The following is a 230686-nucleotide window of genomic DNA, read 5'->3' as shown; positions in this document are numbered from 1 at the left end:
GGGCGAAGGCCGTCCATCTGTTGTTATTGCTCATGATTCCCGCCGGTTCTCCCCTGAGTTTGCGCTGGAAACGGCACTTGTTCTGGCCGGCAACGGAATTGAAGCTTATTTATATCCTTCCCTTCGCTCTACGCCGCAGCTGTCCTTCAGCGTGCGCCATTTGGGAGCAACAGGCGGTGTCGTCATTACGGCGAGTCATAATCCTCCGGAATATAACGGGTACAAAGTATACAATGCTCAAGGCGGTCAGCTTGTGCCGGATGAAGCCGAGAAGGTGATCTCCTACATATTCAAAGTGGATTCCTTTAGCGCCTTCAAGCGCGCCGTTAAAGAAGAAGCGGAAGCTGCCGGGCTCCTTCATTGGCTTGGCGAGAAAGAAGACGAGGCCTACACCGATACGGTAGCGGCAGTCAGTGTCGGCCGGTCGGAAATCGCCGGGGGCCTTGGAAGCAAATTTAAAATTGTTTATACGCCGCTGCATGGAACAGGCAATCTGCCGGTGCGCAGCGTATTGAAAAAGATTGGTTTCACCGATGTGCTTGTCGTGCCGGAACAGGAACAGCCGGATTCCGAATTCTCCACGGTGAAATCGCCGAATCCGGAAGAGCGGGACGCCTTTACGCTGGCGATCAAGCTTGGCGAGGAATTGGGTGCCGATCTGCTTATCGGTACAGATCCGGACGCGGACCGGATGGGCGCCGTCGTACGTGACCATGAGGGCAAATTCGTCGTGCTATCGGGGAATCAGTCTGGCGCATTGATGATTCACTACTATCTGAGCCGGTTGCAGGAACTGGGCAAGCTGCCAAGCAATGGCGCGGTAGTCAAGACGATCGTGACCAGTGAGATGGGCGCTGCAGTTGCCAGCCATTACGGAGCGACCGTGTTTAACACGCTGACGGGCTTCAAATATATCGGTGAAAAAATGACCCAGTTCGAAGCTTCAGGGGATTACACATATCTGTTTGGATACGAGGAAAGCTATGGATATCTTGCCGGCAACTATGCACGAGACAAGGATGCGGTTCTTGCTTCCATGCTGATAGCCGAAGCAGGGGCCTATTACAAAGCTCAAGGAAAAACGCTCTACCAGGTGCTTCAGGAGCTTTATACGCAGTTCGGCTATTTCCTCGAAAGCCTGGAATCCCGTACACTCAAAGGCAAGGACGGGGTTGCCCAAATTCAGGGCATCATGAGCGATTGGCGGCAAAATCCGCCGCAAGAAATCGCAAGCATTACCGTAAGCGAGGTGCTGGATTACTCTCTTGGTTTGGATGGGCTTCCGAAGGAGAATGTGCTGAAATATCTGCTCGCCGACGGTTCCTGGTTCTGCCTGCGTCCTTCAGGCACTGAGCCCAAGATCAAGGTGTACTTTGCCGTACGCGGCGAGTCGCTTGAGGATGCCAAGTCCAAGATTGCCGCACTTACCAGAGAAGTTATGGGCAAAGTCGACGGCGGAAGCAATTAAGAGGATGATTTGAATCTCTTTTACGGGAAACGGGTGCCGCCCTTCCATATGGAGGGTGAAGCCGTTTCTTTTTTCGGGGACCCCGCAAAGTACTTGAGCAGGCTTCGAAGCCAAGTCCTCACTTTGCGGGGTTGTCTTTTGTAATGGAGATTCGTTATTGAAAGAGGAGGAGCTTTTGGTGCAGCACAAATGGCAGCATTGGAACATAAATTCCCGGAAGTGGCTATGGATCATCGTGGTGATTGGCCTGATTGCGGCATTTCCGGTCGTCTACGACCGTCTGCAGACAGAGAAATCATCCAAGACGGTGGAGATCGTGTTCGACTACCGGGATCTCGTGGACGCCGCGAGCTACCGGTCCAACCCGCAGAACTACTTATCCGAGCAATTGGATCGGCTTAAAGAAGCTGGCGTACAGAGCATGGCTGTATATGAGAGTACGCTCGGGGATTACCGTAAAGCCCGGCGCGTTATGTTCTGGGGCGCGCAGGATATCGCCAACTTAACGGACAGCATCATACCGGAGAACGAAAATTATACGTATGTGCTTTTTACCAGCAAAGCTAACAGCGATGAGCTCAAGCCCACAATCCAGAATACGTTTGGAAGTCTTGGAATTGCGACGGAAGACTGGAGCTTTCGCGGACAGCAGGGTTTGATCATAAAGACTCCGCTGGAGGATGCGCTGCTGAAGCCAATGGCCCCGGACGAGGCTGCGCTTGCCAATTTGCATAACAAGGGATTTCAAATCGTCCCCCGTCTTGTGGATACACTTCCTTATAATGAAGAAGCGATGAAGCAGTTGATCGAACGGTTTGAAAGTCTTAATGTTAAGCGCATCCTGTTTGAGGGCGATTCGGTTAAAGGATTCAACGATAACGAGGATAAAAATAGTCTCAATTCCTTCGCCGAGCTGCTGAAACAGCATGGTATCGGCATAGCGACCATTGAGAATCTCAAACAGGAGCAAAAAGGGTTCAACAAGCTCGCCTATATGCTTGATTACAATGTGGTCCGGCTGTATTCGCTGAGCGAGAACGACTCAACGCTGAAGCCCGATGTTATTGCCGACCGCTTCGCACTTGCCACCAAGGACCGCAATATACGCATGCTCTATCTGAATACCGCACCGACGAGAAATACGGACAAGGCGCAGATCGACGATTCTTTGGAGAATTTGATTACCAGCTTAAGCCAGCCGGGCGGAGCAGTGGAGAAGATCGAGAACAATGGCTTTACGTTAGGTCAGGCTACCGCTTTTGATGTAGTTGATTCGCCATTCCAACGTTATTTCAAGCTGGTCGCTGTTATTGGAGCCGTGGCAATGGTTGCGCTGATGATTTCCTACTTCATTCCATGGCTGACGCTGCTCGTCTGGGCGCTTGGTCTGGTTGGAAGCGCGGGAATGCTGCTGGTGAAGCCCACGCTATTTGAGCAGGCGCTCGCGTTAGCGGTAGCCATCAGCGCACCTACAGTTGCGACGGTTCTCGCTGTCCGTAAAATCAATAAGTGGGGTCCGCCGCTGACAAATGCCGGTAAAGGCAAAGCTGCCGCTCGGGGAAGCCTTTCAGGGTCCGCTTTCGCACCTATGAACCCGCAGCGCCGCCTGCTCCAAAGTCTTGTTCTGTACGTAAGGACGGCTGTTATCTCGCTCTGCGCGGTGCCATTCGTTATCGCGCTGCTGAATAATATTACTTACAGTCTGGTACTGAACCAGTTCCGGGGCGTCAGTCTGCTACATATTGCGCCGATCGGGTTGGTGGCCATTTATGTGCTTCTATACCGTGGTGATTTTGCTCTAAATAAAACGGGTAAACTTCTAAGAACACCGGTCACGCTGGCGATGGTTATTGCGGCTGCGGTGCTTGGCGTGGTCGGGCTGTACTATCTAAGCCGCACCGGCAACAGCGGCACCGCAAGCTCTTATGAACTGGCATTCCGTAACTTCATGGAAAGTGCCTTCGGCGTTCGTCCGCGCAGCAAGGAATTTATGCTCGCTCATCCATTGTTTATTCTTGGTGCCTTCCTGGCTCTTAAGTACCGGAATGCTGCCTATCTCATGATTGTCGCCGTTATCGGCCAATTATCAATGGTGGATACGTTCGCCCATATTCACTCGCCTGTTCTAATTTCGCTTGTTCGTGGTCTACTGGGACTTGGGCTTGGGCTCATCCTGGGTGTCATTGCGGTAATTGTGTGGCAAATTGCGGAAGGATGTTGGAAACGATGGTCGCCCCTGCTCAAAAAATAGTGTTGTCCGGTTACTACGGCTTCCGCAACAGCGGTGATGAAGCGGTGCTTCAATCCATTCTTAATGCTCTAAAGCGCCAGTCCGAGCTTTTGGGCATTTCCATTGAACCGGTAGTGTTGTCTATCGATCCGGAATGGACCACCGCCACCTACGGCGTCGAATCCGTGCACCGTATGAAGCTGGCCGATGTCCGACGTGCCATAGGAGAGAGCGCAGGGCTAATCAGCGGCGGAGGGAGCCTGCTGCAGGATGTAACCAGCGGCAAATCCATTCCCTATTATCTCGGCATTATCAAGCTTGCCCAATGGATGGGTAAGCCGACATTCGTATATGCGCAAGGAATCGGACCAGTGCAGCGGAAATGGTTCCATCCTATGATCAAATCGGTATTCCGCAAATGCGCCTACGTATCCGTGCGTGACGAACAATCCAGGCAGTTGCTTATGACTATGGGGCTTCGTCAATCTGAAGTACATGTCGTTCCCGACCCTGTGATGGGCCTGACCTTGCCTGAGGAAAGTGATGCCGGCAGCAATTTAGTGGGACAACCTGCTGAGACGCACGGAGCTGAACCCGTATCTGTCACTAATTCAAGCTCTGTAAGCCCGGATCTTCCGGTCGTCGGAATTTCCGTTCGCTATTGGGAGAAGGACCGCCGAGAGCTGGATGCCATCGTGGAAGGTTTGCGGCAGGTCTGTCGTACCCTTCCGGTCCATCTAAGGTTTCTGCCGTTCCATCTTCCCTCCGACACGGAAGCGTCGCAGTATTGTATGGACAAGCTTGGGGGGGACATCGCTGCTACCGGGAGTGTTGTTAGCTTTTGCGAAGACGCCGACCATCCGCAGAAGATGCTGAGGGAAGTTGGAGCATGCGACGTACTGCTCGGAATGCGGCTGCATAGTCTTATTTACGCTGCAGGACGCCGCGTACCGCTGATCGGGATATCGTATGATCCTAAGATTGACCACTTTTTAGGCCGTATCAACTGCCTTCCCGTCGGCACAACGGCTTCCTTGGACAGTACAGCACTTGGAAAGGAAATAATCCGGCTCTTAAAGGGTAGGGAGGTTTGGCGGCGGGAAAAGGAAAGGCTGATTGACTCATTAATCTTCGAAGCGGAAGCTCCCGCTCGGCAAATTGTTGAATATTTACGGCATAAAGGGTGATCTATAGTGAAAGACGCAGGCGCTTTGCCTACGGTGACCATTTTCGGTATACCGGTGTCCAAAATGGATATGAAGGAAACCGTCTCCTATTTAATTGAAGCCATTCGTTCCAGGACGCCGCATCAGGTGATAACAGCGAATCCGATTATGGTTATGACCGCTTTGGAAAATCCGGCCTATTTGGATATTATGACCTCCGCAGAGCTTGTTGTTCCTGACGGGACAGGAGTGGTGTGGGCGGCCAAGCGCGGCGGAAATCCCGTCAAGGAGCGGGTAGCCGGGTTCGATTTGTTACATGAATTGATGAGAGTTGGAGAAAGCTATCACTGGAGAGTGTATCTGCTTGGCTCAACCCCTGAAGTGATTCAGGAAACGGCCAGCCGGCTGCAAGGGCAATATCCGGGAATTATTATCGCCGGAATTCGTGACGGATTTTTCGGTCCGGCGGAGGATGAAGAGGTCATTACCGGGATTTTGGAAACGGAGCCAGACCTTTTATTTGTTGCTCGAGGCGCGGATACCCAGGAGCCTTGGATTGCGAAGCATAAATCACGTTTGGCAATTCCGGTCATGATGGGGGTTGGCGGAAGCTTTGACGTCATTTCCGGCAAAACGAAGCGCGCGCCACTAGCATTCCAAAAACTCCGTTTGGAGTGGTTTTACCGTCTTCTCAAAGAACCGACGAGGTACAAAAGAATGCTTGCGCTCCCGAAATTCGCAGTAAAAGTAATGCGGGAAAGAGATAGAGTAACAAACAACGGATAAAACGCGGTTTTTCCCCGAATTTATATCAAAAATCGCCTGAAAACGGAATTGGAATTTGTTTTTGGAACAGAGTATAATTCAATGCGGTAGAGAAATGGGGGTTGACTGAACCAATGTTAATTATATACATCGCCGGATTTATCGTTTGCATGGGACTTGCACTATGCTTGACGCCTCTTGTCAAGAAGTTCGCTGTTGCCATAGGAGCGACGGATGTGCCGAATGCCCGCAAAGTGCACACGAGAATTATGCCGCGCCTTGGAGGTCTGGGCATCTTTCTGGCGTTTGTGTTAGGACTGCTTGCCATATCGCCGTTTGTTCCTTACGATTTTTCCGCAAGGGATGTTAATTTCATTAAGGCGCTGCTTAGCGGAGGCGGACTTATTGTGCTTCTCGGCAGCCTTGACGACAAATTTGAGCTATCGGCAAAAATAAAGCTGCTTGGTCAAATTGCCGCCGCCTGTATCGTAGTATTTGGCTTTAATATTACCGTGGACTTTGTGAATATTCCTTTTAACAATACTTATTCTTCGCTGGAGAGCTGGATCGCCGTTCCGCTTACGATTTTCTGGATTGTCGGCGTAACGAATGCTGTTAATTTGATCGATGGATTGGACGGGCTGGCCGCCGGCGTCTCGGGTATTGCTATAGCTACGATTGCAACGATGGCCTTTTTGATGGGGAATGTAATGGTTGCCATGCTCTGCTTGCTGCTTCTCGGCAGCATTGTGGGATTCCTCTTTTTCAACTTTCATCCGGCTAAAATCTTTATGGGTGATGCGGGCTCGCTGTTCCTTGGATTCTGTCTGGCGCTGCTGGCGCTGCTCGGGTTTAAGCAGATTGCGGTCGTTTCCTTTATTACTCCGCTGCTTATTATCGGTGTGCCGCTTTCGGACACATTCTTCGCAATCGTGCGCCGCAAGCTGCAGAAGAAACCGATCTTTGCTCCGGACAAGGGACATCTCCATCATTGTCTCCGCGAGCTTGGATTCAGCCATCGGCAGACGGTGCTTATCATTTACGGAATTGCCGCCTTTTTCGGTATTTTGGCCGTCATTCAATCTTCATCCGCTCTATATGAAGCGAACTGGGTTACTTTCGTAGTCATTTGTGTCATGCTCTTCGTTCTGCAGATCGGCGCCGAGGTTATCGGCTTGGTTGGACAAACCAAAAAGCCGCTGCTGAGCTTCCTTTCCAGAGTGTTCATGAAAGTGAGCACGGAAAAGGGGTCGAAATCCTGATTTTTGGAGTGCAGCATGGTTTTTGATCTTAATATAATGATAAACCTCATTCATTGGAATGAGGTTTTTTTGTTTTTACTAAATATTTGCTAATTATTAGATTGAGAATCGCCGATAAAAAGGAAGAGGGTGGACTAGGCCGGAAGTTTCACTTCCTGGATCAAAAATCAAAATAGTAGTGGGAGGTTTCTTACGTGAAGAACAGAATCAGGTCGATGGGCAATTTCATTTTAGCGGTTGTAATCTTGCTGTCGACTCTTTCGGCAGCAGGAGCGGCGTATGCCGCGACAGGGCAATATTTTACCTTTACCAAATTCAGTACAAGCAAAGACTTTCCAACCAATGTGAACACAAGTACGGTTGATGTCGAGGGTACATTTAATGGTGTATCGCCGGACAGTATCTATTATAAGGTGGACAGTATTGTAAATGGGACGGAAGTTCCCGGCGCGAGCGGCGCAGACGTGAAGCCGAATATCACAAATGAAAAATTCTTCACATTTCCGAACGTCAAGCTGAGCCAAGGACTTAACCGCATTACGGTTTACGGTGTAACTTCGGACGGCAGTCTTGCCAGCGGCGAGGCCTATGTCAATTTCTCCAACGTACCCGCGATTTATAATATTGCACTGCCGGACGGCAAGCAGCTTGGCGAGGGCACTCCAACGTTGGTCAACACTCCAGGATTGACACTTACACTTGAAGCGCCGAACGCTTCCGAGGTGATGATTAACTCCTCCAAAATGTACAACGGCGGCAGCACTACTTTTGTTATTGCCGATTATCCGCTCTCGGTGGGATATAACAAGCTGACCTTTGTGGCTACGACAGATGGCGGCACACGCACCTATTCCGTTTCACGCGAAGTTATCTACGCTCCGGTAGGATCGGGTACGCCGCATAATACGAAAATTGGTACTACGGCGGTGGATACCGGCAATGTTGTTACGGAAGCCAGCGGAAATCTTAGCGGTTCCATCACATTTAAAGTGCCTGACACCTCTGGTGTTCCGAATCTTTCGGCACTGACTTTTACCGTTCGTAATACAACCAACAGCAGCGATGTGTTCTCGGGAACCGCGACTGTATCATCGACTCCATCGTCATCAGGAAGTTTTATTACCTTTAATTATACCTCTGATGCGGCTGTCCCGACTCTTTCAGCCAATGGCGCATACACCATTGTTTTTAACGGCAGCTATGACGGCAAAAGCATTACACCGGTCAAGTTTGATTTCCGAAACTCCGCAACAGCGTATATTACGGATGTACAGCAGATTTACAGTCCTAGTGTAACGGGAACTGCACCTGACACCATTGTGTCTTATATGTCTTCCGGAGCGTTTAGCGATAATTCCAGTTTGTTTCAGCTACCGCTGTGGCTGCTTGTTAAGACCAGCAAGGCCGACTCGGATACAAGAAATAAGCTTTCAATTACGACTTATCAGAATGGAAGCCCGGTTACCAGCTCTGCGTTTAGCCCGATTTCCCATAGAACCACTGACGAATACAGAGTATATCAAATCAACAGTCTGCCTACCGGAGAACAGACGCTTCATATTGATTTAAAGGACGGCAGCGGCAATATCGTCGATTCTAAAATTTTTACGGTTAATTATATATCCGCTCCGTACATCGAGTTAACGAATCTTTATAATAATCAGGTGTTTAAGAACGCTGAAGACTTCACAGCCGTAACAGGGAAACTGGTTAATTTTCCAACAGATGATTTGGATTCAGCTAAGATTACGATTAACGGGTCGACCAGCGCACTGCCCATGAACGTTTCTGATAACCAATTTAGCTTCAGTACATCCGGCAACCAACTCGTTTCCGGGCCTAACAAAATCACTATCACCGGTATGGCTAATGGGGTGCCGGTATCCACAAGCGTAACCGTGTATCTGTTCCCGGATAATTTGCCGTCTCTGGCGGGACTTATTCCGCTTCCACTTAACCAGACGACCGATCCGGATCAGTTGTTTATAAAGACTGCTAATCTGCAATATACGACCAATCAGACGAGCGCTGATATTCAGTTTGTGGCCAGCAATGCTGAGCAGATCGTCATCATGGTAGACGGTACGCAGAAAGTTGTAGCGAGTAGGAGCGGTTCAACATGGACTTATGCTCCTTCAACTGTAAACTTGTCAGTACCTGCAGGCGAGAACGGAACATTTACACTGCGGGGGCAGAGTCTTCCGACAACCGGTCTGCGAACCATTACAGTAACCGCGCGTCTGCAGACTTCGACGGTATCTCAGACGCTGCAAATTACGCGTGAAGTACCGCCATACACCATTTTGTCGCCCAAGCTCCCGAATGAAAGTGTGATTAAGCAGAATTTCCTTGATGTCAGCATTCAAGCCGAAGGTGCAGACAGTATTGTTATTGGCAAGACGGCGTTGGTCAAAGGCGAGCATGATATTTTCCGTACAGAATTAAGGGGCTTGAAGAAGGGTTTAAATACTATTAAGTTTACAGTTACTACAGGCAATCAAAAAACGAACGGCTCGATTAGTGTTACTTATTCGGATGAAGTTCTTCAAGGAGCGCAGCTCAAAACAACTCTGAATACATCGGGCAAACTGAGCGCATTCCAGAATGCTGTAACGCTCAACTTCCCGAAAGGTACGCTGCTGCGGGATGCGACACCGGCGCCGGGGACAACCAATACCCGTCAAATCAATCTCTTTAATCAACAATATATTTTGTTGGGTATTGCTGATAAGCAGGATGGACGAACCGTCAAGCAGTATAACCCTGTTGGAGAAACCGATAGCAGCGGGAATGTTCTGGATGGCAAGCTGAAAGAAGTCAGCGCCAACTCGTTGGCGACCACTTATTTGACTCCCAAGCTGCATTACGGTTTTGCGTCCAATCTATACTGGATCGATCCGGGTTATTTTGTGAACAACACTTCTATTAATGATTATGATACCGTGGTTTCCTCGCATCCGTACAAGACCGGGAATGAATTTTATCTCGGTCACATGGGGAAATGGCTTGAGCCGACTCAACAGGGAACCATTACATTGAAATACGATTCAAATTTGGCCAACGCTGCTACGTCTAATATTTCCGTCTGGAAAAACGTTGACGGCACCTGGTATAACATGGGCGGCAAGATTAATACCAGCAGCAAGACAATTACTGCGCCATTTGATGGTTTCGGCTACTATGCAGTCTTGAGTCTCCGCTACAGCTACGATGATATTGTCTCGCATCCGTACGCGCGTACTGAACTTGAGACTATGATGGCTAAAGGGATCATGAATGCAAAGGATTCCAGTGAGTTCGGTGTTTATGAAAATATCACCCGTGGAGAATTTGCGACAATGCTGGTCAAAATAATGGGTATTCAGTTGGATTACGAGCCCGATAAATTAACTTTCTCTGATGTAATCAAATACAGCGACTATCATTGGGATTACCGCTATATTGAAACAGCTGTCCGCAAAGGAATTATCAAGGGCACGGCACCGAGACTCTTCTCGCCTAATGCTACGCTATCCCGAGAGGATGCGGCAGTAATGATCGCAAGAGTCATGAATCTCAAGCTGGGTACCATAGATAAGGATCGCGCGGCCTTGCAGAAACTATTCACGGACACGGGTTCTATTGAATCTTCTTATTCCATTCCGTCCATTCTGGCGGTGAATAAGGCGGGTGTTATTTCTGGCATTTCCAATAAACTGGTAACCGGTCAGAAGAAGGTGACTTACCGCTTTGACCCGCAGGCGTATTTCACACGCGCAGACGCGGCGGTAATGGCACAGCGCATGATGGTTAAAATGAAAAAATTATAAGCTGCGACTATCCGGCTGTATTCAGAGTGAAAGAAGAAGCCCCCGTTCCCCGATTTGGGAAGGGGGCTTCTGTTATTTAATTTCCAATTACAATTCTTTGAAATATGGCGTACTTTACGATACAATGACGTAAGAAGATGCAAGAACACACTCAAGCAAGAAGGAGAACGCTAGATGAAACCGATTTTATCAAAAGCTCAGCTCGATTACATGAAAGCTAAGAACAAGTTTGAGAATACAGCAAAAGTAATGGAAAAGGAAATCGCGGCGAAACGCGCCTTGCAGGAAATCACTCAAGAGGTCATGGAAGAGCTCGTTCAGGCAACCGGATTTCATGATGCATACAATGACCTGGTTATTGCGGAAAACGCGCTGATCGATTGGTCCCACTCTACAATTAAGCACGAAAAAACTTATCGGGAGAATCGCGAAGCGATTGACGCCCTGTATAATAACGTGAATTCCAGCCCGGAGAAACGGCAGGAGATTATCCAGCTTTCCATGAAGATCAGATAACTTTGGTGAAGACTAGGGTGCCGGCTTCGGCGCTCTTTTTATTATTATAAGCACTTAGAAGCTGAATCGGACTGAGCTTACTTAGCGTTTGATATATAAAAAAAGATTGCTTCATGACCGCGAAACAGAGCTCGTGATATATTGATTTCCGTATCCATCCAGTTTAACGAACGATTCAAATACATACAGACAATTCATCTATTGGCATGAGACGGAAATAAACTTTCTAAATTATTTTTAGGGGAACCGCAACTTTTACGCAACTCGCGCGTTAAAGATGTAGAGCCATTGAACAGTGGTTATTTGATTGGCTGCAAAGCAAGCTAGACCAATTGGAAAAATTAGCTTTACGTGACTTTAGGCACATTGTATAATACTAAGGTAGAATTAGGAATCTAGTGTTATTACACGCCTAGAATTTATTTACCAGTTTCTGTGATACCCGTCACAGACATCATTTATACTTAACTTGCTCAACTCGGGAAAGGGGGTGCATCGGCTAATGAGTGACATGAGCTACCCAACTAAACAAGATTCTCAGTTCATGAATGTTCAAGGAGGAGAAAAAAAGGTTATGAAGAAAATTTTGTCCGTAGCACTATCTACAGCAATGGCATTCTCGATGTTTGCCTCTGTAGCATTTGGTGAAACAGCAACAACCCCGCAACAAAAATTCGACGCTCTGGCAGCTAAAGGCATCCTGAACGGATACCCGGACGGCCAAGCTCATCTGGAAAGAGATCTGACTCGCGCTGAGTTCGCGAAGATCGTAACTAAACTGTTCAACCTGACTGAAGTAACTAACAAACTGTCTTACAAAGACAAAGGTTACAACGCGAAGAACTGGGCAGTTCCTTACATCGAAGCTGTTACTGCAGCTAACCTGATGCAAGGTAAAGATACTGTAAAAGGTATCTTCGACTACAAAGGTAAAGTAACAGTTGAAGAAGTGGCAACAGTACTGTTCCGCGCTCTGAAACTGGAAGCTCCTACTACTACCGACAACAACGCATCCGCATGGGCTAAAGGTTACGCACAAGCCTTAATCAACAAGGGCTTGATCACTGCAAGCACCAACTTCAAAGGAACCGCAACTCGTTCTCTGGTAGTTGAAACAGCTTATGCAGTAAGCACTCTGTCCACTGTGCCTGTAGTAGCTTCTGCAGAAGCTCTGAGCCCAACCAGCGTTCTGGTAACTTTCTCTGACAAAGCTACAACTACAGTTACTTTGACAACACCTCTGGTTGCAGGCGTTGAAACAACAATCAGCTTCAAATACAACGACCATGACTACACAGCTAAAGTAACGCTGGCTGCTCCGCAAGTAGTTTCCGTAACTGCTCCGAACAGCAAGCAAGTCGTTGTGAAGTTCAACCGCGCAGTTGATTCCAACACTGTTTCTGAAACAGTATACGGCAATACAACTCTGGTTGACGGCGTAATTAGCCTGACTAAACTGGGTGACGCACCTGCCGTTACTCCGAACATCGCTAATGTAGTTATTGGAGCTGATGGTACGGATGCTACTATTACTCTTGCTGGAACTGAATATCTTAAAGGTCAATACGCATTTACTTTGACTGATGCTATTAAGACTACTGCTGGTGAGAAAATCCCGGCCTATACAAAACTGCTGGATGTTAACGATACAGTGGCTCCAACTATTGTTTCGGTAACTGCAACAGCTAAAGCAACAACTAATAAAGTTTACGTTAAACTGAGCGAGCCTGTTAAAGCAACTGGCGTAATCGCCTATGTTAACGGTTCTGCCGTAACTGTAGCGGCCGGCGATTCACTGGATGAGTTGGTACTGACTACTGGTACACTGGAATCCGGTAAAACTTATGATGTATCCCTGCTGAACATTGCTGATTTTGCAGGCAACTACATCTCGCCTAACCCAACTAAAACAACTGTAACAGTAGTATCTGACACAGTTGCTCCTTCGGTATCGAGCATCACAGTTACCGGCGAGAACAAAGTTAAAGTTGTATTCAGCAAAAACATGGATCAACTTTCCCTGAATGGCAGCATTCGTCTGCTGGACGCTAACGGCGAAAGCAAAGGTGCATTCGTAGTTTCCAAAACTGATGCTAAAACTTACACACTGACCGCTCCTGCGTTCACGTTCTCCAGCAATGGTACTTTCAACGGTACTATCGTATTTGGAACGAGTGTTCGCGACTACCTGGGCAATACGCTTGCAAGTGCTTATTCCCAAGCGATTAGCTTCAGTAAAGATTCGGCTGCTCCTACAGTAGTAAGTGCTACTTACGGAAGCACAGGTTTGGTAGTTAAGTTCTCCGAAGACGTAACGGTTACAGGAACTGGAATTACCCTGATTAATGATGCTAACGGCTATCCTAATCCGTTCACTGTCTCCGCTAGCACTTACTCTGTTGATGGCGCTACGGTTACATTTAAGAATGTAACAGGTCTGGCTAACGGATCTTATACGCTTCGTCTGCCAGCTGGTCTGGTTAAAGATACAGCAGCGGCTAAGAATGCAAACGCAGCAGTTGTCCTTCCTGTAACAATTTCGACAACGACTTCTGCCGATACTGAGAAACCTAGCGTTAACAACATTAGCAACGCCGTAACAGTTGGTGCTGACCAACGCGTAACGTTCGATGTTTACGATGCAACGGGTCTTAACCTTGTAACGGTTCGTGATGTTAACAACTATACTCTTGCTGGCAAAGCACTGCCTGCTGGTTCTTACATCACAACTAGCTACAATGGATCAAGCAATCCGACAAGTGTAACAGCTTCGTTGTTCATTCCTTCTGCCGCTGTGACCTCTTCCGATGCTCAGGAATTGGTAATCAACGGAATTAAAGATGCTGCTGGCAACACCATTGTTCCGGTAGTGAAATCCGTTACTGGATTCGTAGATAAAGTGGCTCCTACGCTGTCCTCTGCCGCTGTATCTTCCGACATCTCTTCCAGATTGATCCTGACCTTCTCCGAGGCAGTTCAAGGAGTAGACGCTGGCGATCTGAAGGTTGTTGTTAACGGAGTAACTGTACCGGTATCTGGTGTACAACCGCTCACTGGTACTGCTCCAGCTACTAAGTGGGTACTGAATGTACCGGTTCAAGCTGGAACTTACAGCAACAATTCCGTCCTCTTTGTTGAGAATGGTAAAGAAGCAGGCATTCAAGCTGACGAAATCATCGCTTACACTGGCGATGCTGCCGGCAACCTGAACCTGGCTGCAAGCTACGTTTACACAATCACAGTAACTGTTAATGATGATGCTGTAATTACAGATGCTGCTGGTAACGTAATTACTACTGGAACTTCCGTTTCCGGTAAATAATTAGCTTCCTCACCGAAGCAAGAATAGCCTCTTCGGAGGCTATTCTTTTTTTATACCTGCATTGGAAGGAGGAACTCCATGAAGCCGCTATGGAAAATCTCATTTGCCGCTATACTGTTGGCAGGCGGTGTGTGGGCGGGCTCGATTGTGCGCAATACGGCACAGGGTGCTGATGTCGGGAATCAACCTGGAACCGCTGATGATCCTGTGGTAACCAAGAGTTATGTCGATCAGCAGATTCAAAAAGCGCTGCAAGGCGGTGCGATAGCGTCTTCGGTTGCTACCAAACTGCCAACTGCCACACCCTCGCCAGCTACCGCTAAGCCCACTGCGACAGCCACAGCTTCTCCGGCGACAGGGACAGGAGGCGGCAGCAATGAGAGTGTCATAGTCGATGTCAAACCGGGTCAGATGTTAATCGCAGCAGCCGGAGCTGAGTTTATTGTCAGAGCAGGCAAAGCAGTTATCTATTCTCTCGATTCGAACGGTGTAGCCGATCTGACAGACGGCCAAGATCTCGCGAACGGCCAACCGGCGCCAACGAATCACCTCTTGTCCTTTCCTAGAGAGGGACGGGGAATAACGGTGCAATCCGGACAGACCCTCGGTCTTGTTGTAATGGTTCGAGGAGGCTATACCTTGCAGTAATCCCTTGGCTGCCTTGGCTGATCCATTCAAACTTAGAATTGGCTTTTTTATTATCTTTTATACACGGTTATCTGCCCTTAATAGACTGCAGCAGAATATCTGCTTTAGGGATACACTTGAAAGAAAGGTCTCCTTTGCCAGAACCAACAAACATTACTGCGGCTGCAAGTAAGACGGACTGTGCACAATACTTCTGTAATCTTATACAAATATACAGGAGGTGCAGTTCATGGCTCGCAGCAATCGCACAGTTGTTCCGGAAAGCCGGGAAATGCTGAAGCAGATGAAGTTTGAAATTGCAGCCGAATTTGGTCTATACGGTCCAATGTACAGAGAAGGGGCGGATACGGAATTCGCTTCCGAGTTGGGGGTTCTGGGAGGAGCTCCTGCGGCATCCCGGACTCCATATCTCGGGCATCTTACTTCTCGGGATAATGGCTCTGTTGGCGGTGAAATTACGAAGCGGCTTGTTAAGCAGGCCGAGCAAGCCCTTTTCTCATAATATAGATCAGGCGCCGAAGATCGGGCATTGATTGACACTCACATGTAAATAAGTTAATATGACATTTGAGGAAAACCGACCTTTTCCATGTGGAAAAGGTTGATTTTTTTGCAGGGTTAAACCTTGAACTTATATGAATTTTTACTCAAGAAGAATAAAAATAAGGAATAACCAAGCAGTTTCTACCTATTAAATAGGAGGTTGAGTTCATGCCTGTTAAAGGACGTCATTTGTTTACATCAGAATCTGTAACGGAGGGACATCCGGACAAGATTTGCGATCAGATCTCGGATGCGGTTCTGGATGCGTTCCTCGCCAACGATCCCTATGCGCGCGTAGCTTGTGAGGTATCGGTAGCTACCGGCCTTGTCCTCGTAATTGGAGAAATTAGCACAAAGTCCGAGTATGTGGATATTCCTTCCATTGTCCGCAGTACGGTTAAAGACATCGGATATGTACGAGCCAAATACGGCTTCGATTTCAATACTTGTGCTGTACTAACCTCGTTAAACGAACAATCCGCGGATATTGCTCAAGGTGTTAACGCAGCTCTTGAAGATCGCGATCCTGCTCAGGTTGCTGAAGAAACCGCAAATATTGGCGCGGGAGATCAAGGGTTAATGTTTGGCTTTGCAACCAATGAGACGCCTGAACTGATGCCGCTGCCCATTGCTTTGTCCCACCGCATTGCCCGCCGTTTGGCTGAAGTGCGCAAAAACGGTACCTTGGATTATTTGAGACCGGATGGTAAAACCCAGGTTACGATCGAATACCAGGATGACAAGCCTGTACGGGTGGATACGATCGTTGTATCCACGCAGCATGCGGAGGAAATTACGCTGGAACAAATCCAGGCGGATATTAAGAAGCATGTGATTTTGCCGGTAGTGCCTGAAGGGCTGCTGGATAGTGAGACCAAGTATTTTATCAATCCTACCGGACGGTTTGTCATCGGCGGCCCGCAAGGGGATGCTGGGTTGACCGGACGGAAAATTATTGTGGATACGTATGGCGGATATGCCCGTCACGGCGGCGGCGCTTTTTCCGGTAAAGATCCGACGAAAGTTGACCGCTCAGCTGCCTATGCCGCGCGTTATGTGGCCAAAAATCTTGTAGCTGCCGGTCTGGCTGACAAATGTGAAATTCAACTGGCTTATGCGATTGGCGTAGCTAATCCGGTTTCCATTAATGTCGATACATACGGCACAGGCAAAATCGGTGAAGATCAGCTCGTGGAATTGGTGCGCGGTAATTTTGACCTGCGTCCTGCCGGAATTATTTCCATGCTGGACTTGCGCAGACCGATTTACAAGCAGACGGCTGCATACGGACACTTCGGACGTACGGATTTGGATTTGCCTTGGGAACGCGTCGACAAAGCACCTTTGCTTAGGGAGCAGGCTGGTTTGTAACTCAATAATCAGGCGATCAGCGCCTACGTATAGGAACAAAAAGGCCTTTTGTACAGACAAGTCTTATTGAACTGTCTCTGCAGAAGGCTCTTTTTACTTGCCGAAAACAACGAAGTTCAGAGATTTTCTATCAATTTCGTAACTTTTTCAGCAGAATCTAGTCTATTAAGAGTGTAGACTAAAAATGGGGTGCCTCCCCTAAGTAGACATCGCAGCCGTTTCCTCTCAGGCCAGGTTATGTAATGGGAATACAAGAGATGGGAGAGTTACTTGGAATGAATGGCAGTTGCTCATCGGATCAGGCAAGTATGGACAAGGAAAGAAATAATAAGGGACACGCAGCCCCCAAATGGATAGCGGCTTCACTTGCGGGTGTACTGTGGATTATGCCGGTGATCGGCGGCGAGCTCCCGCTGTTTGAACAGGGGCATGCTTCGATTGCGGTGGCCGCTTCTTCTTTTACGGCTACTAAAGTGAGTGAAGAAATTATTACCTCGGGTGCCACAAAGCTGAAATATAAATACACCGTGACGCGCTCCGGCAGCAAGGCAGTTGGTCTGGCAGATGTCATTCGCGTGGATCTGAACAATCCATATGTCTCCATTGATGTAATGACAGGTAAGAACGGAAAGCTGACCACGCGCCAGAGTACAGGTGGAATGGCCAGAGAGACAGGCGCAGTGGCGGCAGTAAATGGAGATTATTTCAATACCGGCGGCGAAGGAGCTCCGATTGGAGGTGAAGTGTCCGGAGGAACGCTGGTATCAACACCATCGCAGCTGAACGGCCTTTATGCCTTTGCCCTAACGACAGAGAATAAGCCGGTAATCGATGATTTTGCGTTCACGGGAACGATAACAGCAGCAGATGGGACACAGTTCGCCTTATCCGGGATTAACAAGGGAGCTTATAGCCCAGAGGGCGGAACATCCACTTACAGCCATGCCAACGCAGCATACATTTATACGGATGCCTGGACGGCGCAGGATCGCCCGAAGAACAGCTCGACTACACCAACGGAGGTGCTTGTTGAGAACGGAATCATCACGCAGATCTCCATGAATTCCGCTTTGAAGGTGGCTGTGCCGGCGGGGGCATATATTTTGCGGACACACGGGACAGCGGCAAAGTTCGTGGCCGATCATTTGGCAATTGGCCAGCCGTTGACGGCGGCGTATTCGCTGCAATCAAAAGTGACAGGAGAGACCATTGACCCGGCCAGCCTCAAAATGATGATCGGGGGGCATACGATACTGGTCGATAAAGGCAAAGCGACGGCATTTTCCCGTTCAGTCAGCAGTATCGGCGGATATCGCGCACGAACAGCGCTGGGATACTCCGAGGATGGACGTTACGTGTACATCATCGCGGCAGAGAAGAATGATGACAGCTCAGGCATGTCCCTGTCAGAGCTGCAATCGTTTATGACAAGCATCGGTGTATATAAAGGGCTGAACCTTGACGGCGGCGGCTCGACGACGATGGTTGACCGTCCGCTGGCTGAGACGCAGACTACACTTACATTCGATACCGAATACGGCACGGAGCAGCGCAGCATTGTGAACGGTCTAGGCGTCTATACGAACGCGCCGCAGGGCGAATTAAAGGGGATCAAAATCAGCGGCAGCAGCGTCCTGCTGATCGGGCAGACAGCGGCCTATACGTTGAAAGGCTACGACACGTATTATAACCCGGTCGACGTTGCTTCAGGCAATCCTTCTTGGAAGTCAAGCAGCGGCAGCGTGAGCGTTAACGGTGGCGAAGCGACGGCGGTGAAGCCGGGAACAGCGACTCTGACAGCGGGAAGCGGGTCGGTTAACGCCTCTACGACGGTTACTGTGCTGGGAAGTGGCGACCTGTCCAGTCTGAAGCCGGGAACAGCAAGCGCTCCGCTCAAGGAGGGAACCGTAATATCGGTGCCAGTAACCGCAGTCACGAACAGCGGCGCTTCGATCAGTGTGCCGAGCTCCGCGTTGAAATGGGAGTTTGTCGGCTTCCAGGGCAGCGTGCAAGATGGAAAGCTAACGGTGAATACGGTCAACCCGGGAGTTACGACCGGTTATGCTATCGCGCGCTACGACGGATTCAGCACGGTCATTGTGTTGACGGAGGCAGCGGCTGTCCCATGGGAGAATTTTGAAAATGTTACCTATCCAATTGCCTTTACGACAAATGCTTCGGGGGTTCAAGGATCGGCAACCATTACGGACGGCAGCGATAATCACGCGGGCTCGAAAGTGCTGTCGCTTGGTTATGACATGACAGCGGGTACAGGCAAGATGTATGCCTACGCCCAGCTTAACGGCACAACGGGCAAACAGGTTCCGGCAGCGGCAACCTCAATGACGCTCGATGTGATGGGGGATAAAAGCCTAAACTGGCTCCGGGCCGAATTTACGGACAATAGCGGAGCGACGGTTTATGTGGATCTGGCTAAAACCATCGACTGGACCGGATGGAAGACATTGAACATTGATCTTTCGGGCTCAAATATGAAATTCCCGGCAACACTAAAACGGCTGTATGTCGTTAATGTCGAGGAAGGGCAGGATGAGCGGGCCAAAACCGGAACCGTGGCATTCGACAACATGTCCTTCACGATGCCTTCGCTATCCAGTGAGGCGGGATTGCCGCCCCGAACGGCGGTCATGGTGATCGGACAAAAGACATTAACGGTAAACGGAACGATGAAGGCCATTGACTCGGCGCCGCTGGTTAAGGATGGGACGACTTATGTGCCGATCCGTTATGTGCTGGATGCTTTTGGCGGCAGCGCGTCCTGGGATCCGTCAACCCGTAAGATCATGGTGCTTCGAGGCTCCAAAGCGCTTGACCTTACAGTCAATAAAAAGGAGTTTATCCTAAACGGAAAACGGCAAAGCGCCGAAGTAGCGCCTATACTCCTACAAGGAAGGACTTTAGTCCCTCTTCGTTTAGTTTCAGAGCAGCTTGGATTAACCGTAAAATGGGAACAGAAAACGAAGACCGTTATAATCGAATCATGATATGTTAATATAAAGGCTCGGCCTTTATATGATTCGACAGAAATGGGGCAATTGTCCGTGGAATTCCAAACCGACGCCATTGACCGAGTGATCAAGAATACGATCAATGTAATGGAAGACAGCAAGTACCAGATTTTTGAGATTTTGCAAACTGCCCGTGAAGAACTGGCAAATCTCAACAGTGAACTGCAGAGGGTTAGGGAGGAGACGGATGAAACCTTACAGAAGGTAGACAAACTGGAGGTGGATTACCGTCGGTCCCGTATCCGTTTGACGGAAGTCAGCCGCGATTTTGTTCGTTATACAGAACGGGATATCCGAATCGCATACGAAAAGGCGACTGAGCTGCAGCTCGAGCTTATGATGGCAAGGGAAAGAGAAGCCTATTTACGGAACAGACGCGACGAGCTGCAGAAGCGGGCCCGGAGCGTTGAGAACTCGGTGGAACGGGCGGAATCAATTGGCTCGCAAATGAGTGTGGTCCTAAAGTATTTGTCAGGCGAACTGGGACATGTAACGCGGATTGTTGAATCGGCAAAAAACCGTCAAATCATCGGGCTGAAAATTATTTTGGCTCAAGAAGAGGAACGCAAGCGGATTGCCCGTGAAATTCATGATGGACCCGCTCAAATGTTGGCAAATTTGGTACTCAGAACAGAAATTGTAGAAAGAATGCTCGTAAAGCAGGAATTTGGACTGGTGCAGGACGAAATAGTAGATTTAAAAGGGCAAGTACGTTCAAGCCTGGAAGAAATGCGTAAAGTCATTTTTAATTTACGTCCGATGGCGCTGGATGATTTAGGACTAATCCCCACGCTGCGCAAGTATGTTCATGATTATGAGGAGAAGAACAAGATCCGAACCTCTTTTGAAACGAGAGGCAAGGAGCATCGTCTTTCGTCAGCGATGGAAGCAGCCGTGTACCGGCTAATTCAAGAGGCGCTGTCCAATGTCGCGAAGCATGCTTGTGCCAGTTACGTATTGGTGGAAATTACATATCAGGCACAGTTGATTAAAATTGTTGTCAAGGACAACGGAATAGGCTTTAACGTGCAAGCAATGAAAGCAGAGCAGATCAACAGAGAGAGCTTCGGACTGGTTGGAATGCGCGAACGCGTGGAACTGCTGGAAGGAAGAATGGAAATTCAATCTGCCGAGAATGAAGGCACAACCATCATTATCCATATTCCAACGAATGTGGAGAAGGGAAAGGAGTAAAGTAATGGAAAACCAGAATCCCGGCAAGACACCCATTAAAGTACTTTTGGCGGACGATCATCAGTTGTTTAGAGAAGGACTCAAGCGCATTTTAAACATGGAGGAAGACATTGAGGTCATTGGCGAGTGCGGCGACGGCATTCAGGTGCTGGAGTTCTGCAACCATACCAAACCGGATATCGTGCTGATGGATATTAACATGCCGGTCGAGAATGGTGTGGAAGCAACGGAAAAGCTGAGGGAAATGTTCCCCGAGGTCAAAGTGATTATTTTGTCCATCCATGATGATGAAAGTTACGTATTCGAGACGCTGCGCAAAGGCGCCAACGGTTATCTACTCAAGGATATGGAAGCCGAGTCGCTGATCAATGCCATCCGTTCGGTCTGCGAAGGGCATGCGTTTATCCATCCCAAAGTGACAGGTAAACTGATTAATCAGCTGCGGCGCATGACCTATTTGAATGAAGCGGGCGCGATGGCGGAGACTTCGGTGAAGGAAGCTGGCGTCAAGTTTGTGGCGGGGGACAACAATCCGCTGACGCGCCGCGAAGCCGAAGTGCTGCGGTTGATGGCCGAAGGCAAGAGCAATAAGATGATTGGCGAATATTTATTTATCAGCGAAAAGACGGTTAAGAACCATGTCAGCAGCATTCTGCAAAAAATGGAAGTTGACGACCGTACACAAGCTGTTATCAATTCGATCAAATATGGCTGGGTAACGCTGTAAAATAGCACCGGATACAGCGGAGTATTCGAAAATCGGCGCCAGTCACCTCTTCTTTTTTGCCGGCATATAGTGTTGGTATAAGAGGAGGTGCATCCCCATGATAGCCCAGTTGATTTGGATCGGAGCTGTATATGCATCTGCGGTAGTGTGTGTGCATGCGCTTAAGTCCCGAGGAAAGAGAGAAACCGCCTCTGAGACGGGAAAATGGCTCCACTATATACTGATTGCCCGCAATCATGAATCTGTGGTGGAGGGGGTAATCCGCGCGATGGTGCTCCAATCCTTCCTAACGGGAAAACGGCTGCGGGTAACCTTTATGGACGATGGCTCGAGTGACGGGACGAATTGGATCGTTTCCGGGCTGCGGGATGGCGGTAGTTCACTGGATTTGCGGGTGACGGAGTACAAGGACAGTTATTCACAAGAAGATAGGAAAGCGCAGTCAGCGGAGCAGGATACAGAAACTGTGATTGACTTGCGGTTCCCGGAGCAGCCAATTCCCCTGCCGTTCATGCGGGCTGTAGGAAGCAGGGGATGTCAATCAAGAGGTGGCGGTTTGTAGTAATATATCCGGTTTTGGATACAATTCAATATCAGGGTTATAGGTGAAGCACACTTTCCGAAAGAGGGAGAGTGTGCTTTTTTGGTGCGTGCTGAGGGGGGAAGGAACAAGGAATATAGGTTTGGGGAGAATGAAAGATGGGCCGGATGTAACGGTATAAGTTCAAGAACGTTTTGGAGTGAAGTGAGAGCGATAGAACGATTTATTTAAAAAAAGAGGTGTGGTCATGAGGGCAGCAGTATACGCGGTAAAACAAAGAGGAGGCTGGAGCCTGCGCATATCCATCGATCCAAGGGTTGATGCTTTGTGGTGGGAGGGACATTTATACGGCGGAGGAAACCGGGAAGCAAGTGAGGCAGATAAACGGATTCTCCTTGGGGCTTCCCTGCCTCTGGGCCTTGCGGTAAAGCTGCGGACAAGCTTCTTTTACGGAAAAGAGATGGAGCAGTGGAATGATGGGGATTGGAGAAAATATGCGCGGACTGTTCTGGAAACAGAACTGGATAATGAGAAGGGCATTTTGCAGGCTGGCGCTGGAAGTGTGAGTGCCATGGAAAAAGAGTCCAAGCTGTTCGGTGCGGACCTTCAGGCACTTCCTTCCCCACAGAAACTGCTGGAGGATGCAGATTGGATTGCCAAGACGCTGCCGGGCCGCTCCCTGCTCGAATCCGAGATGGAGTCGCTGCTAACCGAGCGCTATCCCGGGCTATTAGGCCACTGGAGAAGCGCGGCCCAGCTGGCGCATTTGCAGGGGCGGCTTCACCTGGAAGCGGCTGTCGGGCCAATTCCGCTTAGAAAAGCAAGGAGCGAGATACACGGTGCAGATTGGCGGCAGATTGTGAGAGGGAATGGAGATGGCGGTGAGGTGTACGGAGTGAGTATGCGGCAAGTGGTGAGAGCGAAGGGAGTGGGCCGTGAGGTGCACGGAGTGAGTATGCGGCAAATGGTGAGAGCGAAGGGAGCAGGTGGCGTGCTTGCCCGGGCCGCAGGCTGCGCGGCCCGGCTCGCCCGCTCCGCGCGGCGCGCCGAAGCCGCCGCGCCCCCGCGCTGCCTGCGCTGCGGCAGCGCCGCCACGGGCCGCACGGCCTGCGCCGCGTGCGGCCTTGCCGGCTGCGCCTACTGCGAGGCCTGCCTCGCGCTCGGGCGCAGCCGGGCTTGCGCGCTGCTGCTGCGCGGCGCAGCGCTTCCGGCCGTGCAGGGCACGGCCGCCATGGACCCCGCCGGGCTTATGCGCCGGTGGGGGCTAAGCGCGGCGCAGGCAGAGGCTGCCGGCGCTGCGCTGGGGTTCCTGGCGGAGCCGCGCGCGGGCTCCGCCGTCCGCCGCCCCGAGCGGTTCCTGCTCTGGGCGGTGACAGGAGCGGGGAAGACGGAGATGATCTTCCCGCTCCTTGAGGCAGTGCTCGCCGCAGGCGGGCGGGCGCTTGTGGCGACGCCGCGGCGCGACGTCGTGCTGGAGCTTGCGCCCCGGCTCGCCAAGGCATTCCCGGCGGAGAGCATCGCCGTGCTCTACGGCGGCAGCCAAGACCGCTGGGCGGAGGGCCGGCTGGCTCTCGCGACCACGCATCAGCTGCTGCGGTTTCATCAGGCCTTCGATCTTGTCATTATCGACGAACTGGATGCTTTTCCTTACCATAACGATCCCATGCTCGCGTTTGCCGCCGAGGGGGCCTGCAAGCCCGGAGGAAGCTTCATCTACTTATCAGCTACGCCGCCTACGCAAATGCAGCGCGAAGTCCGCCGGGGAAGGCTGGCGCATGCGAGAGTTCCCGTCCGGTTCCACGGCTTTCCCCTTCCGGTGCCGACTCATTTGAAGATGCCCTCAGTTGCCGACTGCCTGAAGCGCGGACGATTGCCGCTAAAGCTATTAAGAACACTGAGACAGTCACTCGAACGGAAGGCGCAGATTTTTCTGTTTGCAGCCCGCATCGCGCAGATTGACCCGCTACTGCAGCTCCTGCGGCGCGCTATGCCCGGCGTCGTTATCGAAGGAACCTCATCACAGGACCCTGAAAGGGCCGGGAAGGTGACCGCCTTCCGCCGCCGGGAAATTTCCCTGCTCGTCACAACGACCATTCTAGAGCGGGGAGTCACCGTGCCGCGAAGTGATGTCTTCATACTGGATGCGGACAACCGGCTCTTTGACGAGGCTTCACTGGTCCAGATGGCAGGCCGGGCAGGCCGCTCCAAGGACGACCCCAAGGGCCGGGTTGTGTTCGCTTCCGCGCAGTGGAACCGGTCGCAGCGGAGCGCATGCGCGCAGATTCGGACAATGAACCGGATTTCCCGAAGTAAAGGCTATCTTCAGAAGGAGGATTTTTGAATGGCGGGATTTCCAGTAAATATTAGCCGTTGGCTGCGCGCCGTCCATTCCCTGCTGGCCCCTAGACAAGAACAATGTTTATCATGTGGACGTTTAGGACACCTTTCAACCATGCTTCCTGGAATCTGCGAAGCGTGCGCGCGAACCGTTCCCTGGATACGCAAGCTCCGCTGCCGGAAGTGCGGCCGCCATGTGGGCTGTCCGGACTGCGCCCGCAGAGCGGACGCTTCTTCCCTTATCCGCAACCGAAGCGCGGTTGCCTACAGCAACGCGATGCGTCAATGGCTGAGCCAGTATAAATATCGTGGTAATGAAAAGTATGCCGAGCCGCTTTCGCGGATGCTGGACAGCGCCTATAGTATGCTTAAGGCGGAAATCGAGGCGGAAGCGAAGCTTGAGTGGAATGCGGATCTGCTTGTACCCGTTCCTGTCAGCGGTCTCCGGCTCGCCGAACGCGGCTTCAATCAGGCGGAAAGACTGGCCCAGTACATATCGGCTCGCCGCAAAATCCCTGTTATGGAGCTGCTTGTCCGCGCGCACCATACCGACAAGCAGAGTTTTAAGGGGAGAGCGGAACGGCTGATTTCCATGAAAGAAGCCTTTGGGGTCAACCCTGACGTGAGGAGGGCTCTCAAGCATCTGCTGCAGCCGCCGGAACGGCTAGAGAAGGGAGTTTCCACCCTCCTATTTTCTCCCTCCCGTCTTATTTTTGGCAGCAACCGAAGAACCTCCGCTTTCCGTCCGTTTCGTATCATCATTGTGGATGATATTTATACGACAGGCAGCACAATACGCGCATGTGCCGAAGTTATACGTCAAGTGACGGAGGAGAGCGGGCACCCCGTTGAAATATACAGCTTGACCTGGGCGCGCTCTTAACGGAAATTCAAGCGATTCGCGCAATCTCAGACAGCTCGCGGATCGAGATCAGTACCATTTCAACTTCATTTTATGGCATAATATTGGCCAAACGCTGCAGTACAACGTGAAGTCATACATGAAGATGATGGACTAATTTCACCAAATCATGTAATCTAAGGTGTATAGGAATTATTTTACGGTGCATAATGTAGGAAAGGGGCGGCACCTATTATGAATCTCGACAATTGTCCTCGGTGCGGCCGGCTGTATGTCAAGAATGTCATGGAGCTGTGTCAGCCTTGTATTAAAGAACTGGAGCATCAGTATGAGGCTTGTGCGAAGTATCTTCGGGAAAATAAAGAAGCCGACATTCAGGAACTGTCTGATGCTACAGAGGTATCTATTAAGGAAATCACCCGTTTCATTAAGGAAGGGCGAATCTCTATCGCCAATGCACCGAATATGATGTATCCATGCGAAGTATGCGGTACGTTGATCCGCGAGGGTCATATGTGCGATAGCTGCCGGAGCCGGCTAACGAAGGATTTAATGAATTCTTCCCAGAAGAGCAAAGCAGATGACCCTTCCGCTAAGAAACCGAGGGGTGCATATCAGGCTGTAGAAAAGCACCGGAATATATAAGCTTTCAAAATATAATTTTACAGCTATAAAGAATGTTTCAACCCTGCCCGATAAACTTATTAAAGGTTATCGGTTTTTTTATTTTATGCAAGGAAGGTGGAACTGATATTTATGAAAATCAACGATACCGGCAGAATTAACGGGATAAATTCTTATCAGAAAGCTGTAGAGTCGGGCACGATTGATAACGTAAGGAAAGCACGGAAGAAAGATGAAGTCTCCATATCCACAGAAGCTCTTGAGATGCTGCGCGCTCAGCAGACGAGCAATGCGGAACGGGCGCAGAAGATTGAGGACCTGAAGAACCGCGTATCTTCCGGCACTTATCATGTAGAGGCCCGGGATCTTGCCGAGAAATTGCTTCCATATTTCAAGAAGTCTTCACAAGACTAGAGGATAGTGACAATGGCCCTACAGAACTTGATTGACTCTTTGGAATCATTAAATGAGCTCGGTGAGAAGCTTCTTCAGCTTTCCGAGCATAAAAAGCAGGCGATTCTAAGCAACGACTTCGATGAACTGACGCGTACGACTATGGGAGAATCCGTACTTCTTAAAGCGATTAATAAGCAGGAAGCGGTTCGGCAGGAAATGGCACATGCGTTTATGCGGGAGAAAGGGATCAAATCTCACTTAGACCTTACCATATCGGAAATTTCACGGCTTGTATTCGAACCCGAAGAGAAGGCTCGTCTTCTGAACGCGCAGAAGATGCTGGTTAGCACCTTGAGGGAGCTTAAGCGCGCAAATGATTTGAATCAGAATCTGGTTTCCCAGTCCCTATCTTTTATTGACTTCTCCCTCAATCTTCTAATCGGGGAGGAAGAATCAACCTATACCCGGCCGGATCAGTCCCAAACCGTTCGGACTCCTAAACGCAACGGTATCTTTGATGCCAGAGCTTAATGATATAGATAGAGCTAGACCCATAAAGGAGTTGTTTATCTCATGACATCTACATTCCATGGTCTGGAGACCAGTAAAAGAGCACTGCTAGTTAACACAGCAAGCATGCAGACGATGGGTCATAATATCTCAAATGCCAATACGGAAGGGTACACCCGCCAAAGAGTTAATATCTCGGCTTCGAGACCCATTTGGCAGATGGGTATGACGAAGAGCCAGGCCCCTGGACAATTGGGGACGGGCGTCCAGTATGACAGCATCACAAGGGTAAGAGACAGCTATCTGGATCTTCAATATCGAAGGGAGAATCAGACACTCGGTTCTTACGACGTAATGAATACGGCCATGACCGCTATCCAGAATATCGTTAATGAGCCCTCGGACACCGGCCTTAGCAGTGTCATGGACGACTTCTGGAACTCTTGGGAAACACTCAACCGTGACCCTTCTCTCCTGAGCGCCCGCGTTGCAGTAGTCGGAACGGCGCAGAATTTCACCGACACCCTTAAGCATATCAGCGAATCCCTTACAAACGTGACTACAGATACGGACGCCAATATTGATAAGAAGATCATAGAGGCGAACGATTTGATCAACAATATTGCCCAGCTGAACACGATTATACGGGACAACGAAAGCTTTGGCGACCATGCTAACGATTACCGTGACCAGCGGGATTTGTTAATCGACAAATTGTCAAGTATTGTTGATGTTCAAGTAGTGGAGGATACCGAAGGGATGGTTAGTATTACGTCTGCCGGCGTTAATGTCGTGAACGGCGCCGATACAACCGCTCTGACTGCCGCCAATGCCCAGACCGCTACGGCAGGGCAACTGAATGGATATGTCAGATCGCTTCAGGAAGCAGATACAATCCGCAACCAATTAAACGGAATGATTCAGACGCTCGTTACCGGACAGGTCCAAGTCACACTTGACAACGGGTATGTCACGCCGGCTGATATGACTGCGCTTAATGACGTAACCCTGGAAGGTGGAGCGACAATTCTTGCAGGAACTACAATTCCGGCAGGCTCCAGGATCACTTCGCCGATGACCGTTGAGGTAGACGGGTTTAACGGATTGCATGAACTGGGTTATACTCTGTCCGATCCAGCTACAGCCGGAATCCCCTTCTTCGTATCCCCAGGCGGCGGACCTTTCACGATCGACAACATTGCGGTGAATCCTGAGATTGCCAATAATACGGACAAAATCGCAGCGTCCTCCAAGTATGAAACGGTTGGCGGCGTCAACAAGACGATCCGGGGAAACAGTGATGTCGCAATCGCACTTGTCGGTCTTCGGGATGCTGTCTTCCAATTCCCGGCCAACCTCACTTCATTGTCTCAGGGGACGACGGATGATTTCTTTCGGGCCCTCACAGCGGATCTCGGACTTCGCGCACAGAACATTGAACGGAATTTCGAGAATGAAACGAGTTTGACAACCGCCCTGCAGATGCAGCGCCAGTCTGTAAGCGGCGTATCAATGGATGAAGAATTATCGGATATGATTCGGTTTCAGCAAGCTTACAACGCCTCCGCGCGTGTTATGACGTCGGTGGACGAAATGCTCGACAAGGTCATTAATAGTATGGGGATCGTAGGACGCTAGGATTAGGAGGATACAGATATGCGCGTAACAGGGTCCATGCAAAATATGCAGCTTTTGCGTAATTTGCGGAACATTAACGAGAGTATGACTCAGGGCCAGAACCAATTGGCAACGGGACAGAGGATCACGAGGCCCAGCGACGATCCGATTGGAGTCGGTTACCAAATGCGGTACGACACCGACCTTGACCGGAGTGACGAGTTTTTGAACAACGCCCAGACCGGAACGGAAATCCTGAAAACAATGGACTCTCTTCTGCAGCAGGCTTCCGACGTTATGAAGCGCGCCCGTACGCTTACGCTTCAGGCAGCGAACGGAACTTATGATACTGAGCAGCGAAAGGTCATATCTTTGGAGATTAAGCAGCTTAAAGAACAGCTTGTGACTATCGGGAACAGCACGTACAATGGACGATTTCTGTTTAACGGCCAGAAAACGGATCAGGCTCCTTATACGATAGCTAATGCAGCAGCAGAACCAACCGACTCCGGCTTGTTCTATCTGTATGTCAGCCCCTCGGTCAAAGTACCGGTAAGCATTACGGGAGAAGAAATATTTGGTCAAGCGGGGACGGATAACGCGTTTAAAGTACTGGATGATTTGTCTGCGGCGCTGGACGCTAACAATTCAGCCGGTATTAGCGCCAGTTTGGATAAGATCGACGATAGCGCCGACCGCTTCTCACTTGGTTGGGCGGAAATCGGGGCGCGCATGAACCGCTTCGAATTGATGGAGAATCGGATTACGAGTGAGCAGGCGAATTTGAAAGAAATGCGGGCGAATGTGGCTGATGTCGATGTGCCGACGGCTATTACCGACTTGAAGATGAAAGAAGTCGTTCTCCAGTCGGCGCTATCAACCGGTGCGAGAATTATGCAGACGTCTTTGCTTGATTTTTTAAGATAACGTCCTGATTCGTGCCGAATCAAAATGGAGGTGAGAGGCATGAGGCCAACCGGAATCGATTCAAGTACTTGGGGGAAATACATTCCGGCCAAGCTCACCGTCCGTCTTCGTCCGGCCGAGCTCTTTACCGATTGGACCAGCGTATTCAACGATCTTGAGCTTAAACGCCCCCAGTCGCTGATGAGAGATCTGGAGCAGGAAGCCCGAAGTCAAGGCTTGGAGAACATAGCCATTAAAGCTCAGGAAGGAGACCGTATGGCGAACTTGGCTGCCGGCGAGAAGAATGTGTTCGGCGCTATTGCTCACACTCGGTATATGCGGAACGGACAGAAAGAGATTACGGTTGAAGCCTTGCCGCATCAAGGCGTATATATCGACTTCCGCATCTATCCGCCGGAAATTCACGTTGATCCGAGAGGAGCCCTTCCCCGATGAGGCAGATTCAGAGTAAGGCTTATGGCGTTCTGAACTTGAATGAGAATCAAATTTATGAATTCGAAGCGGGCATCTTGGGAGTTTCTGATATCTTTCATTATGCGCTATTTCCGATGGAAGGAACCCCTTTCTTCATACTGCATGCCCTCGAAGAGGAAGTTAGCTTTGTATTGCTACCCGCCCATGAGGCGGTCCTGGATTACAGCTTTCAAATTTCTGATGAGATAACAGAAATATTGGCCTTGAATTCTCCTGAAGATGTCGGAGTCATGGTTGTGGTCAATATTCAACAAGAAGAGCTGTTCGTTAACTTGATGGCTCCCGTGCTGTTGTCTCCGTATTCTCTTAAAGGATGCCAGTACATTATCAAAGATCAGGAACTTCCGATCCGTTACCCTTTAAAGACGGAAGGAGGACGACTTAATGTTGGTGCTGAGACGTAAAATCGGTGAATCCGTGATGATTGGCAGCAATATTCAGGTTCAAATTCTGGGAATTGAAGGGGACCAGATCAAGCTGGGTTTTCTGGCACCGAAAGAAGTCCAAGTCTTACGGCAGGAATTGTATCAGGAAATTGTTGCCGAGAATATGGCGGCTAAGGAACAGACGGCACATTTACAGCAAGAGCAAATCCTTAACCTTCTGAGAAATTATAAAGGCTAATTATTCTGAAGCAGGTGGGGATGAATATGAATATTAATCGGGTGGATTCGACTCAGCCAAGTAAAGTCAATGGAATTGGAACTGTGCATCGTGTGCAGCCTATTCCTTCGGTGACCGACTACCAATCGGAAGAGATTCAAAAGAGATCTGATTTTTATAATGAGCAGACCAAAGAGGAACAAGCAAAGTTTGAGGAGCAGATCAAGAAATTAAATGAATCTATTGCCAGCTCTGGCAAAGAGCTTCATTTCAAATATAATGATGAAGCCAGGCAGCTCTACGTAGAGGTTCTTGATTCACAAACGAAAGAAGTCTTAACCAGTCTCCCTCCGGAATTTCTGATTGACTTGTCGATGAAAATGAAAGAACTCGTGGGCGTGTTTTTTGATAAGAAAATTTAAGAATAGAAAGGATGTGTCCATATGGGAGTTAGCATTTCAGGATTAGCTTCGGGCTTTGATTCTGCCGCTTATATTAAGGCCGTCATGAATCAGGAGAAAGTACCAATTACTAAACTGGAAACGAAAAAAGAAAATGTAACAGCGTATCAAGGGTTGTTTAATACACTCAAAACGAAGGTGAGCGCCTTAAAAGATGCGGCATTTTCTTTGTCTGACATCAGCGCTTTTACTGTTAATAATGCCACTAGCTCCGATACGACCAAGTTAACCGTAACTGCAGGGGATTCTGCTTTGGCAGGCGATTACTCGCTAAATGTTACAAGTCTGGCAAAAGCCAGCGTTTATCAAAGTAAGGCTTCAACGGCTATGAGCGGTTTGGCCGGAGAGAAGATTCAACTTAAAATTTCAAGCACTGAAGTTAAAGAGATTACATTGACCGGAGCCACTGTCGATGAAATTCTGACCAACCTTGCCAAAGACATCAATCGGGAGTCTGGAGCAGGTTTGTCGGCCTCCATCGTTCAGTCCGGTCCTGATGAGAAGAGATTGGTTCTTACTTCCAAAGAGACGGGAACCGAGAATGCAATCTCCTTTATGGATCCATTAGCGACCGAAGCAGACGGCTCTCTCACAGCAGCGAGTGTTACAGCTTTAGAAAGCACAGATTCTCATCCGGTTATCGCTATGAGTTCTGCACTAAAGGCTGCTCTAGGCTACGACCAACCAGATGCAGAAGCACAGACAGCCGTCGATGCTGCAATGACCATTAATGGAGTCGATGTTACAAGCTCTTCGAATAAAGTCGAAAATGCGATTCCCGGTGTTACATTGCAGCTCACCGCCACGGGCTCTTCTGCCGTAAAAGTCAGTCAGGATGCCGATAAAATCACCGATAAGGTAGATGCATTCGTCAAGGGATACAATGAGATTGTAACTATAATTCGCAATAATACCAAGAAATCCGAACAAAATAGTGACGGTTCCTTGTCTCTTACTTTAATGGGCGACCCAATGCTCCGTGACTTGCAATCCCAATTGAATGATTGGATGAATACTCTTGTTGGCAGCAGCGATGGATTCAAGCTGCTGTCTGACGCGGGGTTGGAAGTGGATAAAGGCGTAACAAGCGCAGCTCTGATGACGGGTACCATCACATTTGATAAGGATCAGTTCAAGGAAAAACTGACGGCAAACTCGGACAAGCTAAGCAAAATGTTTACGGGAAGCATAGCTAAAGGCGACGCCAATGACGGATTAGGGACTTTATTTGCGAACAACCTGAAGGTATGGACGGACAGCGTAAATGGACTTATAACATCCAAAATCAAAGGCTATGATTCCGAAATATCCTTTCTCAGCGATCAAATTACTAGCATGAATGACCGTTTGGCGATGAAAGAGCAACAGCTTCAGCGGCAGTATGCTAACCTTGAGGTCGTGATGTCTCAATTGAACAGCCAGAAGACCTGGATGACCAGTCAATTCCAGGCTTTGACCAAGTCTTCTTCATAAATTAACTAACTAACGGGAGATGAGACTAGTGGCGTCACCCAATCTTGCAGGTTACCAGGCCTATCAACAAAATAAATATCAGACGGCATCCCCTCACCGATTAACTCTTATGCTATATAACGGAGCCATACAGTTTGCTGGGAAAGCCAAACAAGCTATTACTGAAGGAGATATATCCCAGACGAATAAATACATTCAGAAAACGCAGGATATTGTGTACGAGCTCATGTCTGCACTGAATCAAAAAGAGGGAGGGGAAATTGCCCGCAATCTGAAGAATTTGTATTTTTATATGATAGAGCGTCTGATTGAGGCCAATATTAAGAAGAACACGGCATCTATTGATGAAGTCGTGGCTATGCTGCAGGAATTAAAGTCCGCATGGGAAGAGATCGGAAAGGGTGGTACCCTTGGATCATAAAGACATACTTTTCCTGGCGCATCAACGACACGAACTTTATATGAAGCTGCTGGATTGCTCGACCAGACAGTTGTCGCTCATGGCAGACAGGGAGGGGAATGATTTCCCCTCCCTGTTTGAGCGTGAGGCGAAAGAGTGGAATCAGATCACCAAGGAAATTGAATATATTCAGGAACAGATGAACTTGATCGATCCGGAGCAGTCGTCTGCCTCTGATTCTCTACTAGATCTTATGCAGGCGATTGAACGACAGGTTGAAGCTATTTATCATTCTCTTTCTGAATCTGCAGCGGATACCGGAGCGGATCTGCGATCAGTCAAGAACCAGCGGAAGGTGATGAATGCATACTACCGTCTGGACCAAAATGACCAAGTCCCGCTATACTTTGATCACAAAAAATAGTTCGATTTCCTCTCGAAAAATTATGCTGCGAAAGCTAAACAAATTCAGAGATTCGTCGATATATATAGTAGGCCACAAGGAAGTGGCAAATCCAAACAAAATCATGGAGGATGATTACGATGGGAATGTTTATTAACACTAACGTTGGCGCAATCAACGCTAACCGCAACCTGAGCTTCAACAATACACAAATGGGTAAAACGATGGAAAAGCTGTCTTCCGGCTACCGCATCAACCGCGCTGCTGACGACGCTGCTGGCTTGGCTATCTCCGAAAAAATGATTTATCAAATCAACGGCTTGAACCAAGCTCAACGTAATGCTCAAGACGGAATCTCGCTCCTGCAAACGGCTGAAGGTGACTTGACTGAAGTTCACTCCATGCTGCAACGTATGAACACCCTGGCTAACCAAGCAGCGAACGGTACGTACCAAGATGAAGACCGTGCCAACCTGCAAAAAGAGGTAAGTCAGCTGGTTCAGGAAATTGATAGAATTACCGGCAACTCCAACTTTAACGGTGTATCTCTCTTGAAGTCTGCTTCAACCGTAAACTTCCAAATCGGCGTAACTTCCGGAGAATCGTTGACAGTTTCGCTTTCCAGCAATAAAGCATCGGCTCTTGGTATCAGCGGTCTTTCCATTAGTACTGCTAGTAAGGCAGGATCTGCTCTGGCAGTAATCAAATCTGCAATTTCCACTGTATCCACTAACCGTGCTAATTTGGGTGCTTACCAGAACCGTCTGGAACACACGATTAACAGCTTGGGCGTTACATCGGAGAACCTGTCCGCTTCCAACTCCCGTATCAAAGATGCTGACATGGCAACTGAAATGACCGCTTTCACTAAGAACCAAATTCTCGTACAAGCGGGTACTGCTATGCTGGCACAAGCCAACTCTGCACCACAAGCTGTATTGAAATTGCTCGGATAATAAGCTGTACTAAAGTCAAAGAGCCTCCATTCGGAGGCTTTTTTATTTTCTCTACATTAACACGCAGATCATTCCGATAATTATATTAACGGCTTGAGCGAGGAGTGAATCTAGTGAAGGTAACCATTGATAATCAGAATGAATTGGTATTGGAAGCTGATTTAAAACCAATTAACGAATGGTGGATATCATCAACAGCAAAAATATATAAGGAAGATCGGCTAATATACAGTGTGGAGATTGATAACAATCCGATCTTTACCGGGTACGAACAGATCATTATTAACGATTATAGAGAAATCAATCAAATCAACATTATTACAAAAACTAAGAAAGAAAGTATAATTGAAACTGAACTGGCCCTGGATGAATATCTGGATAAATTTATTCCGGCCTCACGTAAAGTTGCCGATTATTTTTATGGGGATATTAATGAAGAGCATTGGGCAGAATTCTCTCAGCTTGTTGAAGGTCTGAATTGGATAGTTAATTCTTTGGATTTTCTTCAGATCTTATATGGGGATCAAGATTCACTGATATCAATAATATCGCAGTTGAAATCTGCAATTGGAGAACTTAGCGGAAGCTTGAATCAAGCTGAATATGTGCTTACTGCAGATTTGCTTAACTATGAAATAATCCCGTTATTGGAGAAGATGAAGACCAAGACTATTAATTAAGGGGTTAACATAAATGGATCTTTATCAGTCCAATGTGAAGTTTTTAACTAAAAATTATCCAGCCTTACTTCAGATTCTAGAGAATACTGAAGAAGAGACGCGAGATGAAGTTGTTCTCACGCGTAACAATGAACCCAATCTTGTAGTAACATCGGATGGGAATTCATACTTCCTGCATAGCAGGTACAGCGCAAAGGAAGAATCCAAGAAATGGATTCATACATTAAAAGAGAAAATTGAAAGCAGCAAGCATATACTAATTTTCGGAATCGGACTTGGTTTTTTTCTCGAGGAATTGCTGGCAACAACTAAGGCAAAGTATATATTCATTTATGAACCAAGCTCTAAAATTTTCAAAACTTGGTTAAAGGTTAAAGATATTCGGCCTGCGTTGTCAAATCCAAGAATTAAATTATTTGCCGTCGGTGATGATGAATACCTTCCTCTACAGATTGCCAATGAAATAGCAGGATTTGTATCGGGATCCTTTTGCAAAGTTACACCGCCCATTTATGAAAAATTATATCCGAAAATCATAACACAGCTAGACTTGGAGTTAAAGGATATGATTATTCAACAAATCTCAAACATGCAGACCAGAAAAGAATATCAGGAGACTTGGTTAAATAATATTCTGGGAAATATCTCGCATATGTCTATATCCCCATCCATTGTCGAGTTGAAAGATCTTTGGAAGGATGATAAGGTCAAGGCTATAGTGGTAGGTTCTGGTCCCTCGTTGAAAAAAGATATTCATTATTTATCGCAATTGAAGGACAAATGTTTAATTATTGCGGCGGGGTCCAGTATCCAAGCTATGGAGCATTTTGGAGTGTATCCTCATTTTATAGTTTCGATGGATGGAAGTCTTTCCAACTACGAAGTGTTCAAAAATATTGATACATCGAAAGTGCCATTGATATTGCTTCCGCCTGTTCATTATAAGATAACAGATCATTTCAAGGGCCCAATGTTTTGTGCCAAATTCGATAATGATTTAATTACAAATCATATTTTTGATCAGGATAATAGAATCCCCGGTTTTATATCAACATCAACTGTAACGGGAACAGCAATACAATTGGCAGCATATATGGGGATAACGCAAATTTTGCTTATGGGACAGGATTTATCTTACACTGATGATGAATTTTATGCCCCAGGTGTTAATCATATGTCGGATAATTCCAAAGAAGCGCATATTTCCAGTGCTAATGAATGGGTTGACAATGTTGAAGGCGGCAAAAATCGTACCAAGGGAAGTATGCAGGTTTTATTAAAAGATATTCAAGTATTAGTGAAAATAATGACACTCAAAGGTGTGGAAATCATAAACACTTCGAAAAAGGGCGCCGTGATTGAAGGAACGGATTGGGTCTCCATGGATGAGCTGGTTCCTGAATTATTGCAGCAGCCCTCCAGATCATTAGAGATTTCCTCTAGAATTTCTGCGCTATCTTTAGAAGCTCAGCTTGAAAATTTAGGCCGTTCCACAATGAGCCTTTCTAAAGTGTTACAGCAAATTTCCAAAGTAGATATAAAAATAAAGAAATTGCTAAAGCTCATGACTAAACTGGAAAATGCAATATCTGCTCGTAATCTTAAACAGGTTGATCATGTTTTAAATGAGATTAATTCACTGTGGCAATGGACGACAAATCAAGATATATTTAAAGTCTTTTATAATTATTCTTTAGGACACTATATTAATATATATATGAGATACGTACCTGAAATTGCTGAAACGCAGGATTCATATAAAAAGGGACGACTGATTATAACGCATCTAGGCAAATTAATTGAACAGATTCATAGCTTTAATCCAGAAATGACTACTTTAATACAAGCTGCAATAGAGAAAAATGAAAAAGTAACCCATCAAATAGCACTCAAATAATCTTTAACAGAGATATACAGATTCGACAGCTGATTAGTCAATCACGGCAAATAACATTTATAAAAACCATCATTTTGTAAATGGTGGTTTTTTGTTCACTTCATTCGACATTTTTCCGATATAATACTTATTAAAATTAAGAATAGGTGGATTTTCCCTTACTTTATCTCAAGCAAATAACTAGCTTGTGATTGAGATATTTTCTCATGTTTCTGAAAATGGATATTTTTTCTAGGAATCTTATACCTGATTGCCAAAGCGGATTTGATTTACGATCAACTGGGACGCGTATTCAAAGATATTAAGTTCATTTCGGGAAAAGAGGTAGACATGTATACTGACAAGGTTGTTCTTGTTACAGGCGGGACCGGATCTATAGGAAGCGAAATTGTCCGCAAAATTTTGGGCTCCAACCCGAAGGCGCTCCGGATTTACAGCAGGGATGAAAGCAAACAGTTTGAAATGCAGCAGGAGCTGAAAGAGTACTCCAACGTCCGTTATCTCATAGGCGATATCCGTGACCAAAAGCGGCTGAATTATGCAATGGAAGGCGTAGACTATATTTTTCATGCGGCTGCGCTTAAGCACGTGCCTTCCTGTGAATATAACCCGATGGAGGCTGTCAAGACCAACGTCGTCGGTGTCCAGAATGTAATCGAGGCGGCTATTGAGCATAATGTTAAAAAAATGGTTGCCATCAGTACGGACAAGGTGGTTAACCCGACCAATACGATGGGAGCAACCAAGCTGCTGTCGGAACGTCTAATATCGGCAGCCAACTATTATAAAGGCAGCAGAGGGACGATTTTTTCCTGTGTACGGTTTGGGAATGTTATGGGTTCCAGAGGTTCTGTTATTCCTTTGTTCCGTGATCAGATTGCCAAGGGAGTGCCCGTTACCATAACGCATGCAAAAATGACCCGGTTCATGATGTCTATCCCGCAGGCTGCCCAACTGGTGCTGGATGCTGCGGAACATTCACAGGGCGGAGAAGTGTTTGTGCTTAAAATGCCAATCCTGAAGATAACCGATCTGGCCCAGTCTCTTATTGAATCTTACAATGAGGCGACGGGAACCAGCACAAGCAGTGAAATTATAGAAACGGGCATACGGCCGGGAGAGAAGCTGTATGAGGAACTGATGACGCTGGAAGAGTCGGAAAGAGCGTTTGAAAATGACAAAATGTATATCATTCCGTCTTTTTTTAATCCGAAAGAACAATATTATCCTGGATTTTCACCTGCTAAGCATCAGGAATATTCCTCCTTCACGGCACCTCGGTTGAATCTGTCGGAGATCGCTTCATTAATTAATGATTACAGCCTTGGGTTTAAGAGGAGAGGCATATGAATATATGCGCTGATTGTCTGGCAGTCATCCCAGCCCGGAAGGGCTCAAAGGGGATTCGCAATAAAAATATGCGTTTGTTGGCGGGTAAACCCTTGATTGAGTACAGCATTAACGCCGCTTTGCAAAGCCCTTATGTGTCGGAGGTAACGGTCAGCACGGACAGCTTGGAAATAGCCGAGTTCTCCCGGGGAGCAGGGGCATCGGCGCCTTTTATCCGTCCGGCAGAGCTGGCTACGGATAAAGCCAGAAGCATTGATGTCCTTCGTCACGCGATAACCTTCTACGAACAGGAACTTGGGCGGCATTTCAAGTATATTCTTCTTCTTCAACCAACTTCGCCGCTTCGGAGTGCGAGTGATATTAATACTGCGTTTGAGATTTTTTTGAACCAGAAGGCGGATTCCTTGCAGAGTGTTTCGGAGGCTCCTGCCCATCCTTATTTGCTGCGAAAGATGCGGGAGGGAAGGCTGGTATCTTTTCAAGAGGGACAGGAGGCTCACCTCAGAAGGCAGGAAATGGAGCAATTATACGCACTTAACGGGGCTATCTATATTTTAACCAGAGACTTGCTTATTAACGGGAATAAAATGGTGGGTGACTGCAATGCCGGTTACATCATGCCAAGGGACCGTTCCGTTGATATCGACGAAGAATTTGATTTGAAGCTTGCGGAGTTCATATTAGGCCAAAATGGGTAGTGTAAGGACGGAGCGTATGCTTAAGGAGAGTGGTGTTTTTGTCGGTTAGGGATATTTTTACAGATGGACAGGCCCCTATCTATATTATTGCGGAAATCGGAGTTAACCATAACGGGGATATGGACTTGGCCTTAAAGTCAGTTGACGAGGCAGCTCGCAGCGGAGCATGCGCGGTGAAATTCCAGACCTTTCGCAGTGAAAAACTCGTGTCCAAACATGCCCCAAAGGCGCAGTATCAAATACAAAATACAATGTCTTCGAACAGCCAATTGGAGATGCTCAAACAGCTGGAACTTAGCTTTGAAAATTTTATAAACTTGCAGAAATATTGCGCGGGAAAAGGCATTGATTTTCTTTCTACTCCTTTTGATGAAGAAAGTGCCGATTTTTTGCATTCCATCTCTATCGATGCATTCAAGATCGGATCGGGGGACATGAACAATATTCCCTTTCTGAAACAGATCAATCGTTATGGTCTGCCGGTTATGCTGTCAACAGGTATGGCGGATCTCGATGAAATCCGCGCTCCTCTGGCTGCATTAGAGAACTGCGAAGTGGCTCTGCTTCATTGTACTTCCGACTATCCGGCACCGCTTCAGGATGTGAATTTAGCGGCAATGGAAACGTTGAAGCGGACGTATGACCGGATAACCGGATATTCCGACCATACCGACGGTATTGAAATTGCGATTGCAGCCGCTGCACTCGGGGCCAAAATTATCGAGAAACATTTTACGTTGGACCGTTCTCTGCAGGGGCCTGATCATGCGGCATCACTGGAGCCGGATCAGTTCTCGGCGATGGTAAAGGCAATCCGTAATGTGGAGATGGCGAAGGGTGACGGAATCAAGAGATGTATGCCTTCAGAGGAGGCTACACGGGCCGTAGCCAGAAAGAGTCTGATTATTGCCGGAAATCTGCCGGCAGGGCATGTACTAACTGGGGCGGATTTAGCCGTTAAACGGCCCGGAACCGGAATTGAGCCTGGATTCTACGAGAAGTTAATTGGCAGACAACTGATGCGGGATATGGAAAGGGACGAATTGATACGATGGGAAGATCTGATGTGAAAAAAGTGCTCGTTGTCACAGGGACACGGGCCGATTACGGAATTTATTACCCAATCCTGCAATCTATAGAAGAGGATGCGGATCTGGATCTCCATCTGCTGGTGACGGGAATGCATCTGTCGCCTCAATTCGGCTATACCATACAGCACATCCGTCAGGATGGCTTTAGAATCTCCGCTCAAGTGGACTGCCTTATTCAAGGTTCGACGCATGGCAATATGGCCAAGTCCATAGGCCTTGCGATTCTCGGCATGACCCAGGCTCTAGAAATGATCGAGCCGGATTGTATGCTGATTCTCGGAGACCGTGGCGAAATGCTGGCCGCCGCCATCGCTGCTTCGCATATGAATATTTTGCTGTTTCATCTTCATGGGGGAGAGGTGTCGGGCACGATTGACGAGTCTGTGCGCCATGCCATCAGTAAATTATCCCATGTTCATTTGACCGCTACGGAGGCAAGCCGGGAACGTTTGATCAAAATGGGCGAGGATCCTTGGAGGGTCCATGTGGTCGGTGCGCCGAGAATCGAAACGATGATGAACACCCGCTTGCCCGAGCTTACGCAGGTCAAACAAAAATACGATCTACATATGTCCAATGATTATATCCTGTTCATCTATCATCCAGTAACTACGGAGGCGGCAAATCTGGCAATCTTGAAGGAGATGGTGCAGATTCTCCTCGATAGCGGAAAAGATCTGCTGTGCGTAATGCCGAACGCGGATGCGGGCGCCGATGCGATCAAAGAAGTCTATAATCATTTTGCACGGCACCCTCATTTGTTCCGGGTAACGAACCTGCAGCATCTTGATTATCTGACGATGCTTCGGAATGCAGCTGTTCTGGCCGGGAATTCCTCTTCCGGCATCATAGAAGCAGCCTCGTTTCATGTGCCGGTTATCAATATTGGGAACCGCCAGGGCAGAAGAGAGCGCTCCGGGAACGTGATTGATATTTCCGAAGATGCCGCCGAGCTTGCTCCCGCGCTTCACAATGCGCTATCGGAAAGCTTCCGGAAATCGGTGGCGGAGATGGATAATGTATACGGGAAGGCCAATACGAGCAGCAGTATTGTGAGCAGATTAAAAGAGATTTCCAAGACGGACGAATGGATTCAGAAAACAATTTCCTACTAAAGTCGGTGCTAATATAATTGAGCAAAAGAATGAAGGAGGAAGGTTCATGATAGAGAGACCTAGAATTTTCCTGTCTTCACCGCATATGAGCGGCTTGGAGCAGCAGTATATTGCCGAAGCGTTTGAGACCAATTGGGTGGCTCCTCTTGGGAAAAATGTCGACAGCTTTGAGACGGAATTGGCGGAATATGTAGGAAGCGCGGGGGCGGTAGCCCTTAGCTCCGGCACAGCCGCTATTCATCTTGCGTTGGTGCTGCTTGGCGTGGGAAGCGGGGATATCGTATTCTGTTCCTCTCTTACGTTTGTAGCCAGCGCTAATCCGATATTATATCAAGGTGCCCTCCCGGTATTGATTGATTCGGAGCCGGAGAGCTGGAATATGTCACCTGAAGCGCTAGAACGCGCTTTGCGGGAATACTCATCCAAAGGCAACAAGCCCAAAGCCATCATTGTTGTCAATTTATATGGTCAAAGCGCCGACTATGCCCGTCTCAATCAAATTTGCGACGAATACGAAGTTCCGATTATTGAAGATGCGGCAGAGTCGCTTGGGGCCGTATGCAATGGTAAAATGAGCGGAAGGTTCGGCAAATTGGGCGTATTTTCGTTTAACGGCAACAAGATTATTACGACCTCCGGCGGGGGCATGCTTGTTTCAGACAACCTGGCTTTGTTGGAAAAGGCCCGGTTTTATGCCACACAAGCCCGGGATCATGCAAGGCATTACCAACATAGCGAGATGGGCTATAACTATCGACTAAGCAATATTTTGGCGGGCATCGGGCGGGGCCAGCTTCAGGTATTAGAGGAGCGTATTTCCCGGAAAAGAGAGATTTTTGAGAATTACCGCAAAGCGCTCTTCCCAATAAGCGGCGTTCGGATTATGCCTGAGGCTGCTTATGGCCGTTCCACGCGCTGGTTGACGGCGATGACTTTGGAGCCGGGCTCGGTCGCCGCCTCCGTTACTGATATTATCGTGCATCTGGAGGGTTTCAATGTCGAATCACGCCCAGTATGGAAGCCGCTGCATTTGCAGCCGTTATTTAAAGATGTTAAGTATTATAGCCATCAGCAGGATCTGGATGTGAGCCGCCATCTATTTGAAAATGGCATTTGTCTTCCTTCGGATACAAATATGAAGGAGAAAGACCAAAAGTTTATCATTGACCAATTAGCCCAATTGCTGCAGGGGATTTAATTTAGCATTAGTAAACCCCAATAACTATGTAAAACAATTATAAATCGATTTGATGTTTCAAAACCGATCTGCGCGGTTATGTTAAAGTATGTTCATAATTTTGAGTTTGCTAAAGCTTGTTTCCCGGGACAAAATAATTGGGAATTTCAAGAGGGTAAACACTTTCTATTCCAATTGACAATGGAGAAGCAGCGGTGGTATAGTCAGAATTGTGAGCAACACTCACGCTCATTTGATGATGAAGGGAATGTTCAAGCAATGGAAGGTAAAGTAAAATGGTTTAACGCAGAAAAAGGTTACGGTTTCATCGAGACTGCAGAAGGTGGCGACGTATTCGTTCACTTCTCCGCGATCCAAACTGAAGGTTTCAAAACGCTGGAAGAAGGACAATCCGTTGAGTTTGACATCGTGGAAGGCGCACGCGGACCACAAGCAGCTAACGTAATCAAATTATAATCATCCGGCACAGCCGACCTACATATACGGTAGATGGTTAGCAAATTGAGACGACGCTAGCGTAAGACCCTGGAAACTCCGGGGTCTTTTTTTGATGCTTTTTTAAGAAAAATACATCATTTGTAAAAATCAAGCAGGAATTTGTTAAGTCATCCTAGAATCTGGGTGATGGGTAATTTGTTGAGCTTCTTTCTGTCTTGCTTATGACTATTCCCACCACAAAGATAGGAGAGTGAACGACAGAATGAAAAAGTTTTGGCGCGGTCTTCTGACCGGTATGCTTGGAATCGGGATGGTGTTCGGCTCGCTTAGCGCTGCATCCGCCGCTCCCACGCCTAAGGACATTCAAGGTCACTGGGCGCAAAGCAAAGTGCAGGACTGGTTGGACAAAGGATATTTGACGGGCTACCCGGACGGCACCTTTAAACCGAACAAAGCGATTACACGAGCGGAATATGTGGCTCTGATCAATCGTCTGTTCAGCTTTAAAGATACGGCAACGGTTACTTTTACCGATGTCAAGGCCTCGAACTGGGCTTACAGCGAGGTGGCGAAGGCGGTTAAGGCCGGCTATATCCGTGGCTACGAGAATAACACCTTCCGTCCGGGCAATCCGATTACACGCCAGGAGGCTGCGGTTATTGCCGCAAATGTGCTGCGTCTGAGCAACGATACGACGTCGACGACGTTCAAGGATGCGGCCCAAATCTCGGTTTGGGCCCGTGGAGCGGTCGCAGCAATAGCCAATCTGAAGATTATTAACGGCTATCCGAATGGTACGTTCGCTCCGAAGAAATCGCTTACTCGCGCGGAGGCGGTAAACATCGTGGGGAATTCGGCCGCCCACTATTCCGGTGAGCCGAGCGCGACACCAACGCCTACACCGACTCCGTCGGCAACGCCTGCTCCAACACCTTCTGCCGGTACTGGCGGCGGTGGCGGTGGCGGAGGCACAGTCGTGTATCCGACGGTTAGCGGAGCAACCTACAGCCATGTAGGTGCGGTAACAGCTGATGTCTACTTGACATCCAACGTCACCGGTTCGGTATACTATGTGGTCGCACCCGGTGCGGCGGCACTGCCAACCGTTAATGACGTGTACCTCGGTTCGGCGGGAAGCGGCGTTACAGTCGCCAACAGTGGTTTCAAAGCCGCGACCGCCGGCAGTACGGTATCCTTCTCCGTCTATGGACTGACTGCCGATACGAATTATTCCGCATTTATCATTCTTGTTGATCAATACGGCAATAAGTCATTGAGCGCGGCAAGAGTGGACTTCAAAACGGCGGCCAGCACCACCGTAACGGGAGTCACCTACGCCGCCCCGGGAGCGTCGACTACCGTTACATCGGTGGTATACGTGACCTATGGAGCGGCTGGTGACCCCGCAGGCCAAATCCGTTATGTGGTGGTTCCGTCCGACCCGTCGATTGCCACAGGAGCCGCAGCTCCTAGCGCCGTACAGGTATGGAACGGGCAAAACGCCGCGGGTGCGGCAGTGGGCAGCGACTGGAGCGGAACGCTTTCATCTGTTACTGCCGGAACCCAAACTCCAATTACAATTTCCGGCCTTGCCAGCGGTAAGGAATACAAGGTTTATCTTGTAGCGGGCAACAGCAGCGGAAGTTATTCGCCGGTGGAAGTCGTCACCGTGCAGACCAAGTAAAAAACAGCGGAATAGAAAGCTCAACAGCCGATATCAGAGGATTTACCCACAGACCTGAAAGCCTTGTCGCTTCAGGTCTTTTTTTGCACTTGAAAGCGTATTAGAGCAATTTTAAACTTTTTACATGGAGCTTACGTTTTGGTATAATAGAGGTGCAAAGGAGGAGTGCCCATGCAATTCAGTATTCGAGGTCAACAAATTGAAGTGACCGGCGCTTTGAGAGAGTATGTTGATAAGAAGCTCAGCAGACTTGAGAAGTATTTCGATGCGCCCCCTACCCAGGAAGGATACGTGACGCTCAGCGTGTTACGGGGTCTTCATACGGTGGAAGTGACAATCCCGCTGGCCGGTGTCACGCTTCGGGCGGAAGTCCGCAGCGAAGATATGTATGCTTCTATCGACGGTGTAGTGGACAAGCTGGAGCGCCAAATCCGCAAGCATAAGACCAAGCTCAATCGGAAGTTCCGCCAGGAAGGAAGCCTGAAGACGCTTTTTGTGGAAAATGGATCGGCGGGTTCCGTCGCCTTGGAGGAACAGGATGAAGAATTGGAGGTCGTGCGCAACAAACGCTTCACATTGAAGCCGATGGACGTGGAGGAAGCGATCCTGCAAATGAATATGGTGGGACATAATTTCTTTGTATTTTCCAACATTGATACTTCCGAGGTTAGCGTCGTGTACAAACGCAATGACGGCAAGTACGGATTAATTGAACAAGGTTAATCTGTAAATTAGGTTACCGCGATTGCTCAAGAACATTCTTGGATAGCCGAAACTGACTTATAAATGAAAAAAGTTTACCCGAGCCCCTATTCGCGTGAAGCGGATGGGGCTCTTATGCGTATATATGTATGTCTGCGTAACAGGTAACTTCTGCTTGTATTGCGGCAACTCTTACAAACTGTTACAATTTATGAAGCAGCGGAATCGGATACGGTAAAGCGGCCCTTTCAATATTATTGAGGATGGGCTGAGGTTCCACCATCTGTGTTGCATGAAAGGGGTTAACCATGCTAGGACTTGTTAAAAAGATATTCGGCGACACGAATGAACGCGATGTCAAACGTCTGATGAAGACGGTCGAACTTATTAATGGACTGGAGCCGGAATTCCAGGCGCTATCCGATGAAGCCTTAAGAGCCAAGACCGAGGAGTTCCGCGCCCGGATTGAACAAGGGGGAACTCTGGAGGAAATCCTGCCGGAGGCATTCGCAACCGTACGCGAAGCTTCGAGACGCGCGCTGGGTATGCGGCATTTTGACGTCCAACTCGTTGGAGGAATGGCGCTGCATGAAGGCAAGATCGCCGAGATGAAGACCGGCGAGGGCAAGACGCTGGTAGGCACGCTGCCCGTTTACTTGAACGCCCTGCTTGGACAAGGTGTGCATGTCGTTACGGTCAATGATTATCTGGCCCAGCGCGACAGCGCCCAAATGGCACAAATCTACAATTTCTTGGGCATGACGGTCGGGGTTAACCTGAACGGCATGGACCATGCCGATAAACAGAATGCTTACGCCTGCGATATTACGTACGGCACGAATAACGAATTCGGCTTTGACTATTTGCGCGATAACATGGTGCTCTATAAAGAGCAAATGGTACAGCGTCCGCTCTACTTCTGCATCATTGACGAAGTGGACTCCATTCTGATCGACGAAGCGCGGACGCCGCTCATCATTTCCGGACAAGCCGAGAAGTCGACGGAGCTGTACTATGCCGCAGACCGCTTTGTAAAGAGACTGCAGGCTGAAGAGCATTACACCGTGGATATCAAAGTAAAGTCCGTCGCGCTGACTGAGAAAGGCGTGGCGCTTGCCGAGAAGGCTTTTGGCATCGAGAATCTGTATGACCACAGCCATGTTACGCTTAACCATCATATTGTTCAAGCCCTTAAGGCTAACGTCATTATGCGCCGCGACGTCGATTATGTGGTGACGGATGATGAGGTCGTTATCGTCGATGAATTTACCGGAAGGCTGATGGCGGGACGCCGCTATAGCGACGGGCTGCATCAGGCGATTGAAGCGAAGGAAGAAATTCAGGTACAGAACGAGAGCATGACGCTCGCCACCATTACATTCCAGAACTACTTCCGCATGTACCGCAAGCTGGCCGGCATGACCGGTACGGCGAAGACGGAAGAAGAGGAATTCAAGAAAATTTACGGTCTGGAAGTTCTCCAGGTGCCGACGAATAAGCCGAATCAGCGGGCAGATATGCCTGATGTGGTCTACAAGAGCGAGAACGGCAAGTTTAACGCTGTCGTCGAGGAAATTGTGGAACGCCATAAGAAGAACCAGCCGGTGCTGGTTGGTACAGTATCGATCGAGAATTCCGAGCGCGTCTCGGAAATGCTGAAGCGCAAGGGCGTCAAGCATCAGGTGCTGAACGCCAAGCATCATGCAGCGGAAGCGGAAATCATCACGCATGCGGGACAACCCGGCACCGTGACGATTGCGACCAATATGGCGGGCCGCGGCACCGACATTATCTTGGGTGAAGGTGTAGCGGAACTCGGCGGCCTGCATATTATTGGTACCGAGCGCCATGAATCCCGGCGGATCGACAACCAGCTTCGCGGACGGGCGGGCCGTCAGGGCGATCCGGGTTCGACGCAGTTCTATCTGTCGCTGGGCGATGAGCTGATGAAGCGTTTTGGCGCGGACAACGTGCTGAATATGATGGAGCGTCTGGGTTTCGAAGAAGACCAGCCGATTGAGAGCCGGATGATTACACGTGCGGTAGAGTCAGCACAGAAGCGGGTCGAAGGCAACAACTTCGATATCCGCAAGGTCGTTCTTCAGTATGACGATGTCATGAACCAGCAGCGCGAAATCATCTACAAGCAGCGCCGCGAAATTTTAGAATCGGAAAATATCAAGGATGTTGTGGTCGAAATGATCCAGCCGGTCATCGACCGGGTCGTACAGGCGCATTGCAGCGATGATATTCCTGAGAACTGGGAACTTCAGGAAGTGGCGGACTATGTGAACAGCAAGCTGCTGGATGAAGGTTCCCTTACCCGTGACGATTTGTGGGGTAAGGAAGCGGAAGAGATCGTCGAGTTTATCTTCGAGAAGGTGCTGGAGAAATATTCGGCCCGCGAAGAACGTCTCGGCTCCGAACTGGTGCGTGAATTCGAGAAGGTTATCGTGATGCGGGCCGTCGACAGTAAATGGATGGACCACATTGATGCAATGGACCAGCTTCGCCAAGGGATTCATCTGCGCGCTTACGGCGGCACCGATCCGCTGCGCGAATATCAGTTTGAAGGCTTTGAGATGTTCAATGCGATGACGGCGACCATCCAGGAAGAAGTAGCGACCTACATCATGAAGGCCCATATCGAGACGAATCAGGAGCGTCAATCGGTCGTGGAGGAGAATAAGATTTCCACAAACGGTGAGCCTGCTGAGAAACGTCCGGTAGCGGTCGGCCAAACGGTAGGACGCAATGATCCTTGTCCTTGCGGCAGTGGCAAGAAATTCAAGAACTGTCACGGACAAAATGCCTAAGAGTTATTCCGCCGGTAAAGGCGTAGCATGAAAACGTAGAACGGCTGGGCCGGGGAGATTCCCGTAAGCGGCTCAGCCGTTTCTTCCTGAATACATCTATATCACGTATATATTTCACGGAAAGGTGCAGTGAGCCCATGATTGATCCTAGTGTAAAGCAAGACTTGCGCGAAATTGGCAAGAAATTAACTAACCTTAGGGGGTCTCTTTGACTTAGACCTCAAGCAGGAGATGATCGCCAACTTCGAGGAGAAGATGGCCGCTCCGGATTTCTGGGATGATAATGAGAAGGCGCAGGGCGTTATTGCCGAAATGAACGCTGTTAAATCCGGCGTGGACCAGTATCAGAAGCTGCAGCAGGATTATGACGACGCGCTGCTTATGGCTGAACTCGCCGAGGAAGAAGGCGACGAGGAACTGGCTGCCGAAATCGGAACGAATGTATCGGCGCTGACGGGCAAGCTTGAGGAATTTGAGCTTCAGCTCCTGCTCAATCAACCTTACGATAAGCTGAATGCCATCCTGGAGCTTCATCCGGGCGCAGGCGGAACGGAATCCCAGGACTGGGGCCAGATGCTGCTCAGAATGTATACCCGGTGGGCGGAGAAGCGTGGCTTCAAGGTGGAGGTTCTGGACTATCTGCCAGGTGATGAGGCCGGAATCAAAAGCGTAACGTTGCTGATCAAAGGCTACAACGCATACGGCTATCTGAAAGCGGAAAAAGGCGTTCATCGTCTGGTTCGCATTTCCCCATTCGACGCTTCCGGCCGCCGGCATACATCCTTTGTATCCTGCGACGTGGTGCCGGAAATCAATGAAGACATCGACATTGAGATCCGCACCGAGGATCTGAAGATCGATACGTACCGGGCTACCGGCGCGGGCGGACAGCATATCAATACGACCGATTCAGCGGTCCGGATTACCCACCAGCCGACCGGGATAGTCGTTACCTGCCAGAATGAACGTTCCCAGATTAAGAACCGGGAGCGCGCGATGACGATGCTTCGTTCCAAGCTGTATGAGCGCAAGCTGGAAGAACAGCAGCGTGAGCTGGATGAGATCCGGGGCGAGCAGTCGGATATTGCCTGGGGCAGCCAAATCCGCTCTTATGTCTTCCACCCGTACAGCATGGTTAAAGACCACCGGACCTCAGTGGAGACAGGCAATGTCGGTGCCGTGATGGACGGAGACCTGGACGCTTTTATCGATGGATATTTACGCAGCCAGATCAAGACCGAGGCAGAATAGCAATGTCCAAACTTAATACAAGGGGCAGGCCGCCGCTTGTTCCGCTGAACGGACCGCTCCGTCATCTTGCGGATACGACGATGATCACCGTCGGCTCGCTCATTACAGCTCTCGCTTTCAACTTGTTCTTGCTGCCGAACCAGATCGCTTCCGGCGGCGTATCGGGCTTGTCCGTCTTGGCGGAGTCGTGGTTTGTAGCGGAGCCGGCTTTTACCCAGTGGGCGCTTAACATCCCGCTCTTTATTCTTGGCGTATTCATCCTGGGCCGGAACTATGGGCTTCGGTCGCTGCTGGGCAGCATTGTGCTGCCGCTATTCATTTACTTGACCAAAGACGGTCCGGTGCCGACCGCTAATCCTCTGCTGGCCTCTATCTACGGCGGAATTGGCGTCGGTCTCGGTCTGGGCCTCGTGTTTCGAGGACGCGGCTCGACAGGGGGCCTTACGATTCTGGCGCAAGTTATCCAGAAGGTGACGGGTTTCAGCTTCTCCTTGTCCGTCGTCCTGCTGGATGGTACGGTGATTACGCTAGCCGCGTTCGTGCTTGGGATGGAGCAGGCGATGTACGCGCTGATCGGCCTGTTCGTAACGGGAAGAGTGATCGACGCGCTGGAAGTAGGCTTCAGCTATACGAAGGTAGCCTATATCATTTCGGATCATACGGAGGCGATCTCCGAAGCGATTTTGAATGATTTGGACCGTGGTTTAACGAAGCTGGAGGCTCAAGGCGGATATACCGGTGACAACCGCACGGTACTGATGGTGGCTGTCGGGCAGAATGAGACAACCCGTCTGAAGGCGATCGTCCGCTCGGTGGACCCTGACGCGTTCGTCATTATTAGCGACGCCCATGAGGTTCTTGGCAAAGGATTCAAGAGAGAAGCGTAATTTTTCCTATGTTTAATAGGAGAAGTGGCGCTTCTTTTTTTCGAAATAGGAAAGTGGAAGTTGTACATGATAAGGGGAGGAAATTCACTATTCTTGCAGGATATAAATGTTACATAATCTGTTGTATTTATATTAATCCGGTTGTATAATAATACATATTTCTTAGGACGGCGGATAGTGGATATATCCGGTATAATAGAGAGAAAAGGCAGGAGGAACCGGGAATGACGTTGGAAGGTAAGTTAAGGGCGGCAATCGTAGGATCGACTGGGTATGGAGGCGTGGAGCTGATCAGGCTGCTGCAGGGTCATCCGAAGGTTGAAATCACATCAGTGATCTCCTCTTCTAGTTCGGGGGTGCCGATCGAAGAAGGATTTCCGCATTTGACCGGCGTACTGAGCAGGAATCTGGACGGCGTGGATGCGGCGGAGATAAAGGAGAGGGCGGATGTTGTGTTCACGGCAACGCCTGCCGGCGTCAGTGCTAAGCTTGTTCCGCAGCTGCTCGAGGCGGGGCTAAAGGTCGTTGATCTGTCCGGTGATTTCCGGCTGAAAGACGGCGGCGAATACGAGCGTTGGTATAAACATCCGGCTCCACAGGAGAGCTATTTAAAGCAGGCGGTCTACGGGCTGTGCGAGGTATTCGGGGAACGCGTGGCAGGTACGGAGTTCATCTCTAATCCGGGCTGCTATCCGACAGCAACGCTGCTTGGTCTGATTCCGGCGGTCAAGGCGGGATGGATCAGACCGGAGAGCATCATCGTCGACGCGAAATCGGGCGTATCCGGAGCTGGACGCGGAGTGAACGTGGGCGTACATTATGCGGAAGTAAATGAGAATTTCAAAGCCTATAAAATCAACAAGCATCAGCATATTCCCGAGATCGAGCAGGCTCTCACTGAGATTGCCGGGGAAAAGGTAACGGTAACGTTCACCACCCATCTCGTTCCGATGACGCGGGGGATTATGACCACGATCTATGCGGGTATGACCGGGGATTACAGCGAGCAGGACTTTATCGAATTGTACCGCAGCTATTATGAGGGCAGATCTTTTGTCCGCGTGCGTAATGCCGGAATCTGGCCGGCGACCAAGGAAGTCAGCGGATCGAATTACTGCGACATCGGATTTGCGGCGGATGCCCGTACAGGACGGATCACCATTATTTCGGTTATCGACAATCTTGTGAAAGGCGCCGCAGGGCAGGCTATTCAGAATCTCAATTTAATGATGGGATGGGAGGAAACGCTTGGGCTCGGTTACACGCCTGTGTATCCGTAAAGCTAAGCGGGAAATAAGAACATGAGCGAGAAGCTGTACACCGTCGTGGAAGGCGGAAGCATTACGACACCAAGAGGATTTGTATCCGGAGGCCTGCACTGCGGCTTGAAAAAAACAAACCGCAACGATCTCGCCGCCATACTGTGCGAGGTTCCGGCAACGGCAGCGGCGGTATATACGACGAACCTGTTCCAGGCAGCTCCGCTTAAGGTAACAAGGGAGAGCCTCGGAAGCGGAGTTCTTCGGGCTGTAGTTGTCAACAGCGGCAATGCCAATGCCTGCACCGGAGAACAGGGCGAGGCCGATGCCTATGAGATGCGGGCGGTTGCCGCTCAGCATTTGGGCGTAAGCGAGGACGATGTGGCGGTTGCATCGACGGGCGTTATTGGCGAGCTGCTGAAGATGGACCGCGTTCGCAGCGGTCTGGCCGCTCTGCCGGAGAAGCTCTCGGGTGATGCGGATGGAGCGGAGGAGTTCTGCCAGGCGATTTTGACCACTGATTTAGTGAAAAAAGAATGCTGCGTGAAAGTATGGATTGGGGATACGGAAGTCTTGATCGCTGGCGCAGCGAAGGGCTCTGGTATGATTCATCCGAATATGGCCACCATGCTCGGCTTTATGACGACGGATGCCGCCATTGGACAGGAGGAGCTTCAGACGCTGCTTCGCAAGGCAACGAATACGACCTTCAATATGATTACGGTGGATGGAGATACAAGCACGAACGATATGCTGGTTGCAATGGCCAGCGGTCTGGCCGGAAATGGAGAGCTGAATAAGCTGCATCCAGACTGGGAAGCTTTTGAAGCGGCGTTTACGTATGTGTGCCGTCATCTTGCTATGGCGATTGCCAGAGACGGAGAAGGCGCAACCCATTTGGTTGAGGTACAGGTAAGCGGCGCGGGCGACGAAGCAGCAGCACGCGCGATTGCGAAGACTGTGGTGGGCTCCAGCCTCGTAAAATCCGCCATATTCGGCGCGGATGCGAACTGGGGGCGAATTATTGCCGCAGTCGGCAGAGCGGGCGTTCCGGTATCGGTCGACAAGGTGGATATAACGCTTGGCACGATCGAGGTGCTGCGCCAGTCTAAGCCGGTGGTTTTTGACGAAGCGGAAGCTTTGGCCTACTTGCAGGGGGATACTACACTTATTACTGTAAATTTGGCTGACGGCGAGGGCAGCGCCACCGCATGGGGCTGCGATCTGACGTATGATTATGTGCGGATTAATGCTGCATACCGGACTTAAGAGACCAAGCTTAAGCTATTGCTCCAGAGTATATACAAATGGCGGCATAATACAGCCTTTTATAAGGAAGGATAACGAAACTCATGACGCAAAGCGATGCATATGAAACGAATAGCGCGGGCAATGAGAGAATGTTCGTGATGAAGTGCGGCGGCAGCACGCTGACCGCGCTTCCGGATTCTTTTTTTGACGAACTAAGGCATCTGCAGGAGGATGGCGTACAGCCGATAATCGTTCACGGCGGAGGACCGGCGATATCGGGTAATCTGGCTCGTCTCGGCATTGAGAGCAGCTTTGTGAACGGCCTGCGGGTGACGACCGAGGAAGTGCTCGACGTTGTGGAGATGACGCTGTCCGGCAGCATCAACAAGGCGATTGTAAGGCGAATTCAGGGGAGCGGCGGCAGGGCGATCGGCTTGTCCGGCGTGGATGGCAATCTCATTACCGCTGCTCCCGTGGCGAACAGTGACGAGGTAGGGCTTGTAGGCCATGTGACCGGGGTGAAAGCTGAAATTATAGCGGGTATTCTGGCGCTCGGATATATGCCTATTATCGCGCCGCTTGGCGTGGACAATAACGGTCAGCGGTACAATATCAACGCTGATACGGCTGCAGGAGCGGTCGCTTCCTACATGAAGTCGCCGCAAATGATTGTGGTGACCGATGTTCCGGGGATTTTGACGACGGCGGAAGATGGAAGCAAGAAGGTTCTGCCGATGGTGACGGTTGCCGAGATTGACAACATGATCGACAGCGGCGAGATCTACGGGGGGATGATCCCCAAGGTTCGAGCGGCGGTGGACTGTATTCAGGGCAGCGTATCCGAGGTCATCATCGTCGACGGCAAGGAGCCGGGAGTGCTGAGCCGGGTGCTGTCCGGTGAAACCATAGGTACGCGGATTGTGCGGGAGTAAATGGAATAACGGAGAAGCAGGTAATCGGCATAGCACGGGGTATGTACGGAACGCCGCCGGGGGCCTGCCTGGATTTAGGAACAAATCAAATAATGCCGGAAGCCGCATCAGGCGGCGTGGGCGGGGGAGAGTGAATGGAAATGAGCAAGCTTACGCAGGCGGAAAATCATTCTTTGAAGGAACTACAGGTCGCGGACACGGGAGCGGGAATCAGCACGGCAGGTCAGCCGGCGGCTTCCGGCAAGCTGGAACATGTTTTTCCTTCCTATGCGAGATACGACATCAGTCTCGTAAAGGGTAAAGGAAGCTGGGTATGGGACGACAAAGGCAATAAATATCTCGATTTCACCAGCGGTCTGGCGGTGACCAGCCTTGGACACGCTCCGGAGAAGGTTGGCGAGAAATTGAAAGCCCAGATCGATACGCTGTGGCATGTATCCAACCTGTTCCACATCCCTGGACAGGACAAGGTTGCTGAGCTGCTGACCGCCAATAGCTGTGCGGATCAGGTGTTCTTCTGCAACAGCGGAGCGGAATCGAATGAAGCTGCGATCAAGCTGGCGCGCCGCTATCACCAGAAGGTGAAAGGCACGGGCCGCTACGAGGTCATTACGTTCCAGCAGTCTTTCCACGGACGCACGATAGCGACGCTGACGGCAACGGGACAGCAGAAGGTAAAAGACGGCTTCCTGCCGCTGCCGGAAGGCTTCGTCACGGTACCGCTGCATGATCTTCCGGCGCTCGAAGCAGCCATCGGGGAAAATACGGCAGCTATCATGCTGGAGATGGTACTGGCGGAAGGCGGCGTGCTTGAGGTGCAGCCGGAGTTCTTGAACAGCGTCGTGGCGCTGTGCAAGCAGCACGGCCTGCTGCTGATCGTGGACGAAGTGCAGACCGGAATGGGCCGCACGGGCAAGCTGTTCGCGCATCAGCATTACGGCATTGAGCCGGACATTTTCACGGTGGCCAAGGGCATAGCGAGCGGCTTCCCAGCGGGAGTGATGCTGGCGAAGGGCTATCTGCGCGAGGCGTTCACTCCGGGCAGCCATGCCTCGACGTTCGGCGGCACGCCGCTGGCGACTGCGGCTATAGCGGCTACCATCGAGACGATGCTGGAGGACAATCTTCCAGAGCGCGCGGCGGAGTCCGGGGAATATTTGACCGGGCTGCTGAAAGAAAAGCTGGCTGATTGTCCATTCGTAGTGGACATCCGCGGCAAAGGTCTGCTGATTGGCATCGAGTGCCAATCTCCAGTCGGTGAGATCGTGCTGGCCGGCCAATCGAAGGGTCTGCTGTTCGTTACGGCCGGAACCCATGTCATCCGTCTGCTGCCGAACCTGTACGTGAGCAAGGAGGAAATTCGCCAGGCGGTGGACATCCTTTCGGATCTCATTCATACTTATGCTAACGAGCACCAGGCTAAGTGATAGCCCAAAGCGGACGATTCAGCAATAAATTAGCGGGCGCAAATCCCGCAGCATGGATAGGCTTTGAAGCCCTCATTTTTTACAGGGTTATTCCCGCAGAGCCATATTGGACTAACAAGGAGGAACGGATTCATGAGTCAGAGTATCACGGACAATACACAGGGCACCGCGCTCAAAGGCCGGGATTTTCTGGAACTAGACAACTACAGCACGGATGAAATCCAGTATCTGATCGATCTGGCGATCGAACTGAAGCGCAAGCAGAAGAACGGTGAAGTATATCAGCCGCTGCTGGGCAAGACGATCGGTCTTATTTTTGAAAAATCATCCACACGCACACGCGTGTCCTTCGAGGTGGGTATGTACCAGCTTGGCGGACATGCTCTGTTCCTGAGCAAGAACGACATCCAGCTCGGACGCGGCGAGACGGTGGGCGACACGGCGCAGGTCATGTCGCGTTATCTGGACGGCATCATGATCCGCACATTCGGGCATGACAAGGTCGAGGAACTGGCCCGCTACGCTTCGGTGCCCGTCATTAACGGCCTGAGCGATCTGGCGCATCCGTGCCAGGTACTGGCCGATTATCAAACGGTTTATGAGCACAAAGGCCGGCTGAAGGGCCTGAAGCTTGCCTTTATCGGCGACGGCAACAATATGGCGCATTCCCTGCTGCTGGGCGGGGCCAAGCTTGGCGTGCATGTGTCGGTTGCGGGACCGGAAGGCTACGAGCCGGATGCCGCCGTTGTGGCCAAGGCGCGGGAAATCGCCAAAGAGACCGGCTCCGAGATCGTTATCACGCGCAGTCCTGAAGAAGCGGTTAAAGATGCCGATGTCATCTATACGGACGTATGGGCGAGCATGGGCTTTGAGGAAGAGCAGCTCAAGCGGGAAGCCGCGTTCAAGGATTATCAGGTGAACGAGGAGCTCGTCAAAGGCGCGAAGAGCGACTATATGTTCCTGCACTGCCTGCCTGCCCACCGGGGCGAGGAAGTGACCGCTGGAATTATCGACGGACCGAACTCCTTCATTTTCGATGAGGCGGAGAACCGGCTGCATGCGCAAAAGGCGCTGATGGCTGCCCTGATGGGCTGATCTGTCCTTAACTGGAGATAAGCGCAGCGAGAAATCCCTTAAGCAGAAAGGAAGAATTTTTTAATGGCAAAAGAAAAAATCGTGCTCGCCTATTCCGGCGGCCTGGATACCTCGGTCATTCTGAAATGGCTGAAAGAAACATATGACGCGGAAATTATCGCTTTTACGGCCGATATCGGCCAGAAGGAAGAACTGGACGGTCTGGAGGAAAAAGCGCTCGCAACAGGCGCGTCGAAAGTCTACATCGACGACCTGCGCGAGGAATTCGCCAAGGATTTCATCTACCCGATGTTCCAGGCCGGGGCGCTGTATGAAGGGCAGTATCTGCTCGGCACCAGTATCGCCCGCCCGCTGATCGCCAAGCGCATGGTCGATATCGCTATTGCAGAAGGCGCTACGGCAATTGCTCACGGCGCGACCGGTAAAGGCAACGACCAGGTGCGCTTTGAGCTTGGCGCGGCTGGCCTTGCTCCGAATATCAAGGTTATCGCGCCTTGGCGGCTGGAAGAGTTCCGCAATCAGTTCCCTGGACGCGCGGAGATGATCGCCTACGCGGAAGCGAACGGCATCCCGGTTCAGGCATCGGCGGCGAAGCCGTACTCGATGGACCGCAATCTGCTGCATATCAGCTATGAGAGCGGCGTCCTGGAAGATCCGTGGTTTGATGCCAGTGCTCCTGAGAACAAAGAGATGTTCCTGCTGACGAATGCGCCTGAGGACGCTCCGGACGCTCCGGAATACATCGAGCTGGAATTCCTGAAAGGCGACTGCGTTGCCCTTAACGGCGAGCCGCTAGCGCCTCTGCAGGTGATGGAGAAGCTGAACGAGCTGGGCGGCAAGCACGGCATCGGACGCGTGGACATGGTGGAGAACCGCTTCGTCGGCATGAAGAGCCGGGGCGTATACGAGACTCCTGGCGGCACCATCCTGTTCACTGCCCACCGCAAAATGGAATCCATCACAATGGACCGTGAAGTGATGAATGTCCGCGACAGCCTGATTACCCGTTACAGTACGCTTGTGTACAACGGTTTCTGGTTCGCACCGGAACGTAAAGCGATCCAGGCGCTTGTGACCGAGAGCCAGCAGAACGTAACCGGCACGGTACGTCTCAAGCTGTATAAAGGCAACATTATCGCCGCCGGCGTTAAGAGTCCGGTCAGCCTGTACAATCCGAATATCGCGACGATGGAGGCCGATCCGACGCAGGCCTACGATCAAGGCGACGCCACCGGCTTCATCCGCCTGAACGCGCTGCGCCTGAAGGTTTCCACAGGAGTGGCCGAATCGGCGAAATAAGGCAACCTAAGCAATAAAGTATACCCGGGACTGGGGAGCGGTAATATATTTCCCACACGCCCGGGTTTTTCCATGAAGGCATACGGAAGAGGCATATTCTGAAAAGGGGGAATACAGCGGTGAGCAAACTGTGGGGTGGACGTTTCACCAAAGGAACGAACAAGCTCGTGGAGGAATACACGGCCTCTATCGGCTTCGATAAAGCGCTGGCGGAAGAAGATGTGCAGGGCAGCCTGGCGCATGTGACGATGCTTGGCAAATGCGGGATTCTACCGCAGGAGGATGTAGAGACGATTAAGGAAGGGCTTCAAAAGGTGCTGGAGAAGGTTCGCGCTGGTGAAGTCGAGTTTTCTGTCTCGGACGAAGACATTCATATGAACATTGAGAAACAGCTGATCGGGGAGATCGGACCGGTCGGCGGTAAGCTGCATACGGGACGAAGCCGCAATGACCAGGTGGCGACGGATATGCACCTGTACTTACGGAATCGGGTGGTCGAGCTGACTGACCTGCTGCATGGGCTTCAGGAAGCGCTGATTGAGCAGGCCAAGGACAATGTAGAGACGATTGTGCCCGGATACACGCATTTGCAGCGGGCGCAGCCGATTCTGTTCGCGCATCATCTGCTTGCCTATGTCTCGATGTTCCGCCGGGACGCGGAGAGGCTGACGGACAGCTACAAGCGCATCAATGTGCTGCCACTGGGAGCCGGAGCGCTGGCGGGAACGACATTTCCGATTGACCGGCATTTTGTAGCGGAACAGCTCGGCTTTGACGGCGTCTACGAGAACAGCCTGGATGCGGTCAGCGACCGCGATTTTATCGTCGAGTTCCTGGCGAACGCCTCGCTGATCATGACGCATCTGTCGCGTCTGAGTGAAGAACTGGTGCTGTGGAGCAGCACGGAGTTCAGCTTCGTGGAGCTGGATGACGCCTTCTGTACAGGCAGCAGCATTATGCCGCAGAAGAAGAATCCGGACGTGCCGGAGCTTGTGCGCGGCAAGACGGGCCGTGTTTACGGCAATCTGATCGGCCTGCTGACGGTGCTGAAATCACTGCCTCTGGCGTACAACAAGGACATGCAGGAAGACAAGGAAGGCATGTTCGACACGGTTGCGACGCTGACTGGCGCTCTTCAATTGTTCGCGCCGATGATTGCGACGATGAAGGTCAACAAGGGACGAATGCGGGAAGCGGTGAACACCGATTTCTCCAACGCGACGGATATTGCGGATTTCCTGGTTGGCAAAGGGCTGCCGTTCCGCCAGGCGCATGAGGTGATCGGGAAGACAGTGCTGTACTGCATCAATGAAGGCAAATTCCTGCTCGATCTGACGCTGGACGAGTTCAAGCAGTTCTCGCCGCTGTTCGACGAGAATATTTACGCCGTGCTTCAGCCGGAAGCGGTTGTCAATGCGCGTAATGTATACGGCGGCACGGCAACAGTGCAGGTGCAGGCGGCGATCGGACGGGCGGAAGGGAATCTGCTCGAAGCGAAAAAATGGGTTGCGGAGCATGCAGCGAAACTTTAAGCGTGTCGTCTGGCAAGAAACAGAGTCAAGGGGCCATTTGAGTAGACATAACGGGTTCTTGTTTGAGGTACAAACAAAGTAATTAACTAAAAATGACATTCAAACTGATAATAGTTGGGATGTCATTTTTTCTATATATACAAGGGAATAAAGTTCGGCATGCGATCGATGCGATCAATAAAGTTTTTGACTTCGAAAAATGATCAGAAAATCTGTGCGAATATTAGGTTGTTAAAAACCTGCGACCATACATCCTTTTTCCACAAATGTTAATTCAAGAGGGACCATTCCTGCGCAGATACATGTTTTCCCGACTTGGCTTCATGTTATTGCAGAAATAGCTTGAAACTCCTGCACGATCGCAGCTCTTTTTCAATCGATCAAAGGATCAGCGAAAGAAAATGTATTTACGCAGTTTTGCCCGCACCCGAAAAGGAGACACGTTAGGGGTAGAAGAACTGGTCTCTTTTTTAATGAGCATATCCTACACTCTCAGCGGCAGCCAGGCCAGCACATCCTGAATTTTGGTATCCCAGTATCCCCATTCATGAGTTCCCGGGCTCTCCTCATAAGTTAAAGACAGGGAGGTAGCTCGGGCGGCATCGCGAAAACGCAGATTGTCCTCATACAAAAAATCCTCCGTACCACAGCATTGGTACAGCATCGACTTCGGTCCGCTCGAGGCGTCTATCTTGCGGATCAAGGCTAGAAGGTCCTCATCCGTTCCAGAGATATCCTCAGTGCCAAAAATCATTTCAAATTCTTGTTTGGACATAGCGTTACCATGGTTGATATGAAGATGCGCCACATCCAGTGCTCCGGATAGACTGGCAGCAGCGGCAAAAGCCTCCGGCTTGCGAAGCCCCAGCTTGATTGCCCCATAGCCTCCCATCGACAAGCCTGCCACGAAGTTATCCTCACGCTCTGCCGACAGCGGAAAGAACGAGCGCGCCAGTGCCGGCAGTTCCTCGCTGATAAAGGTCCAGTATCGGCCTCCGTAAGCCATGTCCGTATAAAATCTGCGATGCACCTGCGGCATAACGACCGCAATCCCCAGGTTCGCGACATAGCGCTCAATCGAAGTGCGGCGAAGCCAAGTGGAGTGATCATCCGACAATCCATGCAGCAGGTACAAGGTAGGATGCAGGCCGCTGCGAGCAGTGCTTCTCATTCCGATTTGTGTCTTTGTCTTCTGCGGTAGAATCACCGTCATCGACGTGCTTAGTCCCAGTGTTTCCGAATAATGACGACATTCGATTAAAGCCATATTATCGACTCCTCCCCTTTGGCAAATCATACCATAGTTATCAGCGACCAATATTATAAAAATGAATAAAGTTCTTCTGCAAGAGTGTGGGCGCGATACGGTCGGCAGTACATGGTCAAGGAGAACAAGCCACGCTTAAGCTATGTACGAATGTGTAATTAGGCTGGAATCGACATGTCTTTGGGACAACTTGTTCGAATTGCAGAGGGGAAGGAAGAGGGGATGAATAAAAGCGTAAGGTACGGGGAAAAGAGAGGCGTGTCCAACTATCACTGCAGGGCTAGCAAATCGGCGACATAAACGGCTCCGGCCAGCTTGCCGCCGTCAGTGACGATAATGCAGTCGTTCTGCTGCATTGGATGGCGGTCCATCGCCATTGCCAGAACCGTATGCGGCGCAGTGGTGATGTCGACAGTCAGCGGGGCTTTGTGAGCCAGCTTCATTGCAGGTTCTTTGTAGAATGTGTCCATACCGAAACGGCCGGATACTTTCAAAAAGAACATCTCGCTCATGAGCAGCCCCACCGGCTCGTCTACCGGATTGCAGAGGACAAGACATTTGGACTCCGGGTGCTCGAACATCAGACGAAGCGCCTGCCGGCAGGTGTGGTGGTCATAAACGATCGGCGCAGGTCTCATAAGATCGGCCAGCTTAAGATCGGTCGATATTGCCGTTGTTGTCACGATAAGTCATCCTTTCTAAATATAGTGATTATTGAGTATATCATCAGTATATCAGCAGATTGTAAAGAGGAAGGCTTGCTTAGGTAAAGCAAGAATTAAATATGCTGGAGGACAAAAAGGAAATCCGAAAACGGACGATCCCGAAAAACCGGAACCGCACTTTGGCGGCCCGGTTTTCGGATTGCCCCCTCAATTATTCTTCCTTATTCCATCCTCTACCAGCGGACGCTCGGAGGGCTCCGGCGCGGCTGATCTTGTTCCGCCAGGGCCGACGGCGACAAGGGTTTGCTGCGGCCGGTAGGTGTCGCGCGACAGTTTTTTTCTGTCTACGGCCTTGCCGTCTACCTTGCGGGTGAGGTAGGTCTCAACGACATATCCGGCTTTGCCGTTCTGGAGCGTGCGCGAAGCGCCGGCCGGCAGGGATGCATCGGAAACCGTCCGCCTGCCGGGCGACAGGATTTCCACGGTCCGCGACTCAACCTCGTATGATACGTTTTGCGGGAAGGTGCCAAAGAGCTTGACGGTCAGCGCGCGGCCCTGCACGGCGGATCGGATTAATAAATAACGGCCGGTATTGTTGCGGAAGCGGAAATTGATCGACCCCTGGGAGAATGTCGCATCCTGGCCTTTGGGCAGGTAGCTTACCGGCAGGGAGTGGTTACGCCGCTCCACGATTTCAAGTCCCGTACGCAGCGCCGCGTTATACAGCGTGCTGGATACCTGGCAGATTCCGCCGCCGACGCCCGGCTGAAGCCTGCCGCTCACGATGACCGGGGCTTCGCGGAAGCCGGTGGTCTTCTCCGCTTTTTCGATTGCTTTGCCGTAGTCGAATATTCCCCCCGGGGGAAGGAGCGTATCATTCACCGCTTTTGCCGCCGATTCCACGTTGTAGCTTCTCCCCGGACCGCTTGAGCCCAGCGAGGTGCTGAATTCGGCAATCTTGCGGGCCACTCCCTGTTCCCGCAGCGACTCTACCGTGACATCCGGCTGCACGATTTTAAGCGGAAGCTTAGCGGTGATGCCCGTGCTCGGCACAGCCTCCAGCCGGTCGAAGCTTCTCGGAAGCGCGGCCCGAAGCGAGGCTTCCATGCTGTTCCAGTCAACCCGGAGGGAGGTTTCACCCGGTGTATAGACGATTTGGTCGCTCTCCGTAATTCTCCGGGTGGCATTCACAGGCTCGCCGAAAGCGGTCCGCTCCCACTGAGGACTCAAGTTTCGTTTCAGCACAGCGCTGTCCCAGCCGGCCTCAAGGCTCCATGTCTTCGCGAAGCCGCGGCGGGCCTTGACCCGCTCCAGCAGGCTCCCGTCCGTCAGTTGGTCCAAGTTCTTCAGAAACCGGTCCGCATTATATGAAATGCCCGCTTCCTTAAGCGTAATCCGGATCTCTGTTTCCCCGTCTCCCGTCAGTGTGATCGGGATTACATGCAGCACTTCCATCTTCCGGTCCAGTTCCGTACGCGCCTCCGCGATATCCATTCCGCCGACACTCCAGCCCGCAAGCATCGTCCCCTTCGGCACGCTGCGCTGTCCCGCATATAAGTACAGCCCCCCGTATACTAGCGAAGCCACTAATATTAGTCCGATTAGCGCAATCAGGGCGCCATGTGTTTTTCTCATCGCAATGTCGTCTCCTCTGATACCGAAATTTGCGCCAAGAGGCGCCGGTTCTGCCGCGAAGGCCTTTAGAAATGCGGTCCGCCATGCCGATATAGTTATAGGGAAGCGGGCCCAGCTTGATCATTCAAAATATATGCCGGGTCTCAGCAAAACTTTCGGGTACTCAAGCAGTTACGGATTTGTTACAATAGATACGTCTGTGGTCATATCGCAGTTTATGGAAGCTTGCACAGTCAATGCCGAAGAGCGTGGAACGGATAAGTCAGAATCGGGAAGTGATGAAGATGATCGAAATGCAGGATATCTGGAAGACATATCCTAATGGCACCCATGCACTTCAAGGAGTGTCGGTCAAGATCGACCGCAACGAATTCGTATATATCGTCGGCCCGTCGGGCGCGGGCAAATCGACGTTCATGAAATTGATTTATAGAGAAGAATCGCCGACCAAGGGCCAGATTTCCGTGGGAGGTTTCAATATCGGCAAGCTGAAGCCGCGCAAAATCCCTTACGTGCGCCGCAATATCGGTGTAGTATTCCAGGATTTCAGGCTGCTTCCGAAGCTGACGGCTTTTGAAAATGTCGCGTTTGCGATGGAGGTTATTGAAGCGCCGAGAAAGCAGATCAAGAAGCGGGTGAACGAGGTGCTCGACCTGGTGGGCCTGCGTTCCAAAGCGAATCGCGAGCCTTCCCAGCTCTCCGGCGGGGAACAGCAGCGGATCGCCATCGCCCGGGCTATCGTCAACAATCCTTCCGTCATTGTGGCGGACGAGCCTACGGGCAATCTGGACCCGGAGACATCATGGGGTATTATGCAGCTGCTGGATGAAATTAATTTTCGCGGCACAACCATAGTTATGGCCACCCATAACCGGGATATCGTGAACAAAATGCGCAAACGTGTTCTGGCCATCGAGCATGGACAGATCGTCAGAGACCAGCTGAGAGGAGAATACGGATATGAGTTTTAAAACCTTCTTGCGGCATGTGCGGGAAGGCTTCAAGAACGTATTCCGCAACGGCTGGATGTCGGTGGCCTCCATCACATCCATTGTCGTCTCCTTGCTCGTGCTGGGCGTCTTTATTTTATTGGTATTAAATGTAAACTCACTGGCGGACAAAGCGGACAGTCAAGTGCAGATCACCGTTCATTTGACCCTGGAGACGAATCAAGCGCTGCGTGAGACGCTTCAGAATGAGATCGGCAGCATGCCCGAGGTCAGCAAAATCCAGTTCGTCCCTAAAGATCAGGGGCTGGAGGAGCTGCGTAAGGATTTGGGGCCGGATGCCGACAATATACTGGAAGGATTTGACAAAGATAATAACCCGCTCAATGACGCATTTCGGGTGGAAGTAGTGAAGGCGACGACCGTGCCGTTTGTGGCGGATAAGATCAAAGCGCTTAACGATACTCATCCCGAGAAACCGATTTACAAGGTGAAATATGGGGAGGGCGCCGTGGAGACTCTGTTCAAAATCACGCGCACGATCCGCAATGTCGGTTTTGTTTTTGTCGCAGGGCTCGGTGTCATGTCGATGTTCCTGATTTCAAATACGATCCGGGTGACCATACTGGCCCGCCGCAAGGAGATCGGAATTATGAAGCTGGTGGGGGCGACGAATGCCTTCATCCGCTGGCCGTTCTTTATCGAGGGCGCGCTGATCGGGCTGTTAGGCTCACTTATTACCGTCGGGGTATTGTATGCCGGTTATACCGGTCTGAATACGTCCATAAAGGGTGATCCGCTGATGGGGTGGAGACTATTGCCCTTTACCGATATCTGGATGCAGCTGAGCGGTCTGCTGGTCGGACTTGGGGTGCTGATTGGCATTTGGGGAAGCACCGTGTCCATCCGCAAGTTTTTGAAGATCTGAACAATTAAGAACAAAGGACGGGGAACGTGAGTTGAGAAAAATAGCCGCCGGTTTAGCCGTATTGCTGCTGTCTGCCGTAATGTTCCAGCCCTCTGAAGGATATGCCAAAAAACCAAGCGTTGCCGAAATCGACAAGCAGCTTAAGCAGCTGCAGCAGGATGTGAAGAACGCGAAATCGCAGCAGGAAAAAGCGGCTGCCCAAGGCCAGCAGGCCCAGCACTACAAGATTAAAACGAACCAGAATCTGCAGGTTGTGCTTGGCCAGATTGAAGTGGTCAAGGGCGAAATGAAGCAGATATCTGCCAAAATCGATAACACCGAGGAATCTCTCAAGACGACGGCTTCCGAACTGGATGCAGCGCAGGAGCGGGTGGATTCGCGGCAGAAGCTGATCGAATCCCGCGTGCGTCTCATGTATACGGATGGAGCGGTATCTTACCTTGACGTGCTGCTCTCTTCCAAGAGCTTCTCGGATTTCCTTGACCGCGCGGATTCGCTTAAGCTAATCGTGGATCAGGACCAGGATTTGCTGGATCAGCATAAGCGGGACGAGGCGACCGTTACCCAAAAGAAGAAAGAGCTTGAAGGGCAGTACGCTCAGGCCAAGCAGTTGTATACCGATCTGGAATCGCAGCGGAGCGTCTTGAAGGATAAGGAAGCCGAGAAGCAGGAGCTGATCGCTTATTACGACAAGGCTATCGAAGATGCGGAGGATATCAGCCAGGAGCAGAACGCCAAGCTGGTCCAGCTCGCAAGCCAGCGGGCGGCGCTCGAAGACCAGAAGGACAGGCTGAAAGCTGAAGAAGCGGCCAGAAGAGCAGCGGCGGCCAAGGCGGCAGCAGCGAAAAGAGCGGCCGAGGAGGCGGCAAGAAGAGCAGCAGCGTCGGCCAGCAGCTCCGGCGATTCCGGCGCGGAGCATGGCGGGGACGATTCGAGCAGCACCTACGCCAGTGGCAGCGGTCCGCTGCTGCTGCCCGTGGGCAACGCGCGGGTGTCCTCGCCGTACGGCTACCGGATTCATCCGGTGACGGGAGAGCGCAAGCTGCATACCGGCGTTGACTTCGCCGTTCCGCAAGGCACGGACATTCATGCTGCCGAAGCGGGCACCGTCATTGTCGCGGAATGGTGGAGCGGATACGGCTACTGCGTGGTGATCGACCACGGCGGCGGCATGTGGACGCTGTATGGCCACATCCGCGAGGGCGGAATCAAGGTTAGCGTAGGTGACAAGGTGGAGCGCGGACAGACCATTGCGGAATCGGGCGCCACCGGCCGGGTAACCGGACCGCATCTTCACTTCGAGGTGCGGATTGACGGAAAGCCGGTCGAACCGATGGATTACTTATAGTTTAATGGTATCATAAATAATATTTAGCATTACGGCATATACTGGAAGTCAGACCGATCTTACGGGACGGACCTCAGGCTGACGGCATGGTGGACAAGAAGGGACGGTGGAGGCTTCATGTTAAAAAAGAGCACAGCGGCTTTTATGGTTATCGCAGCTCTGCTGTGCGGCAGTCTGCTGACGCTGGCTGTGACGGGCTCGCTCTTTTCCGGACAAGCTGCCGGAGAAAGCGCGGCATCCATTTTGGCAAACGGCGGGCTTGCGCAGAACGAAGCGAAGAAGCTTGGGACGACGCTTGGCCTGATCGAGGGCAATTACTACCAGAGCGTGGATCGAAGCAAGCTGATCGACGGCGCGGTTAACGGGATGATGGAAGCGCTCGGCGATCCTTATTCAAACTATATGGCCAAGGAAACGGCGGAGAAATTCGAAGAGAGCATTGAGGGCTCGTTCACCGGCATTGGAGCCGAGGTCGCCTCGGATAACGGTAAAGTCGTCGTTGTGTCGCCGATTAAAGGCTCGCCGGCGGAGAAGGCCGGAATTCAGGCGAAGGATATTATTGCCTCCGTGAACGGAACAACGCTTACAGGAATGGATTTGAACGACGCGGTCGCCAAAATCCGTGGCCCCAAAGGCAGCACAGCGGTCCTCGTCATCCAGCGCAGCGGTTCCGCGCAGCCCCTGACGTTCAATATCAAACGGGATAATGTGACATTGGAGACGGTCTACTCCACTATGGAGCAGAACGGCATTGGCGTTATTGAAATTACGCAGTTCTCGCTGAACACCGCCGACCGCTTCAAGGAAGAGCTGGCCAAGCTGGAGAAGAAGGGATTCAAAGGTCTTGTCATTGACGTCCGCAACGATCCCGGCGGCGTGCTGCCGGTTGTCATCGATATTGCCGAGCAGTTTGTGCCAAGAGACAAGACGATCGTTCAAGTCGAGAACAAGAACAAGGAACGTGAACTGACGACCTCCAAGGGCCGCGGCAAGGATTATCCGGTTGCCGTCTTGATGAACAAAGGCAGCGCGAGCGCTTCGGAAATATTGGCGGGAGCGCTGCAACAGTCCGCCGGAGCCAAGCTAATCGGCGAGAATTCCTTCGGCAAGGGAACGGTGCAGACCAGCTTCGATAAGCAGCTCGGCGACGGCAGCCTGCTAAAAATTACGATTGCCAAATGGCTGACGCCGAACGGGACATGGATTCACGGCAAGGGAATCAAGCCGGATATCGCGGTGGCGCAGCCGGATTATTTTTCGGTGACGCCAATCGATAAGAGTAAGCTGCTCCAGTACAACTCAAACAGCCCGAATGTGAAGAGCGCACAGACGATGCTTGACGGTTTGGGCTATAAGCCGGGGCGTAAAGACGGATACTTTGACACCGGTACGAAGGACGCGGTGAAGAAATTCCAGAGCGCGGCCAAGCTGAAAGTTACCGGTATTATTGACGCCAAGACGGCGGAGGCGCTGGAAGCCGCCTTGATCAAGGCGATTCGAAACCCGGAGAATGACAATCAGCGCAACCGGGGAATTGAAGAGATACGGAAGGAAATCGGGGCGAAGGCGTCGAATTCATGAAGAAGGCTATTACAGCCTTCTTTTTTCATGCTGCTAAAGAAAGGGAGCCAATATTTTCCGTTTAAAAAGCCTGTCTTTGATAATCCCAATCCATTAGAATAGAGGATGAAGCCGCGGCTTAAGAGAGCGCAGCCAAAGGAGCGTGACGATCAGTTTGAATGACATGCTGGAACTGCTGGCAAGCTTGGGGAATGCAGCGCTGCATATGCTGGCAAGCTTGGGGAATGCAGCGCTGCATATGCTGGCGCAGCCCTTTTATTATATCGCTTTGCTGTTCATTGGCCTTTATTTCCGCAGGCAGACGCTGCTGGAGCGGAGGCTCATTCATGTAAAGCTGCACAGCTGGGGCAGGGAAATATGGCGCGCCATATGGACCGGTCTGGCCGCAGGTATTCTCGTCTCGCTGGCAGCCGTCCTGCTCGGCGTTTCGGTAACGGGTCCGGCAGTTGTCTGCATCTGGGTGGTGAGCCTAGTTCTGCTGCTGTTCCGGGTGCGGTACTTCTGCTTCGCGTATTCCATCGGCCTGCTTGGTGTTATTCAGTTTGTTCTGTCCTTCTTCCCCGGCTTCCTTCCTGGGGGCCTTGGCGGAGAGGCCGTGACAGCGGTTAGAGGAATGGATATTCCCGCGCTGCTTGCTTTGGCTGCCATCCTGCATGTGGTCGAGGCGCTGCTCGCCCGCTGGCAGGGGCCGGCGCTTGCGACGCCGTTGTTTCTGGAAGGCAAGCGCGGCCGGGTGGTGGGCGGATACCGGATGGAGGCATTCTGGCCGCTGCCGCTCTTTCTGCTCGTTCCCGCAGGCGCGGGAGTCGGCGTGCTGCCGTGGCCGACGCTGCTCGGCGGAGGCCTCGGCCTTGTCTCGCTGCCTGTCGTCATCGGCTTCAGCCAACTGACGACGGGCATGCTGCCGCAGAGCAAAGCCGCCCGCGCCTCACGACGGCTGCTGCTCTGCGGCGCCGTCCTGCTGGGCCTCGCGCTGCTCGCGGCCCGGTACAGCCCGCTGACGCTGCTCGCGGCGCTCGCGGCTCTGCTGCTGCACGAAGGGCTGGTGTGGTACGGCGCTCTGGAGGAGCGCCGCAGCAGCCCCTTCTTCGTGCATCCGCCGCACGGCCTGAAGGTGCTGGCCGTGCTGCCCGGCAGCCCCGCGCAGGAGCTGGGCATCCTGCCGGGCGAGATCTTGCTGAAGGTCAACGGCGAAGCGTTGACCGGGAAGGCGCAGCAGCTGCATGAGGCGCTGCGCAAGAGCCCGGCGTTCTGCAAGCTGGAGGTGCAGAACGCCGCCGGCGAGAGCAAGTACCTGCAGCGCGCCATTTACGACGGCGACCATCATCTGCTGGGCGTTATTCTAGCGCCCCAGCCGGACGAATATACGACGGCGCCGGAGAAGCCGGCCGGCATTGTTGGCATTGCCCTCATGAAGACGGGCGCCCGTCGCAGGCCGGCCGGCGCCTCGGCACTGCCGTCCCAGATGGAGACGACAGCGGCGCAAGAGATAGCGGCTGCGCAAGAGGTGGCCGCTGCGCAAGAGACGGCCACAGCGCGCGAGGCGGCCGCTACGCTGCCCGGACCTGGAACGCCGGGACCGCTTTCAGGCTCCGGCAGAGCGAAATCGGCGAAACGATAGCCCGCAACGAACGAATAGTGGCGACAAGTCGCATTGCACCAAGAACGGGACAAGCCCGGATTTCCGAGAAAATCGGAATCCGGGCTTTGTTGCCTCGTTCTTCTGCTGCAATCTTAAATCGGTCGTCGCAGCGGGGCCTCGATTCCAGATGCAGACGCTCGCGATACACATATGCTGCTGCACAACTCGAACGTTCGCGATACACATATACTGCTGCACAACTCGAACGCTCGCAATGTGCATGTGCTGCTGACAACATGCCCCTGTCTGCATGCGTGCTACATAACGCAGACGTTCGCGATACACATGTGCTGCTGCACAACTCGAATGTTCCCGATATGCGTGTGCCGCTGCACAACTCGAACGCTCGCGATACACATGTGCTGCTGCACAACTCGAACGTTCGCGATACACATATACTGCTGCACAACTCGAACGCTCGCGATATACATGTGCTGCTGCACAACTCGAACGTTCCCGATACACATATACTGCTGCACAACTCGAACGCTCGCGATATACATGTGCTGCTGCACAACTCGAACGCTCGCGATATGCGTGTGCGCTATATAACGCAGACGCTCGCGATGTGCATGTGCTGCTGACAACATGCCCCTGTCTGCATGCGTGCTACATAACGCAGCCCCTCCTGATATGCGTTTGCTGCTGCCCAACGTACTCCTATCTACATGCGTGCTTGCCCCTCCCCGGCATTCGTGCTGCATAACACACGCCGTGAGGGGTTATCTTGCCGTCCATCGCTGCGTAGAGGCGAATGAAGGTTCAATAGGCCGTTTGGTCAGCCTGAATAGGCGAGGTTTTCCTGCAAACCTGCAGGATTTTCCAGGTTGATTTCCCCCGGAAGAAGGAATTGCTGCGGTGGTGCAGTTATTTTGATGCTTACACGCCGAAACGGGGAGAAGGGAGTGAAATGCCTGCACTTTTGCAGGAACGGGTCCGGGGAGAGATTTTTTACGAGGAATAGATGTGCAAATGCAGGAAATCTTCGCAACCTTCTGCAGCAGCCGTCTACCTTGCCTTTCTTTAGGGGAACGCTTCGCAGATTGCCCACTGTAAGGGGGCGGCCCCCTAATTGGTGTCCACTCTGAGGGGCAGCCCCGCTTGTTTCCACTAAGGCAAACACAGCTCACTCTAAGGCAAGCCTCATAATTCCACTCAAGTCGTCCTCTCATGCTGAATCACATGGCAGGCACTGATCTTCTCTTTTGCTGAATCATACATACAGGCGCTGATTTTGAAGGTGAAGCCATCCTTTTGACATCTCTACAATTACCGCTCTTGATTCACCGCCCATTTTTCAAATAAAAAATAGCGATCTGCGTCCGGTCCCGCAGTCTAAGCTTGCTCAAAATTTCGGTTATGTAGTTTTTGACCGTTCCTTCGCTTAAGAATAGTTCGGCGGCAATTTCCTTGTTCGAATGCCCCTCGGCGATTGCCTTGACAACCGACTGCTCCGTCTTGGTCAGCCCGTAAGATTCCAGAGGACAGGGGGACGTGTTCCCGGCGGCGGGTTGGAGAAAGTTCGCGAGCTTGCGGGCAATGTCGGGATGAATGAGCATATTGCCTTCATGGACCGTCTTGATGCCCTGGATAATGCGGTCCGGGGGGATGTTTTTGAGCAGATAGCCGCTGGCTCCGCCTTTGAGCGCCTCGATAATATATTCATCATCGTCGAAGGTGGTCAGCATCAGCACGGCAGCCTGCGGATAACGCTGTTTGATCAGCCGCGTGCCCTCTACGCCGTTAATGCCGGGCATGCGGATATCCATCAGCACGATATCGGCTTCCGCCCCGCTTTCCAGCAGCTTCAGCGCCTCGCCGCCATCTCCTGCGGCCCCCGTTACCTGAATATCCGGGTCCATGCCAACGAGCACCTTCAGACTTTCCCGTATAAAAGAATCGTCGTCCACGATTACGACTTTAATCATGCTTGGAAGTTCCCCTTTCTGTAAGAAATCTGCTCTGCCGCTCTACATAATCTCACTTTGCTTATAAACCGGCAGCTTTGTTATGACAGTGAAGGGATAAGCAGCCCGGACCTCAAACGTTCCGCCAACCAGCCGGGTACGCTCCTCCATCCCTGTTAACCCCATGCCGCCGGCCCCACCGGTAAGGTGCAATCCTCGGTTCACGCCGGACAACCGTTCCGGGCGGGGGCCTTTGACCCGGTTGTTGCCGTTACGTTCCTGCAATCCCTGGTTCACGCCGGACAACCGTTCCGGGCGGGGGCCTTTGACCCGGTTGTTGCCGTTACGTTCCTGCAATCCCTGGTTCACGCCGGACAACCGTTCCGGGCGGGGGCCTTTGACCCGGTTGTTGCCGTTACGTTCCTGCAATCCCTGGTTCACGCCGGACAACCGTTCCGGGCGGGGGCCTTTGTCCCGGTTGTTGCCGTTACGTTCCTGCAATCCTCGGTTCACGCCGGGCAACCGTTCCGGGCGGGGGCCTTTGACCCGGTTGTTGCCGTTACGTTCCTGCAATCCCTGGTTCACGCCGGACAACCGTTCCGGGCGGGGGCCTTTGTCCCGGTTGTTGCCGTTACGTTCCTGCAATCCCTGGTTCACGCCGGACAACCGTTCCGGGCGGGGGCCTTTGACCCGGTTGTTGCCGTTACGTTCCTGCAATCCCTGGTTCACGCCGGACAACCGTTCCGAATCAACTCCATCGTCCCGGTATTCACCGCTGCTCTCCGCCGCCTGGCTGCTACACTCTTCCGTCCCCGCCGTCTTTCCGTTATTGCTGACCTCCATCGTGACTTCGGACGGGCTGTAGCAGAGCTTGATGCCGACCGATGTCGCGTGACCGTGCCGGAGTCCATTGGTGATGGCCTCGCGGGCATTTTTGTACAGGACGACCTGAAGGCTCGGATAGAGCGGATAAGGTACGCCCTCCACCTTATATGAGGTCTCGATGCCAGTGTCCCGGCCGATCTCCTCCAGCAGTCGGTCCAGGGCATAGGCGCCATCAAGCCGCAGGCCCCGGCCGATGCGCCTTACGGCGGCGCGCAGGTCATCCATGCTCTCGGCAAGCTGATCGCGCACCTGCCGCATCATGGACATGCCCGCTTCCGGCGTAGAGGGAAGCGTGTGCAGCGCGGCCTCCATCATCATTTTGACGCGGATGAGCCGGTGGCCGATATCGTCATGCAGCTGGCGGGAAATCCGCACCCGTTCCTCGGCTTGGGCGGCATTCTCTACTTGGGACGCAAACTGGAGCAGCCGATTTCGGGCTTCGTCCAGTTCGAAGTGCTTTTTGCGCAGCTCGTCATAAAGAAGAAGCGTCTCCTCCCGGCCGCGTCCCGCCGAATGAAGCTGGGCGCACAACACGGCAGCCAGCAGAAACACCAGATTCACCCAGGCGCGAATCACCGGAGCTTCTTCCATAACGGCGGTGTTCAGCACGGCCAGATGAATCCCCGCAAGCAGCAGAGGCAGCGAGCGGGGACGGAGGCGGAAATAGACGAGCAGCACAGACAGGGAAGGAAACAGCATCAGGCTACCGTACCTGGAGCAAAGCCAGGAAGAGTACAGCAATTCCAGCGCGGCCATCCCTGCGGTGAACCGTGCCGGTAAGCGTGCTCCCAGCGTCGTCAGCAGCAGAAGAATCAGCAAATGCAGGGTGAACCGATCATAATTGGCATATTCCTGGACATACATCGAGAGAAAAGCGGGTATGACAATCAGCCCGTACCGCAGCAGCTTTAGCTCCTTGTTCACACGCCGTCATCCTTTTCGTAAGAGAGATAGAGGTTAAGTGTCTTTCCTTCGCAAACGTCCTTTTTTCAGTGAATGGCTGATCCTGGCGAGGGAAGGCGTATTATCGCATTTCCATCTTAGCACATCCTATGTGCTGCGGGACGCGGGTTTGGCTGCTGGATTACAAGAGATGACTTAAGTCACCTTCACGTCATGACCTTCCGTACCTTCGGCGGCTTCGGGGCTGCGCTACAATGAAACCATGAAGAATAAGGGACAGGAGAGATGAACAATGGCGCTTGCGCAGCTAACTGATGTGGTAAAAAGATATGACAGCAAATTGACGGTAGATCATGTGAATTTGAGCATACGGGAGGGTGAGATTTTCGGTCTGCTTGGTCCAAACGGTGCGGGCAAAAGTACGACGATCAGCATGCTCTGCGGCCTGCTGAAGATGGACGGGGGAAGCATAGTCATTGATGGCATTTCCGTAGCGAAGCAGCCGCTTGAGGCCAAAAAAAGAATCGGGCTCGTCCCCCAGGACCTGGCGCTGTACGAAGATCTGACTGCCTGGGAAAACGCATCCTTTTTTGGAAAACTGTATGGCCTGCGCGGCGAACTGTTGAAGGAGCGGGTACAGGAGGCGCTGGAGTTTACCGGACTCGCCGACCGTGCGAAGGAGAAGCCGTCCACTTTTTCAGGAGGGATGAAACGGCGGCTGAACATTGCCTGCGCCATTATGCACCGGCCCAAGCTCATTATTATGGATGAACCTACGGTGGGAATCGACCCGCAATCCCGTAACCATATCCTTGAATCGGTCAAAGCGCTCAATAAGCTGGGTTCCGCCGTCATCTATACGAGCCACTACATGGAAGAGGTTGAAGCCCTTTGCGACAGGGTGGCGATTATGGATAAGGGGCATATCATTGCTTGCGGGACGGAAAAAGAACTGCGGGAACGGGTCGCCCACGAAGAGAAGATCGTCATCAAAGCCGGCAGTATCACATCTGAACTGATTCTGGAACTTAAGCAGCATCCCCGGGTAACCCGGGTGGAAGCGGAAGGCGAGACGGTGGAACTGTATCTGCCGTCGTCCCAAAGCGAGCTGCAGGACATTCTGTTTATTTTCGCCAAGCATGGGGGCGTCATTCAGGCGCTGCAAATCGAAGAACCGGATCTGGAGACATTATTCTTAAGCCTGACCGGACGGACTTTACGGGATTAGGAGGAGAGGGCTATGGCAAATATTTGGACCATTGCGGCTTATGAGTTGCGGCGCCTGCTTCGTTCCCGCTCGATGCTGATCAACCTGTTTCTGCTGCCGATTTTGCTGATTTTCTTGCTTGGCTCGGCGCTTTCCGGCGTTATGGATGGAGGTAAGGACCAGACGATCGATTCTTTCCGGGTGGGCATTGTCGATGCGGCAGCGAACCCCTCCGAACGCTCGCAGCTGATCGGGAACTTCCTGAAAGCGCCAGAGGTCGCGGAGATTATTACACCGGAAACCGCAGACAGCCGGGAAGCGGCGGTAAGCGGCGTGCGTTCAGGAGAATACGGCTATGCCGTCATTGTTCCAGCGGGATTCGACAAGGATATCATGAGCGGGAAGGAAGCGCGGCTTGAATATATTCTCGGCAAAAACCGGACGGACAATATGGTCGCAGCGACTGTGTTCGACAATTTCCTGAGCGGCATCAATTACAGGCAGGCTGCCGCCATGATGCTTGGACCGCAGGCGATTCCCGCGATGACGGAGCCCGGGGAAGGCGGTCCGGCCGTGGTGCTCGGCAAGCTGAATGAAGGAGCCCCGGCGTACACCGCTTCCCAGTATTACGCGGCTGCGATGCTTCTGATGTTCCTGCTTCTGTGCGGACAAATGGTAATCACCAGCCTATACAGCGAAAAGGATAACCATACGTTGTTCCGGATCGGCTCCATGCCGGTGAAGGGCGGGGAACTCTTTATGGGAAAAATGCTTGGCATCGGAATCGTATCCGTCCTGCAGTGCGCCTCTATTATTGTGGCCACGCACTTTCTGTTCGGTGTGTACTGGGGCAACCGCCCGGGGCTGCTGGCGCTGGTGTGTCTGCTGATGATTTTCGCTTCGCTTACCTTGTCGGTCGTCATATGCATGTTCGTCCGTACTGCGGCGCTGGCACGCTCCGTTTCAACAGGGCTTACAGTAGTGATGACGTTTATTAGCGGAGGGATGGCCCCGCTGCCCGATTCCTGGTTGAACACGGGCGGCGCGTTTTCCATCAATCATTGGGGGCTGCGGAGTATTCTGCGGATGATGCTGGAGTCGCCGCTTTCGCAGATTTCGGGCAGTATCGTGATGCTCTCGCTGATCGGTTTTGTGCTGACGGGCCTCGCATTTTTCTCATACCGAAAGGTGGGTTATCATGCATAACATTATTACCATTGCCTGGAATCTGATCAAACGGATGATTGGCAGACGCCGGGGCGTGATCGCCTATATTCTCATGCCTGGCGTCATTGTTTCCGTCATCATATGGATGACCGGCGGCACCGTGGATCATAAGACGAACGTGCTGTACACGAATCTGGACGGCGGCCCCGCCGGAGCGCATATCATTGCCGAACTGGAGAAGACAGGCGATTATACCTTGATTGAAAAAAAAGACGCGGGCGGGCTGCGCACCGGAGTTCTTAACGAAGAAGGCGGTGCGGGACTGGAAATTCCGGCAGGCTATTCAGCCTCGCTGCTCACCGGTCAGTTGCCGCAAATCCATATCTATGAGTTAAAGACGTCCGCAGCGTCAATCGCGCTCAAAATGAAGGCCGAGGAAATCGGGGGAAGGCTGCGCGAAGTGGCGTCGGCGGTGGGAGCGGCGGGTAACGGAGCATCCGCCGGAACGGCTGACGCGCGTGAAGCTCAGTTGTCCACTGTCCTGCAGCAGGCGGAGCAGCATCTTGTGGGCAGCCAGAAGACCGACTATAATCTATATCCCCGCGAAAGTCTGAGTGTCGTTACCGGATTTATGCTCATGTTCCTTATGGCTATGGTTACAAGCTCCGTCTCGTTCATTATGGATGACCGCAAGCAGAGGACAATGATGCGGATGTTCAGCGCGCCGGTTCGTTCTTATGAAATTGCCCTTGGCAATTTTCTGGGCAGCTTTACGGTGGGCGTGCTACAGGTCGCCGCCGTGCTTCTGGTAGGCCGCTATGTGCTGAACTACAACTATGAGCTTCCGATGTATCTATATTTTCTCATCCTGGTGGCGTTCATGTTGGTGTGCATGGGTCTGGCCAGTACGGTGGCCGGATTCATCCGCAATCCGAACAATGCGGGCATGCTGAACGCGCTCATTCTGACCCCGACCTGCATGCTGGGAGGATGTTTCTGGCCCATCTCGATCATGCCGGAATATATGCAGAAGGCTGCGAACTTCGTCCCGCAAAAATGGGCGATTCAGGCCGCAGACCTCGCTGCCACCGGCAGCGGCTGGAGCGAGCTATGGCTGCCCTTTGCGGTGCTGGGCCTGATGGCGGCCATTCTGCTGGCCATCGGTTCCGCCATTCTGCGGCCGAGTGAGTCGGCTGTATAGAACGGCCTGCTTACACCTGTAATGGCGAAATGATCCACTTTAAGTTAATCTGCATGGTAGGAGACGAAGAACGTCCCGATCCATTCCACCGAATGGGCCGGGGCGTTCTTTGTCATTCGCCTGGCCTGCATGCTCGCCCGCCCCCTTCGCCCCATCGATGTGGAGACCCATTTGAGCATCAACCATCGCACAGCCGTTCGAATGCTGCAGGCACTCGCGGGAAGGGTTGGTTTGCCGCCGTAACCGGAGCGACGGGCAAACATATGGTGCGGTACGAACTGCAGCGGGGCGCGATGAACCAGATGATGCAGAAAACCTGAAATTGTACATCTTTTGTCTGCCTTAGAACTTCACTGAATAGCATGCCTGCCAAAATACAGTTTCTTGCCCGTTTAACCTCAAATGCAGTCGGCACAGCCTTAAATTCCTGCACAATCAGAGGCTTTTCCTGCTGACAAACCCTTCTGATCGAAAAAACCTGCACTCAAGCAGGCTTGCAAGACGCTGAACTAAAAATCATAACCAACTTAGATCCCCTCTATGGTGGAGCTTTTCGATTCTGAACAGCTTGCTTCTAAATGACTGGCCGTAGGTGATTATCCTAGCTGGTTTGACTTCTACTCTTTACAATGATTCTAAACAAGGGTATATTTATAGGGATCATTCAAAAAAATGAATAAATCATCGTTTTATGGAGGAGCCTGTCACCAAGGGCTCCTTTTTGCTATTTTCAGGACTTTTTAGTGAATTTTAAAGAAGACAAGGAGCGGGTAATCCATGGAATTTATTCTGACCTTATTGCTGATTCTGCTGTTCACTAAGCTCGGCGGGCATTTGTCGGCGGCTCTCGGCCAGCCGTCGGTTCTCGGCAAACTGATTGTGGGCATCGTGCTTGGTCCGGCGGTGCTGGGCTGGATTCAGGATGGAGAATTTATTCACTATATGTCTGAAATCGGCGTGCTGCTGCATCACGGGGCTTGAGACGGACCTGGATCAGCTTCGGCGGAACTGGAAGTCGTCTTTTGCCGTGGCGGTAGGGGGAATTATTCTTCCGCTGTTTGGCGGAATGGGGATTGCGGAGATGTTCGGTTTTTCTTATTCGCATGCCCTGTTTATAGGGGCGATTCTTAGTGCAACCTCCGTCAGCATTTCGGCCCAGGTGCTTAAAGATATGAACAAGCTGAATTCCCGGGAGGGCTCAACCATTCTGGGAGCGGCCGTCGTCGACGACGTTCTGGTCGTTATTCTGCTAGCGGTGCTGATGAGCTTCTTCGGGGAGGGAGAGTCGGTGTCGCTGGGCCTCTTAATCGGTAAAAAGCTGCTCTTCTTCGCTGGAGTCATCCTCGCCGGCTGGCTGATTGTCCCCCGAATGCTCAAATGGCTGTCTCCCCTTAAAGTGACGGAAGCGACCATCACCACAGCGTTAGTCATCTGTTTGGCGTTCTCCTGGTTCGCCGAATGGACCGGAATAGCCGGTATTATCGGCGCGTTCGCCGCCGGGCTGGCCGTCTCGCAGACGGCTTTCAGGCAAACGGTAGAACATAAGGTAGAGCCGGTCGCTTACGCTGTGTTTGTTCCTGTCTTTTTTGTGAGCATCGGACTGAATGTTTCCTTTGAGGGGGTAGGCAGTCAGATCGGCTTTGTGATCATCTTGTCGCTCGCGGCGGTGCTGACCAAGCTGATCGGCGGCGGACTCGGCGCGCGTCTGACGGGCTTTGATACCCGTTCCTCGGTGGCGATCGGTTCAGGCATGATATCCCGGGGCGAGGTCGCACTGATCATTGCGGCCACGGGACTTCAAAGCGGACTGCTGCTGCCGGAGTATTTTACTTCCGTTATTATTGTTGTAATCGCGACAACGCTGCTCACCCCGCCGATGCTGAAATACGTCTTTCGCGAGCCGGTGAAACTGGACGAAGGGGAATAAAATATCCTGTATAGCGTTTCCCCGTCCTTTGGTTGGGGGCGGTATCGGTCCCAAGGCTGAGTTTCGGACCCGCCGCCCGACTGTTTTAAGTCTTTGTGAAAATATCTAAACTTGATAAAGAGAGAAGTAAGCACAAATAAATCTGGAACATCTAAGCTTCAACAATACTGGGGAGTGGAAGGAGAAATGATCAATGACATGGTTGACAAAATGGTCGTTTGGCAACAAGGCGGCCACAGGGCTGCTGATTGTGATGGCGCTCATAGTGGGAGTGATGAGCTATACCTCACTGCCGATGGAGTTCTTGCCGGAGGCGGATAGTCCGCAGGTGACAGTAACGGCACTTGGTCCTGGCCAGGATACGCATGCGATGGAGGAGCAGGTGACCAAACCTATCGAGAATGCTCTGGCAATGGTCAAAGGCAAGACGGAGATGACGTCCACCTCGGGAAACGGCTACACCAAAGTGGACATTAATTTTGACTCCAAGACGAATATGAAGGATGCCGCGCAGGAGGTGCAGAAGGCGGTCGATGCGCTGCAGTTTCCTCAGGGAGTAATGCGGCCGTTCGTTCTTCAGTTAAATACCTCCATGATTCCGGTAGCCTCGACTACTCTTTCATTCGATGAAGGAATAACTGAACAGAACTTGAAGATGGCGGAGACGGAGATTATTCCCAAGCTGCAAAAGATCGAGGGGGTTGCGAACGTCGCGTTCTACGGCAAAACTGCGCCGCAGGTAACGGTCAAACTTGACCCGCGGCTTATGGCGGAAAAGAAAGTATCCGTCCCGCAAATTACCGGTCTGCTTCAAGGCCGGAACGTATCGGCTTCCGTCGGGGAGCAGACGATCGGCGGCCAGACGGGCAGCGTTAATGTCGTTTCTTCCATTGACAGTGTCGATACCTTGAAACGCCTGCCTGTTTCGCCCGGAGTGACTCTTCAGGATATCGCATCGGTTCAGGTGAAAAGTGATCAGGAAAGCGTCAGCCGCTCGAACGGTAAGGATGTGCTGTTCATGGTGGTGACGAAGGAAGCCAATGCCAACGCGGTCGATGTCGGGAATAAAGTCAAGGATGCAATAGCGAACATTAATTCGACCGTAAAAGGCGCGGAAGCCGAGATAGTATTCAGCACCTCGGATATGGTCGTTGATTCCGTAAACAGCATGATGCGTGAAGTGCTGCTCGGCGCTCTGTTTGCGACCATTGTCATTTTGATATTCCTGCGCAATGTGCGGGCAACGCTCGTGACAGCCGTTTCCATTCCACTGTCGCTGGCCGTTACCTTATATCTGCTCGATATTTCAGGAATCACGCTGAACGTTATCACACTCGGCGGGGTAGCCGTTGCGGTCGGCCGTCTGGTTGACGACAGTATCGTGGTTATCGAGAACATTTACCGCAGACTGCAAAAGGAGCCCTTCTCCATTGACATGATGATCAGCGCGACGAAGGAGGTTGCCCGGGCGATAACGTCCTCGACGATTGTCACTGTCGCCGTCTTCCTGCCGATAGGTCTGCTGCGCGGCAGTATGCAGGCGTTCCTGCTGCCTTTTGCGTTGACCGTTACTTACTCGCTGTTGACGTCGCTGGTGGTCGCGTTGACTGTCGTTCCGCTGCTGAGCTCTGTGCTGCTGCGGAACACATCCATGAAAGAGCATGAGCCGTCCAAGCGGTTCCAGCGGTTTCTTAAGTGGAACCTGAACCATAAATGGGTGCCACTGTTGCTGGGACTGATCATTCTGGTAGCTTCAATCACCGCGTATATGAGCATGCCCAAAGGGGCGCTGGATGCTTCGGATGCGAGCAGTGTCGCGATAGAGCTGAAATACCCGAATGATACGCCGGTCGCGGAGGTTCTTGAGCAGGGGAAACGGCTGGAACAGGAAATTATGAAACAGCCTCAAGCGAAGACGGTAATCATGCAGTCCGGGAACAGTACCGATGCCGCTAAATGGGGCAATCTATCCTCGCCTACCGTGGTCAACTACACAGTAGTAATGAAGGAAAATGCCGACGCCCAAGCATTTATCGATAAAATCCGGGGTCTGCAAAGCAGCTATGCCGGAGCAAGCCTGGCGGCCAACGAAGGCGCCATGATGGGTCCGAGTTCGACCAATGAGTACATTGATATTACCGGAGATGACCTGTCCAAGATTACCGCTGCGGCGGATCAGGTTATGGACAAGGTGAAGACGATTGACGGCATCCAGAAAATATCCAGCAACATGGAGGATACGAAGCCGGTCTTTGCCTTCAAAGTGAACCCGGCGCAGGCCAATGCGCAGGAAATATCGATGCAGTTGGCCGGTATGCTGAATCCGATGCCGCTGGGTCAGATGGAGCTGAACGGTTCTTCGGCTGCGGTCGTATTATCTCCACTCGCTGAGCCTAAATCGCAAGCGGACCTGCAGGGCATCACGCTGATGACTTCCACGGGGCCTAAGCAGCTGTCGCAGCTGGCGAAGCTGGAGGTTCATAACGAACCGGCCATGCTGTACCGCAAGGATGGCAAACCTTATGCGCGTATTACTGCCGAAGTCGATCCGAAGAAAGTTTCCGAAATCGGGGCCTCGATCAAAAAAAAAACCGGCAGCATCAAGCTGCCTGAAGGTGTAACCCTCGTATCAGGCGGCGCATCCGCCGACCAGGCAGGTGATTTCAAGGATCTCGGAATGACGGCGCTCATTTCCATCGGTCTTATCTATCTGATCATGGTGATCACGTTCAAGACGCTTCGCGCACCGCTGGCGATTATTTTCTCGCTGCCGCTGGCAGCCATTGGAGCCGTTATCGGTCTGCTGGTATCAGGTGTGACCCCCGACTTCACCGCTATATTTGGAGCGCTGATGCTGATCGGAATTGTAGTTACGAACGCCATTGTGCTGATTGACCGCGTCAAGCATAACGAGGAGCATATGAGCATTCGCGAAGCGCTGCTCGAAGCGGCGGGAACGCGGATGCGGCCAATACTGATGACCGCCATTGCGACCATCTGTGCAATGCTGCCGCTGCTGTTCGGTCATCCCGAGCAGGGCAGTATCGTCTCGCAAAGCCTGGCGATTGTCGTTGTCGGCGGCTTGACCGCCGCCACGGTGCTGACGCTGGTTATAGTGCCGGCCATTTACGAGCTGTTCTACTTCCGCAAGTCGGCGAAGCAGCGCAAAAAAGCATTGAAACAAGCGGCGTAATTCGCTGCTAAGCATAATTAGCATGGGTATGGGCAGGCGGCTGCCGTGCTGAATGAAGAAAGAATTACTTGTGGAGCGATGGTTTCCCGGTACTTTACCCGGAGAACCATCGCTTTATTTTTGCGAGAAAATATCCTTACTGCATGAGGGTGTGAGCACGGGGAACAGTTTTCCAAAACGGACAGCGCGCCGGAACTCGGACTTTGTTCATTAATATTACGAGGAGGGACTTTCGGGATGCGGCTTTACTGGCGTTAAGGCTCAATGCAGGCGGCAGCTACTCCGGAAGTTTCCCAGCCGGCCAACAACTGTTCCATGTCCTTTGCGGCGAGCGGCTTGCTGTACAGATAACCCTGGATTTTGTCGCAGCCCTGCTCCTGCAAATAGGTCAACTGGTCCGATCTCTCTACTCCCTCCGCAATTACACACATCTTCATCCGTTTGCCGATCATCAACATTTGTTCGAGCAGTATCGCATGATTCGTGTCCGCTGGAATGGAGTCAATAAAGGACTTGTCAATTTTTAAAGTGGAGATCGGCAGATGGGTCAGATAGCTTAAAGAAGAATAACCTGTCCCGAAATCGTCAAGCGCAATGTTCTTGTCTCTCAGTTCGTTCAATTTGGCGCTGACATGCTCGTAGGATTCGATCAATATGGACTCGGTAATTTCCAGTTCCAGGCAGCCTGGCTTAAGACCGGAAGATTGCAGCGTACCCAGCACCAGCTCATTAAAATCGGTTTGCAGCAGCTGCAGCATCGAAATATTGACGGACATTGTCAAATGTCCGAAGCCCTGCTCGTGAAGCTTCTTCAGGAACGCACAGGCTCTGCGTAAAACCCAGCTTCCGAGCGGAATAATCAAATGCGAATCTTCGGCCACTTTGATAAATTTGAATGGAGAGACATTTCCCAATTCAGGGCTGTTCCAGCGCAGAAGGGCTTCCAGACCGGTCACTTTATTCAGTGCCAGATCCACTTGAGGCTGATAGAAGAGTTCAAACTCATTTTGTTCCATTGCGGTATATAACAACTTCTCAATGTTCATTCTTTCGGTAAATGTGTCATTCAGGGGATTATCGAATACGACAAAATTGCCTTTGCCCGCCTCTTTCGCCTTATACATGGCAATGTCCGCCCGTTTGACTAGCTCCATAATATCGCTTCCATGATCAGGATAGAGACTGATTCCAATACTGCTGCTGATGTGCAAGAGACTGTTGTCGATGACGACCGCCTCTTTAAGTCCGGCAAGAATGCGGGCCGCCATCATGTCTGCATCTGCCTTGTCCTTAAGGGAATGCAGCAAAATAATGAATTCATCGCCTCCGAACCGGTAAATAACCCCTTGATTTCCCACGATGGAAAGCAGTCTTTCACTTGCATTAACAATGAGACGGTCTCCGAAACCATGACCCATCGTATCGTTAATATATTTAAAGTTATCGATATCCACAAACATTAAGGCGGCAGTTCCGTTTGAGTCTGCAAGAATATTTGCCGCGTTCTCGTACAAGTCCAGTTTGTTAGGGAGATCCGTCAGTACATCGTGGTAGGCTAGATGCTGCATTTTTTCCTCGCTCTCGCTGAGCTTGCGCTGATTCTCGATTAACTGGTCGTACTGCTGCCTCAGCTCCTCTTCTGTAGCTGTGATTTCCTCGTATGCGGATTCGAGGTTTTCATGGGTGTTCATCAGATTTTTATACGATACCTCTAAATCTTCCTCCACCTTCCTGATTCGCTTAAGTGTTCCTAGAATAAGGATAAAGATCAGAAGTGCCGTCACCAAAACAAAGAACCATCCTTTGATCATATTTATCATGGAGATCAATTCGGCACTATTTGTGAGAGCTGAAACCGCTCTATCGGTTAGGAGAATCCATAAACATCCGACGATAAAGTAAATACCGGCAATTCTGGAGGCCCCGAGCAGAGGACTGAAGGTATAGGTATTCATAGGCTCCGGCTTGATTTCTTCCTGCGAACTTCTTCTGAATGTAGTGGAGCTAGGGGTACTTTTACTGTTGTTTTTTCGCAGCATATTGCCCTCCATAATTAAAAAAACGATATCAACGCATTTGCTGCTAAAAATTCGCCATTTTCATTCGGAATCCTCTATTTTCCATTCTTTTTTTCATAAATTCGACGGTATATCCTGAGCGCAAAAAAGAGACAGGCAAAAGACGGATGTGCGCAAATATGCGCGTCATCGTCCTTTGCTCTGTCCCCTGTACCTGAAAAATTACCTCGTCCCGGGCTGTGAAACGTCCGGTATTTCATCATAGGCCCCAAAGTCCGCATTCTGGCAGCTATTGTTCGGTTCTTATCGACTTCATAAAAGACTGAATCACTTCAAGAAATTGGTCTGGCGCTTCAAAATGGATGGAGTGGCCGGCTTCCAAATGAACAAGCTTCGTGTTCGGTCTTCGGGCGGCCATCTCCTCCGCCTGCTCATATGACAGGCATGTGCTCCGCATACCGTGCAGAAGCAGAGCGGGACAATCAGTCGCGAGCCAATCGTCCCAATGTTCGCCGTTCAGATGGCTCTGGGAGACCGCCATATCTTCAGGGATAAAGGGCAGTCCCCAACCGTTCTCATACTCCCGCATTGAGTAAGCGAAGACCGGGCCGAGCCGCCCCAGAGCAGCAATCAGCGCTGCCTTCGTCGGCGCTCGCCGCGGCCACTGGCCCGCAAAGCTCAGGTCGTCGTTCACGACCGCACCGATATCCTCGATAATCAGCGCACGCACCCGCTCCGGACGGCGGGCCGCCAGCCGGTAAGCGACGACTCCTCCGAGAGAGTGGCCAAGCAGTACGGTCTCATCAATGCCAAGATGATCGAGCACGGCCAGCGCATCGTCGACGTAGCGTTCGTTATCGTAGCTTACAGGGCGCTCCGATTCTCCGTGCCCCCGCTGGTCCAGCGCGATAACGCGGTATTCACCGGCCAGCGCCCCGGCCAGCTCCTGCGCGAACAAGCCTTCGTTCATATGGCCGTGCAGGGCAAGCAACGGAAATCCGCCGCCCCCAAAGTCGATATACGACAGGGCTGTATCAGGACCTTCAAAGAATTTCCGGGTATAGCCCGCTGCAACAGAGTTCCTTTTGTGATCGGCCATCATATTATTCCTCCTTGTATCCGTATCCGGTTCAGTAAAGGTCGAACATGCTCACGTCATAGCCCAGTTCCTTCATATAATTGAAGAGCTGCGCCCGGTGATGCTGGGCATGGGTGACGATTTCGATCAGCCATTTGGCCTGCACGGAACCATGCTCCAGATAGAACGGCTTGGTGGATTTGTGCAGGAAGTCTTCTTCGCTCAGTCCCTCCATGTACGCTTTCAGATCCTGAAAGCCTTTGTCCATCCATGCCGACAATTTTTCCGAAGCGCTGTCCTGATTAATCTCTTCTTCCATCCGCCGGATTTCCGGCTGCCCGTGTTCCTGTAGAATCAGCAGATCAACTGAAGGAACGGATACAAGATGCTGGGCCAGTTCCAGCAGGGAACGCATATTTTCCAGGGGACGGTAATCCCGGTGCTCCGGGGAGATTTTAGCAATCAGCTTGGACGAGGTCCGGACGATATGCTCCAGTTCTGCAAACAGCAGACCTTTCAATTCACTTACGGCTTGCATAAGCTCACACCTTTCGGATTTATGGATTTGGCCGACGGCGCATCGCAACCGGATCGTTCATTGAGAAAGCGAGGGTTGCGGCATTCGGCGCTTCTATGCTTCATTTTTCATTGTAGATTATAATAGTGACAAGTATTGTCATAAAATAATAGAAAGATTCCAGCTCAAATGCGAAAAAGGAGGCCACCGCCCATGTCCAAATACGAACACCGGGACACCATGTCCAAATCGAAACGGCTGCTCGAGCTGATGCTGACCGTCAACCGGAAGAGGAAGTTTACCGTCAAGGAGCTTGCGCAGGAGTTCGGCGTGTCGGCGAGGACGATATTAAGGGATTTGCAGGAGCTGGGCGAACTGGGCGTTCCTTTGTACTCTGAAGTGGGGCCGCACGGGGGCTATCAGGTGCTGAACGAACGGATTCTGCCGCCCATCGCTTTTACCGAGGAGGAGGCGGTTGCTCTTTTTTTCGCGTGCCACGCCCTGCGCCATTACTCTTTTATTCCCTTTGAGACGGAGGCATCGTCGGCGCTGAGCAAATTCTATCATTATATGTCCGGAGACGTGCGGGACCGGATTGACCAGATGAAGAACCGGGTGGATTTCGTCATTCCGGCCAGGCAGGCGGAGTCTCCCTTTCTGTCTTCTTTGCTTGATGCGTCTGTAATGCAAAAGGTCTTGCGAATCGGATACAAATCGCAGGAGAACGTTTCGGTCCGGGACATTCAGCCAATCGGTATTTATGCCAGCAGCGGCCTGTGGTACTGTCCGGCGTACTGCTTTCTGCGCGGCGGCGTGCGGCTGTTCCGGTGCGACCGGATGATGAGCGTGGAGGAGGGGGACCCCGAAATAAAGCCGCTTGACCTGCGCAGCATTCATCTAGACAACTGGGAAGACTCTTTTTCGGAAAAAAGCGAGTATACCCGCTGCCGCGTTCAACTAAGCGAGGAGGGGGTACGGGTGTGCGAAGCGGAGCTGGGACGGCGGGGGCTGCTGCGGGTTCGGGAAGACGGAACCGGCTGGATTGACGGCGATATTCCGAATAGTGAAATACCTTACTTCGCCAGATTGTTCATCGGCCTTGGGAGCGACGCCGAGGTCCAGGAACCGCCGGAGCTGATCGACTGCATGAGGGCGAAGCTGAAGGAACTGCTGGCTAAGTATGACGCGTAAAGTTAATAGGCAGGGAGCATAACCCTCTCTACCCTATAAAAAATCCCCCTTGATACACCCGGTGAAAAAGAGCGACCGAATGTTCAAGAGGGACTAAGATTGTGTTAATGCCGCACTGCCGCCCGCTTATCCGCAGGAACAGTTTAGTACGGGCTTCCGCGCAGCCTGCGTCTCGTCAAGACGGCTGATTTCGGTAGTATGCGGCGCGTTCAGAACGATTTCCGGCGTCTCCTTAGCTTCCTGTACGATTCGGATCATCGTCTCGATGAAGCCGTCGAGCGTTTCCTTGCTTTCCGTCTCGGTCGGCTCGATCATGATGCACTCCTCGACATTGAGCGGGAAGTAGACGGTCGGCGGATGGTAGCCGAAGTCGAGCAGGCGTTTGGCGACATCGAGCGTGCGGACGCCGTAGGGTTTCAGATTTTTGCCGGACAGGACGAATTCATGCTTGCAGATGCCGGGGTAAGGCACCTCAAAATGCGGCGCGAGGCGGCTCAGCATATAGTTGGCGTTCAGCACGGCGTTCTCCGACACCTCGCGCAGTCCGTCCGGACCGTAGGTGCGGATGTAGGTGTAGGCGCGAACGAGAATGCCGAAGTTGCCGTAGTATGCCTTCACCCGGCCGATCGACTGCGGGCCGCCTTCTTGAAGCGAGTAGCTGCCGTCTTCCGCTTTAGCCACGGTGGGACCGGGCAGGAACGGAGTCAGCTTCGCCTTGACGCCGACCGGACCAGCGCCCGGGCCGCCCCCGCCGTGCGGTGTGCTCATCGTCTTGTGCAGATTAAGATGCACAACGTCGAAGCCCATGTCGCCCGGGCGGGTGATGCCCATGATCGCGTTCGAATTCGCGCCGTCATAGTAGAGCAGGCCGCCCGCTTCATGCACGATCTTGGCGATTTCGACAATCTGCGTCTCGAACAGGCCGAGCGTGCTTGGGTTGGTCAGCATGAGTGCCGCAGTGTCGCTGCCGACCGCATGCTTCAGCGCCTCCAGATCGACCATTCCCTGTTCATTAGAAGGAATGGTCACTGTCGTAAGACCGGCCGCCGAAGCGCTGGCCGGGTTGGTGCCGTGCGAGGAGTCCGGGACGATGACCTTGGTCCGGACCTCTCCGCGGGCTTCATGATACGCGCGGATCATCATCAGTCCGGTCCATTCGCCATGCGCGCCGGCGGCGGGCTGGAGCGATACGGCGTCCATGCCGGTCAGCGCAGCCAGGTCGCTTTGCAGCGTGTGCATCAGCTCCAGTGCGCCCTGGATGCTCTCTTCCGGCTGGTACGGATGGATCTTCGCGAATCCCGGGAAGCGGGCAACATCTTCGTTGATCTTCGGATTATATTTCATCGTGCAGGAGCCAAGCGGATAGAAGCCGTTGTCGACGCCGAAGTTGCGGCGGGACAGAGCGGTGTAGTGGCGGATGACATCCACCTCGGACACTTCCGGAAGCGCAGCCGGCTGCTTACGCAGCAGCTCGGCTGGAATCAGCGCATCCAGACCTTCCTCCGCCGGCACATCGCATTCCGGCAGAGAGTAGGCGGCACGTCCGGGACGGCTTAGTTCAAAGATAAGGCTTTGTTCCGGTTTCATAAACAGCCCTCCAGTACGCTTGCAAATTCGTCGATTTCACTCTTGCTCCGTTTCTCTGTGACGGCAATCAGCATATGGCCGGAAAGCTCCGGGTAATCCTTGCCGAGATCATAGCCGCCGAGGAAGCCTTTCCCGAGCAGCTTGGCGTTTACCGCGCCAGGATCGCTGCCCTCCGGCAGCTTCAGCACGAATTCATTGAAGAACGGGGAGGAGAAGGCGACCTTAGCACCTGGAATAGCCCCGAGCCGGGATGCGGCGTAATGGCTCTTGCGGATGTTCAGTCCGCCGACCTCGCGCATGCCTTCCTTGCCCATGACGGACAGGTAAACCGAAGCGCAGAGCGCGAGCAGCGCCTGGTTGGAGCAGATATTCGACGTCGCCTTCTCGCGGCGGATATGCTGCTCCCGGGCTTGAAGCGTCAGCACGAAGCCCCGCTTGCCGCTGCGGTCGACCGTCTGGCCGACGATGCGGCCGGGAATGCGGCGCATGAGATGCTCCGCGACCGCGAAGTAGCCGCAGGTCGGACCGCCGAGCGAGGCATTGATGCCGAGCGGCTGAGCGTCGCCGACGACAATGTCGGCGCCCAGCTTGCCCGGCGTCTCGAGCACGCCGAGGGCGAGGGGGTTCGCGCTGACGACGAGCAGCGCCTTGGCGTCATGCGTTAGTTTCTCGATGGCGGCCAGGTTCTCGATGCACCCGAAGAAGTTCGGGTACTGCACCAGCACCGCCGCCGTGTCGCCGTCAATCGCCTGCGCCAGCAGCGCAAGATCGGTGACACCGTCCGTGCTGCCGACCTCGGCGATTTCAAGGCCGAGTCCGGCTGCGGACGTCTTCAGCACCTGCCGCGCTTCGGGATGGACCGCGCTGCTGACGACGATCTTCTTGCGCTTCGCGGCGCCCGAGGCCAGCACCGCCGCCTCGGCCAAAGCCGTTGCGCCGTCATACATGCTGGCGTTGGCGACCTTCATGCCGGTCAGCTCGCAGATGTACGACTGGAATTCGAAGATCGCCTGCAGCTCGCCCTGGCTGATCTCCGGCTGGTAAGGCGTGTAAGCCGTATAAAATTCCGAACGGGAAATGACATGGTTGATGACGACGGGGACATGGTGATCGTAGAGACCCGCGCCCAGAAAGCTGATGTGGCTGTCGAAGTCGGCGTTTTTGTCCGCCAGACGCTTCATATGCCGCAGCAGGGCGTATTCGTCCAGAGCTTCGGACATGGGCAGCCGGCCCTTGTAGCGCACGGCTTCGGGAATATCGGCGAACAGTTCCTCCACGGACTGAATCCCGATTTCCGCCAGCATTTCGCTGCGGTCCTGCTCGGTCATCGGCAGATAACGATGCTTCATTTACGGATTCACTCCTTGGCTCATTAATTATGAAGCTGATTAATTATAAAGCTGATTAATTATAAAGCTGATTAAATAAATAGGTTATGTCCTGCACATGCAGGTTCTTAACGGCTTTTTTTGTAGAAAGGAGCTTTCACGACGGCGGCTTTAAGCCGCTTGCCGCGAATTTCAACTTCCAGTTCTGTTCCGATCTCGCCGTACCGGGCATCCACCAGGGCAAGCCCGAGGTTCCGCTTCAGCGTCGGCGACTGCGTGCCGGTCGTAATCTCACCGATCCGCTGTCCTCCTGCATAGACGGGATAATGCGAACGCGGAATGCCCCGGTCGATCATTTCGATTCCGACCAATCGGCGGGGAATACCCTGCTCCTTCTGAGCCTTGAGCGCATCGCGGCCGATAAAATCTCCCTTATCCAGCTTCACGAAGAAGCCGATTCCGGCTTCCAGCGGCGAGATATCCTTCGACAGCTCCTGGCCGTACAGCGGCAGCTTCGCTTCGAAGCGAAGCGTGTCCCGCGCGCCGAGACCCGCTGGCGTCAGCCCGTGGGCGCTGCCCGATTCGAGCAGCCCGTTCCACAGCTTCGCCGCAGCTTCTACAGGAGCATACAGCTCGAAGCCGTCTTCGCCGGTATAGCCTGTGCGGGACAACAGCACTTCCACGCCGCATACTACCGCCTGTTCCACGAAATGGAACGGCTTCAGACCGGCCAGCGGCACATCGGTGACTTCGCTCACGATTGCTTCCGCATGCGGCCCCTGAACCGCCAGCAGCAGCGTTTCTTCCGACTGGTCCGTAAGCTTTACGCCGCTCTCCGGCAGATGGTCCTGAAGCCACTGGAAATCCTTGCCGATGTTGGAGGCATTGACGACCAGCATGTAGCGCCCTTCGCCCAGACGGTATACGAGCAGGTCGTCAACCGTACCGCCGTCCGGATAGCAGAGCAGCGAATACTGCGCCTGGCCGTCCGCGAGCTTGCTGACATCATTAGTCGTCATATGCTGCAGATACGCCTCGGCGGCGCTGCCCGTCACCATAAATTCGCCCATATGCGAGACATCGAATAGTCCAGCCCGGCTGCGCACCGCTTCATGCTCCTTCTGGATGCCGGTGAACTGGACTGGCAGCTCCCAACCGCCGAAATCAATGCTTCTGGACTCCGGATATGCGGAGTAGAAAGCGAAAAAAGGCGTTCTTTTCAAAGCATCCATATTGTCACTCCCCGTGTTTTTAATATCTAAGACTTTTTATGCTGCGCGCGTATCGTTTGGTCTTAGATTTCTACGAGAAACGGACTTTGTCCTTAAAGGACGGCGTGAGCCGTTTCTTCTTGTCCTACAAAGTGAAGCTTGCCCCTATAGACATCTTCCGAAACCTTACAGGGGGACGTCGGCCTCTCTATTTTTGCAAGCGCAAAAAGGGACAGGCGAAAGACGCATTTGCGCAACCTATGCGCGTCATCGTCCTTCGCTCTGTCCCTTGTACCTGAAAGTTACCCTGCCCCGGGCTGTGAAGTCCGGTATGTCAGCATGAGCCGCTGCTTGCCGTATGGCTTGGCGTCCTATGCCGAATGCAGGTTTCCCCGTTGGTGACCGTATGCTTATGAAGCTCCGGTGCTCTCCAGAGATGCGTCCGGCAGAGGTCCTTTTGCCTGAGAGATTCACCTTGGGTTAAGGCTTACTCCTTCGGCGCCGTCCTTGCAGGACAGTCTCTCCCTGTGCCATCATTCGCAGTTGTATGTGATTATTCTCACTCCATTAATACTGGAATCCCACCCCGATGTCAACACAATTTGATTAAAACCGGACGAAATTTATTTTCTTGTCACATATATTGACACCCGATAAGGGCATAACTTAGTCTATAACTAATTTATGACTCCCAATGACGAAAAGAGGCGGCTAACGAAAATGAGTGAAGTGCTAGACAATCTCCGGTACAGCGAAGAGCATGAATGGGCGCAGCAAGGAGAAGGAAAAATCGTGCGTGTCGGCATTACCGACCATGCTCAGCATCTGCTTGGCGACATCGTATTCGTGGAGTTTCCTGAAATCGGAACGAATATCACCGCCGGGGACAGCGTCGGCAGCATTGAATCGGTCAAGACCGTATCCGAATTATATTCTCCGGTATCGGGAACGGTGACGCGGGTCAACGAAGCGCTGGAAGACAGCCCCGAGCTGTTGAACTCTCAGCCGTACGGCGGTGGCTGGATTTACGAGGTGGAAGTCGAGGGGGACTACGCTTCGGCTACTTCCGGACTGCTGGACTCGGCGGCTTATCGTGAGTTGGTCGGCGAGTAATCACAAGCCGTAACATCGGATTGTTGGGCATGGGTATCCTGCCTAAAGCGCTCTTTTATTCGGCATTCTTGGCGGTTGCTTGGAGATCTCATACGCGCAGATAGCAGCGAACCGGGATTGGCAGGCCCCAGACGGCGGATTTATCCTCCGGCTGGGACCTGCTTTTTTGCGGTTATTCGGGTCGGCATGAAATGCAAAATTCAATGCAAGCCGCTATGCGATTTTTTGCAAAATGCTTGAGTTTTTAAAAGGGCTACGGAACCTTTCCAAATCCCCGCAGGCCTCTAGAGCTGGAAGTCATGCTTCAAGCCTTGCAGGAAATTCCTGAGGGCGGGGTGCTAGCGTGTGGGGAATCCGGCGATTCCCTTGTAGATTGAAGGTGCGATATGCCAGAAGACGGATAACAGATACAAGCTGACACCTGCAAAAATAATCCCCAGTCCTAGAAGCCTTCCTATTTTCCAGCCCGTTCGAGCGGGAGGGGAGAGAACGAACAGGTAGACCGCTGCGGAGTAAAAAGGGAACAGCGCTGCGGCCGTCATGGCAGTGCTCATCTCAAAAGTGATCTGGGCGGCGGAGATTGGAATCATGGCGTCCGGATAGCTGACCGGATCGGCGAAGTACAGCACACCGAGAAGCGGCAGCCAGGCAGCCAGCACATGAACCGGGAAAGCCGGGATTTTATTCGAACTGTTCAGCGCGCGCAGCATCCACCAATAGCCACACCAGACAAGGGCGTACAAGGCGCCAAAGGCTAGAAAATAGCTCCTTATCATCGTCAGTCTCCAGCCTGCGGGTGTGCCGGAAGGGATATCCCAGAACAGGTGGGGAGAGAACAATAACGTAAAGCCTCCGAAAATCGTGAGAAACATTAAGAAAAAGACTTGAAAAACCAGGCTAATGAGCGGCATCCCAATCCCATTCCACACCGTCAGCCATTTTTTTGGATCACGTAAAGCGCGGACAAGAGAAGCCATGCTGCAATCATCTCCTTTGCTTACTCTTTTCCACGTTATGATATATTTCCCTTCTGCTGTATCCCGATAATATGATGAAATTTGATGATGAAATTTGGCTTCGCTTTAAAATCAGTGCTTTGCGATGTGACTCAGCAGCAGATGACGGTATATAAGAATGCCTTTCGGCCAGCTGAGGATGCCTTTTCAGTAGCTCAACAAGCGGGACAGCTGTTTACTCCCGAGGCATTATCCCATCAGCAGCGGCAGGCAGCGGCAGGCAGCGGAGAAGCGGAGAAGCGGAGAATACCTGCATTGGTACATCTTTTTTCCGCACAACTCCCCTCCTAACTCATTTCCTACGAATCTGCAGGTATTTCTCAACCCTTCTTCTTATTCCGGCGTTCAAGACTCAAATAGATGCACATTTGCAACCTTTTCGTCTTCCCGGGCGAAATTCATCAAGAAAACCTGCAGATTTTCAGGAAAACCTCCTGTTCCGCCTGAACAATGACACGTTGTCCCATCTTCTTCTTTCCGGACGAGACTCACCAATAGAACCTGCAGATTTACAGGAAAAAACCTCCTGTTCCGCCTGAATAATCGGACTCGGTGTCCCATCCTATGCGCAGCAATGAACGCATGAGCGAACAGCCGCGCCCGCATGGAATCTGACCCCTACCCGCTACGCATCTCGGAAGGGCCAGTGTTTTGAAACCCCAGCTGTCCTGCTGCTGCGACCGATATCCTTTTTCACGCCCGGAAGAATTTCGACAAGCTCCGATTTGGTGCCGAGCCCAAAATTTCGATCGGTTTACACCTGAATTCCCGGTCGTGAACTTCTAGTTTATTTCATTAATGCATGGGCCAGCCATGTTCTCCCATACGGAGATCGCCATTAAGCAGTTCGTGATGGGATGATAGTCGGTTTTCGGCGGCGGGCTCTTGATATTGCTGTATTTCCGGTTGTACACATCCAGAAGCTGGTACCATCCCCCGTAGTGATGATCTACAAAATAAGTCCAGCAGTAAGCGAACATATCCATGTAAAATTTCCGGTATTCCGTCCGGCCCGTACAGGCGGCCAGCAAGGCGGAAGCGCCGAGCGACTCTGCCATCACCCAGTATGATTTATCCCCGTCGATAATTCGTCCGTCCACAGGAGACATTGCGAAGAAAATACCCCCATGCCGCCGGTCCAGTCCTGTGTGCAGCGCCTCCCGAAACAAGCGCTCCGCCAGCTGTAGAAGACATTCCTGGGGAAAGTGCCGGTTCAGCAGCAGGAGCAGCTTGGACCACTCGATAGAGTGACCGAAAATATACCCGTAAGGCCGGTATTCACTCTTGGTGTAGTCCTTATTGTAATTCCAATCGATCATCCAATCGGAATTGTAGTGCTCCCAGATCAGTCCGTCCGATTGCGGAAGCATTTTGAACATAACGGAGTGAGCCAGAGTGTTCGCACGGTCAAGATAGCGTCTGTCGCCGGTAGCCTCGTAAGCCGACATCATCGCTTCGCATAAATGCATATTGGCGTTCTGTCCGCGATAGGGAGACAATTCCATCCGGTCGGCGGCGAGTTCATCGGCGTACAGGCTGTCTTTTTCACTCCAAAAATGTTTCTCCAGCACCTCGCACACTTCGCCGATCATCGGCCCGGCAGAGGAGATTCCCGCTTTGAATGCGGTGGAGACCGCCAGCAAGACAAAAGCGTGCCCGTAGGCGAACTTTCTTTTATCGGTTGGAGTCCGCCCTTTTAGCGTCCAATGATAGCCCCCATGTTCATGATCCCAATGATATTCCCGCAGAAAACGCAGCCCGTGCTCCACAGCTTCGCGGTACACCTCGGGTCCGCCAACCTGTAAAGCCGCGCTGAAAATATATATGAACCGCGTCATTCCAACCAATTGTTTCGTCTCGTAATCGCACACGGTTCCATCGTCCAGGAAGGAGTTGATATAACCGCCGTTCTGAAGGTCGATACACCGGGGGGCACAGAAACGCACCGTGTCCAGAATATGCTGCCTCAAAAAGGAAGGATCTGCAAAATCCGGATAGACGGATCGGGTATCGTTCATGGATATATCCCTCTTTCTTTTATTCAGTCGATAATGATCATCTATGCGGTTGAGCTTGGTCTTTATGTTATCTGGGGTATTACATTCCGGTCATCAAGCCCGGGAGGCGACTGAGGCTCTGTACGTCAATGTGAAAAAGCGGATTTTCGGAAGACAAGGCCGTGCTGTCCGAAAATCCGCCGTATGCGGCGCATGATTGCGTATATGAATTTCGAGAGGCCGCTCTCACTCCTCCTGCAGCTGCCGCAGCACGATAATCTCGACCCGGCGGTTCTTCTGCCGTCCGCTCTCTGTGGCATTGTCCGAGGCGGGGCGGGTATCGGCGTAACCGGCATATTGAAACTGGCTAGGTTTTAACCCCTCTTTTTCCAGGAAAAAACGCAGGACGGATAACGCTCGGGCTCCCGAAAGCTCCCAGTTGTCGGCATACCGGGACGAGGAGAGCACCGGCTGGTTGTCCGTATGGCCCTCGATGCTAACCATCGCCCCGATGCCGCGGAACAGGCCGGACAGCTGGTGCAGCGCGGGAGACGCTGCGGGCTTGAGATCCGCCTTGCCGACATCGAACAGGAAGCGGTCGCTGAGGGTGATGGCGATACCCTGAGGCTTGTCCGCGACAAAAATCTGGCCGCCGAGATCATTGGCCTGCACGTACTCCGTTATTACGTTCATCAGCTCTGCCAGCTTCGCTTCCTGCTGGCGAAAGGCAAGCTCCCGGGGTGAGGGAGAGGCGGCAGTCTGTCCGCCATCCGGCGTGGCTGACGGTATAACGGCAGAATGGCCGTCTGCATCGCTCAGGCCGTCTCCGTTCCCTGTACTGCCTGCATTGTTCGAGCCATTACTGCCGTCCAGTATCCCGTTCCCGCCAATAAGCACGCCGTTTCCGGTCTGGAGCGAGCGCTGCAGCGAAGAGATTACGCCGCTATACTTCTCCTGATCAAGACTGCTCATGGCATACAGAATGACAAAAAAGATAAGCAGCAGCGTAATCAGATCGGCATAGGTAATCATCCAGCGGTTGCTGCTGTCGCGTCCGTCAGGGCGGCGAACCCGGCGTCCCCGCTGCCTCATGTCCGGACCCCGGCTGAGGCGATCCCTTCCGCTTCGCTTTGAAGGAATGAGGACAGCTTCTTGCGCACCATTTGGGGATGATCGCCATTCTGTACAGCCAGTATGCCTACAAGCAGCATTTCCATGCCGTGCAGCCGGAGCTGGCTGCGTGACTTGATCTTGGAGGCAATGGGCAAGAAGAGCAGATTGGCGCTGGCGACCCCGTACAGCGTCGCTGTGAAAGCGACGGCGATTGAAGGCCCGAGATGGGAAGGATCGGTTAGGTGGCCGAGCACGCGGATGAGACCGAGGACGGTTCCGATAATTCCCATGGTGGGCGCGTAGCCGCCGGCGGCCTCGAACACTTTGGCATAGCCTTCAGCTTTTAGCTCCGCCGCGTCCATCTCCAGCTCCAGAATTTGACGCACCTGCTCAGGGTCCGTGCCGTCGACAATAAGCTGCAGGCCCTCGCGGGTAAAGGGATCGGGATGCGTCTCCACCCGGGGTTCCAAGGCCAGAACGCCGTTTCGGCGGGAGAAGGCCGCCATCTCCACGAATTCTTCCACCTGATCTTCCAAGTGAGCGTGGCTCCTTTCAAAGGCTATCCTAAGCCCTTTCCCGGCGGACCGCAGCGTGCGGGCCGGAAAGCTTATCAGAATAGCGGCAGCCGTGCCTCCGAATACAATGAGAGCGGCATTCCACTGCAGAAGACCGGATACGCCGCCGCCTTCCCAGAAGAATCCGCCGATCAAGGCGGCTGCTCCGGCAAGGATGCCGATTATTGAGGTGATGTCCATTGGTTGTACTCCTTAATTTATATATATTAGGTTTGCATGAACGGCGCGGGCCATGTATAATGGATGGGAACAAGTATTCCTATATTCCATTTTTTCACTCTAGTATGAAGATCGGCATTTAAGCCAACAATTTTGATAATATATTAATATATTTTAGATGATTAAGGGGGAGGCGGGCAAATGAATGATATTATCGTCAGTACGAAGACCTTCGAGCTGGAGTCCGAGTACTCACCCCAGGGCGATCAGCCCCGCGCCATCGGAGAATTGGTAGAAGGTTTGCGGCAGAGCAAGAAGCATCAGACGCTGCTGGGAGCGACGGGCACGGGCAAGACGTTTACCATAGCGCAGATGATCGCCAAGGTGAACCGGCCGACGCTGGTGATCGCGCACAATAAGACGCTGGCTGCTCAACTGGCGAGCGAATTTAAGGATTTTTTTCCGCATAACTCGGTCGATTATTTCGTGAGTTATTACGACTATTACCAGCCGGAGGCTTACATCCCTTCTTCGGATACTTATATTGAGAAGGATTCCAGCATCAACGAGGAAATTGATAAGCTCCGCCACTCGGCGACGAGCTCGCTGTTCGAACGCAGGGATGTCATTATCGTTGCGAGCGTATCCTGCATTTATGGTCTCGGTTCGCCGCAGGAATACGGCAGCCTCCTGCTATCGCTGCGAGTAGGAATGGAGAAGCCCCGGAACCAAATTTTAAGCCGGCTGGTAGATATCCAGTATCAGCGCAACGACATCAATTTCGTGCGGGGAACGTTCCGCGTGCGCGGCGATGTGATCGAGATCTTCCCCGCTTCGCAAGCCGAGCATGCCATTCGCGTCGAACTGTTCGGCGACGAAATCGAGCGGATTACCGAGATCGATGTGCTGACCGGGGAACTGATCGGGGAGCGGGAGCATGTCGCCATCTTTCCGGCTTCCCACTTTGTTACGCAGGAAGAGACGATGCGCGTTGCTCTGGTCAACATCGAGCGGGAACTGGAAGAACGTCTGGCCGTCCTGCGTGACGCCGGCAAGCTGCTGGAAGCCCAGCGGCTGGAGCAGCGGACGCGGTACGACATTGAGATGATGAAGGAGGTTGGCTTCTGCTCCGGCATCGAGAACTACTCCGGTCCTCTTACCTTCCGCGAGCGCGGTGCCACTCCCTACACGCTGCTGGATTATTTTCCGGACGACATGCTGATTGTTATTGATGAGTCTCATGTGACACTTCCCCAAATCCGGGCGATGTACAACGGCGACCAGGCGCGTAAGACCGTGCTTGTAGAGCACGGATTCCGTCTTCCTTCTGCTCTAGACAACCGGCCGCTAAGGTTCGAGGAGTTCGAGGATAAGGTGAAGCAGATCGTTTATGTCTCCGCAACACCCGGTCCCTATGAGCTGGAGCACTGCGATGAGATGGTGGAACAGATTATCCGGCCGACCGGCCTGCTGGACCCCATCATCGAGGTGCGTCCGACAGAAGGGCAGATCGACGATTTGATCGGCGAAATCCGCGAGCGGATCGAACGCGACGAGCGTGTGTTGGTTACGACGCTGACGAAGAAGATGGCGGAGGATCTTACCGATTATCTCAAGGAAATCGGCATTAAGGTTCGTTACCTGCATTCGGACATCAAGACGCTGGAACGGATAGCGATCCTGCGCGATCTGCGGCTCGGTACGTTTCACGTACTCGTGGGTATTAACTTGTTAAGAGAAGGGCTTGATCTGCCGGAAGTATCGCTTGTCTCAATACTCGATGCCGATAAGGAAGGCTTCCTCCGTTCCGAGCGTTCGCTGATCCAGACGATCGGCCGCGCCGCGCGCAACTCGGAGGGCAAGGTAATTATGTACGGAGACAACATTACCGATTCCATGGACAAGGCGATTACCGAGACCCAGCGGCGCCGGTCCATCCAGATCGCCTACAACGAGCAGCACGGCATTACACCGCAGACGATCCGCAAGAAAGTCCGAGACGTCATAGAGGCGACGAAGGTAGCCGAATCGAAAGCCGATTACTTAACCGGTGCTGCCGGCAAGATGAGCAAGAAAGAACGTCAGAGCCTGATGCAGCGGCTTGAGGCCGAAATGAAGGAAGCCGCGAAGAATCTCCAGTTCGAACGCGCCGCCGAGCTGCGCGACGCCTTGCTGGAGCTGCGGGCAGAGTAACCGAGCCTTACGCGAAAGCATCACGATAGAAATGAACGAGTGTGAACGGCGCTGTCCTTAGGCCGTTCTTCGTGCTTTTTGCCGCAGCCTTGAAGCGAATCCCGTCAGGGAGAGCGCTCCAAGCAGGCAGTCGCAGTGAGTGCACCGCGCAACCGTAAAGCGAATCCCGTAAGGGAGAGCGCTCCTAGTAGGCAGTTGCAGTGAGAGCACCGCGCTAACGTAAAGCGAATCCCGTCAGGGAGAGCGCTCCAAGCAGGTAGTCGCAGTGAGCGCTCCCGCGCAAACATAAAGCGAATCCCGCAAGGGAGAGCGCTCCTAGCAGGCAGTCGCAGTGAATGCACCGCGCTAACATAAAGCGAATCCCGTCAGGGAGAGCGCTCCAAGCAGGTAGTCGCAGTGAGCGCTCCCGCGCAAACGTAAAGCGAATCCCGTCAGGGAGAGCGCTCCAAGCAGGCAGCCGCAGTGAATGCACCACGCTAACATAAAGCGAATCCCGCAAGGGAGAGCGCTCCTAGCAGGCAGTCGCACTCAAGCGCCCACCCTCGCGAGCGCCAAACGTTCGAGCGGTCCCGCAGGGATAAGCGGCTCACCGCACGCAGGCACTAAACACGGCCCCCCGCCCTCCCTCCGCCAAAAATTTGCGGGTGTCCAGAGGGCGCAGCCCTTGGGGCCCTCCCACTGGGAGGGTTTGGGAGGGTGAACCGATAAACTTTGGAGGAGATGTACCGTTGGCGAACGAAAACATAGTAATCAAAGGCGCAAGGGCGCATAATCTCAAAAATATCGACGTGACGATACCGCGCGACCGGTTCGTTGTCCTGACGGGGCTGAGCGGCTCCGGCAAGTCGTCGCTGGCTTTCGATACCATTTATGCCGAAGGACAGCGGCGCTATGTGGAGTCGCTGTCAGCTTATGCGCGGCAGTTCCTCGGCCAAATGGAGAAGCCGGATGTCGATTCCATCGACGGTTTGTCCCCGGCCATTTCCATCGACCAGAAGACGACAAGCCGCAACCCGCGTTCCACCGTAGGAACGGTGACGGAGATTTACGACTATCTGCGCCTGCTGTTCGCGCGGGTCGGACATCCCCACTGCCCGGACCACGGCATTGAGATTACCTCGCAGACAGTCGAGCAGATGGTCGACCGGATTATGCAGTACCCGGAGAAGACGAGACTACAGATTCTCGCACCGGTCATAACAGGCCGCAAAGGCGAGCATAAGAGCCTGTTTGCGGAAATTTCGAAGCAGGGCTTCGTCCGTGTTCGAGTCGACGGTGAGCTGCGCGATTTATCCGAGGACATTGAGCTCGAGAAGAACAAGAAGCACACGATTGAAGTCGTGGTCGACCGGATCGTCATCAAGGAAGATGTGGAGTCCCGTCTGACGGATTCCATCGAGACGGCTTTAAAGCTGTCAGGCGGCAAAATTCTCGTCGACATCATCGGCCAGGAGGAACTGCTGTTCAGCTCCAGCTTCGCCTGTCCCGTATGCGGCTTCAGCATGGAAGAGCTGGCGCCGCGCATGTTCTCCTTTAACAGCCCGTTCGGGGCTTGCCCGGAATGCGACGGTCTTGGGGCTCAGATGGTGGTCGATCCCGATCTGCTCATCCCGGATGCCGGGAAGTCCATCGAAGACGGAGCTTTTTTAGCGTGGACGGGCAGCACATCCAACTATTACCCGCAGTTTCTGAAGTCGGTATGCCAGCACTTTCATATTCCCGAGAATGTGCCGGTAAGCGAACTGACGCCGGAGCATATGAACAAGCTGCTCCACGGTACGGGAAGCGAGAAAATCCATTTCCGCTATGAGAATGATTTTGGGCAGCGGAAGGAAGCGATGGTCCCTTTCGAAGGCATTATTCCGAACCTTGAGCGCCGTTACCGTGAGACGGCGTCTGATGGCATACGCGAATTCATCGAAGGCTTCATGAGCGCCAAGCCATGCCCCGTATGCAAAGGCAAACGGCTGAAGCGTGAAATCCTCGCTGTGACGGTAGGCGAAAAGAACATAGCCGAAGTAACCGATCTGTCGATCGGGGACAGCCAACGTTTTTTCAGCGACCTTACCTTAAGCGAGAAAGAAACGGCTATTGCCAAACTGATTCTAAAGGAGATTAGCAGTCGTCTCGGTTTTCTCGTCAATGTCGGTCTCGATTATTTGACGCTCAGCCGTTCGGCAGGCACGCTGTCCGGCGGGGAGGCCCAGCGCATCCGGCTGGCGACACAGATCGGTTCCAGCTTAATGGGCGTGCTGTACATTCTGGACGAGCCCAGCATCGGCCTGCACCAGCGGGACAATGACCGGCTTATTTCGACGCTTGCGCATATGCGCGATCTCGGCAACACCCTGATCGTTGTCGAGCATGACGAAGATACGATGCTGGCGTCGGACTATATTATCGACATCGGTCCCGGAGCGGGTATTCATGGCGGGAAAGTGATGGCCCAGGGAACGCCGCAGGAAATCATGAACGATCCCAACTCTCTGACCGGCGAATACCTCAGCGGACGCAAATTCATCCCGGTCACCTCCGACCGGCGCGAGAGCGACGGTCGCTGGCTGGAAATCCGGGGGGCCAAGGAAAATAACCTCAAGAACGTGAACGTCAAAATTCCGCTCGGCGTCTTTACGGCGGTAACCGGCGTATCGGGGTCAGGCAAGTCATCGCTTGTCAACGAAATTCTCTACAAGAGTCTGGCCAAAGAACTGAACAAAGCGGTTAAGGTTCGCCCGGGCCAACATAAAGAAATACGCGGCCTTGCGCATTTGGACAAAGTTATTGATATCGACCAGTCGCCGATCGGGCGTACGCCGCGGTCCAATCCGGCAACCTATACGGGAGTGTTCGACGACATCCGCGACCTGTTCTCCAAGACGAATGAAGCGAAGGTAAGAGGCTATCAAAAAGGGCGTTTCAGCTTCAACGTCAAGGGTGGACGCTGCGAAGCGTGCCGGGGCGACGGCATTATCAAGATTGAAATGCACTTTCTGCCGGATGTCTACGTTCCCTGCGAGGTCTGCAAGGGCAAACGTTACAACCGCGAGACGCTCGAAGTGAAGTACAAAGGGAAGAACATCGCCGATGTGCTGGAGATGACGGTAGAGGATGGAACGGAATTCTTCCAGAACATACCGAAAATTCATCGCAAGCTGCAGACTCTGCTCGATGTCGGTCTTGGCTATATCAAGCTGGGTCAGCCGGGCACGACCCTTTCCGGCGGGGAAGCGCAGCGTGTGAAGCTGGCGTCGGAGCTGTACCGCCGGAGTACGGGCAAGACGCTGTATATACTGGACGAGCCGACTACAGGACTGCATGTGGACGATATCGGCCGCCTGCTGGAAGTGCTGCACCGCTTGGTTGAATCCGGCGAATCCGTACTCGTTATCGAGCATAACCTGGACGTAATCAAGACGGCTGATTATATCGTCGATATGGGACCGGAAGGCGGCAGCGGCGGCGGAACGGTGATCGCATTCGGCACCCCGGAACAAATCATCCAGGTGCCTGAATCGTACACGGGCAAATACCTGAAGCCGATTCTGCTTCGGGATACGGCGCGGACGGAGGCGCTGATGCTCCAAGCCTCGAAGGCACAATAAGGTGAGCGTCAGATTTTTATAATAAAGATATGCAAAAGGGCCGCGGCTTCTGCCGCGGCCTTTAAACGTGCGCAATTCCGTTATTTCAACACGCAATTCCGTTGTTTCAGCAATCAATCACGAGGCGACCGTAGATAGAATGGAGTTCAGCTTATCCTGAATGGCAGGCACGCCGACGCGTTCGGTAAAGGCATGGAAGCTCTCGCCTGCGGCGCGTTCGCTCTTATAGAACAGCAGAAGCTGTTCAAGCACGCCTGCGACTTCGTCCGCTTTGACGCGTCCCTTGAGCGGCTGCGCGAACTTCGCGGCCGGACCCTGTGCTCCGCCGCCCAGCGTGCCGCCGACAGCAATGTCGTAAGCTTCGGCCATGCCTTCGGGGGTCTTTACCAGTGCCCCCTGCAGTCCGATGTCCCCAATCTGTTTCTGTCCGCAGGCATTCGGGCAGCCGATGAGATGGAGGCGAATTTTCTCCCCAAGGTCCAGGCGTTCGTCCAGGTACTCGGCAATAGCGACAGCACGCTTTTTCGTCTCTACAAGAGCCAGGCTGCAGAACTCGTTGCCGGTACAGGCGACGGTGCGGCTGATGAAAGGCTTCGGCGCAGCCGACAGGCGCTGAAGCACGGATGCTGCCAGGAGCTCTTCGACTTTATCATTCGGCACGCCGCTAAGAATGGCGTTCTGCGACATCGTCGTGCGGATGGTGCCGTCGCCGTAAGTGTCAGCGAGATCAGCCAGCTGTGCCAGCTCGTCAGCGTTAAGCCGTCCGACAGGCACGTTAAGGCCGACGTAGTTCAGCCCCTGCTGCGGCTGCGGATGCACACCGTCGAAATAAGCGGCCTGCCAGCCGGCCGTTTTGTCCTCGCCGCGCGCAGGCAGCTCCCCAATCAGCTCGAACAGCTTGTCCTTGAATTTCTCCGCGCCCCAATCGGCCACCAGGAATTTCAGCCGGGCATGATGTCTTTTCTCGCGGTATCCATTGTCGCGGAAGATTGTCGCCACGCCTATGGCAACCTTCAGCACCTCATCCGGACGGACGAAGATATCCAGCTTCTGTGCCAGATGCGGCTTGGCGGACAATCCGCCGCCGACCATGACATGGAAGCCGATCGTCTCCTTACCGTCAATCTCCTTGACCGCAGGTGTGAATGCCAAATCGTTGATCTCGGCATGAGCGTTATTGTAAGGATTCGCGGAGATCGACATTTTCAGCTTGCGCGGAAGATTGGAGAAATCGCGGTTCAGCACAAAGAAATTGTTCACTTCGTCCACAAGGGCCTTGGTGTCCATCAGCTCGTCCTTGTCGATTCCGGCAAGCGGATTGCCGACAATCGTGCGCGGGCAGTCGCCGCAGGCTTCGAAGGAGTATAAGCCGACCTCCTCCAGACGCTTGAAAATATCCGGGAAATTCTCAACAGTCAGCCAGTGGAACTGAATCGCCTGACGAGTGGTAATATCGACAAGATTTCTGCCGTAAAGACGGGAAATATCGGCCAGAGTCCGCGCCTGGGCGGAAGTCATAACCCCGGTATTAATGCGGACGCGCATCATGAAATGACCGTTCTTCGGTTTCTGCTGGTACACGCCCGCCCATTTGAAGAGGTCCAGGTCGTCGGCCGGAATGGAATCGTAGCCCTCCAGCGCGTATTTTTCGATAATGTTACGGATGATGTCCAGTCCGTCTTTTTCCAGTTTGACGAATTCGAATTTGGACAGCTTGTCCGGTTCTTTGGTCCAAATGGGTTCATATGCCATTGATGAAGCCTCCTTAAATTATGTCACTGTCGTTCTGAGCTGCGTTCTCGCTTGATTTCATTTAAATCCGACGAGGTCGCTGAGAGATTGGTTTGATGGTAACAGATTTCCTGCTCCCCGTATGTGAAGTAAGGTATAACCTGTATAACAATTGTTTATGGAACCTCCAGATTCCATTGATAAATCGCAAGGCGGATGTCCGGCAGAGAGGATGAAAGATTCAAACAAGTACAATCCCGTTAATAGTATAATAAGAGCGGCAAAGAAAGGATTTTTCGAAAAAAATTACTAGTTGGCTGCTTTAAATATGCTGGTATTTTACGAGATACTCATGCCATATATTTGTACAAGAAGTGGATGTCCTTTATTTAATCATCGCAGCCGCAGCCGGTTCATCTTATCTCCAGGCACTTTGATAACTGAATAATAAACACGGGTGTCAATGAACGCTGTCACAATTACATAAGATTTTGGAAAAATTCTATTGCGTGTCGTCTTTGGTAACGGTAACATAGAAGTGAAAAGGCATGAGGAAAAGAGCGGGCTGTGCGGCTTAAAGGCAAGTCTGCTCGACAACCATGATGAGGAGGTAGGGCTATGCTGCTTGCGGAAGCCGCCACGGCAACTGCGTCCAGATTTCATACCTTTGATGTGTTTATGATCTTGTTTACGGTTCTGATTACGATTGGGGTTGTCCGATTGCTCAGAGCCCCTCAGAAGAACAAGTTCGCGATTGCCTTCGGAGTCGTCAGCCTGCTGGTCTTTCTCGTGTCCGATTATGCCATGGTCAAATATTGGCTGGGCTAGAAAGCCGGCGTTCCCCAGCTTGAACAATATTAAGCACCGATTTTTTTGTCAGCGAAGACACCTTTGCCGCCGTTCGCGGGAGTAGAGGCGTCTTTTTTCTTTTTCAAGGCGAAGGCAGCGGAACGATATTATTGGGGTAAAAGAGGAGATAAACGTATGGGAAGAAGTATGATGCGTATGCGTGACAAAATTCTGCGCTTTTTGCTGTGCAGTTTCGTTCTGGGACTAGCCTTGGGCTGGAGCGTACCCGTATCCGAAGCGGCCCGGAAAGGTGAAGCGGCTGCCGCGAGTCCAACATCCACAGGAGCGGGGGTATCCGCTTCGGACCGGGTTCCGCAAATCTATAAACGTCTGTCTCCGTCGGTAGTCGGCATTATCGGCAAGGCCCAGGGCGAGAAAAATACGGGCCTCGATAACCGCTACAATCTGATGCATGGGTCGGGCGTCATCATCACAAGCGGAGGGTGGATCGTTACGAATGCGCATGTCATTGGCGGCATGCGAAATGCTACGGTAGTGACAGCGGATGGCAAATCGTACAGCGTCAAGGATGTGTATGCGGATGAAGTCAGCGATGTGGCGCTGCTTAAGATCAACGCGGCTTCCCTCAAGCCTGCTTCCTTCGCTGAAGTCTCGAATGTAAGAGTCGGTGAAAAGGTCGTCGCCATCGGCGCGCCCTTATCCTTCGCGCTGCGCAATTCCGCCACCGTCGGCGTTGTCAGCGGATCGGGACGGGTGGTCGATGCGTCGTACCGTCTTTTGCAGAGCGATGCGGCTATTAATCCGGGCAACAGCGGCGGCCCCCTTGTTAACATGAATGGAAAAGTTATCGGCATCGTCAGTATGAAATATTCGGCGGTCGGTGTGGAAAATACGGGATTTGCCATTCCTGCGGAAACGGTCCGCTATATCATCAAGCAGTTGTTCGCTTACGGTGAAGTAAGGCGCCCAAGCCTGGGACTAGAGCTTCAGGAGAGCTGGTCCGCCATTATCGGTCTGCCGGCGGAAGACCCGCTTACCGTAACGAAGGTATCCACCGAGGAAGCGCGCAAAGCCGGTATTTCCGAAGGGGATGAATTGTACAGCATCGACGGTCATAGGGTGACCTCGGCGGTCGATATCAATGAACTGTTCAAGCACTATCGTCCGGGGCAGACCGTTCAGCTGCTCATGCAGAGCGGCGGAGATATCGTCCAGCGCAAGCTGGTACTGGGGCAAGGAGATCCAGTGGTCAATACGGAGGAGGCAGTCGGCGGCGAAGACAGCGGACCGGCAGAGTAACAGGAAGCGAAAGCGGGGGAGAACCGAAAATGAAAAAGATATGCTTAAAAGTCCTGCATGCTATGCTGGCTGCGCTGATCGTACTGGCGGGCATGCTGCCGGAAGGCGCTGCAAGGGCCGCGTCAAGCAGTACTCTTATGCTGACCCTGAAGGTGGGAAGCAAGGAAGCGAAAGCGAATGGACAGGCCCTTGCCATCGCCGCGCCATTTTTGGAGAATGGCAGTGTCATGGTTCCGCTCGGAGTGTTCAAAAAAGCGTTCAACAGCGGGGTCATGCTGGGAAGCAGCGACGTTGTCAAAGTGACCTACGGCCCTCATACAGGCGCAATGACCATTGGCAGCACATCCGCCTGGAAGGACGGTCAGAAAGTGAAGCTGGCTGCTCCCCCGCGAATGGTGAACGGGGTGCTTATGGCGCCGCTGCGCTTTGTAGCCGGGGTCATCGGGGCGAAGGTTTCAGCCGGCAGCGGCGGAAGCGTCGTGGTAACGGTGCCTGCTGCGGAACCGGGGGATGGAAGCCTGCCTGAGAGCGGGATCGACAGCGAGGCGGGCAAGACTAAGGTCGGCAACAGCTATTATAAGTGGAGCATGAATTATCCGGCCGGTCTCATTATCGGCAACAGCGGCGGAGAAGAGAGCGTGGCCACCTTCGAGAGTGCGGACAACGCGTACTACCTGGAGGTGCATGTGTCGCCGCAGGAAGCTGCCGCAGACGCGGACGAACTGCTGGAACAACTGGTACGCGGCGCTGAAGAGAGCGGCGAAATCGTACTGGACCGGGAAGCTGTTCCGCAGGCGTCCACCCCTTATGCCCGCATAGTCAGCAAAGATTCTTCCGGGGCGATGTGGGAGGGCCGGCAGTATTATGCGAATGGGCGATTATATGAGCTGTATTTAACGGCTGACCATGCGGTGAACTATAAAGATTTTGCCAAGTACGCTGGGCTGCTGGGATCGTTTCGTCCTTCCTTTGACAACAAGGATGGATCCATTCGGGATCTGTCGGCCGTTCGGGACGGTCTGCGGACCGCAGGAAGCGACGATTACGGCATTTCTCTGCAGATTCCCGCCGGATGGAGCGCAGACAATCAGCATCTCGCCTATGAGAGCAAAAAAGGCAGCTATTTGAAGCTGAACATTACCTCGGCACAGGCGGCTTCATCCCTAGACAGTTGGGAAGAGGAGCTGAGATTGAAAGATGCGGATTTGTTTGTGCCAGGGGCTTACAGTGAGCAGGGGATTACGGCAGTGGAGGTTTCCGGCATTCCGGCGCGGGTCCGGGAAGTCCGGTACAATTATGGCAGCGGTTGGATCACGGAGTATCAGGTACTGCTGCTGAGGAGCGGTTACCGCTACTACGCGGAGTATGCCGTTCCTGATGGGCAGGACGAGGATAAGGCGAAATTTAGGGATGTGCTGGCTTCGCTGAAGATTGATTTTGACACGATAAAAGAGAACTTCGGCCGAATGGAGCAGAATGACTATCCCGCGCTGAAAAATAAAACCGCCGTCAAAATATCCAAAACCTACGGCTACACCATCCACATGCCGCGGCTGTGGACGCCTTCCGAAGGGGCATTCGAGCTGCAGAACGTCGAGTACCGATTCACCGGCGGCCGGTTCCAGATCGCTTTGCTTCCGGGAGGGTCCTTTGACTATACGGTAAACCAGCTTAAAGAGTACTACCGGAACACGAGCGACGATCCAAAAGGCCCGGTCGTCGAAAGCGTACGGGATACGATATTCGCCGGAGTACCGGCTGTGGAAATGACCGTGCGGCAAAATAAAAGCAGCATCCCCTCCCACATTCGGGCCATCGTCTTCAGCCACGCTGATGTTGTCTTTACCCTTACGGCCACGCTGGGCGATGCGAACGCAACAGAAGCGCAGCAGGAGGTGCTGGAACGGACGCTCCAGTCGTTCCGGTTTACGGATGAGGGTGAGTAGGAACAGGGGGCGGATTGATCCATGGCCTAGACAGCAAGAACCTCCAAACCGCGATCGAGGCGGAATGGAGGTTCTTTTTTCACTGATCTGCACTCATGCGTTGTATACGAAATTGAGATTCGCGTCTTTTAACAGCGGCGCTTTCTCGTCCTTGGCTGACAGCACGGGCACAACATCAATAGGCCACTCAATGCCGATGTCCGGGTCATTCCACAGGATGCCTCCGTCACATTCGGGTGCATATAATTCGTCGCATTTATACTGGACCTCTACGTCCTCGGTCAGCGTCATGAAGCCGTGGGCGAAACCTTTAGGGATAAGCAGCTGCTTCTTGTTGTCCGCGCTCAGCTCGATACCGAACCATTTGCCGTAGCTGGGGCTCCCCTTCCGGATGTCTACGGCCACATCAAAGATACTGCCGCGTGTACAGCGGACGAGCTTCGTCTGCGCTTTGGGGTTCAACTGGTAGTGGAGCCCGCGCAGCGTCCCTTTAACCGCCGAGTAGGACTGATTATCCTGTACAAAGTTCAGGTCGATCCCCTGTTCCAGAAATTTGGCCTGACTGTAGGTTTCCATGAACCAGCCGCGATGGTCGCCGAATACCGTGGGTTCTACGATTAGAACGCCTTCCAGATTCGTTTGTGTAAATTTCATCGATTCCACTCTTTCCGCATTAATATTTGATTCTACCGTTAGCCACTTTGATCAAATACTGTCCGTAGCCGGTTTTGCTAAGCTTCTCGCCGCAGGCCAGCAGTTGTTCCTCAGTAATCCATCCGTTAATATATGCGATTTCCTCCGGTGCGGCGATTTTGATGCCTTGATGGTCCTCGATCGTTCTGACAAAATTGGTTGCGTCTACCAGACTCTGGTGAGTGCCGGTATCCAGCCACGTAAAGCCGCGTCCCAGCAGCTCCACATCCAGCTCGCCAAGTCTCAGATATTCCTCGTTAACCGAAGTGATTTCCAGTTCGCCCCGGGGCGAAGGCTTTACGTTCTTCGCGATATCCACGACCCGATTGTCGTAAAAATACAGCCCCGTAACCGCATAGTTCGACTTGGGCTGTGCAGGTTTTTCTTCGATGGAGAGGACTTTGCCGTCCCCATTAAACTCCACAACGCCAAAACGTTCCGGATCGGGAACGTGATAACCGAATACCGTAGCGCCCTGCGGTTTGTCCGAAGCGCGTTTAAGCATTTGACGCATGCCGGCCCCATAGTAAATATTGTCTCCGAGAACCATAGCAACCGAATCGCTGCCGATAAAATCTTCGCCCAGGATAAAGGCTTGAGCCAGTCCATCGGGACTCGGCTGAACTTTGTATTGCAGCGAAATGCCGAACTGGGAACCGTCTCCCAGCAGACTCTCAAATCTCGGGGTGTCCTCGGGAGTGGAAATAATCAAAATGTCCTTGATTCCCGCCAGCATTAAAGTAGATAAAGGATAATAAATCATCGGTTTGTCGTAGACCGGCAGCAGCTGCTTGCTTGTAACCATAGTCAAAGGATATAAGCGCGTGCCGCTGCCGCCTGCTAGGATAATGCCTTTCATTTTCTGAGTCAGCTCTCCCTGCTATATGTAATTAAATCATTTTTGGCTATGTATATTTTACGCTTAACGTTTGATTGATGTCTATTTCTCTTTAACATTTTCGCAAGAAATCGATTCCAATTCTATCTAATTCGTTTCAAGTTTTATGGAAATGTAGAGATTACTAGAGAGAGTCTTGTAGCGGGAGAGTGTGATATTTGATACAATAGATAAGTTAACCGGGCATCAATCTATTTCAATTTCTTTGGAGGCCGGAGCATAGAGGTATAACACTTTAATAGACCCGTCCCTGGCGGACGGTTTGGGAGGATATAGATGAAAGAGCGTGATATACGCAGGGAAGACGTGGAGCTGCTCGCACCGGCGGGCGACTGGGACTGCATGCGCGCGGCGGTGGCGAATGGGGCGGACGCTGTCTATTTCGGCGTGGAGAAATTTAATGCCCGGGCAAGAGCGAATAACTTTCAGATGGACGAACTGCCGGAAATTATGGCCTTTTTGCACAGCTATGGGGTAAAAGGGTTTCTGACGTTCAATATTCTGGTGTTCGAGAACGAACTGCCGGATGCAAAAGAATTGATCGACGCTTGCATAGATGCCGGTGTGGATGCGGTCATTGTGCAGGATCTCGGGCTGGTGAAGCTGATCCGCGAAATTTCGCCGGATTTTCCGATTCACGGCTCGACGCAGATGACGATTACTTCGCCGGAGGCGGTGGAGTTCACTAAGCCGTTCGAACTGGAGCGCGTAGTGCTTGGACGGGAAAATAATCTGAAGCAGATCCGTACGATTGGCGATCAAGCGCGTCTGCCGATGGAGGTGTTCGTGCATGGCGCGCTGTGCGTCTCCTATTCAGGGCAATGCCTGACCTCGGAGATGTGGGGCGGGCGCTCCGCCAACCGGGGCGAATGCGCGCAGGCCTGCCGTTTGCCGTACGACCTCGTCGTGGATGGTGAGGTGAAGCCGATGGGGGACGTTTCCTATCTGCTGTCGCCAAAGGATTTGGCGGCTATCGACCTTGTGCCGGAGCTCATCCAGGCGGGCGTAACGTCCTTCAAAATTGAAGGGCGCATGAAAAGCCCCGAATACGTGGCGAATGTCGTGGGCAAATACAGCAAGGCGATCGACCGCTATTTTAGCGGAAGATGGGCTGCTCCATCCAAGGAGGAAATGCGGGAGCTGCAGCAGAGCTTCTCACGCGGGTTCACGCACGGCTTCCTGGAAGGGACGAATAACAAAAAGCTGGTGGACGGCACTTTCCCCAAAAGCCGGGGCGTGTATGTTGGGACCGTGGAGCAAATTTTGCGTGACGGCGTTGTTTGCCGGATTGAAGCGCCGATTAAACGCGGCGACGGGATTGTGTTCGATGCGGGCGATCCGACGAAAAAAGAAGAAGGTGGGCGCATCTACGATCTGCGCCGCAAAGGCGTAAAGCTGGAAGGCGAAGCGCAGGAAGGCTGGATTGTCGACATTATCCCCGGACGCAGCGATATTAATCTGGGGCGTCTGCATGTCGGCGACCGCATCTGGAAGACGAATGATCCGGCGCTGGATAAAACGCTGCGCCAGACGTTTGAGACGGAGAAGCCGTACCGGGTGTTCCCGGTGCATGTAAAGGCCGCAGGCCGTGCTGGCGAGCCGCTCGCCACGTGGTGGACCGACGTGCAAAAGGGCGTCACCGTCCGCGTCGACTCCGAGCTTGTGCTGGAGACGGCGAACAAGCGCCCGATGGACGCGGCGCTGCTGGAAGAGCAGTTCGGACGCCTCGGCGGGACCGTCTTCCAGCTTGAGCGTCTGGACGCCGAACTGGAAGGCGGCGTCATCGTGCCGATGCGCGAGCTGAACAGCATCCGCCGCCGTGCGGTGGAGCTGCTCGCTGGCGAGCGCCCGAAGCCGCCCGTATACGTGAAACGGGCGGTAGAGGTGTACGGCGACGCCGCTGCGCGCGGCGCCGGAAGCGCCGTCCCGGCACGGCTGGACGGCGCGGGACCGGTCGCCCCGCTCGGAGCGGGCGACCCCTTCACAGGCGGCGGTGCTGCGCAGCTCACCGCGCTGTGCCGCAGCCTGCCGCAGGTGCAGGCTGCATTAAAGGCCGGCGTAAGGTTCATCTACGCCGACTTCGAATTCATCAAGCAGTTCCCGGCAGCGGTGGAAGCCGTTCGGGCGGCCGGCGCGAGAATCGCGCTGGCGACGCCGCGCATCCATATGCCGGGCGAGAACGGCTACCATGCGAACATCCTGCGCCTCCAGCCGGATGCGGTGCTGGTGCGCAATACCGGCGCGCTGTATTATTATCTGCGCCGCCGCCGGGAAGAGCCGGATGCCGCGCATCCGCTGCTCATCGGCGACTTCTCGCTGAATCTCGCCAATCACAAAGCGGTCGATCTGTTCCTTGAAGCGGGCTGCGACCTGGTCACGCCGTCGTATGACCTGAATATCCAGCAGATGGTCGATCTGCTGCGGCGCAGCCGTACCTCGCAGATGGAAGTGGTCATTCACCAGCATCTGCCGATGTATCATACGGAGCACTGCGTATACTGTACGTTCCTAAGCGAAGGAACCGACTTTACGAACTGCGGCCGTCCTTGCGAGAGTCAGCGGGCTTCCCTGCAGGACCGGATCGGCATGATCCATCCCGTCCGGGTGGATGAAGGCTGCCGCAATACCGTCTACAACGCGATTGAGCAGTCCGGCGCGGAATATCTGAACAACTTCCGCGAGCTCGGCGTATCGTCTTTCCGCGTGGAGTTTCTGGAGGAGACCCCCGAACAGGTAGCCGAGGTCATTGATTTGTACAGCAAGGCGTTGCGCGGCGAAATCTCCGGAACCCAGGTCTGGAAGACGCTCAAAGCGACCAACCAGCTCGGCGTTACCCGGGGTCAGCTGGTTAAATAATCATTACTCGCGAGTAGAGAGACAAACATTCGAAATTTGATGTGGTTGCATTCTTCGGGAATCCCGGATTTTCTTCTTTAAGCAAGCAGCTTCCGCCGTTCGGCGGAAGCTTTTTTGATTGGATTGCTGGGTAAATATAGATTTTTCTACCGCTTGCAGTTCCATTACGGGAAGGCAAGCTCCATCGTAATAAAGAGATAGCTGCGTATTGTGAATTTTCCAAAAGTGAACGTACATTGACGAAAGTGCGGAGATCATATAGTTTTCTATTCATTTTACATAAATCCCCATGAAAAATATGCCTGTTTAACCCTATTTTTTACTTATATGGTATACTATTTTCATAGGGGAAGGGATGATAATGTGTTTAGGAAAATTCTGATGACATTACTCGTACTTACAGGTTGTCTTAACACTAACGTAAAGGCAGAGGTTGTAATAGTCCCTATGAAGGTGATGTACAGCGCATGGCAGGGTGTAGCTTCAAACGGAAAATATATATATATTACTTCGGATAGAGACAAGAATTTCAGATTATCAAACACTATTTCTATTTATACGAATCATGGAGAGTTTATTAAGTCGATACCCAATGCATACACCAAAACAGATTCTAGTGGAAAATTCATGTCATTTGGTGATTGTACCTTTATAAATGGCTTTTTATATGTTACCGCGTACAATTTTAATAGCGGGGCAAAGAGGACAATAAGCAAAATAGTAAAATATAAACTTCCCGACATAAAAATGGTAAAGGAATATAAGATAGGAGAGGGAACTGCTGAGTCGGTCGTACAAAACGGCGGGTTTTATTGGGTTGTTTACCATGATAGAAACTATATAGCGGAGTTTGACTCTAAGTTTAATTTAATTCATAGATTTCCACTCTCACAACATTTTGGAAAAGAGGGAGGATATCAAGGTATAATTTTTATTGGAAATGATCTCCTTGTGAATTTGCATGGCTCTAATAAATACAATGAAGAATATGCCCAAGGTCTAGATCACTATAGATTTAATGGATATAAATTTGATTTTATTGAACGAATAAAACCACCCGCCTATGGAACAGGACAAGGTATTGAATTCTTTGGTGGAAAATATTATTGGACTGACCGGCCCGGAAACAGCATCGTCATCACGGATAAATTGAAATAGACGCAACTTATAAAGTGTTATAACGACTTTAAATTTCAACTGCTCTACGTTATTTTAACAGTAAATTATTTATTCTTCGTTCACTGTCCCATTCCCGAAGTTATCTGACAATACCCGTTTGAAACTGATATAATAAGATAAGAGCTGCATTTATTATCCAGGGCGAATATGTGACTATATATCATACTTTTAACAAAGGAGCCGTGTCATGACGAAAATCCGCAAAGCTATTATTCCCGCTGCCGGCCTCGGAACCCGCTTTCTGCCCGCTACCAAGGCGATGCCGAAGGAAATGCTGCCGATTGTGGACAAGCCGACCATCCAATACATCGTGGAAGAGGCGGTTGCCTCAGGCATTGAAGATATTATTATCGTAACAGGTAAGGGAAAAAGAGCGATCGAGGATCACTTCGACAATTCATTCGAGCTGGAATTCAATCTGGCCGAGAAGCAGAAATGGGATCTGCTAAATTCTGTTCGTAAATCGTCTGAAATGGCCGACATTCACTATATCCGGCAAAAAGAGCCCAAGGGTCTCGGACACGCTATCTGGTGCGCACGCAAATTTATCGGCAACGAGCCGTTCGCCGTTCTGCTCGGCGACGATATCGTTGAGTCGGACAAACCCTGCCTGAAGCAAATGATCGAGGTCTATGACCAATATAAATCCTCCATCGTTGGCGTGCAGCCTGTGCCATGGGAAGAGGTTTCCCGTTACGGCGTCGTCGACGGCACAGAGCTTGCAGATCGTGTGTATAAGGCCAACCGGCTTGTCGAGAAGCCGAAAAAAGAAGAAGCGCCTTCCAATTTGGCTATCCTTGGACGGTATATTTTGACCCCTCGAATCTTTGATATGCTGGGAGAGCAGCAGGCAGGAGTAGGCGGCGAAATTCAACTGACGGACGCCATTGCCCGCCTCAGCGAGGTAGAACGCATTCTGGCCTTCCACTTCGAGGGGGATCGGCATGACGTGGGTGAGAAGATGGGCTTTATTCAAACCACGATTCATTACGCCATGCAGCGTGAAGAGCTGAAGGATGATTTGCTCACTTATCTCAAAAGCCTGATCGAAAGCGAAACGCAAAAGACCGTTTCGAAATAATATTTGATATTTATAATGGCGGTGTGCGTTTGCGCACTCTCACTACAGCACAGACATGGCAGTCCGGGAAATGGCCCGGAACTGCCATTTTAGCTTTATATCCTGGCTTTTATATACCTTATTGAGTAGGAGTGGGGAGCTTTGACCAGAAGTATCATGTCACCGGCCAAGTACATTCAAGGCAGGGGAGAAATCCGTCGTCTTCATCGTTATTGTGCCGAGCTGGAGGGGAAGAAGGCTTATATCGTTGCCGATGCTTTTGTCCTCGCGAATTATGAGAAGGAGATTTCAGAAGGCTTTAAGGATGGAGATGTTTTTTATGTTCTGCACCCGTTCGCGGGAGAATGCAGCCTGAAGGAAGTGCTGCGAATCGTCGAAGCGGTTAAGGAATCAGAAGCGGACGTTATTATAGGGATTGGCGGCGGCAAGACACTGGACGTGGCCAAAGCCGTCGGCTTCTACAGCCGCCTGCCGCTGATTGTGGCGCCGACCGTCGCCTCGACCGATGCGCCCTGCAGCGCCTTATCCGTGCTGTATACCGAAGATGGCCGATTGGACGAGTATCTGCCGCTGCGCAGCAATCCCGAAAGGGTTGTTGTAGATACAGAAATTGTATCCAAAGCGCCTGTCCGCCTGCTGGTCGCCGGAATGGGTGACGCGCTGTCAACCTTCTATGAGGCTCGGGCCTGCTGGCGAGCCGCCAAATCTGGAGGCCGGGATACAAGCGCCATCGCCGCCTACGCGCTTGCGCGGGCTTGCCGGGACACGCTGCTGGCTGACGGAGCACAGGCCAAGCAGGACACAGAGAACGGCATACTCTCCGAAGCGGTAGAGAATATCATAGAAGCCAACATTTACCTCAGCGGCATCGGCTTCGAGAGCGGCGGACTTGCCGCCGCCCATGCGATTCATAACGGGCTCACACTGCTTGAAGAAACGCGCCCCGCCATGCATGGGGAAAAGGTCGCTTTCGCCACCATTGTTCAGCTTGTGCTGGAGAACGCGCCTATACATGAGATTGAGGAGACTATAACCTTCTGTCTCCGTACAGGGCTGCCCACGACCCTGAAGGAACTTCATCTCTCTGCCGAGAAGCCGGACAGGCTCTGGATTGCGGCGGAGGCAAGCTGCGCCCCCGATTCGCCTATGGCCAACATGCCGTTTTCAGTAACCCCTGAAAGTGTACTGGAAGCCATGCTAAAGGCGGATCAATTGGGGAGACAACTCCCGCCTAAGTCCTGAAGAAGGTTTTATGGTTTTCGAAAATAGCAAAATATCAAAACCCGGGTGCCGTCAATAATGGACGGCACCCGGGTTTTTCTTGGCATATACAAAATTTATAAGCGGCGGTTAAGGTAAGAGCTGCATCGCCGCAATCTCATCAATCTTAGCCGCTTCTCCGGGATCGGCTGCAATAAGCTTGTTATATACCTCTTGATCCTGGGCGCTGTTCAGTTTCTTCAATGCGGCCAAATACCAGCGGGCGATTTCACGGTTTGTTGCGTCTGAGTAATCTTCGCTCAGTCCGCCTTTCAGTGTGTTCACCGCCGTCTGTACATCGCCGGAGAGAAATTGCATTTTTCCCGCATTCAACTTAGTGGCAGGAGGAAGAGCGTTCGATTTGCCGTTCAGATCCACCGTTACCTGGTCGTAGGCTTGGAGCCCAATATTAAAGTTGACCTTCATATTAGCGGCATCCTGTTGGTTAAATGCCGCCTGTCCCAAGTCATAAGATCGGGAGATCAAAGCGTCATACCACTCTGTATCCCATAGATCGGTGCTGGCTGCCAGATCGGCGTAATTGCCGACGAGGCCCGATTTAAGAATTGCGGCAGCAGCCTCGGTATCACCAGTAATCTGCTTTATTTTCCCGACGTTCAGTGCAATCAGCGGCGTGATTTCAAACGGCCGTCCCTGCATTTGACCGGCAGGCAGTGTTTTCAGGTAGGCAATTCCCGCAATTACATGATCGTAGGCCGCTAGCACGGTCTTGATGTATTCCTGCTCATGGGCGCTGTCCTTTTGAACATGAGCCTGCTGACCCAAAGCAGCAGAGCGTGCGATAAAGCCTTCGTACCAATCAATATCCCACTTATATTTATCCGCATTGTCACGGTATACCGCATAAGCTTCATCGGGTTTTCCTTGCAAATCATATAAAGCAATCAGTTGCTTCAGCATCAGCTTATTGTTCGGCTCATCCTTCAGCCCTCGGGTCAGCACGGCGAGTGACTCGGCTGCGAACTGTTCGTTCTTGTTCTGGCTGTAGACCTGGTTGTCCATCGAAGCGAGAATAATAACGGACTCCGGATGGCTCGGACGGTTTTTAAGCGCCTTGATCAGCGGTGCCTTGATTTCTTCGTAAGACTGACTTCTTTGTACGATCGCTTGGGCATCCGCAGCGGCATTGGCGGAACCGATATCGCGGAGGGACACGAAGAGCACCGCGAAAGCTCCCACACAGGCCAAGGCCAAATAGCCAAAACGTAGCCCCGAAGAGTTCCATTTGACTGCGAGCGGTTTAGCATCCATAGCAGCGGCCATACCCGCAAGCCCAATGAATACAAGCAGGCCCATAAACGCGTAGCTCATATTGAAGTCAAGAACACTGTGAAGCAGAATCGAGAGAGCGATGATAAGGAAGAAAAAACCGTTCTCGTAATCGTCCCTTTCCCTTTGCTTCATATAGCCTCTGATATATTTGTAGAACACAAACAGGATAAAGCCCATAAATACGATGAAGCCAAGAATGCCGACCTCAATCAAGTACTGCAGGAAGAAGTTATGCGCCTGCCGGCTTGTATACGGGTTGTTCTGGTACTTCTCATAGAGAGCGGCCCAACCGCCACCGCCGGCGCCGAGAACCGGATAATCCTTAGCCACCTTGAGTGCATCCTTGTAAAAGGTGAAGCGTTCCAGTACGCTGTGCTGCTGGAAGTTAATATTCTCCAGACGGGTTTCAATATTGTCCGGCAAAATGCTGCGCGCACTCGTGCCGATCAGCAGGAAAGCGACTAACGCTACCAGCACCGTTGCGCCGATTGGAAGCCAAAGATTCGTAAATCTGCGGCTTGACCAGCCCTCCAGTTGCGTTTCCAGCCATGGAGCGGCAAAACGCTGTACCACCCAGCACAGAGCCGCCGTCATAGCTGAAGCTATCAACAGGTACGCCCAGCCTTTAACGGCCGCTGACGCATCGGGAACCAGGCTAAGACGCTGACCGATCATAGTGACCTGATTCGTAACCGCCACCGAGGCAATGCCCGCGATAATGAGATGAATAATCCACAATATTTGCCGCGCCGGTTTTTGGAACAGAAGAAGAAGCACGAATACCACAGGCAGCATGACAAGCCCGCCCCGCGAGAGCGTCAGCAGCAGCGATACAATAATCGGTACGAGCATGAATCCGTTGATCAGCGTACCGTATCCTTTTTTCGAGCGAATCAGCGCAAATATCGCCACAAACAAGAACGCCATCAGAAAGGCGGCATATGTATTGGCATACTGAAAAATCGAAGTCAGACGCAGACCGTTGGAGTCGGTCATCACCGCGTCCAGATATTTGCCTCCTCTAACCGTATTCGAGAACCAGCCGACCAGCCCTCCGGCAACATTCCAAGCGCCAAGCCAGTTCAGCAGGCCGAACCAGACTATCAGATAAGCCACTGTCAATACGGCGGTTTGTATGATAACATTAACTTGTTTTTGTCGAAGGAGGTAGAGACTTACAATGAACAACGCGGTGTACATGCTCTGAATCAGCAGCAAATTCATCGCCATATAATGCGAAGCGGCGACAAAGAGCGACAGGAAGTACGTCAGAGGAAGCAGCAGCACGGCTACAGCCAGCAGATCCCGCTGGTCCTCTAATTTAAACCTTTTGTAATAGAGGCCGACCCATAAGATGAGCATCAGACAACCTAGCAGAGCCGCAACATAGATCGGTTTCTCATAATCCGTCTGCTGCCCGTTAAATAATCCCACTTGAAACGGGGCCCAAAATAAAAATAAAATAAAACCAATCACCAACACCCACAGCGAGTCGGGTAATTTTTCGGCATTTCTCGACTGAGCAGCTTTTTTACCGTATACTGGATTAGCCAACTTTTTAATCTCCTTTTCAATATATTACTCAAAATATTTTAACACAGTATTAGTTGTACGTCTCTTTTAGCAAAGATTGGCGTTTGGCTGTTTGGCATAAAAAACCGTTCGAAATTACAAAATGAGGGTTGGAAGAATTCATGTTGAAAAGTTCGCTGCAATCATTCAAAAAGCAACAAAAGTTTATTATTCAGTTGTCTAAAGATGACTTTAGAAGAAAATATGCCGGTTCATACTTAGGGATTGCTTGGGCATTTATTCAGCCAACGATCAGCCTATTGATATTTTGGTTTGTGTTTCAGGTAGGCTTGAAAAGCCAAGCTGTTAATGATGTCCCCTTTATCCTGTGGTTATCGGCCGCTATGATTCCATGGAATTTTTTTGCCGATGCTTTGCAATCAGCAACCAATGCTATCACTGAGACAAGCTTTTTAGTTAAAAAGGTTGTCTTCAAAGTTCAAATTTTACCTCTAGTAAAAATATATACATCTTTGTCGATCCATTTGTTCTTTATCGTTTTTTTGTTTGTCCTCTTTTCTGTTTACGGTTATTACCCTGACCTCTACTATATTCAAATTCCGTACTACATTTTTTGCATGTTTATTTTACTCTTAGGTCTTTCTTGGATAACCTCAGCTTTGGTCGTGTTTTTAAAAGACGTAGGACAAGTCATTTCTATGATATTGCAGTTTGGGTTTTGGTTAACTCCTATTTTTTATTCTTATCAAACGCTTCCTGTAAAGTACGACTTTCTGATAAAGCTCAATCCTTTGTACTATATAACTGAAGGCTACAGAGGGATTTTCATCTACAAATTTTGGTTCTGGGAAAGACCTGATCTTACCTTATACTATTGGATCGTTTCGTTGTCCGTTCTTATAGTGGGCTATCTATTGTTCAGGAGACTTCGGCCACACTTCGCGGATGTTTTATAAAATTAGGAGGAACACATATGGATAGTACACATTATTCATCTAATAGCAAACCTGCTTTTGATGAAAGTGATGTTGTTATAGAAATTAAATCCGTCTCCAAAATATACAAGCTTTACGATACAAATGCAGACCGCCTGAAAGAGGCGATTATACCCTCAAAAAAGAAGCGGCATAAGGAGTTTTACGCATTAAATAACCTCTCTTTAAATATTCACAAAGGAGAATGTATTGGATTTTTAGGCAAAAATGGCGCGGGCAAATCCACTGCTTTGAAAATAATTACCGGTGTGCTTAAGCCCTCCAGCGGAGCGGTTACGGTGAAAGGGAAAATAGCCGCTCTTTTGGAACTGGGAGCGGGATTTAATCCTGAATTAACGGGATTGGATAACATTTTTTTTAATGGAAATATAATGGGTTTCTCAAGACAAGAAATGATGGAGCGTCTAGATTCCATTCTGGAATTTGCAGATATTGACGATTTTATTAATCAGCCTGTCAAAACATATTCTAGCGGAATGTTCGCCCGTTTAGCGTTCGCTGTTGCCATCAATGTGGAGCCGGATATTTTAATTATAGACGAAGCCTTGTCTGTAGGAGATGTGGCTTTTCAAACGAAATGTTTCCGACGAATCAACGAATTTAAGGAGCAGGGGAAGACCATTATTTTTGTAACCCATTCTATGGATACGATTCTTAAATACTGCAACCGTGCGGTGGTTATCCACAACGGGGAGAACATCGCGGAAGGATCAGCCAAAGAAATGGTTGATGTATACAAGAAGATCTTGGTCAATTTATACGATATCAGTGAAGAAATGAAAATCAATAAAAATGCCAGTCTATCGGAAATAGGGGAATGGAAAAATTACTTCTCACTGAATAAGACACTGCTGGAATACGGGGACAAAAAGGCTGAAATCGTCGATTTTGGCATATTTGATATGAACGAATGCCCCTCATCCAAAGTTATTAGCGATGAGCCGGTAATCATCAAAATGAAAGTTGTCTTTCATGATCGGATTGATGAACCCATCTTTGCATTCACCATAAAGGATGTAAAAGGTAATGAACTTTGCGGAACAAACACGATGTTTGAAAATATTGTCACCTCAACAAGCAACCCGGGGGAAGTTGTGACAGTCTCATTTACCCAAAGCCTCAAACTACAGAGCGGTTTCTATACGCTTTCCCTAGGATGCACAGGGTTTCAAAACGGAGAGCTGGTAGTATATCATCGTTTGTATGATGTGCTGTCTTTTGAATCCTCAATATTTAAGAATATTGTCGGAGTGTATGATGTTGAATCGCAAATACAACTTTATAAAAGTGAGCAATCGAGGGTTCTGACATGAATGAGAAAATAGGAAACGTTAAATTTAACCTGAAATTTTACTCGGGAAATGATGAATACAGCGACGGCGATATTGAAGATGAGATACTGTCTATTGTAAAACAAGGTGAAGCGGAAATTGAAGAAAGATTGATGAATGATAATCAATGGCCCATACTTTATCACTTGTCTCCATACAGACATAATTTATTGGATTGGTATTCCTTTAAAAAAAACTGTTCAATATTGGAGATTGGCGCAGGGTGTGGTGGGGTAACAGGAGTTTTATGCGAAAAGGCGAAGCAAGTAACCGCGGTAGAACTCTCTAAGAGAAGAGCGGAAATTAATGCTTACCGTAATTTTAATAGGGAAAATCTTGAGATCATTGTGGGGAATTTTGAGGATATGGAATTCGGCGAAAAATTCGACTATATCACATTGATCGGTGTTCTGGAATATGCGGGGAAGTTTACGAAATCACCTGAACCATACAAGAAATTTCTTGAAAATATAAAAAAATTCTTGAAACCCGATGGTGAATTGATCATTGCTATTGAAAATAAGTTCGGACTCAAATATTGGACGGGAAAAAAAGAAGATCACACAGGCATAAGTTACGAAGGAATAGAAGGTTACCTCAACGATAAAGGTGTAAGAACTTTTAGTAAATGTGAAATAAGAAAACTGCTGAGTGAAGTGGGCTTCAAAGAAATAGAGTTTTATTACCCTATGCCGGATTATAAACTTCCCACTCAAATATTTTCGGATAGTTATTTACCTAAGGTTGGCGACCTGGATAAAGATGCTCCTAGTTATGATGCGGAACAGATTATTGCTTTTCAAGAATACTTTGCCTACAACAATCTAATTCAGGATAACCAGTTTGATTATTTCGCCAACTCATTTTTGTTGTTTTGTGAAAATGGGGAGGGATATGCAAAATGAAGGTTATTTACTCCAAATACAATAGAAACAGATTGCCCTCTTTCCAGATCAAAACCATGATTATTGAGGATGCAACAGAGTTATATGTTGAGAAATACGCATTAACCCAGGCTGCCTATCCCCATATCAAAAATATTTACAATAATTATCTTGTGCAGCAAAAGCAATATAGCCATCTCCATTTCGCCAAAGCCATCCAGATCGGACAAAGTGGATTACGGTTTGAATATATTAATGGAACAACTATGGATGCACTGCTTTTTGAGTCCGTTTTATCCAAGAACCCGGTTCTTTTTCTTCAATATATAAAAGAATATATAGATTTCCTAAAGGGATTTAATCCTGAATTCAAGTCTGAATTTCGTCCGTCTCAGGAGTTCAGGAGCATTTTTGGCTGTACTCCGGTATTTGCGAATGTTCACTGCATGCATGAAGCCAATATAGATCTCACATTCGATAATATTATTCGTCACGATTCCAAAAAGGTTATCATCGATTACGAATGGATTTTTAATACTGAGGTTCCGCTCGACTATATTGTTTTTCGAAGCATAAACAGATTCTTTTGGAAGTATGGAGAGTATTTAAATGGTTTCATGGATCTCAAAGATTTATTTAGAGAGCTTCATATTGACTATCTTGAAGAGTATGAAGAAATGGAGCATGGCTTTCAAGCTTATGTTCTGGGTAACCGTCAACATGGGCTCGGTTCACAATATATACGTACTCAGGTTAAAGTAAGTGATCTTCAGCAAGAATTAATTGAGTATAAAAATAAAACTGGAGAACATTCATCTCTATTTGAGAAAGCAAATGAAGAAATTGAAAAGTTAAAGAAAGAGAAGCTTAATGTTAGTACTGAATTTAATGAAGTTAACCGCAAACTGACTCATTATCTGTTTCAATCAGACAAATTAAATAATGAGGTTAAACGGCTGAGTTTGTTAAATGAGGGGCTTCAAGCTGATAAAGATTTGTCTTTAAAGATGATTGAAAAGCAGGAATTAGCGGCAAGAGTAGTTGATGAAAGGATAGAGGCCAAATTATCAAAGATTAACGAGTTGGAAAAGACACTAAGAGGAAGAATATCAAGAAAGATTGCCGGTAAAAAGTATTTGGTGCTTCATCAATTAGCCGTTAAAGAAAATAATGCTCGGATTAACTTCAATAAAGATGAACTCATCCGTTCAAATAATGAAGAAATTATGGAATTGAGAAAAAGGCTGCAAGACCTTGAGAATTATATTGCTGGACTTGAAGATGAAAAAAACTCAATGAAATTGGAACTAAATCATCTACAATTAAGCCAAACGGATATGTTAGATAAGCATCATCTTGTTGTGCTTGAAAATCAACATCTCTCAAAGACCAATCATGAAAGCAATCTCAAATTACAAGAAATAAATGAGGCATTTCAACTTCTTCAAGCGGAACATCACCAGTTGAAATATGATTATAACTTGCTTTCTCAGCAGCTATATCAAGGTCTCAGAGAGGAAGAGAGCATTGACTAAGAAAGTACTTGTATTAAATCCATATTTCCCTACATTAGGCGGCGGGGAGAAACATATGGGTTATTTGTGTAAGTTTATCGAGAATTACTACGAGGATGTGGAAATCGACATATTAGTTCATAACTATAACAATATCGATATTCATTCAAGCAATTATCCGGATATTCATGTCTTATATGATAGATTTGGAATCAAATTAAACAAGACCAAAATTAGAAAGATAGATTTACCTCCCGCATCCTCACTGATTGATCATTATAAAAATAAAAAACGGATTGAAGACCTTTCGAAGGAGTACGATCTTTTTATAAATTTTATGTTCCTCAGCAAGCATGTAGGAAAAGCAAAGAGGAATATTTACAGCTGCATGTTTCCTCCGCAAAAATATAATTTTAATAAATTTCCTAAAAACGTAATTGGAAAAGTACTAGATTCCCAATTTAAACGCAGCTATGATTACTTCGTTACCAATTCAATGTTTACGAACCACTGGCACCAGCATTACTGGAACACTGGAAAGAAGAATAAGCCTGTTTATCCACCTGTATTCTTAAAAGATGAAATGGCTAAGGTGATATTTTCCGAAAAGGAGAAAATTATTTTATCTGTTGGACGTTTTTTTGTGGGTGCACATAATAAAAAACAGGATCAGTTAGTTGATTTTTTCATAAACAATTACCAGAAATTCGAAGGTTGGGAACTGCACTTAATCGGAGCTTTATCCAATAACGCAAACGACATTGATTATGTAAACAGCATTCAAGAAAAGATAAAGGAATATCCGATTCATTTGCATGTGAATATTCCTTTATCCGAGGTAAATCACTTTTACAAGAAGGCAAAAATCTTTTGGCATGCAACAGGTCTGGATGAGGAAAGTGACATGTTTCCGGATAAAATGGAGCACTTTGGAATTACTACCGTTGAGGCTATGAGTAATGGAGTAGTACCGATTGTGATCAACAAAGGTGGCCAAACCGAAATTGTTAATCACGAAAAAGATGGTTATTTGTGGAACACGAGAGAAGAGCTTCTAAGTTATACACTTCAATTGATGAAAGACCCGGAACAGATGTTATCTTTGGCCAATAACGCGATAGAGCGTGCCGAATACTTTTCTGTAGAGAATTATTATAAACATAATGAGGAGATCTTCAATGCCCTGTAAATTCTCGATTGTCTTGCTTAACTATAACGGAAAAAAGTATATAGACAATCTTTTTGAATCCCTAATTAACCTTGATTCTAATGGATTCACTTATGAAATTATCTTCGTCGATAATGATTCGAAGGATGATTCGGTAAACTACCTGGAGCAGAAATATCAAAAGTTGATCCCTTCGCTGAAAATAATCAAGTCGGGGAGAAATTTGGGGTTTGCCGGAGGGAATAACTATGGTGTGAAGTTTGCCGAAGGCGAGTATATTATATTTCTGAATAATGATACAGCCGTTCCTCCAAATTGGCTTAATGAGCTCTCAGCCTTTATTGATCAAAAATCGGATTTCGGAATCATTTCCTCTAAACTGGTGTTCTTTTATGATTTTATAAAATTGAATATCCGGACGCAGGATAAAGTAATCCTCTCAACCAACATAACCATTAACGGGGAAGCATACCGGATCGATCCTAAATTCACAAAAAACGTATTATATGGGGAAAAAGAAATCACTTGTTTTGGTCATACTACTATTTATATTCCGCTCCTTCAAGGACTGGAAACGAGTTACACTATAGAATTTGATCATGTAAAAATCCATGATGAACAGACAGATTGCTGGGTGCTCAATGAGCAAGAAATATCTATGGACAAAACCATTACACTTGATCAAGATTACATTTCCTCTAACAGACTTACTTTAATACAAAACGCCGGATCAGGAATCAATGAAAAATTTGATGGTTATGATATCGGATTTTGTGAAATTGATCAGGGACAATATAATAGAAGCGTTGAGCTGGATTCCTGCTGCGGTGCAGCTATGCTAATCAGAAAAGAAACGTTCGATAAAGTAGGCGGGTTCGACCAGCGTTTTTTTATGTATTACGAAGATACGGACCTTTCTTATCGAGTGAAAAGACAAGGACTAAAGCTTTACCTGTGTCCGACTGCCATTATCAGACATATTCATACCGGCAGCAGTCAGGAATGGTCTCCGTTTTTTGTTTATCAAATCTATCGTAATAAACTACTTTTTATATTTAAAAACTTCCCATTTGCAACTTTTATTAAGCAATTTATCAAATATTTACTGCATGTTGTGAAAGAAGTATTCACTACGAGACAAAAAGTTTCGTTAAAAAAGTCAAAAGTAAAAGCAATATTCGGATTTCTAAGATTATCTCCATACTATATTGGCGCATTTAAATCTAAACGAGGTGTGAAATGAAAATTATCTTATTATCGGGAGGGTCGGGTACTAGATTATGGCCGCTTTCTAATGACGCACGTTCTAAACAATTTCTTAAAATTTTGAAAAGTGATGTTTCCGAATATGAATCGATGCTTCAAAGGGTTTGGAGACAACTCGGTGATGTTGGACTGAAGGATTCTGCATTTATAACTACCAGTAAATCACAGGTTGAGATGATACAATCGCAGATTGACGATTGCCCACCTTTGATCATAGAACCCGAGAGAAAAGATACCTTCCCGGCAATCGCCCTATCAGTATCTTATTTGCTTACACGAACTGCAGCGGAGAAAGATGAAGTGGTCATTGTTTTACCTGTAGACTCGTATGTTGAGACGGATTTTTTTAGACAGATTTTAATATTAGAGCAGAAGATGCATAGTCAAAAAGTGAATATTGCATTATTGGGTGCTAAACCTACTTCTCCAGCTGAAAAATATGGATACATAATACCGAAGCAATCCACTTTGGATCAACCTTTGGTCGAGGTTGATCATTTTGTCGAAAAACCTGCGAAAGAAGTAGCCGTAGAACTGATTAATAAGAAGGCTCTATGGAATTGCGGAGTGTTTGCGTTTAAGCTTAATTATTTGGAAAAGATAATGGAAGAACGGAAGATTACCAGGGATTTTGATCAATTACTAATAGAGTATAAAAATTTAACAAAAATCAGCTTTGATTTTGAAGTGTTGGAGAAAGAGCAGACCCTTTACATGATCCCTTACAAAGGTGATTGGAAAGACCTGGGGACGTGGGACGCACTTGTAGAGGAAATGGATTCGAATGTGTTGGGTAAAGGTATTCTATCCGATTGTTCGAATGTTAATTTGGTGAATGAATTAGACCTCCCTATAGTCATGATGGGGGTGAAAAACACTATTGTTGCGGCTAGTCCTGATGGGATATTAGTTTCTGATATTTCCATGACACCCAATTTGAAAGATGCATTGAAATCGATTAACTCAAGACCTATGTATGAAGAGCGTCGATGGGGCTGGTTTCGAATTCTGGAATATACTATCAATAATGAGAATGAGGAAGTACTCACGAAGAGAATCTGCATAAAGAAAGAAAAATACCTGAGCTATCAGGAACATTCTAAAAGAAGTGAAACCTGGAATATCATAGGCGGCCAAGGTGAACTGATTTTGGATAATCAACTTTTTCACATTAAATCGGGAGATGTATTTAAGATTATGCCTGGACAAAAGCACAGCATAAAAGCTGATGAGGATCTGGAAATTATTGAAATCCAGCAGGGTGAATTAATAGATGAAGATATTTATAGATATGCATTGACTTGGGATGAGATTAAGAGAAAGGCTAGTGTTTTCATTCAGAAATAGAGCGGTCAACTTCTAGGCTAGTGATCTCAAACACCCTAAAGATTCGTGTTGGAAAGGAGTTATTAGGGTGAATATACCTCGAGTTCTAGTATTACTATCAACTTATAACGGAGAACAGTATATCAGGGAATTACTTAATAGCGTTTTAGCTCAGCATAAGGTGGATGTGACTGTTCTAATACGAGATGACGGATCAACTGATCAGACATGGGAAATACTTGAATATTTCAAGTCGAAAAATAAGAATATTCTTCTTTATAGAGGTGACAATCTAGGCGCTAAGGAGAGTTTTTTCAATTTAATCCATCATGTATATGATAAAAATTTGATCCAAGAATATGATTATTTTTCATTTTGTGACCAAGATGATATTTGGATGCCTATGAAGCTGATGCGTGCTCTATCCCTTTTAAAAAGTGGGCCAGACAAAAATAAACCTTTAATGTTTTGCTCTACTACGAAAATGGTAGATGAAACTCTAAAAAAAATAACGATATGGCCTCCTTATCCAAAAAAGTCAACGATAGTATATAATGCATTAGTTGAGAATATTGCGGTAGGATGTACAACGGTTATCAATCGTGAAGCGTTTGAACTTGTTGTGCAAAATTTTCCTGATAATTCTAAACAAATTATCATGCACGACTGGTGGCTGTATTTATGCGTATCTGCATTCGGTAACGTTATTTTCGATAAAGAACCTAATATCCTATATCGGCAGCATAGTCATAATGTTACAGGAGGACAAAAAGACAGTCCTGTGAAAAAAATGCTGAAGAGATTCTATCGTTTTATTAAAAAAGAGAATTATTATATAAGAAGAAATCAGGCAGTCGAGTTCTATAAGTGTTTTTATTCCTTGTTAAACTCGGAGGATAGGAAAGCTATTGAGTGTTTTTTGAATACTTTAAATAAAAACTTGCCTCATAGAGTTCTTTATATTTATAGCTCCCCCTTTTTCAGACAAACCAAGATTGATAATGAAATTTTTAAATTAACCTACATTTTTGGTAAGGTTTAATTACTGAGAGGGCTATCGAAATTATAGTGATTCTTCAAACAACATTTAATCGGTCTAAAGCAAATAATTAGGGTATAATACTAGTGGAAAACATTAAAAGGGGCAGTAGCATGATCTACAATGATTTTAGTTTATCTATCGTTGTACCTATGTACAATGAAGGAGATAATGTAACGGTTTTTTATGACAAAATAACCGATGTGCTTCAAAGTAATGGATATAATTATGAGATTATATGCGTAAATGATGGAAGTAAAGATGACACAATGGAAAGACTGCGAATTCTTGCAACAAGAGATAGAAGAGTCAAAGTTATAAACCTTTCTAGGAACTTTGGCAAGGAGATAGCGATGTCTGCTGGTTTAAAGTATTCTAAATCAGATATCGTAATTCCAATTGATGCTGACCTTCAGGATCCCCCTGAAGTGATTCCAACTCTTATAGAAAAGTGGAAAGAAGGTTATGATGTAGTCTATGCTACTCGTCTGAAAAGAGAAGGAGAAACATGGCTGAAAAAAATAACCGCTCATTCATTTTATAGAGTTATTGGAAAAATGACGAGATTCGAAATTCCTGCCGATACTGGGGATTTTCGCTTAATGAACAGACAGGTGGTCGAGGCAATAAATCAATTGCCTGAGCAACATAGATTTATGAAAGGTTTATTTAGTTGGGTTGGTTTTAAACAAACCAGCATTTCTTATTATAGAGAGCCACGATTTGCAGGGAAAAGCAGTTTTAATTACTGGAAGCTTTGGAATTTTGCAATTGAAGGGATAACATCTTTCTCATTTGCACCGTTACAGATTGCAACATATTTAGGTTTACTAATTGCTCTTTTGTCGTTAATCTATGCGTTTTACTTAGTAATAGTAACGGTAACTTTAGGGAATTCTGTACCAGGCTATCCATCCTTAATGGTAGCTATTCTATTTTTTGGAGGGGTTCAATTAATAACTTTGGGAATAATTGGAGAGTATATAGGTAGAATTTATAATGAGTCAAAAAAAAGACCTTTGTATCTTGTGAAAGAAGAATTAAATATAGATAACGAATCCCAAATAACAAGACTGAAAATTAGTCGATGATTAAAAAAGTATATATGATAAAAAAGTCGCCTAACTTTGACAATAATTAGAGAATAATACATTGAAGAATAATAATTGATCCTATTGTGATAGTGAAAGTAAATTTTTTCGGTCCAAAATAAGGAATTAACAAGGCTTTGATCTTCCTTTGTTTTGTTTTTGCTCGTCTTGTTACTCTAAATAACTTTCAGTAGAGGAAGATTTTAATTAAAGGAGCTTTTATGGAGAAAATTATAAAGATAGTTAACAGGTATCGAATTTTATATCTAATTTTTTTTGGCATGATATTTCTTATACATCAATTTATATTTATGTATCATGATGACTTTGGTTATGCAACTCTAACCTATGGAACTAAAAGTTTGAATTCTGCTGCAACTGATTATCCTTTTTTTAAAATATTTAGCTACTTGCATTGGCATTACTACAATTGGGGCGGACGTGTTGTAGGACTATTCTTTTCTATAACATTATTTAAGTTTGGTTTGTTTTGGTACAGATTAGCGCAGAGTCTCGTCATCTTCATAATATTGATGTTAGTTAGCAAAAACTTCAACGTCTCTAAAGAAAATCTAATTTATAAGTTTTTACTATCTGGAGGCTTATTTTTTTTAATACCTATTATAATTACAAAAGAGAGCATATATTGGGCCTCTGCCTCAGTGGGATACCTGTGGCCATTTTTATTTTTTCTATGCGGGATTTATTTTGTCTCTAAGTTGAAATCGAAAAATATCTTAGTTGTTGGCTTATTATTCATCTGTGGTTTATTGAGTGGTTGGTCTCAAGAACAGGTTGGAGCGGCATTTATTTGTTATTTGGTCCTTATGATTATTTTTGGTGAGAATTCGGTTAATTCTTTGAGATTCAATCGAATTATTTTTTTATTGGGTTCCACTGTTGGATACACGTTATTAATGATTGCTCCAGGCAATACAGTTAGACTTCATGATTCAAGTTCTGCTACGCTTTATGGAAAAAGTATGCTTGAGAAAGTTACAATGAATTTACCGATTTTATTTCAAAAACTTGCTTTGGTCAATGGGACAGTTTTATTTAATATTTTTCTGTTTTTGATTGCCTTTGCTATATACAATGTTAGTGTAAACAAAAAAAATGCTTTGAAATATATATCAACCATTTTTATTACACAGGTTATATTACTTTCTTCAGATTATGCTGAATACCCAGGGAAGTTTTTGTATCTTACACAGGTGATTCAGATATTATCCATATTGATCAGCCTATTTTTTATCTCAAAATTTATAAAGAATTATAATCTTTTGGTTTCATATATAACTGCCTACGTTGGTGTGCTCCCAATGCTGATAGCGCCTTACTTTCCAGAACGTTCACTATTGCCAACGTTTATTTTTATTATTATTATCTGCTGTATTTTGTTTGATTATTTTCTAAATGTATTTAATAAAAATATGATGAACAGTATTATTTCTATAATAGGTATTTTATCATTGCTGAACTATTCTTATACGTTCATTGGTTACATGGATAACAGTAAAAGTAATAGACAGAACATAAGCATTTTGAAAAATGCATCAGATAAGATCAAGCAAGGCGAAAAAATAAATGATATTTTGTTGTATAGAAATAGCAATGAATTATTTACAGGAGCTCCTCCGTATGTTGTTACATATACTTATTCGTGGATTAAACAATTTTATTCTCTTCCTGATTCTGTTAATCTAAAATATGGTAAAATTATACAAGAATACAACCTAAATGAGAGATTGTTCTATGGAACAGGGGAAGAGAAAGAAGGGCTGACAAAAGCCAGTAATCTATATGACGGATGGGGAGCGCAAGAGACATGGGGAGTATGGACTATCGGGAAAAAATCAACAATCTTCTTTAAAATGGGAGATAAATCAAATAAAGATGTTATTCTTGATTTGAAACTCAAAGGTTATTCCAAAGGACTTACGCAGAAAGTTGATATATTCATAAATGGAGTTTCTTTAGGGGAATTATTAGTAGACACTACCCAAGATAGAAATTATTCATTGAATATTGCTAAAGAGGTCTATAATTCTAATGATATTATGAAAATTGAATTTGCTATTGCCGATCCTATCTCTCCTAGTCAAAAGGGTGAATCAGATGATTCTAGAGCATTAGGGTTAGGGTTGATTAACTTACAATTCACTGGTAAATGAGCTAGTCAAACATCAAACTCAAAACAACAGATTTTGCAGTAACTTCTTGCAAATATAAGTAAAAAAGTTATGTATTATAATGGGAATATTACTTATGTTCCTGAGGAAGTTTGATCTGCGACAAGGAGCGTAAAATGAACAAAAAAATTAGACTTACAATAATCATAATGATATATTTGTTATCATTTTTGAGTGTTGTTTATTTGGTTGTCAACTTCTCCCGCTCTGCAGAAGATTATTTAACCCCAGTATCAAAAATAGAATTTTCGCATAAAGATCAATCTCTTTATATGAAAGATGGATTTAGTGAACCTGATGGTGATCAGAGATGGTCGAATAAAAATTACTCCCTAATTAATGTTCCATTAATTGAAAAAAAAGAGTATGTCATTGAAGCCAATATAAAAGCATATCCAGAAAAAGATAGAGTACAGGCCATTAAACTAACAGTTAACGATCAGTATATTGGAGAACAAATCGTAAATAATTTTATAGATTATCAGAGTTACTCCTTTATCGTACCTAAGGAATATGTAAAAAAAATAAATCATATTAAATTTGAATATAACTTTACGGTAGTTGATGCTGAACATAATAACAACGAGGTTGCAGTTAGCTATAAATACCTAATATTTCGGGAGGAAGAATAATGACCAGTTTGATTAATAGAACTTCTTTTTTCTCGAAATATACAAATTATATAAAAATTATATTATTGATTTTGGTTTCACGAATTACGCTCTCTTTTATTGGTATAACTTCCAGACATTTTTTACAACCTTCTGAAACTTTTAAACAATCACTTCTTTCAACCTGGGCTCAGTGGGATGGAGGTTGGTATCGAATTATCGCAGAACATGGTTATGATATTGATCATACATACAATCCGTACTTTGGATATCAAACCACTTATGCTTTTTATCCATTGTATCCTAAACTAATGAAGTATCTTAATTTTATCTTCCACGATTACATTATATCCGGTATTTTTATTTCAACTATATCTTCTATAGTTGCATGCGTCTATTTATACAAGCTTAGCACATATTATTTTGACCAGAAAAAATCGATGGAAGTAATAAAATACGTTGTGTTTTTCCCCGCTTCTTTTATGTTATCGTGTGTTCTAACTGAGTCATTATATCTAGTTTTAGTACTAATGTGCTTTTATTACTCAAAGAAAAACAAATGGTTATTAGTAGGGATATGCGGCTTTTTTCTTGCTTTAACAAGAAATATTGGGGTTTTTATAATAATTCCATTATTTATTGAATACTTGATGTGTAAAAAATTTAAATTTCTTGAAATTAAGTATAACATTTTATTCCTTCTTTTTATTCCCTGTGGTTTTGTCTTGTGGGGAATGTATTTGTATTACCTCACTGGTGATTTTTTAATGTTCAAAAATATTCAGGTTGCTTGGGAAAGAGTTGATTCAGATCCAATTAGTGTCTTATATCAAGTTTTTAGTAGGGGTCAATTTCAAGAGAGGTTTTGGGCACTTTTTACTATTTTTGCTATATCAATACAACTACTATCTATTAAAAAAATGCCAATTCCATACTCTGTTTTTACGGCTTACTCAATCCTAATCCCTTTATCTACTTCTGTAATAAGTATGATAAGGTTTACTCTGGTTATTTTTCCTCTTTACTTTGCTTTGGTGAATATATTGAAAAATAATTTCGCTAAAACTTTGGTAGTTTATGTAATGTTAGTTTTACAAGGCCTTCTGATGGTTTTTTGGAGCAGTGGTTATGCTTTGAGCTTTTAAAGCTACAACTGTTAGAATGACATAAAGGCCTAATTTGAAATAACTAATGGAGGAAACTGTAAGAAATGTTAAGCATGTCAGGCATAGTGATTGGATTATCAGAGTATTTTCTGATATACAAGTTGAAGTTCTTTAAGGGGTTATGAGTTATTGGCGGCAGCTTAAATGGAGAAAGTAAATGAAAAATTAATTTGGAGGTGCTTTTATGAAACTTCTCATTACCGGCGGAGCCGGCTTTATTGGCAGCAATTTTGTCATCTATATACTGCAGCAGCATCCCGATTATCAAATCGTTAATGTGGATGCTCTTACGTATGCAGGGAATTTGGAGAACTTGAAATCGGTCGAGAATCATCCGAACTACACGTTTGTAAAAGCGGATATTACGGATGTTCAAGCGATGGACGCATTGATCGGACAGGGTGTGGATGTAGTTGTGAATTTTGCGGCGGAGTCGCATGTGGACCGGAGTATTTTGGAGCCGGATGTGTTTGTGAAGACGAACGTGCTCGGGACTCAGGTACTGCTTGACGTGGCCAAAAAGCATAAAGTCACCAAGTTTGTACAGGTTTCGACCGATGAGGTGTACGGTACGCTTGGGGCGACCGGTCTGTTTACGGAAGAGACCCCGCTGACTCCGAACAGTCCTTATTCCGCCAGCAAGGCGGGTGGAGATTTGCTGGTGCGCGCTTATCATGAAACGTTTGGTCTGCCGGTTAATATTACGCGCTGCTCGAACAACTATGGCCCGTATCAATTCCCAGAGAAGCTTATTCCGCTGATGATCTCCCGCGCTCTGTCTGATGGGGCGCTGCCGGTATACGGTGACGGCTTGAACATTCGCGATTGGCTCTATGTGGAGGATCATTGTAGCGCGATTGATCTGGTCATTCACAAAGGTGTGCTGGGTGAGGTGTACAACATTGGCGGCAACAATGAGCGGACGAATGTGCATATTGTTAAGACGATTTTGCAGGAGCTGGGCAAGCCGGAATCGCTGATTACGTATGTGCAGGACCGTCCGGGGCATGACCGCCGCTACGGCATCGACCCAACGAAGATCATGAACGAGCTTGGCTGGAAGCCGAAGCATACGTTTGAAACCGGGATCAAGGAAACGATCCAATGGTATTTGAATAACAAAGAATGGTGGACCCGCATCCAGTCCGGCGAATACCAGAAGTATGCCGAAAAGCAGTACGGCAGCCGCTTGGGGGATGCCCTGTAATGGCAGCGAAGGTTCTTGTAACGGGGGCGGCGGGACAACTTGGCCGTGATGTGGTGCTGCTGTTGGAAAGCCAGGGGTATGAGGTGCTGGCCTGCGACCGGCAGGAAATGGACATTACCGATCTTGACCAGTGCGGCAAGGTTATTGGAGAATTCGGCCCTGACGCAGTCATTCACTGCGCCGCGCATACGGCGGTGGACGCCGCAGAGACGGATGTTGACGCTGCATACTTGATCAATGCTGTGGGGACACGCAATGTTGCGCTTGCAGCAGAAAAAGTTGGCGCGAAACTGGTCTATATCAGCACGGATTATGTGTTTGACGGACAAGGAAGCCAGCCGTATCATGAATACGACAACACCGATCCCAAGAGTATTTACGGCAAGTCCAAACGAGCTGGGGAAATTCTGGTGCAGAGCTTGTCGTCCAAGTATTTTATCGTGCGCACCTCGTGGGTGTATGGAAAGTATGGGAATAATTTTGTTAAAACGATGCTGAAATTTGGCCAGGAAAAACCGGTGCTGCAGGTCGTGGATGACCAAAAAGGATCACCAACGTATACAGTGGATTTGGCGAATTTCCTGCTGGAATTAATCGGGACTGAAAAGTATGGCATTTACCATGCCTCCAATACAGAGGTTTGTACGTGGTATGAGTTTACCCAGGCGATTTTTGCCGAGGCGGAGGAAATCCTGGGGCTTAAGTTCACCGCTAAGCTGGAGCCGTGTACGACGGAACAGTTTCCACGCCCCGCTCCGCGTCCGCGCAACTCGGTGATGGAGCATTTGTCGATCCGGACGAACGGATTCCAGGATATACGGCCGTGGCGGGAAGGGCTTAGAGCGTTTTTAAAAGAAATTTAAAAAGTTATATAAATTGACATTTATCTCCAAATTTAGTTGCCTAAATAAATATGGCACAAATTTTTAAGAGTTCCTTCTTCCATAAAGATGATATACTTGTTTGGAAGTGAATTTTGATATGGAGGATTATAGATGGATTTGAGTATTATTATTCCAACTTTTAATGAAAAAGACAATGTAACAACCATTTCAAATCGAATTATTCAGGCAATGGAAAAGACCGGTTCTAACTATGAAATTTTATTTGTGGATGACAGCAAGGATGAAACCCCGCAAATTCTGGATGAACTTTCTAAGAAATTCTCGCAAATAAAATATATTCATCGTACAAATGGTAGAGGTTTAGGAACAGCTGTAGTGGAGGGGTTTGATAAATCAAGAGGCACTTATATCATTGTTATGGATGCCGACTTACAGCATCCTCCAGAGCTTTTGCCTCTGATACTGCAGCGACTGCAGGAAGGTTCCGATTTAATCATTCCCAGCCGCTTTGTAGAAGGCGGTTCAGATGGTGGATTGAATGCATTTCGAAAGTTAGTGTCTTGGACTGCAAGAATGATTGGAAGAGTTTCAATTAAACGAATGAGGAATATAACGGATTGCACTGGCGGTTTTTTTGGATTAAATCGGAATGTATTGATCAATGCTGATCTTGACCCGATTGGTTGGAAAATTCTAATGGAAGTTCTGGTCAAAGGTAACTACAAAACCGTTCATGAGATTCCCTATTCTTTTGTTTCAAGAGATGCAGGCGAATCCAAGATGAGTGGGAAAGAGCAGTTGAATTATCTGCGTCACATTCTGAAACTGGTTTGTAGTAGTGAAGAAGACCGAAAGTTCTACATATTTTGTTTAATTGGACTTTCTGGGGTGTTGGTAAATTTAGCAATGCTCTTTATTTTGGTGGATATTCTTCATTTAGGTCATCTTAGATCGTCAATAATTGCTTCGTTTACTGCGATGTTAAGTAATTTTATACTGAATGATACGTTGACCTGGAAAATGAAGAAAGATGGAGCGTCAAGTCTTATTCCGAAATTTTCTAAATTTGTAGTAGTTAGTTCAGTCGGAATTATAATAACTGCATTATTTGCACAGTTCGCATCATGGTTGAAGATCAGTATAGTATTTGGTCAAATGATAGGTATAGTAGCTGCAACTTTGTGGAATTTCAAGATAAATAATATTTGGACATGGTCAAATAAGGAAGAACTTGCAAAACAAGAGGAAAGAAGAATTGTGGTAAGCCAGGAAGGTATTCAACTCTCCAAGTAATGCGATAGTGACTTTAACTTATCTATCTTACTACTCCTTGTCTGTTCAATCAGACAGGGAGTTTTTAGTTCAAGAACTCCGAGGTTTACGATATACTATGGAATAAGGCAGTGACTAAATATACAAGGATCGGTTCATGACCAACAAAACCGTAAGTATACATATCGTAACCTACAACAGCGAAGATGACATTATCAATTGTCTGGAAGCCGGGTTCCGGCAGGATTATCCGATAGAAAAAATCATTATAGTGGATAACGCCTCGAGTGACCATACGGTGGAGCGGATTCAATCCCACTACAAACTTGACAATAGACTCGAGACAACCGAGGATTCAGCGTCGGGCGTTACTCATACAGAAACTCCAGCTGCCTTAACTGAGCAACCGGTATACTCTCTTCACCTCATCCAAAATCAAACAAACACCGGCTTCGCTCCCGCCCACAACCAGGCGATTGCAGCGAGCGATGCCGATTATGTGCTGGTGCTAAATCCCGATGTTACGCTGGCGCCGGATTATGTATCCAGGCTGGTTGCCCGGATGGAAGCTAATCCCGGAATAGGTAGTGCCACGGGAAAGCTGCTGTTCAAGGCGGACCCGGGGACGGTGGACAGTACGGGGCTGCGGATGAATAAGGCACGCAGGGCTTTTGACCGGGGAGCAGGGGAGCCGGCAGAGAACTGGATGGAGCCTGGCGAGGTGTTCGGCGTATCGGGTGCGGCGGCGATGTATTCTCGGCGGATGATTGAGGCGATCAGCGTGGACGGCGAGTTTTTTGACACGGATTTTTTTGCCTATAAGGAAGATGTCGATGTGGCGTGGCGGGCGCGGCTGCTGGGCTGGAAAGCGTACTATGACGCGGATGCGATCGGGTACCATGAACGGGGCTGGAAAGCATCGGGCCGCAGCGGGAAGCCGCTGTTTATCCGGAGAATCTCTTATATTAACCGGTACAAGATGATTGTTAAAAATGAATCGGTGCGGACCATGCTTAGAACGGTTCTATTGTCTCTCCCTTACGAAATCGCCGCTCACGGATATATGCTGCTGAAGGAGCCTGGATTGTTCAAGGCTTGGGGGAGTTTTTTCTCGGAACTCGGGCCGCTCATGAAGAAAAGAAAGCACATCCAGAGCCGGGTACGGCGCAGCGGCAATCTGGAATAACCAAGTTGAATAGTTGATAGTGTAAAAGGGTTGCTGCTCGCACAGAGCGGCGGCTCTTTTTTTGGCATATAAGGGCCTGCGGCAAGGCTGTCCTTCGATTTTACAGTTGATGTTTCCTGCTCTAGAACCTATTATAAATATAATTAATTATAAATAGATATATTTAGTTATTTTACTGTGTGTATCAAAAGATTGGAGGAAAGGGCAGGTGCAGCATAATCATCTGGACATGGGTTCTGCGGGAACGCAGGGGGGAACCGGGAGGCCGATTATAGTCAGAAGCAAATTAACATGGGCGGTGTTGATCGCCTGCGCATGCGCGGTGTTTCTGGGGTCGTTCGTATGGGGGAGATACGGGATATCGCTTGACCAGATCATGGAGATTGTCATTGGCAAAATGCTGGGGCAGACGGCGGTCTGGCCTGAGAAGGTGGAGATGGTGCTGTTCAAGGTGCGGATTCCCCGAATTTTCTCGGCTATGCTGATCGGGTCGGCGCTGGCGGCGGCGGGGGCGGCCTACCAGGGGTTGTTCCGGAATCCGATGGTATCCTCGGATATTCTTGGCGCTTCGACGGGGGCGGGCTTTGGCGCGGCGCTGGGAATTCTGCTGTCTATGGGGATGCTGGGCGTGCAGGCGTCGGCGTTTGTCTTTGGACTGGGCGCGGTTCTGCTTACGTATAGGATTGGCGCATCCATGAGCCGCAAAGGGGGAACCATTCTGGCGCTGCTGCTGACGGGCATGGTCGTTTCCGCGTTATTCGGCTCTTTTACTTCCCTGATCAAGTATGTTGCCGATCCGTACAGCAAGCTGCCGGCAATTACGTTCTGGATGATGGGGGGCTTGTCCGCCGTAACCGGCCGGGATCTGCTCGTTATGCTAGTCCCTTTTCTGCTGGGGAGCATTCCGCTGCTGCTGGTGCGCTGGCAGATGAATGTGCTGAGTTTTGGCGAGGAGGAGGCGGAGGCGCTTGGAGTGGATGTCCGAAAGCTGCGCATGCTGGTGATTCTCTGTTCGACGCTGCTGACGGCTTCGGCGGTATCGATCGGCGGAATGATCGGCTGGGTTGGCCTCGTCGTTCCTCATATGACCCGGCTCCTGGTCGGTCCGGATTACAAGGTGCTGCTGCCGGTGTCGATGCTGCTGGGCGGAACTTTTTTGCTCGGAGTGGATGATCTGGCCCGCAGCGCATTCCCCCAGGAAATCCCGCTCGGCATTCTGACCGCGGTGGTCGGCGCGCCGTGCTTCCTGTATTTGCTGCTGAAGGGAAGACGGGAGTGGTTGTAAAAAAAGGCGGAGGCAGGTTTGCGGAAATTAGGCGTCTGAGGGGCCATCGGGCGGGGCAGTGAAGGAGGCCGGAACTTAAAAAGATAGAGGAATCAAGCATCTTGGCGTGTAGAGCGCGTGGGATGCTTTTTTGTTGCTTGTAGGATGCTGAAAAAACACAACTCCGGTATCCGTCAGGAAACGGTCCGGAGCTGTGCTGTTTACAGACTGGGAAAGCAGGCGGGCGCGCGTCGCTGTCTCCTAGTTCAGATAGTTGTGTACTTCAATGCTCAGTACTTCGCCGTTGGAATACCCTGTGTCTCTGGTGATCGTAAATTGGCCTCCCGAAGTGGTTACGGAGAAGTCGCTGTAGTCTGTATCGTTACCGTTGATGAAGTTAGCTAATTGAGTAGCGTAGTCAGATGCAACAGACGAGTAGAACGTGTGCGAATGGATCGGGAGAGCGCCGTTCACGACAGCCGGGAAGGTCGTCGGATAGCCGGAAGCGTCAACCGTGCAAGGAATAATGGTGGTTACGCCGCCAACCGTGCTTTTCAGGTAGAACCAGGAGATGCCGCGAATCTGCGGCAGGCCATTGAAGCTTGCCGTTACGCTCGGCTTGGTGCTGGTAGAAGTGTTTCCCGTAACCGTGCTGATGCCGCTCAGGCTGACGCCGGTATCAATAAGCTGTTCCGAAAGCGTGGAGGAGGTCCAAGTCGCCTTCTTGGTGGAATCGGCTGCAGATGCGATGCCGGGAATGGTCGTACCGGAAGCAGCGGTAATTGTCAGATTGGCTGCCATTACGGCGAAAGAACCGGAACTGGAAGGATTTTTCTTAATATCAATTCTGATTTTATTTGTTCCCAGCGCGCCGACGGTATAGATCTTAGATGTTGTGGTAGTAAGAGTGCTTCCAGCGATAGAAACAACAAAGTCGCTTTCGATTCCGGATGCAACCGTAATATCTTGGTCGAAGGTTACATCGACAAATACACGCTGGGAAGCGTCTTTTTCAGCATTGGTTGGCAGGGAACTATCGTAATAAGACGTAATCGTAAACCCGGTTACCACCGGGTTGGTGGCCGCAAAGGCCGACTTCGCTCCCGAGAACAGAAGTGTGGTAAAGACGGCTAAAACGAGAAACAGAGAAAAGAATTTGCTGCGGAACTGGACGGGTTGGGTTGATGACATTAAAAAGCCTCCTCGTAAATAAATAATAGAATTTTTGCGCGCCCTGCACTTACAAGTTTTATGTGAATTCTTAGGAAGTACAACGATAAACTAACTCCTTCTGTAGCATAACTTCACATATATATTCGCGATCCATGTCGGCTTTTGCCGCTTCCATGGATTTGATGAATTGTAAATAAGAACAATTCGTTAAAGTGAATTATATCTATTTATAATGAAAATACAACAATAATGGCAATTACGTTCAAAAAAAGTTCGATTTAAGTAATTTTAATTATAATTAGTTATAAATGATATTGCCGAATGGTGACGGAATGTGTTTAAATCTGGTACTAACAATAGGTAATTAGGGGAGGAATTGTGACATGAGATTCGGGGGGCATAAGTGGAGACAGAGGGAGGGGAAATGGCTTTCCTTGGCGCTAGCTTTTCTGCTGCTGGCTGGAGTGATTTTTATTCCGTGTTCGTATCCGAGAACGGCTTATGCAGAGGACGAGTCGGAGATCACGGCCGGCTATTTTAACAATATGGATCAGCCGCAGGTGAAGAGCGTCATTGGCGTGGGAGGAATAAGCACCAACAATAAAGCCGGGAAATATACCAGTGTAACGGCGGATGCTTATGGGGATTTCGTGGCAATCGGGGAATTGAGAGGGACGGTTCCGGAAAGTATTAATCCGGCGGCTGCGGCGGTACAAGCGAAGGGTCCAACGTTGATTACGAAGACGGGACGCGACAGGGACGGCAACCTGAAGACGATGTGGACGCAGGGGTTGTACGTTCCGGGAGGGATAAGGACTGATTCTTATGGTTCATTCATCACTTTATTTGATATTGAGCCGTTGGCTGACGGAGGGTATGTAGCAGTCGGTCATACCAATTATGGGGTGGGTTGGTCAGACGGTACGCCAGTTGACATTCCCGTGCGGGATTTCCGGGGAAAGGAATGGAATGTTCGGCTGCTTCGGCCTCTGCTAGGCAGTTCCAATGTCGCGATTGCGGTCAAACTGAATGCCGGCGGCGACATTGAAAGGCTTATTCAGTTGAATGGCGATACGCCAGGATCCACCTATTTTTGGTCCGTGGCGGCGTCCGCCGATGGCGGATTTGCGGCGGTCGGCTATACGACGGCAGAAGGCGGCGTGTTCTCGGGGCTGGGCGAAAAAGAGGATGAATCGTTATCATTTCTGGCCAAATATGATGCGGCAGGCAACCGGGAGAAGGTGGTCGGGTTTAGCGGAGACTATATTGGAGAAATAATAAGCGGGCTTCCAGGATATACCTTCTGGAGTATTGCGGCGCTGCCGGACGGGGGATATGCGATTGGCGGGGAGAGCAATGCGTTCTCCGACATTGTAAGCAGCGCGGAACCCGATCAGCATTATTCGCTGGATTCCGATCCGGCTAAACGATCGGCGGCCTTCTTGATGAAACTGGATGCGGAGGGCAGGATCGACTGGGCCAAAGTTCAACATAGTGAGCTGAGCAGCGGATTATTTGAGGATGTGGCGGTGGACAACTCAGGGAACATAACGGCAGCCGGTTATATGAGTTTTGGTACCAACGCAGCCGCGATCATCGGCAAGTACGGAGCGGACGGTACGCTTATTGCGAGCCGGGCGCTTGTCGGCAATGATACGCGGGATACGTATGGCCAGCTTATCACCGGGCCTGACGCTCTGCATTCGGTTATTCCGCTTGATGATGGCGGTTATCTGTTCGCCGGACAGGCGTTATCCACCGCGAATGATTATGGCGGCGAGACTTTGTCCTCAATCGGGGGCAATCGGGGAGGACGCGATTATTTTGTATTGAAGACCGACGGCAACCTATCGACGGAATGGCTGTCTTTTGCAGGCGGTTCGGCCAATGAGGCGTTCGAAATTATCGGTATTGAACAGGTAACCGATATCCTTGCGCTGACAGACGACGGATTTGTTCTGGCTGGGGACTCGCCGTCTCTGGACGGAGACTTCGCGGGGCTGAACGGCTCGCCGACGATCAGTCAGGACCCGGCTAACACGGGTAATGCGGTGCTGGCCTTGTTTACGTACGACTGGGACGGCGACGGGGTCAGGAACTCCCGGGATTTCTATCCGCTCAATCCGGCTAAGAGTATTCCGGAAGGAAGCTATGCCGTACAGCTTAATCTGGATGGGCCTTCGGTAGTCACCGCGACTTACAGTGTCTATGCCGCCGACGTGAAGGGAATCCCGCTCGTTTCCGGGCAGGAGGTCCCCAATATTTCCGTTACGTTCGATGGCGCGAAGCTGACGGCGCCCGTACCGGTATTCGACCGGATCTTTAAGGGGCTGAACCATACACTAACCTTTGGCTATACCAATGAGATTCCTGGATTTGAGACTGAAGCGGTACCGCTGCTTCCGGCTAAACGGATATACAGCAGCGCTTTTGAACTAAGCGCGAACATGGACGGGGGAGGAGTAACCGATTTCGGAACGGCTGTGAAGGTCACCGTTCCCATTAGCGGCATCGACCATCCTTACAGCGCGAAGCTGTATTACTACAATCCATCCGGTCCGGTGCTTGAGGAAGTGTCCGGCGCGGACTTCTCGCAGGAAGGCATGGTCACCTTCAGGACGTCGCATTTCTCCCGGTATGTGATCACCGGTGCGACGACGGATCAGCTTGAGGTGGATGCGGTCATCGCCAAGATTGCGGCGCTGCCGCCGGAAGTGTCGCTTATGCAGAAGCCGCTTGTTGAAGAGGCCCGTGCCGCTTACGAGGCGCTGACTCCGGAGCAGCAGGCGCTGGTGACCAACTACAGCAAGCTGACCAATCTGGAAGCACAGCTCGTGGCCAGGGAAGAGCTGAAGAACAACCTGATTGCCGTGAACCCGGTCATTGAGAAAATATCCAATCTGCCGGACCCGGTAACGCTTGACGACCGGGCGGCCATCGAAGAGGCCCGCGCGGCCTATGACGCGCTAACCGAAGTGCAGAAAGGGCTGGTCGACAACATCGACAAGCTGTTAGCGGCGGAAGCGCAGATTGTCAGGCTGCAGGATCAGGCCGCTGGGGACGCGGTTATTCAGCTGATCAACGCGCTGCCGGACGCGGTCTCGCTTGCTGACAAGTCCAAGGTGACGGCGGCGCGCAACGCTTATAATGCGCTGACTGCGGCACAGAAGGCGCTGGTGACCAACTACGGGAAGCTGACGAACGCGGAGGCGCAGATCAATATTCAGCAATCCCAGGTGAACGCGCTGCAGGCGGAACGCAATAGCTTGCAGTCGGCACTCATTAGCGTAATATTGAGCAAGCCTGCCGCGTCATCATCTGCCGCGCCGGTGACATCCGTCAATGGATCTGCAGAAGTCGTACCGAAAATGGGAGGAACGGTGAGTCTCGGATCGTCGGCCATTGTGGAGATTCCGGCTGGCGCACTAAGCGGTGAAGCGAAGGTCAATGTGAAGATCCGGCAGGTGGACAACCCTCCGGCGGCTCCCTTTACCCTGACCGTGGTTTCGTCGGTCTATGAATTTACGGCGGGCAGCGCCGCCACTTACCGATTCACCAAGCCGGTAACGGTTACCCTTGCCTTCGACCCGTCGAAGGTTCCAAATGGCAAGCAGGCGGCGATGTATTACTACGACGACGCGGCGGGCAAATGGACAAGAATCGGGGGGACAGTGAACGGCGGCGGAATCTCGGCGGTAGTCTATCACTTTACGAAGTTTGCCGTATTCGCGGAATTCCCGCAGATGGCGAAGACTAGCGGGAATACGGGAACGCTGAAAGATACCGTGAACCACTGGGCTAAAAATTATATTGATAACCTGAGACAACGGGGAGTGATCGGCGGATATCCGGACGGCACCTTCCAGCCGAACCGGACGATTACGCGGGCCGAGTTCGCTACGCTGCTGGTCAAGGCGCTCGGGCTTAAGGGGACGGGCGAAGCCGGATTCAGCGATATTGAAGGGCACTGGGCGAAGGGAGAGATCTTGACGGCGGCAAGCCATCAGATTGTGAACGGGTATCCGGACGGAAAGTTCCTGCCTGACTATCCGGTGACCCGGGAGGAAATGGTCGTCATGACCGTGTACGCTTTTCAGCTTACACAAAAGACTGCGCTCGCCTTTGGGGATAACGGGGAGATCTCGGACTGGGCAAAATCCGGGGTGGAAGCCGCAGTAGCTTCGGGCATTATATCCGGCCAGCCGGGCAACCGGTTTGCGCCGAAGGCAACCGCGACCCGGGCGGAAGCGGCAACTGTGCTGGTGAAGGCGCTGGAACTGGAATAATGCGTAGAGCGTCCCGGCGGCTGCACCCGCCGGACGCCTAATAACTATTTAAGGGAGGCTTTAAGCTGTGGGGGGAGCAGTTCGGGAGAGTGTTCGCAAGGTTGAAAAAGTATTCTTGATTATGGTTTTGGCGCTGACGATGGTGTACAGCGCAGCCGGGCATAAGGCTAGAGCAGAAGCGGTAAACCTGGAACCTCAGTTTAAGAGTGCTTGGGGATTAGGGGAGGCGGGACTGCCTGCGAACTCGATTCGAAGTCTGGTTGTTAATCCGAGGGATGGATATAACGAATATTTTGCAATCGCGGATGTCGGAGCCGGGGGCAGCTTGGGACTAAGCTTTGCGCCGGACAAGGGAACAGCTAATCCCGCCTATATCATCAAACTTAGCGATGAAGGAGGGAATTTACACCGTGTGTGGGCTAAAGCGATTTATGCGACGGAGATGCCCGAGGAACTCAATTACATGGGAATGGATGTCTCTCCGTACAGCAAGAATTACCGGATTAACCTCAATTCATTGACTCTATTGAATGATGGAAGCCTGATAGCCGTAGGCATGGGTGTGCCGAATGAAAATGATGACTTTGGCGATATGATGAGATATAAAATCACGCTCAAGGATTCTGCGGGGACCTCTAAAGTATTGCAGCATTACATTAACAAGTTCGCCTCTGACTATACGGATTCGGGTGTTCCGGCGGACGGGCTGGTTGTCAAAATGGACGCTGAGGGCAATCTTAGCTCCGCCACCGCCATAGGAACCGCGATCACTGCTTCAATCTCCGGGGATATCGAGCTTGGCCGCGTGCAGGCTACCTCGGATGGAGGCTATATCGTTATCGGCTATTCCCGAAGCTCGGATGGAATGCTCGGACCTATGGGAAGCAAGATGGAGCCGTTTATTGTGAAGTATACCCGAACTGGGGCTCGGCAATGGCTGACTCATTTCTATGATAAAGACAATAATGTAACCAATAAAACGACGGAACTGCTGTCTGTAGCCGAACTGCCGGGTGGGGGCTATGCGGTATCAGGGTGGTCCTCGGCACAGAGCTTTACCAAAGTCTATAAAAATGGCAGTCCTCTAAAAGACGCCGAGGAGTATAACATTGCTTTTCCGCTGAATAACGACAATTCTCAGCATAAAGGCCTAATCGGCATTCTGTCGGCGGATGGCACTTTGCAGAAAATGACGACCTACGCCCCGGTCCCGGCAGCGGATGCCAATTTGAACGATATCGCAGTGACCACTGACGGGGCAAGCATTCTGGCTGTTGGTTCTGCGACGGTGAATTCCGTCTCTTCCGCGTTCTCCGTGAAGTTCAAGACTGACGATTTGTCGGTGGAAGCCGAGAAGAGCTATTCGCAGCCGACGGACGTTTCTGTGTTGGGATCGAGCGCTGAGAACCCGGACAGCCTGACGACAATCGTCCCGGCCGAGGGCGGCGGCTACTGGCTTGGAGGAACAGCGAACGGCCTGCCGAGCTCTTCCTCAGGAACCGTGCCTAATGGGGGAGCGGCCAAGGGCGGTCAGGATATGCTTGTGCTCAAGAGCGACGGGAATCTGAACACCGAATGGGCGTATCTCGCTGGAGGAACGCGGAATGAAGCGCCGCTGCAGGGCTCGGGTTACGGAGGAACGCTTGCCGTACCGATGCTGGAGGCGGCCGGGAACGGCTTCGTGCTGTACGGCGCGTCGCAATCTTCCGACGGAGAATTGGCTGCGCTGGCTAGCGCATCGCCGGTTTCAGGAGCCGACGGCGGTTACAACGCTTTTGTCGCCCGCTATGATCTGATTGATCCGGACCAGACGGCGGCTGATGCAGCTGCGCAAATCATCGCCGCGCTTCCGGGGACGGACGCGCTGACGCTGGCCGACAAGGCGGCAGTCGCGGCGGCTCGCCAGGCGTACGACAGCCTGACGGCGCAGCAGCAGGCACTGTTGTCTGCGGAAACGCTGGACAAGCTGACGGCGGCGATCGCTGCGATTGCCGCGCTGGAAGAAGCGCAGGCAGAAGCGGACCGGGAGTCCGCCTGGCAGGCGACGTACCAAATCAATAATCTGCCGGATCCGTTGACGCTGGCTGACAAAGCGGCGGTGACAGCGGCCCGCCAGGCGTATGACAGCCTGACGGATGCGCAGAAAGCACTGGTATCTGCGGACACGGTGGAGAAGCTGGCGGCTGCGGAAGTAACAATTGCTGTGCTGGAGGCAGGAGCAGAGCAGGAAGCATGGGATCATGCGGCCGCCCAGGCGGTTGCTGACAAGATCAACGCCCTTCCTGACCCGGTGGCGCTGGCTGACAAGGCGGAGGTAGCGGCAGCACGGCAGATGTACGATAGCCTGACGGAAGTGCAGCAAGCGCTGGTGCCCGCTGGGGTGCTGGATAAGCTGAAGGCGGCGGAAGAGACGATTGCGGCGCTGGAAGCGGCGGCGCAGCAGGCCGCGGCGGACCAGGCGGCAGCGAAAGCCATCGCTGACAAGATCAACGCCCTTCCTGACCCGGTAGCGCTGGCTGACAAGGCGGCGGTAGCGGCAGCGCGGCAGATGTACGATAGCCTGACGGATGCGCAGAAAGCGCTGGTGCCCGCCGGGGTGCTGGATAAGCTGAAGGCGGCGGAAAAGGCGATCGCGGCGCTGGAAGGGGCGGCTTCGACTCCATCCGCGCCGTTCAATCCGTCGCCGCCTTCGGGAACAGCACCAGCCGCAGTTCCGTCATCATCTTCTGTGGCGCCGGTTGAATCCTCCAGCGGGTCGGCGTCGGTACCTCCGGCGGCAGGCGGAAGAATCGGCCTTGGAGATGCGGCTGTTGTCGATATTCCGGCAAATGCCCTGAACGGCAGCGAGAGTTTAAGCGTCAAGATTCAGCAGGTAACGGCGCCTCCAGCCGCCCCGGCGGAGCTGGTTCCGGCCGGAACCGTGTACGAATTTTCGGCGGGCGATGCGGCCTCCTACACTTTTGCCAAGCCTGTAACGCTTACCCTGACGTTTGATCCCGCCAAAATACCGGCAGGTTATGCACCGGCAATCTACCATTATGATGAAGCCGCCGGTGCATGGACCCGGATCGGCGGCACAGTAAGCGGAAGCACGGTTAAAGCGGAAGTCACCCACTTCACGAAGTTCGCCGTGTTTGCCGAAAAGACAGCGGTGGCAGAGCAGCCGGCGGCCGTATCGCTTAAGGACATCGAAGGACATTGGGCGGCGGCATACATCGAGGAGCTTGCGGCTCGCGGCATTACGGGAGGTTATCCGGACGGCACTTTCCGCCCGAACCGGACGATTACGAGGGCTGAATATGCCTCGATGCTGGTCAAAGCGCTTGATCTTAAAGCGACGGGAAGCTCCCAATTCGGGGATATGAATCATCATTGGGCGGCAGAAGCGGTGCTGGCAGCAGCGGATCACGGCATTGTCTCCGGCTACGGGGGCGGACAGTTCCGGCCCGATCAGTCCATTACTCGCCAGGAGATGGTTGTAATGGCGGTTCGCGCATTCGGGTTTACCGGAGGGACTCCCCTTGCCTTTGCGGACAGTGGCTCCATTGCGGCCTGGGCGCAGAGCTCTGTGGCAGCGGCGGTGCAGGCCGGTATTGTATCCGGACAGCCGGGCAACCGTTTTGATCCGCTTCATACGGCGACACGCGCGGAAGCGGCGGCTGTGCTGGTCAAAGCGCTGAAGCTGAAATAGTTCGCGGGATGGCGGCCTTGGACCTTCACATGTTCAGGACCTGCTATCTCTGAACGAAATCATACGAGGAGCGAGATATATGAAAACCAAAGTAAAGTGGAGAATCCAAATGATCTTGCTTGCCTTCGCTGTGCTGGTGTCGCTGTCCGTTACGCCCGAAGCTTACGGTTATTTTAACCGGGGAACGGTTCAGCTCTCACTCGGAAGCACATCGGCGGAGGTCAAGGTCGGATCGTCCACAACCATCTCGGCTACGCTGAGCCCGGATTCGTATACCGGCGTCATCGGCTGCGGACAGGCCATCTGTCCCCAGCAGTGCAACGGGATGTGCGGGGATGAGGTAACCGGGCAATGCCAGTGCGCCGGACCAGGCCAAAAGACGGAAGAAGCCCGCGCGACCGTCAGTGTCGCCAATCCGTTCATCGCATCGGCTTCCTATTCGAGCGGAACCATCACGATTAGGGGGAAATCGGCAGGAACCACGACAATAACGGTAACCGGCACGCTGTGGCAGCATACCTCTTCTTCGCCGGAGACGATTTCCGTAACGGTTGAGGAAGAAAGTACAGGCGGACAAGATCCGGAGCCGGAGAACCCGGGCGGCGGTTCGGGCCAGGATCCGGTTACCCCTAGCTCGAAGCCGAACCCAGACCCGGAACCACCTTCCGAGGCTGGACCTTCCGCTCCAGCGGAAGCAAATCCTTACGTACCGGTGAATCCTGTTCCGGCCGAGGAACCGAGTTACGCGCCTCAGCCGTCCTATGCGGCGGAACCCGTAAATAATACGGGAGGCGGCGCCGTTGTCACCTATCCGAGTCCCGGCGTGAGCACCCCGGCTCCGAATGCGTATGCTCCGCAGTATACGCCGAGTCCGGCTCCGGCCGGGCAGCCGTCGGGGACCGCTGCATCACCGGCCGCAGGGTCGCAGCCCGCGCCTTACCGGCCCGTATATGTGCAGAACGCGCCTCAGCCTTCATCGGCACCGGTTCTGCCTGCACCTTCGGCTGACGTCGTTGCGCCATTCCCGGCTGGAGGCCAGGGAAGTCCAGGATCCGCAGGCGGCAGTGCGGCCGGCAATATTGCAGGCGGCGGGAATGCTCCTTTCTCCAGCGGCGCGATCAGCGCACAGACCGGATTCTCGGCAGGCAATGGCGGCGGAGGCAAGCCCTACGTAAGTGCGGCCAAGCCGTATGTGGCGGTCATTGCGCCTTATGTCCCGCTCGTATCCGTTCTGGGATCGGGGATCAGCAAGGAAGAACAGCAGGAGGTCATCTCCAAGATGCAGGCGCTGGCTCCGGTGGCTCCGAAGCCGCTTGCCGGAACGTCCGCTGTGGGTGGACAAATCCAGGCGGCTCCGACTGCTGAAGCCTCAGGAGCGGATCAGCCGGAAACGAAGAGCATGGAAACCATGCGCGGACCGATGAAGATGATTACCTTAACCGACACGGGTATACCGACAGGTAAAGCCGCGATGGAAGGGGCCAAGGAGAAGAAAGAGCGCCTTATCTTCCAAAAGCTGGACGAGAGCAGCAATGTCCTCTACTCCTGGACCTTTGAAGGGGAAACGATTGAGACGCCGGAGGATATCAACTTCCACATCGATTTCCCGGAGACCGCTCCCGTATTGAAGAAGGCGGCTTCTTCGCTGGTCAAGCCATTCTATATTTCCTTCGCCCATGACGGCAAGCTGCCCGGTCCGGCCGAGATTTATATCAATACCGGCAGCCGGTTCAGCGATGCGGACAACTTGACGCTCTATCTGCTCGATGCGGAGAAAGGGCGGCTGGTTCCGGCGGCGACGAATCTGAATGTACAGGCGGGCTATGTCTCTTTTACAATCAGCCATAATTCGGATTATGTTCTGGCCGTAGGCGCTCCATCGTATTCATCCGGCAGTATGGTTACCGTCGTTGCGGTCGCCGTGCTTCTGATTCTGGCTGCCGCAGCTGCGGCGCTGATTCTGAATGGCATGAAGAGACGCCGGAGCTTTAAAGAAGCGGCTTGATGACGAAGCCGACAGAGAAAGATGCAAAGGAAGGTGTGGAGATTGATATCAATCGAAGGGGTCAGCAAAACCTTTGGCCGCTTTACGGCGCTGGAGGACATTTCTTTCGAGATCGCGGACGGCCGCATTTGCGGGCTTGTCGGTTATAACGGAGCGGGCAAGACGACGCTGCTCAAGATGATCGCGGGAATCTACCGCCCTGAAGCCGGAAGAATCACCATCGGCGGCGTACCGGTATACGAGAATGAAAGCCTCAAACGCAGACTGTTCATGGCCCAAGACGATCCGTATTTTCTGCCTCAGGGCTCGCTTCAGTCGATGGCGCTCTTTTTCAGCGGGTTCTACCCGAACTGGAGCCATAAAACGTACAGGGAACTGGTCGATTTCTTCGAACTGGACCCGGAAGCGCGAATCAGCGGATTTTCCAAAGGCATGCAGCGTCAGGCTGCGCTTATTCTGGCGTTTGCTACGATGCCCCAATATCTGCTTATGGACGAGTCTTTTGACGGCCTGGATCTGTCCAAGCGCAATCAGCTTAAGAGCATCATGTTCGAATATATGAAAAAGCACGGCACCAACATCGTAATTTCCTCCCACAATTTGCGGGAACTCGAAGGACTGTGCGATTACATCGCGATCATCCGCGACAAACGCTTGTCCTTTGCAACGACCGTCAATGAGATGCGCAAGCGACGGACCAAGTACCGAGTTGCTTTTTTAGGCGGCAATGGAATCGAGCAGCTCCGCGGCATCCAGGCACGCAATATTATGCGGGATGACGACAGCTATATCTTCACCTGGGACGGAGGGGCCGATGAGCTGCGGAAGCGGCTTGAATCGGCGTCGCCGCTCTGGATCACGAACGAGCCGATGACGCTGGAAGAAATCTTTTTGGATGAGATGGAGGATAAGGAATATGACATCGCAACCTTCTTTTGACCGTGTGATCACGGAGCCTTCTCCCGAGCCTGCGGCGGCAGCGCCTTCCCGGGACCGCGCTTTTCCGGTCTATCTCCACGCCTTTACACGGGCGCTCATTCAAAGTCTCGGCGTAGCTGCGCTCGGCCTGGCGGTATTTCTGCTGCTGATTCCCGTATCGACCGCCTTTATTCCCGGAAAATCGATTTTTGACGAGAACTACACGCATAATCAGATGCAGTACCGGTTCTATTACGAGAGTCTGACAGGAGTCATTCATGCCGCCGTCATCGTATTCGGGGCCGCGCTGGCGATTGTTCTGTTCCGGTTCATGCTGGTGAAGCGTTCATCGGACGCGTATTTTGCCCAGGGCATTACCCGAGGGAAGCAGCTTGGCCTGCGTTTTGTCATCGGAATTATTATGCTTGCCGTCGTGATCTTCATTCCGATCATGATCTCTCTCATGATGAACATTTCGGCATTCAGCAGTCTGGGCTACGCCGGGCTTGCTATTACCGGGGGTGTCTACCTCTATGCCGGTTACCTGATTCTGGGTATCGTCAGCTTCTGCGTCACGGCGCTTGTCTGCAGTATGGTCGGAACCATGACGGAAGCGGTATTCTACTCCCTTATGGCTATCGGCGCACCTTCGATCCTGCTGTACGGAGCCAACTCGCTGATGAAGCAGCTGCTCTTCGGCAACTCGTTCGGGTTCTCCGCGAGTACGGGGACGGTCGAAGTGGGCGCGAGCCTTCTGGACAAGCTGGCCAGCTATAATCCGGTTCTGTTCTTCTATCAGGCGGCCAAAGATTACTGCGCTCAATACACTAGGTTCGACGGATTTATCCAGCCTCCGGTACGCGCGCTACCCCTTCTGGGCTGGGTCATCGCCTCACTGGTTATTGCCGCGCTCGGAGCTGCGGCGCTGTCCCGCCGCAAAGCGGAAATCGCCGGCGTCTCGGGAACAAGCCGTATTCTGGGCATCGCCTCCACGTTCCTGCTGCCGCTTCTCGGCTTTGCGATTGTGCTGGAGTACGGGGCGGATATGGGAACGGGATATTCCATTCTGGCCGCTTCCCTGACGTTTATTGTCATCTTTCTGATTACCGAGCTGGTGCAGAAGAACGGCTCCCGGGGACTCAGCCGGGGCATTCTGAAGCTTCCGTTCGGACTTGGCGCGGTGCTGGCCGCTGTGGTCATTCTGGTTACCGGCGGCTTCGGCTATTCTTCCCGGATTCCGCAGGTTGACCGGATTGCCAGCGTTCAGATGTCCTATGCCGGATCGCCGAACTATCTGGACGGTCAGGTTGGCGGCGTCAGCACGGGCGGCAGCTACTATGTTATGAGCAACTATACCTTTTCCTCCAAGAGTGATCTGGAGATGATTACAGGACTCCACAAACAAATTATCGACGGAGGAAAAGGAAAGCTGGCGCGCGACGCGGAGAACTTCTCCAATACGACCGTCCCTTACGATATTATCGTCAACTATACGCTGGATAACGGCTCGCATCTTACCCGTTATTACGACCGGACCAAGCTTAGCGTTCTGGACAAATTCCTGACGCTCGACAAGACCGAGGCCGTGCAGAAGCAGACGCGCAGAACGATTACCGGAACGACCGAGTCGCGCTACTGGGCGGCGGGAGCCTTCCGGAACGGTCTGGTTTACCTGGCGAACAGTTCCTATACCAATCCGAGACAGGTTATTCTGTCGGACAGCCAGCGCAAGGAGCTTCTGGGGCATATTGCCGATGATGTCGAAGCCCAGAGCCTGGAAGACCGCTATTATCCCAAAGATCAGGCGCTCGGGACCATTATGTTTACCCAAGACGGCGGTCAGGAAAGTCTGAAATTCGGCTATCGGCTGGAGAACAGCATCATTTATGTAACGCCTTCTTTTAAGAACACCCTCCAATATTTAAAAGAAACAGGACTGTATTCGTATTTGGAAAATACGGAAGAAATCGAGAGCATTACCCTCCAGCCGTATGACCCTTATGTCGGAATGAATAAGAGTAAAGATCCGAAGTCGCCGTTCTTCCTCGGTTATATCGCCGATAACGACCGGGAGTTTATCCAGACCAAAGATTTCGGAGCGAACCCGGTGGTCAGCGATCCGGTCAAAATGGATGAACTGGCCCCGCTCCTGAAGAACGATTATTACATGAGCGGAGGCGGTTATCTGGCCTGTGTGAAGCTGAAGAACAAAAACCTGTATGTCTACAAGTTCCTGCCGGCCAAGGGCGCTCCCGCCTATTTGGCGGATGCCGGGGAGCATCAGCATTAGGAGCATGAACGGCCACCACACAAATATTGGCTTTAAGGGCGAAGCAACGAGGGGAAGGCTGCAAAAGGCGCTTTCAAATCCTTCCCGATTGCTTGCGATCCTCGGGGTGTTCCTGCTGTTGACAGCGCTGGTCTCGCTGCTGGTTGGGAGATACAGCATTTCCTTCGCCGATTTGCTGGCCCTTGCCGCCGGACGAGGCGGAGCGGGAGCTGCGGCACAGGTGCTATTTGAAGTCCGGCTGACGCGGATTGGCGCGGCCATACTGACAGGAGCCGCACTCTCCATGTCCGGGACGGCTTACCAGGGAATGCTGCGCAATCCGCTGGTCTCTCCGGATATTCTTGGGGCCGCGGCGGGGGCGAGCGGCGGCGCGGCGCTGGCGATTCTGCTTGGCCTGGGCGGGTTTGCCGTTCAGACCGTTGCCTTCTGCACTGGTCTTGGAGCTGTGCTGCTGACCTTTGCGGTAAGCAGAGCGGTGGCGGGAATGGCGGGGAGCGGGCCGATGCTGCTGCTGCTAACTGGGATGGTCGTAGGCGCGCTGTTCGCAGCCGGTATATCCATCATCAAGTTCGTTGCCGATCCGTATAATACGCTTCCGGCGATTACCTTCTGGCTGATGGGCGGGCTCAGCTACGTCACAGGCACCGACCTGCTCGTCCAGCTGCTGCCGATGACAATTGGCGCCGTTCCGATGCTGCTTCTCGGCTGGCGGCTGAACGTGCTGTCGTTCGGAGACGAAGAAGCGTCGGCGCTGGGCGTCGATGTGCGGCGGCTCAGGCTGACGTTCATCGTCGGAGCTACGCTGCTGACCTCCACGGCGGTATCCGCCGCCGGAATGATCGGTTGGGTCGGCCTGATCATTCCGCACCTGACCCGGATGATTGCCGGAGTTAACCATCGGCTGCTGCTCCCCGCTTCGGCGCTGATCGGCGCGGGCTTTCTGCTGATTGCCGACGACTTGGCGCGCGGACTGTTCGATCAGGAGATTCCGCTCGGCATTTTGACTTCCATCGTTGGAGCGCCCGTATTTTTATACTTATTTATGAAGGAAAAAAATTAACCCCCCGAAGCTGAAAGGAGGAAGCCTATGACTGTACGCCGCATCTCACTCATTCTGGCCGCTTGTCTATTATCTTTGGCGGCGGCAGGCTGCGCGGATTCCCGGCCGGAAACCCGGACAATCGAGAATATGAAAGGACAGAGCATCACAGTCCCGGTGGAAGCCAAGCGAATCGCGGCTGTATACGGACCTTCGTATGAAACGCTTGTCATGCTCGGCGCGGAGGAACGGATCGTTGCCTGCTCCGATGTGCAGGTGGACAATTTCCCGTGGGCGCAGCGGATCTTTAAACGGATGATCTCGCTGCCGAAGCTGGAAAATGTGCATACCGCCGTGAACATCGAGGCTTTGCTGTCTTATAAGCCCGATTTGGTTCTCGGGTTTCCCCGTCCGAATGAGAGCAATAAGCTGGATAAATTGAAGATTGCCAATGTGCCGGGGGCCGTAACACCCAACCTGGAAAGCTCGCTGAAGCAGCTTGAGGTATACGCCGCCGCCCTTGGAGGGGATGCGCCGGAGCGGGCGCGGGAATACGAGGATTATTTTCACGCGAAGCTGAAGAGGATTAAGGATGTTACGGACAAGCTGGATGATTCGGAGCGTCCCGCCGTATACTATTCCGCCATCGATCTTCTATCCACCTATGGGAAGTATTCCGATCTTACCGAAGTGATTTCCGCCGCCGGAGGGCGGTCCGTCACTGCTGATTTCGAGGCGGGTAATCACTCCCAAATTACGTTCGAACAGCTCGTTCAGTACAATCCCGCTTACATTTTTATTGACCATGGGGGACTGGACGATCTGGAGACGACGGAGAAGATCCGGCAGAATACCTACAGCGACGGCAGATACGGTCTCATCGAGGCCGTTGCGAACAAGCGGGTTTATTTGACGCCCAGCGGCGTGTTTTATTGGGATATGGGTCTGCAAAAGATACTGCTGGTCATGGAAATGGCCAAAATCCTTCACCCCGATCGCTTCGGCGATTTGGACATGAACGCGGAGCTGCGGGAGTTTTACTCCAAATTCTATCATTATGAGCTTACGGCGGAGGAAGCCGGAAAAATTTTGAACCGGGAGAACCCTTGATTGCGATTAGATCATATAAAGGCTCCCGAATGAGCCGCACATGGTGCACGTACAGGCTACCGGGAACTCCCGGATAAAGGAGGGAAACGAATGGAGAACGAATGGAGCACCGTCATTTCTGAATATACAGTGGAAGGCATGCATTGTCCGAAGTGCGAGTCCAAGATCAAAGGGGAGCTTGAGGGCATCCCCGGCGTCAAGTCGGTGGAGGTCAACAGGGAAGATAAGCAGGTCGCGGTTACTCATACGGCAGAGAGAGGTCTTGCGGAGAAAATCCGCGGCCAAATCGGTATGATTCATGACGGAAAATTTACCGTTACCATCATGACTGCCGGAAATATCGAAGGTTGAATATGACCGTCAACTATGGCCTTAGCTTTCTTGAAGGCGTGCTGACTTTTGTCTCTCCCTGCATGCTGCCCATGCTTCCGGTCTATTTGTTTTATTTGGCTGGAGTAGCCGGGCAAGAGCGGCGGGAAGCCGGGATTTTTCAGTCTCATCGGCCAAGCGGTCTTCCGCTGCTGCGCAATGCGGCTGCTTTTGTGGCCGGATTTACATTGATTTTCGTTTCCATGGGGGCAGTGGCGACGGTGGTCGGAGCCTTTCTGAACGCACATCTCGCTGTGTTCCGCATCATAGGCGGTCTGCTTATGATTCTGTTCGGACTGGGCTTTGCCGGGGTGTTCAGGCTGCGTTTTTTGCACGTTGAGAAGCGTTTGCCCTTTCGGACGGACAAGCTGACATTTGTCCGCTCGCTGGTGTTCGGAGCGGTCTTCGCCTTTGGCTGGACTCCGTGCGTCGGCTACTTGCTATCCTCATCGCTGCTGATGGCCGGAAGCTCCGATTCCGTGCTTCAGGGTATGATCCTGCTGCTGCTCTATTCGCTCGGACTCGGACTGCCGTTTCTGTTCTCATCGCTTATTTATAATGAGCTTAAGGAGACGTTTCGCTTTCTGCAGCGGCATAATCGGCTGATCGGCATACTGTCGGGAGCAGTCATGATTGCCGCAGGAATTCTGACCCTTACGGACCGGATGCAGTGGCTTGCAAACTTAAGATAGGAGAGAATTCCATGAAAAAGATACTGTGGCTGTGGATCGCCCTGCTGGCTGTCCTGCTTGCGGGCAGCGCCTTTGTATACAACCGGGCGCAGGCGGTTCCGGAGACTCCGCTGTCGGGCGGCGTTCCGATCGAGCTGCTGAAGGCCGCATCGGGATACGAAGGACCGGCCAAGTCCGGCAAGCTGCCGGCTCCTGATTTCACACTGCCCGATCTGTCAGGCCGGCAGGTGTCGCTCGCGGACTACAAGGGGAAGATTGTCGTGCTTAATTTCTGGACGACCTGGTGTACGGTCTGCAAGAAGGAGATGCCGGAGCTGGATGAGGCGTCGAACATTCTGATGAAACAAGGCGAAGTCGTTCTGCTTGCCGTCAACACCGGCGAAGACGCGGAGACGGTCAAGCAGTATATGAAAGATAACGCTTATACCCTGCCCGTTCTGCTGGACCCGGGTTCCTCCCTCTTTAAAAAATACGGCTTAAGAGGCTACCCCACCACCGTCGTCATAAACCGGGACGGGACCGTATACGGAGGGCTGGAAGGGGCCATAACGGCAGATTCGCTGCTTAAACTTGGCGGTCTTTGATTCGGGCGGCATGACAAAATCCGAGAAACGCAAAAGCCTGTTTTCCCAAAACTGCGGAGAACGGGCTTTTTTGAAATATAAGACCTTATAAGCTTCGCACCTATCGTTTGGTCTTATATTTTTACGGGAAACGTACCTGTGTCTTAAAAAGACGCCGTCAGGCGTTTCTTCTTGTAATATAATAATGATATTAACTATATAACTATACGGAATGTAACCAAGGGGGAAGACCAATGAAATCTTGCGGCAGCATCGAAGAGGTAAGGGCCAATATCGACAGGCTGGACCGGCAGATTGTGGCGCTGCTGTGCGAAAGACATCTGTACGTAAATGAAGCAGCCGCATTCAAAAAGGACGCTGACGCCGTCAAAGCACCGCAGCGTGTGGAGCAGTTAATTGAAAAAGTACGGACTACAGCTGCGGAGCATGGCGGCGATCCGAATGTCATCGAGCAAATCTATCGCGGCATTGTGTCGGCCTTTATAGAAGATGAACTACGGCTTCATCGCGAAATGATGAATGAAAAGGGCGCTCAACCGGAGGCCGATTAACGGGAACGTTCAGGAATAGCAGCAGCACCTGCACGGGCAATTTTGGATAATCGTACTCCGGCATTTTTGTAAAATGCTTATTTGAGCATCCCGTTACTCAGCGCAGTTTTATGCTATAATATTGTCGATAGATTACTATTTTTGTCTGGAGCGTAAGCAAAAGTGAATATCGATGCCAGCATCATCATTCTAAATTACAATACATGCCGCTTGACGGTGGACTGTCTGCAGTCGGTGTATGACTCGGAAACGCAGTATACCTATGAAATCATTGTGATCGACAACCATTCTTCTGACGGGTCGGTAGAAGTCATAAGAGAGCGGTTCCCGCAGGTGAAGCTGATTGCCAACCAGGAGAATACCGGATTCGCGCGGGCGAATAACCAGGGGATGGAGATTGCCTCAGGACGTTATGTGCTGCTGCTGAATTCGGATACGGTGGTGCAGAGGAATACGCTGGAGACGATGATTTCCTTGATGGACCGGCGGCCGGAGCTTGGCGCTTCGGGGTGCAAGGTGATTTTGCCGGACGGAAGTCTGGATAAGGCATGCAAACGCGGATTTCCGACCCCTGCGGCTTCCTTCTATTATGCTTTTGGATTCAGCAGAATGTTTCCTGACAACCCGCGGTTCAACGGATACCAGTTGGGTTATCTTGACCCTGACAAGGAATATGAGGTCGACTGTCTGGTCGGCGCGTTCATGCTGGTAAGGCGGGAGACGATCGAGCAGATCGGCGGGCTGGATGAGACCTTTTTTATGTACGGCGAGGATCTCGATTGGTGTTACCGGATCAAGGAAGCGGGCTGGAAGATTTACTATTATCCCAAAGCATTCATTGTGCATCTAAAGGGCGGCAGCGCACGGCGCAGACCGCTTAAGATCATTTATGAATTTCACCGCGCCATGATAGTTTTTCACCGCAAGCATTACAGCAAGCAGTATTCTTTTCTGGTCAATGGGGCCGTATACGTAGGAGTAGGCGTTAAGCTTGCCGCAGTCCTTCTGCGTAATGCTCTGACTCCCGGACGGCGGAAGCAAGTACCTGTGCCAAGCCTTACTGCTGCGGGCGAAGCCGGAGCTCGTTCCGAATCGAATGCCGAGGTGAGATTATGATCCGCCGCAATCAGCGGTTTTTGACACAGCTTTATATGGTCGCCGACTTTATTGTCATTCAGGCTGCCTTTCTGTTCTCCTGGTGGCTCAAGTTCAAGAGTGACTGGATGCCTTACGAGAATCATATGGCGGTGGAGTCGTATGCTTACTGGAGCTTGATTTATGGCGGAGTCGCCGTTCTAATCGGTATCCTGCTCACGCTCTATATGCCCAAGCGGAAGAAGCGGTTTGCCGATGAGTTCCTGAAGATTTTCCAAGTGCATGTAATGGGTATCTTCATCCTGCTTGGCCTGATGTATTTTGTGAGAGAAATCGATATCTCCCGTCAGTATTTGACTATCTATATCGGCACGATTATGCTCTCTACGATGCTGTACCGGTATGTGCTGAAGAAGATGCTGAAGTCATTCCGGGAAAAAGGGTTCAACCGCCAGTTTGTGCTCATTCTCGGGGCGGGCACGCTGGGCAGAAGAATTTACGATAATCTCGCCCAGTATCCCGAGCTCGGTTATGAGATTATCGGTTTTCTGGACGATTACCAAAGTTGGGATACGCTCGACTCCCAGCGCTACAAGCCGATTCTCGGCAAGCTCGACGAGCTGCCGGCTATGCTGGAGACGATGCTGATCGACGAGGTGATTCTCGCTCTGCCGCTCGATGTGCATCACAAGTTTCCCGCCATTATCGCGACCTGCGAACGGGCCGGGGTTCGCACGCTGATCATTCCGGATTTCTTTGACTATCTGCCGGCGCGTCCGTACTTCGATAATTTTGCCGGGCTGCCGATGATCAATGTGCGCGATATCCCGCTCGATATGACGGCTAACCGGATGGCGAAGCGGTTGTTCGATATTATATTCTCGCTGTTCGCCATTGTAGTGATGAGTCCGATTATGCTGATTACGGCGCTTGGAGTGAAGATGACTTCCCCGGGACCGGTGATTTTCCGGCAGGAGCGGGTGGGTCTCAATCGCCGCACGTTTACGATGTACAAATTCCGCTCGATGAAAATGCAGCGTGACGGCGAAGTGGATACGGGCTGGAGCACGGAGCAAGATCCGCGCCGCACCCGGTTCGGGACGTTTATCCGCAAGACGAGCCTGGATGAGCTGCCGCAGTTCTTCAACGTGCTGTTGGGCCATATGAGCGTGGTCGGTCCGCGTCCGGAACGCCCCTATTATGTGGAGCAGTTCAAGGGAGAAATTCCGAAGTATATGGTCAAGCACCACGTGCGTCCCGGGATTACCGGCTGGGCGCAGAGCAACGGCCTGCGCGGTGACACCTCGATCGAGGACCGGATCAAGCACGATATCTTCTATATCGAGAACTGGTCGCTGCTGTTTGATATCCGGATTATTTTCAAAACGATCCGCAACGGCTTCATCAATAAAAATGCTTACTAACCTGAGGCTATCATACATCTCTTTCCCCGCTCCCGCCGCTTGCAAGGCGGGGCGGGGAATTATTTTTTTACACCCGGCTGCCAAAGGAATACTGCACATGAAGCAGAACGCAACCATATCCTGTGCACCCGAAAAAAAGCGAAAAAATGTTCGTGTTTTTTGCTTCTTTAAATTGACACGCCCATCCGGCTATTTTAACATATAAGAAGCAATAAGCGGCGCTACTGAAGAGCGGCCTATTCATTTAAACCGAATAAGGATGGAAGATCATGACTGTGGTACGACAAATGATTGAGACCTGGCGCCATGTGTTCAAGCTGGACCCGGACCGCGCGATTAGCGAAGAAGACTTGAGGGCGGTTTGTCAGTCTGGCACGGACGGAATTTTGGTAGGCGGCTCTACAGGCATCACCTATGATAATACCGCCCGCCTAATGTCCGGAATACAGCGGTACGGTGTACCATGCGTCTTGGAGGTATCCGATTTGTCCGCCGTCGTGCCCGGCTTTGACGCCTATCTGATTCCGATGGTGCTGAATTCACCCGATCCGGCATGGATTGTCGGCCACCATCGAAGAGCCGTTGAGCGCTACGGCGATTTTATCCCCTGGGAGCTGCTGCTGACCGAGGGTTATATTGTGCTGAACGGAAATTCCGCCGTGGCCCGTCTGACCGGCGCGGACACGGGGCTGTCAGCAGACGGAGCGGCAGCCTATGCGCATATTGCCGATAAGCTCATGACGCTGCCCATCGTCTATCTGGAATACAGCGGCAGCTTTGGAGATGCGGAGACAATGCAAGCCGTACGTGAAGCTGTAGGCCATGCGCGTCTCTTCTACGGCGGCGGAGTTACCGGGCCGGATCAAGCGAAGCTTGCGGCCTCACTTGCCGATACGGTCGTCGTGGGCAACATCATTTATACCGATATCGGACGGGCCTTGTCGACGGTCGAGGCGGTCAAATCAGACGCTGCTATCTAGTGAATAATATAGTAGTTCTGTACAGAACTACTTATGAAATAAGCGATTTAAGCTATCTAGAAAGGGGCATGTCCTACATGCAATCCGTTAATATACAAGACGCCGTAACCCGGCTTAATCCTCCCCAGCGCCAGGCGGTCGAGACGACAGACGGTCCGCTGCTTATCATGGCCGGAGCGGGGAGCGGCAAGACGAGGGTGCTGACCCATCGCATCGCTTGGCTGATTGCAGGTCGAAAGGCTCCGCCTTGGGCGATACTTGCCATTACGTTCACGAACAAGGCGGCAAGAGAAATGCAGGAACGGGTGTCCAAGCTCGTAGGCCCGGAAGGCCGGGATATTTGGGTATCGACGTTCCACTCCATGTGCGTGCGGATACTGCGGAAGGATATTGAGCGGATCGGGTTTACGTCCAATTTCTCCATTCTCGATTCCACGGACCAGCTATCCGTTATCCGCAGCTGCATGAAGGAACTGAATATCGACACGAAGAAGTTCGAGCCGAAAGCAGTTCAGTCAATGATCAGCACGGCCAAGAATGAATTAGTGACGCCTGCGCAGTATGAGATGAAGATCGGGGATTATTTTGAAGGCCTCGTTGCCAAAATATATACAATGTACCAAAAAAGGCTCAAGAGCAACAATTCGCTCGATTTCGACGATCTGATCATGACAACGATCCAACTGTTTAAGGAAGTGCCTGAGGTGCTGGATTTCTACCAGCGGAAATTTAAGTACATCCATGTGGACGAGTATCAGGATACGAACCGGGCGCAGTACATGCTCTGCCGCATGCTGGCCGACAGCCATCACAATATTTGCGTCGTCGGCGACAGCGACCAGTCCATCTACCGCTGGCGCGGCGCCGACATCACCAACATTCTCAACTTCGAGGAAGATTACCCGGAAGCCAAAGTCATTTTGCTTGAGCAAAACTACCGCTCGACCTCGAACATTCTGAACGCCGCCAACAGTGTTATCGCGCTGAATACAGGACGTAAGCCGAAGAAGCTGTGGACGGATTCGGAAGAGGGGCCGAAGATCAAGGTGTACCGGGCCGATTCCGAGCATGACGAGGGCTATTTTGTATCCGGAGAAATCAGCAAGAATGTAAAAAAGGGCAAGTCGTACCAGGATCATGCGATCCTGTACCGGACCAACGCGCAGTCACGGGTAATAGAGGAAATTCTCATTAAATCGGATATTCCTTACCAAATTGTCGGGGGCATTAAGTTCTACGACCGGAAAGAAATCAAGGATCTGCTGGCTTACCTGCGGCTGTTGTCCAATCCCGACGACGATATCAGCCTGACCCGGGTGATCAATGTTCCCAAAAGAGGACTCGGCGACACGACGGTCGCTAAGCTTACCGATGCGGCGGCATCCCGGGGCGTCTCCATCTTCCGTGTGCTGGAAACGGTGGATGACCTGGGATTTGCGGGACGGACGCGGAACGCGCTGGTCGAGTTCTACGACATGATTCTGGCGCTCCACCGGATGGTGGAATTTCTGTCGGTGACGGAGCTGACCGAGAAGGTGCTGGAAATGTCGCAGTACAAGCTGGAGCTGCAGAAGGAGAACACAATTGAATCGCGCTCCCGCCTGGAGAATATTGACGAGTTCCTGTCTGTGACGATGGAATTTGAAAAAAATAACGAAGACAAGTCGCTCGTATCTTTCCTGACCGATCTCGCTCTGATTGCCGACATCGACAGCATGAACGATTCGGAGGATGACCGCAGCGACGCGGTAGTCTTGATGACGATGCACAGCGCGAAGGGGCTGGAGTTTCCGGTCGTGTTCATCGTCGGCATGGAGGAAGGGGTATTCCCGCACAGCCGCGCCTTCCAGGACAATGATGAACTGGAAGAAGAGCGGCGGCTGGCGTATGTGGGCATTACCCGCGCCGAGAAGCAGCTGTTCCTCTCCTGCGCGCGGGCGCGCACGCTGTTCGGGCGGACGACGGCCAACCCGCCGTCCCGTTTCCTGGACGAGATTCCGGAGGAACTCAAGGAAGACACCTTCATGAGCAGCGACCGCTTCCGCCGGGGCACCGAGGCGGGCGGAGCCTATGGCGGCCGCGGCTTCGGCGCAGGCGGCCGCGGCAATTTCGGCGGCGGCCGGGGCGGAGCCGCCGCCTCATCGCCGGGCGCCGCCGCAGGCTATGGCGGCGCTTCGGCGTCCGCGGCGGCTGGGCGCAGCCGCGTGACCGTGACCTCGGGCGGGGCTGCGGCCCGCCCGGCGGGTGGAGGGGCGTCCGCCGATTTCAAGGCGGGCGACAAGGTCTCGCACGGCAAATGGGGCGTCGGCACCATTGTCGCCGTGAAAGGCAGCGGCAACGACATGGAGCTGCAAATTGCCTTCCCGGCGCCGGTGGGCGTGAAGCGGCTGCTGGCCGGATTTGCGCCGATCGCCAAGGTAGATTGAGCGCTCGGCTGTGGATGGTGCGGCTCCGGCATGGAACTGCGAGCCGCCGCCCGGCGATTAAAGAACCGGTATTTTGATCAGATTGAAGGATAAGGAAACTATTTGGTATGGCGGAGGGATGTCTCAAGTATGGACGCAATGCATACGATGGAAGAGCTTGTGGCGGAGCTGAATAAATATAACTATCATTACTATACGCTGGATGCGCCGCTCATCAGCGACAAGGAGTACGACGCCCTGTACGACAAGCTCGCCGCCCTTGAGGCGGAGAGCGGCTTCATACTGCCCGATTCACCGACCCAGCGCGTCGGCGGCGAGCTGCTGAAGGGCTTTGTCCCGCACCGGCACCTGGCTCCGCTCTGGAGCCTCGACAAAGCGCAGAACATTGAACAGCTCCGCAATTGGAACGCCCGGGTTCTTCGGCTGGTGAACGACTATAACAGCAAGAATCCCGAGCAACCTCTTCCGGAGCCCCGCTATGCCGTAGAACTGAAATTTGACGGTCTGACGCTGAACCTGACTTACCGTGACGGGCGGCTGGTTCAGGCATCCACACGGGGTAACGGCGTTACAGGTGAAGGCATTCTGGCGCAGGTGAAGACGATCAAATCCGTTCCGCTGACCATTCCCTTCAAGGAAGGCGTCATTGAGGTGCAGGGCGAGGGGATCATGAACTTGTCGGTGCTCGCCGAATACAACAAGACGGCGGCGGAGCCGCTGAAGAACGCGCGCAACGGCGCGGCCGGAGCACTGCGCAACCTGAACCCGAAGCTGACGGCGGAGCGGCGGCTGAATGCCTTTTTCTATAATGTCGGCTACTCGGAAGGCGTAGAGTTTCATGACCATCAGGAAATGATGCAGTTCTTACGCGACAACCGGTTCAAGGTCAATCCTTACCTGACTTACTTCGATAACTTCGACGAAGTGTCGGAGCAGTTGGCCGAAATTGAGGAGGGCCGCTCCAAGCTGGACTACCTGATCGACGGTGTCGTTATCAAAATTACCGATTTCCGTACTCGCGAAGTGCTCGGTTATACGGACAAGTTCCCACGCTGGGCGGTCGCCTACAAGTTCGAGGCGGAGGAGACGACCACCATTCTGGAATCAGTCATCTGGAATGTGGGCCGGACCGGCAAAGTGACGCCGCTGGCGCGGGTCGAGCCGGTGGAGCTGGCCGGCGTTACCGTGCAGAACTGCACGCTTAACAATATCGGCGATATTGAACGGAAGAATCTGAAGCATGCGCTCGGGACGCGTGTCTTCATCCGCCGTTCCAATGACGTCATACCGGAGATTCTGGGGAAGGTGACCGAAGAGAAGGATGGCGGGGAGATCATTTATCCCGAGCAATGCCCGGCTTGCGGATCTCCGCTGGAAATGCGGGGAGCGCATCTGTTCTGCAACAACAAGCTGAACTGCAAGCCGCAGATCGTCGCGCGGATTACCCATTATTCCTCCAGGGACGCGATGGACATCGAGACCTTCAGCGACAAGACGGCGGGGCAGCTGTACGAGGAGCTTAACGTCCGCGAGCCCGCGGATCTCTATGAGTTGACGCTGGAGCAGCTGGTGAAGCTGGAACGGTTCGGCGAGAAAAAGGCAACCAATCTTCTTCAGGCGCTCGAAGAGAGCAAGGGACGGGATCTCGCTTCCTTCCTGTATGCGCTGGGAATCCCGAATACCGGCAAGGCGACGACCAAGATGCTGGCCGATCATTACCGTGATCTGAATGCCGTTATGACGGCGAGCGCGGAGGAACTGTCGGCGCTGCCTGATATCGGCGGCATTGTGGCCGAGAGCATCGTTTCCTTTTTTGCCGATCCGTTCGTCGTTAACGGTATTCGCCGCCTGCTTGATTTAGGCGTTCAGGCCAAGGCTCTGGAAGCGCCGGCTCCGGTCGTGACCGATTCCTTCTTCAGCGGCAAGACGGTAGTTCTGACCGGAACGCTTCAGAAGCTGACCCGGGACGAAGCGGCGGAGAAGCTGGAAGCGCTGGGCGCCAAAGTCACCGGCAGCGTCTCGAAGAAGACCAATCTCGTCATTGCCGGAGAGAAAGCCGGCAGCAAGCTGGCCAAAGCGCAGCAGCTCGGTATTCCAGTCATCGAGGACGAGGAAGAATTGATCCGGCTGCTGGAGGGCGGAGCGCCGGCTTGACCTTCCATGTGATACTTATGTGAAAGGGAAGGATTTCGTAAGACTTTTTGTACTCGGTTTACAAATTAAACCGTAAGCCCCGATGTTATATGTGGAAAGCGACCGTTAAATGAATAGTGTAGTATCTGATTAAGTTAATATCTGGGAATCTAATAACATTAGAGTAATAGGCTTAATAATAATTTATAGTGGGAGGATGTTATTTGTTAGCATATATTGATGAGAGCGGGTTTCCGCACCCTAATGATGAAACAAGGCATCCAGTACTTGCTGCTGTTTGTATACCCAAAGATGAAGTCAGAAGTATTATGCAACGGATGTATAATATTAAAATGGATCTCTTTGGACGACATGATGTGGAATTAAAGGCTGTGAATGTCTTAAAGCCCAAATCAATGACTCGTAATACAATCAATAAAATTTTCGCAGAACGCGTTATAAATGAGGTTCTTGATAATACTCTAAATTTAAAGGTTTTTGCTATCATAATGGACCATCCAGAGGAGCCTTTACGAGTAGAAAGTGACAGTTTCCCCAACCACTATAGATTTCTATTGCAACGCATTAACGGCTATTCTAACATGAGAGGGAAAAAGTGTATTGTCAGTTTTGATTCGCAAGATGAAGGTAATGATATGCTTATTTCGTTTAAAATGAAAAATTATCTGTTCAGATCAAATGAGGGTAATGACTGCACTTCTATTGTAGAATCTGCATTTTTCGTAAGCTCCCGTGTTGAAGAAGGCATACAGCTAGCTGATCTTTGTGCTGGAATTATTAGAAAATACCATGAATTATGCATCGACGAAACACCAATAAGTTCATTTAGCTCATGGATAAGTAATCTATATTCGATTATACAAAGACGCATTTTGTTTGGTGCCTTCACCTAATGGATCACAACAGCTTCACGGAATATATAAAATTCCATTAAGATTATTGATCAGAAATTAGTATATTCTAGAAGAAGATGAATATTTTCGGCGTGAGACTGGTATTGTGGTTCTGTCTAGGGGCTGCTTCGTACTGATCTCAATTCTTCTTGACTTTATAACTAATAAAAGTATAATTTAGTTAAAGACTGGTGTTGTGGTTCTGTCTAGGGGCTGCCTCGTGCTGGTCTTGTTTTGTTTTTTCTGAATTGAATTCTTTGGGTCGAATTTAACTTTTCCCGCACTCGTAAAGTGGGGCGTTACGATCAAACAATGCCAGGTTCGCTGCTCTTGAGCAGCTTTTGAATTCCTCTTTGCTGTACTCTCCTTTAATATTATTCCCTCTTAAATCCATTACCCTTTAAATTCTTAACGTTTCATAAAAATTAACCCAATTCCGCCCATACGTTTACATGGCGCAAATACTCCCCCTTTAGACTAGGTTTGATCACTTACTACTGGGAGGGTAAATATACAAATGAACAAAGGTCTGAAAAAGGTTGCAATCGGCGGTTTGGCCTGCCTTGTCCTTTCCGCAGGAAGCTTTGCCTACGCGGCGAAAGGTTCCTCCAATTCACAGAAGGCTGTAAAAGCCCCATCGAAGAATCTGATCGTCCTGATTGGCGACGGTATGGGACCTGCGCAAATCTCGGCGACACGCTATTATGAACAGTATAAAAAAGGAGTCAAGCATCTTAATCTCGATCCTTATTATGTCGGACAAGCTACCACATATGCGGATCGCGGCGAAGACGGCGGAAAGGTAGTGTCAGGGGTCGTAACGGACTCGGCATCCGCCGGAACCGCTTTTGCTACAGGCCATAAGACATACAACGCGGGCATCAGCGTATCCAATGAAGATGTAGCCAAGCCTTTTGCCTCTGTGATTGAAGCGGCGGAGAGAAGCGGCAAAGCGACCGGTCTTGTGACCACCGCGCGGATCACACATGCTACACCTGCCGTATACGCGTCGCATGTTCGCAACCGCGATAACGAATCGGCTATTGCCACCCAGTACCTGGATAGCGGCGTGGATGTGCTGTTCGGCGGGGGTAAGCAATTTTTTGTGACCAAGGATGAGAAAGGCAAGCGGACGGATAAAAATATTCTGCCCGATTTCAAAGCGAAAGGGTATACCGTTGTCGAGAACACAAGCGCGCTGAAGGCCCTCCCGGCTTCCACGACGAAAGCGCTGGGTCTGTTCGGCAATTCCCATGTTGCCTATACCCCGGACCGTACAGAAGAAATTCCAAGCCTTGCGGCAATGACGTCGTCCGCTTTGAAGATTTTGTCCAAGGACAAGAATGGTTTTGTTATGATGATCGAAGGCGGCCGGATCGACCATGCCGGACATGCCAACGATTTTCCGACGCTCGTGCAGGAGACGCTCGATTTCGACGCCGCTTTTAAGACCGCAATCGAGTTCGCTAAAAAAGATGGCAATACATCCGTAGTCGTGACAGCAGACCATGAGACGGGCGGTTTGTCCCTGTCGCGCGACAATATCTATGAGCTCAATATCGACCTGTGGGACAAGCAGAAGCATTCTTCGGAATCCATCGCTACCAAGCTGGCAGAAGCCAAAACTCCGGAGGAAATTCGCAGCATTGTGGCCGAGAATACCGGAATTAACGATTTGACCGACGAAGAGGTGCAAGCGATTCTGGCAGGGGACGGTTCCTCATACAAACAGGAGGGCGCATACAATGCCGTTATTTCCAAAAGACTGCTGGTCGGCTGGTCCGGACACGGGCACTCCGCCGTTGATGTCGGGATTTGGGCATATGGTCCAATCGCGGGTAAAGTGAAAGGCCAAGTGGACAACACCCAGATTGCCAGAGCTTCCGCTGCCATTGTAGGGGTCAATCTGGACAAGAGATCCGCCGAGCTTCAATCGAAATATGTTTATCCGAAATTTAAAATCAACCGCGAGAACGAAGTGCTGTATCCTGTTGCCTCGCTGATCAAAGCCCTTGGAGGAAGCTATAGCAGCGGATCAACCGTATCTAAAGCCTCTTTTGGCAAAAATACGCTGAACATCGACATGTCGTCTCTGACCGCAACGCTGAACGGCAAGGCTGTATCTTTCACGGTAGATAACGATAACGGAACCGTATATCTTCCGCTGTCCGCTTTCAGCCAGTTGACCGGCAAAAATCTGAAATGGGATTCGCTCTCCGAACGGATTGTTCTGCGCTAAGGGGGAGTGAGCATGCTGCAAATTTCCGGCCTGAGCAAAAGCTTCCGGATCGACGGACGCAGTCTTCCGATTCTGGATATTCCTTCTTGGCAGGTGGAAAAAGGTGATAAGGTGGCGATTACCGGACCCAGCGGGTCCGGTAAAAGCACGTTGCTCCATTTAATCAGCGGAATTGCGGTGCCTGACAAGGGGGAGATCCACTTGGAGGGTCAACTCCTGCACACCATGACGGAATCGCAGCGAGATCGGCTTCGAGCTGCGAACATCGGATATGTGCTGCAGGATTTCCACCTGATTCCTTCCCTTACCGCCAGCCAAAATATCGAAATCGCAATGAACGCCAGTATACCCGCTAAGCGGAGAAAGACGCTCATCTCCGAGTGGCTGGAGAAGGTAGGCTTGCCGGACCGGGCGAAGCATATGCCTTCCCAGCTATCCCGGGGTCAGCAGCAGCGGGTGGCGATTGTCCGCGCGCTTGTGAACAATCCGCCGCTCGTGCTTGCGGATGAGCCCACCGGCAGTCTGGACTGGGAGACTGCGGATGAAATTTCGTCGCTTCTGCTTGATCTGAGCTCTTCCGGGCAGCAGACCCTGATTGTCGTCACGCATGACCTGAACATGGCGGAGCGCTTTCCGAAATGTCTGGATATCCGGGAACTGAACCGCGTTCGGAAGCATGCGGGGCATCAAGCAGGAAGAGGCGGCGAACAGGAGGTAAGCAACGGATGAATCTTTTTTCATTGTCGCTGCGCAATATCCGGCATCGGCTTTTTCTTTCTTTTCTTACCGTCTGCGCGATCGGGGCGACCGTCGCTTTTATCGTTCTGTTTTCGCTTTTCCGGGACAGCGTTGAGCAGGGGGCGGAAAAAGGATACGGTCCGTTCGATCTCGTCATTGGGGCGCAGGGCAGCGAAACTCAGCTTGTGCTGAACACGTTCTATCATATCGGAGCGCCTACCGGGAATATTCCGGCGAACGTACTGGAAGAGGCACGGCGCGATTCGGGCGTGGACAAGGCGTATGCCATGACGACCGGGGATAATTACAACGGATTTCCGGTAGTCGGCATCGATCCGGAGTATTTTCTGACACGGTACGGCGACCGCAATCTGAAAGAAGGCGCGTTGTATGCCAAGACGGGAGAAGCCGTTGTCGGATCGCATGTCGCTGAAACGCTCGGTCTGCATGTAGGTGATACGTTCACGGGTGCCCATGGGCTGGTGGAGGAAGAGGAGCATCATTCCGGCGAAGAGGAGACCGAGAATCACGCTGGTGAAGGACAATCAGAGGACCACGCCGGTGAAGGAGAATCGGAGGATCATACGGGCGAAGCAGAGGAACATTCGCATGAAGGCTTTTTGTATACGGTGACAGGTATCCTGCCCACACTGAACACACCGGATGACCGGGCGGTGTTCACTACCGTTGACTATGCTTGGGCGGTTCATGAGCTTCAAGGCGAGGAACGGGAGATTACGGCCGTTCTGGTCAAGCCGTCGACTCTGCTTGGCGCGCATAATCTGAAGCAGACGCTTGATGGCAATGGCGGGGTTCAGGCAGCCTATACAAGCAAGGCCGTGTCGGATGTGGTGAACGCAATCGACCAAGGTTCGCGTCTTGTCGAAATATTAGCCGGTCTGTGCGTGCTTCTTGCCGCGATTACGATTCTGCTGTCCTTGATCGCCGCCGCCGGAGAGCGCACCAAAGACGCCGGTCTGCTGCGGCTGCTGGGCAAGCCTAAGAGCTATGTATGGATGACGCTGATCAGTGAAGGTCTGATCCTGACGCTAACCGGCCTTGCAGCGGGCTTTCTTGCGGGACACTTGGCCGCGCTGATCTTTAGAGAAGTGCTCTTTGCCAAAGCGGGAGTCCGAATCAACCCTTATCTGTGGAACACCGATCACGGCTTTATAGCCGCGGGAACGATCGCGCTCGGGCTGCTGGCCTCGCTGATTCCCGCCTTCCGGATGTACCGGCTTCACCCGCTCGCTTTGTTTAAATCTTAGGAGGTAAGCTGCCTTATGAAGACAAGACAAAAGTTTCTGACCGCCGCGGCTGTGTGCCTTACCCTATTGCTGTCCGCATGCGGCAAGGATGGGCAAGAGACGTCGGCGTCTTCGTTTTCGTCGGTTCAGAACACCTCGGTATCTGCTGAAGAACAAGATCATTCCCAGGTCAACGAGGATAGGAAGGCAGCCGGAGATTCTGCTGCTGGCGGGGACTCTTCTTCGCCTGAAGTTTCCCCGGCCGTTTCTCCTTCCCCGGGTTCCGCCACCGCCGCTATCGCCTCTGCCGAACCGTCCCCGGGTTCTACTGCTGCCGCTCCCGGCTCTGCGGCACCATCTCCGGCGTCATCTGCGTTGGCTACACCGGATACGAAGCCAACGCCTGCCCCTAAGGCCGAAGCTTCAGATTCGGCGTCAGAGGCACAATCGGCCAAAGCAACGCCTTCTTCCGGAGGGCAGAAGGCAATTGCCAGCTCCAAGCCTGCGGCGCTTCCTGTCCACAGCGCCGAGGCCAAGCCGTCCGGTTCTAACCGGAAGGCTTCTGCTTCCGCCGCTCCTTCCCCTGCGCGCAAGCCGGTCTCTGCTTCGCCTTCGCCGTCAGCTTATGCTGACAACGGCAGCAAGACCCAAGCGTCGGCCTCCGCTGCTCCGGGGAATGCCGGAGAAGAGGCGGCCAAAAGCTCGGATAACGGCAGCCCGTCAGGCACGGTAAAGATCGGTTGGTCGGAATTTTTTGACGGGGGCGACCAGACCCGGCCGTCGGAGCGTTTCTGGGACCTCAGCGAGAGCAAAAGCAAAGTGACCATCAAAGGCTTTATGGGCGAGGTGCTATCCTTCGAGAAGCACTGGTTCCTGCTGATCCCTCAGCCTGGAGCCGAATGTCCTTTTGACAACGGGGACGAAACGTACTGGAACAAGATTATGATTGTATTTGTGCCGGACGATATTAAACTGAGACATAAATCGGGTCCGCTGCAGGTAACGGGACGGCTTGAGGTGGGGATTAAGATCGACGAGTCGGGATATAAGACCATGTTCCGGCTGTACGATGCATCCTTTGAGGAAATCAAGGAGTAACACTGGTTCTAAATGAAGGTTTGTCCGGGGATAGAGATCTTTCTCGCGGACAGACCTTTTTTTGAAATATTAGACTGTATGAGCTTCGCGCCTATCGTTTGGCCTTATATTTTTACTTTCCCCGGCAGCCAGGCGTCAACATCGTACCCCCGCTGCTCCCAGTAGCCGATATGCTCGCCTTCGATCAGCTCAATGCGGTTGAGCCATTTCACCGATTTATAGGCATACATTTGCGGAACGATAAGCCGTACGGGACCGCCGAGTTCATTTGTAATCGGCCTGCCGTCATGCATAACGGCGACCAGCACATCGTCCATCCGCGCTTGCTCCAGAGTGAGCGAATCGGTGTAAACGCCGTCCCCGGAATAAAATTTGACGCTTGTGGCGGTATTCTGCACCCCGGCCATGTCCATAAGCTTTGCAAGCGGGATGCCCTCCCATGTATTTTTATAGACCGACCAGCCTGTGATGCAGTGAAAATCGCTCACCTGTACCTCCCGCTGGAGCTTGACGAACTGCTCCCAGTTCCAGTTCAGCTTGTTGTCCACCAGACCGTCGACCTTAAAAGACCAGTTGGAATTGTCGAAAGAGGGGATGTCCGTCACCGTATAAATGCGGAAATGTCCTTCAGCGCCTCCGCCGATCGGCGGGGAAGACTGCGGCAGCGGAACGGGGTCGGGCAGAAGACGGTTGGCATTAGCCGCCGCAGACTCTCCCGCTGAAGGCAGCTGCAGCCACTGGCCCATCCAGCGGACAAAAGTAGGTCCAAGCGTGACCGCCAGCCCTGCGCCGATGGCGGCTTTGAGAAATCCGCGCCGCGTATAGATGGGCTGGGGCTGCGTGAGCCATTTTTCCGTTCTATTGGAAACTGCTGCGACTTTGGTTTCTTGTTCCGGCCGAATCGACCGCTTATCCGGTTCTTTAAGCCAGCGGGTGCGGGTAATCGAATGGTAAATAATAATCGGCAGTCCAATCCAGGTGAAGAGATCATGCGCCAGCAGCGCGGCATTGGCCGCCCGAGGACCGAAGGCTTTATACTGCCAAAGCACAATCCCCGATACAATCCAGCCGAACAGCAGCGTGAGCACTGTGATGACGTTGGCTTTTTGCGCCGGCTTCCCCTTCAGACGCTTCCAATGCTTGGCCGCCAGCAGCAGATAATAGACAACCGGAAGAAGCAGGACCAGCCCGGCCAGGATATGCCCCCATTTTAGCCAGACTCTGCCTTCCCCCAGCCATTCCCGCCAAAAAGCGCCCAGCAGCATCAAACCGCTTACAGCCAAGAACAGCACAAGCCAGGCGTTCCATGCGTGAATGGAGATCAGCTTTTTCCCATAGCCTTTCCGAATGCGCGCCAGCGATTGTTTTAGCATTGTGCTTCCTCCTTCCCAGAACCGGAGATATTTCAAGTTTTAATTAATTGTAACGCAAAAAGCAGGCATTGAATAATGCTTGGACACAGATCCAAAGGGCGAACCTTCCTAGCTTTTGGTAAGATTGAAGAAGGCAATTGCTATGGCACAAGAGGAGGCTGCCCACGGTGAAGCAGGAAACGATATTGCTGGTAGATGACGAGAAAGAAATTGTTGAGCTGCTTGAAATTTATTTTAACAATGAGGGTTATCGGCTGCTAAAAGCTTACAACGGCCTGGAGGCCATGAAATGGCTGGAGCAAGAGGAGGTGGATCTGATCATTCTGGATGTCATGATGCCCCATATGGACGGGATTGCCGCATGCCTGAAAATTCGCGAGGCTCGGAAAATGCCGATTATTATGCTGTCCGCTAAAAATACCGACATGGACAAAATTACAGGTCTCAGCCTTGGCGCGGACGATTATGTCGGCAAGCCGTTCAATCCGCTGGAGATCGTGGCCCGGGCCAAATCCCAGCTTCGCCGCTATCATAAATGGAACAAGGATTTCTCCTCCCGCAAAAGCGATCATGAGCTTCAGTTCGAGGATTTGCTTATCGATACCGCGAAGCATGAGGTCAGCGTGGATGGCCGAAGGGTTAAGCTGACACCCCGGGAGTTCGCTATTCTGGAGCTGCTGGCCCGTCATCAGGGTCAAGTGCTGAGCATGGAGCAGATTTATCGCAGCCTGTGGAACGAGCCTTTTCTTGACGGAGGGAATACGGTAATGGTACATATTCGCAATATCCGGGAAAAAATCGAGCTTAATCCGAAGCGCCCGCGTTATATTCAAACAGTCTGGGGAGTCGGCTATAAGCTGGATGGCCCATCCTAGATAGAGGAAAGGCGGGACACCCTTATGAACGGCAAATTTATCGCGACGATCCGCTGGAAGTTTATCCTGGCTTTTGTGCTTAGCAGTGTGACTGCGGCGGCGCTGCTGACAGCCTGCTACCAGTTGGTGAACTCAATGGTTTATATGAACTCGGGCCCTCCGAATGCTCCATACCGCCGGATTCTCCGGTGGATCATTAACCACATTGGCTCCGTACCTTTACTGACGACGGTGGGAATCGCCAGCTTTTTGCTCTTCTTTTTTATTTATACACGTAAAATCGTCTTGTACCTGGAGGAAATTACACAGGGCATTCAACAAATGACCAGAGTAGGGATGGCGCATAGAATCGAGGTCCGTACAGGAGACGAACTGGGGGTGCTGGCTGAAAATATCAACGAAATGGCCAAGCGTCTGCAGCACTCTCTGGAGGAGGAACGAAGGGCGGAAAATGCGAAAAACGACCTGATTACGGGTGTTTCTCATGATCTTCGGACTCCACTCACCTCTATCCTCGGATTTCTGGAATACATTGAGCGCGATCGCTGCCGGGAAGAAGCCGAGATGCGTTACTATGTGAGCATTGCCTATCAGAAAACATTGGTGCTGCAAAAGCTGATTGACGACTTGTTCGAATATACCCGTGTGAACGGCGGAGGACTGACGCTGGCGCTGCAAAAGCTTGATTTGAAGGCGTTCATGCGTCAACTGGCGGAAGAATCAGTCCCCGCGCTGGAGCAGGCAGGCATGACTTATCAAATAGTGGATGACGCCGCTGAGCTGTGGATCATGGCGTCCCCCCATGAATTGGTCCGGGCCTATGAGAACTTAATTACCAATGCGATCCGTTACGGAAAAGAAGGTAAGAAAGTGGAGATTGGACTCAGCCGTGAGGGCGATGAAGCGGTGGTGCGAATCCGTAATTTCGGCGAGCGGATCGCGGAAAGCGATTTGCCGCATATTTTCGAACGCTTTTACCGGGCGGAGCGCTCCCGTTCGCAGCATACCGGCGGGTCGGGGCTGGGTCTCGCCATCGCCCAAGGGATTATTGAGCGTCACAACGGCGTCATTTCCGCAGAAAGCGATATGAGCCGGACTGATTTTATTACCCGATTCCCCTTATGTGAGGAAGGGACGCCTGAACCAATATTAAGAAAATCTTAAGAAAAGACCTTGGCGGTTCTTAAGATTTAGCCGATATCCTTTAGCTTTAGGTTGGCAGTTGCCTAAATGCGAGGAGGAAAAAGCCATGAAAAGATTGTATACGGTGCGGTTCGGCTATTTATATATCACCGGCGGATGCGCTCTGTTGAGCGGCGTCCTGTTGTTTGTCGTCCGCAGGATGTTTGCCCTACTGTATGCTTGCTATTCGCCGGAATCGGCTTCCCTGTTTATCCGGGTATCGAACGGGATCATCAATATTATTGGGCGGACACCTTTATCCGTCATCTTGTATTTAACATGCTTCGGTCTTCTATATATGCTTCGATCCGAAATGCTGGCCCGTGATATGAAGGTGCTCCTGCGGGCATCGGAGGAACTGGCGGAAGGCGGCAAAATTTCGGAAGCCGCCGTTCGCTCCGGAGGAGAACTAGGGGAAATCGCTGCTAATTTGCAGCGAATCGGCAGAGGCAGATGGGAGAATTCACCCGATTCGTCCGGTTCGTACTCATCCGCAGATCCGGAGTCGTCTGGCAGCGTGTTCGGCGGGGAGGCTATCGCTCTCGTCCTAAGAACGAGAAGAATAATTCGAGAGCTGTCGGCGGCGGAATTAGAGATCCCCGACCGGAAGAGTGCTTTATATGCCCATCTGGAATCGATTCAAGTGGAATTGCTGGACATGGAACGCTCGCTTGAAAGCCTGGTTGTCTCATGAAGAAAATATTCGCTGTTTGGAGAGGAATGCCATATCCCCGTAACCACGGAATTCAGAGCCGGCGCATCGGTGTTCTCCGCTTCCTGTGCAGGCTGTTTGACGCGGGAGTGCTCGCTGTGATACTGGGACTGATGGCGCTCATATATATGTTCGTTTACGGAAGATATACTGTTCATCGTCATTCGGATCATCTGATTCTTCCCGAATCCAGCGTCATCGTGGCTTCGGACGGCACGCGTATCGGCCGGATTCCTTTGCCCGGGTCCGGTTACAGACAAACGGCCAAGCTGAAGGAAATGCCTGAGCTTCTGATCAAGGCGTTTATTGCCGTTGAGGACAAGCGCTTTTATAGCCATAATGGTATTGATTACAAGGGAATTCTGCGAGCGGCCGTGAACAATTCCGCTCGGATGAGACTTTCCGAGGGAGGGAGCAGCATTACACAGCAGCTTGCCCGCAGTCTCTATCTGAACAGAGACAGAACTATATTTCGCAAGCTTAATGAAGCCTCCATCGCCGTCGCTCTGGAAAGGCATCTGTCCAAGAATGAAATCCTGGAGCTGTATTTGAATGAAATCTATATGGGGAGAGGGATGTATGGCGTGAAGTCTGCGGCAGAGCGCTATTTCGGTGTCTCTGATCTGAATCGGCTGGAGATTTGGCAGATTGCTGTTTTGGCGGGAATTCCAAAAGGGCCTTCCGTTTATAATCCGGCGGATAACGCCGAGAGGTCGCTGGAAAGGCGCAAAATAGTTCTTGGCATCATGCGGCGCGAAGGTTTAATCACCGAGGGTGAAATGAGGGAGGCAGTCGTCAGCAAGTATGAGCCGCCCGGAGAAGCTGAAGATGGACCATCGGCCGTTTCTTATATGGAGGCATCGCTCCGCGAAGCGTCGCGGGTAACCGGCATACCGGTGAACAAGCTTCGAACGGGAGGGTATATGATTGAAACCGTGATGAACAAAGGAGCCCAGTCGGCGCTGGATAAGGCTTTTTTGAGGAAGGAACTCTTTCCTCCGGATGGCAAGGGCAGCAAGGCGGAGGCCGCCATGGTCATTATAAACCACCATAACGGCGAGATCGTTGCTATGACCGGCGGACGCAATCCCCGCGAAGGAGATCTGAACCGGGCGGTACTTGACGCCCGCCAGCCCGGCTCAGCCTTTAAGCCGATTATCGTTTACGGCCCCGCCCTGGAGAGCGGGAAGTTTACGCCTGAGAGCGTGCTGCCCGACCGGCCGTACGCTTATGGAAGCTATCGGCCCCAAAATATAAACAGCGCCTATGCGGGACAATTAACGATGAGTGCGGCGCTTCGAAAATCCGCCAACGCCCCGGCGGTATGGCTGCTAAGGCAGACGGGCCTTGCTTATGCGCGTCAGTTTGCATCCAGGCTTGGCATCGAGTTGACCGACGAGGACAATAACCTCTCTATAGCGCTTGGCGGGCTGCATAAAGGGGTGTCTCCGCTAAAGCTGGCCCAAGCCTATAGTGTGTTCGCAAGCGGCGGCTACTACCGGGAAGCCTTTACCGTCCGCCGAATTACAGACCGTCACGGAATCTTATTGTACGAGCATGCTCCGGCTGCTTCCCGGGTGATTTCGGCTCGAACTGCCGGGGAAATGACCGCCATGCTGCGGAACGTCGTCCAGGAAGGTACAGGTATAAAAGCGCAAATGAACAGACCGGTCGCCGGAAAGACCGGAACAACGGAACTGGATCTGCCGGCAACCGATCGCAAGGCGAATCGTGACATTTGGTTTGTCGGCTATACGCCAGAATGGACGGCCGCCGTGTGGATAGGGTTCGACCGAACCGACAGGGATAACTATATGACCGCAGGCAGCGGCACGGCAGCCGCCTTATTTGCCAGAGTTATGGAACCGGCCTTACGTCAGGCGCAGCGATAAGCTCTGATAAGCCTTAATGTGCCCAGTTTTCATGCCCCCTCCTTTTTCTTGCCCGGGGACATCAAAAATGCCGTTATCATGAAAAGGCGCATCCTCCCTTTAAAAAGGAGTAATGAGCCTCCTTGCAGCGGTTCCGCTTCCCATGGCTTACTCCGCCGCCCATTCCTCCAGCTTCCGGTCTCCCGGGAGAAGCAAGGCGATTAGGCCGAGAAGCGGCAGGAAGCCGCAGGCAATGAAGACATGGGTGATACCGACCATATCGATCATACGGCCGATGAACAGCGAACCGATGCCGCCAAGGCCGAAAGCCAGTCCGGTAATAAGCCCGGAGACGGTGCCGATATTGCCGGGATACAGCATTTGCGCATAAATGACGGTGACCGAGAAACTGGACAGCAGGATAAATCCGCCGATGAGCAGCAGCACGCCTGCCCAAAATTGCCCTACGAACGGGAGGGCAAGTCCGAACGGAACCGTTCCAACCATGGAGAACAGGATGAGATTCCGCCGTCCGAACCGGTCTGCTAGCGGGCCTCCGAAGAGAGTGCCCAGCGCTCCGGCAGCCAAGTACATAAAAATATAGTTCTGTGCGCTATCCAGCACCAGACCGTATTTATCCATTAGATAGAACGCATAGTAGCTTCCGATGGCCTGACCGTACCACGAACGAACAAAGACGATTAAGACCAGAACGATTGTTGCCCTCAAAATGCTTTTCCTTCTGGCGGGATCCATTGCACGGGACACGGTTTTTTTGCTGAACGTATAGCCGGCATCCAGCATCTCCCGGTACCACCGGGCTACATAGGTCTGCACCACGACACCGGCGGCCGCAATGATCGTAAAGCCCAAAGCGCCAATCTGTCCGAACGGGATAAAAATCCACTTCGTCAGCAGCGGGCCGAGCGACTGCCCTGCATTGCCTCCGACCTGAAAAATAGATTGGGACAACCCCTTTTTAAGACCGGCAGCCATATGCGCTACACGCATGCCTTCGGGATGGAAGGTCGCTGAGCCGAACCCGATCAGAATGACGGAGACCAGCACCAGCACATAATTATTGGCGTAGGCCAGCAGCATAACCCCCGTTAAAGTGCTGCCCATCCCGAGTGGAAGCAGGATCGGACGCGGATGGCGGTCTGCGGCGTAGCCGATGACTGGCTGTATAACCGAAGACGTAACGTTGAGCGCAAACGCTATCCATCCGATTTGGGCGAAGGAGAGCAGCATATTACTCTTAAGGATAGGAAAAATAGCCGGGATAACCGCCTGAATGGAATCGTTGAACAAGTGGACGAAACCGACGGCCAGCAGAATCCGATAGATCGTGGCCTGCTGAAGATTGCGCTGCTCTTTGGCAGCCACATTTACCTGCGATATTGTAGACGTTGATTGATTTCTCATAACAGCTCCTTTCTATATTAAGCCGGGCAATCGATATGGATTACGATAACTCGTTTTACTGTTTCACTGCAATGAACATTCTACAAAAACTATGAGATATACACCGATTAATACCTTTGTGTAATAGATAAATAGGGCTTGCTGAATAAACAAAAACTCTTACTCCCACAAGGAATAGAAGCCGTTTTTGTCGAAATCATCTGCAAGGAAATACTCGAAAAATGCAAAAAAACCTTGCAGATGGAGTGAATTATCATGTTTGAACGGATAGAATCGACCGACGATCTTCTCAAAGATTTTTACCTGCCCTTTGGCGGCAAACTGAACCCCAACAATCGGTGGGTGAAGCTGGCCAAGCTCGTTCCCTGGGAGCAAGCGGAAGAAAAATATGTAAAGGTGTTCGGCGCACCCGACGAAGGGCAAAAGGCGTATTCGGTACGTTTGGCTTTGGGCTCCCTGTTGATCAAGGAACGTCTAGGCTTAACCGACCGGGAAACCACTTTGCAGATCATGGAAAACCCCTATTTGCAGTATTTTCTGGGTTTTGGCGGTTACGTGGACAAAGAGCCCTTCCATCATTCCTTGATGACTCACTTTCGCGACCGGTTGGGTCCCGACATCCTTCACGAGATCAATGACTGGATCATAAAAGAAGGGCTGAAGGCCGAGCAGGAAGCAGCAAAAGCAGCGGCTAAAGCCAAGGAACAAACACGTGATGACGACGATGATCACCCGGGGGGTGGACAAATGGTCATGAAAATGGACGACACCCTAACGATTCTGGAAGTGGATACCACGCCGGAAAAGTCTCAACAAAAGGGCAAGGCCAAGTCCCTCTTTCGTCTTCTTCCCAATCCCGACGCACAAACCCATCGCGGCACGTTGATGCTGGATGCAACCTGTGCGCCTGCCGACATCAAGTATCCGACAGATCTGGGGCTATTGAATCATGCTCGTGAAATCCTGGAAGGTATCATTGACGCATTGCATCAGCCGCTGATCGGTCTGGCGGAGAAGCCGCGCACGTACCGCAGACAAGCCCGTAAAGCGTACCTGCTTGTATCTAAACAACGCCAGCCCAAAGGTAAAACGATCCGCAAAGCGGTCAAGAAGCAGCTCGGCTATGTGGGTCGGGATCTGCGAATCATTGAAAACCTGAGCCAGCAAACCTCGCTGAGTACTTTGAGCAAAATGACCTATCGCCGTTTGCTAGTCATTCGCGAACTGCACCGGCAGCAACAAGAAATGATGAATGGCGGAGTGCACCGGGTGGAGCATCGAATCGTAAGCATCGAACAGCCGCATGTCCGACCGATTGTCCGGGGAAAAGCCGGAGCGTCCGTCGAGTTTGGAGCCAAGATAGCAGCCAGTCTGTCCAACGGATACGCCTGGATCGAAACGATGCAATGGGACAACTTTAACGAATCGGGCACCCTGCAAGATGCGGTGAAATCGTACAAAGAGCGTTTTGGCGCGTATCCGGCGGTGATCCTGGCAGACAAGATCTACCGGAATCGAGAGAACCTTGCCTACTGTAAAGGGGTGGGCATTCGTCTCAGCGGCCCCAAACTGGGCAGGCCTTCAACAGAAAACCAGGCGACACACCGTAAGCAAGAACGGCAAGATGCAGCGGAACGCAATGCGATCGAAGGCAAGTTTGGAGAAGGCAAACGCCGCTACGGGTTAGGCTTGATTCGAGCGAAAGGCGCGGCAAGAAGCCTGACAGTAATCGCCCTTTCATTCATGGTCATGAATTTGGAGCGCCGGTTACGGGCTCTTTTTGTCCATTTTTTCGGCTGGATTTTCTATAGGCCACTTACCGGGTGTTAACCAAAACCGATATGTTGTTCAGCAAACTCTAAATAATTAATTTTAAAAAAAGTGTTGCAAGTTGAAGATAGGCATGATATATTATTTCTTGTCGCTCGCGAGGTTGTGATGAAGTTGAAAATCACGATTGAAAAAAAGAGTTGACGAACGAAGTTGAATATGTTATTCTATAATTCCTGTGCATGAGACGAAATATTCAAAATGCCGGGAGCAAGTTCTTTGAAAACTGAACAAATGGAACACGTTAATATAAATGATTCATGTGAATGAATCGTCAGTTTCAAATTGAGCTAATCGCTCTATCGATATCTGAATACGAAATCATCCGCTCAGCCGAGTTGGACCGATTTCATATTCGGCCGATGTTGCTCTGCAACATCTTTATTGGAGAGTTTGATCCTGGCTCAGGACGAACGCTGGCGGCGTGCCTAATACATGCAAGTCGAGCGGAGTCTTTTGGAGAGCTTGCTCTTCAAAAGACTTAGCGGCGGACGGGTGAGTAACACGTAGGCAACCTGCCCCTTGGACTGGGATAACTACCGGAAACGGTAGCTAATACCGGATAATTCCTCTTAGCTCCTGCTAGGAGGCTGAAAGGCGGAGCAATCTGTCACCAAGGGATGGGCCTGCGGCGCATTAGCTAGTTGGTGGGGTAACGGCTCACCAAGGCGACGATGCGTAGCCGACCTGAGAGGGTGAACGGCCACACTGGGACTGAGACACGGCCCAGACTCCTACGGGAGGCAGCAGTAGGGAATCTTCCGCAATGGGCGAAAGCCTGACGGAGCAACGCCGCGTGAGTGATGAAGGTTTTCGGATCGTAAAGCTCTGTTGCCAGGGAAGAACGTCTTGTAGAGTAACTGCTACAAGAGTGACGGTACCTGAGAAGAAAGCCCCGGCTAACTACGTGCCAGCAGCCGCGGTAATACGTAGGGGGCAAGCGTTGTCCGGAATTATTGGGCGTAAAGCGCGCGCAGGCGGCTGTTTAAGTCTGGTGTTTAAACCATGGGCTCAACCTGTGGTCGCACTGGAAACTGGGCAGCTTGAGTGCAGAAGAGGAAAGTGGAATTCCACGTGTAGCGGTGAAATGCGTAGAGATGTGGAGGAACACCAGTGGCGAAGGCGACTTTCTGGGCTGTAACTGACGCTGAGGCGCGAAAGCGTGGGGAGCAAACAGGATTAGATACCCTGGTAGTCCACGCCGTAAACGATGAGTGCTAGGTGTTAGGGGTTTCGATACCCTTGGTGCCGAAGTTAACACAGTAAGCACTCCGCCTGGGGAGTACGGTCGCAAGACTGAAACTCAAAGGAATTGACGGGGACCCGCACAAGCAGTGGAGTATGTGGTTTAATTCGAAGCAACGCGAAGAACCTTACCAGGTCTTGACATCCCTCTGAATCGTCTAGAGATAGGCGCGGCCTTCGGGACAGAGGAGACAGGTGGTGCATGGTTGTCGTCAGCTCGTGTCGTGAGATGTTGGGTTAAGTCCCGCAACGAGCGCAACCCTTGACTTTAGTTGCCAGCAGGTTGAGCTGGGCACTCTAGAGTGACTGCCGGTGACAAACCGGAGGAAGGTGGGGATGACGTCAAATCATCATGCCCCTTATGACCTGGGCTACACACGTACTACAATGGCCGGTACAACGGGAAGCGAAGCCGCGAGGCGGAGCCAATCTTAGAAAGCCGGTCTCAGTTCGGATTGCAGGCTGCAACTCGCCTGCATGAAGTCGGAATTGCTAGTAATCGCGGATCAGCATGCCGCGGTGAATACGTTCCCGGGTCTTGTACACACCGCCCGTCACACCACGAGAGTTTACAACACCCGAAGTCGGTGGGGTAACCGCAAGGAGCCAGCCGCCGAAGGTGGGGTAGATGATTGGGGTGAAGTCGTAACAAGGTAGCCGTATCGGAAGGTGCGGCTGGATCACCTCCTTTCTATGGAGAATCGTTTCCCGTGGCGGAAACATTCAAATATGGAAGTGTAAGCTTCCAAGCCTATGCTTTCGAAGCAGCTTTGCTTCGCAAAGCTTTGAACTAACGTGTTCCCATTTGTTCAGTTTTGATGGAATTTGCGGGGCCATAGCTCAGCTGGGAGAGCGCCTGCCTTGCAAGCAGGAGGTCAGGAGTTCGATCCTCCTTGGCTCCACCAACAAACTTCATCTATTTGTTGTGTCTTGATCCTTGAAAACTGGATACCGAAACGAAAATTGCGTTTTAGAACATCTTTTAGCTGAACTTGTGTCCAAACAAGTGAAGTAAGTGATGCTTAGAGTGAAAGCGTAAGTTTTTGATTGCGAGCGACTTTTGGCTTTGAAGGGAAACACGAACGGATTCATCCGGAAGTGCCGTTCAAAACAAGATGGAGCGAGTGAGCAAAAACTGGAGCGCTGGAGCGTTGGTTAAGCTAGTAAGAGCACACGGAGGATGCCTAGGCGCCAGGAGCCGATGAAGGACGTGGCGAACAACGAAAAGGCCTCGGGGAGCTGTAAGCAAGCTTTGATCCGGGGGTGTCCGAATGGGGAAACCCGGCTGTGGTAATGCACAGTCACTTCTCTCTGAATTCATAGGAGAGCTAGAGGCAGACCAGGGGAACTGAAACATCTAAGTACCCTGAGGAAGAGAAAACAAGAGTGATTCCGTCAGTAGCGGCGAGCGAACGCGGAACAGCCTAAACCGAAGAGCTTGCTCTTCGGGGTTGTGGGACGTCTCACATGGAGTTACAAAGGAACGGTTTAAGCGAAGAGGTCTGGAAAGGCCCGCTGGAAAAGGTAAAAGCCCTGTAGCTGAAAAGTCGTTCCCTCCGAGACGGATCCCGAGTAGTGCGGGGCACGTGAAACCCCGTATGAATCCGGCAGGACCATCTGCCAAGGCTAAATACTCCCTGGCGACCGATAGTGAAACAGTACCGTGAGGGAAAGGTGAAAAGCACCCCGGAAGGGGAGTGAAAGAGTACCTGAAACCGTGTGCTTACAAGAAGTCAGAGCCCATTTTAGGGGTGATGGCGTGCCTTTTGTAGAATGAACCGGCGAGTTACGTTTAACGTGCAAGGTTAAGGCGAGGAGCCGGAGCCGCAGCGAAAGCGAGTCTGAATAGGGCGACTTGAGTACGTGGGCGTAGACCCGAAACCGTGTGATCTACCCCTGTCCAGGGTGAAGGTGCGGTAACACGCACTGGAGGCCCGAACCCACGAACGTTGAAAAGTTCGGGGATGAGGTGGGGGTAGCGGAGAAATTCCAATCGAACTCGGAGATAGCTGGTTCTCCCCGAAATAGCTTTAGGGCTAGCCTCGGTGAATGAGAGTAATGGAGGTAGAGCACTGATTGGGTGCGGGGCCCGCAAGGGTTACCAAGCTCAGTCAAACTCCGAATGCCATCTACTTGTCGCCGGGAGTCAGACAGTGAGTGCTAAGATCCATTGTCAAAAGGGAAACAGCCCAGACCATCAGCTAAGGTCCCCAAGTGTGTGTTAAGTGGGAAAGGATGTGGAGTTGCACAGACAACCAGGATGTTGGCTTAGAAGCAGCCACCATTGAAAGAGTGCGTAATAGCTCACTGGTCGAGTGACTCTGCGCCGAAAATGTAACGGGGCTAAACACACCACCGAAGCTATGGCTTGATGCTTTGCATCAGGGGTAGGGGAGCGTTGTATGCGGGTTGAAGGTTGACTGTAAGGACAGCTGGACTGCATACAAGTGAGAATGCCGGTATGAGTAACGAAAAGATCAGTGAGAATCTGATCCGCCGAAAGCCCAAGGTTTCCTGAGGAAGGCTCGTCCGCTCAGGGTAAGTCGGGACCTAAGGCGAGGCCGACAGGCGTAGTCGAAGGACAACAGGTTGATATTCCTGTACCACCATAATCCGTTATGAGCAATGGGGGGACGCAGGAGGGTAGTGACGCGGACTGATGGATGTCCGTCCAAGCAGTGAGGCTGGTGTATAGGCAAATCCGTACACCGTAAGGCTGGGCTGTGATGGGGAGCGAAAATTGTAGTAGCGAAGGTCATGATCTCACACTGCCAAGAAAAGCCTCTAGCCAGGAGAAGGTGCCCGTACCGCAAACCGACACAGGTAGGCGAGAAGAGAATTCTAAGGCGCGCGGAAGAACTCTCGTTAAGGAACTCGGCAAAATGACCCCGTAACTTCGGGAGAAGGGGTGCCTCGGTAGGGTGAATAGCCCGAGGGGGCCGCAGTGAAAAGGCCCAAGCGACTGTTTAGCAAAAACACAGGTCTGTGCGAAGCCGCAAGGCGAAGTATACGGGCTGACGCCTGCCCGGTGCTGGAAGGTTAAGGGGAGCGGTTAGGATTTAGTCCGAAGCTGTGAACCGAAGCCCCAGTAAACGGCGGCCGTAACTATAACGGTCCTAAGGTAGCGAAATTCCTTGTCAGGTAAATTCTGACCCGCACGAATGGCGTAACGACTTGGGCGCTGTCTCAACGAGAGATCCGGTGAAATTTTAATACCTGTGAAGATGCAGGTTACCCGCGACAAGACGGAAAGACCCCATGGAGCTTTACTGCAGCTTGATATTGAACTTGGGTACGATCTGTACAGGATAGGTGGGAGCCTTGGAAGCCGGAGCGCCAGCTTCGGTGGAGGCGCCGTTGGGATACCACCCTGATCGTATCTAGGTTCTAACCTGGTACCCTCATCGGGTACGGGGACCGTGTCAGGCGGGCAGTTTGACTGGGGCGGTCGCCTCCTAAAGAGTAACGGAGGCGTCCCAAGGTTCCCTCAGAATGGTTGGAAATCATTCGAAGAGTGCAAAGGCAGAAGGGAGCTTGACTGCGAGACCTACAAGTCGAGCAGGGACGAAAGTCGGGCTTAGTGATCCGGTGGTACCGCATGGAAGGGCCATCGCTCAACGGATAAAAGCTACCCTGGGGATAACAGGCTTATCTCCCCCAAGAGTCCACATCGACGGGGAGGTTTGGCACCTCGATGTCGGCTCATCGCATCCTGGGGCTGAAGTAGGTCCCAAGGGTTGGGCTGTTCGCCCATTAAAGCGGTACGCGAGCTGGGTTCAGAACGTCGTGAGACAGTTCGGTCCCTATCTGTCGTGGGCGCAGGAAATTTGAGAGGAGCTGTCCTTAGTACGAGAGGACCGGGATGGACGTACCGCTGGTGCACCAGTTGTTCCGCCAGGAGCATGGCTGGGTAGCTACGTACGGACGGGATAAGCGCTGAAAGCATCTAAGCGTGAAGCCCCCCTCAAGATGAGATTTCCCAAGTATGTAAGACCCCTTGAAGACGACGAGGTAGATAGGTTGGAGGTGGAAGCACGGCAACGTGTGGAGCTGACCAATACTAATCGGTCGAGGGCTTATCCAAATTCACCCCACAAAGTGAAGATGAGGCTGACGAAGCTGAATCCGAGTACTTTGCGGGGACCCCGGAATGGGGAAGACGCAATGTTTCGTTTCGATCCAGTTTTCAGGCGATCAAGCCTGCCGTTTGGTGGCGATGGCGGAGGGGTTCCACGCGTACCCATCCCGAACACGACCGTTAAGCCCTCCAGCGCCGATGGTACTTGGACCGAAGGGTCCTGGGAGAGTAGGACGCTGCCAAGCACATGAACTACTGCTGAAACTCAGCAGTGGTTTTTTTGTATTTCTTTTTAACTAATGCTACCTAGCGGCGATTGGATTGACAGGCAAATAAGGGTCCGCCCGCCATCCGCCATACTTGCCGAAGACTGGGGAGCGACTTTCGGAAATCGTGTCCTGAAAATGCAAATAGGCCGCTCCTCGAAAAGGGCGTCCTATTTGCATATTACTATTTGTCGAGCGTAATCGCAGCTACGGACTCTCTTTCAATGATTTTATAGGCGAGGTAGAACTGCCCTTTCTCGGGGAACTTTCCTCCCTCGGCAAAATGCCTGATCATGTGCTTGACGCCCTCTGCGCCAATCTCGCCGAAGGGCTGTTCAATCGTCGTCAGCTTGGGCGTCGTGATTCCGCTTACCGACAAATTGTCAAAGCCCATGACCGAGATATCCTCCGGCACTCTGAGCCCCGCGTCGTAAATGCAACGCATCGCCCCGATCGCCATCTCGTCGGAGGCCGCAAATACTGCGGTCAGTCCGGTCTGCTCCCGCTCGGCGAGAAGCTCCTTCATTGCCCTGTATCCGTCGTCAAAACGCATGTCCCCGTAAGCGACATATGACTCGGAAAAGGGCAGCCCATAGAAGTCAACCGCCTGCTTATAGCCTTTGAGCCGGAGTTGTTCACCGCGGTCATGCTGCTGTGTCAGCATGGCGGAAATCATGCCGATGCGCCGATGTCCGCGCGATACGAGATAAGCGACGGCGTCGAACGAAGCGCGAATGTCATCGACCTTGTAGGCGGGCAGTTTGGCGCTCTCATGGGAGTCCAGCAGCAGGACGACGGGAATCTGCAGCGTATCAACCAGCTTGTCATAATCGGCTGGCATATGAAAGCTCGTCAGAATAATGCCGTCAACCAAATGCTGCTGCACGAAGGAAAACGCCTCGCTCAGCCCCTCCTCGTTCATTTTGCCGCTCTTCAGTTCGTACAAAATCAGATCGATGTTATTCTCCTGCGCGACCCGGCTGATTCCGCTAAATAATTCGCCGAAGAAGAACGATGTAATATATGGAATAATAACGCCGAGGGAAATCTTCGTGTTCTTCACATTGGTCTGCTTGAACTTGGCCGTGTCGAAATAGTTAAGCTTCTTCGCCGCCTGCATCACGCGCTCGCGCGTCTCGGCATTGACCAGCGCCGGCTTATTGAGCGCCCTGGACACGGTCGCAATGGAGATCCCTACATAATCTGCTATATCCTGAATTGTCGCCAATACTATAACCCTCCGTTTCTTTCTTTCCCGGAGGCCGACCTACCCTGACCGCTCGGAACCGTACGTTGCAATTATTGCATACTCTTCTTTCAATTATACCTGATACACCCTCGGCCGAACAGGCAACCTCCAGCTCTCTGCCCGTGTTTTTCGTTAGCCTTTCTCTGCGCCGGATGTCAATCCGGCAACCAGATAGCGCTGCAGCAGAAGGAACAGCGCGGTAATCGGAACGGCAATCAGCACACAGCCGGCAGCGAACATTGTAAATTGAAGCTTCGTCCGGTCCGTAACAATATCGTACAGCCCGACGGCCAGCGTCTTTTTCTCCGGAGTTCTCAGCACGAGCCTGGCGAAGATAAAATCCGTGAACGGACCTGTAAAATTCATCAGCACCACATACACCAACAGCGGCTTGGACAAAGGCAAAATCATCCGAAAGAACGTGTTCAGATGACCGGCCCCATCGATCCGCGCCGCCTCTACCAGACTGCGCGGAATCGTGTCGAAATAGCTTTTGGAGAACAGAAAGAACAGCGGCGCTGCCGCAGCAGATACGATAATAACCGCCGCATGCGTATTAAGCAGATTCATCTGGTTCAGCAAAATATAGACGGCAATCATGCTCATGAAGCCAGGAAACAAGCCGAGCGCCAGAAGCATGCTCATCAGGTTTTTTCGGCCGGTGAAACGGAACATCGAGAATACATAACCGGTCATCATAACAAGCACAGTGGAGATTGCGGTGCTGATCATAGCGATTTTGAACGTGTTAATGTACCACTCGGCGAATGGATAGTTCTCAAACAACTGCTTGTAATGAAGGAGCGTGAATGATGTCGGAAGCAGTGTTTCGCTAAAGAGCATATCCCCCGGACGGAACGAGGACAACAGTACCCAAAGGGCGGGATAAATACAGAACAGCGCGGCGAGTGACAACAGCACGTAACTTGACGTTAGGCGTACCGTTTTCCGCAAGGAGCGATTCGTCATTACAGCCTCTCCTCCTTAAACGACTTCGTCCGGCGGATGCTCCAGATGGCAAAGCCCGACAAGAGTACGAAAATAAAAATTCCGATAACAGAAGCAAAATTATACTGCCCCTGCTCCATGGACAGCTTGTACAGCCAGGTAATCAGTATATCCGTATGACCCGCGAATTGATAATTCCCATTGACGGGATTGCCTCCGGTCAGTAAATAGATCACATTGAAATTGTTGATATTCGCCACGAATTGCATAATCAGTATCGGCATCATGGTGTACATCACGGTGGGAAAAGTGATCAGCCGCAGCTTTTGCAGTCCGTCCGCCCCGTCGATATCGGCCGCTTCGTACATATCCCCCGGTATGGTGGACAGGACGCCAATAATCATCAGCATGATTACAGGGAAGCCGAGGAGCATGTTGACAAGGACAAGCGTGAGCTTTGCCCATTCCGGGTCCGATAGCCAGGGAACACGTCCGAACCCCATAAGTTCGAGATAGTCGTTTACCGGTCCGAACTGGCCATTAAATACGTTGCGCAGGATGAGTGTAGAGACGAATAAAGGAATGGCGTAAGGAAGAATAAAGATCGTCCGCCAGAACTTTTTGAACCGGATATCCTTCTGCTGCACCGCCAGCGCAATAATAAATCCGGCCCCAAAGCAGGTCAGGGTCGACGCTACTGCCCAGATCAGGGTCCACAGGGTTACTCCGTAGAAGGTCTCGCTCCAAACGCGAAGCCGAAAAATATCGCGGAATGTCTCAAGGCCATGCCAATTGATGAGTTGGGCAGGGGGCATATGGCTGCGTGTGAAATCGGTGAAAGCGAGCAGAATCATGAACACAATCGGCATTACCGTAAAAAACACGACACCCAGCACCGGAATGGCAATGGCAATCTGCGGAAAGCGGTAATCGAGCAAAAAATGCAGCGTCTGCCTGAACGTATGCAGCGGCACACCTTCTTCCCGCAGTCTGGCGCAGTGATAAGCATCCCTGATATTTTGCACATAAACGGCGAGAAGAAGGAACATGAGAAAAATCATAATCAGACCCTCTACCAGCAAATAGATGGAATGATCCCCCATTACCTGCTGATACAGCTTGCCGACCTTCTCGAGACGTGTCGGCTTCTCTCCAAGTGTAACCAGGGCCCACACCGCATGGGGCAGCTTGGCAATCACCGCATACAAACCGGTGAAATGCAGCAGCATTAGCGCGATCCCTTTCCCATACTGACGGTTGTTAAGCTGACCCGCTCCCATAACCAGAATCGACAAGACGGCGCTTGTCCGGCGGCCGGACAGAAAGGGTCTCTGAAATTCTATTATGGATTGTTGTTTTTCCACCGTTATATTCACTCCTTATGAAAAAGCCGCTCCGATAGCTGCGGAGCGGCCGTTTGTAGTTAGCATTCCTATTTGGCGGCGGCAATGTTTGCCTTCATATCCGCCACAGCCTTATCCAGTGCGGACTTAATGTCGGCCCCATTCCAGATTTGTTCCAGCACAGGCGTTACATTTTGGAAGAAATACTGCACCTCCGGAATGACCGGCAGCATCTCCGCTTTCGCTACATGCTTGGCGAAGACTTGAATGATGTCATCCGGCTTCAGCTTCTCATCGTTCTCAATGCCGGCGTATGCAGGCAGTACGCCTCTCATCTCATAGTTCTTGACCTGCATTTCCTTGGTGGTCATAAAGTGGGCGAACAGCTTGGATGCATTTGGATACTTCGAATAGGCGCTTACGAAATAGGCAGGCACGCTCGCGTAAGGCTTGGGATCGACGCCGCCCGGCATTTTAGGCATTTCAATGATTCCAACCTCGAACGGCAGGCTCTTATATCGGCCCAGGTTCCAGATTCCGTCCAAAATAATGCCGACTTTACCCTGCTCGAACAGGGATACTTTGACATCCTCAGTAAGATCGGAGCTCGGAACCGGCAATATTTCCTTTAGGGAGCGGTAGAATTCCATCCCTTTAACCGCGCCCTCATTGTTCAGGCCGATATCGTTCTTGTCTTTTCCATTGTTGCCAAAGATATAAGCGCCGTAGCCGGCCATGAACGAATAGTTGTACAGCAAATTATTGGTTTCGTAAAACAGGCCGTATTTATTGTTCGGGATATCATTATATTTCTTGGCAAAAGCCTTCAGATCGTCCCACGTATCCAGCTTCGCATCCTTCACGATGTCCTTGTTGACATACATCATGAACGACTCGATATTGCGCGGATAACCGTAAAGAATGCCATCGACCGTCACCGCATCCAGGGCGGATTTAACCGAAATTTTAGCTGTTTCCTCTGCAAAATAATCATTTGGCAGGAAGAGACCGGAGTTCGCATTGGGACCAAGCTGATCCGCTCCGGCGACAAACACATCGGCGCCGGTTCCTGCTGGACCATCCGTAATGAGACGGCCGACCGTCTCCCAGAACATCATATCTTCAAGCTTTACCTTGACATTGTATTTTTTCTCAAATTCCTTCACTGCATATTCAGAGAAAGCGTCTTTTTTGTCCCAATAGACCAGCTCGGCCCCCGGTTCCGGCTGCAGCTCGTCCATCGCTGTATCGGAACTCGGCTGCGGGGATTGGCTTGCAGCAGGCGGTGAAGGATTCGCCGCAGGCGAAGCGGTGCCGCAGCCGGCAACGGCGAGCAGACCAACAATCAGAAGGGAAATCAGTCCGGTTCTTCTTTTCATACACATACCTCTCCTCTTGAATACAAAATGTTAAAGGCAGACAGACACGATAGAAGCGATTAATTTTCACCAAGCTAAGGATTTGGCCTTATCTTCAGCCGGGATATGTAAGGCTTTATGACATATGACGTTGCCGTTCCTTACAAGTTTCAATATACAAGAGGTGATTCGGGGGTGTCAATCATTTTTGTGATTTGTTTTTTCAATAAAAATTTATCTATTTGACTTATTTCTTTAAAGTTTTCGTGTAAAATGCAAGGGAAATCCTAATTTTAAATCCCAGATTCACTCTTAACGTTCGCTTATTTTGTTGACACTGCTCTTTTTAGTCCTTATTATTAATTCAAAAATATGATTTATTTACATGTAAAAATGTAAAGAATAATTACTTAATTTGTAGTATATCTTGCATTTTTCAGTATTAAAGGAGTGGCTGCCAGTGACAAGGACATGGTGGAAGGAAGCCGTTATTTATCAGGTCTACCCGAGAAGCTTCAGGGACAGCGACGGCGATGGGATTGGCGATCTTAAAGGAATTGAAGAAAAGCTGGATTATTTGAAAGAGCTTGGCGTCGATGTGATCTGGCTGGGGCCTGTCTATAAATCCCCCAATGATGATTACGGTTATGATGTGAGCGATTATTACGAGATTATGGATGAATTCGGCAGCATGGAGGATTGGACGAGCCTATGCAGCGAAATTCACCGCCGGGGCATGAAAATCATGATGGACATTATTCTTAATCACACCTCTGACGAGCATGCGTGGTTTCAGGCTTCCAAAACTCCCGGGAACAATCCTTACCGCGATTATTACTATTGGCGGGAAGGCGACAGCGAGCCGAATAACTGGGAATCGTTCTTTGGCGGATCGGCCTGGAAATACGATGAGGAGGCCCGTGCCTACTATCTTCATCTCTTCTCCGTCAAGCAGCCGGATCTGAACTGGTCGCATGATGTGCTCAGACGAGAAATGTACAGCATGATGCGCTTTTGGCTGGACAAGGGTGTGGATGCTTTTCGTCTTGATGCGGTCAATCTTCTGGTCAAGCCAGGCGAATGGCAGGACGCGGAGCTGGCCGAACCGGATCATTGCCTAGCTCCGTGTGGGCATTTGATTGCCAACGGCGAAGGGATTCATGACATTTTTCAAGAGATGAACAATGAGGTCTTTTCCCGTTATCCCATGTTTACCGTTGCGGAAATGGCCGGGGTGTCTGCGGAGGAGGGGTTGCTCTATACGGATTCCACTCGGAAGGAACTGGACAGCATAATTTATTTTGAGCATATGGATGTCGATAACGGCCCGGGCGGACGCTGGGAGACCATTCCGTTCTCCCTGCCGGCCTTTAAGCAAATTATTACACGCTGGCAGCTCATGCTGCAGGGCAAGGGCTGGATCGGACTTTATCTGAATAATCATGATCAGCCGCGCGTCGTTTCGCGTTGGGGCAACGACTCCCGTTACCGCGTGGAAAGCGCCAAAATGTTCGCCACCTGCATTCATATGCTGCAAGGCTCTCCTTACATTTATCAGGGCGAAGAAATCGGCATGACCAACATCCGTTTTGACAGCATTCAAGATTACCGGGATGTGGAGACCCTTAACTATTACCGGATCGAATGCGAGAACAAAGGCCGCTCCCACGAAGTGGTGATGCGGGATATTTACCTTAAAAGCCGGGACAATGCCCGCACGCCCATGCAGTGGGATGACAGTGTATACGCCGGGTTTGGAACCGTGCAGCCGTGGATTGATGTTAATCCTAACTATAAGGAAGTAAACGTGGAGAAGGCTCTCGCCGATCCTGATTCCGTTCTGCATTACTACCGTGAGCTAATCCGGCTGCGCAAACGGTATGATGTGATCGTCTACGGCGATTATAGTCCACTGCTTGAGGAGCATTCTGAAGTATTCGCATATAGGCGAACGCTGAATGATGAGACGCTGCTTGTCGTCACCAACTTCTCCGAGCGGGAGCAGATGGTTGATCTGGGCGAACCAACCTCGGAGCCGAGCCTGCTGCTGGCCAATTATCCCCCGGCGGAAGAACCGCTTACGGCGCTGCGGCTGCGCCCCTTCGAAGCAAGAATTTATCTTGCCCGAAACAACATTTTATAGCGGATTCGCAGCAATCCGAGAACTGAATACTGGAAGAAAGCGGCTGCCGTCTTGAAAAGAGGACGATAGCCGTTTTTTTCATAATAAATAACGCTTTGGGCTGCGGACTTGTTATGCTGATCATGATTCTCAGGCAACCTGGCGCTTCAGGTTACAAAAAGCCGATGAACCTGTATCAAGCGGGACTGCTTATGGGTAATGTATCGTTAGAGAAAAGGGTGGGGAACGTATTCCGTATGCCCGGACGGCATTGTTTGATTTTTTTTGAACAAAGACTTGGCATTTCGGAAGAATGTGCTATAATAATAAAAAAAGTCAAAGAAAGTCAAAGTCAACAGAGCATACAGCAGGTGATTACTTATTCGTTCCCGTTCGCTTTTTCAAGTATGCGGTATACAGTTTAGGCCACACTAGTAGGGCTTGAACAGAATCTAAATCCGGGCTTGTCAGCCGGCTTTATACGGGATTCGGCTCTTTGCACTTTGGTTAAAGTTCCCTTAAAGGTTAAGGCCGAAAGAGGGAACAGTGCCATCGGCTGCATCTGCAAGCTCTGAATCTGGAGGATGAGTGATGCGCAATATCTCCGATATCATCGAACAATATCTGAAGAATATTTTGCATGAAAGTCCCGAAGGCACAGTGGAAATTCAACGCAACGATCTGGCGGACCATTTTTCCTGCGTACCCTCCCAGATCAATTATGTAATCAGCACACGCTTTACACTTGAAAAGGGCTATTTGGTGGAGAGCAAACGCGGCGGAGGCGGATATATCCGCATTCAGCGCATTGAGCTTCCGCAGCACTCGGCGCTGCATACGCATCTTAACCAGAAAATTGGCTCGGGCATCGATCAGAGTACGGCTGAGGGGCTTATTTATCAGCTCGAAGAGGCCGGATTTTTGACCAGACGCGAAGCCTGTCTTATGCGCGCCGCCATTTCGCGTGAATGCATTGCAGTTAAGCTCCCCCATCGGGACGAAATTCGTTCCAAAATGATGAAGGCGATGCTGATCTCATTGCTCAGCAAATAATTCGGCGCTTAAAGGGAGGATTTCGTTATATGCTTTGCCAAGAGTGCGGTGTCAGACCGGCAACGCTTCATTTCACGAAGATTGTGAACGGAGAGAAGACGGAATTTCATATTTGCGAGAACTGTGCAAGGGAAAAGGGTGAATTAATACCGGGTACGTCGGGCGGATTCTCCATTCACAGCCTGCTTTCGGGTTTATTGGATCTGGAGGGGTCAAGCAAGGGGAAATCCTCTCCTGAAGCAAAGCCTCAAGAGGTTCGCTGTGAGGAATGCGGCATGACCTATAGACAGTTCAGCAAGCTCGGACGCTTCGGCTGCAGCTCCTGCTATAAGTTTTTTGACAAGGGTCTTGATCCGCTCTTCAAAAGAGTGCACGGCAACACGAGCCATGTGGGGAAGATTCCCAAACGCATCGGCGCGCAAATTCAATTCAAACGGCAAATCGATGAATTGAAGGAACAGCTTCAGCAAGTAATCGCGCAGGAAGAGTTCGAAAGAGCCGCTGAGCTTAGGGATCAGATTCGAAAACTTGAAAAAGAAATTGCACAAGAGTAAAGTCTTAAGATATATAGGGGGAATGCACGATGCCAGATCTCCGGTTTACCGAACAAGCGCTTAGTGAATGGATGCGCAGCGGCGGCAGCCACTCCGAGATTGTAATCAGCACGCGTGTGCGGATCGCCCGCAATATACAGCATCACCCTTTTCCTCTTCTGGCTACAAAGAATCAGGCCGATGAAATCTTGGATGTACTGGCTCCGGTTGTTGACCAGAATCAGGAGACGGGATACGGCACGTTTCACCTGCTAAAGCTTGACGAGCTGGAAGAATTGGATAAGAAGGTACTGGTCGAGAAACATCTGATCAGTCCCAATCTTGTCAATGATTCCCGCAGCGGGGCGGTGCTGCTGAATGAAGACGAGTCGGTCAGCATCATGATAAATGAAGAAGACCATCTTCGTATTCAATGTCTGTTTCCCGGATTTCAGGTCCAGGAGGCCTGGGAAAGGGCGACCGCGATCGACGATATCTTCGAGGAGACGGTCGATTACGCTTTTGATGACAGAAGAGGCTATTTGACCAGCTGCCCGACCAATGTCGGCACAGGACTTCGAGCTTCGGTCATGATGCATCTTCCGGCGCTTGTCATGACCCAGCAGATCAGCCGTATTCTCTCGGCTGTCAATCAGGTGGGGCTTACGGCAAGAGGCATTTACGGGGAAGGCAGTGAAGCTGCCGGGAATGTCTTTCAGATTTCCAATCAGATCACACTGGGGCAGACCGAAGCAGAGATTATTGACAACTTGCATGGTGTGGCTGTCCAGATTATCGAACATGAAAGTAATGCGCGCCAGCGGCTGCTGGATGATTCCGCCTTGCGGATCACGGATCGCATTATGCGGTCTTACGGAATTTTGTCCTATGCGGCCGTAATGGAATTGAAAGAAGCTTCCCAACGTTTGTCGGATATTCGGCTTGGCGTGGATTTGGGAATTCTGAAAGCTCCATCCATCTCGGTGCTCAATGAGCTGAATGTCAAGACGCAGCCTGGATTTCTGCAAAAGATGTTTGGCGAGAAGCTGAGCTCAGCCGAATGTGATATGTACCGGGCGAAGCTGCTCCGGGATACGTTGGGGACCACACATTAATTATAGATATTATTATTTATGGAGGTGCAGGGTTATGATGTTTGGCAGATTTACGGAACGCGCACAAAAAGTGCTTGCGCTGGCACAGGAAGAAGCCGTTCGGCTGGGACACAATAATATCGGCACAGAACATATTTTGCTTGGACTTATTCGCGAAGGTGACGGCATTGCTGCTAAAGCTTTGATTGCCCTTGGTCTCGGTCTGGAAAAAATTCAGGACGAGGTGGAAACGCTGATCGGCAGAGGACAGGAGCAGCCGACGAACATCGCGTACACCCCGCGAGCCAAGAAGGTTATCGAGCTGTCGATGGATGAAGCCCGTAAGCTGGGCCATACCTACGTCGGCACCGAGCATATCCTCCTCGGACTTATCCGTGAAGGAGAAGGCGTGGCTGCCCGCGTTCTTAACAACCTGGGCATCAGCTTGAACAAGGCCCGTCAACAGGTTCTGCAGCTGCTGGGAAGCAGCGAGTCCACTTCGAGCCACAGCGGCGGCCCGTCCAATGTCAGCACACCAACGCTTGACGGATTGGCCCGTGACCTGACGGCTTATGCCAAAGACGGACATCTTGATCCGGTTATCGGGCGCAGCAAAGAGATTGAACGCGTCATTCAAGTACTCAGCCGCCGGACGAAGAACAATCCGGTGCTGATCGGTGAGCCAGGGGTAGGTAAAACGGCAATCGCCGAAGGCTTGGCACAAAAGATTATCAATAACGAGATTCCGGAAACGCTGCGTGACAAGCGCGTAATGACGCTGGATATGGGCTCGGTCGTTGCCGGTACCAAATATCGCGGTGAATTCGAAGATCGTCTCAAAAAGATCATGGATGAAATTCGTCAGGCGGGCAACATTGTGCTCTTCATCGACGAATTGCATACGCTGATCGGTGCAGGCGGGGCTGAGGGCGCCATTGACGCTTCCAACATCCTGAAACCCGCGCTGGCCCGCGGCGAGCTGCAATGCATCGGCGCGACAACGCTGGATGAGTACCGCAAGTACATCGAGAAGGATGCGGCTCTGGAGCGTCGTTTCCAACCCATCACGGTAGATCAGCCAACTCCGGATGAAGCCGTTCAAATCCTTTACGGCCTGCGCGACCGCTATGAAGCGCATCACCGCGTAAAAATTACGGATGAGGCGATCGTTCAAGCCGTGAAGCTGTCCGACCGCTATATCACCGACCGCTTCCTGCCGGATAAGGCGATCGACCTTATTGATGAGGCGGGCTCCAAAGTAAGGCTGAACTCTTACACGATTCCGCCGAATTTGAAAGAGCTGGAAACGCGGCTGGACGATATCCGCAAGGAGAAAGACGCCGCTGTTCAAAGCCAAGAGTTCGAAAAAGCGGCTGCCCTTCGTGATACGGAGCAAAAAATCCGTGAAGAGCTTGATACGACGAAGAATCAATGGAAAGAAAAACAAGGACGTACCGATTCCGAGGTTACCCCTGAGGATATCGCTCAAGTGGTAGCCAGCTGGACCGGAATTCCTGTTAATAAGCTGAAAGAAGAAGAAACGGAACGCCTGCTCAATATGGAAGCTCTGCTGCATGACCGTGTTATCGGCCAGGATGAGGCTGTCAAAGCGGTCAGCCGGGCCATCCGCCGGGCTCGTGCCGGTCTGAAAGATCCGAAGCGTCCGATGGGCTCCTTTATCTTCCTCGGCCCGACTGGGGTTGGTAAGACGGAACTAGCGCGTGCGCTTGCCGAAGCGATGTTCGGAGACGAGAATGCCGTTATCCGTATCGATATGTCGGAGTACATGGAGAAACACTCCACTTCCCGCCTTGTAGGGGCGCCTCCGGGATATGTAGGCTATGAAGAAGGTGGACAGCTTACCGAGAAAGTACGCCGCAAGCCGTACTCGGTAGTTCTGCTGGATGAAATTGAGAAGGCGCACCCTGAAGTATTCAACATCCTGCTGCAGGTGCTGGAAGACGGCCGCTTGACCGATTCCAAAGGACGCGTCGTCGATTTCCGCAATACGCTGATCATTCTGACCTCGAATGTTGGCGCGCAAGCGATCAAACGCAACTCCACGCTCGGATTTACGGCGGTACAGGATGCCGGCGCCGAATACTCGAGCATGAAGGGCAAGGTCATGGATGAGCTCAAGAAGAGCTTCCGTCCGGAGTTCCTGAACCGGATCGACGAAATCATCGTGTTCCACTCGCTGGAAGAGAAGCACATCGCGGAGATCGTTACGCTGATGTCCGAAGAGCTGCGCAAACGGCTGCGTGAATACGCCGTCGATTTCGAACTGACGGACGAAGCGAAAGCTTTCCTGGCCAAAGAAGGATTTGATCCAGCATTCGGTGCGCGTCCGCTGCGCCGCGCAATCCAGAAGCATATCGAGGACCGTCTGTCCGAAGAAATGCTGAAGGGCAATATTACCAAGGGCGATTTGCTCAAGATTGACGAAGAGAACGGCGAACTGACCGTGCGTAAGAAAGAGCCGGTATCGCTGGAGAAAGACGGAGAATAAGATACAAGCCTAGAGAGTAGGCATGGGTAATTACAGAAGGAGAGCCGCTTCCTTGATCGGAAGCAGGCTCTCTTTTTTTGGGTGTATATGGATATATATGCTACACCCATTTTCCGAATGCTCTTTCGTTCACCGCCCTTAAATGGTAAACTTTGATTGACAGGGAAATATCCGCGATTTGAAGAATGGCGGCATGGTTAAACGGTTCGAAGGAGAAATTATGGCAAAGACAAAAACAAAATTTTACTGCACTGAATGCGGGTACGAGTCTCCGAAATGGCTTGGGAAATGCCCTGGATGTCAGGCTTGGAATAGCATGGTGGAAGAAACGGAAAGCGTAGTCAAAACTCAGGGAATGAACGCTCCTGTTTTTCATAGTAAAGAAAAGCCCCAGTCCATCATAAATATAGAAAGCGATCAGGAACCCCGCATATTGACCGGTATTGGAGAACTTAACCGGGTGCTTGGCGGAGGGATTGTACCGGGGTCCCTGGTGCTTGTGGGAGGCGACCCGGGCATAGGGAAATCGACGCTGCTGCTGCAGACCTCCCATGCGCTGACTACGCAGGGATTGCGCGTGCTGTATATTTCGGGAGAAGAATCGGTTCGTCAGACCCGGCTGCGGGCGGACCGGCTCGGAGCCCTGTCATCCGAGTTGTATGTGCTCTGTGAGACGAATATGGAAGCGATCGAGGAAGCGATTGAGGCGGTTCAGCCTAAGTTTCTGGTCATCGACTCCATACAGACGGTGTTTCTGCCGGAAGTGACAAGCGCACCGGGGAGCGTGTCGCAGGTTCGCGAATGTACGACAAGATTTATGCGGATCGCCAAGATTCGCGGCATTGCGACCGTGCTGGTCGGGCATGTTACGAAGGAAGGCGCAATCGCCGGCCCCCGGATGCTTGAGCATATGGTGGACTGCGTGCTGTATTTCGAAGGCGAGCGCCATCATACGTATCGGCTGCTGCGGGCCGTCAAGAACCGTTTCGGTTCGACGAATGAAATCGGTATTTTTGAAATGGGTGAAATTGGCCTGTCCGAGGTTGGCAACCCGTCTGAGCTGTTCCTTTCCGAACGGCCCCTCGGCGTAGCAGGTTCCACGGTTGTAGCCAGTATGGAAGGCACGCGCCCGGTGCTGGTGGAACTTCAGGCGCTTGTCGCCGCTACCCATTTCCCCTCGCCGCGGCGGATGTCAACCGGACTGGATAACCAAAGGATGGCGCTCATTATCGCTGTGCTGGAGAAGCGGATGGGCATGTTCCTGCAGAATCAGGATGCCTATCTTAACGTCGCGGGCGGGGTTAAGCTGGATGAGCCGGCTATTGATCTGGCAGTCGCGGTCAGTATTGCTTCGAGCTTTCGGGATATCCCGACTAAGCCGTACGACGTGTTCTTCGGCGAAGTTGGGCTTACGGGGGAAGTCAGGGGCGTCTCGCGCGCGGAGACGCGCGTCAAGGAAGCTGCCAAGCTGGGGTTCCGCCGGGTCATTATGCCCGAGAAGAGCCTGAAAGGCTGGAAGCATCCGCAGGATATTCAGATTATCGGGGTAAGTACCGTAGCAGACGCATTAGCGGTCGCTTTAAATTAGGGGGCAGAGGAATGAAAGATTACCAACTTGAAAATATGAACGATCTGCTCAGGCTAGCCGCGCCGGGCACATCCTTCCGGGAAGGGCTGGAGAATGTGCTGCGGGCCAAGACAGGTGCGCTGATTGTCGTCGGCTACAGTCCCGAGGTCATGGAAGTAGTGGATGGTGGCTTTTCCATCAACTGTGATTTTTCGCCCAATTATTTGTATGAACTAGCCAAGATGGACGGCGCGATTATTCTGAGCGAAGATCTAAAACGCATACTATATGCCAACACTCAATTGATTCCCGACCCCTCGATTTCCTCGATTGAGACCGGAATCCGCCACCGGACGGCTGAGCGGGTTGCGAAACAGACGGGCAAGCTGGTCGTATCCATTTCTCAGCGGCGCAACATCATCACGCTCTATCAAGGCTCCATCCGGTATGCGCTTAAAGACATCGGCGTCATCCTGACCAAAGCCAACCAAGCGATTCAGACCTTGGAGAAGTATAGGGCCGTTCTTACCCAGTCGCTGACGAACCTCTCTGCTTCTGAGTATGAAGGCATCGTTACCGTGCCTGAAGTAGTTGGCGTCATTCAGCGTGTGGAGATGGTGCTCCGCATCAAGATGGAGATTAAGCGCTATATCACCGAGCTGGGTAACGAAGGACGCCTGATCAGCATGCAGATGGTAGAACTGGTCGGAAATACCGAGGAAGAGGCGTGGCTTCTGTACAGAGACTATGCAAGGGAAGAGGAAGAGGACAAAATCCGCGAAATTATCGCCGGCCTGAAACGTGCGAGCGACGACGAGCTGATGGACGACAATCATATCGCCCGGCTGCTCGGTTTTTCGTCAACCGCAGTCGCATCCGAAGAGTCGGTTACACCCCGCGGCTACCGGCTGCTTAACAAAATTCCTCGGCTGCCGAATGTCATTATCCGTAATCTGGTGGAACGGTTCGAAATACTGCCCAATCTCATGGTGGCAAGCATAGCGGAGCTGGATGAGGTGGATGGAATCGGAGAGGTGCGGGCGCGGGGAATTCAGGACGGGTTAAAACGGCTGCAAAAACAAGTTCTTATTGACAGGCAAATGTAAATATCATACAATCACGTAATGTTAGAAAGTTTAGGACCTTACCGAATAATATAGGGGGTGACGAAATGATACAAAAATCAATTCCGAGTTTGTTCACGTTGGGTAATTTATTACTCGGAATGTTCGGCATCATGATGGCGCTCAACGGTAAAATCGGTATGGCAGCAATTATGGTCATTATCGCGATGCTTGCCGATTGCCTGGACGGCCGCGTAGCTAGGGCTCTTGGCGCGGAAAGCGAATTCGGCAAAGAACTGGACTCGTTGTCGGATGTCGTTTCCTTTGGTGTGGCACCCGCTCTTATAATGTACGTGACAAGTCTGCATGATTTGCATAATGCGTTGGCTTGGTCGGTTACGGCTATTTTTCCAATGTTCGGCGCGCTTCGTTTAGCCCGCTTCAACGTTCACCCGGGCGTTCCCGGGTATTTCATCGGCCTGCCGATCCCGGCTGCCGGAGGCGTACTTGCGACGCTGTCTCTGTTCCATAAGGATGTGTCTCCGGTATTTATGGTTATCGCTGCGCTGCTGCTGTCCTACTTGATGGTAAGCACGGTGAAGTATCCGAATTTCAAAAAAGTCGGGCTGCCCAAAAAAGCGGTTATCGGAGCGCCGGTCGTCATTATCATTGCTGTCGCTGTTGCCGTTGTATTTCCGGAGCAGATTTCCAAAATGATATTTGTCCTGCTGGCCTTGTACGCCTTGTACGGTTTGAAGCAGAATGTTGACAGACTGGCGGCCAGACGCCGTCGCCGCAACAGAAGACGTTCGGATGATAAGGCTTATCACTCCAAGAACGGGTAAGTTTCCGACCTGATAATTAAAGAGCCGGTTCCACGCTTGAAAGGTGTGGTAACCGGCTCTTGTTTATGTTACGGTGGATCGCAAACCATCCGGAAGAATGGATGGCAGATCCGGCCTTACGACAAATTGAACAGTCCGAGGGTTGCGCACTTTTGTGATTCCTTCACGACGACCTCGTCCATATTGATCCCAAGCAAATTGCACAGCGCCGACATGTAGAACAGCTCCCGGCCAAGCTCGGAGCCAATGACCTCACGACAGTTCTCGCACAACTCTCCCTTAACATGAGTGCCTGCATTTTCCTTCGCCTTTTCCAGACTTACGCCGGATTCAAACACCTGCTTGGTAGCATGAAGCTCGATACAGCCGCATTCCGTTATCGCCTTGACGACGGCGCGGTTAACTGATGCGCTGCTTTGACCGTTCTTGGACAGCACATCCAGAAGACTGCGGTGTCTTAGCAGCAGCTCGGAGACTTGGTCTTGAAAAGCCTGTAAACTCGGTGCGCTCATTAGCCATTCCCTCCGTTTCTTAATTGAGTTCATTATATGATACGCAAAAGCTCTTTTTCAACGGGCACTAAGCCACAAATTGAGAGCAGCGGTTTTTTGTCCATCTCTTATATTTAAAAAAATGGGTCTCCTACGATTACCTTCCCGAAAATTGGAACATACTGGGGGATAGGCGTGAGATTAAGGGAGGTGCGTAAATCATGTGGAAAAAATGGATTTTATTATTTGCCGCACTATGCGGTGGCTTTTCGGGCTACTCGCTGTATCATGCCGCAGAGCGGGATTTTCCGGAAGGCATGACCAGGCTGGGAAATAGCCTGCCGATCGAAGGAAGTCTTTTGTTTGCGGTGCTGGGTGCCATTATTTTTTTGTTCGCGGTGGCGTTATGCGCAGATTGGGCAGGATCAAGACTGCGGAAGGCGGCGCGTTACTGCTCTCAGATGCCGATGGATGAATTGGCTGCCGGAACGGTGGGGCTTCTGGGAGGATTGCTGCTGGCGCTGCTGCTCTATCCTTGCATGACATGGCTGGGCAAAGCTGGCGAGCTCCTTCAGGCGCCTGTTACGGCTGGCTTGGGATATTTGGGACTGCGAATCGGTCTTGAGAAGAAGAGGGAGCTGGCGGCGCTCTGGGCAACCGGAAGGTTTGGCCAAGCTGCGGAGCCGGAAGCCCCAGGGCCAGAGGAACATAAAATTCTCGATACCAGCGTCATCATCGACGGACGGATTGCGGATATTTGCAAGACGGGATTCATTGAGGGAACCATTGTCATCCCTGAATTTGTGCTGGAGGAGCTGCAGCATATTGCCGACTCATCCGATCTGCTCAAGCGCAATCGGGGCCGCCGGGGGCTGGATATTCTCAATAAAATACAAAAAGAGCTGGACGTGAAGGTGCTGATATACGAGGGGGATTTCGAGGAAATCTCCGAGGTGGACAGTAAGCTGGTGAAGCTGGCGAAGGTGCTGCACGGCAAAGTCGTAACCAATGATTTCAATTTGAACAAGGTGTGCGAGCTGCAAGGCGTCTCTGTGCTGAATATCAATGACTTGGCCAACGCGGTAAAGCCAGTGGTGCTGCCGGGTGAGGAGATTATCGTTCAGGTAATCAAGGACGGCAAGGAGCACGGACAAGGGGTCGCTTATCTGGATGACGGGACCATGATCGTCGTGGAAGGCGGCCGCGAATTTATCGGCAGCACGATGGAAGTGCTTGTGACCAGCGTGCTGCAGACGTCGGCGGGACGGATGATTTTTGCGAAACCTAAGCTTCTGGAAAAAGCGCAGTAGCGCCAGGGCGTTTAAACGGGGAACCGTTTGAGCGCCTTCTTTCTGTTCGTCTAGCGCAGCACACTGTTCTTCGTACGCTCCCCAATCTTCTGCGAACTCGCAGGAAGCGCCTATTTTTCCTCCTGAGTATGTCCCGTATCTCTCGGTTAGGAAAGCCTTCCAAACCGCCGCCTGGCTTGGAAAAGCCGGACAAACACGCTATGATGGGGATATACGTGAAATAACCCGCCAGGTGAACGTTGTTGCTGCAATGTTTGTTGATGCACAATGCGGGATACTCGGAATCAAGGACAGGAGCTTACAAGAATGGCAAACAATGTCGGCGTCGTCGTTGTGGCGGCAGGCAGAGGAACGCGTATGGGAACGGAAGAAAGCAAGCAGTATCTGCTGCTGCAGGGCAAGCCGATCGTCGTGCATACGCTGGAAGTGTTCCAGCAGCACGAACGGATCTCGGAGATTGTGCTTGTTACCGGTGCTGAGGATATGGGGCGCTGCCGGAAATGGTGCGATGAATACGGTTTAAGCAAAGTAAAAGACATCGTGGCCGGTGGTGCCGAGCGGCAGCATTCGGTATACCGGGGATTGGAACGGCTAAGTACGGAATGGGTAATGGTCCATGACGGAGTCCGGCCGTTTGTACGTCCTTCTGATATAGACGCTTGCTATGAAGAAGCGGGGCGGACGGGAGCGTCTGTCCTTGCTGTTCCGGTCAAGGACACGATCAAGCAGGTTGACGGGCAGGGGAGAGTTCTCTCCACGCCGGACCGGCGCAGTCTGTGGGCGATCCAGACCCCGCAGACTTTTCGTCTGTCACAGCTTCGAGCGGCCTATGAAGCGGCGGACAAGGAAGGATTTGTCGGCACCGACGATTCCAGCCTGGCCGAGCGGGCCGGGATACCGGTTGCCGTAGTGGAAGGAAGCTACAGCAATATTAAAATTACAACGCCCGATGATTTGGAGTATGCGGAATTTACAGTAACCATGAGGAGAGAGGGACAAGCATGATCGCTGTAGGACAAGGGTTTGACGTGCATCAGCTGGTCGAAGGACGGCCGTGCATCATAGGAGGAGTAACGATTCCGTATGAGAAAGGGCTGCTTGGCCATTCGGACGCCGATGTGCTGCTGCACGCGATCAGCGACGCCATTCTGGGCGCTTTGGGACTCGGCGACATCGGCCGGCATTTTCCCGACACGGACCCCGCCTTCAAGGATGCGGACAGCCTGAAGCTGCTGGAGCATGTCTGGGGGCTAGCCAAGGAGCGCGGCTACCGTCTGGGAAATATCGATTCCACCATTATCGCCCAGAAGCCGAAGATGGCGCCCTATATTCCGCAAATGACGGAGATTATCGCCCGGGCGCTGGAGGCGGAGCCGTCTCAGGTCAACGTAAAGGCGACCACAACGGAGCAGCTTGGCTTCACCGGACGGGGCGAGGGCATCGCGGCTCAATCTATTGTCTGCCTGCTCCAAAATATGCTATCATCATGAGATGACTGCAAGTAGAGCGAATCAACGAAATGAAAGAGCGGAGGAACTAATATGGGAGATCAAGTCCGGGTGCGCTACGCGCCAAGCCCTACGGGACATTTACATATCGGCAATGCCAGAACGGCCTTATTCAATTATTTGTACGCTCGGAACCAAGGCGGCAAATTCATTATCCGGATCGAGGATACGGACGTGAAGCGCAATATCGCCGGCGGAGAAGAAAGCCAGCTGAAATATTTAAAATGGCTGGGCATCGATTGGGACGAGAGCATAGATGTCGGCGGCGAATACGGTCCTTACCGCCAGACGGAACGGCTGGATCTGTACCGTATATACTGGCAGGATCTTATTGACCGCGGGCTGGCTTACCGCTGCTACTGCACCGAGGAAGAGCTGGAAGCGGAGCGCGAGGAGCAGCTTGCACGTGGAGAGACGCCGCGTTACTCCGGGAAGCACCGCAATCTGACCGATGAGCAGCGCGCCGCTTATGAACGGGAAGGCCGCGTCGCGAGCATCCGGTTCCGTGTTCCGGAAGACCGGACCTATTCCTTTAATGATATCGTCAAGGGCCCAATCTCCTTCCAGACGACCGAGATGGGCGATTTTGTCATTGTGAAAAGAGACGGAATTCCAACGTATAACTTTGCGGTTGCCGTCGATGACCATTTAATGGAGATTACCCATGTGCTGCGCGGTGAAGATCATATCTCCAACACCCCCCGCCAGCTTATGATATATGAAGCCCTTGGATGGGAAGCGCCGTTGTTCGGCCATATGACCCTGATTGTCGGCGAAGATCACAAGAAGCTCAGCAAGCGGAATGAATCGATCATCCAGTTCATCTCACAGTACGAGGATCTGGGCTACTTGCCGGAAGCGCTGTTCAACTTTATTGCGCTACTGGGCTGGTCGCCTGAAGGGGAGGAAGAGATTTTCAGCAAAGAAGAGCTGATCTCTATTTTTAATGCAGACCGCCTGTCCAAGAGTCCGGCCGTATTCGATACGAACAAGCTGGCGCATCTGAACAATCATTATATTAAGCATGCCGATCCGCAGCGCATTGCCGATCTGGCGATCCCTCATTTGCAAAAGGCCGGAAGGCTGCCTGCGGAGCTTAGCGATGAGCAGCGCGCTTGGGCAGAAAGCCTTGTCGCTCTTTATCAGGAGCAGATGGTGGCGGCTTCGGATATTGTCGATTTGTCGGAAATTTTCTTCCGTACTCATCTGGAACTGGATGCTGAAGCGGCGTCAATTCTCTCGGAAAGCCAAGTTCCGGCAGTGCTCTCCGCCTTTTTGGCGAAGATTGAAGCGGCCGGGGAGTTTACGCCTGTTGCAATCGGGGCATTAATTAAGGAAGTGCAGAAGGAGACGGGGAACAAGGGCAAAGCGCTGTTTATGCCGATCCGTGTCGCTGTAACCGGTCAGACGCACGGGCGTGACCTCAATGCGACCATTACCCTTATCGGACGCAGCCGTGTCATCGAACGCCTTAAGGCACAAATAAAAGAGGCCTAAAAGTCCTGGGGAATAGGCAAATGCCCTTGTCAGTCCTTGCGCTTTTCGCTAAGATAAAGATAGAAAATAATCGAAAAAGCTGCGATCAGGAGAAGTACACGTATAAAAGCCATTTACAGAGAGAATAACCGCGAAAAGGCCTGCCTTTTCAGGCTGGAAGTTATTCATGGCACACCGTGGAAAATGCGCCTGTGAGCTGTGCGGTTGAGCGGTTGCTTGTATTAGGCACCTTTAGGCCGCGCCGGAGACATCGCCGTTATGGATGCCAAGGGGGACAAGGAACCTGTCGTTTTTTAGGCGGGTAGTCATTGTCCAAGCAGAGTGGGACCGCGCGACGACGTCTCTGCAGCTTTATGCTGCAGGGGCGTTTTTTGTTGAAATATAAGAGACTGCAGCGGCCGCTTATAGAGATCAAGAAAAAAGCGGATTAACTTCTTCGCTCTGCCTGACAACAGGAGACGAGGAAGCATGGAGGGGGAACCGCGATGTTTGAGCATATCAAAGCGGACATTCAGGTGGTGCTTGACAATGATCCTGCGGCCCGCAGCCGGTTCGAGGTCTTCTTTACTTATGCCGGTCTGCATGCAATCTGGGCGCACCGGATTGCCCATCGCTTATACAGACGCGAATGGTTTACGGTGGCACGCATGGTGTCGCAATTCAGCCGGTTTATGACGGGGATCGAGATTCATCCCGGCGCACGTATAGGCAAAAGATTGTTCATCGATCACGGTATGGGCGTGGTTATTGGAGAAACTTGCGAGATTGGCGACGATGTTATCATCTACCAGGGGGTCACACTGGGAGGAACCGGTAAAGAGAAAGGGAAGCGCCATCCAACCGTTGGCAATAATGTGGTTATTGGCTCCGGTGCCAAAGTGCTCGGCTCATTCCGGATTGGAGATAACTGCAATGTCGGCTCGAACTCGGTCGTGCTGCGGGAGGTGCCGGACAACAGTACGGTTGTAGGCAATCCCGGCCGCATCGTGAAGCGAAACGGAGAGCGGGTAAGGGACAGACTGGATCATACGAAGCTGCCCGATCCGGTTATCGATTCCTTGCGTTTCCTGCAAAAAGAGATCGAAGAGCTTCGCCAGCAGATCGGCGGGGAAGACGGGCAAAAGGCGGAGCAGCGCAGGCTGGAAAGCGAGCAGTATTTCGGAGATTACGAAATTTAACCAGGCAACTGGCGACGGCCCTGACAAGGCCGAGCGAGAAAGGATTGAGCAGTATGGCGCTCACTATTTACAATACGTTATCACGGAGCAAGGAGGAATTCATTCCACTTGTCCCGGGCAAAGTGAAGATGTATGTATGCGGTCCGACGGTATACGGATACATTCATATCGGAAATGCGAGGCCGGTCATCGTATTCGACATCGTTCGCAGCTATCTTGAGCAGCTGGGCAACGATGTCGATTATGTGGTCAATTTTACGGATGTGGACGACAAGCTGATCCGTAAGGCCGAAGAGATGAACATGACTGTACCCGAAGTGGCCGAAAAGTTCATTGCGGCTTTCCTTGAGGATATTGAAGGTCTTGGGGCTAGACCGGCTACTCGTAATCCGCGCGTGACGCAGAGTATGGATTTGATTATCGAATTTATCAAAGAATTGGTGGATAAAGGCTACGCCTACGAAAGCGGCGGGGATGTCTTCTACCGCACCGCCAAATTCGAGAGCTACGGCAAGCTGTCCCGCCAAAACCTGGAAGAGCTGCAGTTCGGCATTCGCGTCGAAGTTGATTCGCGCAAGGAGAATCCTGAAGACTTCGTGCTGTGGAAAGCGGCGAAGCCTGGCGAGATCTTCTGGCACAGCCCATGGGGAGACGGACGCCCCGGCTGGCATATCGAGTGCTCGGCTATGGCGCGGGAGTTCTTGGGCGACACTATCGATATCCACGGCGGCGGACAGGATTTGACGTTTCCGCATCATGAATGCGAATGTGCGCAGAGCGAGGCGCTGACCGGTAAGCCGCTCGCCAATTATTGGATGCATAACGGGTTCCTTAACATTGGCGACGAGAAAATGTCGAAATCCCTCGGCAACGGTCTGCTCGTCAAGGATTTCCTCAGCCGCTACAAAGCAGGGGCAATCCGCTACTTCATGCTCTCGACACATTACCGGAACCCGCTGAATTTCAGCGAAGAGGCGCTGCAGTCGGCAGAGAAAAGCGTTGAACGGATAGCAAGCGCCGCAGGAAACGTCAAGTACCGGCTGGATTTGGCAGAAGGCGACGCCGCAGGGGAACCGAGTGCGGAGCTCGCGGCTAGTCTCGAAGCCATTTTGAAGCAGTACCATGAAAAAATGCAGGACGATTTCAATACACCGGACGCAATTACGGCTGTATTTGAATGGGTGAATGCGGCCAATTTGGCGATGGCGGACAATAATCTGCCAGCGGCTGATCTGGCTGCGCTTCTGAAGGCTTTTGAAGACATGAACGCCGTGCTTCGGCTTGTTCCCGAAACGGAAGAAGAGGGCACCGACGACGAAATAGAGCGCCTGATCGAGGAGCGCGTGGAAGCGCGGAAAGCGAAGAACTGGAGCCGGGCAGATGAAATTCGCGATATTTTAAACGGCATGGGTATTGTGCTGGAAGACACTCCGCAGGGAATGCGGTGGAAGCGCAAATGAGTGAAGGCTGGTTTCCTTATTCGCCTTCCAAGCCGGTCAAGCTGATTTCGCCTATTGTGCTTGCCTATATCGGAGACGCGATTTATGAGGTGGCGGTACGGCAGTATCTCATTTCGCGTCCCAACCTGCGCCCGAATCATCTTCACCGCGCTGCGACCGGGTTCGTGTCGGCCAAAGCGCAGAGTAAGATTCTCAGTTTGCTGGAACCGGAGCTTACGGATGAGGAGAAGGATATTATTCGGCAAGGACGCAACGCCAAGTCAGGCACCATACCGAAAAATGCCGATGTACTGGAGTACCGCTACGCCACGGCCTTTGAATGTCTGATCGGCTATCTGTATTACACGGGACAGCAGGCAAGGTTGCAGGAATTGATACACAGCGGCATTCAGCAAATGGAAAGTTAGAACCGGGAGGATACAACTATGGTTGAAGATTACGATAAGACCGAAGAAATATTGGCCGGCAAGCATTCAGTGCTTGAAGCGCTGCGCGCAGGCCGGACTCTTAATAAAATATGGATCGCGGAGAACGCGCAAAAAGCGCTGACGGCTCCCATCGTGGCCGAGGCCCGTCAGGCGGGCGTCATTATCCAGCATGTGGATAAACGCAAGCTGGATCAGCTCGCTCCCGGATTGCAGCATCAGGGAGTGGTTGCCCAGGCCGCTCCTTACGCCTACGCGGAAGTCGAGGATCTGTTGGCCGCCGCCGAAGCTAAGGGGGAGCCTCCGTTCCTATTGCTTCTGGATGAAATAGAAGATCCGCATAACCTTGGTTCAATCCTCCGCAGCGCCGATTGCACCGGGGTGCATGGTGTAATAGTGCCTAAGCGGCGTTCTGCGCAAATAACAGCCACGGTATCGAGGACTTCCGCCGGTGCGGTGGAATATGTGCCCGTTGCGCGGGTAACAAATCTGGGGCAGACAATCGACCGGCTCAAAGAGCTTGGTATTTGGGTTGTCGGAACGGATGTCGATACGGATCAGGATTTGTTCGGCTCCGATATCTTTACCGGTCCGGTTGCGGTAGTGATTGGGAACGAGAGCAAGGGTATGGGCCGGCTGATCCGCGAAAAATGCGATATGCTGCTGAAGCTTCCGATGGTTGGTAGAATCAACTCACTTAATGCTTCCGTAGCGGCGGGCGTCATTATGTACGAGGTGCTGCGGCGCCGTCGCAGACCGGAATAGCGATGAGAGACCTGCGCGATGTGTTGCTGGTGGACGGATATAATATGATCGGCGGCTGGCCGGAGCTCGCCGCGCTTTCCCAGACCGGCATGCAGGAAGCGCGTGACCGGCTGCTCGATCTGCTTGCCGATTATCAGGCCTATTCCGGGCGGCGCGTCATCGCCGTGTTCGACGCCTATCGTGTGCCGGGCCTCGGCCGTTCTTTTGTCCAGGGCAAAGTTCAAGTCTATTTCACGAAGGAAAAAGAAACAGCCGATGAGTGCATCGAGCGGCTGGTCGGAGAGTACAGCCACCGCCGCCGGCAGATTTATGTGGCCACCAGCGATTCTACCGAGCAGCATGTTATTTTTGCGCAGGGAGCGCTGCGCGTTTCGGCCAGGGAGCTTCGGCTGGAAGTGGAAGAGATGCAGCGGGAAGTCAAAAAGACAATCGAACCGCGAAACACCCGCTCCTCCCGGCACACTCTTGAGGACAAGCTGCCGCCCGAAGTGCGCAGCCGGCTGGAAGATTGGCGAAGACAATAAGTATCCGGACATGTTAGAGAAGCTCCGGAAAACTGTAATTTTATGTTATTGATGATCAATACTTGGTTAAACGGTTGTTGACGGTGTAAGGTAACGTAATATATACTGTTCGTATATTTCACGAAGTAACGATGCGTCCTGCGTTGCAGCCGGGGGGATTCTTGGTGAGTGTCGACCTCAAGGAACTAGTGCTTTCCGAGTATGAATTCATAAGCGATGAAGACATCGTCGAAGCTTTTCGAAGCGGGGACGGTGGCGCGTTGGAACATCTGATCAACAAATACCGCAATTTTGTGCGCGCGAAGGCCCGGTCCTATTTTCTGATCGGAGCGGATCGCGAGGATATTGTTCAGGAAGGCATGATCGGCCTTTATAAGGCGATTCGTGATTTTAAGGGCGACAAGTTGTCTTCGTTCAAGGCTTTTGCCGAGCTGTGTATTACCCGGCAGATCATTACAGCCATCAAGACGGCCACACGCCAGAAGCATATTCCGCTTAATTCCTACGTCTCTTTGGACAAGCCGATTTATGACGAGGATTCGGATCGAACTCTGATGGACGTCATTTGCGGCTCGCAGGTGCTGGACCCCGAGGAACTGATTATCAATCAGGAGGAATTCATCGGACTTGAGGACAAGATGGCCGAAATTCTCAGCGATTTAGAACGTAAAGTGCTGATGCTCTATCTCGATGGACGATCCTATCAGGAAATCGCCGAAGATTTGAAGCGGCATGTGAAGTCGATTGACAACGCTCTGCAGCGGGTAAAGCGGAAACTGGAAAGATATCTGGAAGTGCGTGACAATTAGTGATATAATATGAACCGGAAAGGCTCGTATACGAGTCTTTTTTTAATTGGAGAACTGTCGGATGGTTTAACTATGGAGGAAATATATAATACTAGATGTCAGACCGGCGGATACAAGTGAAAGCTGGAGAATAAGGAATGCGGACACGCTTGGACAAGTTGTTTCAGATTTTCGTTGACATTGGGCTTGGCGTTATGATAAAGTGTTTTAGGTAGGCCCAAATTCGCGGCTTTTTTTGGATATAAACAAAGCCACAGGCTTTTGGCTGGAGCTTTGATTATATTTTGAAAAAGAGATGCCATCCACGAAAAGAGCGGTCAGCCGTTTTTTTCATGGGATCAATTTTTGCGTCTTTCGGTTCTGCGAATCGAGAGAACGTTTCGGGAGGTGCACAGCATGCGGGTAATTATCACTTTGGCTTGTACAAGTTGCAAACAAAGAAACTACGCGACGACCAAAAACAAGCGTAATCATCCCGACCGCATGGAGTTGAAGAAGTTTTGCAAGTTTTGCAACGCGCAAACTCCTCATCGCGAAACTAGATAGTTTGTTGGAGGTGTAGTCGGCGTGAAACGCAGTTTCAAGTCTTTGTTTTCCTTTTTCACTGAGAGCTGGACTGAACTTAAGAAGGTTCGATGGCCCAATCGTAAAGAACTAACCAACTATACATTGATCGTTCTAGGTACAATCGTAGTTGTCGCGCTTTATTTCTGGGTTCTGGACATCGGTATTTCCTTTGTGATCGAATCGATTATTTAGAGAGGTCCTAGGTGGCTTGATATGGAAAAAAGATGGTACGTCGTTCATACCTACTCTGGGTATGAGAACAAGGTCAAAGCCAATTTGGAAAAGCGCGTTGAGTCCATGGGCATGGAAGACAAAATATTCCGCGTTCTTGTTCCTATGGAAGAAGAAGTGGTAAACAAGGATGGCAAGAAGAAGGCCGTCATGCGTAAAGTTTACCCCGGTTATGTTTTGGTCGAAATGATTCAGACGGATGATTCCTGGTATGTTGTCCGCAACACGCCGGGCGTTACGGGATTCGTAGGTTCGACGGGTTCGGGTTCCAAACCAACCGCATTGCTTCCGGAAGAGGTTGAGCAAATTCTGAAGCATATGGGCATGGTTGAGCCGAAACCGAAGATCGATTTCGAAATCAAGGAATCCGTACGCATTATGGTTGGTCCTTTTGCGAATTTTGTGGGCTCCGTGGAAGAAATTTTGGCTGACAAGAGCAAGATCAAGGTTCATGTGAACATGTTTGGAAGAGAAACCCCGCTGGAGTTGGATTTCACTCAAGTGGAGAAAATATAACACAAGGGTTTCTTGTGAACGGACGGCTTGCCGTTCGAAGTCCAGTATTTAAGTCAAGGAGGTGTCACTCATGGCTAAAAAAGTTATCAAGATGGTGAAACTGCAGATTCCTGCAGGGAAAGCGAACCCTGCGCCTCCGGTAGGTCCGGCGCTTGGTCAAGCAGGTGTCAACATCATGGCATTCTGTAAGGAATTCAACGCCCGTACCGCCGACCAAGCCGGTCTGATTATCCCGGTTGAAATCACGGTATTCGAGGATCGTTCCTTTACTTTCATCACCAAAACTCCTCCGGCTGCTGTTCTGCTCCGCATCGCTGCGAAAGTAGAAAAAGGCTCCGGCGAACCGAACAAGAAAAAAGTTGCAAAGCTGAACCGCGCCGCAGTGCGTGAAATCGCCGAGCAAAAAATGCCCGATCTGAACGCTGCATCCGTGGAAGCGGCTATGCGTATGGTTGAGGGAACTGCCCGCAGTATGGGCATCACGATCGAAGACTAATTTCGACTTCGTGCAGACCGGTCTCCTGGGGACCGCATTATGTGGGAGGATATTCCGCTAATACCACAAAGGAGGAACATTTTCATGGCTAAACATGGTAAGAAATACCTGGAAGCTGTTAAGCTGATTGACAGCGAAGCGACTTACGAGCCTGCGGAAGCTGTTGAGCTTGTGAAGAAGGCGGCAACTGCCAAATTCGACGAAACCGTTGAAGCGGCTGTCCGTCTGGGCGTAGACCCTCGTAAACAAGACCAAGCCGTTCGCGGCGTTGTTGTCCTGCCTCATGGCACAGGCAAAACCCAGCGCGTGCTTGTATTTGCGAAAGGTGACAAAGCGAAGGAAGCGGAAGCGGCTGGCGCTGATTTTGTTGGCGATCAAGATATGATCAACAAAATCCAACAAGGCTGGTTCGAATTCGATGTCTGCGTAGCTACACCTGATATGATGAGTGAAGTCGGTAAACTGGGCCGTCTGCTCGGTGGTAAAGGCCTTATGCCTAACCCTAAAGCCGGCACGGTTACATTCGATGTTGCCAAGGCTGTTCAAGAAATCAAAGCCGGTAAAATCGAGTACCGTCTGGACAAAGCGGGTCAAATTCATGCGCCGATCGGCAAAGTGTCTTTTGATGCTGCTCAACTGAACGAGAACCTTAAAGCACTTATCGATGCGTTGAACCGTGCGAAACCGGCTGCAGCCAAAGGGGTATACCTCAAAGGCATCGCCGTATCTTCGACTATGGGACCAAGCGCTCGTGTAAGCACGGCTGCTTACAGATAATTCAGGATTGACTCTCGGGACAATCTTTGTTAATCTATAACAGTTGTGATGAGTTAGGGTCTTCTACTTGACTTTGAATATGCTTGCCGTAGACAGTAGGTGCCGCAAGGCTTAATTTCCTACCGAGGTGTTATGATAGAAACAAAGGAAACGGTCCTGCCGTATACCTATCGTTTTATCAAGCCTTCGTGAATCTGCGGAGGCTTTTCTAATGCCTGCGTAGGATCGGCGGAGCTTTTCGTTATAAGCGAGCCGTATAAATTATCAGGAGGTGTAATCATTGGCAAATGCTAAAGTAATTGAAGCTAAACAGGAAGCGGTTGATGTCGTTACCGGCAAACTGCAAAACAGCATCACGACTGTTGTTGCGGACTACCGCGGATTGAACGTTTCCCAAGTAACCGAACTGCGCAAGCAGCTTCGCGAAGCGGGCGTTGAATTCCAAGTTCTTAAGAACACACTGCTTCGCCGCGCAACCGCTGCGGCTGAGCTGACCGAGCTGGATGAAGTTCTGACAGGTCCTACCGCTATCGCCTTCAGTGCGAATGATGCAGTAGCACCGGCCAAAATTTTGAACGATTTTGCCAAAAAGAACGACGCTTTGAAACTGAAAGGCGGCGTTGTGGAAGGTAAAGTAATCGGCGCGGATCAAATCAAAGCGCTGGCAGAACTTCCTTCCCGCGAAGGACTGCTGTCCATGCTGCTTAGCGTTCTTCAGGCACCGATGCGCAACTTCGCGCTGGCAGTCAAAGCTGTCGCCGACAAAGAAGAGCAAAGCGCGTAACACAAACCAGAATTTCAATATAAAAATATCAATATAATTGGAGGTTTAATCATGAGTAAAGAAGCAATCTTGGAAGAAATCAAAGGCATGAGCGTACTGGAACTGAACGAACTGGTTAAAGCAATCGAAGAAGAATTCGGCGTAACTGCAGCAGCTCCTGTAGCAGTTGCTGGCGGCGCAGCAGTAGCTGCTGAAGCAGAGCAAACTGAATTCGACGTAATCCTGACAAGCGCTGGCGGTTCCAAGATCAACGTAATCAAAGTTGTTCGCGAAATCACTGGCCTGGGTCTGAAAGAAGCCAAGGACTTGGTAGACAACGCTCCGAAGCCGATCAAAGAAAAAGTAAGCAAAGAAGACGCAGATGCTGTCAAAGCAAAGCTGGAAGAAGCAGGCGCAGCTGTAGAAGTGAAGTAATTGTAAGCATCATCCTTGGGAGCGAAGTGATTCCTCCCATTCATTGCAGCCCCTTGAACATGTTCAAGGGGTTTGCTGTATGCAAAGGACCTAAGGATTTACTGAGCAGTCCAGAAGAGGGAGGAATGGGTATGTCCCAGCATTATTACTCGCAGCAGCCGGAAGCCCGTCACGACAGACGCGTTATTAACGCAGTGCTCCGGGGCACGAGTTATCGATTTACAAGCGATGCCGGCGTATTCTCCAAAGGAGATATGGATTATGGGAGCCGGGCGCTGATTGAAGCCATGGAAATTCCGGACGGCTCCGCGGTGCTTGATGTGGGCTGCGGCTATGGGCCGATTGGTCTTGCGGCGGCGCGCCTGGCTCCAGGAGGCATCGTGACGATGCTTGATATTAACAGCCGGGCAGTTGAGCTGGCCCGCGAAAATGCGAAACTGAATGGAATTTCAAATGTGAAGATCATGGAAAGCGATGTGCTGGCTGCAGTAGCTGGACAGACCTTTGATATTATTCTAACCAATCCTCCCATTCGTGCTGGGAAATCGGTGGTCCATCGTATTTTTGAGGAAGCCTATGAGCATTTGAATGAAAACGGAGCACTCTGGGTCGTTATTCAGAAGAAGCAGGGCGCGCCATCGGCGGCGTCGAAGCTCGAGAGTCTGTTCGGTGAAGTGCGGGAGATTGGCAAAGACAAAGGATACCGTATTTTAAAAGCTGAAAAAATCACAAAGTAAATAGGCTGACATTATTGACATGGGATGTTGGTAGTGGTATTATTATAAAATGTCAGTATTAAGCTAGGCTCCATGTCTTTAGTTTGCTGAAATGTCAAGCGTCAACATTGTCAACGGCAGGCGCATGCCGAGGGCAAGTTTGCGCGCAAACGCCTATTAACAGCCGTTTTTCTCTGAGGAGAGGGCTGATAAGGGCCGGAACGCATAAACACACGCTGGTTAACGTATAATATGTACGTTTTGGGCAAATCTACTGATTATGGAGTAATACCGCCCGTGAAGAAATGCGCTCTTTTTTCGAAAGATTTCGATAAGGGCTTTTCTTTATTTGGGGGGATGAATCTCTGTTGCATGGTTCCATTATACGGTTACAAACAGGGGTTCGCAATCAATTTTTAAGTGAGTAGACATGAGGGGTGAGTAAAGTTGGCAGGACATCTTGTTCAGTATGGTCGACGCACTCGGCGAAGCTATGCGAGAATTAACGAGGTACTCGAGGTCCCGAACCTGATTGAGATCCAACAAAAATCATATGATTGGTTTTTGGAGGAAGGATTGCGTGAAATGTTCCAGGACATCTCGCCGATCCAGGATTTCACAGGCAATTTGGTGCTGGAGTTCATTGATTACAGCTTGGGCGAACCGAAATATACGGTGGACGACGCCAAAGAGCGTGACGTGACTTATGCGGCGCCTCTTCGGGTCAAGGTACGGCTCATCAACAAGGAGACCGGCGAGGTCAAGGAACAGGAAGTGTTCATGGGGGATTTCCCGCTGATGACGGAGACCGGCACGTTTATTATTAACGGTGCGGAACGGGTTATTGTCAGCCAGTTGGTTCGCTCTCCTAGCGTCTACTTTAGCACTAAAGTGGATAAGAACGGCAAAAAAACCTACACGGCCACAGTTATTCCGAACCGTGGAGCCTGGCTGGAGCTGGAGACCGACGCGAAGGACATCATGTATGTCCGGATCGACCGCACCCGCAAAATTCCGGTTACCGTGCTGCTGCGTGCTCTCGGATTCGGCAGCGACGCCGAAATTCTGGAACTGCTTGGCAATGATGAATATATTCGCAATACCCTTGACAAGGACAACACGGACTCCACGGAGAAGGCGCTTATCGAAATTTACGAACGTCTTCGTCCGGGCGAGCCGCCGACCCTTGATAACGCCAAGAGTTTGCTCGTAGCGCGTTTCTTCGACCCTAAGCGTTACGACCTGGCAAATGTGGGCCGTTACAAAATCAATAAGAAGCTGCACATCAAGAACCGTCTCTTTAACCAGCGGTTGGCTCAGCCTTTGGTGGACGAATCGACCGGCGAAATCCTGGCCGAGACCGGTCAGATGGTTGACCGTCGTTTGCTGGACGAACTGCTGCCGTATTTCGAGAAAAGTATGGCTGCCAAGACCTACCGCGTAAGCGGCGGCGTTCTTGACAGTGAAGACATTCCTCTTCAAACGGTGGAGGTATTCTCTCCAATCGAAGAAGGACGAGTGATCAAACTGATCGCTAACGGCAATATCGACAAGTCTGTGAAGCATATTACCCAGGCTGATATTATTTCCTCGATCAGCTACTTTATTAATCTGCTGCACGGAATCGGCAATACCGACGATATCGACCACTTGGGTAACCGCCGCCTGCGTTCCGTGGGCGAGCTTCTGCAGAACCAGTTCCGTATCGGTCTTTCCCGGATGGAACGTGTAGTGCGGGAGAGAATGTCAATTCAAGACGCGAATGCGATCACACCTCAGGCGCTGATTAATATCCGTCCGGTTATCGCGTCGATCAAGGAGTTCTTCGGAAGCTCCCAGCTGTCGCAGTTTATGGACCAGACAAACCCGCTTGCGGAGTTGACGCATAAACGCCGTCTGTCCGCGCTCGGTCCAGGCGGTCTGACGCGTGAGCGCGCGGGCTTTGAGGTCCGCGACGTCCATCACAGTCACTACGGCCGGATGTGTCCTATTGAGACCCCGGAAGGTCCGAATATTGGTCTGATCAACTCCTTGTCGACGTTCGCTCGCATTAACGAATACGGCTTTATTGAAGCGCCGTACCGTTGGGTCGATCCGAAGACGGGTAAAGTTACGGAACAAATCGATTATCTTACGGCAGACGAAGAAGATAATTATGTAGTTGCTCAGGCGAATGCCGAGTTGACGGAGGATGGGGCGTTCAGGGACGAGATGGTTATCGTTCGTTATAACAAGCTGTCCGACAACATCACGACAATGCCGAGTAACCGCGTGGATTATATGGACGTTTCGCCAAAACAGGTTGTATCCGTCGCGACGGCGCTCATTCCGTTCCTTGAGAATGATGACTCCAACCGCGCTCTGATGGGTTCCAACATGCAACGTCAGGCCGTTCCGCTGCTCATTCCGAAGGCGCCGCTGGTCGGCACGGGAATGGAGCATAAATCGGCTAAAGATTCGGGCGTATGTATCGTTTCCAAATATGACGGCATCATCGAACGCTCATCGGCCAATGAAATCTGGCTGCGGCGTGTTGAGTCCGTCGACGGCAAAGAAGTTAAAGGCGACATCGTTAAATATAAATTACACAAATTCATGCGTTCGAACCAAGGTACCTGCATTAACCAGCGTCCTCTTGCCAAGAGAGGCGATGTCGTCAAGAAAGGTGACATCCTGGCGGACGGTCCTTCCACGGAAATGGGCGAATTGGCGCTCGGCCGCAACGTAGTCGTAGCGTTCATGACTTGGGAAGGCTACAACTACGAGGATGCCATCCTGCTGAGCGAGAAGCTTGTGAAAGAGGATGTATACACTTCGATCCATATCGAGGAATACGAATCCGAAGCGCGGGATACGAAGCTCGGACCGGAAGAGATTACACGTGACATTCCGAACGTGGGTGAAGAAGCCCTTCGCAATCTGGATGAACGCGGAATTATCCGCATCGGTGCGGAAATCAGCGCGGGCGATATTCTCGTCGGCAAGGTTACGCCAAAAGGCGTGACGGAATTGACGGCGGAAGAACGCCTGCTGCACGCCATCTTCGGCGAGAAAGCCCGCGAAGTGCGCGATACTTCCCTGCGCGTGCCTCACGGAAGTGACGGCATTATCGTCGATGTCAAGGTGTTTACTCGTGAGAACGGCGACGAGCTGCCTCCTGGCGTCAATCAGTTGGTTCGTGTCTATATCGCCCAGAAACGTAAAATCTCCGAGGGCGACAAAATGGCCGGACGTCACGGCAACAAGGGTGTCGTAGCCCGGATTCTGCCTGAAGAAGATATGCCGTTCCTGCCGGACGGAACACCGGTGCAGGTTGTGCTCAACCCGCTGGGCGTTCCTTCTCGGATGAACATTGGGCAGGTGCTTGAGGTTCACATCGGGTTCGCCGCCATGCGTCTGGGCATCCACGTCGCAACGCCGGTATTCGATGGAGCGCGTGAGTATGACGTGTTCGACACGATGGAAGAAGCCGGCATGCAGCGTAACGGTAAGACCATTCTGTACGACGGACGGACGGGCGAACGTTTTGAACGTGAAGTTACGGTCGGCGTCATGCACATGATCAAGCTGGCGCACATGGTCGACGATAAAATCCATGCCCGTTCCACTGGACCATACTCGCTCGTTACGCAGCAGCCGCTCGGCGGTAAAGCCCAATTCGGCGGACAGCGCTTCGGTGAGATGGAAGTGTGGGCGCTTGAAGCATACGGCGCCGCCTATACGCTGCAAGAGATTCTGACTGTTAAATCCGATGACGTTGTCGGACGGGTGAAGACATACGAGTCCATTGTCAAAGGCGAGAATGTGCCGGAGCCGGGCGTTCCTGAGTCCTTCAAAGTATTGATCAAAGAGCTTCAGTCTCTCGGTATGGACGTCAAAATCCTGAGCGGCGACGAGCAGGAGATCGAAATGAAAGAGTTGGACGACGAGGATGAGACTTCAAGCGACAAGCTGAGCCTCAATCTGGAAGGTGCGGAAGTCGGAGTGGAATAAATTTTCCCCATAAAGTGAAGCGGCTCTCAGAGTTTATTTCAAGTGCTATGCGGTGCCGCTCCACTGGTGAGGATAACAATAAAGCGGCAGCGCCATCCTTCCCCGGGGTGGCCTTCCGCTGTATGACCGCAGCTTCTCCCGCTGCAAGGAGTCGGGAGAGGAACGGCGGCACCAAATCAGGATCAGGTTAAGGAGGGTTGCTCCTTGTTGGACGTAAACAATTTTGAATTCATGAAAATCGGGCTGGCTTCCCCGGAGAAGATTCGTTCTTGGTCCCGCGGAGAGGTTAAGAAACCGGAAACCATCAACTATCGCACACTCAAGCCGGAAAAAGAGGGTCTTTTCTGCGAACGGATCTTCGGACCGCAAAAAGACTGGGAGTGTCATTGCGGCAAATACAAACGCGTCCGTTATAAAGGCGTAGTCTGCGACCGCTGCGGCGTCGAAGTCACACGTGCCAAAGTGCGCCGCGAGCGTATGGGCCATATTGAGCTAGCCGCTCCAGTTTCTCATATCTGGTATTTCAAAGGCATTCCGAGCCGCATGGGTCTCGCGCTTGACATGTCTCCGAGATCGCTGGAAGAGATTATCTACTTCGCATCTTATGTCGTAACCGATCCCGGCGATACGCCTCTGGAGAAGAAACAGCTTCTGTCCGAGAAGGAATACCGCAGCTACCGCGAGAAGTACGGTTACGGCTTCCAGGCGAGCATGGGTGCGGAAGCAGTCAAGAAGCTGCTTCAGGATCTTGATATCGAAAAAGAGCTGGAATTCCTTAAGGAAGAGTTGCGCACCGCTCAAGGCCAACGCCGCAACCGTGCGATCAAGCGCCTTGAAGTGATCGAAGCTTTCCGCAACTCCGGCAACAAGCCTGATTGGATGATCATGGACGTTCTCCCGGTTATTCCGCCGGAACTGCGTCCGATGGTGCAACTAGATGGCGGACGTTTCGCAACGTCCGACCTGAACGACCTGTACCGCCGCGTGATCAACCGCAACAACCGTCTGAAGAGACTGCTTGATCTTGGCGCTCCGGATATTATCGTGCAGAACGAAAAACGGATGCTTCAGGAAGCCGTTGATGCTCTGATCGATAACGGCCGCCGCGGCCGCCCGGTAACGGGTCCAGGCAACCGTCCGTTGAAATCGCTCAGCCATATGCTGAAAGGTAAGCAGGGCCGTTTCCGTCAGAATCTGCTCGGTAAACGGGTCGACTATTCCGGCCGTTCCGTTATCGTCGTAGGTCCTTACTTGAAAATGTACCAATGCGGCCTGCCTAAGAAAATGGCGCTTGAGCTATTTAAGCCGTTCGTGATGAAAGAACTGGTTAACAAAGGCCTTGCCCATAACATTAAGAGCGCGAAACGCAAAGTCGAGCGCGTAAGCCCGGAAGTATGGGATGTGCTTGAAGAAGTCATCAAGGAGCACCCGGTTTTGCTGAACCGTGCCCCCACGCTTCACCGTCTCGGTATCCAAGCGTTTGAACCGATTCTGGTGGAAGGCCATGCCATTCGTCTTCATCCGCTCGTATGTACAGCGTACAACGCTGACTTTGACGGTGACCAAATGGCCGTGCACGTTCCGCTTTCCGCGGAAGCACAGGCGGAAGCCCGCATTCTGATGCTGGCGTCCGGCAACATTTTGAACCCGAAGGACGGCAAGCCGGTCGTTACCCCTTCCCAGGATATGGTTCTCGGTTCCTTCTATCTGACCATGGACAACAAGGAAGAAAAGGGCAGCGGGATGATTCTCCGTACCGTGAACGAAGCGGTTTCCGCTTACCAGCGCGGAACTGCCGGTCTTCATGCGCGTGTAGCCATTCCGGTCAAGGCGCTTAACAAGACCAGCTTCACCGAGAAGCAGCAGAACGCCATGCTGATCACAACGGTCGGCAAAATTATTTTCAATGAGATTTTCCCGGCAAGCTTCCCTTACATCAACGAAGCGACACGTGATAATCTGTTGCAGGGTACGCCGGAGAGATATTTCATCTATGAAAAAGGTGCCAACATCCGCGAACTGCTTGACGCGGTTCCGATTGCGGGTGCTGTCGGCAAAGAATATCTGGGCTCGATTATCGCCCGCTGTTTCGAAATTTATCATACGACCAAAACATCGGTCATTCTGGATAAAATCAAGCAGCTTGGCTTTACCTACTCTACCCGTGCGGGCGTAACGATCGCCGTATCGGACGTTATCGTACCGGAAGAGAAGAAGGTCATTCTGAAAGAGTCCGAAGAGAAGGTCGATGTTGTCGCCAAGCAATACCGCCGCGGTCTTATTACCAATGAAGAGCGGTATGACCGCGTCATTGAAATTTGGTCCAAGACGAAGGACGATCTGACCAACGTGCTCATGAAATCCATGGACCGTTTCAATTCCATCATGCTGATGGTGGATTCCAAAGCACGGGGTAACAAATCGCAGATTACCCAGCTTGGCGGGATGCGCGGACTGATGGCGACGCCGTCGGGACGCATTTTCGAACTGCCGATCAAAGCGAACTTCCGCGAAGGCCTGACCGTCCTTGAGTACTTTATCTCTACTCACGGCGCGCGGAAAGGTCTGGCGGATACGGCGCTTCGTACCGCCGACTCCGGTTACCTGACACGCCGTCTTGTCGACGTGGCCCAGGACGTAATCGTCCGCGAGGAAGATTGCGGCACCGACAAAGGCTTTACCGTCAGCCGTATCCAGGATGGCAAAGAGGTTATCGAGGACCTGTATGACCGTATTGAAGGCCGCTACTGCTTCGAGACCGTCCGCCATCCGGAAACAGGCGCAATCATTGTGCACCGTAATGATCTGATTGATTCCGATAAAGCGGAGGAGATCGTCAAAGCCGGCGTAGGCAAGCTGCAAATCCGCTCCGTACTGAGCTGCCGCGCCCGTCACGGCGTCTGCAAGAAGTGCTACGGACGCAACCTGGCTACCGGCAAGCACGTCGAGATCGGCGAAGCCGTCGGCATTATCGCCGCACAATCCATCGGTGAACCGGGAACGCAGCTTACTATGCGTACGTTCCATACCGGGGGCGTTGCGGGCGACGATATCACGCAAGGTCTTCCGCGTATCCAGGAGCTGTTTGAGGCGCGTAACCCGAAAGGCCAAGCGACCATCAGTGAAATCGACGGCGTCGTGAAGGAGATTCGCGAAGCGAAAGACCGCCGCGAAATCGAGGTTCAGGGTGAAGCGGAATCGAAAGTCTACTCGATTACCTACGGATCACGCCTGCGCGTAAGCGAAGGAGATGAGGTCGAGGCCGGTGACGAACTGACCGACGGTTCCATCGATCCGAAAGAAATGCTGCGCATCAAGGGGATCCGTGGTGTGCAGAACTATATCCTTCAGGAAGTACAGCGCGTATACCGGAATCAGGGCGTAGAAATCAACGATAAGCACGTTGAGGTCATGATTAGACAGATGCTGCGCAAAATCCGCATCATTGATGCCGGTGATACTAACCTGCTGCCTGGCTCCTTTGCGGATATCCATGAATACGAATCTGCGAATAAGGAAGTAATCCTGTCCGGCAAAGAACCGGCTGTTGCGAAGCCTGTACTGCTCGGTATTACGAAGGCATCGTTGGAAACAGACTCCTTCTTGTCCGCGGCATCGTTCCAAGAGACGACGCGCGTGCTGACCGACGCCGCCATCAAAGGCAAGGTCGACCAGCTGCTCGGCCTCAAGGAGAATGTTATTATCGGTAAGCTGATTCCTGCCGGAACGGGCATGAACCGCTACCGCAATGTCAAATTGGTCAATCCGGAAGAAGAGCAAAGCGAAGAGGAAGCTTTGGAAACTGTTCCGGCTGAATAAAGCAAGAATTCTCTGTTAGACTATCCGCGCCGGCGCTATCTTTCGTTAAGCCCGGCGCGGAAGTCTGCAGAGAAATTTTTTTCGAGATTTTCTTGACACTGTATGGCGGCAGTGATAATATGTTTAAGGTGCGTGAGTATCCTTGTTATCTTTGTTCATTGGAGGGTTTTGTAATGACTGATGATAGAGGACTACGGGACGCTCAGATCAAGATCGGCACCAAGCAAACCGTCAAAGCGGTGGAGATGGGCCAGGCCGCAGAAGTCTATGTGGCGGAAGACGGAGATCCCAGGCTTACTTCAAGAATCGTTAGTCTTTGCAATAAGCATGGCGTCAAGTTGACTTATGTCGATACGATGCAGCAGTTGGGCAAGGCCTGCGGAATCGAAGTGGGCGCTGCAATGGCAGCCGTCTTAAAATAATAGCGTGAAGAACTGTTTTTGTGTCGTGAGAGTAACTCCGGTGGCAAAGACTTTTCATTTGTTCTTTTATGAACCGCCTGGGTCTGTGGGCTTAGCAAGACGGTTTATAAGAGATCATTATTAGAGGAAGGGGGTGGCACAACAATGCCAACTATCAATCAATTGGTTCGTAAAGGCCGTCAAGCCAAGATCGAAAAATCGAAATCGCCTGCACTGCAAAAAGGTTTTAATGCCCTGAAGCGTGAGGCTACGGATTTGAGCGCTCCGCAAAAACGCGGTGTGTGCACTCGCGTAGGTACTATGACTCCGAAGAAACCGAACTCTGCACTTCGTAAATATGCCCGTGTTCGTTTGACGAACCGCGTAGAGGTGACAGCTTATATTCCGGGTATCGGACATAACCTGCAAGAGCACAGCGTGGTGCTGATTCGCGGAGGCCGGGTTAAAGACCTTCCGGGTGTTCGTTACCATATCGTTCGCGGCGCGCTGGATACAGCAGGCGTGAACAACCGGATGCAATCTCGCTCCAAATACGGCGCGAAACGTCCGAAAGCTAAGAAATAATAAATGAACGAATAAGAACAATCTAATGAAAGGGGGATATCCATGCCACGCAAAGGTCCAGTTTCCAAAAGAGACGTACTGCCGGATCCGGTGTATAACAGCAAACTGGTTACTCGTCTGATTAACCGTGTAATGCTGGATGGTAAAAGAGGTGTCGCTCAAAGTATTCTGTACAACGCGTTCAAGTTGATTGAAGAACGTACGGGGAAAGACCCAATGGAAGTATTTGAAGCAGCCATCAAGAACATCATGCCGGTTCTTGAAGTTAAAGCCCGCCGTGTAGGCGGCGCGAACTATCAAGTGCCGATCGAAGTTAAACCGGAGAGACGTACTTCCCTGGGATTACGTTGGCTCGTGAACTACTCCCGCAACCGCGGTGAGAAGACGATGGAAGAGCGTTTGGCGGCTGAGATTATCGATGCTTCCAATAACACAGGCGCTTCCGTCAAGAAACGTGAAGACACGCACAAAATGGCTGAAGCGAACAAAGCATTCGCTCACTACCGCTGGTAGGATCAAGGTCAATCAAATAACTTCAATTTTGAAGGGAGACCCCATTCATGGCAAGAGAGTTCTCCTTGAAAAATACACGTAATATCGGGATCATGGCGCACATCGACGCTGGTAAGACAACCACCACAGAACGGATTCTTTTCTATACAGGCCGTACGCACAAAATCGGTGAAGTTCACGAAGGTGCGGCAACGATGGACTGGATGGAGCAAGAGCAGGAGCGCGGAATTACGATTACTTCCGCCGCTACCACTGCTGCGTGGAAAGGTCACCGGGTCAACATCATCGATACCCCGGGACACGTTGACTTCACCGTAGAAGTTGAACGTTCCCTCCGTGTATTGGACGGGGCAGTAGGCGTTTTCAGTGCGAAAGAGGGCGTTGAGCCTCAGTCTGAAACCGTTTGGAGACAGGCTGACCGCTATGGCGTTCCCCGGATCGCCTATGTTAACAAAATGGATATCATCGGTGCGGATTACCTTAACGTAGTTAAGGATATGCGCGAGCGTCTGCAAGCAAATGCGGTTGCCATTCAGCTGCCGATCGGTGCCGAGAATGACTTTATCGGCATCATCGACCTGATCGAGCAAAAAGCCCATATGTACAAAGACGATCTTGGCCGTGATATTGAAGTGACGGATATCCCGTCCGAATTTCTGGATCAAGTCGAAGAGTTGCGTAACGAGCTCATTGAGAAAGTTGCGGAACTCGACGAAGATCTGACCATGAAGTACCTGGAAGGCGAAGAGATTACCATTGATGAAATCAAGGCTGCACTGCGCAAAGGCGTAGTGGAAGTTAAGATTTTCCCGGTAATCTGCGGATCTTCTTACCGTAATAAAGGGGTTCAGCTGATGCTGGACGCTGTTATCGACTTCCTGCCGGCTCCGATTGATGTTCCATCGATCAAGGGTCATCTTGAAGATGGTACGGAAGCCGAGCGTCACTCTTCGGACGAAGAGCCGTTCTCCGCGCTGGCATTTAAAATCATGACCGACCCTTATGTTGGTAAGCTGACGTTCTTCCGTGTATATTCCGGTATTCTGGAATCCGGTTCTTATGTTCTGAATGCCACTAAAGGCAAACGTGAGCGTATCGGACGTATCCTGCAAATGCACGCGAACAGCCGTCAGGAAATTTCTATTGTATATTCCGGCGACATCGCTGCAGCTGTAGGTTTGAAAGACACCGGCACAGGTGATACACTGTGTGATGAGAAGAATCCGGTTATTCTCGAATCGATGAACTTCCCGGATCCGGTTATCGAGATCGCAGTTGAACCTAAGACGAAGGCTGACCAAGACAAAATGGGCGTTGCTCTCGGCAAGCTGACTGAAGAAGACCCGACACTGCGCGCGCACACCGACGAAGAAACGGGACAAACGATTCTTGCCGGTATGGGCGAGCTTCACTTGGATATCATTATCGACCGTATGCGTCGTGAATTCAAAGTGGAAACCAATGTTGGTAAACCGCAGGTTGCTTACCGCGAAACGTTCAGAGCTCCTGCTCGCGTCGAAGGCAAGTTCGTTCGTCAGTCCGGTGGTCGTGGTCAATACGGTCACGTATGGGTTGAATTCGAGCCTCTCGAGGCAGGTACTGGCAGCCAGTTTGAAAGTAAGGTTGTCGGCGGTTCCGTACCGAGAGAATACATCGCCCCTGCGCTTGCAGGTATTGAAGAGCAAATGAAGAACGGCGTTATCGCCGGCTTCCCGCTCGTTGATGTCAAAGCAACCATCGTTGACGGTTCTTACCATGATGTCGACTCCAACGAAATGGCGTTCAAAATTGCCGGCTCGATGGCGCTTAAAGCAGCTAAAGACAAGTGTAAGCCTGTCCTGCTTGAGCCAATCATGAAAGTGGAAGTAACAGTGCCTGAGGAATACATGGGCGACGTTATGGGTATGCTGAACTCCCGCCGTGGACGGATCGAAGGTATGGATTCCCGCGCTGGAGCCCAAATTATCCGTGCGAAAGTGCCTCTTTCCGAAATGTTCGGTTATTCCACTACCCTGCGTTCCGGTACACAAGGCCGCGGCGTATTCTCGATGGAACTCTCCCACTACGAAGAAGTTCCTAAATCCATTGCGGACGAGATCGTGGCTAAGAATAAAGGCGCAGAGTAATCCATGTTTTACTTGCCGTCCGATTGGTTCATTTCAGTCATCTTAGAGTCAGCTAAAGATCGGACGGCTCCAATAATAAGAACCAATATTAAGGAGGAACTGTTCAAATGGCAAAGGCTAAGTTTGAACGTACTAAACCGCACGTTAACATCGGTACTATCGGTCACGTCGACCATGGTAAAACGACTCTGACTGCTGCAATCACAACTGTATTGTCCAAAAAATATGGCGGTGCCGCTGTAGCATTCGACCAAATCGACAAAGCTCCGGAAGAGCGCGAACGTGGTATCACCATCTCCACAGCGCACGTTGAATATGAAACTCCTAACCGTCACTACGCACACGTAGACTGCCCTGGACACGCCGACTATGTTAAAAACATGATCACCGGCGCAGCGCAAATGGACGGCGCTATCCTGGTTGTATCCGCAGCTGACGGCCCAATGCCGCAAACTCGCGAGCACATCCTGCTGTCCCGCCAAGTAGGCGTTCCTTACATCGTCGTGTTCCTGAACAAATGCGACATGGTTGAAGACGAAGAGCTTCTGGAACTGGTTGAAATGGAAGTTCGCGACCTGCTGAACGAATACGAATTCCCGGGCGATGACACTCCAATCACTCGTGGTTCTGCTCGTGAAGCTCTGCAAAATCCTGACGGCGAATGGGCTGCCAAGATCGTTGAAATGTTCGAAACGATCGATACTTACATTCCGCTGCCAGAGCGCGACACTGACAAGCCTTTCCTTATGCCTGTCGAGGACGTATTCTCCATCACTGGCCGCGGTACCGTGGCAACTGGCCGCATAGACCGCGGAACAGTTAAAGTGGGCGACGAAGTTGAAATCGTTGGTATCCAAGAAGAAACGAAGAAATCCGTCGTTACCGGCGTTGAAATGTTCCGTAAACTTCTTGACTCCGCTCAAGCCGGCGACAACATTGGCGCTCTGCTCCGTGGTGTTGACCGTAACCAAATCGAGCGCGGACAAGTGTTGGCCAAACCGAATTCCGTTAAGCCGCACACTGAGTTCACTGCTCAAATCTACGTCCTGACTAAAGAAGAGGGTGGCCGTCACAAGCCCTTCTTCACAGGATACCGTCCTCAGTTCTACTTCCGTACAACTGACGTAACGGGTATCATCAACCTGCCAGAAGGTACTGAAATGGTAATGCCTGGCGACAACATTACAGTAACTGTTCAACTGATCGCCCCGATCGCTATCGAAGAAGGAACGAAGTTCTCCATTCGTGAAGGCGGCCGTACAGTTGGAGCCGGTACTGTAGCTACAATTCAAAAATAAGTTCGGACTCTTACTCTTTTAAGAGGAAGATAAGGACTAACATGCAAGGACTCTTCATAATGAAGGGTCCTTGTTTTTTTATATATTTTCCAGATAACAATCAATTAAGAATAAAAAATTTAAATAATCTAATTCGTGTATTCAGCAAATTACATAAAATGCCGAAGATATAAATACAACCATATTTCAACCAATTTCGACTCAAAACGACATAATGCCAGAAATATAAGCCGTAATAGAAATATGTATCAAGAAATATTAGATTATATGGGGGTATCTGTATGGGGAAATGTCCGTTTGCTTTTTTACATGGTTTATCTTTTCAAAAGAAGAAAGTGGCGCCCTATGAACCTCATTCCTTCCTACGTGCCAGCGAACGAGCCCCGGGTTCAGAATCTCATCATTCGATACAAGGCCAGGAAGAATTGAATGAGCAGATGAGAATGATAGACTTGGCTGATGATGACCTGGAGCTGCTGCGCAGAATGAAGCCTGCGATAGTACGGAATATAGACGAGATTACCGACCATTTTTATAGCTCAGTGATTGATGTGGGTAAGCTGGAACAGATCATCGTTAAGCACAGCAGTATCGATAGGTTGAAGCAAACTCTGCGAGAACATATCGTTGAAATTTTTGACGGCAGTGTAGACAATCGTTACATAA

The 230686-nt window shown here is 51.2% G+C and carries 176 protein-coding genes, 1 tRNA gene, 3 rRNA genes, 1 pseudogene, 1 riboswitch and 1 other annotated feature (2 of these 183 running past the window's edge); of the genes and pseudogenes, 154 read left to right on the top strand and 27 right to left on the bottom strand.

The features are described from left to right. From PDUR_RS24380 to argH, 50 genes are all read left to right on the top strand, one after another. Positions 1 to 1468, top strand: the 3' portion of a protein-coding gene (locus PDUR_RS24380; RefSeq protein ID WP_042208542.1) for a phospho-sugar mutase. It extends 257 nt beyond the left edge of the window; the window shows 1468 of its 1725 coding nt (coding positions 258-1725); its start codon lies beyond the left edge, outside the window; it ends in the stop codon at positions 1466 to 1468. 178 nt (positions 1469 to 1646) lie between these two features. Continuing rightward, positions 1647 to 3719, top strand: coding sequence for a DUF5693 family protein (locus tag PDUR_RS24375; RefSeq protein WP_156130601.1), 2073 nt, complete (start codon positions 1647 to 1649; stop codon positions 3717 to 3719). Beyond that, on the top strand, positions 3695 to 4885 hold the full coding sequence (csaB, locus tag PDUR_RS24370) for a polysaccharide pyruvyl transferase CsaB (RefSeq protein WP_042208541.1): 1191 nt from the start codon (positions 3695 to 3697) through the stop codon (positions 4883 to 4885). Before PDUR_RS24375 ends, csaB begins: the two co-directional genes overlap by 25 nt. A 63-nt stretch (positions 4886 to 4948) precedes the next feature. Next, a complete protein-coding gene (locus tag PDUR_RS24365) occupies positions 4949 to 5650 on the top strand; it encodes a WecB/TagA/CpsF family glycosyltransferase (RefSeq protein WP_081949955.1) in 702 nt (233 codons plus the stop codon). Positions 5651 to 5763: 113 nt separating this feature from the next. Next, on the top strand, positions 5764 to 6891 hold the full coding sequence (locus PDUR_RS24360) for a glycosyltransferase family 4 protein (RefSeq protein ID WP_042208539.1): 1128 nt from the start codon (positions 5764 to 5766) through the stop codon (positions 6889 to 6891). Between the two features lie 194 nt (positions 6892 to 7085). Next, positions 7086 to 10700, top strand: coding sequence for an S-layer homology domain-containing protein (locus PDUR_RS24355; RefSeq protein WP_052410382.1), 3615 nt, complete (start codon positions 7086 to 7088; stop codon positions 10698 to 10700). Positions 10701 to 10874: 174 nt separating this feature from the next. Continuing rightward, complete coding sequence (locus tag PDUR_RS24350) at positions 10875 to 11216, top strand: hypothetical protein (protein WP_042208538.1); 342 nt, start codon at positions 10875 to 10877, stop codon at positions 11214 to 11216. Between the two features lie 502 nt (positions 11217 to 11718). Continuing rightward, positions 11719 to 14538 (top strand): Ig-like domain-containing domain, encoded by a 2820-nt coding sequence (locus PDUR_RS24345; RefSeq protein ID WP_042208537.1) that lies wholly within the window; start codon positions 11719 to 11721, stop codon positions 14536 to 14538. A gap of 78 nt (positions 14539 to 14616) precedes the next feature. Then, a complete protein-coding gene (locus tag PDUR_RS24340) occupies positions 14617 to 15186 on the top strand; it encodes a hypothetical protein (protein WP_042208536.1) in 570 nt (189 codons plus the stop codon). A gap of 229 nt (positions 15187 to 15415) precedes the next feature. Then, the gene (locus PDUR_RS24335; protein ID WP_042208535.1) at positions 15416 to 15688 is read left to right on the top strand and encodes an alpha/beta-type small acid-soluble spore protein; all 273 of its coding nucleotides are present in this window, start codon (positions 15416 to 15418) and stop codon (positions 15686 to 15688) included. Positions 15689 to 15897: 209 nt separating this feature from the next. Continuing rightward, positions 15898 to 17100 (top strand): methionine adenosyltransferase, encoded by a 1203-nt coding sequence (gene metK, locus PDUR_RS24330; RefSeq protein WP_042208534.1) that lies wholly within the window; start codon positions 15898 to 15900, stop codon positions 17098 to 17100. A gap of 308 nt (positions 17101 to 17408) precedes the next feature. Continuing rightward, positions 17409 to 20105: a stalk domain-containing protein gene (locus PDUR_RS24325; RefSeq protein WP_042209678.1), complete on the top strand. Its 2697-nt coding sequence runs from the start codon at positions 17409 to 17411 to the stop codon at positions 20103 to 20105. Positions 20106 to 20162: 57 nt separating this feature from the next. Continuing rightward, positions 20163 to 21323 carry a sensor histidine kinase gene (locus PDUR_RS24320; RefSeq protein ID WP_042208533.1) on the top strand — a complete coding sequence of 387 codons (1161 nt, stop codon included), beginning with the start codon at positions 20163 to 20165 and terminating at the stop codon, positions 21321 to 21323. A 4-nt stretch (positions 21324 to 21327) separates the two neighbouring features. Next, positions 21328 to 22050 carry a response regulator gene (locus PDUR_RS24315; protein WP_042208532.1) on the top strand — a complete coding sequence of 241 codons (723 nt, stop codon included), beginning with the start codon at positions 21328 to 21330 and terminating at the stop codon, positions 22048 to 22050. A 97-nt stretch (positions 22051 to 22147) separates the two neighbouring features. Further along, positions 22148 to 22612 (top strand): glycosyltransferase family 2 protein, encoded by a 465-nt coding sequence (locus PDUR_RS27555; RefSeq protein WP_052410381.1) that lies wholly within the window; start codon positions 22148 to 22150, stop codon positions 22610 to 22612. A 226-nt stretch (positions 22613 to 22838) separates the two neighbouring features. After that, a complete protein-coding gene (locus PDUR_RS24305; RefSeq protein WP_042208531.1) occupies positions 22839 to 24932 on the top strand; it encodes an ATP-dependent helicase ComFA in 2094 nt (697 codons plus the stop codon). Next, on the top strand, positions 24933 to 25811 hold the full coding sequence (locus PDUR_RS24300; RefSeq protein ID WP_052410380.1) for a ComF family protein: 879 nt from the start codon (positions 24933 to 24935) through the stop codon (positions 25809 to 25811). A 213-nt stretch (positions 25812 to 26024) separates the two neighbouring features. After that, on the top strand, positions 26025 to 26435 hold the full coding sequence (locus PDUR_RS24295) for a TIGR03826 family flagellar region protein (RefSeq protein ID WP_042208530.1): 411 nt from the start codon (positions 26025 to 26027) through the stop codon (positions 26433 to 26435). A gap of 111 nt (positions 26436 to 26546) precedes the next feature. Continuing rightward, a complete protein-coding gene (locus tag PDUR_RS24290; RefSeq protein ID WP_025695513.1) occupies positions 26547 to 26828 on the top strand; it encodes a flagellar biosynthesis anti-sigma factor FlgM in 282 nt (93 codons plus the stop codon). A gap of 12 nt (positions 26829 to 26840) precedes the next feature. Further along, positions 26841 to 27341, top strand: a complete 501-nt coding sequence (locus tag PDUR_RS24285; RefSeq protein ID WP_042208529.1) for a flagellar protein FlgN — start codon at positions 26841 to 26843, stop codon at positions 27339 to 27341. Between the two features lie 42 nt (positions 27342 to 27383). Then, positions 27384 to 28958 (top strand): flagellar hook-associated protein FlgK, encoded by a 1575-nt coding sequence (gene flgK, locus PDUR_RS24280; RefSeq protein ID WP_042208528.1) that lies wholly within the window; start codon positions 27384 to 27386, stop codon positions 28956 to 28958. 18 nt (positions 28959 to 28976) lie between these two features. Further along, entirely contained in the window at positions 28977 to 29864 is an 888-nt protein-coding gene (flgL, locus tag PDUR_RS24275; protein ID WP_042208527.1) for a flagellar hook-associated protein FlgL, read from the top strand. Between the two features lie 39 nt (positions 29865 to 29903). After that, positions 29904 to 30299 carry a DUF6470 family protein gene (locus PDUR_RS24270; RefSeq protein ID WP_052410379.1) on the top strand — a complete coding sequence of 132 codons (396 nt, stop codon included), beginning with the start codon at positions 29904 to 29906 and terminating at the stop codon, positions 30297 to 30299. Continuing rightward, entirely contained in the window at positions 30296 to 30742 is a 447-nt protein-coding gene (fliW, locus tag PDUR_RS24265; protein ID WP_042208525.1) for a flagellar assembly protein FliW, read from the top strand. Before PDUR_RS24270 ends, fliW begins: the two co-directional genes overlap by 4 nt. Then, positions 30723 to 30962: a carbon storage regulator CsrA gene (gene csrA / locus PDUR_RS24260; protein WP_042208523.1), complete on the top strand. Its 240-nt coding sequence runs from the start codon at positions 30723 to 30725 to the stop codon at positions 30960 to 30962. The genes fliW and csrA overlap by 20 nt, the downstream gene beginning before the upstream one ends. Before the next feature lie 26 nt (positions 30963 to 30988). Further along, a complete protein-coding gene (locus tag PDUR_RS24255; RefSeq protein WP_042208522.1) occupies positions 30989 to 31363 on the top strand; it encodes a flagellar protein FlaG in 375 nt (124 codons plus the stop codon). A 21-nt stretch (positions 31364 to 31384) separates the two neighbouring features. After that, positions 31385 to 32875, top strand: coding sequence for a flagellar filament capping protein FliD (gene fliD / locus PDUR_RS24250; protein ID WP_042208521.1), 1491 nt, complete (start codon positions 31385 to 31387; stop codon positions 32873 to 32875). A 28-nt stretch (positions 32876 to 32903) separates the two neighbouring features. Continuing rightward, entirely contained in the window at positions 32904 to 33296 is a 393-nt protein-coding gene (fliS, locus tag PDUR_RS24245; protein WP_233277427.1) for a flagellar export chaperone FliS, read from the top strand. Further along, positions 33286 to 33699 (top strand): hypothetical protein, encoded by a 414-nt coding sequence (locus PDUR_RS24240; RefSeq protein WP_156130599.1) that lies wholly within the window; start codon positions 33286 to 33288, stop codon positions 33697 to 33699. The genes fliS and PDUR_RS24240 overlap by 11 nt, the downstream gene beginning before the upstream one ends. 119 nt (positions 33700 to 33818) lie before the next feature. Next, a complete protein-coding gene (locus tag PDUR_RS24235; RefSeq protein ID WP_042208518.1) occupies positions 33819 to 34634 on the top strand; it encodes a flagellin N-terminal helical domain-containing protein in 816 nt (271 codons plus the stop codon). Positions 34635 to 34747: 113 nt separating this feature from the next. Then, positions 34748 to 35314 carry a DUF8042 domain-containing protein gene (locus PDUR_RS27550; RefSeq protein WP_052410378.1) on the top strand — a complete coding sequence of 189 codons (567 nt, stop codon included), beginning with the start codon at positions 34748 to 34750 and terminating at the stop codon, positions 35312 to 35314. Between the two features lie 13 nt (positions 35315 to 35327). Then, positions 35328 to 37211, top strand: coding sequence for a motility associated factor glycosyltransferase family protein (locus PDUR_RS24225; protein ID WP_042208517.1), 1884 nt, complete (start codon positions 35328 to 35330; stop codon positions 37209 to 37211). Positions 37212 to 37541: 330 nt separating this feature from the next. Further along, positions 37542 to 38561: a UDP-N-acetylglucosamine 4,6-dehydratase family protein gene (locus tag PDUR_RS24220; protein WP_042209673.1), complete on the top strand. Its 1020-nt coding sequence runs from the start codon at positions 37542 to 37544 to the stop codon at positions 38559 to 38561. Next, positions 38558 to 39259 carry an acylneuraminate cytidylyltransferase family protein gene (locus PDUR_RS24215; RefSeq protein WP_042208516.1) on the top strand — a complete coding sequence of 234 codons (702 nt, stop codon included), beginning with the start codon at positions 38558 to 38560 and terminating at the stop codon, positions 39257 to 39259. Before PDUR_RS24220 ends, PDUR_RS24215 begins: the two co-directional genes overlap by 4 nt. A 38-nt stretch (positions 39260 to 39297) precedes the next feature. Next, positions 39298 to 40329, top strand: coding sequence for an N-acetylneuraminate synthase (neuB, locus tag PDUR_RS24210; RefSeq protein WP_042208515.1), 1032 nt, complete (start codon positions 39298 to 39300; stop codon positions 40327 to 40329). Beyond that, positions 40311 to 41465 carry a UDP-N-acetylglucosamine 2-epimerase gene (gene neuC / locus PDUR_RS24205; RefSeq protein WP_042208513.1) on the top strand — a complete coding sequence of 385 codons (1155 nt, stop codon included), beginning with the start codon at positions 40311 to 40313 and terminating at the stop codon, positions 41463 to 41465. Before neuB ends, neuC begins: the two co-directional genes overlap by 19 nt. 46 nt (positions 41466 to 41511) lie before the next feature. Beyond that, complete coding sequence (locus tag PDUR_RS24200) at positions 41512 to 42663, top strand: DegT/DnrJ/EryC1/StrS family aminotransferase (protein ID WP_042208512.1); 1152 nt, start codon at positions 41512 to 41514, stop codon at positions 42661 to 42663. 258 nt (positions 42664 to 42921) lie between these two features. After that, the gene (locus tag PDUR_RS24195; RefSeq protein WP_025336789.1) at positions 42922 to 43119 is read left to right on the top strand and encodes a cold shock domain-containing protein; all 198 of its coding nucleotides are present in this window, start codon (positions 42922 to 42924) and stop codon (positions 43117 to 43119) included. 244 nt (positions 43120 to 43363) lie between these two features. Beyond that, positions 43364 to 44785, top strand: coding sequence for an S-layer homology domain-containing protein (locus PDUR_RS27545; protein WP_052410376.1), 1422 nt, complete (start codon positions 43364 to 43366; stop codon positions 44783 to 44785). A gap of 171 nt (positions 44786 to 44956) precedes the next feature. Then, on the top strand, positions 44957 to 45508 hold the full coding sequence (gene hpf, locus PDUR_RS24185; RefSeq protein ID WP_042208511.1) for a ribosome hibernation-promoting factor, HPF/YfiA family: 552 nt from the start codon (positions 44957 to 44959) through the stop codon (positions 45506 to 45508). 287 nt (positions 45509 to 45795) lie between these two features. Beyond that, on the top strand, positions 45796 to 48303 hold the full coding sequence (gene secA / locus PDUR_RS24180) for a preprotein translocase subunit SecA (RefSeq protein WP_042208510.1): 2508 nt from the start codon (positions 45796 to 45798) through the stop codon (positions 48301 to 48303). A gap of 137 nt (positions 48304 to 48440) precedes the next feature. Beyond that, a protein-coding gene (gene prfB, locus PDUR_RS24175; RefSeq protein ID WP_156130597.1) for a peptide chain release factor 2 occupies positions 48441 to 49554 on the top strand; the annotation gives its coding sequence in 2 pieces (ribosomal slippage) (positions 48441 to 48512 and positions 48514 to 49554; 1113 coding nt in all). A 2-nt stretch (positions 49555 to 49556) separates the two neighbouring features. After that, positions 49557 to 50441, top strand: coding sequence for a YitT family protein (locus PDUR_RS24170; RefSeq protein ID WP_042208509.1), 885 nt, complete (start codon positions 49557 to 49559; stop codon positions 50439 to 50441). A gap of 224 nt (positions 50442 to 50665) precedes the next feature. After that, on the top strand, positions 50666 to 51721 hold the full coding sequence (gene argC, locus PDUR_RS24165; protein WP_042208508.1) for an N-acetyl-gamma-glutamyl-phosphate reductase: 1056 nt from the start codon (positions 50666 to 50668) through the stop codon (positions 51719 to 51721). A gap of 21 nt (positions 51722 to 51742) precedes the next feature. Then, the gene (gene argJ, locus PDUR_RS24160; RefSeq protein ID WP_042208507.1) at positions 51743 to 52969 is read left to right on the top strand and encodes a bifunctional glutamate N-acetyltransferase/amino-acid acetyltransferase ArgJ; all 1227 of its coding nucleotides are present in this window, start codon (positions 51743 to 51745) and stop codon (positions 52967 to 52969) included. Positions 52970 to 53052: 83 nt separating this feature from the next. Next, entirely contained in the window at positions 53053 to 53883 is an 831-nt protein-coding gene (gene argB / locus PDUR_RS24155; RefSeq protein WP_042208506.1) for an acetylglutamate kinase, read from the top strand. 140 nt (positions 53884 to 54023) lie between these two features. Then, entirely contained in the window at positions 54024 to 55310 is a 1287-nt protein-coding gene (locus PDUR_RS24150; protein WP_042209670.1) for an acetylornithine transaminase, read from the top strand. Positions 55311 to 55442: 132 nt separating this feature from the next. Next, entirely contained in the window at positions 55443 to 56405 is a 963-nt protein-coding gene (argF, locus tag PDUR_RS24145) for an ornithine carbamoyltransferase (RefSeq protein ID WP_042208505.1), read from the top strand. 63 nt (positions 56406 to 56468) lie between these two features. Beyond that, positions 56469 to 57704: an argininosuccinate synthase gene (locus tag PDUR_RS24140; protein ID WP_042208504.1), complete on the top strand. Its 1236-nt coding sequence runs from the start codon at positions 56469 to 56471 to the stop codon at positions 57702 to 57704. Between the two features lie 119 nt (positions 57705 to 57823). Further along, positions 57824 to 59236, top strand: a complete 1413-nt coding sequence (argH, locus tag PDUR_RS24135; RefSeq protein WP_042208503.1) for an argininosuccinate lyase — start codon at positions 57824 to 57826, stop codon at positions 59234 to 59236. 484 nt (positions 59237 to 59720) lie between these two features. On the opposite strand, the gene PDUR_RS24130 is transcribed toward argH, so the two are convergent. The 3 genes from PDUR_RS24130 to PDUR_RS24120 form a co-directional block, all read right to left on the bottom strand. Beyond that, positions 59721 to 60503, bottom strand: a complete 783-nt coding sequence (locus tag PDUR_RS24130) for an alpha/beta hydrolase (protein ID WP_042208502.1) — start codon at positions 60501 to 60503, stop codon at positions 59721 to 59723. Between the two features lie 269 nt (positions 60504 to 60772). Beyond that, positions 60773 to 61186, bottom strand: coding sequence for a CBS domain-containing protein (locus PDUR_RS24125; RefSeq protein ID WP_042208500.1), 414 nt, complete (start codon positions 61184 to 61186; stop codon positions 60773 to 60775). A gap of 189 nt (positions 61187 to 61375) precedes the next feature. Continuing rightward, a complete protein-coding gene (locus tag PDUR_RS24120; protein WP_042208499.1) occupies positions 61376 to 62803 on the bottom strand; it encodes a VanW family protein in 1428 nt (475 codons plus the stop codon). A 284-nt stretch (positions 62804 to 63087) separates the two neighbouring features. On the opposite strand from PDUR_RS24120, the gene ftsE reads away from it, so the two are divergent. The 6 genes from ftsE (at position 63088) to PDUR_RS28970 (ending at position 69833) form a co-directional block, all read left to right on the top strand. Next, positions 63088 to 63774, top strand: coding sequence for a cell division ATP-binding protein FtsE (gene ftsE / locus PDUR_RS24115; RefSeq protein WP_042209669.1), 687 nt, complete (start codon positions 63088 to 63090; stop codon positions 63772 to 63774). Then, positions 63764 to 64678 carry a permease-like cell division protein FtsX gene (gene ftsX / locus PDUR_RS24110; protein ID WP_042208498.1) on the top strand — a complete coding sequence of 305 codons (915 nt, stop codon included), beginning with the start codon at positions 63764 to 63766 and terminating at the stop codon, positions 64676 to 64678. Before ftsE ends, ftsX begins: the two co-directional genes overlap by 11 nt. 31 nt (positions 64679 to 64709) lie before the next feature. Further along, complete coding sequence (locus PDUR_RS24105) at positions 64710 to 66026, top strand: murein hydrolase activator EnvC family protein (RefSeq protein WP_042208497.1); 1317 nt, start codon at positions 64710 to 64712, stop codon at positions 66024 to 66026. A 117-nt stretch (positions 66027 to 66143) separates the two neighbouring features. Next, positions 66144 to 67607: a S41 family peptidase gene (locus PDUR_RS24100; protein ID WP_042208496.1), complete on the top strand. Its 1464-nt coding sequence runs from the start codon at positions 66144 to 66146 to the stop codon at positions 67605 to 67607. Between the two features lie 205 nt (positions 67608 to 67812). Further along, positions 67813 to 69228 (top strand): PDZ domain-containing protein, encoded by a 1416-nt coding sequence (locus PDUR_RS24095; protein ID WP_169744958.1) that lies wholly within the window; start codon positions 67813 to 67815, stop codon positions 69226 to 69228. Between the two features lie 257 nt (positions 69229 to 69485). Then, positions 69486 to 69833: a hypothetical protein gene (locus PDUR_RS28970; RefSeq protein WP_156130595.1), complete on the top strand. Its 348-nt coding sequence runs from the start codon at positions 69486 to 69488 to the stop codon at positions 69831 to 69833. A 699-nt stretch (positions 69834 to 70532) separates the two neighbouring features. On the opposite strand, the gene PDUR_RS24085 is transcribed toward PDUR_RS28970, so the two are convergent. Together PDUR_RS24085 and PDUR_RS27540 are read right to left on the bottom strand one after the other, a co-directional pair. Next, positions 70533 to 71177: a response regulator gene (locus PDUR_RS24085; RefSeq protein ID WP_042208494.1), complete on the bottom strand. Its 645-nt coding sequence runs from the start codon at positions 71175 to 71177 to the stop codon at positions 70533 to 70535. A 42-nt stretch (positions 71178 to 71219) separates the two neighbouring features. After that, entirely contained in the window at positions 71220 to 72965 is a 1746-nt protein-coding gene (locus PDUR_RS27540) for a histidine kinase (protein WP_052410375.1), read from the bottom strand. A gap of 271 nt (positions 72966 to 73236) precedes the next feature. Between PDUR_RS27540 and PDUR_RS24075 the strand changes: the two genes are divergently transcribed. The 5 genes and pseudogenes from PDUR_RS24075 (at position 73237) to PDUR_RS24055 (ending at position 81639) form a co-directional block, all read left to right on the top strand. Then, the gene (locus tag PDUR_RS24075) at positions 73237 to 74172 is read left to right on the top strand and encodes an ABC transporter ATP-binding protein (RefSeq protein ID WP_042208493.1); all 936 of its coding nucleotides are present in this window, start codon (positions 73237 to 73239) and stop codon (positions 74170 to 74172) included. 12 nt (positions 74173 to 74184) lie between these two features. After that, a complete protein-coding gene (locus PDUR_RS24070; protein WP_042208492.1) occupies positions 74185 to 75357 on the top strand; it encodes an ABC transporter permease in 1173 nt (390 codons plus the stop codon). Beyond that, positions 75350 to 76519 carry an ABC transporter permease gene (locus PDUR_RS24065; protein ID WP_042208491.1) on the top strand — a complete coding sequence of 390 codons (1170 nt, stop codon included), beginning with the start codon at positions 75350 to 75352 and terminating at the stop codon, positions 76517 to 76519. The genes PDUR_RS24070 and PDUR_RS24065 overlap by 8 nt, the downstream gene beginning before the upstream one ends. A gap of 777 nt (positions 76520 to 77296) precedes the next feature. Continuing rightward, positions 77297 to 78446 (top strand): annotated as a pseudogene (locus PDUR_RS24060) (cation:proton antiporter). A gap of 193 nt (positions 78447 to 78639) precedes the next feature. Continuing rightward, positions 78640 to 81639 carry an efflux RND transporter permease subunit gene (locus tag PDUR_RS24055; RefSeq protein ID WP_042208490.1) on the top strand — a complete coding sequence of 1000 codons (3000 nt, stop codon included), beginning with the start codon at positions 78640 to 78642 and terminating at the stop codon, positions 81637 to 81639. Positions 81640 to 81893: 254 nt separating this feature from the next. Here PDUR_RS24055 and PDUR_RS24050 read toward each other — a convergent pair whose 3' ends face one another. The 3 genes from PDUR_RS24050 to PDUR_RS24040 all read right to left on the bottom strand — a co-directional run bounded on the left by PDUR_RS24050 (position 81894) and on the right by PDUR_RS24040 (position 85273). After that, on the bottom strand, positions 81894 to 83423 hold the full coding sequence (locus PDUR_RS24050; protein ID WP_233277597.1) for a putative bifunctional diguanylate cyclase/phosphodiesterase: 1530 nt from the start codon (positions 83421 to 83423) through the stop codon (positions 81894 to 81896). Between the two features lie 523 nt (positions 83424 to 83946). After that, positions 83947 to 84759 carry an alpha/beta fold hydrolase gene (locus tag PDUR_RS24045; RefSeq protein WP_081949638.1) on the bottom strand — a complete coding sequence of 271 codons (813 nt, stop codon included), beginning with the start codon at positions 84757 to 84759 and terminating at the stop codon, positions 83947 to 83949. A 28-nt stretch (positions 84760 to 84787) separates the two neighbouring features. Beyond that, on the bottom strand, positions 84788 to 85273 hold the full coding sequence (locus PDUR_RS24040; protein ID WP_042208489.1) for a DinB family protein: 486 nt from the start codon (positions 85271 to 85273) through the stop codon (positions 84788 to 84790). A gap of 219 nt (positions 85274 to 85492) precedes the next feature. Here PDUR_RS24040 and PDUR_RS24035 point away from each other — a divergent pair, with 219 nt between their 5' ends. After that, positions 85493 to 86443, top strand: a complete 951-nt coding sequence (locus PDUR_RS24035) for a helix-turn-helix transcriptional regulator (protein WP_042209664.1) — start codon at positions 85493 to 85495, stop codon at positions 86441 to 86443. Positions 86444 to 86569: 126 nt separating this feature from the next. On the opposite strand, the gene gcvPB is transcribed toward PDUR_RS24035, so the two are convergent. The 3 genes from gcvPB to gcvT form a co-directional block, all read right to left on the bottom strand. Further along, a complete protein-coding gene (gene gcvPB / locus PDUR_RS24030) occupies positions 86570 to 88030 on the bottom strand; it encodes an aminomethyl-transferring glycine dehydrogenase subunit GcvPB (RefSeq protein ID WP_042208488.1) in 1461 nt (486 codons plus the stop codon). Continuing rightward, on the bottom strand, positions 88027 to 89379 hold the full coding sequence (gene gcvPA, locus PDUR_RS24025) for an aminomethyl-transferring glycine dehydrogenase subunit GcvPA (RefSeq protein WP_042208487.1): 1353 nt from the start codon (positions 89377 to 89379) through the stop codon (positions 88027 to 88029). Before gcvPA ends, gcvPB begins: the two co-directional genes overlap by 4 nt. Positions 89380 to 89486: 107 nt before the next feature. Next, the gene (gene gcvT, locus PDUR_RS24020) at positions 89487 to 90590 is read right to left on the bottom strand and encodes a glycine cleavage system aminomethyltransferase GcvT (RefSeq protein ID WP_042208486.1); all 1104 of its coding nucleotides are present in this window, start codon (positions 90588 to 90590) and stop codon (positions 89487 to 89489) included. A 418-nt stretch (positions 90591 to 91008) separates the two neighbouring features. Beyond that, positions 91009 to 91106: riboswitch (glycine riboswitch) on the bottom strand. Positions 91107 to 91289: 183 nt separating this feature from the next. Here gcvT and gcvH point away from each other — a divergent pair. Further along, positions 91290 to 91682, top strand: coding sequence for a glycine cleavage system protein GcvH (gene gcvH, locus PDUR_RS24015; RefSeq protein ID WP_042208485.1), 393 nt, complete (start codon positions 91290 to 91292; stop codon positions 91680 to 91682). A gap of 338 nt (positions 91683 to 92020) precedes the next feature. Here the strand turns inward: gcvH and PDUR_RS24010 are convergent, their stop codons facing one another. Beyond that, positions 92021 to 92659 carry a hypothetical protein gene (locus tag PDUR_RS24010; protein ID WP_042208484.1) on the bottom strand — a complete coding sequence of 213 codons (639 nt, stop codon included), beginning with the start codon at positions 92657 to 92659 and terminating at the stop codon, positions 92021 to 92023. 84 nt (positions 92660 to 92743) lie between these two features. Here PDUR_RS24010 and PDUR_RS24005 point away from each other — a divergent pair, with 84 nt between their 5' ends. Beyond that, the gene (locus tag PDUR_RS24005; protein WP_042208483.1) at positions 92744 to 92989 is read left to right on the top strand and encodes a hypothetical protein; all 246 of its coding nucleotides are present in this window, start codon (positions 92744 to 92746) and stop codon (positions 92987 to 92989) included. A gap of 491 nt (positions 92990 to 93480) precedes the next feature. Here PDUR_RS24005 and PDUR_RS23995 read toward each other — a convergent pair whose 3' ends face one another. The 3 genes from PDUR_RS23995 to PDUR_RS23985 all read right to left on the bottom strand — a co-directional run bounded on the left by PDUR_RS23995 (position 93481) and on the right by PDUR_RS23985 (position 96563). Then, positions 93481 to 94716: an AGE family epimerase/isomerase gene (locus PDUR_RS23995; RefSeq protein ID WP_042208481.1), complete on the bottom strand. Its 1236-nt coding sequence runs from the start codon at positions 94714 to 94716 to the stop codon at positions 93481 to 93483. Between the two features lie 225 nt (positions 94717 to 94941). Further along, on the bottom strand, positions 94942 to 95787 hold the full coding sequence (locus PDUR_RS23990; RefSeq protein WP_042208480.1) for a flagellar motor protein MotB: 846 nt from the start codon (positions 95785 to 95787) through the stop codon (positions 94942 to 94944). Beyond that, positions 95784 to 96563 (bottom strand): flagellar motor protein, encoded by a 780-nt coding sequence (locus tag PDUR_RS23985; RefSeq protein ID WP_042208479.1) that lies wholly within the window; start codon positions 96561 to 96563, stop codon positions 95784 to 95786. Before PDUR_RS23985 ends, PDUR_RS23990 begins: the two co-directional genes overlap by 4 nt. Positions 96564 to 96743: 180 nt before the next feature. Here PDUR_RS23985 and uvrB point away from each other — a divergent pair, with 180 nt between their 5' ends. Together uvrB and uvrA are read left to right on the top strand one after the other, a co-directional pair. Then, the gene (gene uvrB, locus PDUR_RS23980; protein WP_042208478.1) at positions 96744 to 98735 is read left to right on the top strand and encodes an excinuclease ABC subunit UvrB; all 1992 of its coding nucleotides are present in this window, start codon (positions 96744 to 96746) and stop codon (positions 98733 to 98735) included. A 728-nt stretch (positions 98736 to 99463) separates the two neighbouring features. Next, complete coding sequence (uvrA, locus tag PDUR_RS23975; protein WP_042208477.1) at positions 99464 to 102337, top strand: excinuclease ABC subunit UvrA; 2874 nt, start codon at positions 99464 to 99466, stop codon at positions 102335 to 102337. 117 nt (positions 102338 to 102454) lie between these two features. On the opposite strand, the gene PDUR_RS23970 is transcribed toward uvrA, so the two are convergent. Then, positions 102455 to 104089, bottom strand: coding sequence for a nitrite/sulfite reductase (locus PDUR_RS23970; protein ID WP_042208476.1), 1635 nt, complete (start codon positions 104087 to 104089; stop codon positions 102455 to 102457). A 597-nt stretch (positions 104090 to 104686) separates the two neighbouring features. Between PDUR_RS23970 and PDUR_RS23965 the strand changes: the two genes are divergently transcribed. The 3 genes from PDUR_RS23965 (at position 104687) to PDUR_RS23955 (ending at position 108123) form a co-directional block, all read left to right on the top strand. Beyond that, positions 104687 to 104896: a hypothetical protein gene (locus PDUR_RS23965; protein WP_042208474.1), complete on the top strand. Its 210-nt coding sequence runs from the start codon at positions 104687 to 104689 to the stop codon at positions 104894 to 104896. Positions 104897 to 105052: 156 nt separating this feature from the next. After that, on the top strand, positions 105053 to 106177 hold the full coding sequence (locus PDUR_RS23960) for a S1C family serine protease (RefSeq protein WP_052410373.1): 1125 nt from the start codon (positions 105053 to 105055) through the stop codon (positions 106175 to 106177). A gap of 29 nt (positions 106178 to 106206) precedes the next feature. Beyond that, positions 106207 to 108123: a copper amine oxidase N-terminal domain-containing protein gene (locus tag PDUR_RS23955; protein ID WP_042208473.1), complete on the top strand. Its 1917-nt coding sequence runs from the start codon at positions 106207 to 106209 to the stop codon at positions 108121 to 108123. Between the two features lie 93 nt (positions 108124 to 108216). Here PDUR_RS23955 and rfbC read toward each other — a convergent pair whose 3' ends face one another. Both rfbC and rfbA read right to left on the bottom strand, forming a co-directional pair. Then, positions 108217 to 108777, bottom strand: a complete 561-nt coding sequence (rfbC, locus tag PDUR_RS23950) for a dTDP-4-dehydrorhamnose 3,5-epimerase (protein WP_042208472.1) — start codon at positions 108775 to 108777, stop codon at positions 108217 to 108219. Between the two features lie 19 nt (positions 108778 to 108796). After that, positions 108797 to 109675, bottom strand: a complete 879-nt coding sequence (gene rfbA, locus PDUR_RS23945; protein ID WP_042208471.1) for a glucose-1-phosphate thymidylyltransferase RfbA — start codon at positions 109673 to 109675, stop codon at positions 108797 to 108799. 315 nt (positions 109676 to 109990) lie between these two features. On the opposite strand from rfbA, the gene PDUR_RS23940 reads away from it, so the two are divergent. From PDUR_RS23940 to PDUR_RS23925, 4 genes are all read left to right on the top strand, one after another. Continuing rightward, positions 109991 to 112570 carry a U32 family peptidase gene (locus tag PDUR_RS23940; protein ID WP_042208470.1) on the top strand — a complete coding sequence of 860 codons (2580 nt, stop codon included), beginning with the start codon at positions 109991 to 109993 and terminating at the stop codon, positions 112568 to 112570. 381 nt (positions 112571 to 112951) lie between these two features. Beyond that, entirely contained in the window at positions 112952 to 113728 is a 777-nt protein-coding gene (locus PDUR_RS23935; protein ID WP_042208469.1) for a hypothetical protein, read from the top strand. Positions 113729 to 113936: 208 nt separating this feature from the next. Beyond that, a complete protein-coding gene (galU, locus tag PDUR_RS23930) occupies positions 113937 to 114830 on the top strand; it encodes a UTP--glucose-1-phosphate uridylyltransferase GalU (RefSeq protein ID WP_042208468.1) in 894 nt (297 codons plus the stop codon). Between the two features lie 141 nt (positions 114831 to 114971). Then, positions 114972 to 116072, top strand: a complete 1101-nt coding sequence (locus PDUR_RS23925) for a glycerol dehydrogenase (protein WP_042208467.1) — start codon at positions 114972 to 114974, stop codon at positions 116070 to 116072. A gap of 108 nt (positions 116073 to 116180) precedes the next feature. On the opposite strand, the gene PDUR_RS23920 is transcribed toward PDUR_RS23925, so the two are convergent. Then, complete coding sequence (locus PDUR_RS23920) at positions 116181 to 118937, bottom strand: O-antigen ligase family protein (protein WP_042208466.1); 2757 nt, start codon at positions 118935 to 118937, stop codon at positions 116181 to 116183. A gap of 140 nt (positions 118938 to 119077) precedes the next feature. On the opposite strand from PDUR_RS23920, the gene PDUR_RS23915 reads away from it, so the two are divergent. The 17 genes from PDUR_RS23915 to PDUR_RS23835 all read left to right on the top strand — a co-directional run bounded on the left by PDUR_RS23915 (position 119078) and on the right by PDUR_RS23835 (position 139294). Further along, complete coding sequence (locus tag PDUR_RS23915; protein ID WP_042208465.1) at positions 119078 to 119872, top strand: ABC transporter permease; 795 nt, start codon at positions 119078 to 119080, stop codon at positions 119870 to 119872. A gap of 17 nt (positions 119873 to 119889) precedes the next feature. Then, positions 119890 to 121224 carry an ABC transporter ATP-binding protein gene (locus tag PDUR_RS23910; RefSeq protein WP_042208464.1) on the top strand — a complete coding sequence of 445 codons (1335 nt, stop codon included), beginning with the start codon at positions 119890 to 119892 and terminating at the stop codon, positions 121222 to 121224. Beyond that, complete coding sequence (locus tag PDUR_RS23905; protein ID WP_042208463.1) at positions 121221 to 122147, top strand: class I SAM-dependent methyltransferase; 927 nt, start codon at positions 121221 to 121223, stop codon at positions 122145 to 122147. Before PDUR_RS23910 ends, PDUR_RS23905 begins: the two co-directional genes overlap by 4 nt. Then, positions 122144 to 123661, top strand: coding sequence for a hypothetical protein (locus tag PDUR_RS23900; RefSeq protein ID WP_042208462.1), 1518 nt, complete (start codon positions 122144 to 122146; stop codon positions 123659 to 123661). The genes PDUR_RS23905 and PDUR_RS23900 overlap by 4 nt, the downstream gene beginning before the upstream one ends. Then, positions 123654 to 124829 carry a glycosyltransferase family 4 protein gene (locus tag PDUR_RS23895; protein ID WP_169744940.1) on the top strand — a complete coding sequence of 392 codons (1176 nt, stop codon included), beginning with the start codon at positions 123654 to 123656 and terminating at the stop codon, positions 124827 to 124829. Before PDUR_RS23900 ends, PDUR_RS23895 begins: the two co-directional genes overlap by 8 nt. Next, positions 124819 to 126051, top strand: coding sequence for a glycosyltransferase family 2 protein (locus PDUR_RS23890; protein ID WP_042208460.1), 1233 nt, complete (start codon positions 124819 to 124821; stop codon positions 126049 to 126051). Before PDUR_RS23895 ends, PDUR_RS23890 begins: the two co-directional genes overlap by 11 nt. After that, positions 126048 to 127421: a sugar phosphate nucleotidyltransferase gene (locus PDUR_RS23885; RefSeq protein WP_042208459.1), complete on the top strand. Its 1374-nt coding sequence runs from the start codon at positions 126048 to 126050 to the stop codon at positions 127419 to 127421. Before PDUR_RS23890 ends, PDUR_RS23885 begins: the two co-directional genes overlap by 4 nt. Before the next feature lie 67 nt (positions 127422 to 127488). Then, a complete protein-coding gene (locus PDUR_RS23880; RefSeq protein WP_052410372.1) occupies positions 127489 to 128442 on the top strand; it encodes a glycosyltransferase family 2 protein in 954 nt (317 codons plus the stop codon). A gap of 110 nt (positions 128443 to 128552) precedes the next feature. Further along, entirely contained in the window at positions 128553 to 129530 is a 978-nt protein-coding gene (locus PDUR_RS23875) for a glycosyltransferase family 2 protein (protein WP_042208457.1), read from the top strand. A gap of 221 nt (positions 129531 to 129751) precedes the next feature. Then, on the top strand, positions 129752 to 131704 hold the full coding sequence (locus tag PDUR_RS23870) for a DUF6056 family protein (protein WP_042208456.1): 1953 nt from the start codon (positions 129752 to 129754) through the stop codon (positions 131702 to 131704). A gap of 134 nt (positions 131705 to 131838) precedes the next feature. Next, complete coding sequence (locus PDUR_RS23865) at positions 131839 to 132354, top strand: hypothetical protein (protein ID WP_042208455.1); 516 nt, start codon at positions 131839 to 131841, stop codon at positions 132352 to 132354. Then, positions 132354 to 133478, top strand: a complete 1125-nt coding sequence (locus PDUR_RS23860; RefSeq protein ID WP_042208454.1) for a hypothetical protein — start codon at positions 132354 to 132356, stop codon at positions 133476 to 133478. The genes PDUR_RS23865 and PDUR_RS23860 overlap by 1 nt, the downstream gene beginning before the upstream one ends. A 205-nt stretch (positions 133479 to 133683) precedes the next feature. Continuing rightward, positions 133684 to 134706 (top strand): dTDP-glucose 4,6-dehydratase, encoded by a 1023-nt coding sequence (rfbB, locus tag PDUR_RS23855; RefSeq protein WP_042208453.1) that lies wholly within the window; start codon positions 133684 to 133686, stop codon positions 134704 to 134706. Further along, on the top strand, positions 134706 to 135569 hold the full coding sequence (gene rfbD, locus PDUR_RS23850) for a dTDP-4-dehydrorhamnose reductase (RefSeq protein ID WP_042208452.1): 864 nt from the start codon (positions 134706 to 134708) through the stop codon (positions 135567 to 135569). The genes rfbB and rfbD overlap by 1 nt, the downstream gene beginning before the upstream one ends. A gap of 132 nt (positions 135570 to 135701) precedes the next feature. After that, positions 135702 to 136844: a glycosyltransferase gene (locus PDUR_RS23845; protein WP_042208451.1), complete on the top strand. Its 1143-nt coding sequence runs from the start codon at positions 135702 to 135704 to the stop codon at positions 136842 to 136844. A gap of 136 nt (positions 136845 to 136980) precedes the next feature. Further along, positions 136981 to 138009: a glycosyltransferase family 2 protein gene (locus PDUR_RS23840; protein WP_042208450.1), complete on the top strand. Its 1029-nt coding sequence runs from the start codon at positions 136981 to 136983 to the stop codon at positions 138007 to 138009. A 208-nt stretch (positions 138010 to 138217) separates the two neighbouring features. Continuing rightward, the gene (locus PDUR_RS23835; protein ID WP_218918427.1) at positions 138218 to 139294 is read left to right on the top strand and encodes a FecCD family ABC transporter permease; all 1077 of its coding nucleotides are present in this window, start codon (positions 138218 to 138220) and stop codon (positions 139292 to 139294) included. Between the two features lie 240 nt (positions 139295 to 139534). Here the strand turns inward: PDUR_RS23835 and PDUR_RS23830 are convergent, their stop codons facing one another. Further along, a complete protein-coding gene (locus PDUR_RS23830) occupies positions 139535 to 140464 on the bottom strand; it encodes a hypothetical protein (RefSeq protein WP_042208449.1) in 930 nt (309 codons plus the stop codon). Positions 140465 to 140829: 365 nt separating this feature from the next. On the opposite strand from PDUR_RS23830, the gene PDUR_RS27535 reads away from it, so the two are divergent. The 21 genes from PDUR_RS27535 (at position 140830) to PDUR_RS29410 (ending at position 172275) form a co-directional block, all read left to right on the top strand. Beyond that, entirely contained in the window at positions 140830 to 144732 is a 3903-nt protein-coding gene (locus tag PDUR_RS27535) for an S-layer homology domain-containing protein (protein ID WP_052410371.1), read from the top strand. A 67-nt stretch (positions 144733 to 144799) separates the two neighbouring features. Then, on the top strand, positions 144800 to 148423 hold the full coding sequence (locus PDUR_RS29415; RefSeq protein ID WP_052410370.1) for an S-layer homology domain-containing protein: 3624 nt from the start codon (positions 144800 to 144802) through the stop codon (positions 148421 to 148423). A 79-nt stretch (positions 148424 to 148502) separates the two neighbouring features. Then, on the top strand, positions 148503 to 150428 hold the full coding sequence (locus PDUR_RS23815; RefSeq protein WP_042208448.1) for a pilus assembly protein N-terminal domain-containing protein: 1926 nt from the start codon (positions 148503 to 148505) through the stop codon (positions 150426 to 150428). Between the two features lie 42 nt (positions 150429 to 150470). Then, positions 150471 to 151367 carry an ABC transporter ATP-binding protein gene (locus PDUR_RS23810; RefSeq protein ID WP_042208447.1) on the top strand — a complete coding sequence of 299 codons (897 nt, stop codon included), beginning with the start codon at positions 150471 to 150473 and terminating at the stop codon, positions 151365 to 151367. Next, positions 151345 to 153636, top strand: a complete 2292-nt coding sequence (locus tag PDUR_RS23805; protein WP_042208446.1) for an MFS transporter — start codon at positions 151345 to 151347, stop codon at positions 153634 to 153636. Before PDUR_RS23810 ends, PDUR_RS23805 begins: the two co-directional genes overlap by 23 nt. Positions 153637 to 153640: 4 nt before the next feature. Next, on the top strand, positions 153641 to 154696 hold the full coding sequence (locus PDUR_RS23800; RefSeq protein ID WP_052410369.1) for a FecCD family ABC transporter permease: 1056 nt from the start codon (positions 153641 to 153643) through the stop codon (positions 154694 to 154696). 27 nt (positions 154697 to 154723) lie between these two features. Beyond that, entirely contained in the window at positions 154724 to 155785 is a 1062-nt protein-coding gene (locus PDUR_RS23795; RefSeq protein ID WP_052410368.1) for an ABC transporter substrate-binding protein, read from the top strand. A 90-nt stretch (positions 155786 to 155875) separates the two neighbouring features. Continuing rightward, positions 155876 to 156136, top strand: coding sequence for a heavy-metal-associated domain-containing protein (locus PDUR_RS23790; RefSeq protein ID WP_042208445.1), 261 nt, complete (start codon positions 155876 to 155878; stop codon positions 156134 to 156136). A gap of 2 nt (positions 156137 to 156138) precedes the next feature. Next, positions 156139 to 156846 (top strand): cytochrome c biogenesis CcdA family protein, encoded by a 708-nt coding sequence (locus PDUR_RS23785; RefSeq protein WP_052410367.1) that lies wholly within the window; start codon positions 156139 to 156141, stop codon positions 156844 to 156846. An 11-nt stretch (positions 156847 to 156857) separates the two neighbouring features. Then, a complete protein-coding gene (locus PDUR_RS23780; RefSeq protein WP_042208443.1) occupies positions 156858 to 157430 on the top strand; it encodes a TlpA family protein disulfide reductase in 573 nt (190 codons plus the stop codon). Between the two features lie 233 nt (positions 157431 to 157663). Then, positions 157664 to 157981, top strand: coding sequence for a chorismate mutase (locus PDUR_RS23775; protein WP_042208442.1), 318 nt, complete (start codon positions 157664 to 157666; stop codon positions 157979 to 157981). 168 nt (positions 157982 to 158149) lie between these two features. Beyond that, entirely contained in the window at positions 158150 to 159097 is a 948-nt protein-coding gene (locus PDUR_RS23770; RefSeq protein WP_042209657.1) for a glycosyltransferase family 2 protein, read from the top strand. Beyond that, positions 159094 to 160500 carry an undecaprenyl-phosphate glucose phosphotransferase gene (locus PDUR_RS23765; RefSeq protein ID WP_042208441.1) on the top strand — a complete coding sequence of 469 codons (1407 nt, stop codon included), beginning with the start codon at positions 159094 to 159096 and terminating at the stop codon, positions 160498 to 160500. Before PDUR_RS23770 ends, PDUR_RS23765 begins: the two co-directional genes overlap by 4 nt. A gap of 269 nt (positions 160501 to 160769) precedes the next feature. Further along, positions 160770 to 161480, top strand: coding sequence for a heptaprenylglyceryl phosphate synthase (pcrB, locus tag PDUR_RS23760; RefSeq protein ID WP_042208440.1), 711 nt, complete (start codon positions 160770 to 160772; stop codon positions 161478 to 161480). A 77-nt stretch (positions 161481 to 161557) separates the two neighbouring features. After that, complete coding sequence (gene pcrA, locus PDUR_RS23755) at positions 161558 to 163906, top strand: DNA helicase PcrA (RefSeq protein WP_042208439.1); 2349 nt, start codon at positions 161558 to 161560, stop codon at positions 163904 to 163906. Between the two features lie 129 nt (positions 163907 to 164035). Further along, entirely contained in the window at positions 164036 to 166060 is a 2025-nt protein-coding gene (gene ligA / locus PDUR_RS23750) for an NAD-dependent DNA ligase LigA (RefSeq protein WP_042208438.1), read from the top strand. Positions 166061 to 166263: 203 nt separating this feature from the next. Next, a complete protein-coding gene (locus PDUR_RS23745; protein WP_042208437.1) occupies positions 166264 to 166953 on the top strand; it encodes a DUF3800 domain-containing protein in 690 nt (229 codons plus the stop codon). 517 nt (positions 166954 to 167470) lie between these two features. Beyond that, the gene (locus PDUR_RS23740) at positions 167471 to 169192 is read left to right on the top strand and encodes an alkaline phosphatase (RefSeq protein WP_042208436.1); all 1722 of its coding nucleotides are present in this window, start codon (positions 167471 to 167473) and stop codon (positions 169190 to 169192) included. 12 nt (positions 169193 to 169204) lie between these two features. Continuing rightward, positions 169205 to 169921 (top strand): ABC transporter ATP-binding protein, encoded by a 717-nt coding sequence (locus PDUR_RS23735; RefSeq protein ID WP_042208435.1) that lies wholly within the window; start codon positions 169205 to 169207, stop codon positions 169919 to 169921. Next, the gene (locus tag PDUR_RS23730; RefSeq protein ID WP_042208434.1) at positions 169918 to 171198 is read left to right on the top strand and encodes an ABC transporter permease; all 1281 of its coding nucleotides are present in this window, start codon (positions 169918 to 169920) and stop codon (positions 171196 to 171198) included. Before PDUR_RS23735 ends, PDUR_RS23730 begins: the two co-directional genes overlap by 4 nt. Before the next feature lie 15 nt (positions 171199 to 171213). After that, complete coding sequence (locus tag PDUR_RS29410) at positions 171214 to 172275, top strand: hypothetical protein (RefSeq protein WP_042208433.1); 1062 nt, start codon at positions 171214 to 171216, stop codon at positions 172273 to 172275. A 104-nt stretch (positions 172276 to 172379) separates the two neighbouring features. Here the strand turns inward: PDUR_RS29410 and PDUR_RS23720 are convergent, their stop codons facing one another. Then, positions 172380 to 173648: a molybdopterin-dependent oxidoreductase gene (locus tag PDUR_RS23720; protein ID WP_042208432.1), complete on the bottom strand. Its 1269-nt coding sequence runs from the start codon at positions 173646 to 173648 to the stop codon at positions 172380 to 172382. Between the two features lie 167 nt (positions 173649 to 173815). On the opposite strand from PDUR_RS23720, the gene PDUR_RS23715 reads away from it, so the two are divergent. From PDUR_RS23715 to PDUR_RS23700, 4 genes are all read left to right on the top strand, one after another. Continuing rightward, positions 173816 to 174523 (top strand): response regulator transcription factor, encoded by a 708-nt coding sequence (locus PDUR_RS23715; protein WP_042208431.1) that lies wholly within the window; start codon positions 173816 to 173818, stop codon positions 174521 to 174523. 24 nt (positions 174524 to 174547) lie between these two features. Further along, positions 174548 to 175687 carry a sensor histidine kinase gene (locus PDUR_RS23710; RefSeq protein WP_042208430.1) on the top strand — a complete coding sequence of 380 codons (1140 nt, stop codon included), beginning with the start codon at positions 174548 to 174550 and terminating at the stop codon, positions 175685 to 175687. Positions 175688 to 175772: 85 nt separating this feature from the next. Further along, on the top strand, positions 175773 to 176399 hold the full coding sequence (locus PDUR_RS23705; RefSeq protein ID WP_042208429.1) for a hypothetical protein: 627 nt from the start codon (positions 175773 to 175775) through the stop codon (positions 176397 to 176399). Positions 176400 to 176425: 26 nt separating this feature from the next. Continuing rightward, complete coding sequence (locus PDUR_RS23700) at positions 176426 to 178309, top strand: transglycosylase domain-containing protein (RefSeq protein WP_042208428.1); 1884 nt, start codon at positions 176426 to 176428, stop codon at positions 178307 to 178309. Positions 178310 to 178456: 147 nt separating this feature from the next. Here the strand turns inward: PDUR_RS23700 and PDUR_RS23695 are convergent, their stop codons facing one another. Beyond that, positions 178457 to 179713, bottom strand: coding sequence for an MFS transporter (locus PDUR_RS23695; protein WP_081949633.1), 1257 nt, complete (start codon positions 179711 to 179713; stop codon positions 178457 to 178459). A gap of 255 nt (positions 179714 to 179968) precedes the next feature. On the opposite strand from PDUR_RS23695, the gene PDUR_RS23690 reads away from it, so the two are divergent. The 5 genes from PDUR_RS23690 to rrf all read left to right on the top strand — a co-directional run bounded on the left by PDUR_RS23690 (position 179969) and on the right by rrf (position 187111). Continuing rightward, positions 179969 to 181543 (top strand): IS5 family transposase, encoded by a 1575-nt coding sequence (locus tag PDUR_RS23690; RefSeq protein WP_042208304.1) that lies wholly within the window; start codon positions 179969 to 179971, stop codon positions 181541 to 181543. A 381-nt stretch (positions 181544 to 181924) separates the two neighbouring features. Then, positions 181925 to 183479, top strand: a 16S ribosomal RNA gene (locus PDUR_RS23685). A gap of 138 nt (positions 183480 to 183617) precedes the next feature. Then, positions 183618 to 183693, top strand: a tRNA-Ala gene (locus PDUR_RS23680). A 248-nt stretch (positions 183694 to 183941) separates the two neighbouring features. Continuing rightward, positions 183942 to 186872: ribosomal RNA gene (locus tag PDUR_RS23675) — 23S ribosomal RNA — on the top strand. 122 nt (positions 186873 to 186994) lie between these two features. Continuing rightward, a 5S ribosomal RNA gene (gene rrf, locus PDUR_RS23670) occupies positions 186995 to 187111 on the top strand. The 16S, 23S and 5S rRNA genes sit together here with 1 tRNA gene alongside, the layout of an rRNA operon. 205 nt (positions 187112 to 187316) lie before the next feature. On the opposite strand, the gene PDUR_RS23665 is transcribed toward rrf, so the two are convergent. The 4 genes from PDUR_RS23665 to PDUR_RS23650 all read right to left on the bottom strand — a co-directional run bounded on the left by PDUR_RS23665 (position 187317) and on the right by PDUR_RS23650 (position 192051). Then, positions 187317 to 188360, bottom strand: a complete 1044-nt coding sequence (locus PDUR_RS23665) for a LacI family DNA-binding transcriptional regulator (protein ID WP_052410366.1) — start codon at positions 188358 to 188360, stop codon at positions 187317 to 187319. 153 nt (positions 188361 to 188513) lie between these two features. Beyond that, positions 188514 to 189350: a sugar ABC transporter permease gene (locus tag PDUR_RS23660; RefSeq protein ID WP_042208426.1), complete on the bottom strand. Its 837-nt coding sequence runs from the start codon at positions 189348 to 189350 to the stop codon at positions 188514 to 188516. Further along, the gene (locus tag PDUR_RS23655; RefSeq protein ID WP_233277426.1) at positions 189350 to 190693 is read right to left on the bottom strand and encodes a carbohydrate ABC transporter permease; all 1344 of its coding nucleotides are present in this window, start codon (positions 190691 to 190693) and stop codon (positions 189350 to 189352) included. Before PDUR_RS23655 ends, PDUR_RS23660 begins: the two co-directional genes overlap by 1 nt. Positions 190694 to 190761: 68 nt before the next feature. Further along, complete coding sequence (locus tag PDUR_RS23650; RefSeq protein ID WP_042208425.1) at positions 190762 to 192051, bottom strand: sugar ABC transporter substrate-binding protein; 1290 nt, start codon at positions 192049 to 192051, stop codon at positions 190762 to 190764. Between the two features lie 439 nt (positions 192052 to 192490). Here PDUR_RS23650 and PDUR_RS23645 point away from each other — a divergent pair, with 439 nt between their 5' ends. From PDUR_RS23645 to pssA, 8 genes are all read left to right on the top strand, one after another. Continuing rightward, on the top strand, positions 192491 to 194173 hold the full coding sequence (locus PDUR_RS23645) for a glycoside hydrolase family 13 protein (protein WP_042208424.1): 1683 nt from the start codon (positions 192491 to 192493) through the stop codon (positions 194171 to 194173). A gap of 570 nt (positions 194174 to 194743) precedes the next feature. Continuing rightward, on the top strand, positions 194744 to 195205 hold the full coding sequence (locus PDUR_RS23635; RefSeq protein WP_025690718.1) for a CtsR family transcriptional regulator: 462 nt from the start codon (positions 194744 to 194746) through the stop codon (positions 195203 to 195205). Positions 195206 to 195234: 29 nt separating this feature from the next. Continuing rightward, positions 195235 to 195759: a protein-arginine kinase activator protein McsA gene (locus PDUR_RS23630; RefSeq protein ID WP_042208422.1), complete on the top strand. Its 525-nt coding sequence runs from the start codon at positions 195235 to 195237 to the stop codon at positions 195757 to 195759. 29 nt (positions 195760 to 195788) lie between these two features. Next, positions 195789 to 196853, top strand: coding sequence for a protein-arginine kinase McsB (locus tag PDUR_RS23625; protein ID WP_042208421.1), 1065 nt, complete (start codon positions 195789 to 195791; stop codon positions 196851 to 196853). A gap of 34 nt (positions 196854 to 196887) precedes the next feature. Continuing rightward, the gene (gene clpC / locus PDUR_RS23620; protein ID WP_042208420.1) at positions 196888 to 199341 is read left to right on the top strand and encodes an ATP-dependent protease ATP-binding subunit ClpC; all 2454 of its coding nucleotides are present in this window, start codon (positions 196888 to 196890) and stop codon (positions 199339 to 199341) included. Positions 199342 to 199561: 220 nt separating this feature from the next. Further along, positions 199562 to 200929, top strand: coding sequence for a DNA repair protein RadA (gene radA / locus PDUR_RS23615; protein ID WP_042209654.1), 1368 nt, complete (start codon positions 199562 to 199564; stop codon positions 200927 to 200929). Between the two features lie 11 nt (positions 200930 to 200940). Further along, positions 200941 to 202014, top strand: coding sequence for a DNA integrity scanning diadenylate cyclase DisA (disA, locus tag PDUR_RS23610; protein ID WP_042208419.1), 1074 nt, complete (start codon positions 200941 to 200943; stop codon positions 202012 to 202014). 65 nt (positions 202015 to 202079) lie between these two features. Next, the gene (gene pssA, locus PDUR_RS23605; protein ID WP_042208417.1) at positions 202080 to 202817 is read left to right on the top strand and encodes a CDP-diacylglycerol--serine O-phosphatidyltransferase; all 738 of its coding nucleotides are present in this window, start codon (positions 202080 to 202082) and stop codon (positions 202815 to 202817) included. A gap of 116 nt (positions 202818 to 202933) precedes the next feature. Here pssA and PDUR_RS23600 read toward each other — a convergent pair whose 3' ends face one another. Continuing rightward, the gene (locus PDUR_RS23600) at positions 202934 to 203329 is read right to left on the bottom strand and encodes a nucleoside triphosphate pyrophosphohydrolase family protein (protein ID WP_042208415.1); all 396 of its coding nucleotides are present in this window, start codon (positions 203327 to 203329) and stop codon (positions 202934 to 202936) included. A gap of 200 nt (positions 203330 to 203529) precedes the next feature. Between PDUR_RS23600 and PDUR_RS23595 the strand changes: the two genes are divergently transcribed. The 26 genes from PDUR_RS23595 to PDUR_RS23475 all read left to right on the top strand — a co-directional run. After that, positions 203530 to 204618 (top strand): PIN/TRAM domain-containing protein, encoded by a 1089-nt coding sequence (locus PDUR_RS23595; RefSeq protein ID WP_042208414.1) that lies wholly within the window; start codon positions 203530 to 203532, stop codon positions 204616 to 204618. Between the two features lie 306 nt (positions 204619 to 204924). Then, positions 204925 to 205623, top strand: a complete 699-nt coding sequence (ispD, locus tag PDUR_RS23590) for a 2-C-methyl-D-erythritol 4-phosphate cytidylyltransferase (protein WP_042208413.1) — start codon at positions 204925 to 204927, stop codon at positions 205621 to 205623. Next, positions 205620 to 206108 carry a 2-C-methyl-D-erythritol 2,4-cyclodiphosphate synthase gene (gene ispF / locus PDUR_RS23585; protein ID WP_042208411.1) on the top strand — a complete coding sequence of 163 codons (489 nt, stop codon included), beginning with the start codon at positions 205620 to 205622 and terminating at the stop codon, positions 206106 to 206108. Before ispD ends, ispF begins: the two co-directional genes overlap by 4 nt. A 51-nt stretch (positions 206109 to 206159) precedes the next feature. Beyond that, positions 206160 to 207623: a glutamate--tRNA ligase gene (gene gltX / locus PDUR_RS23580; RefSeq protein WP_042208410.1), complete on the top strand. Its 1464-nt coding sequence runs from the start codon at positions 206160 to 206162 to the stop codon at positions 207621 to 207623. A gap of 485 nt (positions 207624 to 208108) precedes the next feature. Next, entirely contained in the window at positions 208109 to 208801 is a 693-nt protein-coding gene (gene cysE / locus PDUR_RS23575) for a serine O-acetyltransferase (protein WP_042208409.1), read from the top strand. Between the two features lie 53 nt (positions 208802 to 208854). Then, complete coding sequence (gene cysS, locus PDUR_RS23570) at positions 208855 to 210261, top strand: cysteine--tRNA ligase (RefSeq protein ID WP_042208408.1); 1407 nt, start codon at positions 208855 to 208857, stop codon at positions 210259 to 210261. Further along, the gene (locus PDUR_RS23565) at positions 210258 to 210668 is read left to right on the top strand and encodes a Mini-ribonuclease 3 (RefSeq protein ID WP_042208407.1); all 411 of its coding nucleotides are present in this window, start codon (positions 210258 to 210260) and stop codon (positions 210666 to 210668) included. The genes cysS and PDUR_RS23565 overlap by 4 nt, the downstream gene beginning before the upstream one ends. 18 nt (positions 210669 to 210686) lie before the next feature. Further along, a complete protein-coding gene (rlmB, locus tag PDUR_RS23560) occupies positions 210687 to 211451 on the top strand; it encodes a 23S rRNA (guanosine(2251)-2'-O)-methyltransferase RlmB (protein ID WP_025691677.1) in 765 nt (254 codons plus the stop codon). Between the two features lie 2 nt (positions 211452 to 211453). After that, entirely contained in the window at positions 211454 to 211975 is a 522-nt protein-coding gene (locus tag PDUR_RS23555; protein WP_042208406.1) for an NYN domain-containing protein, read from the top strand. A 164-nt stretch (positions 211976 to 212139) separates the two neighbouring features. Next, positions 212140 to 212784 (top strand): RNA polymerase sporulation sigma factor SigH, encoded by a 645-nt coding sequence (gene sigH / locus PDUR_RS23550; protein ID WP_025691675.1) that lies wholly within the window; start codon positions 212140 to 212142, stop codon positions 212782 to 212784. A 396-nt stretch (positions 212785 to 213180) separates the two neighbouring features. Then, entirely contained in the window at positions 213181 to 213330 is a 150-nt protein-coding gene (gene rpmG, locus PDUR_RS28355) for a 50S ribosomal protein L33 (RefSeq protein WP_081755001.1), read from the top strand. A gap of 21 nt (positions 213331 to 213351) precedes the next feature. Then, the gene (gene secE / locus PDUR_RS23545) at positions 213352 to 213543 is read left to right on the top strand and encodes a preprotein translocase subunit SecE (RefSeq protein WP_042208404.1); all 192 of its coding nucleotides are present in this window, start codon (positions 213352 to 213354) and stop codon (positions 213541 to 213543) included. A gap of 21 nt (positions 213544 to 213564) precedes the next feature. After that, entirely contained in the window at positions 213565 to 214098 is a 534-nt protein-coding gene (nusG, locus tag PDUR_RS23540) for a transcription termination/antitermination protein NusG (protein WP_025336689.1), read from the top strand. 70 nt (positions 214099 to 214168) lie between these two features. Then, positions 214169 to 214594: a 50S ribosomal protein L11 gene (rplK, locus tag PDUR_RS23535; protein ID WP_025691673.1), complete on the top strand. Its 426-nt coding sequence runs from the start codon at positions 214169 to 214171 to the stop codon at positions 214592 to 214594. A gap of 84 nt (positions 214595 to 214678) precedes the next feature. Beyond that, complete coding sequence (rplA, locus tag PDUR_RS23530; RefSeq protein ID WP_042208403.1) at positions 214679 to 215371, top strand: 50S ribosomal protein L1; 693 nt, start codon at positions 214679 to 214681, stop codon at positions 215369 to 215371. A gap of 68 nt (positions 215372 to 215439) precedes the next feature. Beyond that, positions 215440 to 215590 (top strand) — a sequence feature (ribosomal protein L10 leader region). A 61-nt stretch (positions 215591 to 215651) separates the two neighbouring features. Then, positions 215652 to 216155: a 50S ribosomal protein L10 gene (gene rplJ, locus PDUR_RS23525; protein WP_025691671.1), complete on the top strand. Its 504-nt coding sequence runs from the start codon at positions 215652 to 215654 to the stop codon at positions 216153 to 216155. Positions 216156 to 216206: 51 nt separating this feature from the next. Continuing rightward, positions 216207 to 216569, top strand: coding sequence for a 50S ribosomal protein L7/L12 (gene rplL / locus PDUR_RS23520; protein WP_025691670.1), 363 nt, complete (start codon positions 216207 to 216209; stop codon positions 216567 to 216569). 131 nt (positions 216570 to 216700) lie between these two features. Then, a complete protein-coding gene (locus PDUR_RS23515; RefSeq protein WP_042208402.1) occupies positions 216701 to 217306 on the top strand; it encodes a class I SAM-dependent methyltransferase in 606 nt (201 codons plus the stop codon). A 426-nt stretch (positions 217307 to 217732) separates the two neighbouring features. Next, the gene (gene rpoB, locus PDUR_RS23510) at positions 217733 to 221278 is read left to right on the top strand and encodes a DNA-directed RNA polymerase subunit beta (RefSeq protein WP_042208401.1); all 3546 of its coding nucleotides are present in this window, start codon (positions 217733 to 217735) and stop codon (positions 221276 to 221278) included. Between the two features lie 204 nt (positions 221279 to 221482). Further along, positions 221483 to 225097, top strand: coding sequence for a DNA-directed RNA polymerase subunit beta' (gene rpoC / locus PDUR_RS23505; RefSeq protein WP_042208400.1), 3615 nt, complete (start codon positions 221483 to 221485; stop codon positions 225095 to 225097). 173 nt (positions 225098 to 225270) lie between these two features. After that, positions 225271 to 225519, top strand: a complete 249-nt coding sequence (locus tag PDUR_RS23500) for a ribosomal L7Ae/L30e/S12e/Gadd45 family protein (protein WP_025697592.1) — start codon at positions 225271 to 225273, stop codon at positions 225517 to 225519. 144 nt (positions 225520 to 225663) lie between these two features. Next, on the top strand, positions 225664 to 226083 hold the full coding sequence (rpsL, locus tag PDUR_RS23495) for a 30S ribosomal protein S12 (RefSeq protein ID WP_025693021.1): 420 nt from the start codon (positions 225664 to 225666) through the stop codon (positions 226081 to 226083). 42 nt (positions 226084 to 226125) lie between these two features. Then, positions 226126 to 226596 carry a 30S ribosomal protein S7 gene (rpsG, locus tag PDUR_RS23490; RefSeq protein ID WP_025336679.1) on the top strand — a complete coding sequence of 157 codons (471 nt, stop codon included), beginning with the start codon at positions 226126 to 226128 and terminating at the stop codon, positions 226594 to 226596. Between the two features lie 47 nt (positions 226597 to 226643). Next, entirely contained in the window at positions 226644 to 228722 is a 2079-nt protein-coding gene (fusA, locus tag PDUR_RS23485; protein ID WP_025693022.1) for an elongation factor G, read from the top strand. A gap of 107 nt (positions 228723 to 228829) precedes the next feature. Next, a complete protein-coding gene (gene tuf / locus PDUR_RS23480) occupies positions 228830 to 230020 on the top strand; it encodes an elongation factor Tu (protein WP_042208399.1) in 1191 nt (396 codons plus the stop codon). A 281-nt stretch (positions 230021 to 230301) separates the two neighbouring features. Then, positions 230302 to 230686, top strand: the start of a protein-coding gene (locus PDUR_RS23475) for a globin-coupled sensor protein (RefSeq protein WP_042208398.1). Its footprint extends 965 nt past the window's final position; only the first 385 of its 1350 coding nucleotides appear in the window; the start codon lies at positions 230302 to 230304; its stop codon lies beyond the right edge, outside the window.

It is taken from the genome of Paenibacillus durus, assembly GCF_000756615.1.
In the GTDB taxonomy this organism is placed as follows: domain Bacteria; phylum Bacillota; class Bacilli; order Paenibacillales; family Paenibacillaceae; genus Paenibacillus_AQ; species Paenibacillus_AQ durus.
This window is presented reverse-complemented; position numbering and strand designations above follow the sequence as displayed.

What these genes read in the sequence shown, in the direction of transcription:
- csaB (WP_042208541.1), top strand. Translation starts at nt 3,695, where the DNA reads ATGGTCGCCCCTGCTCAAAAAATAGTGTTGTCCGGTTACTACGGCTTC.
- PDUR_RS24365 (WP_081949955.1), top strand. Translation starts at nt 4,949, where the DNA reads ATGGATATGAAGGAAACCGTCTCCTATTTAATTGAAGCCATTCGTTCC.
- PDUR_RS24360 (WP_042208539.1), top strand. Translation starts at nt 5,764, where the DNA reads ATGTTAATTATATACATCGCCGGATTTATCGTTTGCATGGGACTTGCA.
- PDUR_RS24350 (WP_042208538.1), top strand. Translation starts at nt 10,875, where the DNA reads ATGAAACCGATTTTATCAAAAGCTCAGCTCGATTACATGAAAGCTAAG.
- PDUR_RS24345 (WP_042208537.1), top strand. Translation starts at nt 11,719, where the DNA reads ATGAGTGACATGAGCTACCCAACTAAACAAGATTCTCAGTTCATGAAT.
- PDUR_RS24340 (WP_042208536.1), top strand. Translation starts at nt 14,617, where the DNA reads ATGAAGCCGCTATGGAAAATCTCATTTGCCGCTATACTGTTGGCAGGC.
- PDUR_RS24335 (WP_042208535.1), top strand. Translation starts at nt 15,416, where the DNA reads ATGGCTCGCAGCAATCGCACAGTTGTTCCGGAAAGCCGGGAAATGCTG.
- metK (WP_042208534.1), top strand. Translation starts at nt 15,898, where the DNA reads ATGCCTGTTAAAGGACGTCATTTGTTTACATCAGAATCTGTAACGGAG.
- PDUR_RS24325 (WP_042209678.1), top strand. Translation starts at nt 17,409, where the DNA reads ATGGACAAGGAAAGAAATAATAAGGGACACGCAGCCCCCAAATGGATA.
- PDUR_RS24315 (WP_042208532.1), top strand. Translation starts at nt 21,328, where the DNA reads ATGGAAAACCAGAATCCCGGCAAGACACCCATTAAAGTACTTTTGGCG.
- PDUR_RS27555 (WP_052410381.1), top strand. Translation starts at nt 22,148, where the DNA reads ATGATAGCCCAGTTGATTTGGATCGGAGCTGTATATGCATCTGCGGTA.
- PDUR_RS24305 (WP_042208531.1), top strand. Translation starts at nt 22,839, where the DNA reads ATGAGGGCAGCAGTATACGCGGTAAAACAAAGAGGAGGCTGGAGCCTG.
- PDUR_RS24300 (WP_052410380.1), top strand. Translation starts at nt 24,933, where the DNA reads ATGGCGGGATTTCCAGTAAATATTAGCCGTTGGCTGCGCGCCGTCCAT.
- PDUR_RS24295 (WP_042208530.1), top strand. Translation starts at nt 26,025, where the DNA reads ATGAATCTCGACAATTGTCCTCGGTGCGGCCGGCTGTATGTCAAGAAT.
- PDUR_RS24290 (WP_025695513.1), top strand. Translation starts at nt 26,547, where the DNA reads ATGAAAATCAACGATACCGGCAGAATTAACGGGATAAATTCTTATCAG.
- PDUR_RS24285 (WP_042208529.1), top strand. Translation starts at nt 26,841, where the DNA reads ATGGCCCTACAGAACTTGATTGACTCTTTGGAATCATTAAATGAGCTC.
- flgK (WP_042208528.1), top strand. Translation starts at nt 27,384, where the DNA reads ATGACATCTACATTCCATGGTCTGGAGACCAGTAAAAGAGCACTGCTA.
- flgL (WP_042208527.1), top strand. Translation starts at nt 28,977, where the DNA reads ATGCGCGTAACAGGGTCCATGCAAAATATGCAGCTTTTGCGTAATTTG.
- PDUR_RS24270 (WP_052410379.1), top strand. Translation starts at nt 29,904, where the DNA reads ATGAGGCCAACCGGAATCGATTCAAGTACTTGGGGGAAATACATTCCG.
- fliW (WP_042208525.1), top strand. Translation starts at nt 30,296, where the DNA reads ATGAGGCAGATTCAGAGTAAGGCTTATGGCGTTCTGAACTTGAATGAG.
- csrA (WP_042208523.1), top strand. Translation starts at nt 30,723, where the DNA reads ATGTTGGTGCTGAGACGTAAAATCGGTGAATCCGTGATGATTGGCAGC.
- PDUR_RS24255 (WP_042208522.1), top strand. Translation starts at nt 30,989, where the DNA reads ATGAATATTAATCGGGTGGATTCGACTCAGCCAAGTAAAGTCAATGGA.
- fliD (WP_042208521.1), top strand. Translation starts at nt 31,385, where the DNA reads ATGGGAGTTAGCATTTCAGGATTAGCTTCGGGCTTTGATTCTGCCGCT.
- PDUR_RS24235 (WP_042208518.1), top strand. Translation starts at nt 33,819, where the DNA reads ATGGGAATGTTTATTAACACTAACGTTGGCGCAATCAACGCTAACCGC.
- PDUR_RS24225 (WP_042208517.1), top strand. Translation starts at nt 35,328, where the DNA reads ATGGATCTTTATCAGTCCAATGTGAAGTTTTTAACTAAAAATTATCCA.
- PDUR_RS24220 (WP_042209673.1), top strand. Translation starts at nt 37,542, where the DNA reads ATGTATACTGACAAGGTTGTTCTTGTTACAGGCGGGACCGGATCTATA.
- PDUR_RS24215 (WP_042208516.1), top strand. Translation starts at nt 38,558, where the DNA reads ATGAATATATGCGCTGATTGTCTGGCAGTCATCCCAGCCCGGAAGGGC.
- neuC (WP_042208513.1), top strand. Translation starts at nt 40,311, where the DNA reads ATGGGAAGATCTGATGTGAAAAAAGTGCTCGTTGTCACAGGGACACGG.
- PDUR_RS24200 (WP_042208512.1), top strand. Translation starts at nt 41,512, where the DNA reads ATGATAGAGAGACCTAGAATTTTCCTGTCTTCACCGCATATGAGCGGC.
- PDUR_RS24195 (WP_025336789.1), top strand. Translation starts at nt 42,922, where the DNA reads ATGGAAGGTAAAGTAAAATGGTTTAACGCAGAAAAAGGTTACGGTTTC.
- PDUR_RS27545 (WP_052410376.1), top strand. Translation starts at nt 43,364, where the DNA reads ATGAAAAAGTTTTGGCGCGGTCTTCTGACCGGTATGCTTGGAATCGGG.
- hpf (WP_042208511.1), top strand. Translation starts at nt 44,957, where the DNA reads ATGCAATTCAGTATTCGAGGTCAACAAATTGAAGTGACCGGCGCTTTG.
- secA (WP_042208510.1), top strand. Translation starts at nt 45,796, where the DNA reads ATGCTAGGACTTGTTAAAAAGATATTCGGCGACACGAATGAACGCGAT.
- PDUR_RS24170 (WP_042208509.1), top strand. Translation starts at nt 49,557, where the DNA reads ATGTCCAAACTTAATACAAGGGGCAGGCCGCCGCTTGTTCCGCTGAAC.
- argC (WP_042208508.1), top strand. Translation starts at nt 50,666, where the DNA reads ATGACGTTGGAAGGTAAGTTAAGGGCGGCAATCGTAGGATCGACTGGG.
- argJ (WP_042208507.1), top strand. Translation starts at nt 51,743, where the DNA reads ATGAGCGAGAAGCTGTACACCGTCGTGGAAGGCGGAAGCATTACGACA.
- argB (WP_042208506.1), top strand. Translation starts at nt 53,053, where the DNA reads ATGACGCAAAGCGATGCATATGAAACGAATAGCGCGGGCAATGAGAGA.
- PDUR_RS24150 (WP_042209670.1), top strand. Translation starts at nt 54,024, where the DNA reads ATGAGCAAGCTTACGCAGGCGGAAAATCATTCTTTGAAGGAACTACAG.
- argF (WP_042208505.1), top strand. Translation starts at nt 55,443, where the DNA reads ATGAGTCAGAGTATCACGGACAATACACAGGGCACCGCGCTCAAAGGC.
- PDUR_RS24140 (WP_042208504.1), top strand. Translation starts at nt 56,469, where the DNA reads ATGGCAAAAGAAAAAATCGTGCTCGCCTATTCCGGCGGCCTGGATACC.
- PDUR_RS24130 (WP_042208502.1), bottom strand. Translation starts at nt 60,503, where the DNA reads ATGGCTTTAATCGAATGTCGTCATTATTCGGAAACACTGGGACTAAGC.
- PDUR_RS24120 (WP_042208499.1), bottom strand. Translation starts at nt 62,803, where the DNA reads ATGAGAAAAACACATGGCGCCCTGATTGCGCTAATCGGACTAATATTA.
- ftsE (WP_042209669.1), top strand. Translation starts at nt 63,088, where the DNA reads ATGATCGAAATGCAGGATATCTGGAAGACATATCCTAATGGCACCCAT.
- ftsX (WP_042208498.1), top strand. Translation starts at nt 63,764, where the DNA reads ATGAGTTTTAAAACCTTCTTGCGGCATGTGCGGGAAGGCTTCAAGAAC.
- PDUR_RS24100 (WP_042208496.1), top strand. Translation starts at nt 66,144, where the DNA reads ATGTTAAAAAAGAGCACAGCGGCTTTTATGGTTATCGCAGCTCTGCTG.
- PDUR_RS24095 (WP_169744958.1), top strand. Translation starts at nt 67,813, where the DNA reads ATGCTGGCAAGCTTGGGGAATGCAGCGCTGCATATGCTGGCGCAGCCC.
- PDUR_RS28970 (WP_156130595.1), top strand. Translation starts at nt 69,486, where the DNA reads ATGCCCCTGTCTGCATGCGTGCTACATAACGCAGACGTTCGCGATACA.
- PDUR_RS24085 (WP_042208494.1), bottom strand. Translation starts at nt 71,177, where the DNA reads ATGATTAAAGTCGTAATCGTGGACGACGATTCTTTTATACGGGAAAGT.
- PDUR_RS24075 (WP_042208493.1), top strand. Translation starts at nt 73,237, where the DNA reads ATGGCGCTTGCGCAGCTAACTGATGTGGTAAAAAGATATGACAGCAAA.
- PDUR_RS24070 (WP_042208492.1), top strand. Translation starts at nt 74,185, where the DNA reads ATGGCAAATATTTGGACCATTGCGGCTTATGAGTTGCGGCGCCTGCTT.
- PDUR_RS24065 (WP_042208491.1), top strand. Translation starts at nt 75,350, where the DNA reads ATGCATAACATTATTACCATTGCCTGGAATCTGATCAAACGGATGATT.
- PDUR_RS24055 (WP_042208490.1), top strand. Translation starts at nt 78,640, where the DNA reads ATGACATGGTTGACAAAATGGTCGTTTGGCAACAAGGCGGCCACAGGG.
- PDUR_RS24045 (WP_081949638.1), bottom strand. Translation starts at nt 84,759, where the DNA reads ATGATGGCCGATCACAAAAGGAACTCTGTTGCAGCGGGCTATACCCGG.
- PDUR_RS24040 (WP_042208489.1), bottom strand. Translation starts at nt 85,273, where the DNA reads ATGCAAGCCGTAAGTGAATTGAAAGGTCTGCTGTTTGCAGAACTGGAG.
- PDUR_RS24035 (WP_042209664.1), top strand. Translation starts at nt 85,493, where the DNA reads ATGTCCAAATCGAAACGGCTGCTCGAGCTGATGCTGACCGTCAACCGG.
- gcvPB (WP_042208488.1), bottom strand. Translation starts at nt 88,030, where the DNA reads ATGAAACCGGAACAAAGCCTTATCTTTGAACTAAGCCGTCCCGGACGT.
- gcvPA (WP_042208487.1), bottom strand. Translation starts at nt 89,379, where the DNA reads ATGAAGCATCGTTATCTGCCGATGACCGAGCAGGACCGCAGCGAAATG.
- gcvT (WP_042208486.1), bottom strand. Translation starts at nt 90,590, where the DNA reads ATGGATGCTTTGAAAAGAACGCCTTTTTTCGCTTTCTACTCCGCATAT.
- gcvH (WP_042208485.1), top strand. Translation starts at nt 91,290, where the DNA reads ATGAGTGAAGTGCTAGACAATCTCCGGTACAGCGAAGAGCATGAATGG.
- PDUR_RS24010 (WP_042208484.1), bottom strand. Translation starts at nt 92,659, where the DNA reads ATGGCTTCTCTTGTCCGCGCTTTACGTGATCCAAAAAAATGGCTGACG.
- PDUR_RS24005 (WP_042208483.1), top strand. Translation starts at nt 92,744, where the DNA reads ATGATGAAATTTGGCTTCGCTTTAAAATCAGTGCTTTGCGATGTGACT.
- PDUR_RS23995 (WP_042208481.1), bottom strand. Translation starts at nt 94,716, where the DNA reads ATGAACGATACCCGATCCGTCTATCCGGATTTTGCAGATCCTTCCTTT.
- PDUR_RS23990 (WP_042208480.1), bottom strand. Translation starts at nt 95,787, where the DNA reads ATGAGGCAGCGGGGACGCCGGGTTCGCCGCCCTGACGGACGCGACAGC.
- PDUR_RS23985 (WP_042208479.1), bottom strand. Translation starts at nt 96,563, where the DNA reads ATGGACATCACCTCAATAATCGGCATCCTTGCCGGAGCAGCCGCCTTG.
- uvrB (WP_042208478.1), top strand. Translation starts at nt 96,744, where the DNA reads ATGAATGATATTATCGTCAGTACGAAGACCTTCGAGCTGGAGTCCGAG.
- PDUR_RS23970 (WP_042208476.1), bottom strand. Translation starts at nt 104,089, where the DNA reads ATGGCATATGAACCCATTTGGACCAAAGAACCGGACAAGCTGTCCAAA.
- PDUR_RS23965 (WP_042208474.1), top strand. Translation starts at nt 104,687, where the DNA reads ATGCTGCTTGCGGAAGCCGCCACGGCAACTGCGTCCAGATTTCATACC.
- PDUR_RS23960 (WP_052410373.1), top strand. Translation starts at nt 105,053, where the DNA reads ATGGGAAGAAGTATGATGCGTATGCGTGACAAAATTCTGCGCTTTTTG.
- PDUR_RS23955 (WP_042208473.1), top strand. Translation starts at nt 106,207, where the DNA reads ATGAAAAAGATATGCTTAAAAGTCCTGCATGCTATGCTGGCTGCGCTG.
- rfbC (WP_042208472.1), bottom strand. Translation starts at nt 108,777, where the DNA reads ATGAAATTTACACAAACGAATCTGGAAGGCGTTCTAATCGTAGAACCC.
- rfbA (WP_042208471.1), bottom strand. Translation starts at nt 109,675, where the DNA reads ATGAAAGGCATTATCCTAGCAGGCGGCAGCGGCACGCGCTTATATCCT.
- PDUR_RS23940 (WP_042208470.1), top strand. Translation starts at nt 109,991, where the DNA reads ATGAAAGAGCGTGATATACGCAGGGAAGACGTGGAGCTGCTCGCACCG.
- PDUR_RS23935 (WP_042208469.1), top strand. Translation starts at nt 112,952, where the DNA reads ATGACATTACTCGTACTTACAGGTTGTCTTAACACTAACGTAAAGGCA.
- galU (WP_042208468.1), top strand. Translation starts at nt 113,937, where the DNA reads ATGACGAAAATCCGCAAAGCTATTATTCCCGCTGCCGGCCTCGGAACC.
- PDUR_RS23915 (WP_042208465.1), top strand. Translation starts at nt 119,078, where the DNA reads ATGTTGAAAAGTTCGCTGCAATCATTCAAAAAGCAACAAAAGTTTATT.
- PDUR_RS23910 (WP_042208464.1), top strand. Translation starts at nt 119,890, where the DNA reads ATGGATAGTACACATTATTCATCTAATAGCAAACCTGCTTTTGATGAA.
- PDUR_RS23905 (WP_042208463.1), top strand. Translation starts at nt 121,221, where the DNA reads ATGAATGAGAAAATAGGAAACGTTAAATTTAACCTGAAATTTTACTCG.
- PDUR_RS23900 (WP_042208462.1), top strand. Translation starts at nt 122,144, where the DNA reads ATGAAGGTTATTTACTCCAAATACAATAGAAACAGATTGCCCTCTTTC.
- PDUR_RS23890 (WP_042208460.1), top strand. Translation starts at nt 124,819, where the DNA reads ATGCCCTGTAAATTCTCGATTGTCTTGCTTAACTATAACGGAAAAAAG.
- PDUR_RS23885 (WP_042208459.1), top strand. Translation starts at nt 126,048, where the DNA reads ATGAAAATTATCTTATTATCGGGAGGGTCGGGTACTAGATTATGGCCG.
- PDUR_RS23875 (WP_042208457.1), top strand. Translation starts at nt 128,553, where the DNA reads ATGATCTACAATGATTTTAGTTTATCTATCGTTGTACCTATGTACAAT.
- PDUR_RS23870 (WP_042208456.1), top strand. Translation starts at nt 129,752, where the DNA reads ATGGAGAAAATTATAAAGATAGTTAACAGGTATCGAATTTTATATCTA.
- PDUR_RS23865 (WP_042208455.1), top strand. Translation starts at nt 131,839, where the DNA reads ATGAACAAAAAAATTAGACTTACAATAATCATAATGATATATTTGTTA.
- PDUR_RS23860 (WP_042208454.1), top strand. Translation starts at nt 132,354, where the DNA reads ATGACCAGTTTGATTAATAGAACTTCTTTTTTCTCGAAATATACAAAT.
- rfbB (WP_042208453.1), top strand. Translation starts at nt 133,684, where the DNA reads ATGAAACTTCTCATTACCGGCGGAGCCGGCTTTATTGGCAGCAATTTT.
- rfbD (WP_042208452.1), top strand. Translation starts at nt 134,706, where the DNA reads ATGGCAGCGAAGGTTCTTGTAACGGGGGCGGCGGGACAACTTGGCCGT.
- PDUR_RS23845 (WP_042208451.1), top strand. Translation starts at nt 135,702, where the DNA reads ATGGATTTGAGTATTATTATTCCAACTTTTAATGAAAAAGACAATGTA.
- PDUR_RS23840 (WP_042208450.1), top strand. Translation starts at nt 136,981, where the DNA reads ATGACCAACAAAACCGTAAGTATACATATCGTAACCTACAACAGCGAA.
- PDUR_RS23830 (WP_042208449.1), bottom strand. Translation starts at nt 140,464, where the DNA reads ATGTCATCAACCCAACCCGTCCAGTTCCGCAGCAAATTCTTTTCTCTG.
- PDUR_RS27535 (WP_052410371.1), top strand. Translation starts at nt 140,830, where the DNA reads ATGAGATTCGGGGGGCATAAGTGGAGACAGAGGGAGGGGAAATGGCTT.
- PDUR_RS23815 (WP_042208448.1), top strand. Translation starts at nt 148,503, where the DNA reads ATGAAAACCAAAGTAAAGTGGAGAATCCAAATGATCTTGCTTGCCTTC.
- PDUR_RS23805 (WP_042208446.1), top strand. Translation starts at nt 151,345, where the DNA reads ATGACATCGCAACCTTCTTTTGACCGTGTGATCACGGAGCCTTCTCCC.
- PDUR_RS23800 (WP_052410369.1), top strand. Translation starts at nt 153,641, where the DNA reads ATGAACGGCCACCACACAAATATTGGCTTTAAGGGCGAAGCAACGAGG.
- PDUR_RS23795 (WP_052410368.1), top strand. Translation starts at nt 154,724, where the DNA reads ATGACTGTACGCCGCATCTCACTCATTCTGGCCGCTTGTCTATTATCT.
- PDUR_RS23790 (WP_042208445.1), top strand. Translation starts at nt 155,876, where the DNA reads ATGGAGAACGAATGGAGCACCGTCATTTCTGAATATACAGTGGAAGGC.
- PDUR_RS23785 (WP_052410367.1), top strand. Translation starts at nt 156,139, where the DNA reads ATGACCGTCAACTATGGCCTTAGCTTTCTTGAAGGCGTGCTGACTTTT.
- PDUR_RS23780 (WP_042208443.1), top strand. Translation starts at nt 156,858, where the DNA reads ATGAAAAAGATACTGTGGCTGTGGATCGCCCTGCTGGCTGTCCTGCTT.
- PDUR_RS23775 (WP_042208442.1), top strand. Translation starts at nt 157,664, where the DNA reads ATGAAATCTTGCGGCAGCATCGAAGAGGTAAGGGCCAATATCGACAGG.
- PDUR_RS23765 (WP_042208441.1), top strand. Translation starts at nt 159,094, where the DNA reads ATGATCCGCCGCAATCAGCGGTTTTTGACACAGCTTTATATGGTCGCC.
- pcrB (WP_042208440.1), top strand. Translation starts at nt 160,770, where the DNA reads ATGACTGTGGTACGACAAATGATTGAGACCTGGCGCCATGTGTTCAAG.
- pcrA (WP_042208439.1), top strand. Translation starts at nt 161,558, where the DNA reads ATGCAATCCGTTAATATACAAGACGCCGTAACCCGGCTTAATCCTCCC.
- ligA (WP_042208438.1), top strand. Translation starts at nt 164,036, where the DNA reads ATGGACGCAATGCATACGATGGAAGAGCTTGTGGCGGAGCTGAATAAA.
- PDUR_RS23740 (WP_042208436.1), top strand. Translation starts at nt 167,471, where the DNA reads ATGAACAAAGGTCTGAAAAAGGTTGCAATCGGCGGTTTGGCCTGCCTT.
- PDUR_RS23735 (WP_042208435.1), top strand. Translation starts at nt 169,205, where the DNA reads ATGCTGCAAATTTCCGGCCTGAGCAAAAGCTTCCGGATCGACGGACGC.
- PDUR_RS23730 (WP_042208434.1), top strand. Translation starts at nt 169,918, where the DNA reads ATGAATCTTTTTTCATTGTCGCTGCGCAATATCCGGCATCGGCTTTTT.
- PDUR_RS29410 (WP_042208433.1), top strand. Translation starts at nt 171,214, where the DNA reads ATGAAGACAAGACAAAAGTTTCTGACCGCCGCGGCTGTGTGCCTTACC.
- PDUR_RS23720 (WP_042208432.1), bottom strand. Translation starts at nt 173,648, where the DNA reads ATGCTAAAACAATCGCTGGCGCGCATTCGGAAAGGCTATGGGAAAAAG.
- PDUR_RS23710 (WP_042208430.1), top strand. Translation starts at nt 174,548, where the DNA reads ATGAACGGCAAATTTATCGCGACGATCCGCTGGAAGTTTATCCTGGCT.
- PDUR_RS23705 (WP_042208429.1), top strand. Translation starts at nt 175,773, where the DNA reads ATGAAAAGATTGTATACGGTGCGGTTCGGCTATTTATATATCACCGGC.
- PDUR_RS23700 (WP_042208428.1), top strand. Translation starts at nt 176,426, where the DNA reads ATGCCATATCCCCGTAACCACGGAATTCAGAGCCGGCGCATCGGTGTT.
- PDUR_RS23695 (WP_081949633.1), bottom strand. Translation starts at nt 179,713, where the DNA reads ATGAGAAATCAATCAACGTCTACAATATCGCAGGTAAATGTGGCTGCC.
- PDUR_RS23690 (WP_042208304.1), top strand. Translation starts at nt 179,969, where the DNA reads ATGTTTGAACGGATAGAATCGACCGACGATCTTCTCAAAGATTTTTAC.
- PDUR_RS23660 (WP_042208426.1), bottom strand. Translation starts at nt 189,350, where the DNA reads ATGACGAATCGCTCCTTGCGGAAAACGGTACGCCTAACGTCAAGTTAC.
- PDUR_RS23650 (WP_042208425.1), bottom strand. Translation starts at nt 192,051, where the DNA reads ATGAAAAGAAGAACCGGACTGATTTCCCTTCTGATTGTTGGTCTGCTC.
- PDUR_RS23635 (WP_025690718.1), top strand. Translation starts at nt 194,744, where the DNA reads ATGCGCAATATCTCCGATATCATCGAACAATATCTGAAGAATATTTTG.
- PDUR_RS23630 (WP_042208422.1), top strand. Translation starts at nt 195,235, where the DNA reads ATGCTTTGCCAAGAGTGCGGTGTCAGACCGGCAACGCTTCATTTCACG.
- PDUR_RS23625 (WP_042208421.1), top strand. Translation starts at nt 195,789, where the DNA reads ATGCCAGATCTCCGGTTTACCGAACAAGCGCTTAGTGAATGGATGCGC.
- clpC (WP_042208420.1), top strand. Translation starts at nt 196,888, where the DNA reads ATGATGTTTGGCAGATTTACGGAACGCGCACAAAAAGTGCTTGCGCTG.
- radA (WP_042209654.1), top strand. Translation starts at nt 199,562, where the DNA reads ATGGCAAAGACAAAAACAAAATTTTACTGCACTGAATGCGGGTACGAG.
- disA (WP_042208419.1), top strand. Translation starts at nt 200,941, where the DNA reads ATGAAAGATTACCAACTTGAAAATATGAACGATCTGCTCAGGCTAGCC.
- pssA (WP_042208417.1), top strand. Translation starts at nt 202,080, where the DNA reads ATGATACAAAAATCAATTCCGAGTTTGTTCACGTTGGGTAATTTATTA.
- PDUR_RS23600 (WP_042208415.1), bottom strand. Translation starts at nt 203,329, where the DNA reads ATGAGCGCACCGAGTTTACAGGCTTTTCAAGACCAAGTCTCCGAGCTG.
- PDUR_RS23595 (WP_042208414.1), top strand. Translation starts at nt 203,530, where the DNA reads ATGTGGAAAAAATGGATTTTATTATTTGCCGCACTATGCGGTGGCTTT.
- ispD (WP_042208413.1), top strand. Translation starts at nt 204,925, where the DNA reads ATGGCAAACAATGTCGGCGTCGTCGTTGTGGCGGCAGGCAGAGGAACG.
- ispF (WP_042208411.1), top strand. Translation starts at nt 205,620, where the DNA reads ATGATCGCTGTAGGACAAGGGTTTGACGTGCATCAGCTGGTCGAAGGA.
- gltX (WP_042208410.1), top strand. Translation starts at nt 206,160, where the DNA reads ATGGGAGATCAAGTCCGGGTGCGCTACGCGCCAAGCCCTACGGGACAT.
- cysE (WP_042208409.1), top strand. Translation starts at nt 208,109, where the DNA reads ATGTTTGAGCATATCAAAGCGGACATTCAGGTGGTGCTTGACAATGAT.
- cysS (WP_042208408.1), top strand. Translation starts at nt 208,855, where the DNA reads ATGGCGCTCACTATTTACAATACGTTATCACGGAGCAAGGAGGAATTC.
- PDUR_RS23565 (WP_042208407.1), top strand. Translation starts at nt 210,258, where the DNA reads ATGAGTGAAGGCTGGTTTCCTTATTCGCCTTCCAAGCCGGTCAAGCTG.
- rlmB (WP_025691677.1), top strand. Translation starts at nt 210,687, where the DNA reads ATGGTTGAAGATTACGATAAGACCGAAGAAATATTGGCCGGCAAGCAT.
- PDUR_RS23555 (WP_042208406.1), top strand. Translation starts at nt 211,454, where the DNA reads ATGAGAGACCTGCGCGATGTGTTGCTGGTGGACGGATATAATATGATC.
- rpmG (WP_081755001.1), top strand. Translation starts at nt 213,181, where the DNA reads ATGCGGGTAATTATCACTTTGGCTTGTACAAGTTGCAAACAAAGAAAC.
- nusG (WP_025336689.1), top strand. Translation starts at nt 213,565, where the DNA reads ATGGAAAAAAGATGGTACGTCGTTCATACCTACTCTGGGTATGAGAAC.
- rplK (WP_025691673.1), top strand. Translation starts at nt 214,169, where the DNA reads ATGGCTAAAAAAGTTATCAAGATGGTGAAACTGCAGATTCCTGCAGGG.
- rplA (WP_042208403.1), top strand. Translation starts at nt 214,679, where the DNA reads ATGGCTAAACATGGTAAGAAATACCTGGAAGCTGTTAAGCTGATTGAC.
- rplL (WP_025691670.1), top strand. Translation starts at nt 216,207, where the DNA reads ATGAGTAAAGAAGCAATCTTGGAAGAAATCAAAGGCATGAGCGTACTG.
- PDUR_RS23515 (WP_042208402.1), top strand. Translation starts at nt 216,701, where the DNA reads ATGTCCCAGCATTATTACTCGCAGCAGCCGGAAGCCCGTCACGACAGA.
- PDUR_RS23500 (WP_025697592.1), top strand. Translation starts at nt 225,271, where the DNA reads ATGACTGATGATAGAGGACTACGGGACGCTCAGATCAAGATCGGCACC.
- rpsL (WP_025693021.1), top strand. Translation starts at nt 225,664, where the DNA reads ATGCCAACTATCAATCAATTGGTTCGTAAAGGCCGTCAAGCCAAGATC.
- rpsG (WP_025336679.1), top strand. Translation starts at nt 226,126, where the DNA reads ATGCCACGCAAAGGTCCAGTTTCCAAAAGAGACGTACTGCCGGATCCG.
- fusA (WP_025693022.1), top strand. Translation starts at nt 226,644, where the DNA reads ATGGCAAGAGAGTTCTCCTTGAAAAATACACGTAATATCGGGATCATG.
- tuf (WP_042208399.1), top strand. Translation starts at nt 228,830, where the DNA reads ATGGCAAAGGCTAAGTTTGAACGTACTAAACCGCACGTTAACATCGGT.